Annotated in this window: 216 protein-coding genes and 12 pseudogenes (2 of these 228 only partly in view); 104 read left to right on the forward strand and 124 right to left on the reverse strand. The window is 62.4% G+C overall.

Annotated features, from left to right (window positions below; translation table 11 throughout):
* On the reverse strand, window positions 1-324 hold the 5' portion of the coding sequence (locus OEG82_RS19275) for a DUF3052 domain-containing protein (protein ID WP_267613985.1). Its footprint begins 99 nt before the window's first position; only the first 324 of its 423 coding nucleotides appear in the window; it begins with the start codon at window positions 322-324; its stop codon lies off the left edge, out of view.
* 89 nt (window positions 325-413) lie between these two features.
* Between OEG82_RS19275 and OEG82_RS19280 the strand changes: the two genes are divergently transcribed.
* The 5 genes from OEG82_RS19280 (at window position 414) to OEG82_RS19300 (ending at window position 3696) form a co-directional block, all read left to right on the forward strand.
* The gene (locus OEG82_RS19280) at window positions 414-1298 is read left to right on the forward strand and encodes a DMT family transporter (protein WP_267613986.1); all 885 of its coding nucleotides are present in this window, start codon (window positions 414-416) and stop codon (window positions 1296-1298) included.
* 299 nt (window positions 1299-1597) lie between these two features.
* Window positions 1598-1840 carry a DUF1344 domain-containing protein gene (locus tag OEG82_RS19285; RefSeq protein WP_267613987.1) on the forward strand — a complete coding sequence of 81 codons (243 nt, stop codon included), beginning with the start codon at window positions 1598-1600 and terminating at the stop codon, window positions 1838-1840.
* 258 nt (window positions 1841-2098) lie between these two features.
* Window positions 2099-2341: a DUF1344 domain-containing protein gene (locus tag OEG82_RS19290; RefSeq protein WP_267613988.1), complete on the forward strand. Its 243-nt coding sequence runs from the start codon at window positions 2099-2101 to the stop codon at window positions 2339-2341.
* Between the two features lie 387 nt (window positions 2342-2728).
* The gene (locus OEG82_RS19295) at window positions 2729-2941 is read left to right on the forward strand and encodes a cold-shock protein (RefSeq protein WP_267613989.1); all 213 of its coding nucleotides are present in this window, start codon (window positions 2729-2731) and stop codon (window positions 2939-2941) included.
* A gap of 284 nt (window positions 2942-3225) precedes the next feature.
* On the forward strand, window positions 3226-3696 hold the full coding sequence (locus tag OEG82_RS19300; RefSeq protein ID WP_267613990.1) for a BA14K family protein: 471 nt from the start codon (window positions 3226-3228) through the stop codon (window positions 3694-3696).
* Between the two features lie 86 nt (window positions 3697-3782).
* On the opposite strand, the gene OEG82_RS19305 is transcribed toward OEG82_RS19300, so the two are convergent.
* From OEG82_RS19305 to OEG82_RS19315, 3 genes are all read right to left on the reverse strand, one after another.
* Window positions 3783-4430, reverse strand: coding sequence for an MBL fold metallo-hydrolase (locus OEG82_RS19305; RefSeq protein WP_267613991.1), 648 nt, complete (start codon window positions 4428-4430; stop codon window positions 3783-3785).
* Between the two features lie 102 nt (window positions 4431-4532).
* The gene (locus tag OEG82_RS19310) at window positions 4533-5420 is read right to left on the reverse strand and encodes a mechanosensitive ion channel family protein (RefSeq protein ID WP_267613992.1); all 888 of its coding nucleotides are present in this window, start codon (window positions 5418-5420) and stop codon (window positions 4533-4535) included.
* A 182-nt stretch (window positions 5421-5602) separates the two neighbouring features.
* Window positions 5603-6067, reverse strand: coding sequence for an Lrp/AsnC family transcriptional regulator (locus tag OEG82_RS19315; RefSeq protein ID WP_267613993.1), 465 nt, complete (start codon window positions 6065-6067; stop codon window positions 5603-5605).
* 152 nt (window positions 6068-6219) lie between these two features.
* Here OEG82_RS19315 and hppD point away from each other — a divergent pair, with 152 nt between their 5' ends.
* Window positions 6220-7329, forward strand: a complete 1110-nt coding sequence (gene hppD, locus OEG82_RS19320) for a 4-hydroxyphenylpyruvate dioxygenase (protein WP_267613994.1) — start codon at window positions 6220-6222, stop codon at window positions 7327-7329.
* Window positions 7330-7407: 78 nt separating this feature from the next.
* Here the strand turns inward: hppD and OEG82_RS19325 are convergent, their stop codons facing one another.
* The gene (locus OEG82_RS19325; RefSeq protein WP_267613995.1) at window positions 7408-8298 is read right to left on the reverse strand and encodes a branched-chain amino acid aminotransferase; all 891 of its coding nucleotides are present in this window, start codon (window positions 8296-8298) and stop codon (window positions 7408-7410) included.
* Window positions 8299-8521: 223 nt separating this feature from the next.
* Between OEG82_RS19325 and OEG82_RS19330 the strand changes: the two genes are divergently transcribed.
* Window positions 8522-9055, forward strand: coding sequence for a MarR family winged helix-turn-helix transcriptional regulator (locus OEG82_RS19330; protein WP_267613996.1), 534 nt, complete (start codon window positions 8522-8524; stop codon window positions 9053-9055).
* The gene (locus OEG82_RS19335; protein WP_267613997.1) at window positions 9052-9759 is read left to right on the forward strand and encodes a response regulator; all 708 of its coding nucleotides are present in this window, start codon (window positions 9052-9054) and stop codon (window positions 9757-9759) included. The genes OEG82_RS19330 and OEG82_RS19335 overlap by 4 nt, the downstream gene beginning before the upstream one ends.
* A gap of 91 nt (window positions 9760-9850) precedes the next feature.
* On the opposite strand, the gene OEG82_RS19340 is transcribed toward OEG82_RS19335, so the two are convergent.
* The 5 genes from OEG82_RS19340 to OEG82_RS19360 all read right to left on the reverse strand — a co-directional run bounded on the left by OEG82_RS19340 (window position 9851) and on the right by OEG82_RS19360 (window position 14576).
* Complete coding sequence (locus OEG82_RS19340) at window positions 9851-10009, reverse strand: hypothetical protein (RefSeq protein WP_267613998.1); 159 nt, start codon at window positions 10007-10009, stop codon at window positions 9851-9853.
* Window positions 10010-10014: 5 nt separating this feature from the next.
* The gene (locus OEG82_RS19345; protein ID WP_267613999.1) at window positions 10015-11370 is read right to left on the reverse strand and encodes an amidase; all 1356 of its coding nucleotides are present in this window, start codon (window positions 11368-11370) and stop codon (window positions 10015-10017) included.
* Complete coding sequence (locus tag OEG82_RS19350) at window positions 11360-12778, reverse strand: TRAP transporter large permease (protein WP_267614000.1); 1419 nt, start codon at window positions 12776-12778, stop codon at window positions 11360-11362. Before OEG82_RS19350 ends, OEG82_RS19345 begins: the two co-directional genes overlap by 11 nt.
* Window positions 12775-13359 (reverse strand): TRAP transporter small permease subunit, encoded by a 585-nt coding sequence (locus OEG82_RS19355; protein WP_267614001.1) that lies wholly within the window; start codon window positions 13357-13359, stop codon window positions 12775-12777. Before OEG82_RS19355 ends, OEG82_RS19350 begins: the two co-directional genes overlap by 4 nt.
* 80 nt (window positions 13360-13439) lie before the next feature.
* Entirely contained in the window at window positions 13440-14576 is a 1137-nt protein-coding gene (locus tag OEG82_RS19360; RefSeq protein WP_267614002.1) for a TRAP transporter substrate-binding protein, read from the reverse strand.
* 244 nt (window positions 14577-14820) lie between these two features.
* Here OEG82_RS19360 and OEG82_RS19365 point away from each other — a divergent pair, with 244 nt between their 5' ends.
* On the forward strand, window positions 14821-16203 hold the full coding sequence (locus tag OEG82_RS19365; RefSeq protein WP_267614003.1) for an ATP-binding protein: 1383 nt from the start codon (window positions 14821-14823) through the stop codon (window positions 16201-16203).
* 239 nt (window positions 16204-16442) lie between these two features.
* Here OEG82_RS19365 and OEG82_RS19370 read toward each other — a convergent pair whose 3' ends face one another.
* The 5 genes from OEG82_RS19370 to OEG82_RS19390 form a co-directional block, all read right to left on the reverse strand.
* Window positions 16443-17693 (reverse strand): coiled-coil domain-containing protein, encoded by a 1251-nt coding sequence (locus tag OEG82_RS19370; RefSeq protein ID WP_267614004.1) that lies wholly within the window; start codon window positions 17691-17693, stop codon window positions 16443-16445.
* Window positions 17694-18099: 406 nt separating this feature from the next.
* Window positions 18100-18441, reverse strand: coding sequence for a tRNA-binding protein (locus OEG82_RS19375; protein ID WP_267614005.1), 342 nt, complete (start codon window positions 18439-18441; stop codon window positions 18100-18102).
* A 15-nt stretch (window positions 18442-18456) separates the two neighbouring features.
* Entirely contained in the window at window positions 18457-19269 is an 813-nt protein-coding gene (gene proC / locus OEG82_RS19380; protein WP_267614006.1) for a pyrroline-5-carboxylate reductase, read from the reverse strand.
* 1 nt (window position 19270) lies between these two features.
* Window positions 19271-19771: a type III secretion system chaperone family protein gene (locus OEG82_RS19385; RefSeq protein ID WP_267614007.1), complete on the reverse strand. Its 501-nt coding sequence runs from the start codon at window positions 19769-19771 to the stop codon at window positions 19271-19273.
* A 335-nt stretch (window positions 19772-20106) separates the two neighbouring features.
* Window positions 20107-20415 carry an accessory factor UbiK family protein gene (locus tag OEG82_RS19390; RefSeq protein WP_267614008.1) on the reverse strand — a complete coding sequence of 103 codons (309 nt, stop codon included), beginning with the start codon at window positions 20413-20415 and terminating at the stop codon, window positions 20107-20109.
* 275 nt (window positions 20416-20690) lie between these two features.
* Between OEG82_RS19390 and lgt the strand changes: the two genes are divergently transcribed.
* The 6 genes and pseudogenes from lgt to OEG82_RS19420 all read left to right on the forward strand — a co-directional run bounded on the left by lgt (window position 20691) and on the right by OEG82_RS19420 (window position 26609).
* Window positions 20691-21536 carry a prolipoprotein diacylglyceryl transferase gene (gene lgt, locus OEG82_RS19395; protein ID WP_267614009.1) on the forward strand — a complete coding sequence of 282 codons (846 nt, stop codon included), beginning with the start codon at window positions 20691-20693 and terminating at the stop codon, window positions 21534-21536.
* Between the two features lie 22 nt (window positions 21537-21558).
* A complete protein-coding gene (locus OEG82_RS19400; protein WP_267614010.1) occupies window positions 21559-22659 on the forward strand; it encodes a class I SAM-dependent methyltransferase in 1101 nt (366 codons plus the stop codon).
* A gap of 100 nt (window positions 22660-22759) precedes the next feature.
* On the forward strand, window positions 22760-23578 hold the full coding sequence (pgeF, locus tag OEG82_RS19405; RefSeq protein WP_267614011.1) for a peptidoglycan editing factor PgeF: 819 nt from the start codon (window positions 22760-22762) through the stop codon (window positions 23576-23578).
* Window positions 23562-24717: pseudogene (locus OEG82_RS19410) on the forward strand (M24 family metallopeptidase). Before pgeF ends, OEG82_RS19410 begins: the two are co-directional and overlap by 17 nt.
* Window positions 24718-24834: 117 nt before the next feature.
* Window positions 24835-25434, forward strand: a complete 600-nt coding sequence (locus OEG82_RS24235) for a hypothetical protein (protein ID WP_324288964.1) — start codon at window positions 24835-24837, stop codon at window positions 25432-25434.
* A gap of 242 nt (window positions 25435-25676) precedes the next feature.
* Complete coding sequence (locus OEG82_RS19420; protein ID WP_267614012.1) at window positions 25677-26609, forward strand: ribose-phosphate pyrophosphokinase; 933 nt, start codon at window positions 25677-25679, stop codon at window positions 26607-26609.
* 13 nt (window positions 26610-26622) lie between these two features.
* Here the strand turns inward: OEG82_RS19420 and chrA are convergent, their stop codons facing one another.
* The 3 genes from chrA to OEG82_RS19435 form a co-directional block, all read right to left on the reverse strand.
* Window positions 26623-27942 carry a chromate efflux transporter gene (gene chrA, locus OEG82_RS19425; protein ID WP_267614013.1) on the reverse strand — a complete coding sequence of 440 codons (1320 nt, stop codon included), beginning with the start codon at window positions 27940-27942 and terminating at the stop codon, window positions 26623-26625.
* Complete coding sequence (locus OEG82_RS19430; RefSeq protein ID WP_267614014.1) at window positions 27939-28757, reverse strand: chromate resistance protein ChrB domain-containing protein; 819 nt, start codon at window positions 28755-28757, stop codon at window positions 27939-27941. The genes chrA and OEG82_RS19430 overlap by 4 nt, the downstream gene beginning before the upstream one ends.
* A gap of 145 nt (window positions 28758-28902) precedes the next feature.
* The gene (locus tag OEG82_RS19435; protein WP_267614015.1) at window positions 28903-29508 is read right to left on the reverse strand and encodes a TetR/AcrR family transcriptional regulator; all 606 of its coding nucleotides are present in this window, start codon (window positions 29506-29508) and stop codon (window positions 28903-28905) included.
* 104 nt (window positions 29509-29612) lie between these two features.
* Here OEG82_RS19435 and OEG82_RS19440 point away from each other — a divergent pair, with 104 nt between their 5' ends.
* From OEG82_RS19440 to OEG82_RS19460, 5 genes are all read left to right on the forward strand, one after another.
* Entirely contained in the window at window positions 29613-30056 is a 444-nt protein-coding gene (locus tag OEG82_RS19440; RefSeq protein ID WP_267614016.1) for an ABA4-like family protein, read from the forward strand.
* Window positions 30053-30886 carry a hypothetical protein gene (locus OEG82_RS19445; protein ID WP_267614017.1) on the forward strand — a complete coding sequence of 278 codons (834 nt, stop codon included), beginning with the start codon at window positions 30053-30055 and terminating at the stop codon, window positions 30884-30886. The genes OEG82_RS19440 and OEG82_RS19445 overlap by 4 nt, the downstream gene beginning before the upstream one ends.
* A 197-nt stretch (window positions 30887-31083) precedes the next feature.
* The gene (locus OEG82_RS19450) at window positions 31084-31728 is read left to right on the forward strand and encodes a 50S ribosomal protein L25/general stress protein Ctc (RefSeq protein WP_267614018.1); all 645 of its coding nucleotides are present in this window, start codon (window positions 31084-31086) and stop codon (window positions 31726-31728) included.
* 33 nt (window positions 31729-31761) lie between these two features.
* Window positions 31762-32499, forward strand: a complete 738-nt coding sequence (pth, locus tag OEG82_RS19455; protein ID WP_267614019.1) for an aminoacyl-tRNA hydrolase — start codon at window positions 31762-31764, stop codon at window positions 32497-32499.
* 86 nt (window positions 32500-32585) lie between these two features.
* The gene (locus OEG82_RS19460) at window positions 32586-33035 is read left to right on the forward strand and encodes a YHS domain-containing (seleno)protein (protein WP_267614020.1); all 450 of its coding nucleotides are present in this window, start codon (window positions 32586-32588) and stop codon (window positions 33033-33035) included.
* Between the two features lie 28 nt (window positions 33036-33063).
* Here OEG82_RS19460 and OEG82_RS19465 read toward each other — a convergent pair whose 3' ends face one another.
* Together OEG82_RS19465 and OEG82_RS19470 are read right to left on the reverse strand one after the other, a co-directional pair.
* Entirely contained in the window at window positions 33064-33438 is a 375-nt protein-coding gene (locus OEG82_RS19465) for a hypothetical protein (protein WP_267614021.1), read from the reverse strand.
* A 128-nt stretch (window positions 33439-33566) separates the two neighbouring features.
* Complete coding sequence (locus tag OEG82_RS19470) at window positions 33567-34325, reverse strand: SDR family NAD(P)-dependent oxidoreductase (protein WP_267614022.1); 759 nt, start codon at window positions 34323-34325, stop codon at window positions 33567-33569.
* A gap of 161 nt (window positions 34326-34486) precedes the next feature.
* Between OEG82_RS19470 and OEG82_RS19475 the strand changes: the two genes are divergently transcribed.
* Together OEG82_RS19475 and ychF are read left to right on the forward strand one after the other, a co-directional pair.
* On the forward strand, window positions 34487-35377 hold the full coding sequence (locus OEG82_RS19475) for an AraC family transcriptional regulator (RefSeq protein ID WP_267614023.1): 891 nt from the start codon (window positions 34487-34489) through the stop codon (window positions 35375-35377).
* Between the two features lie 127 nt (window positions 35378-35504).
* Window positions 35505-36608: a redox-regulated ATPase YchF gene (gene ychF / locus OEG82_RS19480; protein ID WP_267614024.1), complete on the forward strand. Its 1104-nt coding sequence runs from the start codon at window positions 35505-35507 to the stop codon at window positions 36606-36608.
* Between the two features lie 215 nt (window positions 36609-36823).
* Here ychF and OEG82_RS19485 read toward each other — a convergent pair whose 3' ends face one another.
* On the reverse strand, window positions 36824-37030 hold the full coding sequence (locus tag OEG82_RS19485) for a YgaP family membrane protein (RefSeq protein ID WP_425497601.1): 207 nt from the start codon (window positions 37028-37030) through the stop codon (window positions 36824-36826).
* Between the two features lie 246 nt (window positions 37031-37276).
* On the opposite strand from OEG82_RS19485, the gene OEG82_RS19490 reads away from it, so the two are divergent.
* Window positions 37277-37750 (forward strand): MaoC family dehydratase, encoded by a 474-nt coding sequence (locus OEG82_RS19490; protein ID WP_267614025.1) that lies wholly within the window; start codon window positions 37277-37279, stop codon window positions 37748-37750.
* On the forward strand, window positions 37747-38238 hold the full coding sequence (locus tag OEG82_RS19495; RefSeq protein WP_267614026.1) for a MaoC family dehydratase: 492 nt from the start codon (window positions 37747-37749) through the stop codon (window positions 38236-38238). Before OEG82_RS19490 ends, OEG82_RS19495 begins: the two co-directional genes overlap by 4 nt.
* A 45-nt stretch (window positions 38239-38283) precedes the next feature.
* On the opposite strand, the gene OEG82_RS19500 is transcribed toward OEG82_RS19495, so the two are convergent.
* The 6 genes from OEG82_RS19500 to OEG82_RS19525 all read right to left on the reverse strand — a co-directional run bounded on the left by OEG82_RS19500 (window position 38284) and on the right by OEG82_RS19525 (window position 45698).
* Entirely contained in the window at window positions 38284-38826 is a 543-nt protein-coding gene (locus OEG82_RS19500) for an adenine phosphoribosyltransferase (RefSeq protein ID WP_047029039.1), read from the reverse strand.
* Window positions 38827-38947: 121 nt separating this feature from the next.
* Window positions 38948-39799, reverse strand: a complete 852-nt coding sequence (locus tag OEG82_RS19505) for a cytochrome c1 (RefSeq protein WP_267614027.1) — start codon at window positions 39797-39799, stop codon at window positions 38948-38950.
* A 26-nt stretch (window positions 39800-39825) separates the two neighbouring features.
* On the reverse strand, window positions 39826-41127 hold the full coding sequence (locus OEG82_RS19510; RefSeq protein WP_267614028.1) for a cytochrome b: 1302 nt from the start codon (window positions 41125-41127) through the stop codon (window positions 39826-39828).
* Between the two features lie 14 nt (window positions 41128-41141).
* Window positions 41142-41720, reverse strand: coding sequence for a ubiquinol-cytochrome c reductase iron-sulfur subunit (petA, locus tag OEG82_RS19515; protein ID WP_267614029.1), 579 nt, complete (start codon window positions 41718-41720; stop codon window positions 41142-41144).
* Between the two features lie 207 nt (window positions 41721-41927).
* Window positions 41928-43799: an ABC transporter ATP-binding protein gene (locus OEG82_RS19520; RefSeq protein WP_267614030.1), complete on the reverse strand. Its 1872-nt coding sequence runs from the start codon at window positions 43797-43799 to the stop codon at window positions 41928-41930.
* Window positions 43800-43847: 48 nt separating this feature from the next.
* Entirely contained in the window at window positions 43848-45698 is a 1851-nt protein-coding gene (locus OEG82_RS19525) for an ABC transporter ATP-binding protein (protein ID WP_267614031.1), read from the reverse strand.
* A gap of 342 nt (window positions 45699-46040) precedes the next feature.
* On the opposite strand from OEG82_RS19525, the gene OEG82_RS19530 reads away from it, so the two are divergent.
* Entirely contained in the window at window positions 46041-46508 is a 468-nt protein-coding gene (locus OEG82_RS19530) for a tRNA (cytidine(34)-2'-O)-methyltransferase (RefSeq protein ID WP_267614032.1), read from the forward strand.
* A gap of 12 nt (window positions 46509-46520) precedes the next feature.
* Here OEG82_RS19530 and OEG82_RS19535 read toward each other — a convergent pair whose 3' ends face one another.
* Entirely contained in the window at window positions 46521-46904 is a 384-nt protein-coding gene (locus OEG82_RS19535) for a VOC family protein (RefSeq protein ID WP_267614033.1), read from the reverse strand.
* Window positions 46905-46995: 91 nt separating this feature from the next.
* Between OEG82_RS19535 and soxR the strand changes: the two genes are divergently transcribed.
* Window positions 46996-47469, forward strand: coding sequence for a redox-sensitive transcriptional activator SoxR (gene soxR, locus OEG82_RS19540; RefSeq protein ID WP_267614034.1), 474 nt, complete (start codon window positions 46996-46998; stop codon window positions 47467-47469).
* Between the two features lie 22 nt (window positions 47470-47491).
* Here the strand turns inward: soxR and OEG82_RS19545 are convergent, their stop codons facing one another.
* The 3 genes from OEG82_RS19545 to OEG82_RS19555 all read right to left on the reverse strand — a co-directional run bounded on the left by OEG82_RS19545 (window position 47492) and on the right by OEG82_RS19555 (window position 48467).
* A complete protein-coding gene (locus OEG82_RS19545; protein WP_267614035.1) occupies window positions 47492-47893 on the reverse strand; it encodes a type II toxin-antitoxin system VapC family toxin in 402 nt (133 codons plus the stop codon).
* Entirely contained in the window at window positions 47893-48141 is a 249-nt protein-coding gene (locus tag OEG82_RS19550) for a type II toxin-antitoxin system VapB family antitoxin (RefSeq protein ID WP_267614036.1), read from the reverse strand. Before OEG82_RS19550 ends, OEG82_RS19545 begins: the two co-directional genes overlap by 1 nt.
* A gap of 65 nt (window positions 48142-48206) precedes the next feature.
* Entirely contained in the window at window positions 48207-48467 is a 261-nt protein-coding gene (locus OEG82_RS19555) for a hypothetical protein (protein ID WP_267615014.1), read from the reverse strand.
* Between the two features lie 154 nt (window positions 48468-48621).
* Here OEG82_RS19555 and hemF point away from each other — a divergent pair, with 154 nt between their 5' ends.
* The 4 genes from hemF (at window position 48622) to OEG82_RS19575 (ending at window position 54202) form a co-directional block, all read left to right on the forward strand.
* Window positions 48622-49533, forward strand: coding sequence for an oxygen-dependent coproporphyrinogen oxidase (hemF, locus tag OEG82_RS19560; protein ID WP_267614037.1), 912 nt, complete (start codon window positions 48622-48624; stop codon window positions 49531-49533).
* Between the two features lie 320 nt (window positions 49534-49853).
* Complete coding sequence (locus OEG82_RS19565) at window positions 49854-50879, forward strand: ABC transporter substrate-binding protein (RefSeq protein WP_267614038.1); 1026 nt, start codon at window positions 49854-49856, stop codon at window positions 50877-50879.
* A 56-nt stretch (window positions 50880-50935) separates the two neighbouring features.
* Window positions 50936-53125: an ABC transporter permease gene (locus tag OEG82_RS19570; protein WP_267615015.1), complete on the forward strand. Its 2190-nt coding sequence runs from the start codon at window positions 50936-50938 to the stop codon at window positions 53123-53125.
* Complete coding sequence (locus OEG82_RS19575) at window positions 53126-54202, forward strand: ABC transporter ATP-binding protein (RefSeq protein ID WP_267614039.1); 1077 nt, start codon at window positions 53126-53128, stop codon at window positions 54200-54202.
* Between the two features lie 12 nt (window positions 54203-54214).
* Here the strand turns inward: OEG82_RS19575 and OEG82_RS19580 are convergent, their stop codons facing one another.
* Entirely contained in the window at window positions 54215-55009 is a 795-nt protein-coding gene (locus OEG82_RS19580; protein ID WP_267614040.1) for an inositol monophosphatase family protein, read from the reverse strand.
* A gap of 258 nt (window positions 55010-55267) precedes the next feature.
* On the opposite strand from OEG82_RS19580, the gene OEG82_RS19585 reads away from it, so the two are divergent.
* Window positions 55268-55453, forward strand: a complete 186-nt coding sequence (locus OEG82_RS19585) for a DUF1059 domain-containing protein (RefSeq protein ID WP_267614041.1) — start codon at window positions 55268-55270, stop codon at window positions 55451-55453.
* A gap of 122 nt (window positions 55454-55575) precedes the next feature.
* On the opposite strand, the gene OEG82_RS19590 is transcribed toward OEG82_RS19585, so the two are convergent.
* The 4 genes from OEG82_RS19590 to OEG82_RS19605 all read right to left on the reverse strand — a co-directional run bounded on the left by OEG82_RS19590 (window position 55576) and on the right by OEG82_RS19605 (window position 58816).
* A complete protein-coding gene (locus tag OEG82_RS19590; RefSeq protein ID WP_267614042.1) occupies window positions 55576-56031 on the reverse strand; it encodes a hypothetical protein in 456 nt (151 codons plus the stop codon).
* A gap of 261 nt (window positions 56032-56292) precedes the next feature.
* Complete coding sequence (locus tag OEG82_RS19595) at window positions 56293-57543, reverse strand: CCA tRNA nucleotidyltransferase (protein ID WP_267614043.1); 1251 nt, start codon at window positions 57541-57543, stop codon at window positions 56293-56295.
* Entirely contained in the window at window positions 57540-58199 is a 660-nt protein-coding gene (locus OEG82_RS19600) for a CoA pyrophosphatase (RefSeq protein ID WP_425497602.1), read from the reverse strand. The genes OEG82_RS19595 and OEG82_RS19600 overlap by 4 nt, the downstream gene beginning before the upstream one ends.
* Window positions 58196-58816 (reverse strand): DUF1285 domain-containing protein, encoded by a 621-nt coding sequence (locus OEG82_RS19605; protein WP_267614044.1) that lies wholly within the window; start codon window positions 58814-58816, stop codon window positions 58196-58198. Before OEG82_RS19605 ends, OEG82_RS19600 begins: the two co-directional genes overlap by 4 nt.
* A 116-nt stretch (window positions 58817-58932) precedes the next feature.
* Between OEG82_RS19605 and OEG82_RS19610 the strand changes: the two genes are divergently transcribed.
* Genes OEG82_RS19610 through OEG82_RS19625 form a run of 4 tightly spaced genes read left to right on the forward strand, consistent with a single transcriptional unit; the run spans window position 58933 to window position 65737 of the window.
* A complete protein-coding gene (locus tag OEG82_RS19610; RefSeq protein ID WP_267614045.1) occupies window positions 58933-59946 on the forward strand; it encodes an AAA family ATPase in 1014 nt (337 codons plus the stop codon).
* A 4-nt stretch (window positions 59947-59950) separates the two neighbouring features.
* On the forward strand, window positions 59951-60868 hold the full coding sequence (locus tag OEG82_RS19615; RefSeq protein ID WP_267614046.1) for a DUF58 domain-containing protein: 918 nt from the start codon (window positions 59951-59953) through the stop codon (window positions 60866-60868).
* Window positions 60865-63675: a DUF4159 domain-containing protein gene (locus tag OEG82_RS19620; RefSeq protein WP_267614047.1), complete on the forward strand. Its 2811-nt coding sequence runs from the start codon at window positions 60865-60867 to the stop codon at window positions 63673-63675. The genes OEG82_RS19615 and OEG82_RS19620 overlap by 4 nt, the downstream gene beginning before the upstream one ends.
* A 1-nt stretch (window position 63676) precedes the next feature.
* Entirely contained in the window at window positions 63677-65737 is a 2061-nt protein-coding gene (locus tag OEG82_RS19625) for a hypothetical protein (RefSeq protein ID WP_267614048.1), read from the forward strand.
* Between the two features lie 124 nt (window positions 65738-65861).
* On the opposite strand, the gene ggpS is transcribed toward OEG82_RS19625, so the two are convergent.
* From ggpS to OEG82_RS19645, 4 genes are all read right to left on the reverse strand, one after another.
* Window positions 65862-67355 (reverse strand): glucosylglycerol-phosphate synthase, encoded by a 1494-nt coding sequence (gene ggpS, locus OEG82_RS19630; RefSeq protein WP_267614049.1) that lies wholly within the window; start codon window positions 67353-67355, stop codon window positions 65862-65864.
* Window positions 67356-67358: 3 nt separating this feature from the next.
* Window positions 67359-68141, reverse strand: coding sequence for an HAD family hydrolase (locus OEG82_RS19635; RefSeq protein WP_267614050.1), 783 nt, complete (start codon window positions 68139-68141; stop codon window positions 67359-67361).
* The gene (locus tag OEG82_RS19640; protein WP_267614051.1) at window positions 68138-69265 is read right to left on the reverse strand and encodes an NAD(P)H-dependent glycerol-3-phosphate dehydrogenase; all 1128 of its coding nucleotides are present in this window, start codon (window positions 69263-69265) and stop codon (window positions 68138-68140) included. The genes OEG82_RS19635 and OEG82_RS19640 overlap by 4 nt, the downstream gene beginning before the upstream one ends.
* A 151-nt stretch (window positions 69266-69416) precedes the next feature.
* Entirely contained in the window at window positions 69417-69923 is a 507-nt protein-coding gene (locus OEG82_RS19645; RefSeq protein WP_267614052.1) for a GNAT family N-acetyltransferase, read from the reverse strand.
* Window positions 69924-70152: 229 nt separating this feature from the next.
* On the opposite strand from OEG82_RS19645, the gene OEG82_RS19650 reads away from it, so the two are divergent.
* Complete coding sequence (locus OEG82_RS19650; RefSeq protein ID WP_267614053.1) at window positions 70153-71142, forward strand: glutathione S-transferase family protein; 990 nt, start codon at window positions 70153-70155, stop codon at window positions 71140-71142.
* Window positions 71143-71223: 81 nt separating this feature from the next.
* On the opposite strand, the gene OEG82_RS19655 is transcribed toward OEG82_RS19650, so the two are convergent.
* From OEG82_RS19655 to OEG82_RS19665, 3 genes and pseudogenes are all read right to left on the reverse strand, one after another.
* On the reverse strand, window positions 71224-71985 hold the full coding sequence (locus tag OEG82_RS19655; RefSeq protein ID WP_267614054.1) for an ABC transporter permease: 762 nt from the start codon (window positions 71983-71985) through the stop codon (window positions 71224-71226).
* Window positions 71982-72907 (reverse strand): annotated as a pseudogene (locus tag OEG82_RS19660) (ABC transporter ATP-binding protein). The gene OEG82_RS19655 and the pseudogene OEG82_RS19660 overlap by 4 nt, the downstream one beginning before the upstream one ends.
* Window positions 72908-73116: 209 nt before the next feature.
* Complete coding sequence (locus OEG82_RS19665) at window positions 73117-73695, reverse strand: NUDIX domain-containing protein (protein WP_267614055.1); 579 nt, start codon at window positions 73693-73695, stop codon at window positions 73117-73119.
* Here OEG82_RS19665 and OEG82_RS19670 point away from each other — a divergent pair.
* A complete protein-coding gene (locus OEG82_RS19670) occupies window positions 73663-74568 on the forward strand; it encodes a metallophosphoesterase family protein (RefSeq protein WP_267614056.1) in 906 nt (301 codons plus the stop codon). The genes OEG82_RS19665 and OEG82_RS19670 overlap by 33 nt on opposite strands.
* Here the strand turns inward: OEG82_RS19670 and OEG82_RS19675 are convergent.
* The 3 genes from OEG82_RS19675 to leuA all read right to left on the reverse strand — a co-directional run bounded on the left by OEG82_RS19675 (window position 74561) and on the right by leuA (window position 77994).
* Window positions 74561-75304, reverse strand: a complete 744-nt coding sequence (locus OEG82_RS19675) for a hypothetical protein (RefSeq protein WP_267614057.1) — start codon at window positions 75302-75304, stop codon at window positions 74561-74563. The two genes, OEG82_RS19670 and OEG82_RS19675, sit on opposite strands and share 8 nt — an antisense overlap.
* Before the next feature lie 132 nt (window positions 75305-75436).
* Window positions 75437-76213 (reverse strand): alpha/beta fold hydrolase, encoded by a 777-nt coding sequence (locus OEG82_RS19680; protein ID WP_267614058.1) that lies wholly within the window; start codon window positions 76211-76213, stop codon window positions 75437-75439.
* 71 nt (window positions 76214-76284) lie between these two features.
* Window positions 76285-77994 (reverse strand): 2-isopropylmalate synthase, encoded by a 1710-nt coding sequence (gene leuA, locus OEG82_RS19685; RefSeq protein ID WP_267614059.1) that lies wholly within the window; start codon window positions 77992-77994, stop codon window positions 76285-76287.
* 1377 nt (window positions 77995-79371) lie between these two features.
* On the opposite strand from leuA, the gene OEG82_RS19690 reads away from it, so the two are divergent.
* The 6 genes from OEG82_RS19690 (at window position 79372) to OEG82_RS19715 (ending at window position 86312) form a co-directional block, all read left to right on the forward strand.
* Window positions 79372-79686: a GIY-YIG nuclease family protein gene (locus tag OEG82_RS19690; RefSeq protein ID WP_267614060.1), complete on the forward strand. Its 315-nt coding sequence runs from the start codon at window positions 79372-79374 to the stop codon at window positions 79684-79686.
* Between the two features lie 1119 nt (window positions 79687-80805).
* A complete protein-coding gene (locus OEG82_RS19695; protein WP_267614061.1) occupies window positions 80806-81798 on the forward strand; it encodes an IS110 family RNA-guided transposase in 993 nt (330 codons plus the stop codon).
* A 236-nt stretch (window positions 81799-82034) separates the two neighbouring features.
* Window positions 82035-83132, forward strand: a complete 1098-nt coding sequence (locus OEG82_RS19700; protein ID WP_267615017.1) for a carboxynorspermidine decarboxylase — start codon at window positions 82035-82037, stop codon at window positions 83130-83132.
* A gap of 38 nt (window positions 83133-83170) precedes the next feature.
* Window positions 83171-84412: a saccharopine dehydrogenase family protein gene (locus OEG82_RS19705; RefSeq protein WP_267614062.1), complete on the forward strand. Its 1242-nt coding sequence runs from the start codon at window positions 83171-83173 to the stop codon at window positions 84410-84412.
* 233 nt (window positions 84413-84645) lie between these two features.
* Entirely contained in the window at window positions 84646-85398 is a 753-nt protein-coding gene (locus tag OEG82_RS19710) for a GGDEF domain-containing protein (RefSeq protein WP_267614063.1), read from the forward strand.
* A 161-nt stretch (window positions 85399-85559) separates the two neighbouring features.
* Window positions 85560-86312 carry a GGDEF domain-containing protein gene (locus tag OEG82_RS19715; RefSeq protein ID WP_267614064.1) on the forward strand — a complete coding sequence of 251 codons (753 nt, stop codon included), beginning with the start codon at window positions 85560-85562 and terminating at the stop codon, window positions 86310-86312.
* Between the two features lie 14 nt (window positions 86313-86326).
* On the opposite strand, the gene OEG82_RS19720 is transcribed toward OEG82_RS19715, so the two are convergent.
* Entirely contained in the window at window positions 86327-86824 is a 498-nt protein-coding gene (locus OEG82_RS19720; protein WP_324288966.1) for a GNAT family N-acetyltransferase, read from the reverse strand.
* Between the two features lie 467 nt (window positions 86825-87291).
* Here OEG82_RS19720 and rsgA point away from each other — a divergent pair.
* The 3 genes and pseudogenes from rsgA to OEG82_RS19735 all read left to right on the forward strand — a co-directional run.
* A pseudogene (rsgA, locus tag OEG82_RS19725) lies at window positions 87292-87657 on the forward strand (GTPase RsgA); the annotation flags it as partial.
* Between the two features lie 7 nt (window positions 87658-87664).
* Window positions 87665-87763 (forward strand): annotated as a pseudogene (locus OEG82_RS19730) (hypothetical protein); the annotation flags it as partial.
* A 156-nt stretch (window positions 87764-87919) separates the two neighbouring features.
* Window positions 87920-88087: a hypothetical protein gene (locus tag OEG82_RS19735; protein WP_267615059.1), complete on the forward strand. Its 168-nt coding sequence runs from the start codon at window positions 87920-87922 to the stop codon at window positions 88085-88087.
* A gap of 63 nt (window positions 88088-88150) precedes the next feature.
* Here the strand turns inward: OEG82_RS19735 and OEG82_RS19740 are convergent, their stop codons facing one another.
* The 4 genes from OEG82_RS19740 to OEG82_RS19755 all read right to left on the reverse strand — a co-directional run bounded on the left by OEG82_RS19740 (window position 88151) and on the right by OEG82_RS19755 (window position 92424).
* Window positions 88151-88729, reverse strand: a complete 579-nt coding sequence (locus OEG82_RS19740) for an ATP-dependent Clp protease proteolytic subunit (RefSeq protein ID WP_267614066.1) — start codon at window positions 88727-88729, stop codon at window positions 88151-88153.
* Window positions 88730-88911: 182 nt separating this feature from the next.
* Complete coding sequence (locus tag OEG82_RS19745; RefSeq protein WP_267614067.1) at window positions 88912-90363, reverse strand: DEAD/DEAH box helicase; 1452 nt, start codon at window positions 90361-90363, stop codon at window positions 88912-88914.
* 310 nt (window positions 90364-90673) lie between these two features.
* Window positions 90674-91612 carry a DMT family transporter gene (locus OEG82_RS19750; RefSeq protein ID WP_267614068.1) on the reverse strand — a complete coding sequence of 313 codons (939 nt, stop codon included), beginning with the start codon at window positions 91610-91612 and terminating at the stop codon, window positions 90674-90676.
* Window positions 91613-91713: 101 nt separating this feature from the next.
* Entirely contained in the window at window positions 91714-92424 is a 711-nt protein-coding gene (locus OEG82_RS19755; RefSeq protein ID WP_267614069.1) for a hypothetical protein, read from the reverse strand.
* A 123-nt stretch (window positions 92425-92547) separates the two neighbouring features.
* Between OEG82_RS19755 and OEG82_RS19760 the strand changes: the two genes are divergently transcribed.
* Together OEG82_RS19760 and OEG82_RS19765 are read left to right on the forward strand one after the other, a co-directional pair.
* Entirely contained in the window at window positions 92548-92964 is a 417-nt protein-coding gene (locus OEG82_RS19760; protein ID WP_267614070.1) for a hypothetical protein, read from the forward strand.
* Window positions 92965-93090: 126 nt separating this feature from the next.
* Window positions 93091-94065 carry a threonine ammonia-lyase gene (locus OEG82_RS19765; protein ID WP_267614071.1) on the forward strand — a complete coding sequence of 325 codons (975 nt, stop codon included), beginning with the start codon at window positions 93091-93093 and terminating at the stop codon, window positions 94063-94065.
* A 39-nt stretch (window positions 94066-94104) separates the two neighbouring features.
* Here the strand turns inward: OEG82_RS19765 and OEG82_RS19770 are convergent, their stop codons facing one another.
* The 3 genes from OEG82_RS19770 to OEG82_RS19780 are packed head-to-tail and all read right to left on the reverse strand — an operon-like array spanning window position 94105 to window position 97555.
* Window positions 94105-95004, reverse strand: a complete 900-nt coding sequence (locus OEG82_RS19770) for a cation diffusion facilitator family transporter (protein WP_267614072.1) — start codon at window positions 95002-95004, stop codon at window positions 94105-94107.
* A 5-nt stretch (window positions 95005-95009) separates the two neighbouring features.
* Window positions 95010-95369: a c-type cytochrome gene (locus OEG82_RS19775; protein ID WP_267614073.1), complete on the reverse strand. Its 360-nt coding sequence runs from the start codon at window positions 95367-95369 to the stop codon at window positions 95010-95012.
* Window positions 95366-97555, reverse strand: a complete 2190-nt coding sequence (locus OEG82_RS19780; RefSeq protein WP_267614074.1) for an anthranilate synthase — start codon at window positions 97553-97555, stop codon at window positions 95366-95368. The genes OEG82_RS19775 and OEG82_RS19780 overlap by 4 nt, the downstream gene beginning before the upstream one ends.
* 609 nt (window positions 97556-98164) lie before the next feature.
* Here OEG82_RS19780 and rnk point away from each other — a divergent pair.
* Both rnk and OEG82_RS19790 read left to right on the forward strand, forming a co-directional pair.
* A complete protein-coding gene (gene rnk / locus OEG82_RS19785; RefSeq protein ID WP_267614075.1) occupies window positions 98165-98572 on the forward strand; it encodes a nucleoside diphosphate kinase regulator in 408 nt (135 codons plus the stop codon).
* Window positions 98573-98718: 146 nt separating this feature from the next.
* Window positions 98719-99189: a GreA/GreB family elongation factor gene (locus OEG82_RS19790; RefSeq protein WP_267614076.1), complete on the forward strand. Its 471-nt coding sequence runs from the start codon at window positions 98719-98721 to the stop codon at window positions 99187-99189.
* Between the two features lie 84 nt (window positions 99190-99273).
* Here OEG82_RS19790 and OEG82_RS19795 read toward each other — a convergent pair whose 3' ends face one another.
* Together OEG82_RS19795 and OEG82_RS19800 are read right to left on the reverse strand one after the other, a co-directional pair.
* Window positions 99274-100083 (reverse strand): DUF1206 domain-containing protein, encoded by an 810-nt coding sequence (locus tag OEG82_RS19795; protein ID WP_267614077.1) that lies wholly within the window; start codon window positions 100081-100083, stop codon window positions 99274-99276.
* The gene (locus OEG82_RS19800) at window positions 100080-100826 is read right to left on the reverse strand and encodes a phosphatase PAP2 family protein (RefSeq protein ID WP_267614078.1); all 747 of its coding nucleotides are present in this window, start codon (window positions 100824-100826) and stop codon (window positions 100080-100082) included. The genes OEG82_RS19795 and OEG82_RS19800 overlap by 4 nt, the downstream gene beginning before the upstream one ends.
* Before the next feature lie 185 nt (window positions 100827-101011).
* On the opposite strand from OEG82_RS19800, the gene OEG82_RS19805 reads away from it, so the two are divergent.
* The 3 genes from OEG82_RS19805 to OEG82_RS19815 all read left to right on the forward strand — a co-directional run bounded on the left by OEG82_RS19805 (window position 101012) and on the right by OEG82_RS19815 (window position 103758).
* Complete coding sequence (locus OEG82_RS19805) at window positions 101012-101788, forward strand: YHYH protein (protein ID WP_267614079.1); 777 nt, start codon at window positions 101012-101014, stop codon at window positions 101786-101788.
* Window positions 101789-101960: 172 nt separating this feature from the next.
* A complete protein-coding gene (locus tag OEG82_RS19810; protein ID WP_267614080.1) occupies window positions 101961-102935 on the forward strand; it encodes a L,D-transpeptidase family protein in 975 nt (324 codons plus the stop codon).
* A gap of 4 nt (window positions 102936-102939) precedes the next feature.
* The gene (locus OEG82_RS19815) at window positions 102940-103758 is read left to right on the forward strand and encodes an extensin-like domain-containing protein (protein ID WP_267614081.1); all 819 of its coding nucleotides are present in this window, start codon (window positions 102940-102942) and stop codon (window positions 103756-103758) included.
* Window positions 103759-103794: 36 nt separating this feature from the next.
* Here the strand turns inward: OEG82_RS19815 and OEG82_RS19820 are convergent, their stop codons facing one another.
* Window positions 103795-105474: a formate--tetrahydrofolate ligase gene (locus OEG82_RS19820; RefSeq protein ID WP_267614082.1), complete on the reverse strand. Its 1680-nt coding sequence runs from the start codon at window positions 105472-105474 to the stop codon at window positions 103795-103797.
* Between the two features lie 442 nt (window positions 105475-105916).
* Between OEG82_RS19820 and OEG82_RS19825 the strand changes: the two genes are divergently transcribed.
* The gene (locus OEG82_RS19825; RefSeq protein ID WP_267614083.1) at window positions 105917-107026 is read left to right on the forward strand and encodes a histidine kinase dimerization/phosphoacceptor domain -containing protein; all 1110 of its coding nucleotides are present in this window, start codon (window positions 105917-105919) and stop codon (window positions 107024-107026) included.
* Between the two features lie 51 nt (window positions 107027-107077).
* Here OEG82_RS19825 and OEG82_RS19830 read toward each other — a convergent pair.
* From OEG82_RS19830 to putA, 3 genes and pseudogenes are all read right to left on the reverse strand, one after another.
* Window positions 107078-107257 (reverse strand): annotated as a pseudogene (locus OEG82_RS19830) (hypothetical protein); the annotation flags it as partial.
* Window positions 107258-107283: 26 nt separating this feature from the next.
* The gene (locus OEG82_RS19835; protein WP_267614085.1) at window positions 107284-108177 is read right to left on the reverse strand and encodes an NAD-dependent epimerase/dehydratase family protein; all 894 of its coding nucleotides are present in this window, start codon (window positions 108175-108177) and stop codon (window positions 107284-107286) included.
* A 217-nt stretch (window positions 108178-108394) separates the two neighbouring features.
* A complete protein-coding gene (gene putA / locus OEG82_RS19840) occupies window positions 108395-111508 on the reverse strand; it encodes a bifunctional proline dehydrogenase/L-glutamate gamma-semialdehyde dehydrogenase PutA (protein WP_267614086.1) in 3114 nt (1037 codons plus the stop codon).
* A gap of 112 nt (window positions 111509-111620) precedes the next feature.
* Here putA and OEG82_RS19845 point away from each other — a divergent pair, with 112 nt between their 5' ends.
* The 3 genes from OEG82_RS19845 (at window position 111621) to OEG82_RS19855 (ending at window position 113441) form a co-directional block, all read left to right on the forward strand.
* Window positions 111621-112082 (forward strand): Lrp/AsnC ligand binding domain-containing protein, encoded by a 462-nt coding sequence (locus tag OEG82_RS19845; protein WP_267614087.1) that lies wholly within the window; start codon window positions 111621-111623, stop codon window positions 112080-112082.
* Window positions 112083-112205: 123 nt separating this feature from the next.
* Window positions 112206-112940 carry a helix-turn-helix transcriptional regulator gene (locus tag OEG82_RS19850; protein WP_267614088.1) on the forward strand — a complete coding sequence of 245 codons (735 nt, stop codon included), beginning with the start codon at window positions 112206-112208 and terminating at the stop codon, window positions 112938-112940.
* Between the two features lie 39 nt (window positions 112941-112979).
* Window positions 112980-113441 (forward strand): PAS domain-containing protein, encoded by a 462-nt coding sequence (locus OEG82_RS19855; RefSeq protein WP_267614089.1) that lies wholly within the window; start codon window positions 112980-112982, stop codon window positions 113439-113441.
* Window positions 113442-113497: 56 nt separating this feature from the next.
* Here the strand turns inward: OEG82_RS19855 and OEG82_RS19860 are convergent, their stop codons facing one another.
* The 9 genes and pseudogenes from OEG82_RS19860 to OEG82_RS19900 form a co-directional block, all read right to left on the reverse strand.
* Entirely contained in the window at window positions 113498-114592 is a 1095-nt protein-coding gene (locus tag OEG82_RS19860; RefSeq protein ID WP_267614090.1) for a DUF2333 family protein, read from the reverse strand.
* On the reverse strand, window positions 114585-115886 hold the full coding sequence (locus OEG82_RS19865; protein WP_267614091.1) for a DUF6638 family protein: 1302 nt from the start codon (window positions 115884-115886) through the stop codon (window positions 114585-114587). Before OEG82_RS19865 ends, OEG82_RS19860 begins: the two co-directional genes overlap by 8 nt.
* Window positions 115883-116296 carry a type II toxin-antitoxin system VapC family toxin gene (locus OEG82_RS19870; protein WP_267615018.1) on the reverse strand — a complete coding sequence of 138 codons (414 nt, stop codon included), beginning with the start codon at window positions 116294-116296 and terminating at the stop codon, window positions 115883-115885. Before OEG82_RS19870 ends, OEG82_RS19865 begins: the two co-directional genes overlap by 4 nt.
* Window positions 116297-116301: 5 nt before the next feature.
* Window positions 116302-116550: a type II toxin-antitoxin system Phd/YefM family antitoxin gene (locus OEG82_RS19875; RefSeq protein ID WP_267614092.1), complete on the reverse strand. Its 249-nt coding sequence runs from the start codon at window positions 116548-116550 to the stop codon at window positions 116302-116304.
* 85 nt (window positions 116551-116635) lie between these two features.
* Window positions 116636-118556, reverse strand: a pseudogene (locus tag OEG82_RS19880) (AAA family ATPase).
* Between the two features lie 4 nt (window positions 118557-118560).
* The gene (locus OEG82_RS19885; RefSeq protein ID WP_267614093.1) at window positions 118561-119706 is read right to left on the reverse strand and encodes a hypothetical protein; all 1146 of its coding nucleotides are present in this window, start codon (window positions 119704-119706) and stop codon (window positions 118561-118563) included.
* Window positions 119707-119735: 29 nt separating this feature from the next.
* Window positions 119736-120824 (reverse strand): hypothetical protein, encoded by a 1089-nt coding sequence (locus OEG82_RS19890; protein WP_267614094.1) that lies wholly within the window; start codon window positions 120822-120824, stop codon window positions 119736-119738.
* Window positions 120825-121019: 195 nt separating this feature from the next.
* Complete coding sequence (locus tag OEG82_RS19895; protein WP_267614095.1) at window positions 121020-121418, reverse strand: c-type cytochrome; 399 nt, start codon at window positions 121416-121418, stop codon at window positions 121020-121022.
* A 135-nt stretch (window positions 121419-121553) separates the two neighbouring features.
* Window positions 121554-122144, reverse strand: coding sequence for a thymidine kinase (locus OEG82_RS19900; protein ID WP_267614096.1), 591 nt, complete (start codon window positions 122142-122144; stop codon window positions 121554-121556).
* Window positions 122145-122399: 255 nt separating this feature from the next.
* Here OEG82_RS19900 and choX point away from each other — a divergent pair, with 255 nt between their 5' ends.
* The 8 genes and pseudogenes from choX to OEG82_RS19940 all read left to right on the forward strand — a co-directional run bounded on the left by choX (window position 122400) and on the right by OEG82_RS19940 (window position 129941).
* Entirely contained in the window at window positions 122400-123317 is a 918-nt protein-coding gene (choX, locus tag OEG82_RS19905) for a choline ABC transporter substrate-binding protein (RefSeq protein ID WP_267614097.1), read from the forward strand.
* A 66-nt stretch (window positions 123318-123383) separates the two neighbouring features.
* Window positions 123384-124238, forward strand: coding sequence for a choline ABC transporter permease subunit (gene choW, locus OEG82_RS19910; protein ID WP_267614098.1), 855 nt, complete (start codon window positions 123384-123386; stop codon window positions 124236-124238).
* Window positions 124235-125296 (forward strand): choline ABC transporter ATP-binding protein, encoded by a 1062-nt coding sequence (gene choV / locus OEG82_RS19915; protein ID WP_267614099.1) that lies wholly within the window; start codon window positions 124235-124237, stop codon window positions 125294-125296. Before choW ends, choV begins: the two co-directional genes overlap by 4 nt.
* A 50-nt stretch (window positions 125297-125346) precedes the next feature.
* Window positions 125347-126109 (forward strand): annotated as a pseudogene (locus tag OEG82_RS19920) (SDR family NAD(P)-dependent oxidoreductase).
* Between the two features lie 25 nt (window positions 126110-126134).
* Entirely contained in the window at window positions 126135-126890 is a 756-nt protein-coding gene (locus OEG82_RS19925; protein WP_267614100.1) for a HugZ family pyridoxamine 5'-phosphate oxidase, read from the forward strand.
* A 213-nt stretch (window positions 126891-127103) separates the two neighbouring features.
* Window positions 127104-128072: a nucleoside hydrolase gene (locus OEG82_RS19930; RefSeq protein ID WP_267614101.1), complete on the forward strand. Its 969-nt coding sequence runs from the start codon at window positions 127104-127106 to the stop codon at window positions 128070-128072.
* A gap of 24 nt (window positions 128073-128096) precedes the next feature.
* A complete protein-coding gene (locus OEG82_RS19935) occupies window positions 128097-128801 on the forward strand; it encodes an SDR family NAD(P)-dependent oxidoreductase (protein WP_267614102.1) in 705 nt (234 codons plus the stop codon).
* An 81-nt stretch (window positions 128802-128882) separates the two neighbouring features.
* Entirely contained in the window at window positions 128883-129941 is a 1059-nt protein-coding gene (locus OEG82_RS19940) for a Gfo/Idh/MocA family protein (RefSeq protein ID WP_267614103.1), read from the forward strand.
* A gap of 17 nt (window positions 129942-129958) precedes the next feature.
* Here OEG82_RS19940 and OEG82_RS19945 read toward each other — a convergent pair whose 3' ends face one another.
* From OEG82_RS19945 to OEG82_RS19955, 3 genes are all read right to left on the reverse strand, one after another.
* The gene (locus OEG82_RS19945) at window positions 129959-131098 is read right to left on the reverse strand and encodes a Gfo/Idh/MocA family protein (protein ID WP_267614104.1); all 1140 of its coding nucleotides are present in this window, start codon (window positions 131096-131098) and stop codon (window positions 129959-129961) included.
* 88 nt (window positions 131099-131186) lie between these two features.
* Window positions 131187-133460 carry a glycoside hydrolase family 9 protein gene (locus OEG82_RS19950; protein ID WP_267614105.1) on the reverse strand — a complete coding sequence of 758 codons (2274 nt, stop codon included), beginning with the start codon at window positions 133458-133460 and terminating at the stop codon, window positions 131187-131189.
* A 148-nt stretch (window positions 133461-133608) separates the two neighbouring features.
* Window positions 133609-134439, reverse strand: coding sequence for an alpha/beta hydrolase (locus tag OEG82_RS19955; RefSeq protein WP_267614106.1), 831 nt, complete (start codon window positions 134437-134439; stop codon window positions 133609-133611).
* A 204-nt stretch (window positions 134440-134643) separates the two neighbouring features.
* Between OEG82_RS19955 and OEG82_RS19960 the strand changes: the two genes are divergently transcribed.
* The 3 genes from OEG82_RS19960 to OEG82_RS19970 all read left to right on the forward strand — a co-directional run bounded on the left by OEG82_RS19960 (window position 134644) and on the right by OEG82_RS19970 (window position 138076).
* Window positions 134644-135993 (forward strand): NAD(P)-dependent oxidoreductase, encoded by a 1350-nt coding sequence (locus OEG82_RS19960; RefSeq protein ID WP_267614107.1) that lies wholly within the window; start codon window positions 134644-134646, stop codon window positions 135991-135993.
* 16 nt (window positions 135994-136009) lie between these two features.
* On the forward strand, window positions 136010-137320 hold the full coding sequence (gene preA, locus OEG82_RS19965; protein WP_267614108.1) for an NAD-dependent dihydropyrimidine dehydrogenase subunit PreA: 1311 nt from the start codon (window positions 136010-136012) through the stop codon (window positions 137318-137320).
* 159 nt (window positions 137321-137479) lie between these two features.
* The gene (locus OEG82_RS19970; protein ID WP_267614109.1) at window positions 137480-138076 is read left to right on the forward strand and encodes a DUF2799 domain-containing protein; all 597 of its coding nucleotides are present in this window, start codon (window positions 137480-137482) and stop codon (window positions 138074-138076) included.
* A 4-nt stretch (window positions 138077-138080) separates the two neighbouring features.
* On the opposite strand, the gene OEG82_RS19975 is transcribed toward OEG82_RS19970, so the two are convergent.
* Window positions 138081-138854 carry a helix-turn-helix transcriptional regulator gene (locus tag OEG82_RS19975; protein ID WP_267614110.1) on the reverse strand — a complete coding sequence of 258 codons (774 nt, stop codon included), beginning with the start codon at window positions 138852-138854 and terminating at the stop codon, window positions 138081-138083.
* Window positions 138855-138942: 88 nt separating this feature from the next.
* Between OEG82_RS19975 and OEG82_RS19980 the strand changes: the two genes are divergently transcribed.
* The gene (locus OEG82_RS19980; protein ID WP_267614111.1) at window positions 138943-139479 is read left to right on the forward strand and encodes a peroxiredoxin-like family protein; all 537 of its coding nucleotides are present in this window, start codon (window positions 138943-138945) and stop codon (window positions 139477-139479) included.
* Window positions 139480-139491: 12 nt separating this feature from the next.
* On the opposite strand, the gene arsH is transcribed toward OEG82_RS19980, so the two are convergent.
* Together arsH and arsC are read right to left on the reverse strand one after the other, a co-directional pair.
* A complete protein-coding gene (gene arsH, locus OEG82_RS19985) occupies window positions 139492-140208 on the reverse strand; it encodes an arsenical resistance protein ArsH (protein ID WP_267614112.1) in 717 nt (238 codons plus the stop codon).
* Window positions 140205-140609 carry an arsenate reductase (glutaredoxin) gene (gene arsC / locus OEG82_RS19990; RefSeq protein WP_267614113.1) on the reverse strand — a complete coding sequence of 135 codons (405 nt, stop codon included), beginning with the start codon at window positions 140607-140609 and terminating at the stop codon, window positions 140205-140207. The genes arsH and arsC overlap by 4 nt, the downstream gene beginning before the upstream one ends.
* Before the next feature lie 164 nt (window positions 140610-140773).
* On the opposite strand from arsC, the gene OEG82_RS19995 reads away from it, so the two are divergent.
* Window positions 140774-141532, forward strand: a complete 759-nt coding sequence (locus tag OEG82_RS19995; protein WP_267614114.1) for an SDR family oxidoreductase — start codon at window positions 140774-140776, stop codon at window positions 141530-141532.
* A gap of 15 nt (window positions 141533-141547) precedes the next feature.
* On the opposite strand, the gene OEG82_RS20000 is transcribed toward OEG82_RS19995, so the two are convergent.
* The gene (locus OEG82_RS20000) at window positions 141548-142246 is read right to left on the reverse strand and encodes a TetR family transcriptional regulator C-terminal domain-containing protein (RefSeq protein WP_267614115.1); all 699 of its coding nucleotides are present in this window, start codon (window positions 142244-142246) and stop codon (window positions 141548-141550) included.
* Window positions 142247-142435: 189 nt separating this feature from the next.
* On the opposite strand from OEG82_RS20000, the gene aptA reads away from it, so the two are divergent.
* From aptA to OEG82_RS20040, 8 genes and pseudogenes are all read left to right on the forward strand, one after another.
* Window positions 142436-143764 carry an omega-aminotransferase AptA gene (gene aptA / locus OEG82_RS20005; RefSeq protein WP_267614116.1) on the forward strand — a complete coding sequence of 443 codons (1329 nt, stop codon included), beginning with the start codon at window positions 142436-142438 and terminating at the stop codon, window positions 143762-143764.
* A gap of 2 nt (window positions 143765-143766) precedes the next feature.
* Window positions 143767-145257: a CoA-acylating methylmalonate-semialdehyde dehydrogenase gene (locus OEG82_RS20010; protein WP_267614117.1), complete on the forward strand. Its 1491-nt coding sequence runs from the start codon at window positions 143767-143769 to the stop codon at window positions 145255-145257.
* Window positions 145258-145525: 268 nt separating this feature from the next.
* Window positions 145526-146777, forward strand: a pseudogene (locus OEG82_RS20015) (Zn-dependent hydrolase).
* Between the two features lie 68 nt (window positions 146778-146845).
* Window positions 146846-147214 (forward strand): endonuclease domain-containing protein, encoded by a 369-nt coding sequence (locus tag OEG82_RS20020; RefSeq protein WP_267614118.1) that lies wholly within the window; start codon window positions 146846-146848, stop codon window positions 147212-147214.
* 75 nt (window positions 147215-147289) lie between these two features.
* A complete protein-coding gene (locus OEG82_RS20025; protein ID WP_267614119.1) occupies window positions 147290-148051 on the forward strand; it encodes a class II aldolase/adducin family protein in 762 nt (253 codons plus the stop codon).
* An 83-nt stretch (window positions 148052-148134) separates the two neighbouring features.
* Window positions 148135-148608: an endonuclease domain-containing protein gene (locus OEG82_RS20030; protein ID WP_267614120.1), complete on the forward strand. Its 474-nt coding sequence runs from the start codon at window positions 148135-148137 to the stop codon at window positions 148606-148608.
* Window positions 148609-148668: 60 nt separating this feature from the next.
* Complete coding sequence (gene hydA, locus OEG82_RS20035) at window positions 148669-150126, forward strand: dihydropyrimidinase (protein ID WP_267614121.1); 1458 nt, start codon at window positions 148669-148671, stop codon at window positions 150124-150126.
* A 5-nt stretch (window positions 150127-150131) separates the two neighbouring features.
* Window positions 150132-150518 carry a hypothetical protein gene (locus OEG82_RS20040; RefSeq protein WP_267614122.1) on the forward strand — a complete coding sequence of 129 codons (387 nt, stop codon included), beginning with the start codon at window positions 150132-150134 and terminating at the stop codon, window positions 150516-150518.
* A 38-nt stretch (window positions 150519-150556) separates the two neighbouring features.
* Here OEG82_RS20040 and OEG82_RS20045 read toward each other — a convergent pair whose 3' ends face one another.
* Window positions 150557-150778 (reverse strand): hypothetical protein, encoded by a 222-nt coding sequence (locus OEG82_RS20045; RefSeq protein WP_267614123.1) that lies wholly within the window; start codon window positions 150776-150778, stop codon window positions 150557-150559.
* An 86-nt stretch (window positions 150779-150864) separates the two neighbouring features.
* Here OEG82_RS20045 and OEG82_RS20050 point away from each other — a divergent pair, with 86 nt between their 5' ends.
* The 8 genes from OEG82_RS20050 (at window position 150865) to OEG82_RS20085 (ending at window position 158067) form a co-directional block, all read left to right on the forward strand.
* The gene (locus OEG82_RS20050; protein WP_267614124.1) at window positions 150865-151647 is read left to right on the forward strand and encodes an ABC transporter ATP-binding protein; all 783 of its coding nucleotides are present in this window, start codon (window positions 150865-150867) and stop codon (window positions 151645-151647) included.
* Entirely contained in the window at window positions 151640-152122 is a 483-nt protein-coding gene (locus OEG82_RS20055) for a GNAT family N-acetyltransferase (RefSeq protein WP_267614125.1), read from the forward strand. Before OEG82_RS20050 ends, OEG82_RS20055 begins: the two co-directional genes overlap by 8 nt.
* Complete coding sequence (locus OEG82_RS20060) at window positions 152119-152454, forward strand: hypothetical protein (RefSeq protein WP_267614126.1); 336 nt, start codon at window positions 152119-152121, stop codon at window positions 152452-152454. The genes OEG82_RS20055 and OEG82_RS20060 overlap by 4 nt, the downstream gene beginning before the upstream one ends.
* Window positions 152451-153338 carry an ABC transporter permease gene (locus OEG82_RS20065; RefSeq protein WP_267614127.1) on the forward strand — a complete coding sequence of 296 codons (888 nt, stop codon included), beginning with the start codon at window positions 152451-152453 and terminating at the stop codon, window positions 153336-153338. The genes OEG82_RS20060 and OEG82_RS20065 overlap by 4 nt, the downstream gene beginning before the upstream one ends.
* Window positions 153335-154441 carry an ABC transporter permease gene (locus OEG82_RS20070; protein ID WP_267614128.1) on the forward strand — a complete coding sequence of 369 codons (1107 nt, stop codon included), beginning with the start codon at window positions 153335-153337 and terminating at the stop codon, window positions 154439-154441. The genes OEG82_RS20065 and OEG82_RS20070 overlap by 4 nt, the downstream gene beginning before the upstream one ends.
* 34 nt (window positions 154442-154475) lie before the next feature.
* Complete coding sequence (locus OEG82_RS20075) at window positions 154476-155441, forward strand: ABC transporter substrate-binding protein (RefSeq protein WP_267614129.1); 966 nt, start codon at window positions 154476-154478, stop codon at window positions 155439-155441.
* Window positions 155442-155522: 81 nt separating this feature from the next.
* Window positions 155523-157220, forward strand: coding sequence for an adenine deaminase (ade, locus tag OEG82_RS20080; RefSeq protein WP_267614130.1), 1698 nt, complete (start codon window positions 155523-155525; stop codon window positions 157218-157220).
* 82 nt (window positions 157221-157302) lie between these two features.
* Window positions 157303-158067: an ion channel gene (locus OEG82_RS20085; RefSeq protein ID WP_267614131.1), complete on the forward strand. Its 765-nt coding sequence runs from the start codon at window positions 157303-157305 to the stop codon at window positions 158065-158067.
* Window positions 158068-158112: 45 nt separating this feature from the next.
* On the opposite strand, the gene bglA is transcribed toward OEG82_RS20085, so the two are convergent.
* Both bglA and rirA read right to left on the reverse strand, forming a co-directional pair.
* Window positions 158113-159762 (reverse strand): beta-galactosidase BglA, encoded by a 1650-nt coding sequence (gene bglA / locus OEG82_RS20090; protein WP_267614132.1) that lies wholly within the window; start codon window positions 159760-159762, stop codon window positions 158113-158115.
* A 232-nt stretch (window positions 159763-159994) separates the two neighbouring features.
* The gene (rirA, locus tag OEG82_RS20095; protein ID WP_267614133.1) at window positions 159995-160453 is read right to left on the reverse strand and encodes an iron-responsive transcriptional regulator RirA; all 459 of its coding nucleotides are present in this window, start codon (window positions 160451-160453) and stop codon (window positions 159995-159997) included.
* A gap of 133 nt (window positions 160454-160586) precedes the next feature.
* Between rirA and OEG82_RS20100 the strand changes: the two genes are divergently transcribed.
* Complete coding sequence (locus OEG82_RS20100) at window positions 160587-161768, forward strand: serine hydrolase domain-containing protein (RefSeq protein WP_267614134.1); 1182 nt, start codon at window positions 160587-160589, stop codon at window positions 161766-161768.
* A 39-nt stretch (window positions 161769-161807) separates the two neighbouring features.
* Here OEG82_RS20100 and apbC read toward each other — a convergent pair whose 3' ends face one another.
* The 5 genes from apbC to OEG82_RS20125 all read right to left on the reverse strand — a co-directional run bounded on the left by apbC (window position 161808) and on the right by OEG82_RS20125 (window position 167257).
* On the reverse strand, window positions 161808-162962 hold the full coding sequence (apbC, locus tag OEG82_RS20105; RefSeq protein ID WP_267614135.1) for an iron-sulfur cluster carrier protein ApbC: 1155 nt from the start codon (window positions 162960-162962) through the stop codon (window positions 161808-161810).
* A gap of 95 nt (window positions 162963-163057) precedes the next feature.
* Complete coding sequence (locus tag OEG82_RS20110; RefSeq protein WP_267614136.1) at window positions 163058-164089, reverse strand: AbrB family transcriptional regulator; 1032 nt, start codon at window positions 164087-164089, stop codon at window positions 163058-163060.
* Between the two features lie 119 nt (window positions 164090-164208).
* Window positions 164209-165744: a tripartite tricarboxylate transporter permease gene (locus tag OEG82_RS20115; RefSeq protein WP_267614137.1), complete on the reverse strand. Its 1536-nt coding sequence runs from the start codon at window positions 165742-165744 to the stop codon at window positions 164209-164211.
* Between the two features lie 9 nt (window positions 165745-165753).
* Complete coding sequence (locus OEG82_RS20120) at window positions 165754-166185, reverse strand: tripartite tricarboxylate transporter TctB family protein (RefSeq protein WP_267614138.1); 432 nt, start codon at window positions 166183-166185, stop codon at window positions 165754-165756.
* A gap of 88 nt (window positions 166186-166273) precedes the next feature.
* Window positions 166274-167257, reverse strand: a complete 984-nt coding sequence (locus OEG82_RS20125; protein WP_267614139.1) for a Bug family tripartite tricarboxylate transporter substrate binding protein — start codon at window positions 167255-167257, stop codon at window positions 166274-166276.
* A gap of 116 nt (window positions 167258-167373) precedes the next feature.
* Between OEG82_RS20125 and OEG82_RS20130 the strand changes: the two genes are divergently transcribed.
* The 3 genes from OEG82_RS20130 to OEG82_RS20140 are packed head-to-tail and all read left to right on the forward strand — an operon-like array spanning window position 167374 to window position 170557.
* Window positions 167374-168060: a response regulator transcription factor gene (locus OEG82_RS20130; RefSeq protein ID WP_267614140.1), complete on the forward strand. Its 687-nt coding sequence runs from the start codon at window positions 167374-167376 to the stop codon at window positions 168058-168060.
* A 5-nt stretch (window positions 168061-168065) separates the two neighbouring features.
* On the forward strand, window positions 168066-169484 hold the full coding sequence (locus OEG82_RS20135; RefSeq protein WP_267614141.1) for a sensor histidine kinase: 1419 nt from the start codon (window positions 168066-168068) through the stop codon (window positions 169482-169484).
* Window positions 169481-170557 (forward strand): ABC transporter substrate-binding protein, encoded by a 1077-nt coding sequence (locus OEG82_RS20140; protein ID WP_267614142.1) that lies wholly within the window; start codon window positions 169481-169483, stop codon window positions 170555-170557. Before OEG82_RS20135 ends, OEG82_RS20140 begins: the two co-directional genes overlap by 4 nt.
* Before the next feature lie 57 nt (window positions 170558-170614).
* Here OEG82_RS20140 and OEG82_RS20145 read toward each other — a convergent pair whose 3' ends face one another.
* The 8 genes from OEG82_RS20145 to OEG82_RS20180 all read right to left on the reverse strand — a co-directional run bounded on the left by OEG82_RS20145 (window position 170615) and on the right by OEG82_RS20180 (window position 185571).
* Window positions 170615-172798, reverse strand: a complete 2184-nt coding sequence (locus OEG82_RS20145; RefSeq protein WP_267614143.1) for an esterase-like activity of phytase family protein — start codon at window positions 172796-172798, stop codon at window positions 170615-170617.
* Window positions 172799-173008: 210 nt separating this feature from the next.
* Window positions 173009-175315: a cytochrome P450/oxidoreductase gene (locus tag OEG82_RS20150; RefSeq protein WP_267614144.1), complete on the reverse strand. Its 2307-nt coding sequence runs from the start codon at window positions 175313-175315 to the stop codon at window positions 173009-173011.
* Between the two features lie 90 nt (window positions 175316-175405).
* Window positions 175406-176545: a site-2 protease family protein gene (locus OEG82_RS20155; RefSeq protein ID WP_267614145.1), complete on the reverse strand. Its 1140-nt coding sequence runs from the start codon at window positions 176543-176545 to the stop codon at window positions 175406-175408.
* 125 nt (window positions 176546-176670) lie between these two features.
* Window positions 176671-177576, reverse strand: coding sequence for an NAD(P)-dependent oxidoreductase (locus OEG82_RS20160; protein WP_267614146.1), 906 nt, complete (start codon window positions 177574-177576; stop codon window positions 176671-176673).
* 48 nt (window positions 177577-177624) lie between these two features.
* Entirely contained in the window at window positions 177625-179061 is a 1437-nt protein-coding gene (locus tag OEG82_RS20165) for an aldehyde dehydrogenase family protein (protein WP_267614147.1), read from the reverse strand.
* A gap of 10 nt (window positions 179062-179071) precedes the next feature.
* Window positions 179072-180646, reverse strand: a complete 1575-nt coding sequence (locus OEG82_RS20170; RefSeq protein WP_267614148.1) for a trimethylamine methyltransferase family protein — start codon at window positions 180644-180646, stop codon at window positions 179072-179074.
* A gap of 33 nt (window positions 180647-180679) precedes the next feature.
* Window positions 180680-183127, reverse strand: coding sequence for a GcvT family protein (locus OEG82_RS20175; RefSeq protein ID WP_267614149.1), 2448 nt, complete (start codon window positions 183125-183127; stop codon window positions 180680-180682).
* A complete protein-coding gene (locus OEG82_RS20180) occupies window positions 183124-185571 on the reverse strand; it encodes a GcvT family protein (RefSeq protein ID WP_267614150.1) in 2448 nt (815 codons plus the stop codon). The genes OEG82_RS20175 and OEG82_RS20180 overlap by 4 nt, the downstream gene beginning before the upstream one ends.
* A gap of 131 nt (window positions 185572-185702) precedes the next feature.
* On the opposite strand from OEG82_RS20180, the gene OEG82_RS20185 reads away from it, so the two are divergent.
* Window positions 185703-186554, forward strand: a complete 852-nt coding sequence (locus OEG82_RS20185; protein WP_267614151.1) for a LysR family transcriptional regulator — start codon at window positions 185703-185705, stop codon at window positions 186552-186554.
* Window positions 186555-186747: 193 nt separating this feature from the next.
* Here the strand turns inward: OEG82_RS20185 and OEG82_RS20190 are convergent, their stop codons facing one another.
* Window positions 186748-188280 (reverse strand): alanine/glycine:cation symporter family protein, encoded by a 1533-nt coding sequence (locus OEG82_RS20190; protein WP_267615019.1) that lies wholly within the window; start codon window positions 188278-188280, stop codon window positions 186748-186750.
* Window positions 188281-188311: 31 nt separating this feature from the next.
* Entirely contained in the window at window positions 188312-188749 is a 438-nt protein-coding gene (locus OEG82_RS20195) for a universal stress protein (protein WP_267614152.1), read from the reverse strand.
* A gap of 217 nt (window positions 188750-188966) precedes the next feature.
* Here OEG82_RS20195 and OEG82_RS20200 point away from each other — a divergent pair, with 217 nt between their 5' ends.
* Window positions 188967-189437 (forward strand): Lrp/AsnC ligand binding domain-containing protein, encoded by a 471-nt coding sequence (locus tag OEG82_RS20200; protein WP_267614153.1) that lies wholly within the window; start codon window positions 188967-188969, stop codon window positions 189435-189437.
* A gap of 31 nt (window positions 189438-189468) precedes the next feature.
* Here the strand turns inward: OEG82_RS20200 and uxuA are convergent, their stop codons facing one another.
* From uxuA to uxaC, 9 genes and pseudogenes are all read right to left on the reverse strand, one after another.
* Complete coding sequence (gene uxuA / locus OEG82_RS20205; RefSeq protein WP_267614154.1) at window positions 189469-190656, reverse strand: mannonate dehydratase; 1188 nt, start codon at window positions 190654-190656, stop codon at window positions 189469-189471.
* Entirely contained in the window at window positions 190653-192107 is a 1455-nt protein-coding gene (locus tag OEG82_RS20210) for a mannitol dehydrogenase family protein (RefSeq protein ID WP_267614155.1), read from the reverse strand. The genes uxuA and OEG82_RS20210 overlap by 4 nt, the downstream gene beginning before the upstream one ends.
* The gene (gene kduD, locus OEG82_RS20215; protein WP_267614156.1) at window positions 192097-192825 is read right to left on the reverse strand and encodes a 2-dehydro-3-deoxy-D-gluconate 5-dehydrogenase KduD; all 729 of its coding nucleotides are present in this window, start codon (window positions 192823-192825) and stop codon (window positions 192097-192099) included. The genes OEG82_RS20210 and kduD overlap by 11 nt, the downstream gene beginning before the upstream one ends.
* Window positions 192822-193647: pseudogene (kduI, locus tag OEG82_RS20220) on the reverse strand (5-dehydro-4-deoxy-D-glucuronate isomerase). The gene kduD and the pseudogene kduI overlap by 4 nt, the downstream one beginning before the upstream one ends.
* 13 nt (window positions 193648-193660) lie before the next feature.
* Window positions 193661-193987: a cupin domain-containing protein gene (locus tag OEG82_RS20225; protein ID WP_267614157.1), complete on the reverse strand. Its 327-nt coding sequence runs from the start codon at window positions 193985-193987 to the stop codon at window positions 193661-193663.
* 7 nt (window positions 193988-193994) lie between these two features.
* On the reverse strand, window positions 193995-195275 hold the full coding sequence (locus OEG82_RS20230) for a TRAP transporter large permease (RefSeq protein WP_267614158.1): 1281 nt from the start codon (window positions 195273-195275) through the stop codon (window positions 193995-193997).
* 4 nt (window positions 195276-195279) lie between these two features.
* Window positions 195280-195801, reverse strand: a complete 522-nt coding sequence (locus tag OEG82_RS20235; protein ID WP_425497603.1) for a TRAP transporter small permease — start codon at window positions 195799-195801, stop codon at window positions 195280-195282.
* A gap of 60 nt (window positions 195802-195861) precedes the next feature.
* Window positions 195862-196842 carry a TRAP transporter substrate-binding protein gene (locus tag OEG82_RS20240; RefSeq protein WP_267614159.1) on the reverse strand — a complete coding sequence of 327 codons (981 nt, stop codon included), beginning with the start codon at window positions 196840-196842 and terminating at the stop codon, window positions 195862-195864.
* A 26-nt stretch (window positions 196843-196868) separates the two neighbouring features.
* A pseudogene (uxaC, locus tag OEG82_RS20245) lies at window positions 196869-198270 on the reverse strand (glucuronate isomerase).
* 101 nt (window positions 198271-198371) lie between these two features.
* Here uxaC and OEG82_RS20250 point away from each other — a divergent pair.
* Both OEG82_RS20250 and OEG82_RS20255 read left to right on the forward strand, forming a co-directional pair.
* Window positions 198372-199076 (forward strand): GntR family transcriptional regulator, encoded by a 705-nt coding sequence (locus OEG82_RS20250; protein ID WP_267614160.1) that lies wholly within the window; start codon window positions 198372-198374, stop codon window positions 199074-199076.
* The gene (locus OEG82_RS20255) at window positions 199073-199969 is read left to right on the forward strand and encodes a sugar kinase (protein WP_267614161.1); all 897 of its coding nucleotides are present in this window, start codon (window positions 199073-199075) and stop codon (window positions 199967-199969) included. The genes OEG82_RS20250 and OEG82_RS20255 overlap by 4 nt, the downstream gene beginning before the upstream one ends.
* 29 nt (window positions 199970-199998) lie before the next feature.
* Here OEG82_RS20255 and OEG82_RS20260 read toward each other — a convergent pair whose 3' ends face one another.
* The 5 genes and pseudogenes from OEG82_RS20260 to ytfQ all read right to left on the reverse strand — a co-directional run bounded on the left by OEG82_RS20260 (window position 199999) and on the right by ytfQ (window position 205338).
* Entirely contained in the window at window positions 199999-200718 is a 720-nt protein-coding gene (locus OEG82_RS20260) for a FadR/GntR family transcriptional regulator (RefSeq protein WP_267614162.1), read from the reverse strand.
* A 47-nt stretch (window positions 200719-200765) separates the two neighbouring features.
* Window positions 200766-201710, reverse strand: a pseudogene (gene yjfF, locus OEG82_RS20265) (galactofuranose ABC transporter, permease protein YjfF); the annotation flags it as partial.
* Window positions 201707-202735 (reverse strand): ABC transporter permease, encoded by a 1029-nt coding sequence (locus tag OEG82_RS20270; protein ID WP_267614163.1) that lies wholly within the window; start codon window positions 202733-202735, stop codon window positions 201707-201709. The gene OEG82_RS20270 and the pseudogene yjfF, both read right to left, overlap by 4 nt.
* Window positions 202732-204261: a sugar ABC transporter ATP-binding protein gene (locus OEG82_RS20275; protein ID WP_267614164.1), complete on the reverse strand. Its 1530-nt coding sequence runs from the start codon at window positions 204259-204261 to the stop codon at window positions 202732-202734. Before OEG82_RS20275 ends, OEG82_RS20270 begins: the two co-directional genes overlap by 4 nt.
* A gap of 114 nt (window positions 204262-204375) precedes the next feature.
* Complete coding sequence (gene ytfQ / locus OEG82_RS20280) at window positions 204376-205338, reverse strand: galactofuranose ABC transporter, galactofuranose-binding protein YtfQ (protein WP_324288967.1); 963 nt, start codon at window positions 205336-205338, stop codon at window positions 204376-204378.
* Between the two features lie 375 nt (window positions 205339-205713).
* Between ytfQ and OEG82_RS20285 the strand changes: the two genes are divergently transcribed.
* The 9 genes from OEG82_RS20285 (at window position 205714) to OEG82_RS20325 (ending at window position 214762) form a co-directional block, all read left to right on the forward strand.
* On the forward strand, window positions 205714-206883 hold the full coding sequence (locus OEG82_RS20285) for a substrate-binding domain-containing protein (RefSeq protein WP_267614165.1): 1170 nt from the start codon (window positions 205714-205716) through the stop codon (window positions 206881-206883).
* A gap of 55 nt (window positions 206884-206938) precedes the next feature.
* Window positions 206939-207685, forward strand: a complete 747-nt coding sequence (locus OEG82_RS20290; protein WP_267614166.1) for an ATP-binding cassette domain-containing protein — start codon at window positions 206939-206941, stop codon at window positions 207683-207685.
* Window positions 207682-208422 (forward strand): ATP-binding cassette domain-containing protein, encoded by a 741-nt coding sequence (locus OEG82_RS20295; protein ID WP_267614167.1) that lies wholly within the window; start codon window positions 207682-207684, stop codon window positions 208420-208422. The genes OEG82_RS20290 and OEG82_RS20295 overlap by 4 nt, the downstream gene beginning before the upstream one ends.
* A complete protein-coding gene (locus OEG82_RS20300; RefSeq protein ID WP_267614168.1) occupies window positions 208419-209420 on the forward strand; it encodes an ABC transporter permease in 1002 nt (333 codons plus the stop codon). The genes OEG82_RS20295 and OEG82_RS20300 overlap by 4 nt, the downstream gene beginning before the upstream one ends.
* Window positions 209417-210385, forward strand: a complete 969-nt coding sequence (locus tag OEG82_RS20305) for an ABC transporter permease (protein WP_267614169.1) — start codon at window positions 209417-209419, stop codon at window positions 210383-210385. The genes OEG82_RS20300 and OEG82_RS20305 overlap by 4 nt, the downstream gene beginning before the upstream one ends.
* A 2-nt stretch (window positions 210386-210387) precedes the next feature.
* On the forward strand, window positions 210388-211497 hold the full coding sequence (locus tag OEG82_RS20310; RefSeq protein WP_267614170.1) for a lactonase family protein: 1110 nt from the start codon (window positions 210388-210390) through the stop codon (window positions 211495-211497).
* Between the two features lie 101 nt (window positions 211498-211598).
* Entirely contained in the window at window positions 211599-212399 is an 801-nt protein-coding gene (locus tag OEG82_RS20315) for an IclR family transcriptional regulator (RefSeq protein ID WP_267614171.1), read from the forward strand.
* 78 nt (window positions 212400-212477) lie between these two features.
* Window positions 212478-213626: an extracellular solute-binding protein gene (locus tag OEG82_RS20320; protein WP_267614172.1), complete on the forward strand. Its 1149-nt coding sequence runs from the start codon at window positions 212478-212480 to the stop codon at window positions 213624-213626.
* On the forward strand, window positions 213623-214762 hold the full coding sequence (locus OEG82_RS20325; protein ID WP_267614173.1) for a CaiB/BaiF CoA transferase family protein: 1140 nt from the start codon (window positions 213623-213625) through the stop codon (window positions 214760-214762). Before OEG82_RS20320 ends, OEG82_RS20325 begins: the two co-directional genes overlap by 4 nt.
* Window positions 214763-214814: 52 nt before the next feature.
* On the opposite strand, the gene OEG82_RS20330 is transcribed toward OEG82_RS20325, so the two are convergent.
* From OEG82_RS20330 to OEG82_RS20390, 13 genes and pseudogenes are all read right to left on the reverse strand, one after another.
* Window positions 214815-215654 carry a fumarylacetoacetate hydrolase family protein gene (locus OEG82_RS20330; protein WP_267614174.1) on the reverse strand — a complete coding sequence of 280 codons (840 nt, stop codon included), beginning with the start codon at window positions 215652-215654 and terminating at the stop codon, window positions 214815-214817.
* A gap of 180 nt (window positions 215655-215834) precedes the next feature.
* Complete coding sequence (locus OEG82_RS20335; protein ID WP_267614175.1) at window positions 215835-216572, reverse strand: SDR family oxidoreductase; 738 nt, start codon at window positions 216570-216572, stop codon at window positions 215835-215837.
* A 23-nt stretch (window positions 216573-216595) separates the two neighbouring features.
* Window positions 216596-217795 (reverse strand): UxaA family hydrolase, encoded by a 1200-nt coding sequence (locus tag OEG82_RS20340; RefSeq protein WP_267614176.1) that lies wholly within the window; start codon window positions 217793-217795, stop codon window positions 216596-216598.
* The gene (locus tag OEG82_RS20345) at window positions 217792-218100 is read right to left on the reverse strand and encodes a UxaA family hydrolase (RefSeq protein WP_267614177.1); all 309 of its coding nucleotides are present in this window, start codon (window positions 218098-218100) and stop codon (window positions 217792-217794) included. Before OEG82_RS20345 ends, OEG82_RS20340 begins: the two co-directional genes overlap by 4 nt.
* Complete coding sequence (locus OEG82_RS20350; RefSeq protein WP_267614178.1) at window positions 218100-218552, reverse strand: MaoC family dehydratase; 453 nt, start codon at window positions 218550-218552, stop codon at window positions 218100-218102. The genes OEG82_RS20345 and OEG82_RS20350 overlap by 1 nt, the downstream gene beginning before the upstream one ends.
* Before the next feature lie 3 nt (window positions 218553-218555).
* The gene (locus OEG82_RS20355) at window positions 218556-219563 is read right to left on the reverse strand and encodes a Gfo/Idh/MocA family protein (RefSeq protein WP_267615022.1); all 1008 of its coding nucleotides are present in this window, start codon (window positions 219561-219563) and stop codon (window positions 218556-218558) included.
* A 52-nt stretch (window positions 219564-219615) separates the two neighbouring features.
* A complete protein-coding gene (locus tag OEG82_RS20360) occupies window positions 219616-219945 on the reverse strand; it encodes an L-rhamnose mutarotase (RefSeq protein WP_267614179.1) in 330 nt (109 codons plus the stop codon).
* Between the two features lie 9 nt (window positions 219946-219954).
* Window positions 219955-221067: a mandelate racemase/muconate lactonizing enzyme family protein gene (locus OEG82_RS20365; RefSeq protein ID WP_267614180.1), complete on the reverse strand. Its 1113-nt coding sequence runs from the start codon at window positions 221065-221067 to the stop codon at window positions 219955-219957.
* Window positions 221068-221069: 2 nt separating this feature from the next.
* On the reverse strand, window positions 221070-222161 hold the full coding sequence (locus OEG82_RS20370; protein ID WP_267614181.1) for an ABC transporter ATP-binding protein: 1092 nt from the start codon (window positions 222159-222161) through the stop codon (window positions 221070-221072).
* A gap of 2 nt (window positions 222162-222163) precedes the next feature.
* Window positions 222164-223030 (reverse strand): carbohydrate ABC transporter permease, encoded by an 867-nt coding sequence (locus OEG82_RS20375; protein ID WP_267615023.1) that lies wholly within the window; start codon window positions 223028-223030, stop codon window positions 222164-222166.
* Between the two features lie 15 nt (window positions 223031-223045).
* A pseudogene (locus OEG82_RS20380) lies at window positions 223046-223930 on the reverse strand (carbohydrate ABC transporter permease); the annotation flags it as partial.
* A 74-nt stretch (window positions 223931-224004) separates the two neighbouring features.
* Window positions 224005-225306: an ABC transporter substrate-binding protein gene (locus tag OEG82_RS20385; RefSeq protein WP_267614182.1), complete on the reverse strand. Its 1302-nt coding sequence runs from the start codon at window positions 225304-225306 to the stop codon at window positions 224005-224007.
* Window positions 225307-225540: 234 nt separating this feature from the next.
* Window positions 225541-226044, reverse strand: a complete 504-nt coding sequence (locus OEG82_RS20390; RefSeq protein ID WP_267614183.1) for a MaoC family dehydratase — start codon at window positions 226042-226044, stop codon at window positions 225541-225543.
* Between the two features lie 80 nt (window positions 226045-226124).
* Here OEG82_RS20390 and OEG82_RS20395 point away from each other — a divergent pair, with 80 nt between their 5' ends.
* On the forward strand, window positions 226125-227276 hold the full coding sequence (locus OEG82_RS20395) for a CaiB/BaiF CoA transferase family protein (protein WP_267614184.1): 1152 nt from the start codon (window positions 226125-226127) through the stop codon (window positions 227274-227276).
* Between the two features lie 21 nt (window positions 227277-227297).
* Here the strand turns inward: OEG82_RS20395 and OEG82_RS20400 are convergent, their stop codons facing one another.
* The 3 genes in view from OEG82_RS20400 to OEG82_RS20410 are tightly spaced (each overlapping or abutting the next) and all read right to left on the reverse strand, a layout consistent with a single transcriptional unit that may run on beyond the window.
* Complete coding sequence (locus OEG82_RS20400; protein WP_267614185.1) at window positions 227298-228284, reverse strand: ABC transporter ATP-binding protein; 987 nt, start codon at window positions 228282-228284, stop codon at window positions 227298-227300.
* A complete protein-coding gene (locus OEG82_RS20405) occupies window positions 228281-229273 on the reverse strand; it encodes an ABC transporter ATP-binding protein (protein WP_267614186.1) in 993 nt (330 codons plus the stop codon). Before OEG82_RS20405 ends, OEG82_RS20400 begins: the two co-directional genes overlap by 4 nt.
* Window positions 229266-229309: the end of a gamma-glutamyltransferase gene (locus OEG82_RS20410; RefSeq protein WP_267615024.1), read on the reverse strand. 1516 nt of this gene lie beyond the right edge of the window; only the last 44 of its 1560 coding nucleotides appear in the window; its start codon lies beyond the right edge, outside the window; it ends in the stop codon at window positions 229266-229268. The genes OEG82_RS20405 and OEG82_RS20410 overlap by 8 nt, the downstream gene beginning before the upstream one ends.

A 229309-nucleotide genomic window follows, 5' to 3' on the forward strand; every position in this document is an offset into this window, starting at 1 on the left:
GGGCAAGAGCACGCTGCGCAAAACGTCGCCCGACAGGGTCGTCGGCCGACGCGAGGCCTTTTTCGGCCAGGCGATCCAGACCATGCCGTCACGCTGCACGAGGTGCGGCAATCGCTCCGCCCACACCTTTAGACCGTCGCGGCCGGTCTCAAACACCATCACCAGATCATAGACGGAAATGCCGTCCCACACCGTGTCACAGGCCGCAAAACTGTCAAACCCGGAGATTTCATGCAGGTTGTCGGGGACGGCAATAAGCAGGGCGCGCTGCGCCGGTTGCAGTCCCAGCTTCCTGACCAGCGGCGTTGCGGAATAGCCTGCCATGCTCCCTCTCCCGTCTCCAGTTTCATGCTTGCCCGCCGGGAATTCAACTGCTAGCCGTCGGAGGTCTCCTCTTCTGCCCGGAATCCCTCATGCCGCGTCATCTTGCCAATCTGTTGTTGCTTGCAGCCGGCGCCGTCTGGGGCGCGGGTTTTGTCGCGCAATCGACGGCCATGGACAATATCGGTCCGTTCCTGTTCATCGGCCTGCGCTTTCTCGTCGCCGCACTGGTGCTGGCGCCCTTTGCCTGGCATGAATCGCGCAACAGCAGCCACCCCGTCTCGCGCCATCACCTCGGCGGCTTCGCGCTGATCGGCCTGGTGCTGTTTCTCGGCATGGCGCTGCAGCAGGTCGGCCTGACCATCACAACGGTGACCAATTCCGGCTTTCTGACCGGCCTCTATGTGGTGTTCGTGCCCTTCATCACGCTGCTGGTGCTGCGCCAGCCGCCGCATCCGGTAATCTGGCCGGCGGTGCTGATGACCTTTGCCGGGATCTGGATGCTGGCCGGCGGCAGCCTTGCCGAGCTCAACACCGGAGATCTGCTGACCATAGCCTGCGCCGTAATGTGGGCCGTCCAGGTGATTCTGGTTGGCCGTTTCGTCGGGCCGAGCGGGCGGCCGCTGACCCTGTCCTTCGTGCAGTTTTCGCTGGCCGCGCTGCTGGGACTCGGACTGGGCCTTTCAACCGAGGGCTTCGATCTGGCGGCGGTGATCGCCACCCTGCCCGAGATCCTGTTTGCCGGGGTGATTGCCACCGGTCTCGCCTTCACGCTGCAGGTCATCGGTCAGCGCTACACCACGGCGCCGCAGGCTGCGATCTTCCTGTCGACGGAATCGCTGTTTGCCGCATTGTTCGGTGCGGTGATTCTCGGCGAGCAGATCCCGCTGCTGGGTTATGCCGGCGGCCTGCTGATCTTTTTGGCCATTTTGCTGGCCGAACTCGGCCCGATGGTTCGGCCCAGACCGGCCGCCTGACGGCAATCGCTCCCGCCTCGCCTGCGCTTCGTGATCCCTTCGCACGGCACACGGGCGCAAGCCTGCCATGATCGGGGCAAAACCGGGGCGCGGCGAACACCTTGCGGCAGCATCATTTTCGGCTTCGACCCGCTCCTCCAGCCAAAATTCAGCCGTCGAGTCTCCGCATTGTGGCAATATTATGTTATTGAAATTGTTGCGTTTATTCACGCCAAGTGATTTGCGTGGCGCCTTTCCCCCACCTAGTTTTGACCTGCACGCACCAATTCCGGTGCAAGCCATATGAGGGAAAAATCACCATGAAGAAGATGATCATCGCCACTGTTTCAGTGTTGAGCATGGCCGTCGCCGCCTATGCCGCGGAAGTCGAAGGAATCGTCACCAATTATGATCCGGCCACCCGGATGATCGTGCTGGAAAGCGGCCAGGCTTTCACCGTTACCGAGGGTGTCGAGCTCAATGCGCTGCAGCCCGGCGGCACGGTCGTGATCACCCATGATGACGGCAGCACCGACGCCACATCGGTTGAGGTGGTTCAGTAGGTCCTGGTGCTCTGGCCGCAAGCCCAATCCTGTGGCCGGAGCGCCTGCTGGCGCACCCGAAATCGTGAAAAAAGGCCCGCTACAACCGGCTGGATCATGGCAAAATTAAGCCGGATTCCGCCTTGAAAAATATATCTTTCACCCGCTTGCGCGGCTTGGGAAGCCGGCGCATATCAGCGTCGTCCCACCGCCACCGACACCAGCCCGGCACATCTGCCGGCCGGTTGCGGACAGGGCTAACAACCAATGGAAAATACCATGAACAAGTTCGTAGCAATCGCATTCGCTTCCGCTGCCATGCTCTCGACCGCCTTCGCTGGCGAAGTCGACGGCGTCGTCAAGTCTGTTGACACAGCAACTGCCACCGTCGAGCTGGAATCCGGCGAAGTCTTCACCGCAGCCGAAGGCGTCGTGCTGGAAGGTGTCGATGCCGGCGCAACCGTGCACGTGATCTTCAACGACGGCACAACCGAAGCGACCGAAATCTCGATCGTCGAATAATCGCAAAGGCTTGGCTGGGTGGCCCCGTGCCATCCGGCCAAGCAACCCGACGGGCCCGCCAAAGCAACAGCCAGGCCGCCGGCAAGCGTCACCAAACTTTTGCTTGCCAATTTCCGTCAAAACAATCATCTTTTGGATGTTCGGGCAATTTGCGAACACGGGAAGACCAGAAACATGCGGGCCGAGGCGTACAAAAAACTTCGGGCGACTGGAATGAAATCCCACATGCCGTCAGGTGTGAATGGGCAAAGTCGCAATAATCAGGACCTTTCCAAACACTTCAAGAACTGCCTGCCATAACCCTCGCGCAAATGCGGGATATGACATGATGCTCGCCGACCGGGCAAACCGCGTGGAAACCGGAAGGCAATCAAAGGACCTGACAGCATGGCCGAAACTGGTATCGTAAAATTCTTCAACGTCGACAAGGGCTTTGGCTTCATCAAGCCTGACAATGGTGGAGCGGACATCTTCGTCCACATCTCCGCCGTTCAGGCTTCGGGGCTGACCGGCCTGGAGGAAAATCAGAAAGTTGCATTTGACACCGAGCCCGATCGCCGCGGCAAGGGACCCAAGGCAGTCAATCTCAGCCTCGCCTGACTGAAGTCCTGCAGGCCAGATCAACCGGCAATGGTTGAAACGGCCGCCATGCGGGAATACCAGATTTTACGCTGCGCCTCGCTGCTCGCAAGCGACGCGCGATGAATTCACACGATGTGTGAGAAGGCCCGGCGGCGCAATCGCCGGGCTTTTGCGTGCCATAATTCCGACCTGCAGATCTGCTGAATTGTCCGTTCAGCTGCCGTTCAGCTTGCCTGCGATAGGGTTCATGCAAGCCGGAAGACCCGGCCGCACTGACGACGTCAACCGCAAAGGACATTCCGATGAACGTGATCTCCAAGAAGCTCAGCATCACACTGCTCGCCGCCGCCACGGTCTTTGCGCCGCTGACGTCCACCGTGGCCCACGCCGAAAGCGGTGCCTGGCAGCAGGAAAACCGCGGCAACAACGCCTACCGCCATGACGAATACCGGCGTGACCATTACCGCCAGCGCCGCCACAACAAGCGCGTCGACCGGCGCGATCACGGCCGCAACAACAGCGATGCCATAGCACTCGGCATCATCGGTCTCGGCGCCGCCGCGATCATCGGCGGGGCCATCGCCAACAGCCAGAACAACCCGCGCGTGATCTACCAGGAGCCGGCAGCCCCCCGCGCCGTCAGCGGCGGCCGCTACGAGCCCTGGAGCAGGTCTTGGTACCGGTTCTGCGAAGACAAGTACCGTTCGTTCAATCCCACGACCGGCACCTTCCGCGGCTATGACGGACGCGACCATTTCTGCGTTGCCAACTGACATCAGGCTCCCTCCCCGAGCCCAGTAAAAAACCGGCCCCGCTGAGCGGTGGCCGGTTTTTCTTTTGTCGTCGGCAGGTTGAAGCGCTACAGCCCCTTCAGGAACGGGTTGGTGCGGCGTTCCTCGCCGATCTTGCCGCCCGGGCCGTGGCCGCAGATGAAGCCGACCTCATCGCCCAGCGGAAACACCTTGTCGCGGATCGAGTTCAGAAGCGTCTGGTGATCGCCGCCCGGCAGGTCGGTGCGCCCGATCGAACCGGCAAACAGCACATCGCCCAGATGCGCGAAGCCTTCCTTGCGATTGTAGAAGATCACGTGGCCGGGCGCATGGCCGGGGGTGTGCGACACCTCGAATTCATGGCTGCCGAAGGACACCGTGTCGCCGTCCTTGAGCCACTGGTCGGGGGTGAAATTGCGCACCGCCATGTCCTGGCCGAACATCCTGGCCTGATCCTCAAGCCCCTGCAGCAACCGCAGGTCCGCCTCGTGCGGCCCGATGATCTTGACGCCCAGTTTCTCGCGCAACTCGTCGGCACCGCCGGCATGGTCGATATGCCCATGCGTCAGCCAGATCGCCTCGATGGTCAGGCCGTTCTCGGTGATGGTCTGCAGGATCACATCGACATCGCCGCCGGGATCGACGACGACGCCCGACTTGGTGTCCTGGTCAAACAGCACCGTGCAGTTCTGCTGAAACGGGGTGACGGGAATGATGCCCGCCTGCAAGTTACCCATGATTGGTCGTTCCTTGTCTGTCGATTGTTGAATGCAGTTTGATCACCCCGCCCGGGCAGTCACGCCTTGCACATGGCCCTGCCGGCGCCCGGCAAACCCGGATCAGGCAGTCGCCTGCTCGGCGGTTTCCTTCTCCACCTGCAGCGAACCGGAATAGGTGATCTGCGGGAACGGAATCGAGATGCCGTGTTCGTCGAAGGCGATCTTCGCGGCCTTGGTCATGTCGCGGCTCGTCTCCCACCAGTCGGGTGACTTGGTCCAGTAGCGCAGGGTGACGGCGACCGCGCTGTCGCCGAGCTCCGAGACGAAGGCCCAGGGTTCCGGATCGGCCAGGATCCGGGGTTCGGCCCGGGCCAGGTCCATGAGCACCGATTGCGCCGTGTCGATATCGTCCTCGTAGCCGATGCCGATCACCAGGTCATGGCGACGCTCCGGCAGCCGGGAATAATTGGTCACCGGCACATTCCACAATTGCGAATTCGGCGCCATCAGGAACAGGCCGTCAAATGTCTTGAGTTCGGTGGCGAATAGCCCGATCTCCTGGACCGTGCCGGAAATGCCGTCGGCATCGATATATTCACCGACCCTGAACGGCCGCAGCACCAGCAGCATGATGCCTGCGGCGATGTTCTGCAGGGTTCCCTGCAGGGCAAGGCCGATGGCCAGGCCCGCGGCACCGAGGGCCGTGATGATCGAGGCGGTCTGCACCCCGAACTGGCCCAGCACCATGATGATGACGACCACCAGCACCGCGTAGCGGACAAAGATCGAAAAGAAGCCGACGACGGTCGGGTCCACCCGGTGGGTTCGGGTCAGCAGGCTGCGCACCCAGCGCGCCATCAGGCGCGACATGGTCCAGCCGGCAATCAGGATCAGGATCGCGCCGACAACCGAGACCGCATAGGTCACAACCAGTATCTGAAGACCGTCGATCGCATCACCCCATGATCCCACGAGTTTCCCCAGACCGGATTCGGATGCAGTTGCCATCATTTCTTCCATACTGTGTCTGAACCTTTCAAGTCCGTTGATCGCTTCGGCTGCGGAGTATTGAATCAACAGCGGGTGAAGGCAATGAACCTGCGGCGGTTTTGTTCCCTGCATCCGCAACATTCGGCCCGCCAGGCCAAGCTCGGAGCGCGGCGGGGCACCTGGGCGCGCCCGCGGCCGGTTCAGACCGGCAGCGCGCCGCCTTCCTTGAGCGTGTCCAGCACGATCGCGGTTTTGACATGCTGGACCGATTCATGCGGCAGCAGCACATCGCTGACAAAGGCCGATAGCGAGCGCAGGTCCGGCGTTACCACCTTGATGATGTAATCCATCTCTCCGGTCAGCGAATAGGCTTCCAGAACCTCCGGTAGATTGCCGATCAGCCCGGCAAAGCGCTGGGCATTGTCGCGATTGTGCGTCGCCAGCGTCACCGTGATCAGGTTGACGATGCCGATGCCGAGCTTTTCGCGGTCAAGTTCGGCACGGTAGCCCTTGATGAAACCGTCGCGCTCCAGCCGGGTGCGCCGCCGCGAACATTGCGAGGCCGACAGATTGACCTGCTGCGACAGATCATTGTTGGTCAGCCGGCCATCCTGCTGCAACAGCCGCAGCAATTTGCGGTCAAAGGCGTCGAGCTGCACGCTCATGCGTGTTTTCCCTCTGTTGATGCACAACTCGTGCAACATTGATCGGCATTTCGTAACTAACGCATGCACGTTGCATGAAATATGCATCATCATCCGCATCAGTCAACACGTTCACGCCGAGGCTTCAGGCGTGATCACATGAGGAGAGACATATGGGTCCGTTTCCGCACGATGCGCCGCGCGCTATCATTTCACCGGACAATCCGGCCGGCACCAACGGCTTTGAATTCGTCGAATATGCCCACCCCGATCCCGCCGTGCTGGAAGCGCTGTTCGCCCGCATGGGCTATGAACCCGTGGCGCGCCACCGCACCAAGGCGGTCACCGTCTGGCGGCAGGGCGACATCAATTACATTCTCAACGCCGAAAAAGGTTCTTTCGCCGACCGCTTTGTCGGCATCCACGGCCCCTGCGCCCCGTCGATGGCCTGGCGCGTTGCTGACGCGAAACAGGCGCTTGCCCATGCCGTGTCAAAGGGCGCCGAGGAATACACCGGCGATGACAAGACCTTCGACGTGCCGGCCATTGTCGGCATCGGCGGCTCGCTGCTCTATTTCGTCGACACCTGGGGCGAGGAAGGCTCGCTCTATGACGCCGACTTCGAATGGCTGGGCGAGCGCGATCCCAAGCCCAAGGGCGCGGGCTTTTACTATCTCGACCACCTCACCCACAATGTCATCCGCGGCAATATGGACAAGTGGTGGGATTTTTATCGCGACCTGTTCAATTTCAAGCAGATCCATTTCTTCGACATCGAGGGCAAGCTCACCGGCCTGGTTTCGCGCGCCATCACCTCGCCCTGCGGCCGGATCCGCATCCCGCTCAACGAATCCACCGACGACAAGAGCCAGATCGAGGAATTTCTGCGCAAATACAACGGCGAAGGCATCCAGCACATCGCCGTGGGCACCGATGACATCTATGCGGCGACCGACTGGATTGCCGAGCGCGGCGTCAAATTCATGCCGGGCCCGCCCGATACCTATTACGAGCAGTCCAGGACCCGGGTGAACGGCCATGACGAGCCGATCGAAAGCCTGAAGAAACACGGCATCCTGATCGACGGCGAAGGCGTCATCGACGGCGGCATGACCAAGATCCTGCTGCAGGTGTTCTCCAAAACCGTGATCGGCCCGATCTTCTTCGAATTCATCCAGCGCAAGGGTGATGAGGGCTTCGGCGAAGGCAACTTCCGCGCTTTGTTCGAATCCATCGAAGAAGACCAGATCCGCCGCGGCGAACTGACCCAGGCCGCCGAATAGACCCCGGCAGCAGCGCAAACGAAAAAAGGCGGCGTTCCCCCAGGACCGCCGCCTTTTTCAATACCTCGCAGAAAATGTCTATTCGGCGGCGGCGCGCTTGGGCTGCACTTCGGCCATGTAGTCATTGACCAGGTTCATGGTCATCTCGCCGACAGCAAAATTGTAGGGACCAATTTCGGACACCGGCGTGACTTCCGCGGCGGTGCCGGTGAGGAAACACTGCTCGAAACCCTCGAGTTCTTCCGGCATGATCGCCCGCTCGATCACCTCATAGCCGCGCTTCTCGGCGAGGCCGATCACGGTGCGGCGGGTGATGCCGTCGAGAAAGCAGTCGGGTGTCGGGGTGTGGATCTTGCCATCCTTGACGAAGAACACATTGGCGCCGGTGGCTTCGGCCACCTGGCCGCGCCAGTCGAGCATCAGCGCATCGGCGTAGCCGCGTTCTTCGGCACGATGCTTGGACAGGGTGCAGATCATATAGAGGCCGGCCGCCTTCGAGCGGCAGGGTGCCGTGCGGGGATCAGGACGGCGATATTCGGCCAGATCCAGGCGGATGCCCTTCATCCGTTCCTCCGGCTTGAAATAGCTCGGCCACTGCCAGATCGCGATCGACAGATTGATCTTGTTCTGCTGCGCCGACACGCCCATCATTTCCGATCCGCGCCAGGCGATCGGCCGAACATAGGCATCGGTAAAGCCCTGACGCGCCAGCAACTCGACGCAGGCCTGATCGATCTCGGCAACGCTGTAGGGGATCTTGAAGCCGAGGATCTCGCCCGATGTGTGTAGCCGCTCGGTGTGCTCGGTGAGCTTGAAGATCTCGCCGCCATAGGCGCGTTCGCCTTCAAACACGGCGCTGGCATAATGCAGGCCATGGGTCAGCACGTGGATTTTTGCGTCTTTCCACGGCACAAACTCGCCATTGAACCAGATTTCACCGTCGAGCTGATCGAAAGGTACGGACGCCATCACGTTTCCTCCAAGCGGCCAGCCGGATAGAATTTTGGCGGCCGTGCTATTGATTGTCTGAAGCCGGTGTCGGTGACCGTGGGGCCAAGCGCCGCAAACGGGCGCAGCTAACGGGCAATGGCAAGCCGGCGGGCAAGGCCAGTCGGTCTCGCGCGCAATTGATAGCTAGCAATTGCGCCAATTTATGTCAACATAGCTGACATATTCGAAAGGAAAAGTCGTCATGAACCGCGCCGGCGCAATCAAGACCGCATCCGAGGAAATATGTGACCAGCCGATGGATGACGAGGAAGGCATCAATTTCGAGATCATCGAACTGGTGTTCTTCGCCTATCGCGACTTCACCTCCGACCCCGACGCCATTCTCGGCACCTTCGGCTTTGGCCGGGCGCATCACCGGGTGGTCCATTTCGTCAATCGTGAGCCGGGGCTTACGGTCGCAGCCCTGCTCGAGACCCTGAAAATCACCAAGCAGTCGCTGGCGCGGGTGCTCAAGCAACTGATTGATTCAGGCTATATCACCCAGGTCGCAGGCCCCGAGGACCGCAGGCAGCGCCGGCTTTACCCGACACCGCAGGGCCGCGATCTGGCGATGGCGCTGGCAAGGCCACAGTCTCGCCGCATCGCCGATGCACTTGAGTCACTGGACGAGAACGGACGCGCGGCGGTCAAGACATTCCTTTCCGGCATGATCGACACCGCCCCCCAGGATCCGGCGCCCGCCCGCACCGGTTTGAAGGAGGGACAAGACCGATGACGACTTCCTTGCCAGGCGACGACGCCGCCCATCTGCTGGTCGTTGACGACGACACCCGCATCCGCGACCTGCTCTCGCGCTATCTCACCGAACAGGGTTTTCGCGTCACCACGGCCGCCGACGCCGCCGAAGCACGCCGCAAGCTCGACGGCATCGATTTCGACCTGCTGATCATCGATGTGATGATGCCCGGCGAGAGCGGCCTGTCGCTGACCAAATCCCTGCGCGAAGCCAAGACCGTGCCGATCCTGATGCTGACCGCGCTGGCCGAGGGCGACGCCCGGATCGACGGGCTCGAGGCCGGCGCCGACGACTATCTGCCCAAGCCGTTCAATCCGCGCGAGCTGGTGCTCAGGATCAACAATATCCTCAAGCGCGGCGGCCAGCCGGCAGCCCCCAAGGTCGAACAGGTGGTGTTCGGCCCCTTCACCTTCGTCATTGCCCGGCGCGAGTTGAAGAAATCCGGCGAACCGGTGCGGCTGACCGACCGCGAACGCGAGATCATGGTCACCTTCGCCGAAAATGCCGGCGACACCGTGCCGCGCCATGAACTGGTCGGCGGCGATGTCGAAGTCGGCGAGCGCACCATCGATGTCCAGATCAACCGGCTGCGCCGCAAGATCGAGGACGACCCCTCAAACCCGGTCTGGCTGCAGACCGTGCGCGGCATCGGCTATCGTCTCAGCGTCGAAACGACCGCTTGAAGCAAGCTTTACCCAGCGGGCTTTTCCGGGCGCGGCGGATCCATTGGGCCGCGCAGAGGAAACACCTGTTTCTGGAGCCAGCGGCTGCCGGTTACTGTTCCGGCCGCTTGTGGATGAACAGGTCGTAAAAGGCCATCAACACGGTGAGTGCCACCACGGCGCCGAGATCGAGCCGCGGCAATTTGAAGACGAGCACACCGAGGAATCCGCACAGCGTGATGAAGGCGATGATTGTGACAATCCGTTCCATGGTCGTCAGTCTCCCTGGCCGTCGGTTTCAAAATGCTTTGCCAGCCATCTGGCGGTTCTGAGCAGGCGCGCATCGCCACCACGCCGCCCGACAATCTGCACGCCCATCGGCATCCCGTCCTCGTCAGCAAACAGCGGCAGCGTGATCGCCGGTGTACCGCACAGGGTCCAGATCGCATTGAACACCGAATCGCCTGTACTCTCCAGCCCGGGCGGGGCGGCACCGGGTGCTGCGGGCGTGATGATGGCGTCACAGCGCTGGAAGATCGCGTCGAGCGCGGCATAGAGGTAATCCGGCCAGTCAAGCGCGGCGATATAGTCATGCGCCAGTGCTTTGCCGCCCCTGTCGAGCGCTTCCGAAAGTTGCGGTGACAGTTTGTCGGCGCCATCGCGGCTGTAGCGGTGGAAGCACTTGGCCATCTCCGCCAGATTGATCCGCTCGCGCATGGCCGCCGCTTCGGCGAAAGCATCCGGCAGTCCGGTTTCGAAACAACCCTCCCCCAGATGGTCCGCAAGTTCCTCCATCGCCATCTGGCACGCCGGGCTGGCCTTGTGCCAGTAAGGCGTCCGGATGAAAACGAATTGCGGCCGCACGGGCGCATCGGACGAAGCAATCGAATGCAGCCGCGGATGCGGCGCCGGTGCCGTCGCCTTGTCGAGTTCATCGTGACCGTACAGCACCTCCGCCAGCATCGCCGCGTCCTCGACGGTCCGGGCAAAGACCCCGACCCTGTCGAGCGTCGGCGACTGCGTCAGAATGCCGGTACGCGGAATGCTTCCCGCAGTTGGCAGGAAGCCGGTCACGCCGCAGAAGGATGCCGGACGGATTACCGATCCACCGGTTTGGGTGCCGACAGCCAGCGGCACCATGCCCGCGGCGACTGCCGCCGCGGAACCGGAAGACGAGCCACCCGGCGTGTGAGCCGGGTTGACCGGATTGCGGGTCTTGCCCGGATGCAGGAAGGCGAGTTCGGCGGTGACCGTCTTGCCGATGATGACGGCGCCCGCCGCGCGCAGCTTGCCGACAATGACAGCATCGCGCTCGGGCACACGACCGGCATCGATCACGGTGCCGTTGGCGGTGGGAATGCCGCGGGTATCGATGATGTCCTTCAACGCCACCGGCACCCCATGCAACGGTCCCAGCGGCCGGCCGGACTTGCGGTGTGCATCCGCGCCCTCGGCCTGGCGCATGGCGAACTCGGCATCGTACCATTCGAACGCCTTGATCTCCCCGTCCAGGCGCGCGATCCGGTCGAGACACGCTTTCATGTAATCGACGGCGGTCAACGCACCGCTGGCCATCCTGTCACGCACCTCCACGGCGCTCAGGCCAATCACCGTCATCGGGTCAATTCCCATAGAAGCGCTCCGGCAGGTAATAGACGATCTGCGGGAAGGCATACATCAGCGCCATGCAGATAAACACCATCAGCAGGAACGGCATGACACCGGCGAATATCTGCGTCAGCTTCACCTCGGGCGGCGCTATCCCCTTGAGATAATAGGCCGACATCGCCATTGGCGGGGTCAGGAACGACGTCTGCAGGTTGAGCGCGACGAGGATCCCGAAAAACAGCGGATCAATGTCGAAAATTGCCAGCAGCGGCAGGAAGATCGGCACGAAGATGATGATGATTTCCGACCATTCCAGCGGCCAGCCGAGCAGGAAGATGATCAGCTGGGCCAGCAGCAGGAACTGGAACGGCGTCAGATCCAGCCCGGTGACGAAATGGGCAATGAGCTGCTCGCCCCCCAGATAGGAAAACACCGAGGAAAAGGTGTAGGAGCCGACAAACAGCCAGCACACCATCGCCGTGGTTCGCACCGTGAGATAGGTGCTTTCGCGCAGCCTTTGCCAGGTCATGGCGCGGTAGGCGACGGCAAGCAGGATGCCGCCAAGCGCACCGATCGATGCGGCTTCGGTGGGCGTTGCGAGACCGAACAGGATCGATCCGAGCACCGAAAGGATCAGGAATGCCAGCGGGAAGAACGAGGTCGCAACCAGAAACAGCAGCCGGCCGATCGGCACGTCCGGCACTTCTTCATCGGTCGGACGCGGTGCAGCGCTCGGCTGCAGGATCGAGCGACCGATAATATAGACGAGATAGAGCCCGACCAGGGTGAACCCGGGCAACAGCGCGCCGGCATAGAGCTTGACGATGGAGACGCCGGAGGCCGCGGCATAGACAATCAGCATGATCGACGGCGGAATCAAGATGCCGAGCGTACCGCCGGCGCAGATGATGCCGGAAGCAAAGGCCGGATCGTAACGCGCCTTGAGCATTGCCGGCAGGGCCAGCAGTCCCATCAGCGTCACCACGGCGCCGACGATGCCGGTCGCTGTGGCAAACAGCGCGCAGGTGATCAGGGCCGCCACGCCCATGGATCCCGGAACCCGCTTGGAGGCCAGGTTCAGCGTCGAGAAAAGCCGGTCGACGATATTGGCGCGTTCGACGATATAGCCCATGAACAGGAACAGCGGCACCGCCGTCAGCACCTCGTTGGACATCACCGTATAGGTCTGGTTGATGAAGAGGTCGAAGATCCGGTTGTTGAAGAACCCCTCTATCCAGAGAGACAGGCTGTCCCAGGTTGTCGCCATTTCGTCGAGGCGAAAATAGGAGCGCCACATCCGTGAAGGGTCGAAATAGGCGTAGTAGCCAAAGCCGATGCCCATGGCCATCAGCGTAAAGGCGATCGGGAAGCCCAGGAACACCATGAAGATGAACAGGCCCAGCATCATCAGCGCAATTTGGGGATCGGTCATATATGTCCGCCAGTCTCGGCCTCATCGGCCCTTTTCATCATGAGGTCTTCGGTCTCGCGCACGTCTTCTTCCGCCTCTATCCATTCGCCGGTGCGGATGCAGACGATGCAGCGGAAGACCTGGGCAATGCCCTGAAGGAACAGCAATATGCCTGCGGCCACGATCACCGTTTTGAACTGGTAGATCGGAATGCCCGCGGGACTGTTGACGCTGACTTCGCTGTAGCCCCAGGAGCGGGACGCATATTTCCAGCCGGAAATGATCAGCGCGGTGACGCCGGGAAAGAAGAACAGGATATAGAGCACCAGATCCAGCTTCGCCTGGTTCTGCGGACGCCAGAGCCGGTAGAGAAAATCGCCTCTCACATGCCCTCCACGCGACAGCGTATAGGCGCCGCCCATCATGAACAGGGATCCGTACATGATGAATGAAACATCGAGTGCCCAGGGCGTGGGTGCATTGAAGAGGTAACGGGATACCACTTCAAAGCCGGTGCCGCAGGCCATGAGGATGATCAGCCAGGCGAAGGCCTTGCCGAATGCCGCCGACAAGGTGTCGGCAAAACGGATATATTGAATCATGATCAGCTACTCTCCCTTGCACGAATGATCCGGCGGAGCGAATTCCGCCGGATCAGTTCAGCAATCACAACCCACCCGGTTCAGAGCTTGAGCTTGCCCGGGAAGTAGTGGTCATAGGCCAGGCCCAGATCGGGAGCGTTCATCAGCTCGTAATAGGCGACCTGCTCGACCCAGGCGCGCTGGCTGTCCATGATCTTCTTCATGAAGGCGTCGTTGCCGAGCTCCTCGATCAGGCCGTCCCATGCGTCGAGCTGGGCGGCGAGGATCTCCTTCGACGTGCGATGCACGGTGACACCCGATTCGGACTGCAGCTTCTGCAGATCGGTCGAATATTCCTTCATCGCCAGCGCGGTGTTGGACGTCGATGCAGCCTCGACCGAGTACTGCATGATCGCCCGCAGATCGGGCTCGAGATCGTCCCAGAAGTCCTTGTTGAAGCAGAACTCGAAGGATTCGGACGCCTGGTGATAGGATGACAGATAATAGTTCTTGGCCACGTCCTGCGCGCCGAAGCGGCTGTCGGATGACGGGTTGTTGAACTCGAACGCGTCGATCACGCCGCGCTCCATGGCCGGAACGATTTCGCCGCCGGGCAACTGCGCCACCGACATGCCCATGGACTGCAGCAGATCTGCCGCCAGGCCGACCGTGCGATATTTGAAGCCCTTGATGTCGGCGACGGTGTTGACCTCGCCCTTGAACCAGCCGAAAGGCTGGGCCGGCATCGGGAACCCGTAAAAGCCGACGACATTGAGGCCCAGAATATCCTGGGTCAGTTCGCGGTAGAGTTCCTGCCCGCCGCCCTGATAGAACCAGCCGAGCATGGTCGTAGCCGATCCGCCGAAGACCGGGCCGGTCCCGAAGAACGAAGCCGCCTTGGACTTGCCGTACCAGTAGACCGAAACGGTATGGCCGGCATCGATGATCCCGTCATTGACCGCATCCATCACCTGAAACGCGCCGACAACGGCGCCGGCAGGCAGAAGGTCAACCTTGATGCGGTTGTTCGACATTTCCTCCACACGGGTGATGTATTCGCGGGCGAAATCCATCCAGATGTCGGAAGCAGGCCAAGAGGACTGCATCTTCACAACCAGCGGCGCCTGCGCCAGCACCGCCGGCGCCGACAGGGCGCCTGCAGCGGCGACACCGCCCAGCATCGATCCCTTTTTCAAAAAGGACCTTCTCGAAACCGACTTATCGTTTTGATTCTGCATATCCAATCCTCCCAATTGGTTGGCATTCAACGTTCGACGTAGAGAATATTCAGCAACAACGGGGATAATACAACCCAGAGACTTCTTCGACTAAAGACCAATAGTACTGCGCCCGAGCCTGTGCCGCGTCTTTTGCGCCGATGCTTCCCCCGAACCCTAGCACTGTGCCCCCTGCTGACGCTATAAGCGAGCAGGCGGGTGTTCCCGCCACATTATAGACGAGCCGAGGGTGAGGCGGCAAAGCATGACCAGCATGGATTCCATTCGCCGCGAATATGAACGGTATCCGCCCAACGGATTCCGCCGCTTCACGCGCTGGTTCACCAAGCGGATTCCGACGCGGCTCTATGCCCGCGCGCTTCTGATCATCATCATTCCGATGGTGTTGCTGCAATCGGTGATCGCCTTCGTCTTCATGGAGCGGCACTGGCAGACCGTGACCCAGCGGCTGTCCATGGCCGTCACCCGCGACATCGCCGCCATCATCGACGTGCTCGACACCTTCCCGCAGGACGCGGCCTATAATGACATCATCCGCATCGCCCGCGAACGGCTTGAGCTCAACATCGCCATCGAACCGCCCGGCGACTTGCCCGCCCCGCGGCCAAAACCGTTCTTCTCGATTCTCGACCAGATCCTGTCCGAGGAAATCACCCGCCAGATCCGGCTGCCGTTCTGGATCGACACAGTCGGCAATTCCAACATCGTCGAGGTCCGGATCAAGCTCGATGACAAGATTCTTCGCGTCTTTGCCAAGCGCAGCCAGGCTTACGCCTCCAACACCCATATCTTCCTGCTCTGGATGGTCGGCACCTCGCTGGTGCTGCTGGTCATCGCCATCCTGTTCCTGCGCGGCCAGATCCGGCCGATCCTGAAACTGACGCAAGCGGCCGAAAGCTTCGGCAAGGGCCAGCGCATGCCCGATGATTTCCGGCCCCGCGGCGCCGACGAGGTGCGCCGCGCCGGCGTTGCCTTCATCAAGATGCGCGAACGCATCGAACGCCAGCTCGAGCAGCGCACCGCCATGCTCTCCGGTGTCAGCCACGACCTGCGCACCATCCTCACCCGCTTCCGCCTGCAACTGGCGCTGGTCAGCGACGGCCCCGAACTCGATGACCTCAACAAGGACATCGACGACATGCAGTCGATGCTCGACAGTTATCTGTCCTTCGCCCGCGGCGAAGCCGAGGAGGATGTCGGCACCGTCAGCCTGAAAAGCGTCGTCGAAAAGGTCGCAGCCGACGGCCGCCTGCGCGGCGCCACGGTCACGGTATCGGTGGAAGGGGCTGACGAGATCAATGTCCGGCCCAATGCCTTCGCCCGGCTTCTGACCAATCTGGTCTCCAATGCCTGCCGGCATGGCGACGAAGTGTCGATTCACGCCCAGAGCCGCGGCAAATGGCTGACCATTGCCATTGACGACGACGGCCCCGGCATTCCCGAAGAGGCGCGCGAAGACGTGTTCCGGCCGTTCTACCGGCTCGACGCAGCCCGCAACCAGGACGAATCGGGCACCGGCCTCGGCCTGGCGATCGTGCGCGACATCGCCCGCAGCCATGGCGGCGACGTCACCCTGTCCGACAGCGAAAAAGGCGGATTGCGCGCCACCATCCGCCTGCCGGTTTAGCCCCTCCATCCGCCGGGCGTTTGCTGACAGCGCAGCCGTCGGCTTTTGCGCCATCCGCATGTGTCTGACTGGCGATGTCCAAAAAGCGTCTGAATGGTCAGGAAATCATGGAATCAGATGCGCATGGCAGGGACCACCCGTCCCGCCCTCACCCGCGCGGCATCCGCGATGCACATACAAGGACAAAGGCGCTTGGTGTGACAAGGTCAGCCCGGAAGCCGGGGCGATGGGTGCCGTGGTCAGTTGCGGGTGATGCTCACGACCGTGCCGCTGGCCTCGGGTGAGGTTTCCCCCTCCGGATCGCTGTCGCGATGCGTGAAGCGGTATCCGGTCAGTTCCGAGCGCATGCGCTCGTTCTCGTCTTCCAGAGCCTCGATCGAACCGCGCAATTCGTTGATCGTGGTTTCGTATTGCAGGCGGTCGTTTTCCATCAGCACCGAGTTGGATTTGCTGGCCGCATCGAGCTTGGAGTTCTCTTCATTGGCAACTTCCAGCTGGATCTCGATCTTGCGGCGCTTTTCGATCTCGGCGGTGTTCTTCTGGCGCAGTTCGCTGACCAGTTCGCCATTGGAAAGCGACTGCCGGCGAAGATCGCCGATCTCCTCCTTGGCAGCGGCAATGGTCGCGCCAAGCTGAACGATGTCGTAATCGCGCTGGTTCTTCTCGCGGCGGATGGCGTTGAGCATCTGCGATTCCGATTGGTAGCGGACGCGCGATTCCTCAAGCAGCCGCTCGATCACGCGATAGCGTCCGCGCGCGGCTTCGAGCTGGCTTTCGTTCTGCGCCTTGGCGTCTTCGCGGTCCTTGATCAGCTGCTCGTTCTCGACGCGCAGCGAATTCGACACGATCGTCTCGCGCTTCAGTTTCGCCGTCAGCGCCGCGATTTGCTCGCGCAGGCCTGCTGCGGTGGCATCCCGCGCAAACAGGTCCTTGGTCGACTGGTTGATGCGATCGGTAAGGTTTTGCTTGGTGGTCGCCAGATTGCTGTTGACCTCCAGCAGCTTCGCCATCTGCTCCTTGAGCTTGATCAGCTCGCCCTTGTATTCGGACGCGGTCTTGTCGGATATTTCCTTCTGTTCCTGGTGCTTTTCCAGTTGTGCCAGAAGCGTGTCCTTGGTGATTTTCAGCTCGCGCGCCATCGGCTCAAGACGGCTCAGGCGCGAATCGAGCTCGGCATTGAGAATGCGGAGATCCGACAGCGCGCTTTCCTGCTCGATGGATTTTTGTCTCTGGGCCGAATGCGCCGATTTTTCGCGCTGAAAGCTGTAATCCAGCCGCTCGAAATCGCCCTTGAGGGTCGCAAGATCGGAGCTGGCATTGTTGTATTTGCTTTGCTCTTCCTTGTAGAGTTCCTCAAAGAAGAAATAACGCTCCCGGGAATCCTTTAACTGCGCGCCCAGATCGGTGACGCTCGGGATAATCTTGCTAAAAAGCTCCGGCACCTGCGCTATATTGCTTAGCGCCTCTTCAAACTCGGCGATCTGCTGCATAATTTTCGGATCACCTTCAACGGCCTGCTTTTCAGCTTCCGTCGGGGCGGGTTCACCATTTTTTGCCCGACGAAAATTATCAGAGAACGTTTTGAACACTTCAAGAATCCCATTTGTTAACATTTATTAACCACTCATGGGCGGCAATATCAAGGGAAATTCCTGTGCATTCGAAGCATTATGAACATTTTTTAGCCACAGAAATGGCATTACGGCACCCGGGCTCGGTTCACGTTGTGCAATCGGCGGAGAGCCGTGGCGAGCGCACGCGCCAACAGCCATCGCCGCGCCAACCACCCGGTCAGGGCTTACGCCTGAACATTCGGTTAAGTATTTGAAAACGTTGTGAAGGACATGTCACCGGCCTGGGATCCGGACCACCCGGCTCGCAAGCGCCGGCAGGCGGTCACATCAGGCGCGAGCCATCCGCGACGGTCTTGTCGACGCTGGCCAGCACCACGGCGCCATTCGCATCGAGAAAGCCGAGGGTCAGCACTTCCGACATGAACGGACCGATCTGGCGCGGCGGGAAATTGACCACGGCCATCACCTGGCGTCCCACCAGTGATTCGGGCGTGTAATGTTCGGTGATCTGCGCCGAGGATTTCTTCTCGCCGATCTCGGGGCCGAAATCGATGCGCAGCTTGAACGCCGGCTTGCGCGCCTGCGGAAAGACTTCCGCCGCAACCACCGTGCCGGTGCGGATATCGACCTTCTCGAAATCGGCAAAGCTGATTGTTTCGCTCATCGAAAAGCCTCCCTGTCAGCCGGCAAGTTCGCGCGAGCGATCAGCCGCAGCCTGCAGCGCCGCATCAAATACCGGCTGGAGGCCGTCCTCGGCCATCAACACGGCCAGGGCTGCCGCCGTCGTCCCGTTGGGCGAAGTGACATTCTGCCTCAGGACTGCCGCGTCGTCCGGCGACTGGTGCATCAGTTCACCTGCACCCGTCACCGTCGCGCGCGCCAGGCGCATGGCGAGGTCCGCCGGCAGGCCGCATTTGCGTCCCGCCTCCGCCATGCACTCGACAACGTAAAACACATAGGCCGGGCCGCTGCCCGACACTGCCGTGATCGAATCGATCAGCGCCTCGTCCTCGACCCATTCGACCGGGCCGCAGACCGACAGCAATGTGTCGATTTCGGCTTTCGCTTCGGCACTGACAGCGGCATTGGCGACCGCGCCGGTGATGCCGCGGCCGACCATGGCCGGCGTGTTGGGAATGGTCCGCACCACCGCACCGCCGAGCCGTTCCTCGAAATAGGCGATGGTCTTGCCAGCCGCGATCGACAGGCTGACCGTCTTGGGCCCGACCAGGCCGGTCAGTCCCGGAAGCACGGCGTCCATGATCTGCGGCTTGACCGCCAGCATCAGGATGCCCGCAACCAGTCCTTCCGGCGCGGACGCTTCACAGCGCACCCCGGCCGCAGCCAGCCGCGCCGCCATTGCCCCTGACGGTTTCGGATCGAGCACCACGATCGTTGCCGGATCGGTGCCTGCCTCAAGCCAGCCATTGAGCATGGCGCCGCCCATATTGCCGGCGCCGACCAGAACCAGGGGGTTGGCTGCAGAAATCATCTCACGCCTCGCCGCGGGTTTCGAACATCACCGCGGTTACCGCCGACTGCGCATCCATGCCGGACCAGACGACGAACTGGAAGGCCTGGAAATAGGCCTCGCAGGAATCCAGCGCATTCGACAACAGCACCTCGACCTGGCGGTTGGTCGGTTCGGCGCCGCCGGCCAGCAGCAGCGACTGCCGGAACAGGATGACATGCTCATGTTGCCACAGGTCGAAATGCCCCATCAGCACCTGGCCATTGACGTGCGACAGAAGCTTCATCACCTCGGTGACACGAACCTCGGGCACCTTGATGTCGAAGGCGCTGGCGATGTGCAGCGCTTCGCAATCTTCCATCCAGGAAAACGAGACATGGTAATCCGTCCAATGGCCCTCGACGGTCATTGCGATCTCGTGCTCGCCGGATCGTTCAAATGTCCAATCATTCGCCGCCGCCACGAATTCGATCATGTCTACCGGATTGGAGTGCCGTTCGAATTCGATATTGCTGAGATTCATGCCCCACCTAGTCTTTAACAAAGCGCCCGCGAACCGCAGTGAGCGGTGCCAGGCAAAAACGTCTTTCTCGCATGATTCAACCGTTGTTGACGGGCACCTGCAGTTGCGGTTCCCGGCGGGGCTTTTTGCTGCCCATTCCGAATCATCATTTAGAATCAGTGTATAAATGCAGAGTCCGAGCGCCAGCCCCCCGACTGCATTTAGTCAGGGACAACCTGTGGACCAAGCTCCCAATCCGATTCCGCCGTGACTCATAACTGACTCACGCAAAAGGCTTTTTGAGCCTCGCGGTCCGGTGGATAACCTGTGCAAAAAAAGTGGGATAAACCGGCCCGTCAGGCCTTCGTCGATGGCGCCGGCTTGGAAGCGGAGGATTTGCCTGCCGCGGCAGGTTTTTCGGACAGCTTCTGCTCCATCGCATCGAGCCTTGCCGACAGCGCGTCATTTTCCTCGCGCGCCTTGATCGCCATGTCGCGAACCGCCTCGAATTCCTCCCGCTTGACCAGGTCCATCGAGTTGAGCAGCCGCTCGAGCTGGCTGCGCATGCCGGTTTCGACTTCGCGTCGTACACCCTGTGCCGCACCCGCCGCATCGGTCATCAGCTTTGCCAGTTCGTCAAGAATTCGGTTCGATCCGCTGTTCATCGTCTTCATCCCTGTTTCGGGCCCGCGTCGGGCCTGTTGCAAGCCTCTCGCGGGCCGGGTCCGGTGCTGCCGCGTGAGCGCATTTTGTCTTTCTGAGGTAAGCACTCGCGCGTTCAGTTGCAAGCCAAACCGCAACCCCGCAAGGCTTGCGCAAAGCTCGTATGCCATGTCACAGCAACAATTCGTACAACCGCCGGGCCGAAAAAGGCCCAGATGCCGTGACAAGAATTCCGGGCACGCGCCCTGGCCGCGCACCCGACAGGAAGGAAGCCGCCTTGGAATTGATCGCACCGCTGTTGTCGCTGATGGCTTTCCCGGACATCGATCCGGTGATTTTCGCACTCGGACCGCTGCAGATCCGCTGGTATGGCCTGGCCTATGTGACCGGCATTCTGCTGGGCTGGCGCTATGCCCGGCGGCTGGTCGACAATGCCCGGCTCTGGCCGGCAAGCGGGCCGCGCATGACCGCGCTCGATCTCGATGATTTCCTGGTCTGGGCCACGGTCGGCATCGTCGTCGGAGGCCGCATCGGCTATGTGCTGTTTTACGATCTCGCCGCCGTCTCGGCCAACCCGGCCCGCATTTTCGAGATCTGGAACGGCGGCATGTCCTTCCATGGCGGATTGCTCGGCACGCTTGTCGCCATGATCATGTTTGCCCGCAAACGGGGCATTCCGCTGTTCAACCTGTTTGACGTGGTCTGCGCCGTGGTCCCTGTTGGCCTGCTCTTCGGCCGTCTGGCCAACTACATCAATTCCGAACTCTGGGGCAAGCTGACCGATGTGCCCTGGGCGGTCGTGTTTCCCACGGGCGGGCCGTTTCCCGGGCACCCGACCCAGCTCTACGAGGCAGGGCTCGAGGGCATCGTGCTGCTGGCGGCGCTGGCCTGGCTGATCTACCGGCATCAGGCCTTCAAGCGGCCCGGCCTGGTCTCGGGCGCCTTCATCAGCGGCTACGCAGTGTCGCGCATCATTGTCGAGTTCTTCCGCGAGCCGGATGTGCAGATCGGATACCTCGCCGGTGACTGGCTGACCATGGGCATGGTCCTGTCGCTGCCGATGCTGGCCGTCGGCCTCTGGGCCATATCCACCGCAAGGTCGCGCGCCAATGCGGGCGCTTAGACAGGTTTGGGAGGGCCCGGCGATGACCCCGCTTGCAGAAAAGATCACCAGATTGATCGAGCAGTCAGGCCCTTTGCGCATCTCGGACTATTTTGCGCTGTGCCTGGGTGATCCCGACCACGGCTACTACCAGAACCGCGAGCCTTTCGGCCGTTCGGGCGATTTCATCACCGCGCCCGAGGTCTCGCAACTCTTTGGCGAAATGATCGGCGTCTGGCTGGTCCATGCCTGGCAGGCTCAGGGCTCGCCGACACCGGTCCGGATTGCCGAAATCGGCCCGGGCCGCGGCACGCTGATGTCCGACGCGATGCGGGTGATCGCCCGCCTGGCGCCGGACATGGAGGCTGCCGCCAGCATTCACATGGTCGAGACCAGCAAGCGGCTGCGCAATGTTCAGCGCCAGACACTGGTGCAGATCAAGGAGCGCATTACCTGGCATTCGATGATCGAGGAGATCCCATCGGGATTTACCCTGGTGGTCGCCAATGAACTGTTCGACGCGATCCCGATCCACCAGTTCGTCAAGACCCCGCAGGGCTTCCGCGAACGCATGGTCGGGCTCGACGACACCGGCAAGCTGACCTTCGGGCTCGGGCCCGGCGGCTTCGACGCGTCCCTGTTGCCGGTGGATGAGGCGAGAGTCCCCGACGGCGAAGTCTTCGAGCTGTCGCCGGCCCGCTCTGCCATCATGCAGGCAATTGCCGCCAGGATCGTCCGCGACGGCGGCTCCGCACTGGTCATTGACTACGGCCATCTGGTCACCGGCTTCGGCGACACTCTGCAGGCTGTCTACCGGCATGATTACGACCCGCCGCTGGCCCGCCCCGGCGAGGCCGACCTGACAAGCCATGTCGATTTCCAGGCGCTCGGGGAAGCCGCAAGCCAGGCCGGCGCCTTTGTCCACCGCGCCATCAGCCAGGGCGAATTCCTTGTCGGGCTGGGGCTGGTCGAGCGCGCCGGCGCACTGGGTGCGGGCCGCGACTCCTTGACCCAGGCCACCATCAGCGACGCCGTCAACCGGCTTGCCGGCGAGGGCGAAGCCCGCATGGGAGCGCTGTTCAAGGTGCTCGCCATCAGCGGCAGCCCGGTGCGGATAGCGCCATTCGATCCACATTCCGCTTGAGTGGAAGAATTGACAGACACCGTGCCGGCGGGTCACCATTCGCCGACAGACAAGCAGAATCTGCGGATTCGGCCCCCCAGGGCCCGGGGAGGACCAGATCATGAAGGTTGACCGCCGCGCACCAAACCCGGTGCGGAGCGCACTTTTGGATGGCGCATCCTCGGGCAATCGGGTCTCCCACGGGTTCTTCAGCCGCAGCGGCGGCGTGTCCGAAGGGCTTTACCGCGGCCTCAATGTCGGGCTGGGATCGAACGACAACCGCGCCCATATCGAGGAAAACCGGGCGCGGGTGAGTCGCTGGTTCGACATGGAACCCGACCGCCTGGTCACCTTGCACCAGGTCCATTCGCCACGGGTTCACATCGCCACGGCCCAAAACCGCGCCGAACGGCCGCAGGCCGACGCGCTGGTCACCAGCACGCCGGGCCTGGTTCTCGGGGTGCTGACGGCCGATTGCGGACCGGTGCTGTTTGCCGATCCGGACGCCGGCGTCGTCGGCGCGGCCCATGCCGGCTGGCGCGGCGCCTTTGACGGCGTTCTTGAAAGCACGGTGGAAGCCATGCAGACGCTCGGCGCGGACCCCGGACGGATCGTGGCGGTGCTCGGCCCGTCGATCAGCCAGCCCAATTACGAGGTCGGTCCGGAATTCATCAACCGGTTCGTCGATCGCGATCCCGCCTTCGAAATCTACTTCCGGCCATCGGCCAGAGACGACCACGCGCTGTTCGACCTGAGGCAGTTCACGCTCGACCGGCTGCGCGCCGCCGGGCTCACCGCCGACATGGTCGCAGACTGCACCTATGCCGATGAAGCCGCCTGGTATTCCTACCGGCGCGCCACCCATCGCAATGAACCCGATTACGGACGACAAATCTCCGCCATCGCCATCAAGGAGGACGCCCATGGCCCTGCATTTTGAACGCGAGGAATACGCCGCCCGTCTGGACAAGCTGCTGGCCAGCATGCGGGAGGAAAAACTCGACGCCATGCTGCTGTTCGCCCAGGAGAGCATGTACTGGCTGACCGGCTACGATACATTCGGCTTCTGTTTCTTCCAGTGCCTCGTGGTCAAGGCCGATGGCAGCATGAACCTGCTGACCCGCTCTGCCGACCTGCGCCAGGCCCGCCAGACCTCGATCATCGAAAACATCGTGGTCTGGACCGACCGGACCAAGGCCGATCCGGCGCTGGATCTGAAAAACCTGCTCTCCGATCTCGACCTGCTCGGCGAGCGCATCGGCGTGGAATACGACACCCACGGCCTGACCGGCGCCAATTGCCGCAAGCTCGACAACCAGTTGCAGAGCTTCGCCGAACTGGTGGACCAGTCCTACCTGGTCAGCCGTCTGCGGCTGATCAAGAGCCCGGCGGAAATCGCCCATGTAAGGCGCGCTGCAGGCCTGGCCGATGCCGCGCTTGATGCGGCACTGCCCCTGATCAAGCCCGGCGCCGACGAGGCCGACATTCTTGCCGCCATGCAGGGGGCGGTGTTTTCCGGCGGCGGCGACTACCCGGCCAACGAGTTCATCATCGGCTCGGGCGAGGACGCGCTGCTGTGCCGCTACAAGGCCGGCCGCCGCAAACTGACCGACAATGACCAGCTGACGCTGGAATGGGCGAGGCACCTTCGCCCATTACCATGTCGCCATGATGCGCACGGTGGTGATCGGCGAGCCGACCCTGCGCCACATCGAACTCTACGAGGCCTGCCGCGCGTCGCTCGACGCCATCACCGCCATCCTCCGGCCCGGCACCACATTCGGCCAGGTCTTCGATGCCCATGCCGAAGTCATGGATGCTCGCGGCCTGACCCGGCACCGGCTCAATGCCTGCGGCTACTCGCTGGGCGCCCGCTTCACGCCGAGCTGGATGGAGCACCAGATGTTTCATGCTGGCAATCCGCGCGAGATCGAGCCCGACATGACCCTCTTCGTGCACATGATCATCATGGATTCCGAGGCCGGAACGGCCATGACACTGGGGCAGACCTATCTGACCACAACGGATGAGCCGGAATCGCTCTCTGCCAAATCACTGGACCTGATCATCGCTCCATAGCGGCACTCCAGGGCCTGATCCTGCCGATTCCGCCTGCGTGTCAAACCGCAGCGGAACCGGTAGAGATTGACAGGCTTGCCTCCGGGATTTCATAACAGGGGGGAAACGGCGGGGAACATGATAAAAACCATCAAAATCATGGGCGCTCTATGCGCATTGGTCATTGTGGTTGCCGGTTGCAACAGCACAGAGCAGACGCTTCAGCCAATTCCGGGGGACCAGCAGGCCGCTGCCGCAAACACGGATGCGCCCTCCTCCGCCGGCACCGAGGTGTTTCCGGCCGGACAAGGCACGGCGCCGGGCGCACCGACTCCGGGCGCAACCGCAGGACAGACGGTTTCCGCCCCCGCGGGTCAATTGCGCGGCCGGATCCGGTTCACCCCGGTGATCGGCGCGCCGGTCAATGCGGTGACGCCCCTGTCGCGGCAACTCGCCGTCGAGGCCCGCAATCGCGGCCTGGCCATTCTCAGCGCCTCCGATACCGGCGGCGACCATGTCCTGAAGGGATATTTCTCGGCGGACAATTTCAACGGCCAGACAACGGTGTTTTACGTCTGGGACGTGCTCGACACCGCCGGTGCGCGCCTGCACCGGATCCAGGGCCAGGAAAGTTTCCCCGGCGGCGCCGGTGATCCCCGGGCGTCCGTGCCCGCCGACGTGATGGAGCGGATCGCCGCCCGTTCGATTGCCGATTACGTCTCCTGGCGCGGCCTTTGAGGCGGATCTACCTGCGATACGCCTCCCGAGCCGATGCGCCCCATGGCTGCAGCCAAAACCGCGGCATCCGCATTTGCCGATAAGAAACCCCTGCGAATTAACAGAAAAATAGCGCACATCGCCGATGCGTGCTTGCAATCATCGGAAGCCCCGCTAAAACGCGGGCCAACGGGTTGGCGCCCCGTCCCCATGAGCGACCCTGCACATGGCGTGACGCGGCCGGAAAAAACAGGCGGTCCCAAATGAAGGTTTTCGCGGGAAACTCGAACCGACGTTTGGCGGAGTCCATTTGCAACTATCTCAATGTGCCCTTGGGCAAGGCAAGCGTCCGACGCTTCGCCGATCAGGAGATCTTTGTCGAAATCCAGGAAAATGTGCGCGGCGAGGATGTGTTCATCCTCCAGTCCACCTCCTACCCGACCAATGACAACCTGATGGAACTGCTGATCATGATCGACGCCTTCCGGCGATCATCAGCCAGAAGGATCACGGCCGTGCTGCCCTATTTCGGCTATGCCCGTCAGGACCGCCGCGCCTCGGGCCGCACGCCGATCTCGGCCAAGCTGGTGGCCAATCTGATTACCGAAGCCGGCGCCGACCGGGTGCTGACGCTTGACCTGCACGCAGGCCAGATCCAGGGCTTCTTCGATATTCCAACCGACAACCTGTTCGCCATTCCGGTGATTGCCCGTGACATCAAGGCCCATTACGAGCTGGAAAATGTCATGGTGGTCTCACCTGACGTTGGCGGCGTGGTCCGCGCCCGTGCGCTCGGCAAACGCCTGGGCTCGCTGCTTGCAATCGTCGACAAGCGCCGCGACCGTCCCGGCGAATCCGAAGTCATGAACATCATCGGTGAAGTTGACGGCAAGGACTGCATCCTGATCGACGACATCGTCGATTCCGGTGGCACCCTGTGCAACGCCGCCGAAGCGCTGCTCAACAATGGCGCCAAATCCGTGACCGCCTACATCACCCATGGTGTATTGTCGGGCGGCGCCGTGGCGCGCGTTTCGTCTTCGAAACTCAAGGAACTGGTCATCACCGACTCGATTCAGCCGACACAGGAAATCCAGAACGCACCCAATATCCGCGTGCTGTCGACTGATGCGCTGATCGGCGAAGCCATCAACCGCACCGCGGCTGAACAGTCGGTGTCGAGCCTGTTCGACTGACACCGGCCGCCATTCAGGCGACCATGATGACCGCGACGCCGGCAAGCGTCGCAGCGCCCAGCACGACAAACAGATTGAGATGAAAGCGCAGCAGCGCCACGCCCGCGCCCAGCGCGATGGCCAGCGCTGCGACATCGAGCGTAGCGAGCGCCGGCACGGGCAGCGTCAACGGCCCGACCACCCTCGCTCCAACGGAACCGAACAGCACGTGCAGCGCAAACCACACCGCCAGGTTGGAAATCACGCCGACCACGGCAGCGGTGATCGCCGACAACCCGGCTGACAGCCACCTGACCGACCGCAGCCGCTCGATATGCGGCGCGCCGGCGAAAATCCATAAAAAGCACGGCGCAAAGGTGAAAAACAGCGCGATCGATCCGCCGATCAACCCGCCCGTCATCGGATCCAGCCCCGCCTCGCGCGCGCCGCCGAGAAAACCGACAAACACCAGCACAAGGATCAGCGGCCCGGGCGTGGTTTCCGCCAGCCCCAGCCCTGCCAGCATGTCGCCCGGCACCAGCCAGCCATGCACTTCGACCGCCTGCTGGCCGACATAGGCCAGCACCGCATAGGCGCCGCCGAAGGTGACGATCGCCGCCTTGGAGAAAAATTCCGCCATCGCCGCAAAGGTCTGCGGCAGGCCGGGCACGGCAAGCAGCAACGCCAGCGGCGCCAGCCAGACCGCCCCCCAGATGCCGACGGTGCGCAAGGTCGGCCCGGTCAGGCCCGGCAGCATGACTGCCGGCCCCTGATCGACCGCAGCCGCTGCGGCCTCGTCCTTCCCTGCCATACTCGAATGGGACGCAAGAATGCCGATAAGCCCCGCGCCGAGCACGATCAGCGGGAAAGGCAGCTTGAGAAAGGCGATGGCGACAAAGGCAAGCACCGCCAGCCCCCAGGCAAGCCGGGTCTTGAGCGCCCGTTTCGACACCCTCAGCAGGGCTTCGACGACAATGGCCAGCACCGCCGCCTTGAGCCCGAACAGCACGCCCGCCACCACCGGCAGGTCGCCATGGCGGAAATAGACCGCCGACAGCGCCATGATCACCGCGAAGCCGGGCAGAATGAACAGCAGACCGGCCAGCAGCCCGCCGCGCACGCCGCGCAGCAACCAGCCCGCATAGGTGGCCAGTTGCATCGCTTCGGGCCCGGGCAGCAGCATGCAGAAATTCAGCGCGTGCAGAAACCGCGGCTCATCCAGCCAGTTGCGTTCTTCGACCAGTTCGCGATGCATCAGCGCGATCTGCCCGGCGGGGCCGCCGAATGACAGCAGCCCGATCCGCCCGAAGACGCGAAACATCTCGGACCAGGAGGGAGAAGATATCAAACTCATGCTGCAGCTTTCCCCGTCGTCCGGATCTGGGTCTCACGGGTGGCGTGACGGCACCAGGCAAACAGCGCGTCATGGATCACCATGGAGTTTTCAAGCTGTGCCAGATCATCATCTTGCAAAGATGACAATCCCCGCAAAATCGCCTGCAGGCCGGCCGATTGCGGTTCGTCCGCCCCGGCACTTGCACCGCGCAGAATGCGGGCGAAATGACGCAAGGCCGGATCCTCGATGCCGAACAGATCGAGCAGCTTGTCGGCACTGCAGGTTTCCCCGACTTGACAAAAATTGCGCGCGCCTTCGACCGCAAACGGGATTGCCCCCATCTCCTCGGCAATATCGACCACCCATTCGGCCTCGACAAAGTGGAACTGCGCCAAGGGATCGATGAAGCGGCGCACCAGCCAGGCAAAACCCAGGCCGTCGCCCCCCGGCCTTTCGCTGGTAATCCAGAGCGTCGGCTGCGGCAGAAGCAGCGGCACATCCGGCCCGCGCTGTTTGAGCACCAGCCCGCCGGCGGCCTCATAGGCATCAATCCCGCCCTCAAGGTGCCGGGCGTCAAACCCTTGCGCCCGCAACCGCGCCACCGCGAGCTGGCTGACATTGTGGCCGTGCAGGCAATAGACCACGATCGGCCTGCCGAGCCTGGCCAGGTCCGGACCCCAGATTTCGGTCTGCATGTGGTCGCGCCACACCGATCCGGCAATCGACCGGGCCTCTTCCTCGAACTTGAAACAGCGTGTGGCGGCAACAACCGTCGGCCAGTTATTGGTGCCGGACAGGTTTGACAGGTCGTGAGCCGAGATGGATTTGGACATGGATGTCCCCTTCGCATAAATACGAAGGGCGGAGCTTGGGCTTGCGCCTGCACCGGGGAGTCCACCCGTAACCCCGTGCAGACAGCCTAGAGACGGTAGCCGACCGCGTCAACCGGCCTTACACGACCGGCGGAAACGGATCCCATCAGCCGATCGCCCGGTCGAGGATTTCGACCAGAAAGGCATCGCGGTCCGCTGGTGGCCTGCAGTCGTCATATCCAAGCCGGCCGGAGATGAACAACTCGGAAAAGCCGTGCACCATGCTCCAGATCGCCATCACATCGGTCATTGCCGACGCATTCTCGAAGGGCGAGACGCCGCGCAGCCGGGCAACACCTTCGGCCAGATGCACAAAGGAAGCCTGGGCGGCCTCCGTCAGCTCATCCGACTTCTGGTGGGATTTGTCCGCCGCGAACATCAGCCGGAACAGGGCCGGCGAACTGACCGCGAAATCGAGATAGCCCAGCCCCGACGCCAGCACCTGCTGGCGCGGATCGCCGCTGGTCTCCGCCTTTTGCCGCGCCTCCATGGCGGCGAGAAACCGGCGGAAGCCTTCCGTGGCCAGCGCATCGAGCAACCCCTTGGCATCGCCGAAATGATGAGCCGGCGCAGAGTGGCTGACCCCCACCCGCTTGGCCACGGCTCTCAAGGAAAACCCGTCGATCCCGGATTCCGCCAGAACCTCTTCTCCCGCCTTGAGCAGCGCCGCGCGCAGGTCGCCATGATGATAGCTATCTTTTGTCTTGAGCATGGCAGCAAACTAGCGCGCCATCTGGACAGTGTCAAATTTATCTTGACAGCGACAAGATAAGGCTTCACCCTCAATCTAGTCACTGTCCAGATGGAGATTTCCACATGAACCCCGATACCCTCTTTCAACTCTCAGGCCCGCTGGCAATGGCCGGTTGGCTGGCCCTGGCCGCGTCGCCCCTCGCGCCCCGGCTAACCCAGCTTGCAGCCGGTCTTGTCATTCCGGTCATCCTTTCGCTCGGCTACACCGCGCTCATCCTTGCCAACTGGTCGAGCGCCGAAGGCGGCTTCAACAGCCTGGCCGAAGTCATGCTGCTCTTTACCAATCCCGCCGTCGCCCTGGCCGGCTGGCTGCACTACCTGGCCTTCGATCTCTTCGTTGGCGCCTGGGAGGTCCGTACTGCGCGGCGCACCGGCTTTCCGCATCTTCTGGTGCTGCCCTGCCTGGTGCTGACCTTCCTGTTCGGCCCCATCGGGCTCCTGGTCTTTCTCGGCCTGCGGCTGGTTCATGGCCGCTTTGCAACACAGACCGCCGGAGGTCTGGCATGACCGACATTGCATTTGCTCCCCTCTCCCGCCCGGCCTCACACAAGGGCCTGTTTGATGCTGAGCCCCTGTTTGCCGCAGCCGGAATGCTGATTGGCCTGTCGCTGGCGCCGACACTGGTGGCCATGGCGCTCGACCAGCGACAGTTCCTCGGTGAAAATGTCTGGCTGAAACCGGTCAAGTTCCAGATTGCCCTGTCGCTGTACCTGCTGACTCTGGCCTTTTTCGCCCGCTGGCTGCCCGCAGGACTGACCGCGCAGCGCAGCTACCGGCTCTATTCCGCCACGGTCGTCTTTGCCGTCATTGCCGAACTGGCCTGGATCAGCGGCGCCGCAATGTTCGGCATCGCCTCCCATTTCAACGTCGGCACGCCGGTGATGCAGGGCATCTACAGCCTCATGGGCCTGTTCGCCGTGCTGCTCACCTCGGCGACGCTTGTTCACGGCATTGCCATCCGGCGCAATTCGCGCACCGGACTGCCACCCGCCCTGCACCTCGCCATCTGGCTCGGCCTGGTGCTGACCTTTGCGCTGACGCTGGTGGTTGCCGGAACCATGGCCTCCCTGCCCGGCCACCTGGTCGGCACGCCGGTTTCCGGCGCAACAGTGCCGATCATGGGCTGGTCGCGCGAAGTGGGCGACGTGCGCGCGCCGCATTTCTTCGCCACCCATGCCATGCATGCGCTTCCGCTTGCCGGCCTGCTCGCCACTGCCCTGCTGCCGCAAAGAATGGCATCCCGCGCTGTGTGGGTCTTTGCCATCCTGTTCACCATATTGGTCACGGCAAGCTTCGCCGGCTCGATGGCCGGCCTGCCGTTGATACCGGAATTCTGATGCCGGGCATCCATGACAACGCACCCGCTCCAAAGCTTGCAATCGCGCGGTTGCTCGGCTATAGCGGCCACGTCCGTGCAGACACCCTTGGAGGCAACGCGGATGAGGCGCCGGAAACGGCGCTTGATGTTTTTTGGGACCAGCGCAAGCTTGTCACCGGAAAGCAGCCCCAGATTAGAACCTCGAAAGGACTTGCCATGAGCAATGTTGCATATGAGCTTAAGGCCGAGGCGCGCGAACGGGTTGGTAAGGGGTCCGCCCGTGAACTTCGCCGCAACGGTTTGATTCCCGCCGTCATCTATGGTGACAAGAAAGAACCCGTCTCCATCGCGCTCTCGCGCAATGAAGTCACCAAGAAGATGCATGCCGGCGGCTTCTTCACCACGCTTGCGACCATTGAGGTCGAAGGCAAGAAGTACAGTGTGCTGCCCAAGGACATTCAGCTGGATCCCGTGCGCGACTTCGTCCTGCATGTCGACTTCCTGCGCGTGTCGAAAAACACCCAGGTGACTGTGGACATTCCGGTTCACTTCGAAAACGAAGAGAAGTCCCCCGGCCTCAAGCGCGGCGGCGTTCTCAACGTCGTGCGTCACACGGTCGAATTCCACTGCCCGGCCAATTCGATCCCGGATTCGATCCAGGTCGACCTCACCGGCCTCGAAATCGGCGACGGCATTCACATCTCGCATGTCACGCTGCCTGAAGGCGTTGAGCCGACGATCACCGATCGCGATTTCACCATCGCCACGATCGCATCGCCTGCCGGCCTGAAGAGCGACGACAATGCCGCTGGCGAAGACGATGCTGCAGACGAAGCAGCCGAAGGCGACAGCGAAGATTAAGCTGTCCTGGCACTTTATTGAGGAACAGGTTCCATGTTGCTGATCGTAGGCCTTGGAAATCCGGGACCCCAATATGCCAGGAACCGGCACAATGTCGGATTTATGGCGGCGGACGCAATTGCCCGCCGCCATTCCTTTTCCGGATTTTCGAAGAAATTCCGCGGTGAAATCGCCGAAGGCACCCTTGCCGGCGAGAAGGCCCTGCTGCTCAAACCCATGACCTTCATGAACCTGTCAGGCGACAGCGTCGGCGAAGCCATGCGGTTCTACAAGCTCAAGCCTGCCGACATCATCGTCATCCATGACGAGCTCGATCTCGCCCCGGGCAAGCTCAAGCTCAAGACCGGTGGCGGCAATGGCGGCCATAACGGGCTCAAGTCGATCGACGCCCATTGCGGCAAGGACTACAAGCGGCTCCGCATCGGCATAGGTCATCCCGGCCACAAGGACCGCGTCAATCCGCATGTGCTGGGCGATTTCGCCAAGGCGGATCAGGACTGGCTGCAGCCGCTGCTCGATGCCATCGCCGATCATGCCGAGCTGATCGCCAAGGGCGACGATGCAGGCTTTTTCAACAAGATCGCGCTCGCCACCGGCACCGCAGCCCCCAAGCCTGAAAAACCCGCCAAAGCCCCGGCCTCGCCCGGCGGCAAACAGGCCCCGGCCGGCAAATCCCACATCCGCCAGGCCCGCAATTCGGCCCAGCCGAAGACATTGCCGGCGTCAGGCCCGATGGCCGACATGCTGAAGCGGCTGTTCGGCAAGGACTGAGCAGCCACTCACACAATCGTCATTCCGGCTTGAACGGTCTTTTCGCTATCCTGAGGCTGATGAAACACCGACGGGAGAGTTGAGCCATGTCCATTTTCAAGATCATACGCAAGGCCATTGCCATGCCTTTGCTCGCGCTGGCAGTCCTGACCGGGGCAGCCATGGCCGGTGAGACCAATCTGAGCTTCCACGGCATCGCCATCCAGGGCCATGACCCCGTCGCCTATTTCACGCAAGGCAAGCCGGTACCGGGAGATCCGGACATCACCGCCACCCATGATGGCGCCATCTACCAGTTTGCTTCGGCAGAGCACAAGGCTGCTTTTCAGGCCGATCCGGCCAGATACGCGCCGCAATATGGCGGCTATTGCGCCTATGGCGCGTCCCAGGGCTACAATGCCCCGGTCGAGCCGGAGCAGTTCACCATTGCCGACGGCAAGCTCTATCTCAATTACAACGCCGATGTGCGCAAGCGCTGGAATGAAGATCGCGGCAGCTACATCAGCAAGGCCGATGCCTATTGGGCGTCAAAATGAGCCCGGTGTGATTGGGCAGGCTGCCGGATCACAATTCGGCAATGCGTTGCCAGAACAGATCGACAAAGCCGCTGATGCCGGCCTCGATCAGCGTGGCAATGCCGAGCCCGGCGCCGTCGACCAGGACCATGACGCCAAGACCGCCCATGACGGAAAAGACCACCGACAGCCGCAGGTTCTTGAGACTGTCGAGGCGGTAGTAACCGGCATCGTCGAATTCGGTGCCCCAGAGATAATCGCCCCAGCTGTAATCGCTCGAGACCAGGATATTGACCGCCGGCGTGTCCGACAGCTTGTCCGGGAACACGTTGAACACCGCCCGCACCGTGTGGGCCAGCACGCCGAAAATCGCAAAGATCACGCCCGCGACGACAAAATGCCAGGTGGCAAGTTCGGTTTCCATGACGGCCTCTCCGAGATCTGACAGTGCGCAAGGTCGCACACAAACCTTTCCGTCGGGTTGACCGGCAAGCTGCGGCGGAAACGGGTATGCCCCGTCCCCGCCGGCAATGGCTTGAAGGCCTCTTTCCGCTACAGATACATGCCGCCCGAGACCTCGATGCGCTGCGCTGTCATCCACTGGTTCTGGCCAAGCAGGATGCTGGCAATGGCGCCGCCGATATCGTCGGGCAGACCGGCCCGGCCCATGGCGGTCACGCCGGCGACAAAGGCATTGGCATCGGGATTGTCGCGGACCGCGCCGCCGCCGAAATCGGTCTCGATCGCGCCCGGCGCAATCACGTTGACGGCAATGCCGCGCGGCCCCAGCTCCTTGGCCTGGTAGCGGGTCAGCACCTCGATGGCGCCCTTCATCGCTGCATAGGCGGCAAAGCCCGGCACACTGAAACGGGCCAGCCCGGTGGAGACGTTGAGGATACGTCCGCCATCGGCAATCAGAGGCAGCAGGCGCTGGGTGAGAAAGAACACGCCCTTGAAATGGACATTCATCAACGTGTCGAACTGCTCTTCCGTGTTCTCGGCAAATGCCGCATTGATGCCCATGCCGGCATTGTTGACGAGATAGTCGAATGTCTGTCTTCCCCAGCCCCTGTCGAGCGTGCCTTCCAGTTGTCCGGCAAAACCGGCAAATTGTGCCGTGTCTCCGGCATCAAGCTGCAGCGCCGCAGCCTTGCCGCCCAGCGCCTCGATTTCCGCGACCACGGCAGCCGCCTCGTCGGCGCGCGAGAGATAGGTCAGGACAATGCCGACGCCCTTGCGGGCCAGGTGAAGGGCTGCATTGCGGCCGAGCCCTCGGCTGCCGCCAGTGATGAGTGCGATTGTGTCGGTCATGGCTGTCTCCTGCGTTTGTGATGGGCGCAAGATAGCCGCAGCGCCCCGGTCCGGCCTGCCGGATCCTCCACAGCTTCTGCCCGATCCTCCAGAATCGCAGTTCAAGACGTGACCACGCCGGGCGATTGGCCTATTGCTGGGAAAGCGAAAGGACATGGCGCATGACGGTTCACGATCTGGCGAAACAGGTGAATGATTACATCGGAGACGGCCCGGACATGACCAAGGGCCGGGAAACCGGGATCGAGGGTCTCTACGTACACCGGCAGAGCAAGCCGAGCCCGTTCGAGGCGACGATCTACCACCCGGTCATCTGCCTAAACCTGCAGGGCCGCAAGCAGGTGGCGGTCGGCGAGCGCTCGGCCGAGTTCGGCCTGGGCCAGTCGCTGATAGTCAGCCATGACCTGCCGGTGGCCGCCCGGGTGACCGAAGCCAGTCCGGAGCACCCCTATCTGGCCATCATCGTGGCTCTCGACATTGCCATCCTGCGCGGTCTCAGCGAAGAGATCGGCGACACGGCCCGCGGCAATCACCGCGCCGGCGCACTTGCCACCAGCATCACCGATGCAGCGCTGGTCGACGCCATGAGCCGCTATTTTGCTCTTGTCGGCGATCCGCTTGAAGCAAGGGTGATGGCGCCGCTGATCCTCAAGGAAATCCATTTCCGGCTGTTGATGGCCAGCCACGGCGGCATGCTCAGGCAGTTGATGCAGCGCGACAGCCATGCCAGCCGCATCTCACGCGCCATCGGCAGGATCCGCACCGGCTATCGCAGCCCCCTGACGGTCGCCGGCCTGGCCGAGGAAGCCGGCATGAGCCCGTCGTCGTTTCACGACCATTTCAAGCAGATCACCGGCACCACGCCGCTGCAGTACCAGAAGGACATGCGCCTGATGGAAGCGCGCCGGCTGATCGCTTTCGACGGATTGTCCGTGTCCTCTGCCGCCTATGAGGTCGGCTATGAAAGCGCCACGCAGTTCAGCCGCGAATATTCGCGCAAGTTCGGCACTCCGCCCCGCGCGGATGCCGTTCGTCCCGGCTTTGCCGTCTGAGCGACATTTAAGCCGCCATCGGATCGCTTTAGCGCTGCTGCGCGCCGCCAACACCTGTTCGCCCCTTGACGCGGCACGTCACATCCATACAAAGCCCGCAACTATCTACATCAAGGACACCAATCCCATGGGTTTCAAATGCGGCATCGTCGGGCTGCCTAATGTCGGCAAGTCCACACTGTTCAACGCGCTGACGCGGACGGCGGCTGCGCAGGCGGCAAACTATCCGTTCTGCACCATCGAGCCCAACACCGGCGAAGTGGCGGTCCCAGATCCGCGGCTGAAGAAACTCGCCGAAGTGGCCGGTTCCAAGGAAATCATTCCGACCCGCATCGCCTTCGTCGACATTGCCGGTCTGGTCCGTGGCGCGTCCAAGGGCGAAGGCCTGGGCAACAAGTTCCTGGCCAATATCCGCGAAGTCGACGCCATCGTCCATGTACTGCGCTGCTTCGAGGATGACGACATCACCCATGTCGAGGGCCGCATCGATCCCGTCGGCGATGCCGACACCATCGAAACCGAGCTGATGATCTCCGATCTCGAAAGCCTCGAGCGCCGCACCGAACAGACCCGCAAGCGCGCCGCCTCCAAGGACAAGGAATCGATGACGGTGCTGCCGATGATGGAAGCTTCGCTGAAGCTGCTGCAGGACGGCAAGCCGGTCCGCACCATGCTCAAGGATCTGGCCGACGAGGATCTCGAGATCCTCCGGGGCCTCAATCTTCTCACCGCCCACCCGGTGCTCTATGTCTGCAATGTCTCGGAAGCCGATGCCGTCGACGGCAATGCGCACACCGAGGCCGTCGCCAAGATGGCAGCCGAACAAGGTGCCGAAAGCATCGTGGTTTCCGCGGCCATCGAATCCGAAGTGGCGCAATTGCCCGACGAGGAAAGCCAGGAATATCTTGCGGCTCTGGGACTAGAAGAAGCCGGTCTCGACCGCCTGATCCGCGCCGGCTACAGCCTGCTCGACCTGATCACCTATTTCACCGTCGGCCCCAAGGAAACCCGCGCCTGGACCATCGAGCGCGGCACCAAGGCCCCGGCCGCCGCGGGCGTGATCCACACCGATTTCGAACGCGGCTTCATCCGCGCCTTCACCATCGCCTATGACGACTATGTCACGCTCGGCGGCGAAGTTCCGGCCAAGGAAGCCGGCAAGGCGCGCGACGAAGGCAAGGAATATGTCGTCCAGGACGGCGACGTGATCCACTTCCGCTTCAACACCTGAACCAGACCTGACAATAAAGCGTGTTCCGAAAAGTGGGAACCGGTTTTCGAAAAAACCACGCGCCAAAACAAAAGCCTAAAGCACATTGCATGAATACGATTGAATGCAATGTGCTTTAGCACGAATTATCACCCCGGACGGCCTTTGACAGGCTGCGCCGGGGTGATTGCGTTCGGCCGTCAGTCTGGCTGCACCGGCGCCTCGATGCTGGCTGATCAGGTCTTTTTGACCGGGCAGGTCGACAGTCCGAACAATGAATAGAGCGGACAGGTGCCGAACAGGCCGGTGAACAGCGGGATGATGCCGATCAGCGCGAAATATCGCCATGCAGCGTCCTGATAAACAAAGAACATCGCAAGCAGGACCACTCCGGCCAGGATGCGGATGACGCGGTCGACAGTGCCGACATTCGATTTCAACATTTCGGGCTCCTTTTCAGCATCAGGCGGACACGCCTTCGAACATATAGACACTACGCCATATGAGCCGCCCCGCCTTGACCGGGATCAAACGCTCATGCGGCCGGCAGGAGTTGACGGATCCGCGCGCGCAGCGTCAGGATGGCGAATGCGCGGATTGACGAGTTCCGTCTAAAGGCAACCTTTCAAACCTAAAAGGAACCCTCTAGATTGGCCTCAGACGCCTCACAGAGAAAGCGACCGATATCCATGCAAAAGGATGACCTCCTCCATTACGAGGACATGAGCCCCGGAACCGTGTTCCCGCTCGGCCCGAAACATGTGTCCGCCGAGGACATCATCGCCTTCGCGATGGAATATGACGCCCAGCCGATGCATCTCGATGCCGAGGCCGGCCGCAATTCCATCCTCGGCGGACTGGCAGCCTCGGGCTGGCACAGCTGCGCGATGATGATGCGGATGATGGCCGACTCCTATCTGCTGCGCACGGCTGCCGAAGGCGCTCCCGGGGTCGATTTCGTCAAGTGGCGGAAACCGGTGCTGGCGGGCGACGTCCTGGCGGGCGAAACGCGGGTGCTCGATGCCCGCGAATCGAAATCCCGGCCCGGCGTCGGCATTGTCAGCCTGCGCCATGAACTGAGAAACCAGAGCGGCGACACCGTGCTGGAATCGGAAAACCCGGTGCTGGTGCGCCTGCGCGCCGCGGAGGCAGCCCGACCATGATCATTGACCCCGTCTTCGAACCCGGAACGCGCAAGGAACTGGGCAGCCAGGTCTTCACCGCCGAAGCGATCATCGACTTTGCCCGCCGCTTCGATCCGCAGCGGTTCCATGTCGATCCGGAAGCCGCCAAGGACAGCATTTTCGGCGGCCTGTGCGCCTCGGGATGGCATACCGCCGCCACCTGGATGAAACTCAATCTGGCGTCCAACGCCATCGAGGCGGAACGCGCCCGCGCCGAAGGCCGCAGCCTGCCCGAATATGGCCCCTCGCCCGGCTTTCGCAATCTGAGATGGTTCAAGCCGGTCTATGCCGGCGACGAGATCTTCTACTCCCGCACCATCCGCGGAACCAGGCCGCTCAATTCGCGGCCGGGCTGGTCGATCCTCGAACTGACCTCCGAGGCCTGCGACAAGGATGGCGAACTGGTGATGAGTTTCGATTCGGCCGCACTGATCAAGTTTCCCGTCGCCGGAGGCGACACGGCCTAGCAGGCGCCAAGCGGCACCAGAACCCGCCCGGAAGGCGAGAGCGGCTCAGTGGCCTTCGTAGGAGACCAGCGTGCGCACCTGCACGCCGAGGTCCTCGAGCTTCTTGCGTCCGCCGAGATCGGGCAGGTCGATGACGAAACAGGCGGCAACGATATTGGCGCCCATCTGGCGCAGCAATTTGACCGCACCTTCCGCGGTGCCGCCGGTGGCGATCAGGTCGTCGACCAGGATGACGCTTTCGCCCTCCATGATAGCGTCCCTGTGCATTTCCATTTCATCCACACCATATTCGAGGCTGTAGGCCACCCGCACCGTGTCATGCGGCAGCTTGCCCTTCTTGCGGATCGGCACGAAACCGGCCGACAGCTGGTGCGCCATGGCGCCGCCGAGAATGAAGCCGCGCGCTTCAATCCCGGCAATCTTGGAAACCTGCAAGCCGGCATAGGGATGCACCAGCTCGTCGATCGAGCGCCGGAATGCCCGCGGCGCGCCCAGCAGCGTGGTGATGTCACGAAACAGGATGCCCGGCTTGGGGTAATCCGGAATGGTGCGGATGGCAGCGCGCAGTTCGTTTTCAAGATCGGTCATGGTGGTGGTCCCCAAATTTATCTCAGCTTGCGATGCGGCGTGGCGCGGTGCAAGCGGCTTGCGCCGGACATGAAAACGCCGCCCGGAGGCGGCGCAATCAGAATGATTCAAACCTTGAGGCTCAGTGATCCTTGTTGGAATACACGGCCTTCTTGGTCAGGTACATCAGCGTCGAGAAGATCGCCAGGAACAGGATCACCATGAAACCGGTGCGCTTGCGTTCTTCCATGTGCGGCTCGGCCGCCCACATCATGAACGCGGAAACGTCATGCGAATACTGTTCCAGCGTCTCGGGCGCGCCGTCATCATAGGTCACCTGCTCATCCGAAAGCGGAGGAGCCATGGCCAGTGCAGGACCGCTGACGAAATAGGGGTTGTAATAGGACCCTTCCGCCACTTCCACACCATGCGGCGGCTCCTGGTAGCCGGTCAGCAGCGAATAGATGTAGTTCGGACCGCTTTCATTGTAGCCGGTGAACACATCGAAGATGAACTGCGGGAAACCGCGTTCGACATAGCGCGCCTTGGCCAGCAGCGAGAAGTCCGGCGGGGCTGCGCCACCATTGGAGGCCGCAGCGGCTTCCGCGTTCGGGAACGGTGACGGGAAATAGTCCGTTCCGACCGCCGTGCGCGTGTACATGTCGCCATCGGCATTCGGGCCGTCCTCGACTTCGTAATTGGCTGCGAAGGCCTTGACCTGGTCCTCGGAATAGCCAAGCGCATCCAGCGTGCGGAAGGCGACGAGGTCCATCGAGTGGCAGGCCGAACAGACTTCGACATAGACCTTCAGGCCACGCTGCAGCTGACCCTTGTCATAGGTCCCGAAGGGTCCGGCAAAAGACCAGCTCTGCTCTTTCGGGTGCAGAATCGGGTAATGCGGGGTGCCGCCTTCCTCTTCCGCCGCGACTGCCGGGCCGGCACCAATCATGGTTGCCAAAGCGAGCGGAACGATGCTTGCAAGAAGCTTTTTCATATCTCAGATCCTTTCCGTCGCGCCGCTCAGCCGCGTGTTTCTGGTGAGGCGGCCGCCGACGACGCAGCCCCGCCACTGCCGCCATTCTTGGCAAGCACGGCTTCGGTGATGGAGTTCGGCAGACGCTTGGGCGTTTCGATCAGCCCCAGCACCGGCAGGATGACGAGGAAGAAGGCGAAGTAGTACAGCGTCGAGATCTGCGCCATGATCGTGTAGGCGCCTTCCGCCGGCTTGGCGCCAAGCCAGCCCAGGAAGATCGCGTTGGCCACGAAAATCCAGAAGAACAGCTTGTACCACGGCCGGTAGACCGCCGAGCGGACCTTCGAGGTGTCGAGCCAGGGCAGCACGAACAGCACGGCGATGGATCCGAACATGGCCAGCACGCCGCCCAGCTTGGAATCGATCGGTCCGATGTTGAAGGTGATGGCGCGCAGGATCGCGTAGAACGGCAGATAGTACCATTCCGGAACGATGTGCGCCGGTGTCTTCAGCGGGTCTGCCGGAATGTAGTTGTCGGCATGGCCCAGGAAGTTCGGCATGAAGAAGATGAAGTAGGCAAACACCATCAGGAAGATGGAAATCGCCAGACCGTCCTTGACCGTCGCATAGGGCGTGAACGCCACCGTGTCGGTCTTGGACTTCACTTCAACGCCGGTCGGATTGGTCTGACCGGTCACATGCAGCGCCCAGACGTGCAGGATGACGACGCCGACAATCATGAACGGCAGCAGGTAATGCAGCGAGAAGAAGCGGTTGAGCGTCGGGTTGTCGACCGCAAAGCCACCCAGCAGCAATTGCTGGATCGGTTCGCCGATCCCCGGGAACGCCGTGAAGAAGCCGGTGATCACCGTTGCGCCCCAGAACGACATCTGCCCCCATGGCAGCACATAGCCCATGAACCCGGTTGCCATCATCAGAAGGAAGATGATCACGCCGAGGATCCACAGCACTTCGCGCGGCGCCTTGTAGGAGCCGTAATACATGCCGCGTGCGATATGCAGATACACGGCGACGAAGAAGAACGACGCGCCATTGGCATGCATGTAGCGCAACAGCCAGCCGGAATTGACGTCGCGCATGATCTTTTCGACCGACTGGAAGGCAATGGCCGAATTGGCGGCGTAATGCATGGCCAGCACGATGCCGGTCACCAGCTGCACCACCAGCATCACCGCAAGGATGCCGCCGAAGGTGTAGGCGTAATTGAGGTTTCGCGGCACCGGATAGGAGACGAAACTGTCATGCACCATCCGGGTCACCGGAAGGCGCGAATCCATCCACTTTCCGAAACCGGTGGTGGGCTGGTAGGTTGAATGATCACTGCTCATAGCTTGAAGCCCCCTCAGCCAATCTTGATAACGCTGTCAGACACGAAGGAAAACACCGGCACGGGCAGGTTTTCCGGAGCCGGACCTTTGCGGATACGGCCTGCCGTATCGTAATGCGAACCGTGGCACGGGCAGAACCAGCCGCCGAATTCGCCGGCCTGGCCGAGCGGAATGCAGCCCAGATGGGTGCAGACGCCGATCATCACCAGCCAGTTTTCCTTGCCTTCGCCGGCCGAACGATCCAGGTCGGTCGCCTCGGCGGCGGCAGCGATATTGGCATTGCGCGCCACCGGATCCTTGAGGTCGCCGACGGCAACGGCCTTGGCTTCCTCGATCTCGGCTTCGGTGCGGTTGCGGATGAAGACGGGCTTGCCGCGCCATTTCACCGTCAGCGACATGCCCGGCTCGAGGCTCTCGACATTCACTTCAATCGAGGACGCTGCCAGCGTCGAGGCGTCGGGGCGCATCTGGTCGATGAACGGCCAGGCAAAACTGCCCACGCCGACCGCGCCTGCCATCCCCGTGGCGATGTAAAGAAAATCGCGGCGGGTGGGTTCACCCGCGCCTTCGCTTTGTGTCATTGGCTCACTCACGGCTCAACGTCCTCTTCAAGCTGCGTCCGGACCAGCCTTCCGCCCCACTGGTGTTAGCAGGTTCGACCATACCGCTCTAGGCGGATTCGGCCAATGCCGACAATGCGGCGGAATTCTGTCAATCGCGCGGTTTCTAAGCGGGATGGAAGGATAAGTCCAGACCAGACGAAGACAGAAGGGCACATTGTCGCGGGGAAAAGCTGGAAGCTATTCCGCAGCCTCGTCCACACCGATGAAACCGCCCGACTGCCGGGCCCACAAATCGGCGTAAAGCCCGCCCCGCGCGATCAGTTCGCCATGGGTGCCGGTTTCAAGGATCCGGCCATTGTCCATCACCACCAGACGGTCCATCCGGGCAATGGTCGACAGCCGGTGGGCAATGGCGATGACGGTTTTTCCGTCCATCAGCTCGTCGAGATTTTCCTGGATGGCGGCTTCGACTTCCGAATCAAGCGCCGAGGTGGCCTCGTCCAGCACCAGGATCGGCGCGTTCTTGAGCATCACCCGGGCGATGGCGATTCGCTGGCGCTGGCCGCCCGACAGCTTAACCCCGCGGTCACCGACATGGGCATCAAGTCCCTTGCGGCCACGCTGGTCCGACAACCCGTTGATGAAGGACAGCGCTTCGGCCCGCCGCGCCGCTTCGAGGATCTCCCTGTCATCGGCATCGGGACGGCCAAACACGATGTTTTCGCGAATCGAGCGATGCAGCAGCGAGGTGTCCTGGGTGACCATGCCGATGGCCTGGCGCAGCGATTCCTGCCTGACATCGGCGATGTTCTGGCCGTCGATCTCGATCCGGCCCGACTGCAGGTCATGAAATCTCAGCAGCAGATTGACGAAGGTCGACTTGCCGGCCCCGGAGCGGCCGACCAGGCCGAGCTTTTCGCCCGGCGCAATCGACAACGACAGATCGTCGATTACCGGCAGCGAGGCATCGCCATAGCTGAAACAGGCGTGCTCGATGCGGATCGCGGCCGAACCCACCTCGAGATCCTGCGCCCCGTCACGGTCGCGCAGGCCGATCGGGCGCGCCACCAGTTCCGCCGAATTCTGCACGGTGCCGAGATTGCGCATCAGCGAGTTGAGCTGTGTCATCATCCGCCCCAGCAGCATGTTGAGCCTGAGCACCAGCGACAGCGTGAAGGCCACCGAACCGACCGATATCGCCCCGGTCAGCCACAGATTGATCGAGAAACCGGCAATCGCCGCGATCATGATCCCCGAAAGGGCTGCCAGCGACGCGCGGACGCCGGTCAGATGCCGGGTGAACGGAATGATGGCGGCAATGAACTGGTCAAAGCCCTGCCGGATGTAGCGGTCATTGTCGGCTTCGCGGGCATAGAGCTTGAGGGTCTGGATATTGGAATAGCTGTCGGTGAGCCGGCCGGTCAGCAGCGCCGAAGCCTCGGCATTGGCCCGGGCATAGCGCCTTATCCGCGGCACGAAAAACCGCGCCAGCACACCAAAGGCTGCCACCCAGACCAGCACCAGAGCCGACAGTCTCCAGTCGAGCTGGAAGACCAGCGCCATGGTGGTGACCGTGTAGATCAGGATGAACCAGACCACCTGCAGCAGCGACACCATGAAATCGCCGGTGGCCTGGCCCGCCGACCAGACCTTCGAGACAATGCGTCCGGCAAAATCATTCTGGAAAAACGCCAGGTCCTGGCGCGAGACATGCGCATGCGCCTGCCAGCGCACCAGGTTGTAAAACCCCGGAATGACGGTCTGTTCCTCGACCAGTGCGGCCACGGTGACGACGACGAACCGCGCCACCACCACGACAAACAGCATGAAGGCCAGGGTCGGCCCATGCGCCGCGATCAGCCCGTCCCAGCCCGCGCTCGGCTCGGCCGCGTCCAGCACATCGACCAGCAGTCCGACAAAATAAAACAGCGCCGCCTCGAGCAGCGCCACCAGCCCGCCCAGCGCCAGCATGGCGGCAAATGCCCCCTTGGCCTGCCCGACATAATGCCACAGGAATGCCCGCGTCGACGCCGGCGGCCGGTAGCTCGAACGCCGGACAAACGGATCGATCCAGCGTTCGAAAAGGGCGAGGACGGGTCTGAGTATCATGGACGCAACAATAGGGCGCAGCGATGATTTGGCAATATCGTCAGCCCCCTACTCTGCTGCCGTCGCATCGGCATTCGCATCGATGAAACCGCCCGACTGCCGCGACCACAGATCGGCATAGATGCCGCCCGAACGGATCAGGTCGTCATGGATGCCGGTCTCGACAATCTCGCCGCCATCGAGCACCACCAGACGGTCCATTTCGGCAATGGTCGACAGGCGGTGGGCAATGGCGATCACGGTCTTGTTCTCCATCAGCGCAAACAGGTTTTCCTGGATTGCCTGCTCGACCTCCGAATCAAGCGCCGAAGTGGCTTCGTCGAGCACCAGGATCGGCGCGTCTTTCAGGAACACCCGCGCAATGGCGATGCGCTGGCGCTGGCCGCCGGAAAGCTTGACGCCGCGTTCGCCGACATGGGCGTCGAGCCCTGTGCGCCCGGCCAGGTCTTCCAGCCCCGCGATGAAATCGAGCGCATTGGCCTTGCGCGCGGCTTCGATGATCTCGGCTTCGGTTGCCTCGGGCCGGCCATAGGCGATGTTGTCGCGCACCGAGCGATGCAGCAGCGACGTGTCCTGGCTGACCATGCCCACCTGCCCGCGGAGGCTATCCTGGCTCACCTGCGCAATGTCCTGGCCATCGATCAGCACCCGGCCCGATTCCAGATTGTAAAATCTGAGCAGCAGGTTGACGAGCGTGGTCTTGCCCGCACCCGAGCGGCCGACCAGGCCGATTTTCTCACCCGGCCTGATCGACAGCGACAGGTTCTCGATCACCCCGCTCTGCTTGCCATAATGGAAGCGGACATTCTCGAAGGTGATGGCACCCTTTTTGGCGACGATGTTGCCGGCGCCGGGCTGGTCGACCACGTCATGCGGCTTGACCATCATCCCCATGCCGTCCTGCACCACGCCGATATTCTCGAAGAAGCCCGAGACCTCCCACATGATCCATTGCGACATGCCGTTGATCCTGAGCGAAAGCCCGATGACGATGGCAATCGAGCCGACCGACACGATCCCGTTCAGCCAGAAGCCGATCGACATTGCCGAGACGACGAACACCAGGACCGAATTGTTGAAATAGATCAGCGACTGGAACATCGTCACCTGGCGCATCTGCCGGTGCACGGTCTGCAGGAACATGTTCATGCTTTCCTGCGCATAGCTTTCCTCGCGGCCGGCATGCGAGAACAGTTTCACCGTCGAGATATTGGTGTAGCTGTCGACCACCCGGCCGGTCATGGCCGAGCGCGCATCGGCCTGATCGGTCGAGATCCGCTTCAGCTTCGGCACGAAATGCATGATCAGGCCGATATAGACCGCCAGCCAGAACAGTAGGGGCAGCACCAGCCGCCACTCGGCGCTGGCCACCATGCCGATCATGGCGATGAAATAGACCGAGACATAGACGAACACGTCCAGAAGCTTCATCACCGCTTCGCGGATCGACAGCGAGGTCTGCATCACCTTGGTGGCGACCCGTCCGGCAAATTCATCGGAAAAGAAGCTCAGGCTCTGACGCAGCAGATAGCGGTGCATCTGCCAGCGCGCGATCATCGGGTAATTGCCCAGCAGCGTCTGGTGAATGATCAGCGAATGCAAGAGCACCGTGACCGGCAGGGCGATCAGGACGATCAGCCCCATCAGCACCAGGCGGCCGGATTCGCGCTCGATAAACCCTCGCGGATCGGAATTGGCGAGCCAGTCGACGATCGAGCCCAAAAACCCGAACAGCATCACTTCGCCGATCGAGATCAGCGCGGTCAGGACACCCATGGCAATCAGCCACGGCGCGGCATCCTTCGAATAGTGCCAGCAAAACGCCACCAGCCCTTCGGGCGGTGCGGTCGGCGGCGCTTCGGGATAGGGGTTCAACCGTCGTTCAAACCATCCAAACATGGATGTCTCCTCGAATAAATCGGCAGACCGTGCCGGTGCAACACACAGGCATAGCCGCAACAAAGGCGAAGTTCAGGCGATCGGGCCTAGCGCCCTACGGGAAGAACACGGACGCAAAAAGGGAAACTGGAACCGCGATAAACCCGTAAGGTCAGTGGCCGGGGGCCGCCGCAAGGAAGCTGGTAGAAATGATGCGCACAACAGCCTCCTTCAGGTTCGCGTTAAAGATGAACCGGTGTAGACCAGATTTGGCCCGGTCGCCAGATTGGCGTGAGAGGTTTGTGCCGGCATGGCCGCATCCTTGCTTGATATTGTGATAAAAACACCACAGACACTGTCTCCATGACCAAACCTCTCATCGCCCTTTACCAGCCCGACATTCCCGGCAACACCGGTGCCATATTGCGGCTCGGCGCCTGTTTCGGCCTCGGTGTCCACATTGTCGGTCCGGCCGGCTTTGACATGACCGACCGGTCGCTCAAGCGCGCCGGGATGGATTACATCGAGATGGCGGCACTCACCCGCCATGATGGCTGGGAGGAATTCGAGATCTGGCGCCATGCAGAAGGCCGGCGGCTGGTGCTGATGACCACCCAGGCAGCCACGCCCTATACTGATGACAGCGACCAGACGATCACCGCCCAGGACGTGGTGCTGTTCGGACGCGAAAGCGCCGGCGTGCCGCCCAGGGTCCACGAGGCCGCCGATTCGCGGCTGACCATTCCGATGGTCGAAGGCCGGCGCAGCCTGAATTTGGCGATGAGCGTCGCGATCATCGCCGGTGAGATCACCCGCCGGTTCGGGCTGTAGTCCAATGCCAGTTCAGTCATAGCTGACCACCTCGAACTCGATGCCGTTCTCGTCATCGAAATAGAACCGGCGGCCGGGTTCGTAATCGGCATGGCTGTGGGTCGCATAGCCCAGCGCCTTGATCTTTGCCTCCACCGCGTCGAGATCGTCGACGACGATGCCGACATGGTTGAGGCTGGCGACCCGGTCTTTCTGGATTCCAGAACTCGGGCGTACAGCCTTGGGCGTGTAGATTGCCAGATAGGCGTCATCGTTCCCCACGTGCATGGTCAGGCCGTCATTGAGAGCCGGACCCTGCCAGCGGATTTTCCAGCCAAACACGTCGCACAGCCACCTGGCGGTGGCGGGTGCGTCGGCGACGGTGAAATTGACATGCTCTAAGCTCGATTGCGGCATTGGTCTGCTCCTTCAACTGGTAAGCGGTTGCCTGTGATGAAAGTCATGCTACTTTCTCAAGTGCACTTGAGGTCAAGGAGTTTTTTCACCAATGTCCATCGCTGCCGCCAAGGGCCTGCTCTCCATCGGAGAAGTGGCCAGCCGCACCGGGCTCGCCGTCTCGGCGATCCGCTATTATGATGATGAGGGGCTGGTCGCGGCACGGCGCACGCCCGGCGGAAAACGCATGTTCCTGCGCTCCGACATCAGGCGGCTGTCCTTCATCCTGATTGCCCAGCAACTGGGGTTTTCACTTGAAGAAATCCGCGTCCAGCTCAGGCAATTGCCGCTCGAACGCACGCCCAACAAGCGCGACTGGGAAAAGATCAGCAAGGGATTTCGCGCCCATCTCGATGCCCGCATCGGCATGCTGGAACGGCTGCGCGACCGGCTCGACGGCTGCATCGGCTGCGGCTGCCTGTCGCTCGAGGCCTGCAAGCTCTACAATCCGGATGACCGGGCCCAAAAAGCAGGAACAGGGCCGCGGCTGGTGCTGCAGAAATCGGTTGATGCCGGGACAGGCTAAGGCCGGTCTAATCTGAACGGGCTCAGTATTGAACGGCGATGACGTCCGTTAAGATGAAATCATTTCCCTTGAACAGCAGCGGTTGGTCGAGAACCTTGGCACAGCCATAGGACAGGCAATCGCCGAAATTCAAAGAAGCTGGATGGCGACCTTTTCCGAAACGGTCGAATGCATCAAGCGCAACAAAGCCGGCATCCTGCGTGATCGGGGCAATCTGAATGTCAAATTCCTTCAAAAAATCCTGCAGCTCTGCCAGTGCGGTTGGAATTGCAAGACTTCTCTTTTTGGCAAGATTGACGACCACCTCCCACACCACTGCTGCACTGACAAAGCGCGCATCGGCATCCCCCATCTGCTCAAGAAGCATGACGGCGTCGTTTTCTTCCGTCATGACGGCAACGAGAGCGGATGAATCAATGAACATCAATCGTCCTCATACAAGTTGTCTATGAATGCCTTCTCGTCATATTCGGTTTCGCTGCGCTTTGTCCGGGCATTGAAGGCCTTGCTCCAGGCGACGCCCCGATCCACATAATTCTGTTTCACGCCGGGCTCGCCAAGCGCCCGCTCCAAAGCCTGCCTGACAGCTTCTGTTTTTGTCTTCGCTTTGATGGCTGCCTGATAGCGCTCGGCCAGCGCATCGACAGATTCATCCTTGATGAAAAGAGCCATGGCGCACAATCCTGTTTCAGTGGACCCAATTTAGAGGATATCCCCCCGAGGCACAAGGATATCCCTCAATCCGCCGTCGGCAGCCTGCGCATGGTGAACTCAATGGTGTCGTCGTCGCCCGGCAGGGTCCGCCAGCTTTCCACTTCGGTCCAATAGGCTGCCTTCGGCCAGCTCGAAAACCATTCCTGCGCCTTTTCGCGCGCCTCGCCCCGGCTGAGCCGATAGGTCTTGCGGACAAAGCCGCCGGGTCTGCCGGCGGATTTTTCGCTGCGCGAGCGGGCGATTTCACGTCGCAGGCCATCAAGCGGCGGACGGCGGGGGGAAATTGGCTCATCTTCCTTCCTTGCTGGATAAATTCTAACCCAAAAACTTTCACGCTGCGAGTCCCCTGCGGCATCAATGCATCCCCTTCAAAAGGCACAGTTACAACCCGTGCATGGTGCTGCTATGACATGCCAATAGTTAAGACGAGGACATCACATGGAACGCCCAATCCTGCCGGTCGGCCTGCCCGGAGACATCGAAGACAAGAAGACCAGAGCGCGGCAATGGTTCGAGCAGCTGCGCGACCAGATCTGCGCCAGTTTCGAGGCGCTCGAGGACGAGGTCGACATGCCGCAGACAAGCGGCGAACCCGGCCGTTTCGAGCGCACCCCCTGGCAGCGCGACGAGGGCGCGGGCGGCGGCGGCACCATGTCGATCCTCAAGGGCCGGCTGTTCGAGAAGGCCGGCGTGCACACCTCGACCGTCCATGGCGAGTTCTCGCCCGAATTCCGCAAGCAGATCCCCGGTGCGGAGGAAGATCCGCGATTCTGGGCCTCGGGCATTTCCCTGATCGCCCATCCGAAAAATCCGCATGTGCCGACCGTGCACATGAACACCCGCATGGTCGTGACCACCAGCCACTGGTTCGGCGGCGGCGCCGACCTGACCCCGGTGCTCGACAACCGCCGCAGCCAGACCGATCCCGACACGCGGCTATTTCACCGCGCTTTGCAGATTGCCTGCGAGCGCCACGAGGTCGCCGACCACCCGAAGTTCAAGGAATGGTGCGACGAATATTTCTTCCTGCCCCACCGCAACGAGCCGCGCGGCACCGGCGGCATTTTCTACGACTGGCAGCACTCCGCCGAGGAAGCCGGCGGCTGGGCCGCGGACTTTGCCTTCACCCAGGATGTCGGCCGCGCCTTCAACGTGGTCTACCCCAAGATCGTGCGCGCCAATTTCGAAAAGCCCTGGAACGAGGACGAACGCCGCGAGCAGCTCATCCGCCGCGGCCGCTATGTCGAGTTCAACCTGCTCTATGACCGCGGCACCATCTTCGGCCTGAAGACCGGCGGCAATGTCGCCTCGATCTTGTCCTCGCTGCCGCCGGTGGTGATGTATCCGTAGCGGTTTCCCGCCCTTTTGGCGCGGCGGTACAGTTCAAGTCAGCTTCTGTACTGTCGTGCCAAACAGGCGGCGGACCCCGCTCAACCCCTGTTGCGTGACCGCAACGGTGAGTGCCGAAGCTCTCGCCGGATAGACAGCAACGCCGCCCGTCACAGACCGGCATATCTGCACCCCGGATCACGCCCGCGGCCGTACACGCTGTAGTTTCAATGATTTGATATGTCATAAAACTGTAACAATCCCCTTGTCAGCAGCGCGATGACAAGACACACTTCCCTATCGTCGGGTCGTTTACAGCCTGACGTCATGGGAGGAAAAACATGAAACTAACGCTTCTGGCGGGTTTTGCACTCGCCGCGTCAACCGTACTTGGGTCCGGTGTGGCGCTCGCTGACAATGTCACCCTGTATTGCTCCGCCGACGAGACCTGGTGCCAGCTGATGGCCCGCGGTTTCGAGGAGGAAACCGGCATCAGGGTCGACATGACCCGGAAAAGCTCCGGCGAGACCTTTGCCCAGATCAAGGCCGAATCCTCGAACCCGAAGGGCGATATCTGGTGGGGAGGCACCGGTGACCCGCATCTGCAGGCCGCCAATGAGGGCCTGACCGAGGAATACATGTCGCCGATGCGCGACCAGCTCAACGACTGGGCCATCCGCCAGGCCGAAGCCGCCGGCAACAAGACCATCGGCATCTATTCCGGCGCGCTTGGCTTCGGCTACAACAAGGATCTTCTGGAGAAAAACAACCTGCCGGTTCCGGCCTGCTGGAAGGACCTGACCAAGCCCGAATACAAGGGCCACGTCCAGATGGCCAACCCCAACTCCTCCGGCACCGCCTACACCACGCTCGCCACCATGGTGCAGCTGTTCGGCGAAGAGGACGGGTTCCAGTTCATGAAGGACCTGCACAAGAACATCAATCAATACACCAAATCCGGCTCGGCGCCGATCAAGGCCGCTGGCCTTGGCGAAAACACCATCGGCATCGTCTTCATGCATGATGCCGTCTCGCAATCGGCCAGCGGCTTTCCGATCGTCACCGTCGCGCCCTGCGAAGGCACCGGTTATGAAATCGGCTCGATGTCGATCATTGCCGGCGGCCGCAATCCGGACTCCGCCCGCAAGTTCTATGACTGGGCCCTGAGCGCCGAAGTGCAGTCCCGTGCCAAGGACGTCAAGTCCTTCCAGGTGCCGTCCAACAAGGCGGCGGAACAATCGCCTCTGGCGCCGGATCTGTCGACGGTCAAGCTGATCGACTATGACTTCGACAAATACGGCTCGTCCGAGGAGCGCAAGCGCCTGCTCAAGAAGTGGGATGACGACGTCTCGGTTCTGCCCCAGTAACCGGCGTGCGTCGCAGGCAGGAAACCGCAAATGTCCACCCGGCCGTCATTCTCTGGATGGCGGTCGGCTGGATCGGCTATGCCGTGCTGCCCTGGTACGGTCTTCAGGACAATTTCTTTGCGTTCTCCTGGGTTCTTGACGGCTATCCGTTTGACGCGGAATTCGCCCCGGCCCTGTTCCTTGTCGCCCAGGGAGAGAAGACCTGGCTGGCGCCGCTGGCGCTTCCGCTGCTGTTGCCGCTGCTGCTCTGGCGCCGGCAAAAGCAGGATCCGGTCTTCGGCTGGCTGCTCATCGCCATCGGCGCCTTCGGGCTGTTCTGGTTCTTTGCGCAGGGCTATGGCGTAGGTCTGCGTGGCTGGCGATTTGCCTGGATGACCGAGGCCTTCGGCCCGCTCGACGGCCGCCAGTTCGGCATGGGCTATGGCGCCATGCTGGTCGCCGGCGCCTTCCTGTTCCTGCTGTGCCTGGGCATTGCCGCCCGCGGCGCGGTGGGCGGCGATGTCTTTGTCGTCAGCACCATCGGCTTCATCATCGCCGTTGTCGGGCTGTTCATCTTCGTGCCGATCGCCCAGATGCTGGCCAGCGCGCTTGTCACCGAGGAAGGCGGATATTCGCTGTCGGCATTCCTCGCCAAACTGTTTTCCGGCCGGATCTGGAGTCTGGGCTGCATCACCAGCGGCACTCGCTGCGGCGTGGCCTGGAACTCGCTGTTTCTGGCCGTCGTCATCGGTTTCATCACCACCGGGCTCGGACTGGTCTTTGCGCTGATCGCCACCCGCACCAATGTCCGCTTCCAGCGCGTGCTGCGGGCGCTCACTGTGCTGCCGGTGATCACCCCGCCCTTCGTCATCGGGCTTGCCATCATCCTGCTGTTCGGCCTGTCCGGCGTTGTCACCCAGGGATTTTCCTGGATGTTCGATGTCCAGGCAACACGCTGGGTCTACGGCCTGCCCGGCCTGATGATCGCCCAGACACTGGCCTTCACGCCGATTGCCTTTCTGGTGCTGATCGGCGTGGTCGAAGGCGTCAGCCCCTCGATGGAAGAAGCGGCTCAAACCCTGCGCGCCAACCGCTGGCAGACATTCTGGACGGTCTCGCTGCCGCTGATGCGGCCGGGCCTTGCCAATGCCTTCCTGCTCGGCTTCATCGAAAGCATGGCCGATTTCGGCAATCCGCTGGTGCTGGGCGGCAATTTCGATGTGCTGTCGACGGAGATCTTCTTTGCCATTGTCGGCGCCCAATATGACCAGTCGCAGGCCGCCATCCTCGCCATCGTGCTGCTGATCTTCACGCTTAGTGCCTTTTACGCCCAGCGCTTCTGGCTCGGCAAGAAATCCTACACCACCGTCGCGGGCAAGGGTGACGCCGGTGTCCACCCGCCCCTGCCCCGCGGCCTGACCATCGTCATCACCGCGCTCGCGTCCTTCTGGATCCTGGTCACGGTGGTGGTCTATGCAACGATCTTCTACGGCAGTTTCGTCAAGCTCTGGGGCGTCGACACCTCGCTGACCTTCGATCACTACATCCAGGCATTCGCCATCGGCTGGAACGAGTTCGGCCTGCATCTGAAGGGTTCGGCCTGGGCCTCGTTCTGGACCACCATCTGGATTGCCCTGGCCGCTGCCCCGCTGACCGCCATCCTCGGCCTGCTCACCGCCTATCTGCTGTCGCGCCAGCGCTTTGCCGGCAAGAACGCCTTCGAATTCGGCACCATGCTGTCCTTTGCCATTCCCGGAACGGTGATCGGCGTCGCCTATGTGATTGCCTTCAACCTGCCGCCGATCGAACTCACCGGCACCGCCCTGATCCTGATCCTGTCCTTCATCTTCCGCAACATGCCGGTGGGTGTGCGCGCCGGCGTGGCCTCGATGTCGCAGCTCGACAAGAGTCTCGACGAATCCTCGCTGACGCTGGGCGCCAATTCGTTCCAGACCTTCATCCGCATCATCCTGCCGCTGCTGCGGCCGGCCATTCTCGCGGCCCTGGTCTATTCCTTCGTGCGCGCCATGACCGCCATCAGCGCGGTGATCTTCCTGGTCAGCGCCCGCTACAACCTGTCGACCAGCTACATCGTCGGCCGCGTCGAGAACAATGAATATGGCATCGCCATTGCCTATGCGACGGCGCTGATCTTCGTCATGCTCGCCGTCATCGGCGCCATGCAGTTTCTCGTCGGCCGGCGGGACATCGGCCGCCGCGGCACCGGCCATGCAGACAAACCAATCGCAATTGTGGGAGGCGGCTAAGTGAGCGTCATAGGCAGCAACGCCGCATCGGTGGAATTTCGCGATGTCACCAAGATCTACCCCAATGCCAAGGTGGCGGCGGTGGACCGCATCTCGCTGACCGTGGAACAGGGAAAACTGGTGACGCTGCTCGGACCCTCGGGCTGCGGCAAGACCACCACTCTCAGGATGATCGCCGGGCTGGAAATGGTCTCCTCCGGCCAGATCCTGATCGGCGGAGAGGATGTCACCAAACTTCCCGCCACCGACCGCGACGTGTCGATGGTGTTCCAGTCCTATGCGCTGTTTCCGCATATGAGCGTGCGCGAAAATGTCGAATACGGGCTCAAATTCTCAGGCTACCCGAAGAAGGAAGTCGGCGAGCGGGCGATGGCGGGCCTGCAATTGGTCGGGCTGCAGGATTTCGGCGCCCGGCTGCCCAGCCAGCTCTCGGGCGGCCAGCAACAGCGCGTGGCCGTCGCGCGGGCGCTGGTGCTGGAGCCGCAGGTGCTTTTGTTTGACGAACCTTTGTCCAATCTCGACGCCAAGCTGCGCCGCCAGGTGCGCGAGGATATTCGCGACATCCAGACCAAGCTCGGCCTGACCGTGGTCTATGTCACCCATGACCAGGAAGAGGCGCTGGCCGTCTCCGACCGGATCATCGTCATGAACAATGCGGTGATCGCCCAGGAAGGCACCCCGCGCGATCTCTATGACGCGCCGATCAACGGCTTTGTCGCCGATTTCATCGGCGAGGCCAATCTGCTTGACTGCGAGATCGAGAGCGTCGCTGATGAACGCGCGACCACGGTGCTCGGCCCGGTCCGCCTCGAGCTGCCCTCACGCGGCATGAAGCCTGGGCCGGCCAGGCTTGCCATCCGGCCAGGCCGCCTTGAACTGGTCAAGGCCGGAACGCCAAACGCGCTTCCGGCGCGGCTGACCAAGGTCACCTATGTCGGCCGGCATCTCGAATGCTTTGCCGAGACCGCCATAGGCCCGGTCTTTGCCGTGTGCAACGATGTCGACGCGCCCTTTGCCGCCGGCGACGACATTGCGCTGAATTTCCCCGAGCGCGGCACGGTGCTTATTTCCGGCTGAAGCCTGCCGCGGTCACCGCGCCGATTTGAAGCTTGATTCCGCGATCTCCTTGATCTCGCCGAATATGTTGGCACCGCCGGCGATCACCACGGTGCCCTGGTCCAGGCTGGTGGCCGGATCGGGCTTGACGATCCTGCCACCGGCTTCCTCGATCATCAGCAATCCGGCGACGCAGTCCCACGAATTCATGTGTTCTTCGATATAGCCCAGCAGGCGCCCGGCCGCGACATAGGCCAGCATCAGCGCGCCCGAGGCATTGCGGAAGAACACGCCGCCGCGCTCGATCACCGTGGCAACGGCCGTTGCGGCAGCCATGCCCGGCACCCGCACGGAGAATCCGATGCCGATCGATCCCTGCCCGATGTCGCCGGTCTCCACTGTGCGCAGCGGCTTGCCGTTGACAAAGGCGCCGCCGCCCTTCGACGCGGTGAACATTTCCCCCGACGCCGGCTCGAAGATCACCCCGATCACCGCTTCGCCGTCCTTGGCGCAGGCGATCGCCACGCACCATTGCGGAATTCCGCGGACAAAATTGGCGGTGCCGTCGATCGGATCGATCACCCAGTCATAGCCGCTGGTGCCGTGCTTGCGGCCATGTTCCTCGCCGACAATGCCGTCCTCGGGATAATGCTCGGCAAGCGCCGCGCGGATCAGCGTTTCGGTGTCCTTGTCGGCATTGGAGACGAGGTCCTGATGGCCCTTGCTTTCAATCACCAGGGTGTCGATTGCCTGAAAATGTTGCTTGGCGAAGGCGCCGGCCTTGCGGGCAAGCTCAATGGCGAAGTCCAGTCTGTCTTGGTCGCTCACGGAATATCCAGCTTGTTGGGGAGAAGATGGCGGCAATGCTATGCCAAGCTCGCGCCTCTGACCAGCCCGCTCGATCATGCTTGTGGCAGGCATTCCTGGCCCGGACGGTATGGACTAGACCCTGCCTCGCCTGCCGATGTACCCGGAAATGACTGCCGGATGTGCCAGAAGACCGGTTTTGTGCTATATTGTCTTTCCGTCGGCCGGTGCGCCGGCAGAGGCGGGTTTCCTGTTCTGGCTAAGAAGAAGGAGATAGCCATGAAGACCTTCCATTGCGGATCTCTCGTTCCCGGTTGCGAATGGCACACCCGGGCGGACAGCGAAGCGGACATCGTGGCGCGCACGGTGGATCATCTGCGCCAGTCTCACGGCGAAACCATCATCCGGCCATCCATCGTCGAGCAGATCAAGGCGCGGATAGGCGACGAAAAAGACGCCGCCTGATCATCCCGATGACGCGTCTGCCGTCGTCCCGCAGGCGTCAGCTCGTCACCGGAATGGCATGAAAATATCGGACGGACGGCCCGCCCCTTGGTGCGGACCTGGCATCAGTCGTGGCCGATGCCTCACGGCTGTTTCAGGTGGATCACCCGCAATGCGTCGTCGATCAGCAGATTGGCGATCTTCATCCGGGTGGTTGCAGCCTCGCGCCATTCCTCCGGCGCACGGTCGGGATGGTTGAGGCGGGCAAAATTTCGCCGTTTCAGATGCAGTTGTGCCACCGTGTCCGAAGCCTTGAGCGCGATGTCGGCGGCAATCTCCTCGGCGCTGAGCCGTTTGAAGAAGGAAAGATCCGGCGCCGGTTTAGGCGGCGGCGCATAATCATCGTCCTGATAAGCCGACCAGGCGCCCTCGCCCGTCTCGCTGGTGCGCCAGTCCGCCGGGCCGGAACCGGCGCCGACAAAGCCGGCATTCAGCCCGCGGATCCCGGTCCAAGGCGCCGAGGCCGGCACCGCGGCATCGGCCCGGTCCCGGTCCAGCCGGTCCAGAACAACCTCAAACGTGCTCAGACCCAGAATCATCTTGCAGCCCTGCCTCGTCAACAGCTCGGATCCGGGTGCCCGGGCCGGGTCCGCACGCAATTGCACGGATATCCGGCAGGGGCTGGCCTCGACTGCCCACCCGCATGGACGGCCGTCTCACGCGCGCCTCCACGCAACGATGGTTAGCAAAGCAAAGTTAACAATACGCTTGGATCTGCCGCAGCATCGGGCGCCCGCCTGGCCGCGAGACGATCACGCCGGCGCCATCATGGCATCAGCCAGGAGCCTGGCAGCTTCGGCTCAATCGAGCCCGGCCATCAGGGCCGCCTTGTCGAGGGCGAAATTGCTGTCGATCCAGCGTTCTTCCAGTGCCGCCAGTTGCGCGCCCATTTCCGGGCCCGGCGACATTCCCCTGGCAATCAGGTCGGCGCCTGCGACCGGAAATTGCGGACGTTGCCAGTTGAGCGCACGCGCCAGATGGCGGCTGTGGCCGGCCGCATCGGTCAGCGCCGCGCTGTCGGTCTCGGTGCGGGTCCGGGCCGACACCAGCGACAGCCTTATCCGGTCGATCAGCGCGGCGGCGCCGTACCGGTACAACAGCCGGTCCAGCGCGGTGATCGCCATCGTTGGCTGGACCACCGGCGCCGCGGCCCAGTTTGCCAGCCGGTCGGCCTCCGCCCGCGACATCTTCAACCGCGCCGCCAGCGCGCGCATCCGCTCCGCATCCGGCGGCACGATCGCCATCAGCCGCAGCATCGGGTCCGGCTCCCAGTCGAGCGCCGCCTCCGTCGCCACCAGGCCGCCGATGGAATCAATGCCCCATTTCTCGCTTTCGGGCAGCACCGCAGTCAGCACGCCGGCCTGGCGCATCCACAGCATCGCCCGTCCCGGATCGCGGGCTTCCAGCAATCGCTTGAGCTCTTTCCACACCCGCTCGGCCGAGAGCTTTGCCAGGCTGTCGCGCGCCCGCGCGCAGGCTTTCAGCGCGGCGGCATCGGGCCGGCCGCTGCCGTAATGGGCAAAGAAGCGGAAATAGCGCAGGATCCGCAAATGGTCCTCCCGGATGCGGTCATCCGCATTGCCGATAAACCGCACGGTGCGGGTCTCGACGTCGTCCAGCCCGCCCACCAGGTCGATGACCGTACCGCTCTGGTCGGCATAGAGCGCATTGATGGTGAAATCCCGCCGCTCGGCGTCAACCTGCCAGTCACGCCCGAAATTGACCTTGGCGCGCCTTCCATCGGTCTCCGCATCATGGCGCAGCGTGGTGATCTCGAAGCCGCGGCCCTCGATCACCAGCGTCACCGTGCCATGGTCGATGCCGGTCGGCACCGGCCGGATTCCGGCCGCCCTGGCCCGTGCCATCACCTGCTCCGGCGCCCAGGTCGTGGCCAGGTCGGTGTCCGACACCGGCAGTCCCATCAGCGCATTGCGAACAGCGCCGCCCACCACCCGCACCTCTTCCCCCTCGGCATTAAGCAGCGCAAAGATCCGGACAAGAGCCGGGTCCTTGAACCAGGATTCTGCGGCGACGCTTGCAGCGGTGCTCATGCGTAGAGCCTTTCATACATGGTGCGAATGATCCCGGCAGTCACACCCCAGATATGGTGTGTGCCATAGGGCATGACATAATAATGCCGCTCCAGACCGTCCCAGACGCGGCTTTCGCGCCGGTGATTGGCCGGGTCCATCAGGAAGGACAGCGGCGTTTCGAACACCGCGTCGACTTCGTCCGGATTTGCAACGAGGCTGTAGCCGGGCCGCACCACCGCCAGAACCGGCGTGATCCGGAACCCGGTGGTGGTCATGTAGATCGGCAGCCGGCCAATCGGCTCGACGAAGCTCCGGTCCAGCCCGATTTCCTCTTCGGCCTCGCGCATCGCGGCAATCTCGACACTGCCGTCTTCGGGATCCACCGAGCCGCCGGGAAAGGCCACCTGGCCCGAATGCTTGCGCATCGCCGTGGCGCGCCGGGTCAGGATCACCTGCGCCTCGGGGCCGGCATCGGTGACCGGCACCAGCACCGCCGCCTCGCGCAATGTCACCCCCGCAAGACCTGACACCAGATCCGGGTTGAGCACATGGTCGCCATGGCCCAGATGCGCAGGCTCCGCCCCGAAAGCCCGCTCCGGATCGTGCCCGAGCACGCGGTCGCGAAAGCCCTGGGCGTCAAAACGCAGCGGCAGCCCGGGCTGTGCCTGTGTCAAAGCTGCGCCTCGAGATCGGCCATCGGCATCACCGGAAACACCGCACCGCCCGAGCGGATGACGAACATGTTTGTTCCATCAATCATCGCCTCCTCGCCCAGCGCCAGCAGGTCATAGGTCACCGCCCGGTTGACCAGCGCTTCGAGACGGCCGCGCACCATCAGATAGGGCTTGAGCTGGTCGGTCTCGCCGGTGGTAACGAATCGCAGCGGATTGTCCGGCCCGGCGCGCACCACATCGCCAACATTGGTGCGAAACGTCAGCACCTGGCCCTCGTCTTCGTCCGTTACCGTCATCTCGACGGCCAGGAAAGGTGCGTCGGCGACCCGGATGCCGATCTTTTCCACAGGCGTGACCAGATAGATCTTGCCGTCCTCGTCGGCGCGCAGAACCGTCGAGAAAAGCCGCACCAGCGCCGGCCGGCCAATGGGTGTCCCCATATAGAACCAGGTGCCGTCGGCACGGATTTCCATGTCGATATCGCCGCAATAGGGCGGATTCCAGTGCTCAACCGGCGGCAAGCCGTCCTTTCCGGCATTGCGGTCGGCCTGGGCGCGCGAAATCAGCGCCGCGAGACCGGCGGCATCTGTTTTCTCGGTGATCCTTGTTTTTGCCATTGTCCTGTCCAGCTATGAGTATAGGTAACCAGATAGTCAACCGAACTGCTCTTGTCAGCCTTTCAGGGTGGAATAAGCTGTTTGGCAGCTTGGAACAGGAACGCGCGGAGAATCCCATGGGACGCATCGACACTGTCGAACAGCCGATTGACGCCAATGCCGCGGTTGCGGCCGCCGAGCAGGCGCTCGCCGATATCTCCGCCGTGAAGAAGGCGGTGTCGGAGGTCATCTATGGCCAGGAGAACGTCGTCGAACAGACCCTGCTGGCGGTTCTGTCGGGCGGCCATGCGCTGCTGGTCGGTGTTCCCGGCCTCGCCAAGACCAAGCTTGTGTCGACGCTCGGCACCGTGCTGGGACTGAGCAGCAACCGCATCCAGTTCACCCCCGACCTGATGCCGTCCGATATTCTGGGCTCCGAAGTCATGGACCAGGACGAGACCGGACGGCGCTCGTTCCGCTTCGTGCCGGGCCCGGTGTTCACGCAATTGCTGATGGCCGATGAAATCAACCGCGCCTCGCCGCGCACCCAGTCAGCGCTGCTGCAGGCGATGCAGGAATATCATGTCACCGTCGCCGGCGCGCCGCATGACCTGCCTCGCCCCTTCCATGTGCTGGCCACCCAGAACCCGCTGGAGCAGGAAGGCACCTACCCGCTTCCCGAAGCCCAGCTTGACCGGTTCCTGATGCAGGTCGACGTGCCCTATCCGGAAATGGCGGCTGAACGGCAGATCCTGCTCGAAACCACCGGCGCCGCGGAATCCATTGCCAAGCCGGCCATCACCATGGAACGCCTCGCCGCGATCCAGATGCTGATCCGGCAGATGCCGGTGCCCGAATCGGTTGTCGACGCCATTCTCGAACTGGTCCGCTCAGCCCGTCCCGGCCATGGCAATGCGAAGGTCGATGAAACCGTGTCCTGGGGCCCCGGCCCCCGCGCCGGCCAGGCTTTGATGCTCTGCGCCCGCGCCCGCGCGCTTTACGATGGAAGGCTTGCGCCCTCGATCGACGATGTCCGGGCGCTCGCCGAGCCGATCCTGCAGCACCGCATGGCGCTGACATTTGCCGCCCGCGCCGAAGGCATCGGCATCCGCGACGTCATAGCCGGGCTCGTCGCCCCGAAAGCCGGGTGACCTGATGGCCCCGATCGGCCACCTCACCCAGCCGACCCTGCGGCTTGATGCGCTGGCCCGTGCACGCCAACGCGCCGCCCTGCTGCCCGATTGCCTGGCCGAAGCGCGGCGTGTCGCCAACACGGTGATCGCCGGCTGGCATGGCCGCCGCAAGCGCGGCACCGGCGAAACCTTCTGGCAGTTTAGGCCCTATGTCGACGGCGAATCGCTCTCAAGCATCGACTGGCGCCGATCCGCCCGCGACGATCATCTCTATGTCCGCGACCGCGAATGGGAAGCCGCCCACACCATCTGGCTCTGGGCCGACCAGTCGCCCTCCATGCTCTACCAGTCCGATGCGGCGCCGGTCGCCAAGGAAAGCCGTGCGCTGGTGCTGATGCTGGCGCTGGCCGAAGTGCTGTCGCGCTCCGGCGAACGCATCGGCTGCCCCGGTGTGATGGACCCGGTCGCCTCGCGCAATGCCGCCGAACGCCTGGCGTTGGCGCTGTCGCATGCGCCTGCGCAAACCGGCCTGCCCGACCTCGGCCAGGTCGGACGGATGAGCGATATTGTGCTGATCAGCGATTTTCTCGACCCGGGCGACGCGCTTGACCGCTGCATCGGACCGGCAGCAAAGCGCGGCATCCGCGGCCACGCCATCGAGGTCTCCGATCCGGCGGAAGAAAGCTTCCCCTATGCCGGCCGCACCGAGTTCCGCGACCCCGAAACCGGCGCCAAGTTGGTGGCAGGTCGCGCCGAAACCATTGGCGCCGATTACCGCCGGGCCTGGCTGGCGCGCCGCGAAACCCTGGCAGAGGGCGTGCGGCGGCTGGGCTGGACCTATCTCGCCCACAGCACCGACCGGCTGGCCTCCGAAGCCCTGGCCTCGGCCCATGTTCATCTCTCGGGCATCCCCACCGCGCCCAGGAAAGTCTCGGCATGATCGCCGGCCTGCCCATCGCCTTCGGCGCGCCGGCCATCCTGCTCGGCCTTCTTGCCCTGCCGGTGATCTGGTGGCTCTTGCGGCTCACCCCGCCGCGCCCGCAGGCCGAACCCTTCGCGCCGCTGGCCATTCTCGCGCTTGTGCTCAAGACCGAGGAAACACCATCGCGCAGCCCCTGGTGGCTTACTGCATTAAGACTGCTGATTGCAGCCCTGGTGATCCTGGCGCTCGCAGAACCCGTGCTCAATCCGCGCGACAAGGCGCTGTCGGTTGACGGACCGCTGGCTCTTGTCATCGACAATGGCTGGGCCAGCGCGCCCGATTGGGACACCCGCACCGAGGCCGCCGACATCCTGATTGGCGAAGCCGAGGATCTCGACATCCCGGTCGCGATCGTCTTCACCGCCGATCGCCGCCATGACGCCACGCCCGGCACCTTCGAGCGCGCCCGCGAACAGTTGCGCGCCGCCAGGCCGCAGCCATTGCGGCCCGAGCGCGGCGCGGCGATGACCGCCCTGGTTGCCGCCCTGGGCCAGACCCGGCCCGGCACCGTCGCTTTTCTGACCGATGGCGTCGATACCGCGGACGCCACCCAGGCCCTCAACCAGCTGGCCATGCTCGAACCTTCGGCCATCCGCATCATCGGCGCCGACGATGCCCAGGCGCTGGCGCTGACCCATGCCGACAATGGCGCCGATGCGCTCAGCATCTCCGCCCGACGGCTCGACAGCGCCAGTGCCGAAACCCACAGGCTGACCGCCCGCGACAGCAAGGGCCGGGAGATTTCCTCGGGCGCGCTCAGCTTCGAGGCCGGCGACAGCGAAGCCACGGCGACGATCTCCGCCCCGTTTGAAATCCGCAACGACATCGCCCGGCTGGATGTGACCGGCATCGACACCGCCGGCTCGGTGCGGCTGCTCGATGACAGTTTCCGCCGCCGCCGGGTGGCGCTGGTCTCGGGCGAAGCCGCCGACATCGCCCAGCCGCTGCTTTCGCCGCTTTACTATATCAACCGTGCGCTCTCGCCCTATGCCGACCTGATCGAAGCCGATAGCGCCGACATGTCCGCGGCAATCCCGAAACTTCTGGCCCAGGCCCCGGCGGTCATGGTTCTGGCCGATATCGGCATCCTGCCCGAAGATGTCAGCAAGCCGCTCAATGACTGGATCGAAAATGGCGGCACCCTGATCCGCTTTGCCGGGCCGCGGCTCGCTGCCGCGCCTGCCGGCGACCCACTGGCGCCGGTGCTCTTGCGCAAGGGCGAACGCGAACTGGGCGGCGCCCTGTCCTGGGTCGAGCCGCAATCGCTGGCAGATTATCCCGCCACCAGCCCGTTTGCCGGTTTGCCGACGCCGCGCGATGTCACCGTCAGCCGTCAGGTGCTGGCCGAACCCTCCGCCGATCTGGCGGCGCGGACCTGGGCGAGCCTCGCCGACGGGACCCCGCTGGTCACCGCCGCCGAACGTGGCGCCGGCCGCATCGTGCTGTTTCACGTCACCGCCGAGGCCGGCTGGTCGAACCTGCCGATCTCCGGCCATTTCGTCGACATGCTGCGCCGCGTGGTGCAATTGTCCCGCGCCGTTGCCGGCGGCAGCGAAGCCGGATCGGGCATTCTGCCGCCCTGGCGCCTGCTTGACGCCAATGGCGCCCTGGTGCCGGCCAGCGGCGACGCCAAGCCGCTCGATCTCACCGCCGGCGCCGTGGCGCGCGTCGGCCGCGACAATCCTCCGGGCCTGTACGGCGTCGAGGACGGTTTCGTGGCGCTCAACCTGTTTGACCAGAACGACGGTCTCGAGGCGATTGCCATCCCCGAATTCGAGGTCCCCGTCACCCGTGCGCCATTGAGCCGCGACAGCGCGGTTGATTTCAGGCCGTGGCTGTTCGGCGCAGCCCTTCTGGCCTTGCTGATCGATACGCTGATCGTGCTGCTGCTCAACGGCGCATTCCGCCGCAAGGGGTTCCGTCCTGCCCAGGCAGCCACAGCCTTTCTATTTGCCGCAGGTCTCTCGGCAATGCTGGTCTCGGCCCCCGGCAGCGCCCGCGCCCAGGATACCCAGCCCGGCGATGCCGAACTGCTCGAAAGCCTCGACGAAACCCGCCTCGCCTATGTGATCACCGGTGACGAGGAAGCCGACACCACCAGCCGCTACGGTCTCGACAGCCTGTCGCGCTACCTCGCGAGCCGCACCGCGCTCGAGCCCGGCTCGGCAATGGGCGTCGACATCGAGACCGATCAGCTGGCGCTTTATCCGCTGATCTACTGGCCGATGAGCGAGGACGCTGCCCTGCCCACGCCTGCCGCCATCAGCCGGATCGACGCCTATATGAAGAGCGGCGGAACGGTGCTGTTTGACACCCGCGACCGGATCATCGATCTCGGCGGCGGCTCCAGTGTCTTGACCCTGAAACTGCAGCAGATTCTCGCCAGTCTCGACATTCCGCCGCTCGAGCCTGTGCCGTCCGATCACGTGCTGACCAAATCCTTCTTTCTGCTCGACACTTTCCCCGGTCGCTATGCCGACGGACCCCTGTGGGTGGAGGCGACGCCTGATTCCGACAATCCGGCCGAACGCCCGGCCCGCAGCGGTGATGGCGTCTCCTCGATCCTGATCACCGGCAACGACATGGCGGCCGCCTGGGCCATTGATGACAGTGGCTATCCGATGTTTTCGACGGTGCCTGCCGATCCGTGGCAGCGCGAATATGCCTACCGCGCCGGGGTCAATATCGTCATGTACATGCTGACCGGCAATTACAAAGCCGATCAGGTCCATATTCCGGCACTGCTTGAACGGTTGGGACAATAAGATGAGTCTGGCCTTCGACCCGCTTCTGCCGCTGCCGCTGATCCTGGCGCTTGCCCTGGTAGCCCTTGTGCTTGTCGGCTGGGCGATCATCAAACGCATGCGCGGTGCCGCCCTTCGCGCGCTGGCGTTGTCGGCGCTGGTTCTGGCTCTGGCCAACCCCGTCGCCAATTTCGAGGACCGCGAACCGGTCACCAGCATCGTCGCCGTCGTTGTCGACCGCAGCCCCAGCCAGATGGGCCTCGACCGCACCGCCCGCACCGATGCGGCGCTGAAGGCGCTCAGCGAGCGGATTGCCCGCTACCCGGCCTTCGAATTGCGGGTCATCGAGGCCGTCACCGATCCCGACGCGCAATCGCCCTCTACCAGGCTGTTCGAGGCGCTGGCCTCTGGCATTCGCGATGTGCCGAGCTCGCGTCTCGCAGGTGCTGTGATGATTACAGACGGCCAGGTCCATGACGTGCCCGGCTCGCTCTCGGCACTCGGCCTTGACGCGCCGCTGCACGGGCTGATCGTCGGCGACGAGAACGAGATTGACCGGCGGGTCGACGTGGTGCGCAGCCCGCGCTTCGGCATTGTCGGCGAGGAACAGGAAATCGTCTACCGCGTCAGCGAGGACGGCGCCGCGGCCTCCGGACCCATGGCCGTGACGGTGCGGGTCAATGGCGAGCGGATTACCACCGAAACCGCCGTGCCGGGCGAGGAATCTTCCTTCAATCTCAAGCTGCCGCGCGGCGGCGAGAACATCGTCGAATTCTCTGTCGAGGTGATCGACGGCGAGGTGACGGCCGCCAACAATCATGCCGTGGCGCTGATCGAGGGCATCCGCGAAAACCTCCGGGTGTTGCTGGTGTCCGGCGCGCCGCATGCCGGTGAACGCGCCTGGCGCAACCTGCTCAAATCCGACGCCTCGGTCGACCTGGTGCATTTCACCATCCTGCGTCCGCCGGAAAAACAGGACGGAACGCCGATCGCCGAACTGTCGCTGATCGCCTTTCCGACCCGCGAATTGTTCATCGAGAAGATCGACGAATTCGACCTGATCATTTTCGACCGCTACCAAAATCGTGGCGTGCTGCCGGTGCTCTATTATGATTACATTGCCCGCTATGTCGAAGATGGCGGCGCGCTGCTGGTCGCTGCCGGTCCTGAACTTGCGGGCATCGAGTCCATTGCCGAAACCCCGCTAGCGCCGGCCCTTCCGGCCTTTCCGACCGGCGAAGTCTCCGAAGCCGGCTATTACCCGCGCCTCTCCATGGATGGCAAGCGCCACCCGGTGACCCGCGCTTTGCCCGGCGGCACCAACGAGCCGCCGCAATGGGGCCGCTGGTTCCGCACCGTCGGCGTCACCGACACCATCGGCGACGTGGTGATGAACGGCGCCAATGACGAGCCGCTGCTGGTACTCAACCGCTATGGCGAAGGCCGCATCGCCATGCTCCTGTCCGATCACGGCTGGCTCTGGGCCCGCGGCTTTGAAGGCGGCGGCCCGCATGTGGCGCTCTACCGCCGCATCGCCCACTGGCTGATGAAGGAACCCTCGCTTGAAGAGGAGGCGCTGCGCGCCTCTGCCACCGGCCGCACGCTGATTGTCGAGCGCCAGACCATGGGCGACAGCACCGGCCCCGCCACCATCATGCTGCCCTCGGGCGAAATGCGCGACATCACCCTGACGCCTGCCGGCGATGGCCTGTTTACGGCTGAAGTGACGCTGGATGAGCCCGGACTGGTGGAAGTCACCTCGGGCGACTTGCGAGCGCTGGCCCATGTCGGCGCGGTGGACGCGCCCGAATTTCGCGCCACGGTCTCGACCACTCAGGTGATCGCTCCGATCTCGTCCGACAGCGGCGGATTGACCACGCGGGTCAATGCCGAGGCCTCGAATTTGCCGCAGATCCTGCCGACGCGGGCCGCCACCGTCAATGCCGGCAGCCGCATGGGCCTGCGCGCCAGCAATGAAAGCGTGCTCAAGGGCGTGCGGTCGCTGCCGCTGTTTGGCGGATTTCTGGGACTGGCGCTGATGATTATGGCGCTGGGCGCCACATGGTTCCGCGAGGGCCGCTAAAGCGTGCTGCGAAAAGTGGGAACCGGTATTTGCAACACGCGCCGGAACAAAAGCCTGAAGCACATTACATCAATGAAATTGACTGCAACGTGCCTTAGTCCCCGCATCTCTGCAAAGCGCCAGATCAGCTGGCTTCGGAAAGCACGTCTTCGTCGCTGAAATAGCTCATCTGGTCTTCGGCCCAGGCCTTGATGCCATAGCGCTGGACCGTGTTGCGCAGCATCGCCATCCGGTGGCGGCGCTCTTCTTCGGGCATCGCCAGCGCCTGCTCGATCGCCGTGTCCATGGAGCGGTGCGAGAACGGATTGGTGATCACCGCCGAGGACAGTTCCACCGACGCTCCGGCAAATTCCGACAGCACCAGCACGCCGTCGCCATCGGTACGCGCAGCGGCATATTCCTTGCAGACCAGGTTCATGCCATCGGCCAGCGGCGTGATCCAGCAGACATCGGCCAGCTGATAATAGGCGATCAGATCCCGGAACGGCACCGCCGTCGAGATCAGCGCCACCGGCTGCCATTCGAACGAGCCGAAGGTGCCGTTGATGCGGCCCGCCACCTGTTCGATCTCGCCCTGGATTTCCTCGTAAGCTGCCATGCTGCGATTGGCGCCGACCGAGACATGCATCAGCCGCACATTGCCGTGCATTTCCGGATGCGCCTGCAGCAGACGTTCATAGCTTTCGAGCTGCTGGACGCCGCCCTTGGTATAATCGGTGCGGCCGACCGACAGGATCAGCTTGCAATCGCCCAGTTCCGAGCGGATCGCCACGGCGTTTTCGCGGGTCTCCTCGGAGGCCGCGCGTTCCTGGATGAAATCCCAGTCGATGCCCACCGGCGCGCTGGAAATGCGGATTGTGCGGCCCTGATACTGAACCGATTCCGGCACGCGTCGGTCCGACAGCGCAGTGCCTTCCCAGACGAAATCGGGATTGACGTCCTTGCGCACCACATTGCCGACTTCGAGCAGGCTCTGCGCCACATGGACGAAATTGACCGCGTAGCGCGGAATGTGAAACCCGACCACGTCGCAAGACAGCAGGCTGTCGACGATCTCGCGCCGCCACGGCAGCACGTTGAACATGTCGGCCGCGGGAAACGGCGTGTGATGGAAGAACGAGATCTTCACATCCGGCCGCAGCTTGCGCAGATAGCCGGGCACGAGCCACAGATTGTAGTCATGCACCCAGACCACGGCACCCGGCGCCGCTTCCGCTGCGGCTGCCTCGGCGAATGCCCAGTTGACTTCGCGGAATGTCGGCCAGTCGACGGGGTCGTAATTGTAGCGTTCCTTGAAGGAATGCAGGATCGGCCAGAACGCTTCCTTGGAGGTGATGTGATAGAAGCTCGACACCTGGTCGGGCGTCAGCGGCAGCCGGGTGACCGAATATTTGCCATAGCTGTCCTCGATCTCGATGACCCGCTCGAACTCCGGATTGGCAGCATCTTCAGCAAGCTTCCAGGCGATCCAGGCGCCCTTGTCGACACGGCCGAAAAAGCCCTTCAGCGTCGGAACAATGCCGTTCGGGCTCTTGTTTTCCCGGAAAACGATCTTGCCGTTTTCTTCAACCTCTTCATAGGGTTGACGGTGATAAACGATGACGAGATCGCTGGCCATGAATCAATATCCTTCTGGTAGGTCATGCATGTTGAAGACACGGATTGCCTCCAGAATGCCTGCCGCGCCATGGGCTTGCGCCATGTGCAGGTGCTCAAGGTGAGCAACGCGCTTGACCAGTTCCGGTTCCGAATTGCCGACGGCGACTGCGGGCAGACCGCATTCCAGCATCGACAGATCGTTGAGTGTGTCGCCGGCGCATAAGACCCGCTCCGGCTGAATTGCCAGATGCGCGACGAGCCGGCGCAGCGACGGCCCCTTGCTGACGCCATCCGGCAGCACATCAAAGAATTTGTTGTCCGAGATCAGCGGCTGAAATCCCATTTCCAGCACGATGTCCCAGGCGGAGGCATCAAAACTGTCTGCATCAATATCATAGCTGACCCGATAGCGGAAATCGGTGGGCTGCAGCGTCAGGCCGGGATGGCCGTCAAGCCGCGCGCGCACGGTGTCGCCGGCATTGCCCCATTGCGCCGCGATCTCGGCCTCGAGATGCTCGATCGGCGCCACACCGGTCTCCGGAGACACCGTGGCAATGGTGGTGCCGACATCGCCGACGGCATAATCGGGCCACGGCACGCCGCGGTCGCGGCACAGATCGCCGATGAATTTCGGGTCCCGGCCGGTGACGAAGATCAGCCCGACGGTGTCGCGATTGGCTTCGATCCAGTCATAAAGCCGCGCGCGCTCCGCGTCGCTGCCGCCGAGAAAGGTACCGTCCAGATCGGTGGCGAGAACAAATTTGCGGGTGTGCAACCCGTCGCTGTGTGTCGGGGCTGTGGTCATTGGATTGCCTCTGCTGCAATGGCGACGGGGTGATCGATCGATATGGCCAGGCCGCGGCGTTCGCCTTCGATCGGCTGCGACCAGACATCTGCGAAGGTTTCCCGGACATCGGCGCCTTGGTGCAGGATGCGGAACACACTTTCGCAGATCGGCAGCTTGATGTTCATCCGGCGGGCCAGGTCCATCACCGAGATCGAATTGACTTCGCCCTCGACCACCACCGGCCTGCCCTCGAAACAGTTCTCGCGCGCAATGCCCTTGCCGAGCTGCACGCCCAGCGACATGTTGCGCGAGGTCTGCGACGAGCAGGTCAGGATCAGGTCGCCAGCGCCGGCCAGTCCGGTCACCGTCTCGCGGCGGCCGCCCAGCACATCGGCCAGCGTCTTCATCTCGTCCATGCCGCGCACGATCAGCGCCGCGCGGGTATTTTCGGCATAGCCGGCGCCGGTGATCATGCCGCAGGCAATGGCGATGACATTCTTGATCGCGCCGCTGACTTCAACGCCGACCAGGTCATCGGTGATATAGGGCCGGAAGAACTCCGAGCCGAGCGACAGCGCCAGCCGCGTTGCCGGGCTCGACGCCGTATCAAGCCGGTCCGAATAGGAAAACTGAAAAGCTACCGTTGCGGCGGTGAGGTGCCCCATCGCGGTTTCGGTGGCGAATGTCGGCCCCGACAGCGCCCCGATCTGGTGGCCGTCAAGGATCTGCGCGGCCACTTCGCTCAGCAGATAGCCGCTGCCGGCCTCGATCCCCTTGGCGCACAGCGCGATCGGGACATTCTTGCCCAGATGCGGCTGCATCTGCACGCAGATGTCGCGCAATGTCCGCGACGGCGTGACCAGCAGCACCGCGTCCGCGCCATCAAGCGCCTCGGCCATGTCGGTGGTTGCGCAGATCCCGTGGGGCAATCCGATACCGGGAAGGTATTTCGGGTTTTCACGACGGGTGTTGATCGCCTCGACTGTCGCCTGATCGCGTCCCCACAGAGCAGTCTCGCGGCCGGCGCGGCGCGCCACGGAAGCAAGTGCGGTTCCCCATGCGCCTGCCCCGATAACGCAGACCTTGGTGTATGGAACGGGTGAAGCGGAGAAGTCGTTGGCTTGTGTGCCTGGATAAATCATATGCCTCTATCTAGTGTCCTTTCTGCTGCAGCGCAACCGCAACTCCGCTGCAGCGCACCCGCTGCCACCCCGAAACCCAGGCAGGTAGCGGCTTTGCAGCCTCTCCAAATTTTTGGTGTCACGCCCCTTTGACGGCCATGCCGGCAGCGCATCAGCCGCGGTTGCGGTGGCGAATCTCGCCTTCCAGCGCCAGCGCCTCGACCGCTCCGAAACAGGCAGCCAGCAGCCGGTGCGGGTCGAAGACGCCGGGCATGGCCAGCGCGCCCGGCCTTGTCCGGGCAAAGCCCAGCGGCGCATAATAGGGCGGATCGCCGACCAGCAGCACCGCCTGGCTTGCGCTGGTCTCGGCCGCAGCCAGCGCAATGCGCACCAGCTCCTTCCCGATGCCGCGATTCTTGTGCGAAGGCCGCACCGCCAGGGGCCCCAGCAGATGCCCGGCAACGCTGCCCGCAAACACCGGTGTCAGCCGCACCGAGGCAATGGTCTCGCCCCGGTCTGCCGCAATGAAGGACAGGCGGCGGTCATGCGGCCCCTGTTCACGCACGCGCTCGGACGAGCGGACAAACCGGCCGGGCCCGAAGGCTTCTTCATTGATCAGGTTGATGGCCGCGTCGTGAGACGCGTCTTCGGTGAGAAAGACAATATCCTGGAAGGGCATGATGATATTCCGGAAAAAATCGACAAGACGTGAAAGGGCGCGCGCGAAAAGCACGTTGGCAGTCTGTTCAGCGTCGTCGCAAGGCCGTTACGGGCATCCGGATTTCCTTCTGGTCGCTCGGCCATAGCAAAGCCCGCGGCTGTCGTCCAATGCAAAACGCACCGTTCACACCCGCATCCTTCGCTTTTTTCAAATTCGGCCTTATGTCTTGGATCAAAGGAGACTGATCATGGGTATGCTGGTTGACGGCGTCTGGAAGGACGTCTGGTACGACACGAAATCGACAGGTGGCCAATTCAAGCGCTCGGAAGCGGCGTTTCGCAACTGGGTGACGGCCGACGGCTCGGCCGGACCCTCCGGCACCGGCGGCTTTGCGGCCGAAGCCGGGCGCTACCATCTCTATGTCTCGCTCGCCTGCCCCTGGGCGCACCGGACCCTGATCTTCCGCAAGCTCAAGGGGCTGGAAGAGGCGATATCGGTCTCCATTGTCGATCCGCACATGGGCGAGAACGGCTGGGAATTTCGCGACCGCGACGGCGGCACCGCCGATCATCTGGGCGGCAAGGATTACCTCTGGCAGGTCTATGTCGCAGCCAAATTCGACTATTCCGGACGCGTGACCGTGCCGGTATTGTGGGACAAGCAGACCGGCACGGTGGTTTCCAATGAATCCTCGGAAATCATCCGGATGTTCAATTCGGCCTTCGACGCCATTGCCGCCCCTTCCCCGGACTACTATCCCGAAGAGCTGCGCACCGAGATCGATGAGATCAACGAGATCGTCTACACCAACATCAACAATGGTGTTTACAAATCCGGTTTCGCAACCACCCAGGAGGCCTACGAGGAAAATGTCCATGCGCTGTTCGGTGCGCTCGACATGGTGGAACGGCGGCTGACGTCAAACCGCTACCTCACCGGCGACACGCTGACCGAGGCCGACTGGCGGCTGTTCACCACGCTGGTGCGCTTCGACCCGGTCTATGTCGGCCATTTCAAATGCAACATCCGCCGCATTGCCGACTACCCGGCGCTGTCGGGCTATCTGCGCGAACTCTACCAGATCCCCGGCATTGCCGAGACGGTGAACATGGATCACATCAAGAACCATTATTACGGCAGCCATGACACCATCAACCCCACCGGCATCGTCCCGGTCGGGCCCGAGCTCGATCTCGAGGCCCCGCATGGCCGCGACCATATCCACGAGCCGGCCTGAGACCGGCGGGCAGACAAGCCCTGAAAACACCAAAGGCGCGTCCCGAACCGGACGCGCCTTTTTTGCACGAAAGTGACAGGATCAGGTCTTGATCTTGTAGCCGGTCCTGAAGGTCCACCAGATGATGCCGAGACAGGCGAACAGGAACAGCGCGATCATCGCCAGGCTGAGCCCGATATTGATGTCGCTGATTCCGAAAAAGGCCCAGCGGAAACCCGAGATCAGATAGACCACCGGGTTGAACATGGTCACCGTCTGCCAGAACGGCGGCAGCATCGAGATCGAATAGAAACTGCCGCCCAGGAACACCAGCGGTGTGATCACCAAGAGCGGCACCATCTGCAGCTGCTCGAAATTCTTCGACCACAGGCCGATGATGAAGCCGAACAGGCTGAACGAGACGCAGGTCAACAGCATGAAGGCCAGCATCGCCACCGGATGCAGGACACTGAAATCGACGAAGAATGTCGCCGTCGCCAGGATCACCAGCCCGATCAGTGCCGATTTCGTCGCCGCAGCCCCGACATAGCCGAGCACGATCTCCAGGAAGGACACCGGCGCGGTGTGCAGCTCGTAGATCGAGCCCAAAAATTTCGGGAAATAGATCCCGAAGGACGCGTTGGAAATGCTCTGGGTGAGCAGGGACAGCATGATCAGCCCGGGAATGATGAAGGCGCCATAGCTGACACCGTCGACTTCCTGGATTCGCGAGCCGATCGCCGCGCCGAAGACGATGAAATAGAGCGAGGTCGACAGCACCGGCGAGATCAGGCTCTGCGACAGGGTGCGGAAGAACCGCGCCATTTCAAAGGAATAGATGGATCTGACAGCCTGGAAATTCATGACTTGTCCTCCACCAGTCCAACGAAAATATCCTCAAGCGAGCTTTGCCTGGTTTCGACATCGCGCAGGATCAGCCCGGCCTTGCTCAGATCGGCAAACAGCGAGGCGATGCCGGTGCGTTCGCCATTGGCCTCGTAGGAATAGGTCAGCGTCTGGTCATCCGCGCTATAGTCGAGATTGTATGCGTTCAGCGCTTCGGGAATCGCATCGAGCGGCTCCATCAGCTCGATCCGCATCTGCCGCTTGCCCATCCGCTGCATCAGCGTGTCCTTGTCTTCCACCAGCAGCAATTCACCGCTGCGGATGACGCCGATCCGGTCGGCGATGGCTTCTGCCTCTTCGATATAATGGGTTGTGAGAATGATGGTGACGCCATCGGCCTTGAGCTGGCGCACCACCTCCCACATTTCCTTGCGCAATTCGACATCGACGCCCGCCGTCGGCTCGTCGAGAAACAGCACCCGCGGCTCGTGGCACAGCGCCTTGGCAATCAGCACCCGGCGCTTCATGCCGCCCGACAGTTCCACGATCTTGGTGTCGCGCTTGTCCCACAGCGACAGCTTTTCCAGAATGCTGCGGATCAGCGCCGAATCCCTGCGCTTGCCGAACAGCCCGCGCGAGAAATGCAGCGCATTGGTGACCGTCTGGAACGGCTCCAGCGCGATCTCCTGTGGCACCAGCCCGATCAGCGACCGGGCCTGGCGGAAATCATCGACCACATCGAAGCCGCCGACCTTGGCCGTGCCGGAGGTGGCATTGACCAGCCCGCAGATGATCGAGATCAGCGTCGTCTTGCCGGCGCCATTGGGCCCAAGCAGCGCCAGGATCTCGCCCTCCTCGATATCGAGATTGACGTTCTTCAGCGCCTCAAAGCCGCTGTCATATTTTTTGAAAGATTCTGGATCGAAAGGATGGGAGACATGATCTACTTTTCATAAAGCGGGGTGTTCGGCTGCAGACTCATGCAACCCATGCGGACCCGTAATTCAGAAGTGCAGTCGATGGAATTTAAGCAGGAATTGACGGCGTTCAAGAGCGCAAGCGCGCCAGAGCCACAATTGACAACCACATTACCGGCACTGCGGTCAGGAACTGTCAGCAGTGAAGCCCTGAATTCAAGTAAGCCATAACTTACCAATCTTCCGCAACCGGCGCCTCCCCCGCCAGCTCCGCCAGCCGCCGCCGTGTCGCAGCTGTCACGCCGTCGGGCAGCGCATCCAGCGCGAAAAACCCGGCCTCAAGTATCTCGCGGTCAGCCGTTTTCGGCGCAGTCTGACGCACGGTGCAGCGGTAAAACGCGACATGGTCGCGGCGGCTGGTGCGGTGATTGAAATAGACCGCGAACAGTTCGGCCGCGCCGTCGAGCACAAGATTGCCTTCCTCGCGCAATTCCTTGACCAGCGCCTGGCCAAGTGTTTCGCCACGCTCGACGCCGCCGCCGGGCATGTGCCAGCCCGGCACATAGGAATGGCGCACCAGAAACACCCGGCCCTCGGCATCGAAACAGGCGGCCCGCACCCCCAGCGTCATCGACCGCGTCAGCACGAACCAGACATGGATCAGCCGCGTCACCAGCCGCGCCTTGAATGAGCGCAGTTCCGGCGGGCGTCCGCCAAAGCCGTCATCGGGCAAGACCGCCGGTTGCAGGCCGGGCTTCGGATCGCTATTGCTAGCCCCATGTTCAGATTGGCCCATATTTCCGATGTTCATCTTGGTCCCCTGCCGAAAATGTCGCTCAAGGAGCTCGCCTCCAAGCGCATCACCGGCTATGTGAACTGGCATCGCAACCGCCGCAAGCAGCTTTTTGGCGACACGCTGGAGAATGTGCTGGCCGCCATCACCGAGGCAGCGCCCGATCATGTCGCCATCACCGGCGATCTGGTCAATCTGGCCACCAACACCGAAATCGAGGCCGCCCGGCTCTGGCTCGAGACCGGCTTCGAGCCCGACAGGGCCACCGTGGTGCCCGGCAATCACGATGCCTATGTCCCGGGCGCGCTGGCCCGCATCAAGGCCGCCTGGCGGCCCTGGCTGGTCTCCGACACCGACAAGCCCGACGCCGAACTGTTCCCGAGCTACCGGCAGCGCGGGCCGGTGGCGCTGATCGGCATGTCCTCGGCCAATGCCACGCTGCCCTTCGTCGCCACCGGCGACCTGACCCGGCGCCAGGCCCGCGCCACCGGCAAATTGCTCGACCAGGCCAAGAAGGACGGCCTGTTCCGGGTGATCCTGATCCACCATCCGCCGGTGCGCGGCGCCGCCCCCTGGCACAAGCGGCTGCGCGGCATCGGCCGTTTTTCCAAGATGCTGAAAAAACATGGCGCCGAACTGGTGCTGCACGGCCACACCCATCTCGACACGCTGTATCATCTCAACGGCCAGGACGCCTCGGTGCCGGTGGTCGGCATCGCCTCGGCCAGCAACGGCCCCGGCGGCAACAAGCCCGCGGCCGGCTTCAACCTGTTCGAGATCGATGGCGAACCCGGCAACTGGAGCCTGGTGCATCGCCGCATGCGCATCGCCGATCAGGGATCGGCCTTCGAGGAAGCCCAGCAGGGCCTGATCGGCACAGCCGTCAGTTGATCAGCGCCGAGATCCGGTCCCAGAACGCCACCACCAGCGCTGCCGATCCGGCAACGCAGCCGAGAATAAACCAGGATGCGCCCAGCACGAAGCCTGCGCCGCGGCTCGGCGTGGCGGCATTCTCATCCGCAACTGAGGGCTCTGTGGCAGCAGCGGTCGGCATAAGGTCCGCGCGGCCGGACTTTGCTTCCGGGCGCTCCTGCCGTGCCGGGGTTTCCCCGGCAATGGCCGCCTTGGCCTCGCCGGCCTTGTCCAGAGCCTGCGGCTGATCCGCGTCACCCGACATCCCATGGCTTGACGAAGCCGAGGCCTTCATCGCCTCGAAATCACCGGCGAGAATGCGTTCCCGTTCGATCACCCGTTCGGCGATATAGCGTCCGACCGCATCCGCCGTCGCCGCCATGTCGCTGGTATCGGACAGGATCACCCGGCCAAGCCGCGTGTCACGGACAAAGCGGAACACCCGCCGGTCGTGGCCCATATGCACATGCGCCACCGAATCGATCCACAGCCGCGGCTGCAGCCCGGGCGAGATGCCGAAATCAAAGCGGTCATCGGCCGGATCGATGTCGTCGAGCAGCGGCTGCACCTCTTCGGCCAGCAATTCAAGCCGGGCGCGGTCGGCATCGCGGATGTCGACCACCACATCGGTGCGATCCGCCGCGGCGATTTTGACTTCGCGGACGATATCGGCCAGGCGGCGGTCATTGGAATGCGGTTTGGAACGGTCGGTCATGGCAGTCTTCCGGACAGGATTGGTTAACAACCTGTTACCACAGCCGTGTCTTGATGGCGACAATGCGGCGGCCAGGAATGCCGAATTGGTAAAGATGCCGCGGCCTGGCCCGCCAGACCGGCGGCCGGAGCCTCAGTCGGGCGTTGCCAGCGCCTGTTCCAGCACCCGTACGATCGCGTCGGGCGCTTCCTCGGGCAGCATGTGGCCCAGCCCGGGCAGCACGCTATAGGCAAAATTCGCCGGAAGCGCCGGCGGCTTCGGACAGGGCAGCACCGTGTCGCCGGTGCCCCAGATCACCGCCACCGGCATCCCCAGCGCGGCAAGCGCCTCACCCGGCAACACGCCCTGCCCCTTACCGGGCCCGTCCGGGAACATTGCCAGATAGGTTTCATTCAGCGCTTCGAGCTGTCCCGGCTTCGACCGGGCGGCGACGAAATGCTCAACCACCGCGTCCGTGGCAACGAATCCCGGCGCCGACATCTCCTTGAGACAGGCGCGGATCTCGGCTTCCGACGTGGCCTTGGCATAGCGCGCCAGCAGCCCGGCATTGATCTCCCGGGCAATTCCGCCGGGCGCCACCAGCGTCAGCGATGCCACCCGATCGGGCGCGCGCATCGCCATCAGCGCCGACACCGCGCCACCCATCGAATGCCCTGCCAGGTGGAAACGCCCGACGCCGGCCGCATCAAGCCCGGCCAGAATCGCCTTCGCCATCCGCCCCGCGCCGCCACGCCCCTCGGCATCAAGCGAGCCGCCATGCCCGGGCAGATCAACGGCAATGATCCGGGTGGTTTCCGGCATCAACGCCTTGACCGCATCCCAGGCCGAATGATCGCCGCCAAAGCCGTGCAGCAGCACCAGCGGCGTGCCGACCTCCGGCCCCGAAAATTCCATGTGAAGTCCGGTCACGGCCATCTCCTCGTGCATGCACAAAAGCAGACCGCCGCGCTTGTAGTGCGCGGCGGTCCAGTCAGTTCATCTCAGCCCTTTTGCGCGGCCAGCACCCGGTTGGCCGCCGACACCACCGCTTCCAGCGATGCCGCCACGATATTGGTGTTGACGCCCGCGCCATAGAGCTTGCCCACCGGCGTTTCCATCTGCATGTAGCAGATCGCCGCCGCGTTCGAACCGTGCTGCATCGAGTGCTCGGAATAATTCGCCACCGTCAGCTCGATGCCGAGATAGGTGCAAAGCGCATTGACGAAGCCGTCGATCGGCCCGGTGCCGCGCCCCTCGATGCGCCTGGTCTCGCCATTGTCGGTGATCTCGGCCGAGACCACCCGCACGCCCTTGTTGGCCGGGTCGGTATGGGTGTGATGGTCGACAAAGCCCAGCCGCGCGCCGGGCTGGCTGACATAAAGCTCCATGAAGCTCTCATGGATCCGCTTCGGCGGCAGCTCGACGCCCTCTTCATCGGTGATTTTTTGGATTTCCTCGCGGAATTCCACCTGCAGTGCGCGGGGCAGATCGAGCCCGTAATCCTCCTTCAGGATATAGGCGATGCCGCCCTTGCCCGATTGCGAGTTGATCCGGATGATCGCCTCGTAGGAGCGGCCGACATCGTTGGGATCGATCGGCAGGTAAGGCACTTCCCATTCCGGCTTGTTGGCCTTGCGGATCGCCTTGATGCCCTTGTTGATCGCATCCTGGTGCGAGCCGGAAAAGGCGGTATAGACCAGCTCCCCCACATAAGGATGCCGCTCCGGGATCTTCATCTCGTTGGAATATTCATACACCGCCTTGATCCGCTCGATGTCCGAGCAGTCGAGCTCCGGATCGACCCCTTGGGTGAACATGTTGAGCGCCAGAGCTACCACATCGACATTGCCGGTGCGCTCGCCATTGCCAAACAGCGTGCCCTCGACCCGGTCGGCCCCCGCCATCAGCCCCAGTTCGGTGGCGGCAATGCCGGTGCCGCGGTCATTGTGCGGATGCAGCGACACCAGCACGTTTTCGCGGTTGTTGATGTTGCGGCACATCCACTCGATCTGGTCGGCATAGATATTCGGCGTCGCCATTTCCACCGTCGACGGCAGGTTGAGGATCAGCTTGTTGTCGGGCGTCGGTGCAATGATGTCGATCACCGCATTGGAGATTTCCAGCGCCACTTCCAGCTCGGTGCCGGTAAAGCTTTCCGGCGAATACTCAAACCGGAAATCGCCGCCGGCCTTCTCCGCCATTTCCTTGACCATCTTCGCCGCATCCACCGCAATCTGCTTGATGCCTGCCACATCCTTGTCAAACACCACCCGCCGCTGCAGCTCGGACGTGGAGTTGTAGAAATGCACGATCGGCCGGTGCGCGCCTTCCAGCGCCTCGAACGTCCGGGTGATCAGCTCGGGCCGGCACTGCACCAGCACCTGCAGCGACACATCTTGCGGAACACCGCCTTCTTCCACGCACCAGCGGGCAAAATCAAAGTCCGTCTGCGAGGCGGAAGGGAATCCGATCTCGATTTCCTTGAAGCCCATGTCGAGCAGCAGCTGGAACATCCGCGCCTTGCGGTCATGCCCCATCGGGTTGATCAGCGACTGGTTGCCGTCGCGCAAATCCACCGAGCACCAGATCGGCGCCTTTTCGATCCGCTTGGACGGCCAGGTCCGGTCGGCAAGATCGATCAGAGGATAGGCATGGTATTTCTGGGCCGCCTTCGGCATGCCCTTTGGTCCGGATGAAATATGTGCGGTCATGATTGTCTCTCGTCTCCTGGCCCCATCGCCCGGCGCCGCGTCAAACGCGGCGTCATCAGGCGCCTGGAGCCGTCATGTTGCATTCAGGAAAAAATGTAAAGTCGCGAGAGGAGCAGCGTCGCCAGCGGGTTCGACCGCCGGACGCTCCTCACCGAGCCCGACGATCGCCGCTAAGTGCGAGAACTAGGCCGCCAAGACGCGCACGCGAGGTCGCCGCCGCTGTGAAGCGGGCTGATGACGGTGTAACTGGGCGCGTGGACGGGTTCATGGGGAAAAGATAGCCGTGGCGGGGTGGGATGGCAAGCAAATAAGGCAACCGTCGCGGATCCGTGCGCCAAGTGCGTTCATCGGCATCCCCTCCACCCGTCACCCCGGACTTGATCCGGGGTCCAGCCACCGCGCGTCCGCGCGGTGCGTGACTCTTTCGCGACATGCACAATAGCGTCCTCCGGCTCGCCAACGCTCGCCCGCCGGATCCCGGCTCAAGGCCGGGAAGACGAGGTCCGGGAAATCACGGTCCAATCCGTCCTCCATCCCCTCAAAAATACTTTCGGCTCTCCATCACCGATATCAGATCATATGGTCGCAGCTGCCACCAATGCCGCGTTCATCGGCATCCCCTCCACCCGTCACCCCGGACTTGATCCGGGGTCCAGCCACCGCGCGTCTGCGCGGTGAGAGACTCCTCCGACACAAGCACAATAGCGTCCTCCGGCTCGCGGACGCTCGCCCGCTGGATCCCGGCTCAAGGCCGGGATGACGAGGTCCGGGAAATCACAGTCCAATCCGTGCTCCATCCCCTCAAAAATACTTCCGGCTCTCCATCACCGATATCAGATCATATGGTCGCAACTGCCACCAATGCCGCGTTCATCGGCATCCCCTCCACCCGTTACCCCGGACTTGATCCGGGGTCCAGCCACCGCGCGTCTGCGCGGTGCGAGACTCCTTCGACACAAGCACAATAGCGTCCTCCGGCTCGCGGACGCTCGCCCGCTGGATCCCGGCTCAAGGCCGGGAAGACGAGGTCCGGGAAATCACGGTCCAATCCGTCCTCCATCCCCTCAAAAATACTTTCGGCTCTCCATCACCGATATCAGATCATATGGTCGCAGCTGCCACCAATGCCGCGTTCATCGGCATCCCCTCCACCCGTCACCCCGGACTTGATCCGGGGTCCAGCCACCGCGCGTCTGCGCGGTGAGAGACTCCTTCGACACAAGCACAATAGCGTCCTCCGGCTCGCGGACGCTCGCCAGCTGGATCCCGGCTCAAGGCCGGGATGACGGAGGCGAGATGGGCGTCAAACAATCAGGCATCACCGGGTGGCAAGTGCACCCCCTTGCGGCAACCCTCAAAACTTTTGCGAGCAGGCGCATGTCATGCAATCATGGCGGCATGCGGAAGGGCTATGTCTATATCCTCGCATCCAGGCGCAATGGCACGCTCTACACCGGCGTGACCAGCGACCTGCCCGGCCGCCTGTATGAGCACCAGAACAATCTGACGCCGGGCTTCACCTCGAAATACGCTGTCAAAACTCTGGTCTGGTTCGAAGAACATGACCTTGTCACCGACGCAATCGCCCGCGAAAAAGCCATCAAGAACTGGCCCCGGAGATGGAAGATCGATCTGATCGAGACCATGAACCCGGATTGGGACGACATCGCCCATTTTCTCCACGGTCTTTGAGCTATCGGCACTTAGGGCGCGCACCCCTCCCCCGTCAGCCTTGACCCCTTCCCCCGTCATCCCGGACTTGATCCGGGATCCAGCCACCGCGCGTCTGCGCGGTGAGAGACTCTTCTGCGTGCTGGTCGAAAAGTGTCTTCCGGCTCGCGGACGCTCGCCTGCTGGATACCGGATCGGGGTCCGGCATGACGGGGTGTGAGGGGATCATTGTGCACAAAATTCACCTTCCTCCCCAACAATCCCAACCCCTTACCCAAAACCCGCCCCCTTTTCATCCCCACAATCCGCCCCCATGCCATACTTCGTCCGCTCCCGCTGCCGGATGGAACGCGAACGTTGGACCAGGCGGGAGGAAGGCCTTTTGCGGATCTGGCGTAACGTGCGGCAGGTCGCAAAAGGAGGCGGAGGCCATCGGGGTTCCGCTGGCGGGCGGCCGGGTTCGGCCGTGCAAAGCCAGCCACCGGGCCGGCACCCGTTTTCGTCAAGCCGCCTCAGCGGCAGAAAACGGTAACATCCGGTCCGGGCCTGTGGCGGACATGACGCGCCCAAGCGGCGCGTCAGGGTCCGTGCCGGACCCCGAAAACCACTTCCGCGGCCGGTCCAGGCTGCGGCCGGAGCAATCCGGACGGGGGTAACATCCCGGGAGTGCGAGGCGCCGTCTGTCGGATGCGGACATCATCCGGCGATACTCGGGCCGCGCGCGAGCTGCGCCACCGTTTTTACATTTCCAGAGGCAAAGCCCGCACGCGGCCCTCCGGACCTGACGATGATCCAAACCCGCCGGCGGATTTTTCGCGCGCGGGGGGATTTGGCGTCCAGTCAGGGGACAGTTTACTTTCGGCACCGAGCCCAAAAGAACCTCCATTGCCGAAAGTAAACTCATGTCGCAGCAATTGGGATTTCTGACTGACATTCTGTGTTTGCTGGCCTTGGTGTAGCATGGCCGCAGAGCAATGAGGCGGTGCAGACCCTATGTAAACGGATCGGCGGCGGTTTTGCCGACAGATCGGGGGACAGCGAGGCCGCACCGCCTTGCTCTTTTGAACCCGAACAGTCGCATGAGCCGGGCCATGTTTTGACCGACATCCCGAGCTCGAACCATGAGTAAGGGCCGCTTCAATGTTACACCCAAACACTGCTTCATTTCAAACGCCATCCGCATGGATCGGCATCGACGTCTCCAAAGCCTGGCTGGACCTGTGCCTCATCGGTGACGGTACCGACCAGACGCCCCTGCGTGACCGCTTCGCCAATACGCCCAAGGGGCTTGAGCAGATCGTCAGGCTGAGCAGCAAGTATCCGGTCAGGGCCATCGTTTTGGAGGCAACCGGGGGATACGAACAGGCTTTGGCAATCGCGCTTGCCGAGAACGGCCTGCCGGTGGCCGTCGTCAATCCGCTGGTGGCGCGCCGCTTCGCCCAAGGTCTGGGGCTACTCGCCAAGACTGACAAGATCGACGCCTTCATGCTGGCACTCCACGGCCAGAAGGCCAACCCGCGCGTCAAGTCGTTGGCACAGCAAAAGAACTCCGCACTTGCCGGGCTCAATGACCGCCGCCGCCAGCTTGCCAAGATGATCGTCATGGAGACCAACCGGATGCAGGCGATGAGCGACGCAAGGCTCAAACGACGCTGTCAGGTGCACATCAACTGGCTCAGGCGCGAACAGAACGATGTCATGACAGACATTCAAACCGAAATCGCACGGGATGACACACTCAAGCAGCGCTTTACCCTGCTGCAGTCGATGAAGGGCATCGGTCCGAAGGTCGCCGCAAGCCTCGTTGGCGAACTGCCTGAACTGGGCGAGCTCAACCGCGGACAGATTGCCGCTCTGGTCGGGGTGGCCCCAATGGCGCATGACAGCGGCGCCCTGCGCGGCGTTCGAAGGATCAAGGGCGGCAGGTCATGGCTCAGAAGCCAGCTCTACATGGCTGCCATTGTCGCCATCCGGTTCAATCCCGCCATGAAGGCATATCACGACAAGCTCAAGAAGAAGGGAAAACCGGGCAAGGTCGTCCTCATCGCCGTCATCCGGAAAATGCTCATCATCCTCAATCAGATGTGCAAGTCAGGCCAGCCATGGAGGGATACAAACGCACAAATGTCGTAACCTGAACCAAGACAGTCGCTGTCCCCGACCTGGCGTGACACGCATCGCCCAGCCCCTTTTTCGCCAAAAACCCGCATCAGCCCTTGCCTATGACAGCGGAGTTTCCTAACTCCCCCTGACGCATGATCTCCCGGCAGGGCCGGGTTCGCGTCAAAACCCACCGCCTGCATGCGCCGCCCCTCCCCATGACCAGGATGCCCCAGACCGGAATGGATAAGACCAGAATGGATGAGACCGTGATCCAGACCCCCTATTATCTGATCGACAAGTCGAAGCTCTTGATCAACATGGAGAAGATCGCGAAGCTGCGCGAACTCTCCGGCGCCAAGGCGCTCTTGGCGCTCAAATGCTTTGCCACCTGGGGCGTGTTCGATTTCATGGCCGATTACATGGACGGCACCACCTCGTCCTCGCTCAACGAGGTGCGGCTCGGCCGTGAGCGCTTCGGCAAGGAAACCCACGCCTATTCAGTGGCCTATGCCGATCACGAGATCGACGAAGTCGTCTCCCACGCCGACAAGATCATCTTCAATTCCATCGGCCAGCTCACCCGCTTTGCCGGCCGCGCCGACGGCATCACTCGCGGCTTGCGGCTCAATCCCGGCGTTTCGTCCTCCACCTTCGATCTGGCCGACCCGGCCCGGCCGTTTTCGCGGCTGGGCGAATGGGACCTGAAAAAGGTCGAGCCGGTGATGGAGATGATCTCCGGCTTCATGATCCACAACAATTGCGAAAACGGCGATTTTGCCCTGTTTGACCAGATGCTCGGCAATATCGAGCAAAAGTTCGGACCGCTGTTGAAAAAGGCCGAATGGGTCAGCCTCGGCGGCGGCATCCATTTCACCGGCGCGGATTATCCGCTCGAGCAATTCGCCGAACGGCTGAAGCGGTTTTCCGGCGAGTATGGCGTGCAGGTCTATCTCGAGCCCGGCGAAGCCTCGATCACCAAATCGACGACGCTGGAAACCACCGTGCTCGACACGCTGTTCAATGGCAAGGACCTGGCCATCGTCGACTCGTCGATCGAGGCCCATATGCTGGATCTCTTGATCTACCGCGAAAACGCCAAGATCGAACCAAACAGCGGCGATCACCGTTACATGATCTGCGGCAAGTCCTGCCTCGCCGGCGATATCTTTGGCGAGTTCGATTTCCCGAACGAACTGAAGATCGGCGACCGGATTTCGGTTCAGGACGCCGCTGGCTATACAATGGTCAAGAAGAACTGGTTTAACGGCGTGCAAATGCCGTCAATCGCCATCCGCGAGCTGGATGGCAGCATCAGAACGGTCCGTGAGTTTGATTACGCGGATTTCGAACACAGCCTCTCGTAAGGCATCTGACGATTGGACACAGGAGTTAGTCCCCCATCATGAAAAAGAACGTCCTCATCATCGGCGCCGGCGGCGTCGCCCAGGTTGTCGCCCACAAATGCGCCCAGAACAATGACGTGCTCGGCGACATCAACATCGCCTCGCGCACCAAAGACAAATGCGACGCCATCATCGCCTCCATCGGCGAAAAGAACGCCATGAAGCAGGAAGGCGTGCTTGCGGGCCATGCGCTCGACGCCATGGACATCGAAGCCACCAAGGCGCTGATCAAGTCGACCGGCTCCGAGATCGTCATCAATGTCGGCACCGCCTTCCTCAACATGTCGGTGATGCGCGCCTGCCTCGACACCGGCACTGCCTATATCGACACCGCCATCCACGAAGAGCCGGGCAAGATCTGCGAAACCCCGCCCTGGTACGGCAATTACGAGTGGAAGCGCGCCGATGAAGCGGCTGAGAAGGGCGTCACCGTCATCCTCGGCGCCGGCTTCGATCCAGGCGTCGTCAACGCCTATGCGGCGCTGGCCGGGAACGACTATTTTGACAAGGTCACCGATGTCGACATCGTCGACATCAATGCCGGCAGCCACGGCAAGTATTTCGCCACCAATTTCGACCCGGAAATCAACTTTCGCGAGTTCACCGGCGTGGTCTATTCCTGGCAGGGTGGCGAATGGCAGACCAACAAGATGTTCGAGATCGGCAAGACCTACGACCTGCCGGTCGTCGGCCCGTCAAAGGCCTATCTCTGCGGCCATGACGAGGTCCACTCGCTGGCCAAGAACATGGACGGCGCCGATGTGCGCTTCTGGATGGGCTTTGGCGATCACTACATCAACGTCTTCACCGTGCTCAAGTCGATCGGCTTGCTCTCGGAACAGCCGGTCACGCTTGCCAATGGCGATGAAGTCGTGCCGCTGAAAGTGGTCAAGGCCTGCCTGCCCGATCCGGCCTCGCTGGCGCCCGACTACACCGGCAAGACCTGCATCGGCGATTTCGTCAAGGGTACCAAGGACGGCATCGAACGCGAAGTCTTCATCTACAATGTCGCCGACCACAAGGACGCCTACAATGAGGTCGGCAGCCAGGGCATTTCCTACACCGCCGGCGTTCCCCCGGTCGCAGCCGCCATGCTGGTCGCCACCGGCGAGTGGGATGTGAAAAAGATGGCCAATGTCGAGGAACTCGACCCGAAGCCGTTCCTCAACATCTTGAACCACAACGGCCTGCCGACCCGCATCAAGGACGCCGACGGCGACCGCGCGCTGGACTTCTCGTAATCACGGGAAGGATTGCGGCCTGAGGCCGACCATTTGCGCGTGACGATCAGGCCCCCGCTGGTGCAGCCCGGCGGGGGCTTTTTTGTGAACGCCATGGCTGCGGTCCCTGCCAGCCCCGAAGAACGCACCCCCCAGAAATGACGCCAGAACATTAAAGCTAATGCATCTGTTTACGCGCCCTATTGCAGGCGGCGGTTCTTGGGCCGATCGAAAAACCTGCACGGGGTGCAAGAGTGAAGCTTGATTATTCAGCCACCGGCTGGCCCAGGGTCGTGATCGGGGTCATTGCCGGCACCATGTTCTGCAGCGGCGTGGCACTCTTTGTTGCCTCCTTCAGGTTTGACCAAATGTCCGAGGCGCGGTTTCGCTACTCGATAATGGTCAACACGCTGTTGCCGATGGTGCTTGCAGCCCCGTTGCTGTTCCTGCTGCTCACCAAGATGCGTCAACTCGCCATCGCCCACCGCGAGATCAGCCTCATTGCCTCCACCGACAGCCTGACAACGGTCCTCAACCGCGGCGCATTCAAGATGCTGGTCGATACCTGTCTCAAACAGGCGACTCGGCACCCGGCCCATGACGACGGGGCATTCCTGGTCATTGATGCTGACCATTTCAAATCGATCAATGACCAATTTGGTCATCAGAAGGGGGATGTCGCGCTCAAGATCATTGCGCAAACCATCCAGGACGCACTCCGCCAGGGCGATATCGTCGGACGGATCGGCGGCGAGGAATTCGGCGTCTTCCTGCCCGGGACCGGCCTGGAACAGGCGCTAGTCGTGGCCGAACGCATCCGGCTGCAGATCAACGAGGCCGATTTTCCACCCGACACCGGTTCGCACACCCTCTCCGTCAGCGTCGGCGGTGCGGCCTTTGGCCGGAATGCGGATTATGATGACCTGTTCCGTGTCGCCGACCGATGCCTTTATTCGGCAAAGTCCGGCGGACGCAACCAGGTCATATTCGAACGCCTGGTGGCCTGAAACCCCGCCAGACGCACCCCAGGGTCTCCCGCCGGTGCCGCGGAACCGACATCAAAGAACACCCGCCAGAACTGACGCCGGGACATTAAAACTAATGCATATGTTTTCGGGCCTAATCGCAACCTCAGGTCGCTGTGACCGCACACCGCGAGGAGGCAGGATTGAAGCTCGATTTCTCCGACACCGGCTGGGCCAGAGTGGTGGCCGGAGTTGTTGGAGGCACAATCTTCTGCATCGCTGTGGCGCTGTTCGTGGAGTCCTTCAACTTTCACGAGATGAGCGAAGAGCGGTTTCGCTACGCGCTGACGGTCAACATCCTGTTGCCGATGGGGCTTGCGGCGCCGCTGCTGTTCCTGCTGCTCACCAAGATGCGGCAACTGGCCATCGCCCACCGCGAGATCAGCATCATTGCCTCCACCGACAGCCTGACGGCCGTTCTCAACCGCGGCGCATTCAAGATGCTGGTCGATGCCTATCTCAAACAGGCGGCGCGACAGCCTGCGCTGACCGCCGGCGCATTTCTCATCATCGATGCCGACCACTTCAAGGCGATCAACGACCGTTTCGGTCACCAGAAGGGCGATGTCGCGCTGCGGATCATTGCACGCACGATCGAGCAGTCGCTCCGCCACGGCGATATCGTCGGGCGGATCGGCGGCGAGGAATTCGGTGTCTTCCTGCCCGGGACCGGCCTGGAGCAGGCGCTGGTGGTTGCCGAACGCATCCGGCTGCAAATCGACGAAGCCGAATTTCCACCCGGCGCTGCCGCGCACAATCTTTCGGTCAGCGTGGGTGGCGCGACATTCGATCAGTACGCCGATTACGATGACCTGTTCCGGATCGCCGACGAGAGCCTCTACTCGGCAAAGGGCAGCGGCCGCAATCAGGTCATGTTCAACAGCCTTGCGGCATAGGCCTCATCTGCCGCTCACGGCGCCATGTGGCGGTAGAGCAGAACCTCCGGGCCCGGACGCTCCGCATCGGTCTCCAGCACGGCACCCAGCCGCTCGGCCAGCTTGCGCGAGCGGTGATTTTCCGGATCGATATGGCTGACAATGTTTGTCAGCCCATGCACCCCAAATCCCCAGTCGCGCAAGGCACCGGCCGCCTCAAACGCATAGCCCTTGCCCTTGGCGCCGGGAAACAGAAACCACCCCAGCTCGTGCTCGGGAAACAGCGGTCCGTAACTGATGCCGACCTGGCCCAGGCATTGTCCGGTTTCGCGCTCTTCGATCATCAGCCCCCCGACCCCCAGCAGATGCCATTGCGCCAGATCGTGGCAGAACAGCCCCCAGGCGTCTCCCAGCGCATGCGGCCCCTCCATGAAGGCGGCGTGGTCGGACATCATCAGGCCCGCATAGGCCGGCCAGTCTTGCATCGTCTGCGCCCTGAGCAGCAGCCGTTCGGTTTCAAGTGTCGGGATCAACGGGAGGCCTCGCATTTAGCGGCACGGGATGCAAAAACAGAATCGTTTTCCCCACCCATGCCATAGAATGCTACCCTATAACGCTGTACTGAACCCATGACATCCCTTTCACCGGCAGTATCCGCTTAGCGACTGATCTCTGCCCATGCAGCTTTTGGGGTCCCGGAGCATGAAAGCCATCATCCATGACGCGTGATTATTCAGCGTTCCTGTCGTCCACTGCCACGGGGGAGAGCCCGGCGAGACCGGCTTCGCTGCTGCAAAGCCTCGGCTGGCAGGCTTTCTTCGCCCAGCAGATCAGTGTCGATGAGCTGACCGCAACACCACCCGTTCGCGTCACCGAGGTGCACCGCAGCGGATTGCGCGTGCTGGGCGACGGCATCGACATGGTTGTTCCGCCGCGCGTCGATGCCACCGTCGGCGACTGGCTGCTGCTTGATCGGGACCTGCCCAGCGCCAGCCGGCTGATGGAGCGCAAGAGCCTGATCAAGCGCCGTGCTGCCGGTCACGACCGCTCGGTTCAGCTGATTGCCGCCAATATCGACACTGCCTTCATCGTCACCTCCTGCAATCTCGATTTCAACGTCGCAAGGCTGGAGCGTTATGTTGCGCTCGCCTTTGATGCCGGCGTGACCCCGGTGATCCTGCTGACCAAATCCGATCTGTGCGAGGATCCAACTCCCTATGTCGAGGACGCCGAAGCCATTTCCGATGATGTCGCGGTGCTGACGCTCAACGCCAGGAGCGACGAGCCGAAACGGAAACTGGCGCCCTGGTGCAAGCCGGGCCAGACGGTGGCCTTTCTCGGTTCCTCCGGCGTCGGCAAATCGACGCTGACCAATGCCCTGTCGGGAACCGAATCCGCCGCCACCCAGCCGATCTCGCGACGACGACGCCAAGGGCCGCCACACCACCTCGCACCGCCAGTTGCACATCCTGCCCGATGGCTGCGCCGTGCTCGACACGCCCGGCGTGCGCGAGCTTCAGCTCACCGAGGCCGAGGCCGGCGTGGCGGAAGTTTTTTCCGATCTCGATGCACTGTCGCTCGAATGCCGCTTCACCAATTGCACCCATGTCAGCGAGCCCGGCTGCGCGGTGCAGGCGGCGCTCAAGAGCGGCACAATTGACGAAGCGCGGCTGGCGCGCTGGCGCAAGCTGGTTGCCGAGGACCAGCACAACACCGCAAGCCTTGCCCAGCGGCGCTCCGGGGACAAGGCATTCGGCAAGATGATCAAGCAGGCCAAGAAGCACAAATCGAAATAGGCAAAAAGAGACCCCGCCGGCTCTCGCCAGCGGGGTCGCATTCGGTTCGGATCGATGACCGGCTCAGATTTCGCTCTGGCTGGTGATGATCTTGCCCACCAGACCGTAGTCCTTGGCGTCTTCGGCCGAGAGCCAGTAGTCGCGGTCGGTGTCGGCGGCGATCTTTTCCACCGTCTGGCCGGTGGCCTTGGCGAAGATCTTGTTTAGCCGCTCGTTCATCTTGAGGATCTCGCGTGCCTGGATCTCGATATCGGAGACCATGCCGCGGGTGCCGCCCGATGGCTGGTGCAGCAGGAAGCGGGTATTGGGCAGGCACAGGCGCTGCTCCTTGGGCACCGACACATAGATCAGCGCGCCGGCGGAGGCGACCCAGCCGGTGCCGATGATCCAGACCTTGGGCTTGATGAAGCCGATCATGTCATGGATTGAATCGCCCGATTCCACATGGCCGCCCGGGGAATTGACAAAAATCCGGATATCATCGTCGCTGGCAGCAGCCAGTGCCGCCAATTGCGCGCAAACCTTGTGCGCCAATTCCTGGGTGATGCCGCCATAGATGAAGATCGAACGCGATTTGAACAGGTTGGCTTCCGCTTCCTTGCCCAGCGGCAGTTCTGTCGTCTTTTCGTCTTCGTCGCTCATAAGCCAGTCTCCGTGTGATTGCATGCTTCGCAGATAGTACGATACGGCCCGCGAAACAATGGCGCATTCTCAAACGGCGCCAAACAAGAAAACGGCGCACCGTGAAAACGCTGCGCCGTTTGGGTATTCACCGGGTCCTGCCAAAGCTCGAATCAGCTGCCGCAGGCACCATGCATTGGGTGTCAGCCGCGTGCCACGGCCTTGTCGCCAGCCTGCTCAGGCCGCGGGCGACGGTCGTTGCGGCGACGGCGCGACTTTGCCGGCTGGTCGCCATTCTGGTTGGCGCCGGTTGCCGGCTGATGCCGGTTGGCTGCAGGAGCACCGGCCTGCTGGCCGGTAGCGGGCTTGCGGCCCTGACCCTGCGGCTTGCCGCCTGCGCCCTGGTTCTGACCGGGACGGCGTCCCTGGCCCTGTGGCTTGGCGCCCTGAGGCCGTGCATCCTGGCGCGGACGCTGGGTGCGATTGAGCGGGGCAAAATCGCCATCGGGATCAGCCAGCGCATCGACATAGGTGCCTTCCGGCGCCTTTTCGACATTGATGGCAACCTTGAGCAGCTTTTCGATATCACGCAGCAGCGAACGTTCATCCGGTGCACAGAAGGTCACGGCAGTGCCCTCGGCGCCGGCACGCGCGGTGCGGCCGATGCGGTGAACATAGACTTCCGGCACATTCGGCAGTTCGTAATTGACCACCAGGCTGACGCCCGGCACGTCGATGCCGCGGGCGGCAATGTCGGTGGCGATCAGCACCGGCACGGTGCCCGCGCGGAAACCGGCCAATGCGCGTTCGCGCTGGCCCTGTGACTTGTTGCCGTGAATGGCAGCTGCATTGATGCCGTCGGCTTCAAGCCGCTTGGTGGCCTTGTCGGCGCCACGCTTGGTGCGGGTGAAGACAATGACGCGTTCGCCCTTGCGGTCGCGGATCAGCGAGGCCAGTGCGCCCATCTTGGCAGGTGTCGGCATGTGCATCACCGAATGCTCGACCCGGTCGGCGGTCTTCTTGGCCGGGATCACCGACACTTCGGTCGGGCTTTTCAGGTGACGCGAGGACAGCTCGCGGATTTCCTTGGGCATGGTGGCCGAAAACAGCAATGTCTGGCGCGCAGCCGGTGTCATGGCGAGAATGCGCTTGATTGCCGGCATGAAGCCGATGTCCAGCATCTGGTCGGCCTCATCAAGCACCACCACTTCGATTTCATTAAGCGACACAGCGCGCTGCTCGATGAGATCCATCAAACGGCCCGGGGTGGCGATGAGAATGTCAACGCCACCAGCCAGCGCTTTAATCTGCGGGCGGACCGAGACACCACCAACCACAACGGTCGAGGTCATGTTCAGCTTTCGGCTGTAGTCCTTGACGCTGCGGGCGATCTGCGCAGAGAGTTCGCGGGTTGGCGACAGGATCAGCGCGCGGGCCTTCTTCGGCGCGGCAGGCTTGCCCGGAGCCAGGCGGTGCAGGATCGGCAGCGCAAAGGCTGCGGTCTTGCCGGTGCCGGTCTGCGCCAGGCCGATGACGTCGCGGCCCTCGAGCACCAACGGAATCGCCTGCACCTGGATCGGTGTCGGCGTGGTCAGGCGCAGGCCATCAAGCGTGTCGAGAATGGTCTTGGAAAGACCGAGTTCGGAAAACAACATGGAATAACTTTCAGATTTTTGGGCATACGTCGGTGCATGCGCTTGAGCGCTGCAATTCGCGGACCATGCCCGATCACAAAATATCCGCCGGCTACGGGAAAACCGCAATCGGAGGAGTTCGGGTTGGGCGCATCGCCGCTGGCCGACGCGAAAATTTAAAGGTGGATGTTAGGGGAAGTCAGAACACGCTAATCAACGAAGACGCGTGCAGCGGCCGAATGGGCCCCTATCCAGTTGCGTCCTTAGGCCTGAGAAATGCGGCCGTGTCAAGGCGCGCGACAAGGTTTGAGCTGCACCGCAGCAAAATTGCTTAACGGCGCCAGCGTGAATTGCGCTCCACCGCGATGTTGGCGGCGACACTGCGAATGGACTTTCCGGGCGTCAGCGCAATTGCCGAGATGACGATGACACAGGCGATCCACTGGGCGCTGCCGACGGGTTCACCAAAGGCGAACCAGCCAACCAGAAACATCGTCGGCAATTCGAAACTGCCGGCAATCGCCGTTCTCGCGGTACCGATAACGGGAGCCGCCACGGTATAGAGCAATTGCGGGATAAGCGCCGAGCCGAAGGCGATGCCCGCGACCAACCACCAGCCGGATGCAGTGACCGGAAACAGCGCCGCAGCCGGTGTCGCCAGCATCAGCGGCATGAGCCCCAGCACCGAACCGAGACTGACACAGGCAATGCGCACCAGCGGCTTGAGCGCAACAAGCTTGTGCACCAGCACATTGATCCCGAAGCCGAAGCCCAGCGGCGCCGCCAGCGACAGGATCAATGCTGGAACCTGATCGGCCGTGATCGTATCCGGCGCTGACGCCAGCGCGGCCGCAGCGACGATCATCAGCGATGCCGCGATGGCGCGGCGGCCCGGACGATCGCCGAACATCAGCCAGGCAATCAGCAGCGTGAACACCGGATAGGTCATGTAGAGAATGCCCGCCGTCGACACCGGCACGATCTCGACGGCGCGAACATAGCCGACCCAGCCGACCCCCATGCCGATGCCGGCGACCAGCCCCCACACAATCGCTGCCCATTGCGCCCGTGCCCGCCACACGAATGGCAGAAGCACGATTGCCGCAAAGGCATAGCGAAAAAAGGCGATGACGTGCGGCGCCATGCCCTCGGCCGTCAGCGTGCGGGCGAAATAGGGAACCAGGCCAAACCCCACCGACGCCGCAATCACGGCCAGTGTCGCGAGCCCGGAGCCAATGAGATGCGGGTGATCAATCTGCTCTGTGCTCATCTCGCCTGACTACCAGCCGGCATGGCGGCGGGCAATGCATCCAGACAAGGGCACCGGCCATCGCACAGAACGCCGGACTGTTCCCTTCATGCACAATTTGCCTACCCGGCGGCGCAATCCGCCGTGGTGTCGAGCACCGCCTGCAGGTCGCGGCGCTTGACCGCGTCTTCGACAAAGGCCTTGCGTTGGTCTGTCAATTGATCGATCAGATGGGAGCTGTCCCAATCCCGTGGCAGATAGTCATCATCGTTCTCAAAAGATTTGCGGAAATAATATTCGACATCCGGATTGAGGCGCACGGCCGAACGGGCAGGACTGTAAAGAAGCACCCCGAAGGCAACACCCCGGTTTCCATCAACCGCAAAGTCCAGCGCCTCCCGGATCTGGGCTTGAAAGAACATGTCTATAGGAGACTTGGCCTGACCGGAAAACCGGCCGCAAAAGACAATCCCGACCTCTTCCAGCTCGGCCTCATGAAACTGCAGCGCGTAAGCAGGCAGTCCGGCAACACAGATGGAGAAACCCGGATAAAGCTGCCTGACGATGTGGCGTTTCCACGCCCGCAGGTTTTCTGCCGGCTCACCCTGGCGGGAAAACGCCGGATATCGCCCCTGATAGATCGCGTAGTCGACATCGACTTGATCGAGGCAGGCCGGGTAGATGTGGGGATAGCGCTCGAAATCAATGCTGTCGCGGAGCCTGCGTTCTGAAAGCGTCAGGTCCTGCACTTCGGGGTGGGGATGAAGTTTGAACGACCAGGCTGCGGCCTCACCCGCCACCGCCGCGCCAAAACCTTGCAGGCCAAGGGCCAATCCGAGCAGCAATGCCGCGACCAGACGCCAGCAACGCAGCGCAAACACACATTTTGTCCCCAGTGAGCGGATCAGCATTAGCCTTGAACCTTCCCGTTGAAAGACTAGCAAGGTTGGCAAGCCATGAGAAGAGAGCAGGACCCCGGCGAATGCCGCACTCTGCGGCAGATCGAAAGGGAGATCGGTCGTCAGATGGATCAGATCAGGCGTGAAATCCAGACACTGCGCAGCCGTGAACGAACGTTTCGGGCCGACATCGCGGTCACCGCTTCGCAGTTGCAGAAGATGAGGGCCGCGGAAGCGGCGTTGGGCGCAGGCTCGATGCTGACCGGTCCGGCAGGCAGCGCCTTTGGTTCAGGCTCGGTCGGCGCCTCACTCCAGGCCGCCATGCTGCAGCAAAGACTCGATGAGCAGAACCAGGCGCTGCAATCGACGCTGCGCGCTCTCCATCAGCTGCAAGACGATCAGACCTGTCTTAATCAGGCCTTGCGAGACAATGCTGCGAGACTGCGCCGCCTCGACTGCGTCACCAACAGTTGAGCAGTCCCGGCACGCGGCAAGCGCCGACGTCCGGAATAAGGCTTGGCGTACCGTTGTAGATAAAGCTAGCATTCAGACATCGATTCAGACGTCGGGACCGGCGCCACTTCACATGAGGAAGATCAGATGAACATAGAGATGATCCGAGCGGCCAATGCCCGGCTGGACGGCCATGTCCGGCGCACGCCGTTGCTCAGCTCTCCGTTCCTTGACGAGATCGCCGGCCGCCGCGTCTGGATCAAGCCCGAATGCCTGCAGCACACCGGCAGCTTCAAGTTTCGTGGCGGGTGGTCGGCAGTGTCGGGATTGGATCCCGAAGCCCGGGCGCGTGGCGTCATTGCCTTTTCCAGCGGCAATCACGCCCAGGGCGTGGCGCTGGCGGCACGCCGGCATGGCGTGCGTGCGATCATTGTCATGCCATCCGATGCGCCCCAGACGAAAATCGACAACACCCGCGCTCTGGGCGCTGAAGTGGTTCTTTTTGACCGCGCGAAAGATGACAGGAACGCCATCTGCGCCCGGCTGTCTGGGGAGCACGGCCTGACGCTGATCGTGCCCTATGACAACGCACTGGTGATTGCAGGCCAGGGCACCTGTGGTTTGGAAATCGCCGAACAGGCGGCGAGCGAAGGCATTACGCAGGCCGATGTGATTGTCTGCTGCGGCGGTGGCGGCTTTGCCTCGGGCATTGCGCTGGCGCTCGAGGCGGATGCCCCCGGCCTGCGGGTGCGCACGGCCGAACCGGAGGAATTTGACGACATGGCGCGCAGCCTGGTGTCCGGCCGGATCGAGCGCAACAGCCGCCTGTCCGGCTCGCTGTGCGACGCCATCATCACCCCGCAACCCGGCGAACTGACCTTTCCGATTGTTTCGCGGCTTGCAGGCCCGGGACTGGTGGTGAGCGAGGACGAGGCGCTGCACGCGGTGGCGCTGGCCTTTTCGCGGCTCAAGCTCGTCACCGAACCCGGCGGCGCCGTGGCCCTGGCGGCCGCGCTTTTTCGTGCCGAAGAGATCGAGGGCGAGGATGTCATCGTCACCATTTCGGGCGGCAATGTCGATCCGGACGTGTTTCGCCTGGCGCTGGACAGATTTGGCAGCTGACGGACTTTCCGGCTTTATGCCGTGCCGGAGATCCTGCGCTCAGCTCAGCAGGACGCCTTCATCCTTGGCCTTGTGACCCGGCTCGACATGGATGATCACCTGCACGCCTTCGACGGCCTGTTTCAGCGCCGTCTCCAGACGGTCGCAGATTTCATGCGAATGCTCGACGGACATTTCGCCATCGACCACGAGGTGGAATTCGACAAAGGACACCCGGCCCGCCATGCGGGTGCGGATGTCATGGGCTTCGATGGCGCCATCGGCTTCGGCCTTGATGATTTCGTGAATGCGCTGCTCATCGACAGGATCAATCGCACGGTCCATCAGCCCGTCAACCGAGGAAGCAATCACCTTCCAGCCCTGCCACAGCACATTGACGGCCACGATCAGCGCCAGCAGCGGATCGAGCCGCGGCTCGTCGAAGAAAAGCGCCAGGCCGAGGCCAACAAGCACGCCAACGGAGGTAACCACGTCCGAGAGGATATGGTGCCCGTCGGCCTGCAACGCCGGCGACCGGTACCTGCGGCCAATGCGCAGCAACACCGCAGCCCATATGCCGTTGATCAGAGCCGCACTGCCATTGACCGCAAGGCCCAGCACCGGCGCCTCGATGCGTCTGGGCGCCATCAGCCCGCCGACTGCCTCATTGACGATCAGCAAGGCGGCCACGACGATCAGCACGCCTTCCAGAACGGCGGAAAAATACTCCGCCTTGTGGTGGCCGTAAGGATGACCGAGATCGGCCGGTTTCTGGGCGTAGCCGATCGCGACAAAGGCCGCCAGCGCCGCAATCACATTGACGATGGATTCAAGCGCGTCCGAGTAAAGCGCGATGGAGCCGGTCAGATGCCAGGCAACGAATTTCAGCCCCATCACCCCGAAGGCCAGGGGAATGGACCAGAACGCCAGCCGGCGGATGGTTTTCGACGCCTGAGGCACGCCGCCTAGCCCTGCAGCGATGCGATATAGGCGATGATCGCGTCAACCTGCTCGGGCGTGGCAACGAATTCGGGCATGTCGGGATGGCCCGAATAGATCCGCCCGTCGGAGAATGCCTCTTCCAGCGCATCCATCGGGAAACTGTCTGAAAGCTTGCGGAACGGTGGGGCCTGCTTGTGCGGGCTGGCATCGGCGACACCGACCGCGTGGCACTTGCCGCAATTGACCTCGACCAGTTGCCGGCCCTGCTCGATCTCGTCGGGTTCCTGTGACGACGCCGGCGCCAGTCCCAGCGACAGCCAAAGCCCGATGGCCGCCAGCATCGCCGGCACAAACTCTGGTCCCGCCTTGTCGATTCCGCTCATGCCGCTTCCACCTTGCTCCTGCGCGCCAGATGCGCCACCACATTTTCGATCATCCGCATGCCAGCATCCTGCCCCAGCGTCATGATCGATTCCGGGTGAAACTGCACCGCCGCGACCGGCAGGCTCTCATGCTCGATCGCCATGATCACCCCGTCATCGGTTTCCGCGGTAACACGGAATTCCTTTGGCAATGTGGCGTAGTCGGCAAAAATCGAGTGATAGCGTCCGACCGTGACTTCCTTTGCCAGACCGGAAAAGATGATCCCGTCGGGCAAGACCCGGATCCGCGCCGGTTTGCCATGAACCGGCACCGCCAGCTCGCGCAAATCCCCGCCAAAACTCTCGGCCAGCGCCTGCAGCCCGAGGCAGACACCGAACACCGGAAGTTCGCGGGCAAGCGTCTTCTTGATGGTTCCGGCGCAATCAAAGTCCTGCGGCCGTCCCGGTCCGGGCGACAGCACCACCAGATCAGGCGAAACCCGGTCGAAAACAGCATCGTCGACCGGAGCGCGCACCGTGGTGACCCTGGCGCCGGTCTGGCGGAAATAATTGGCCAGTGTGTGGACAAAGGAATCCTCGTGATCGACCAGCAGGATCGAGACCCCCTCGCCCACCTTGGCGGTTACCCGGCCGGCGGCGCCGGCATTGCCCAGCCGCGCGTCGCGAATGGCCGAAAGCATGGCGGAAGCCTTGAGTTCGGTCTCGGCTTCCTCTTCCTCCGGGTTTGAATCAAACAGCAGGGTCGCCCCGGCGCGAACTTCGGCAATGCCGTCCTTGATACGGATGGTCCTGAGCGTCAGCCCGGTGTTCATGTCGCCATTGAAGCTGACCATGCCGACCGCCCCGCCATACCAGGCGCGCGGGCTCTTCTCGTTGTTTTCCAGAAACCGCATCGCCCACAATTTCGGCGCACCGGTCACCGTCACCGCCCAGGCGTGGCTCAGAAATCCGTCAAATGCGTCCATACCGTCGCGCAAGCGGCCCTCGATATGATCGACAGTGTGGATCAGCCGTGAATACATCTCGATCTGGCGGCGGCCGATCACCTTGACCGAGCCCGGCTCGCAGACCCGGCTCTTGTCGTTGCGGTCGACATCCGAACACATGGTGAGTTCGGACTCGTCCTTCTTCGAATTGAGCAGTTTGAGGATCTGTTCGGAATCCGAGATCGCGTCATCGCCACGCTTGATCGTTCCCGAGATCGGGCAGGTCTCGATCCGCCGTCCATTGACCCGGACAAACATTTCCGGCGAGGCGCCGACCAGATATTCCTGGTTGCCGAGATTGATGAAGAACGAATAGGGCGACGGATTGATGGTTTTCAGCCGCCGGCTGATCTCGGACGGTCGCGCTTCGCACCGCTCGAAGAAGGTCTGCCCCGGCACCACTTCGAACAGATCGCCGCGCTTGAAGCTCTCCTTGGCGCGCTTGACCAGTTCCGCATATTCGCCCGGTGTGTGATCGCCGCGCGGCGGAATGCTGCCCGCCGGCTTGAACGGCTCTGGCACGATTGTCGCGTCGCGGCCCTCGGTGGTCACCCCGTCGAGCGCGAAGTCGTAGCGGTCGATCCAGGCCTTGGCCGCATGGTGATCGACCACCAGGATTTCATCTGGAAGGAAAAGCAGCAGATCGCGCTGTTCCTCGTCCCGGGTCAGTTTCTGCGGCACCGAGTCGAACTGGAACGCCAGGTCATAGCCAAAGGCGCCGTAAAACCCGATATTGCCGTCTTCCGCCGAATGGAACAGGTCGACAATCACCCGCAGCACCGAAAACACCGTTGGCGCCCGCGAGCGCTCTTCCTCCGAAAACACCCGGTCGGGCTCGGCGATGGCGATCTCGATGCACTGCGGGCTCTGATCGGTGAAGGCGAATTCCGCATGCCCGTCCAGCCGGCTGGCCAGGATCGTCAGCAAGGCCTCGCCGCGGCCGTTATAGGCCTCGATGCTGAGCTTGCGCCCATGCGAGGCGATGCCCAGCGGCGGATCGACGATCGCCGTGTCCCAGCGGGTGTAACGGCCCGGATATTCGTAATTGGAGGAAAACACCGCGCCGCGCCGGCTGTCGAGCGCATCGATATAATCCGAGATCGCATCCGCGTAAGGGGTTTCGCGGCGGCGCCGCGTCACCTGCACACCGCCGCGCGTCCGATACTGCGCAGCGTTGTCTGAAAGTACCGTCGTGCCCATTTTCAAACTCCGTTTGAACCGGTCCGGACTGTCGGGTCGGGCGGATCAAACAAAAAGCCGCCGGACCTTTTCGGTCCCGGGCGGCTTGTTGATCTTAAACGCGCATGCGTGGTCAAGGCCGCCTAGAAGCGAACCCACCACCAATTGTTCTGTGCCACATGCATCGTCATGAGAAAGCTCTTAGCCCAGCACGGCAGTTGCTTCAAGGGGAGTTGCGTATTTCAGCCTGCATCGTCATTGAGACCGGGCCGCAATGCGCAGCCCGATGCCCGAGGATCGGCTGTTGAAATCAACACCCGGCGGCCCTCTCGCGACAGCAGCGTACAGTGTCTCCGGCAGGCTTGACATCGTCCCTGCCATGCCCCACATTTTAACCATGAAGTTGCATCGGACCCATATTGCTCGTTTTTTCAGGGCTTTTCCCATCGCGGAAATCTTACCCTCGGTTCGGTGACCTGCGCCCCCGGACCGCGGGGTATGATTTGCGGGACTTTCTTCCTGTCTGACAGGACTTCGAGCCCTCCGCATCCGGCGTAACAATTCAACAAATCTCCAGAACCCTCCCCCGTGGTCGAGCCACCGGGTCAACATCAATGCGTGGACACTTCAATGCTGCAGAAAAGCCGGCGCAAGCCCAGAATTACGATCAGCGAAGGTGATTATGAACGGCTTGGCAATCTGGTCACCGCCTATGAAAAGCGCGGTCTCGAGATTGCGGCAAGCCTGGCCGAGGAACTCGACCGCGCGCGCATCGTCAGCGACACATCCATCGCGGCCGGCATTGTACGCATGGGATCGACCGTCAGCTATGTGATCGACGGCGATCACGGCAAGAAGGTGGTTCTGGTCTACCCCGCCGACGCCAATATCGAGGAAGGCCGCATCGCCATCACCACCCCGGTCGGCACCGCCCTGATCGGCCTGAAAGCCGGTCAGTCGATCAGTTTCGCCGCGCGCAACGGCCAGATCCACGACCTCACCGTCACCGAGGTGAGCCCCCCGGCAAGGGCAGAGTGATCCATGACCGCTTTTTCTCACCCCTCGGGAGTTCTTCTGCTCAACGGATCGCCTCCCTGCACCGGGTCCTGTCCGGTGCAGGGGAGCCGGACATTCCCGATTTGATTTAGCGCCGTTTGCACAGGCGGCGCGACCGGAGATCCGCCATGTGGAACAACCAGCCCTGTATCCTGACCAGCAAGGACTTCACCATCCTCGAGACCATGTATCAGCGCCGCCACCTTCTCGGTGACCGCGTGCGGCTGCTGCTCAAGCAGAAGCTCGACGCAACGACCGTGGTGTTTGCCGAGGACATCGACGACACCATCGTCACCCTCAACAGCCGCGTGCGCTACCGCATCAGCGGCCACGAGCCGCAGACCGCGATCATCACCCAGAGCCCGATGGGCGGGGTGGTGGGCCAGAGCCTGTCGCTGGAAACCGTGCGCGGCATGGCGCTGCTCGGACTGCCCGAAGCGGCCGAGTGGGCGCTGCCGGCGCGGCCCGGCGAGGCGCCCGAACGCATCGAGCTGCTTGCGGTGCAGTTCCAGCCCGAAGCCGCGCGGCGCGAACGCCTGGCCCGTGAACTCGCCCGCCCGGCACTTCGGCTGGTGCATGACGCCACTCTGGGCCGATAAGCCCGGCATCGTCACGATGCAGCCGCAGCAGCAAAGGCCGCCGGACAGTCTCAACGCCCGCGGCCTCAGCCCTGCATGAGCAGGTCAGGCATTTTCGACATTGATGCGGCGCCAGATTGCCTCCGACAGCGAATAGGCCGAAAACAGGAAGAACCCTGCCCCGGTGGCGCCCAGCAGCCAGGCGCCCAGCGGCAGATCGGCGATGAAGCCGAGCGCATCGGCCAGGCTGGCCCGGCCTTCCTCGCCCGCCAGACCATGCCGGAACAACAGGAAGGCGATGACGAGAAAGATCACGCCGCGGGCGCACAGCCCACCGATCGCGGCCATGTCTATCCAGCGCATCACCGTCTCAGAGGCATCGATATGCTCGCGATATTTACCGGTGATCGCCTTCCAGATATGGGCGACGCCGACAATGGCGAAGATGGTGCTCAAAATCACCGACACCGGCCCGGCACCGATGAACCCGGCTGCGGTGCGGGCAAAGCCGTCGCTGGAGCTGCCCGACGACATCGCGCTGCCCCACCACAGCGAGAAGGTGTAGGCCATCAGGAAACCGTAACTGGCGGCAGAGCCGATGAGACCGGCCCGCACCGCCAGGCCCTTCGGACTGATGCCGTGCTCATCGGTATCGAACACCGCCTGGACGATGCGCCAGCAGCAATAGCCCGCCAGGCTGACGATCAGCAGCGGCGCCAGAATGGCGCTTGCCGTCGACTGGGTGATGAAACGCACCGCATCCTTGGAATCGCCGCCGCTTCCGGTTGTCAGAGCGGCGCTGACGATGAACACCGCCAGCACCAGATAGACCACGCCGCGCGCGCCGTAGCCCAGCCGCGCAAAGGGCTTGAACCAGTCATGCCAGCTCGTCTGTGTGACTGCATCAAGATTCATGACTTGTCCTCGGGTTCGATCGGAACGCGGCTGTGATGTTTGAGAAAATGCAGGATCAGCCAGGAAAGGCTTGCCCAGGCTGCGCCCAGCGCCCAGCCGGCGGCAACGTCGCTTGGCCAGTGAACCCCGAGATAGACCCGGCTGACGCCGACGATGACGGCCACGAACACCGCCACCGCCAGCACGTAGATCCGCGCCCGGCGGTCGGTGAGAAATCCGATCACCAGGGAGGCCAGTGTCAGATAGGCGACCGTCGTCACCATGGCGTGGCCGCTGGGAAAGCTCATCGTGTGGACGGTGTCCATGTGATCAACCAGATCGGGCCTCGGCCGTCCGTAATATTGCTTGAGTGTCTGGCTGAGCAGGGCGCCTGACCCGACGGCCAGCACCGCATAGACCGCAGCGCCATAGCGCCGGGTAACAATGAAGAAGCCGGCGACTGCCGCAAGCGTCAGGATGATCAGCGGATAGCCCCCGATCGAGGTGACCTCGACGGCGGTTTCCTGCAGCCAGGGCGGCCCCAGCGGCGTGGACGGATCCCCCGGCGCCCGCAGGCTCAAAAACAGCATCTCGTCGAATTTGCGGATTTCGCCCTCGGCCATTTCCTCGGCGATCTCGATGAAGGCATAGACACCCAGCGTCAGCGTCGCAAACAGCGCCACCGGCAGCCGGTGGGCATTGCCGTTACGAATGCCGCGGACGAGCCATGCGGTCACGCGGTTGGTTTTCAGGAATGTCCTCATGCGATGCCCGGCCCCTTCTCGATATGCAAAGCTAAACCCGTCCGGCGCCGCTTCGTTCCACACAAAGGGCAGCACAGGGCGACAATCATGACAAATGCTTAATCTATCGGTCACCCCACGGAAAGGCGGCAAACGCCATCCTGACCGGGTTCAGGATCAAACAATCAACCACAAAGGGGAACCTCATGGACCGTCCAACGTCATACCTTCTCATCACCGGTGTCACCGTCGCCGGCATCGTTGCCAGCGCCATCGCGGCCGAGGCCGCGTCGGGTTCGGTGTCGATTACCAAGAGCCGCGGCAAGATCTGCATGACCTCGAACGGTCTGCCCGATCACGCCACCGGCAGATTTCCGAATGCCGGAAATCCCAACCGGATCGCAGCGCAGTTCATCGAGGTCTGCGTCCCGGAGAATCCGGTCAAGACCTCCCGCGCCACGCCGTTGCGCGGCTCCACCGGCTTTGCGCTCAACGGCGTCATGATCCGCCCCGGCACCGCGGATTACTACGACCCGTCCTCACGGCGGGGCTTCAGCCGCAATCGGGCCTCGGGCTGGCTGCTCGACGGCAAGGGCGCGGGCTCGATGCTCGGGCTTGATGCCAACAATGCCCATGTCGACAATCGCGGGCTGTATCATTACCACGCCAAGCCGACCGGCTTTCTCAAGGGCAGGAACTCCAGCCTGATAGGCTTTGCCGCCGACGGTTTCGAGATCCATTATGTCGGCGCCAAAGCCCGGTCCGGCTACACGCTCAAGCCGGGAAACCGCAATGGCGGCCCCGGCGGCAGGCACGACGGCACCTATGTGCAGGACTGGCAATATACCGGCGGGTCCGGAAAACTAGACCAGTGCAATGGCGGCGAGCTCAACGGCAAACTCGTCTATTTCGTCACCGACAGCTATCCCTATTTCCCGCATTGCGCCTGGGGCAAGGTGAGCCGCGATTTCGGCAGACCCTGACCCAGTATCATGCCCGGTTCAAACACCTTGATCCGGGCATCGCAGCAGCTTGCTGCGGCCCGTATTGCGCAACCGCAGCAGCTGATGCATCTTTCTGGCGTCTCGCGCGTTAACTTTCTGTCCGGCTCGCTCCCACGGCGTGCCGCCCTGCACAGAAAGAGGAAAACGAACGATGGACGCTATCCAGATTGGTCTCGCACTGACCGCCGCCTGCCTTGCCGCAGCAACGACAGTCGTCAAAGCCCGGGCCGAGACAATCGATGCCACGTCCATCAACACCGCGACATTCAGCGGCGATCCTCTGCCCGAAGGCCAAAGCCCGCTGGCCGTGCGCGTGCAGATCCTGCTCGACCGGGCCGGCGCCTCGCCGGGCGTGATCGACGGATATTCCGGTGACAATCTGGAAAAGGCCATCCGCGGCTTCGAAGAGGTCAACAGGCTGCCCGTCGACGGTCAGATCGACATGATGCTGTGGGACACGCTGCAGGCCATGGGCTCCGACGTCATCGTCAGCTACACCATTACCGAAGACGATGTATCAGGCCTCTCCGCCGACCTGCCCGACGATTATGCCGAGCTCGCCCAGCTCGACCAGATCGGCTTCACCAGCGTCGCTGAAAAGCTGGCCGAACGCTTCCACATGGATATTCAGTTTCTCTCCGATCTCAATCCCGGCACCGAATTGTCGGCCGGGACGACGATCTACGTTGCCGATACCGGCACAGATATCGAGGCCGAGGTGGCGAGCCTTGTCGCCGACAAGAGCGCAGCGCGGCTGCTTGCCTATGACGCGACCAACACCCTGATCGCGATCTATCCGGTGACCATCGGCAGCTCCAGCACCCCGTCCCCGAGCGGCAGCCACACCGTGACCGCCGTCGCGGTTGATCCGACCTACAGCTACAACCCGGAAAATTTTGTTCAAGGCGACAACCAGGAACCGCTGACCCTGCCGCCGGGTCCCAATGGTCCGGTTGGCAATGTCTGGATCGATCTGTCCGAGCCAACCTACGGGATCCACGGCACGCCGGAACCCTCCAAGATCGACAAGACCAGCAGCCATGGCTGTGTCCGCATGACCAATTGGGATGCCGGCGAGCTGGCGCATATGGTCAGCCAGGGCGTGACCGTCGAGTTTCGGGATTGATCCGATGAGGCGGCTGCTTGTGCTACCCGCCGTGCTCGCCCTGGGCATGGGGCTCGACCTGCCCGAGGACGGTCCCGTGCCACCGGAAAAGCCGCGCCAGCAGCAACCGGCCGACGGCACCATCCCGGTCCCCGCGCCCAATCCGGCAGGTGAGAAGACGGAGTCCGAGGATCAGGTGGAACCAGCCGCAGCCGGAGAAAATACCTCTTCCAGCGATCCCGAACCGCAACCGGCGCCCCAACCGGGTATCACCGCGCCTGAACCGGATGAGGCGGCACTGGTTGAATGTGAAGCGGAATTGCGCAAGCTCGGCGCAGTGTTCGATCGGATTGACCCGGTCAGCGGCGAAAATGGTTGCGGCATCGACGCGCCCTACAGTATCGAGCAGGTGATCGCCGGCGTCACGCTGTCGCCAGCCTCGCAACTGCGTTGCGACACCGCACTGGCGCTGGCCAAATGGACGAGCCGGGTGCTGGTCCCGGCCACTTCGGCGCTGCCGGGCGACGTCGCACTGACCACGATCAACCACGGATCGGCCTATGTCTGCCGCCGCCGCAACAATCTGGCAACCGGCAAGATGTCCGAACATTCCATCGGCAATGCCATCGACATCGTGAGTTTCGGGTTCAAGGGCCGCGATCCGGTTGCGGTTTCCCCGCGGGCCGGCAGCGGCACCATGGAAGAGGCCTATCAGCGTGCCGTGCGCGGCGGCGCCTGCCTGTATTTCACCACGGTGCTTGGCCCGGGCACCAATGACAGCCACGCCAATCACCTTCATCTCGACATCATCGAGCGCACACGCGGCTACCGTCTTTGCGAATAGTCGGCGTGTCGCGTCGATGTGCCGTCAGCGATTGCCCTAGAACAGTCCCTCGATCTGTCCCTTGTCATTGAGGAAGATCTTTTCCGACGAGGGCGTGCGGGGCAGGCCCGGCATGGTCATGATCTCGCCGGTGATGACGACGATGAAGCCGGCGCCGGCCGAGAGCCGGACTTCCCGCACCGTCACACTGTGACCGGAAGGCGCGCCGCGCAGGTTCGGATCGGTCGAGAATGAATATTGCGTCTTGGCCATGCAGATCGGCAGTTTGCCATAGCCCTGCGCTTCCCATTGCCTGAGCTGCTCGCGAACCGATTTCTCCGCGATCACCTCGCCCGCGTGGTAAATCGATTTGGCAATGGTCTCGATCTTGTCGAACAGCGGCATCTCGTCGGGATAGAGCGGCGCGAACTCTGCCACGCCGGACTCGGCCAGCTCGACCACCTTGTGGGCCAGATCCTCGATGCCGGCCGAGCCGAGCGCCCAGTGCTTGCACAGGATCGCTTCGGTCCCCAGCGTGGCGACATAATCCTTCACCGCCTGCACCTCCGCCTCGGTGTCGGAAACAAAGTGATTGATCGCCACCACCACCGGCACGCCGAATTTCTTCACGTTTTCAATGTGTCGGCCAAGATTGGCGCAGCCCTGCTCGACAGCGGCGACATTTTCGGCGCCAAGCTCGTCCTTCTTGACGCCGCCATTCATCTTCATGGCGCGAACCGTGGCCACGATCACCGCCGCATCGGGCTTGAGTCCGGCCTTGCGGCACTTGATGTCGAAGAATTTCTCCGCGCCCAGATCTGCGCCGAAACCTGCTTCGGTGACGACAAAATCGGCCAGCTTCAGCGCTGTCGTCGTTGCCACCACCGAGTTGCAGCCATGGGCGATATTGGCGAACGGCCCGCCATGCACGAAGGCCGGATTGTTCTCCAGCGTCTGCACCAGATTGGGCTGCATCGCGTCCTTCAAGAGCACCGTCATCGCGCCATCGGCCTTGATGTCGCGGCAGAAGATCGGGGTCTTGTCGCGGCGGTAGGCAACCACGATGGCGCCCAGCCGCTCTTGCAGGTCCTTCAGATCCTTGGCCAGGCACAGGATCGCCATGACCTCCGAGGCCACGGTGATGTCGAATCCGGTCTGGCGCGGGAACCCGTTGGCAACGCCGCCGAGATTGACCACGATGTCGCGCAGCGCCCGGTCATTCATGTCCATCACCCGGCGCCAGACGATGCGGCGGGCGTCGATCTCCAGCTCGTTGCCCCAATAGATGTGGTTGTCGATCATCGCCGAAAGCAGATTGTGGGCGCTGGTGATGGCGTGGAAATCGCCGGTGAAATGCAGGTTCATTTCCTCCATCGGCACCACTTGCGCCATGCCGCCGCCGGCAGCACCGCCCTTCATGCCGAAATTGGGGCCCAGAGAGGCTTCGCGGATGCAGATCATTGCGCGTTTGCCGATGCGGTTGAGACCGTCGCCAAGTCCGACCGTGGTGGTGGTCTTGCCCTCGCCCGCCGGCGTCGGGTTGATCGCCGTGACCAGGATCAGCTTGCCGTTTGTCCGGTCCTTCTGCGCGGCGATGAAACCGGCCGAGACCTTGGCCTTGTCATGGCCGTAGGGAACCAGGTCCAGTTGCGGAATGCCCAGCTTTTCGCCGATTTCCATGATCGGTTTCTTGGTCGCCGCGCGGGCGATCTCGATATCGGATCTGTGCTGAGTCATTGATTTTTTCCTCTTCCCCACATGGCCGCATCTGGCGCGCGACCTTAGCCGATAAATAGAAACCGAAAGGACCGCAGATACGGGCGCGAAACGAGACGCTGAATGCGCCAATTGCGACACGCACCCGCGACCGCCCTCCGAAACGAGCCTGTCTTGCGGCAGCTTCTGACCTGCCACCTTTCTGGCAGCGCGGTGTGTTGCGTGCAACAAGCACATCGCTATAAGGGTCTGAAAAATTCTGACCAGCGGGGCTGCCGGCTGGTTTATTCCGCACAATGCAAGACAGGTTAACGACCGCCATCGCTCAAAGGTGTAGCCATGGCAGCAACCCAGCCAGGGAAGCCGGCACAGCCGCCGCGCCCCCTGCCGCGCCGCGCGATGACTGGCCGCCACCGGCAGGCCGGTCAGTCGACGCAAGAGAGATTTGCGGAAGGTAAGACACATGAAAGCTGCGCTGCATCCCCGCCAGAGCGAACGTCTTCAGGCGCTTTACTCCTACGAAACGCTCGACACGGACCGCGAGAAGGATTTCGACGACATCGTGCAGCTGGCGTCTTCGATCTGCGGCACATCGATATCGCTGGTCAGCCTGGTCGATGCCGACCGGCAATGGTTCAAGGCCTCCGTCGGGCTGGACATGACCGAGACCCCGATCGAGACGGCCTTGTGCTCCCACGCCATTCTCGAAGAGGAATTCATCGAGATCGAGGACACGCTGAACGACCCGCGCATGGTCGACAATCCGCTGTGCTGCGGCGCGCCGGGCCTGCGCTTTTATGCCGGCGCCCTGCTCAAGACCCCGGATGGCCTGCCGATCGGAACGCTGTGCGTGCTCGACCATCAGCCCCGTTCCCTGACCCCGCTGCAGCGCGATGCGATCAAGGTGCTTGCCCGCCAGGTGATGGTGCAGCTCGAATTGCGCAAGGCGATCGGGTCCGCCGCCACCATGCGCCAGGAAGTCGATCACCGGGTCAAGAATTCGCTGCAGTCGCTCTCCGCTTTTGCCCGCATCCAGGAGCGCCGGCTGCAATCGGAAGAGGCCAAGCAGGCCGTTTCCAAGATCAAGACCCGGATCGACGCGGTCGCGACCCTGCATGAATATCTCTACAAGACCGATGCCGGATCGAATGTCGATCTCGGAGTCTATCTCAGGAACATCGTCGATTACCTGGGGGAAACCACGCCGTCCAACGTCACCATGGAATATGCCCCGGTGTCGGTCGAAGTCGGCTCGCAACAGGCAGTCTCCGTCGGCACACTGGTCAACGAGTTCGTCGCCAATTCCTACAAGCACGCCTTTCCCGACCAACGCGCCGGCGTTGTCCGGATCGAGCTTGAAAATCCTGCGCCGGGCACAGTCAGGGTCACCTGCTCCGACAATGGCACGGGCATGCCGCCCGACATCGATTCACGATCCGGCGGGCTCGGTATGAAGATTGCCGAAATCGCCTGCATGGAACTTCGATGCGAGCTCGAGCTCAAAATCGCGGCCCAGGGCGTCACGGCGGTGATCGAGTTCACCCCCGAACCCCGGCCGCAATACCGGCGATAGCACCAGGGGCGGACCGCAAGCCCGCCCCATTCAAGCCATTCAGACCTGGCCTTACCCGTCCGCCATCGCAATCAGCCCGGCATTGCCCCCGGCAGCTGCGGTGTTGACCGACACCACTTGCTCGACCGCAAAGCGCATCAGATAATGAGGACCGCCGGCCTTGAAGCCGGTGCCTGACAGGCCAGAGCCGCCGAATGGCTGGGTGCCGACCACGGCGCCGATGATTTTGCGGTCGCCATTCGCCTCTCCGGAAAACTCTATTCCGCCTTCTTGCTGATCCGCGCGCCGGCCGGCAGGACTTCCAGACTGCGCCGATCCATTTGCTCCAACACCTCGTTGAAGCCAAAACGGGGGCGCCAACCAAGCTCAAGCTCTGCCTGAGCGGAATCATAGACGCGATCAATTGAACTTGGGAGCGCCCAACCCCTCCGCTCGAATGCGGCGGCAAGGTCGGGCGCCCGCTCCTTGATCACGGATGCCGCATCCCTTGCCAAAACTTCGCAATCCTGCCGCACGAAAGGCGTGGCGGCGGAAACGATATAGCGCTGGAAGGCCTGCGCTCCGCCATTTGTGAGGGCAGCGAGGTGCGCATCCGCTACATCGCGAATGTCGACACCGCGATGCAGCCTGTAGGCTGCCATGACATTGCCAGGCTCAGGAAAGCTCCGCGACATGCGCAAGACCCTCACGGTCAGGTCCGGGCCGGCCATGTCCTCCAGGCATCGCTCGGCTTCGATTTTCGTCCGGTGATAGATGCTCTTCGGAAGCGGCGGCGTGCTTTCATCGATCCACGTGCAATGGCCTGCAGCGACGGCATGGCCATACAAGGCTGTCGTACTGGTGAAGATCAGCCGCTTCACGCCGACAGCCAACATCGCCTGTCCGACGAGGCAGGTTCCCTCCACATTGATACGCTGAAACTCCTCATCAGGAAGCGTGCCGACATGAGGCGCGTGCAGTGCCGCTGAATGAATGACAGCATCCGCTCCCTCGAAAGCCGAACTCAACAACGCCTCGTTGGCGAGATCCCCGACGATATGAGTGGTCGAGAAGGGAGAGCGGTCGATGCCGACAATCTCGTGCTGCTCCGACAGGGCAGCGAAAATGGCGCGGCCAACCCGCCCAGAACTTCCTGTCAACACAATGCGCATGCGGGACTCTCACACAAGAGTGGCGCAAATGGTCCCGATCAGCGACCACTTTGCAACTGACCCTACCCGATCGCAAAACCGTCATTCCTCAACAGGTGAGTACGCGGACGGCTTCGCGGGGACAACTCCAGTGACATATACCGCTCGCAGCGCGGAAGTCACAAGGCAATCTGACCGAGGCGTCGATCTGACTGCTCGTCCCTCGCGCCCGCCCGCCTTATCCGTCCGCCATCGCGATCAGCCCGGCATTGCCACCGGCTGCCGCGGTGTTGACCGACACCACTTGCTCGACCGCAAAGCGCATCAGGTAATGCGGACCGCCGGCCTTGAAACCGGTGCCCGACAGGCCCGAGCCGCCGAATGGCTGGGTGCCGACCACGGCGCCGATGATGTTGCGATTGACATAGACATTGCCGGTGTCGAGACGGTCGATCACCTTGCGCACGGTCGATTCAATGCGGCTTTGCACGCCCAGCGTCAGGCCAAAACCGGTGGCGTCGATGGCGTCGAGCACAGCGTCGAGCTTCTTGGCCTTGTAGCGCACCACATGCAGCACCGGTCCGAAGATCTCCCGGTCGAGCGCGCCGGCATCTTTCAGTTCGACGATATGCGGGGCGAAGAACAATCCCTCATTCGGCACCTCCCCGGCATAGGTCAGTTTCTGGGTCTTGGAGATGGTGGCGATATGGGCTGCCAGCATGTCGCGCTGGGCTTCGTCGATGACCGGACCGATATCGGTCGAGGGCTTTGACGGATCGCCGAGCTTGAGTTCGCGCGCGGCACCCTCGATCATCTCGAGCATCTGATCGGCCACGTCTTCCTGCACGAACAAAAGTCTCAGTGCCGAGCAGCGCTGTCCGGCCGAGCGGAACGCCGACATCACCACGTCATCAGCCACCTGTTCGGCCAACGCCGTGGCGTCGACGATCATCGCATTGAGCCCGCCGGTCTCGGCGATGAACGGCACGATCGGGCCGTCCTTGGCGGCAAGCGTCCGGTTGATGGCGCGCGCGGTCTCGGTCGAGCCGGTGAAGGCCACGCCGCCGATTTTCGGATGCGAGGTCAGCGCAGCGCCGACATCGCCGGCACCCGGCAGGCACAACAGCGCATCCCCGGGCACCCCCGCCTCATGCAGCAGTGCAATCGCCTCATGAGCGACCAGCGGTGTCTGTTCGGCAGGCTTGGCGATCACCGCATTGCCGGCAGCCAGACCGGCGGTCACCTGGCCCAGGAAAATCGCCAGCGGGAAATTCCACGGCGAAATGCAGACGAACACGCCGCGCCCGCGCCAGCCCAGCCGGTTTTCCTCGCCCGTCGGTCCGGGCATCGGCTGCAATGTGGCAAACATCTCGCGCGAACGATCGGCGTAATAGCGCAGGAAATCCACCGCCTCGCGGATTTCGGCGATGCCGTCATCAAGCGTCTTGCCGGCTTCCGCCGCCAGCAGCGCCATGAACCGGTCGCGGCGCTCCTCGAGAAGATCAGCCGCCCGGTCAAGCGCGGCCGCGCGAACACCGGCATCGGTCCGCGACCAGGTCCTGAAACCCTGGGCGGCGATGCCCACGGCCTTGTCGACATCTTGGGGATCGGTGAACCGCACGGTGCCGACAATCTTTGACGCGTCGGACGGGGATCTGATCTCCTGCGCCGCGCCGCCTTTCAGACCGGGCGCGAGAGGTCCCGCCTCGACAGTGGCGCCGGAACGCTGCATGCCTTCGACCAGCGAGGCCAGCTGAAACCGGTCGCCGAATTCGACACCGCGCGAGTTGACCCGGTCGGGATAGATCGCCAGTGGCAGCGGAATCTGGCTGTTGCGCGCCGATTGCCCCCGGGCCAGGCCGAGCTTGGCGTCCGGGCGCTCCAGCAGCGAGGTGATCGGGATCTTCTTGTCGCCGGCCACCGCCACGAAGGACGAGTTGGCGCCGTTTTCCAGCAGCCTGCGCACCAGATAGGCGAGAAGATCGCGATAGCCGCCGACCGGCGCATAGATGCGGCACGGCACGCGGTCATTGCTCTTGCTAAGGCAGTCATAGACCACTTCGCCCATGCCGTGCAGGCGCTGGAACTCGAAGCCGCTGCGGTCTTCGGCCATCTCGATGATGGTGGCGACCGTAAGCGCATTGTGCGTGGCAAATTGCGGGTAGATGACATCGCGCAGGTCGAGCAATTGCCGCGAACAGGCGAGATAGGACAGGTCGGTCGCGGCCTTGCGGGTAAACACCGCATAGCCTTCCAGCCCGCGTTCCTGGGCGCGCTTGATCTCGGTGTCCCAATAGGCGCCCTTGACCAGCCGCACCATCATCCGGCGGCCATGTTTGCGGCACAGGCCGGCAATGTGGTCGATCACCTGCGGCGCGCGCTTCTGATAGGCCTGGATGGCGAGACCGAAACCGTCCCAGCCGGCGAGCGACGGATCGGCGAAGGCCCGGTCGATCACGTCGAGCGACAGTTCCAGCCGGTCGACTTCTTCGGCGTCGACGGTGAAATTGAGATCATGCGCCTTGGCCATCTGCGCCAGTGCGATCAGGTCCGGCACCAGTTCCTCGAGCACCTGCTCGCGGTGGGTGGCGATGTAGCGCGGATGCAGCGCCGAGAGCTTGACCGAGATGCCGGGCCGATCGGGCAGCTTGCGGCCGGACGAGGTCTTGTTGGCAGCCTTGCCGATGGCGGCAATCGCATCGGCATAGGACTTGAAATAGCGCTTGGCATCGGCGCGGGTGCGGGCGCCCTCGCCGAGCATGTCATAGGAATGGCGATACCCGCGCGTCTCGTTCTTGGCAGCGCGGCCCAGCGCGTCCTGGATGTTTTCGCCCAGCACGAAATGATGCCCGAGAAACCGCATCGCCTGGCGTGTTGCGGTGCGCACCGAGGGCATGCCCATGCGCTTGACCAGTCCGCGCATCACACCTTCGGGTGTTTCGCCGGGCTTGATCACCCGGGCCGACAGGCCCAGCGCCCAGGCTGAGGCTGCGACAAACCAGGTGTCGCCGTGGGATTCATGCTCGCTCCAGCCGCCCTCCTTGAGCTTGTCCTCGATCAGACGGTCCTGGGTCAGCGCATCGGGCACCCGGAGCAGCGCTTCGGCCAGAACCATCAGGGCCAGGCCCTCGCGCGTTGAAAGACCGTATTCGCGCAGGAAATCCTCGACACCGCCCATCTGGCCGGAGTCTGAACGGATCGCCTGGATCAGTTTGGTGGCGCGGGCATCAATGGCCCGGTCCTGCGCACCGCTGAAGGAAAGGGTCTGGCTGAACTGGTGGATCAGCCGGTCATCATCAGCCGCATGCGGCGCGTGAAAGGCAGGCAGGTTTGACGTGTGTGTGGCGGCCATGACAATCTCCCGTGAATGATTCAACATACATATTGATTGCTGGATAATCTCTCCGTATTCTCAACACCAGACCGTATCTTTCACTAGATTTTTGCCATTCCTTGGAGAATTCATGAGGGAAATTGACCGCATAGATCGGAAGATCCTTCGCGCCATGCAGGATGACGGGCGGCTGACCAATCTGGAGCTGGCCGACAAGGTCAGCCTGTCGCCGACCGCCACTGCCGAACGGCTCAAGCGGCTCAGCCGCGATGGCTTCATCAAGGGCTATGCCGCGCGGCTGTCCCCACAAAAACTCGACCGCGGCATGCTCGTCTTCGTCGAGGTCAAGCTCGACCGCACCACGCCGGATGTGTTCGACGCCTTCGCCCAGGCCGTTCGCACATCCGACGATGTCATGGAGTGCCACATGGTGGCGGGCGGTTTTGACTATCTGGTCAAGGCACGCGTCAAGGGCATGGAAGCATACCGGACATTTCTCTCCGATGTAATTCTGTCCCTGCCAGGTGTCCGCGAAACACACACCTATCCGGTCATGGAAGAAGTCAAGAACACTGATAAAATTCCGGTCTGAAGCCTACCCCCGGGCGCTGTTGCGGATTCAATACTACAAATTAAACGGGTATCGAACAATCTCAGTGGTGGTAACGCCGAATGAATGATCGTAATATCTTCTCAGGCAACGTGGAGATGTGTGTTGAATGACGGCTTGCTATCGATGAAGGGGCATGATGCGCTTTTCCGCAGTCTGAGTACGGTCAAGACCGAAATCGAACTTGCAGGATTTTTGCGTACGCTGGCAGCCAGATTCAACTACAGGGGCTTTTTGATTCTCGACATTCCGTCCGCGGTCGAGGATCAGCTGATACCTAGGATCGTGCTGTCGGACCTTCCGGCCGGCTTCATGGAAACCTATGATTCCATCGGCCTTTTGAAGAATTCCCCGACATTTGCCACTCTACGCCGGTCAACCGCACCGGTGAACTGGTGCGCGGAAACCGCAGGCGTCGACAGGCCCTTGAACGAGGTCGACATCGCACTGCAGCTTTTCGTCCGCCACAAGATGAATGTCGGCGTCTATTTCCCGGTGCATGGCGCCACCGGAGACCGCGCCGCCATCGGTTTTCTCGGCGACCGCTCCGAATTGAACCATCTGGAAATGGGCGAACTGGGCATCTTCGTCATGCACGCCTATGACGTGTTCTCCAATCTCAAGAGCAAGACACTCAGCGTCAACAATGTGCTCACGGCACGCGAGGTCGAAGTGCTGCATTGGGCCGCCCACGGCAAGACCTCGGCCGAGATCGCGGCGATCATCTCGCTGTCCGATCACACCGTCAACGCCTATATGAACTCCGCCATGCGCAAGCTCGATTGCGTCAACCGAACGCAACTCGTCGCCAAGGCGCTGCGCCTGCGCCTCATCAGCTAGAGATGCCTTGTCTTCGGCATCCCCATCGGGAAGAAAATTGTGATCAGATACGAATTCACAGACGCTGAGCATCCCACGCAGGATATGGATCACATCCGGCTCAGTGACCGGGAAATCGTCGGCCTGATATCGTGCCAGCACACGATCGGATACTGGCGCGCGGACCTGGAGACAGGCCATGTGTTCTGGTCAGACGACATCTACACGATTTTCGGCATGCCCTTTTCCAAGGGGCCGATCGACCTGCCCCAGGCCAATGCGGTGGTCCATCCCGACGACCTGCCCTACATGCTGGAACTGTTCGAACGCCTGGCGGTGGAAAAAACCGGCTTTCACTATCTCCTGCGGATCAAGAACGACCAGGGCGGTTACAAATTCATCCGCACGGTCGGCCGTTTCCGCATCGCCGATGATGGCCGCGAAGAGCTGTACGGCCTTGTCGAGGAAATCTTCGACCACATCCGGACGATCGGTATCATGACCAGGCCGGCCGCGAATTAGGCCGCCCGCCCCGGCGATGAAGCGCCCGGGACAGGACTGCAGCCCGGCCCGGCCGGTCAGCGGTCCAGGATGCCGCGGATCTCGACCAGGTTCGACCGGAACCGGAGCACGTAAAAGCCCATGGTCGCCAGATGCGTCGGCATGATCCAGCCACTTTCATTGCCGTTGGATATGATGAAGGGCTGGATCTTCAGCGCCGCGGACAATTGCTCGTCCATGTCATCCCAGAGCTGGCCCAGATTGCGCTGTGCAACCACGTCGCGGAAATCCTCGCGGGTGGCTTTCAGGATCCCGTAATAGCCATAGAGCTGGCCATAGGAAAACCAGAACCGGTCATCGGCGCGGGTGTCGAACCAGCCGCCATTGTAGTTCTCCGACCGGTCGCGAAGGATGGCCGATGTCGAGCCGACATCAGAGGCGATGCGATCGAGAAACTGCACGAGGTTGTCGGTGCGCGCGTCATAGATCGCACTGCAATTTTCCAGCCGGGTGTTGAAGGCGGCCAGATCGGCAATCGCCGAACGGTAAAATGACGGCGTCGGTGTCTTGGGCAGGAACGGCCAGCTCAGATACCAGGTATATTCGTCAAACTGCATGGCGCCGCGCGCATCCTGCAGATCGCCATCAACCTGGCTGGTGCCGCGCACGCGCCCGAGCGTGTCGACAAACTCGACCGTGGTGCGGCGGATCGCCTGGTTCACGCCGCGCTGAAACGCGGCCTTGTTGTCGAAGAAGGGCGTGTGGTCCCAGTCGACGCCGAACAGGCCGGCCTTGTAGAGAATCATCGACGAGATCCAGGCATTCTCGTTGACGTTGAAATCGATCAGGTCCGATGTTACCGAAACCATCGCCGATGGCGCGCAGGTTCCGTCAGCCTGCTGGGCGCCCGGCGTGACCGCCATGATCTCGCGCTTGGCGGGATAGTCGGGATCGAATCCCGACCAGACCTGGGTCTGCCAGAAAAAATAGCCGTAGAGCCCGACAAAGACGACAAGGATGCCGCCGACAATGGCCTTGAGCAGGAAACCCCGCCGCCGGTACCAGCCGGCCAGGGCGACGAAGGGCCACAGCAGGAACGAGATCACGACGCCGATACCGCGGCCGAGAGCATTGAAAATCCGTTCGAAGAATTCAATCACCGGATCAAACATCGTCTTGGTATCCTTCCAGTCCGTACAGCCGTGCCCTGAGCGCCGCCTTGTCATTCAGATAGGTCTTTCCGAGCACATCCACAACATGAGCGCGGTAGCTTTCGGAATATCCGTCATAGGCCTGGTAAAAGCCCTGCTTGTCAAAAACGAAGCGGCTGACGAAATCAAACGGCGCCATCTGCGCCAGCAGCCGGTTGGTCAGCCACTGATCGGAATGGTCGGGAACCGCGCGGCACAGCATCAGCCGGCGGTCGGCGCGAATCTCCGCCATCTTCACCTGTCCGGTGGAGGCCACCTCGCGCATGGCCTCCTGCAGGAACGGGTAGATCCCCTGCTCCGAGATCAGCGCGGCATTGTGGTGCATCCAGGTCTGCAGCCAGACCCTGTCGGTTCCGGCAAGATCAACGGTGGGATCGGTTCGGCGGATCAGGTCGCCTACCGCCATTTCGGCGCGATGGGCAAAGAACCCCGACGGCTCGACCCATGAGGCCCGCGGCAATTGCAGCCGTCCGGTCTTGGACAGGTAATCGAAGATCCGGGCATGGTCGGTGTTCTCGATATAGCTGACCTCCCGGGGACGCGAGCGCTTGAAGCCGGGCGCATGGCTGTCGCAGATCACCGTGGTGGTGCGGTCGTCGCGGAAGATGAACACGCCGCCAAAATGATTGGCCCAGTAGGATGTGTGCGGAAACACCAGCTTGTCGGGCACCAGCGCGTTCTGTCTTATATCACCGGTTTCGCGCGCCAGCTCGACCATCCGGTTGAGCATGGCGTCGTCGCGCCATCCGGTCTTCGAGGTTTTCAGCCGGTCGACCAGCTCGCGCAGTTCGGTGGCCTTGCCCAGCATGTTCTCCGCCGACATCACCCGGAAGCTGACTTCCTCGATTTTCAGCAGATCCTCGACACCGGTGACCACGGCCACCGGGTCCTCGATTTCGCCAAACAGGGCGTCCTTGATGGTGACCGCATGCACGGCGCGGCGGTTGCCGTCGAAGAACTGATGCATCAGGCCGGCGGTGTTGGAAAACTGGGTGTGAACCACCGGCAGGTTTTCCTGCTCCGGCGTCAGGATCACGAAGCGGCGGTTGACGCCATTGGGATCGAGATAGTCGTTGTCGCCAAGCTCTTCGGCAATCTCGGGCGAAAAACCGGTCATGTCGATGCGGAAGCTTTCGAGCCTGGTCTGTTTCAGCCCGAACGCCGTGAGCGCCTTGTTATAGCGCGCAACCAGATGCGGCCCGTCGATCGGCAGCAGACGGCCGTAGATCAGTTCATTGTCGACCAGCCGCTTCATGAGGAGCGCTTGCCGATGAGTGAAATGTCCAACGCGTCTGCCGCGCGGATCATGGCATTGTCGAGTGTCGCCAAGGGAATACGCCGCCTCCGGGCAAGTTCAAGATAAGCTGCATCATAGGCGCTGAGCTGGTAATCGTCACAAATAACCTGGGCCTCGTTCCACAGCGCCGCCGCACTTTCCTGATCGGTCTTGATCGGCAGGTCCGAGATCCGCATCAACGCACCATGCCTGTATTCCGGCGTGAGCCGTTTTCGCCGAACCGCCACGGCGAAGCCATTTGCGATCTCGGCATGCCAATGGGCTGGAACCCAGGCCGTCTGGTCGATCAACATCTCGGCGACTTGCTCCACCGTATCAGACACCTCATCGGGAAACTGCCAGGCAAAAATCACCGACGCATCGACCACGAAGCTCAAAATCGCCGGCCTTCCTCGATCATCTCCTTGATCGATGCGCCATCTAGCGCGTTGCCGACCCGGTTGGTGCGAATCCAGTCAATTGCCGCGCGCACGCGCGCCTTGCGCTGCTCGTCAGGCTCGGTGGAGACCAGTTTCGCCACCGGCTTGCCATGGCGGGTGATGGTCACTTCCTCGCCGCGTTCGACGCGTTCGATCAGCGCACTCAGAGTGTTGCGCGCTTCCAGAATCCCGACCTCTTCCATGACGATCTCCGATTATGGCTAGTGTGGCTAGAATATAGGTGCGCCGTGACCGAATTGCAATTGCGGTGCCGGCGGCGCGACATGGTCAGATCGTCCCCCAGGCCCCCTTCGCCTTCATAGTCTCGATTTCGCGCAGCGCGCGTTCGCGCTGACGTTCGCGCCTTATGATGTCGTTCACGGCCGTGGCGTCCGAGCGGTCGGTGTAGCGGAATTCGGAATCGGCGTAGCGGTTGATTTCCTGCAGCACCATCTCGATGGTGAAGGGCTTACGCAGCTCCGAGATCATCGCGACCTTGTCGTCGTATGCCTTGTGCATGAAAGCCTCGGGCGTCTCGAACCACGCGTCGGGCAGATCGATATCCATCGCCCGCATCTTGATTGCATCGGTGATGTTCTTGATCGCGCGGCCGGTAAAGCGCGGCTCGGCCAGCTTGATCTGGTGCAGATAGGCGCCGATGTCGGCAATGGTCTTGACCTTGCCGTTGTCTTTCTCAAACCGCTCCCAGACCGAGAGCAATCCCTCCTCCTGCGGCTCATCATGCCCGTCATAGGAGCGCGCCACCGCCTGTTTGATTTCCTGGCTGGCAAACAGATCATGCGAGCCGAGCGGGATCGAATGGTTCTTGCCGGCCAGCAGCGCGAAAATGTCGATGTAATCGTCAAGCGATTGCGGCCCGTCGACCAGCCAGCGTGCCCCGGCGCGTTGTCTGAGCGCATCGTCGACATTTTCCGGATAGTTCGAAAACATGCCGAAGCTGCAATTGCCGCGCACCACCGTGGAGGCGCCGGCGAAAGCCTCCATCAGCACGGCGGTGACTTCCTGCTGGCCCGCCGAGGCGCGGTCGTCGGAGCGCTTGGCCGCGACCTGGTCGATGTCATCGATGGTGCCGAAACCGATGGCCCGCGGGTTGAGCACATTGTCGACAAAGGCCTTGCAGTTTTGCCCCGACTTGCCCTGGTAGGACGAGATCTGGTCGACACCGAAATTCTCGTAGTGGAAGGGATAGCCCGCGACCTGGCAGTAATCATTGATCATGCCGGCCAGCATCTGGATCAGGATGGTCTTGCCGGTGCCCGGCGCGCCATCGCCGATGAAGGTGAACAGGAAGCCGCCGAGCTCGACAAAGGGATTGAGCTGCCGGTCGAAGTCATAGGCGACGATCATCCGTGCCAGCCGCATTGCCTGATGCTTGGCCAGATGATTGCCGATGATCTCGCCCGGCTTCTTGAAGCTCATCACCAGCGGCTTGCGCCGTTGCCCAGTGCGCCACGTCGAAGCCGTCGAGAGTGAAGTTGTCGCTCTCCAGCCTGAGATGCGATTGCGCAAAACCGCCCAGCGCATCGAAGCGGGCGCGGCGGCTGATCAGCCCTTCGATGGCAACCCGCGCCAGAGCGCGGGCCCGGGCGGTCATGGCAACCTCGTCGGGTGCTCCGGAAATGGCTTCGTCGAGTGCGGCCACGATCGATTTAAGCGCATCCTGCGGCGTGTCGAACTGATAGTCCGGCTCCTCGGTGTCGTTGGCCGGTTCGCTCTCGCCATCAACCGTCTGCAGGACATAGGCCGCAAGGGTGAAGGCCGCGACATAGGCCGAGGCCGACAGCAGCCGCTTGAACCGCTCGGCCTCCTCGCCCTGCAAGGGGGCGCCACGATTGCGCGACTGCAGGCTTTCGAGATCGGTCTGTTCGGCAAACAGCTCCGCCACGGCCAGGGCCACGGCAATGCCGCGCCGGGTGCGAAACAGCAGTGTGTGCTGCGGGATCGACAGCATCGGATCATCGGGGCGGATCGCCTGGATGGTCTTGCCGAACTCGATCTCGCGGGTGCGCCGCAACCCGCCGGTCGAGACGGTGGAGACAAAGCGCCGGTTGGTGCCCGCCAGCGGAGTGGAGGATGCGCCATCCTGCCTGCCCAGTACGACCACCCGCGTCACCATGCCCTGCGCCACCGATTGATGCCGGGCGATGTCGTCTTCGGAAATGGTTGTCAGCCCCGTTGTCTGGCTCATGACCTCATACCTCGCTGATGACCTGGTTGCCCGACACCACATGCACGGTAAAGCCGGAAAAGATGCTCTCCGCCTCGCCCGAGGCATAAAGCGCCTGATAGGCGTCATGCGGCACAAGCGCGTGTTTCTGATAGGCGCTGACGCCCTGGCGGGTGGCTTCCAGATCGTCGGTTTCGATGTGATAGACATCCCGCGCCGGCTCGGAACTCCACAGCCCCCGCTTGGCCGGGCGCTCGGTCTTGGAAAACACCTCCTGCATGGTCCAGGTCAGAAGCCAGGCATTTTCGTCCTTGCGCACTTTCGACAGGATCGTCGAGATCCGGTCGGAATTGTCGGTCACCCCGGCCGAATAGAACGGTCCCAGCACAAAGCGGCGCAGCTGTTTGGGGTGCAGGTGCTCGAAATCCGCATCCAGATTCTGCGCGATCGTCGCCGGCGACAGCGAATAGGCGCTGTTTTTCTCCGCGGAAGCGTCAAAGGCGCGGGCTAATTCCGGGTTGAGCAGACCGCCGACGGGCAGCGGGATCTCGATGTCGGGATTGAGCTTGCCATCTTTGCCCACCAGCATCTTCGCAATGCCCTCGCTCGAATCCTCGATCGTCGCCATATAGACCATCGGCAGCGACTTGCTGCCGTCGAACGCGCCCCAGTGCACCACATAATAGGGTCGGTCGGTCTTGGGATTGATCGACACCCGGATGGTTTCGGGCAGGATGAACGGCGCAAAGACCGCGTCCTTGCCGATCTCTTCGAGATACAGCCGCTCGGCGATCTGCTCCTGAAGCGTCGCGGGAAACTCCTTGTGGCGCAAAATGAAATCGGCCATTTCCGATTTCAATGTCTCGACATCCGGCATTGCCGCCAGGCGTTCTTCGGCCGTGGCGCGGTCATTTTCCAGTGTCAGCACATTCTGGAACACCGGAAAACCGCTGTCGGCGCGAGAGATCCGGAACCGCTCGATGAAGCCGACGCGGTTTTCCCACGCCGAAAATGTCGCCTCGAGCCGGTCGACATAGGGAATGATCACCTGGCCGACCAGACCATGGGCGTAAAGCGGTGATTTCTCGTCGGCGAGATAGACCCGCAAGCCTTTCAGCGCCGCGCGCATCGATCTGAAATATGCGCCGGCGGCGCCGGTGTCAGCACGCATGGCCGGTCCCCGATCCCATCACTGCACGCTTACGGCTTCACGTAATTGGCGGAATTGTGTTTCTCCAGAACCTCGGAAAAGCGCCGCGCAAAGGCATCATCGGCAAGCTGCTTGCGGCGCTGGATGTCCTGCGTCGACAGCATGTTCTTCTCATGCATCTCCAGGAGGTCGCCGATATGGGCCTGCGCTGCCGCACCGATGCCGGCCATGGTTTCTTCTGCCGCGGTATCGACCCGGCTGCCCAGCGTGTTGATCTTGTGCGCCACATCCTGCTGGGCTGCCGTCTTCAGCGAATCCTCGAGCGCCTTGTAAAGTACGATGCGCTGTTCGGTGTCGATGGTCAGCTTGTTGATCAGCGTGTTCTGCGCCGCGATCTGGTTGTTGAGCGAATCCACGAAGGTCTGGAACATCGAGGTGTAACGTTCGAGCGTCTGGCTTTCGGCCAGCAGTTCCTGCTCCTTGGCCTGGCGCTCATTGTATTCGGTGGCCAGTTTCGAGCGGTCGCTTTCGAGATTGGTGCGGGTCTTCTGGTCGGTCGATGCCGCAATCTGGTTCTCGATGTCCATCAGGATCGGATTGAGCTCCTCGATCCGCTGCTGGGTGGTGTCGAGATTGGCCATGGTCACCTTGCGGCGCTCGATCACCTTGATCAGGCTGGCCTCCGAGGTCTTGTAGCGGGTTTCGAGAATGTCCTTCTGGTCCTTCAGGATGCCGGTGATGGTGTCGGACTTCTTCAGCAGCTCCTGCAGATTGCCCGACAGCGACATGTTCCTGACCCGGTCCGAGCGCATCCGCTGCGCCCGCGCCTTGGAGAAGATGGCGATGAAGCTCTCCATTCCGGAGAAGCCCTTCATGCTTTCGAATTCGGTGCCGAACACATTGGTCGCGTCTTCAAGACCGATGATCAGGTCGGCGATGTTGGTTTCCATCATCCGCTGCTGGCGCAACACGTCCTGGATGCGGGCATTCTCGATATCGAACTGCGGGTCGCCAAGCTCGGCGTCGGCTTCCGACAGTTTTTCGAGCACCACGCCGGAGGCTTCGATCTTGGACCGCATATCCTCGACGACGGAGCGTGTTTTCTCGATTTCAGCGTCAAGACTCGTGATGTTGGCCATGCCCGGCTTCCCCGTTTTCGTGCGCCGGTGTTCAGCGCTGATCCATCCAGCCCGCTCGGTCCGGGCGTTGAAATGTTTGTAGCACCGGTTACCGGCGCCGCAAACACTAAGCATTCCGAACCTAGGTATCGCGGAGGCAAAATAAAAGGCCGCCCCCGAAGGAACGGCCTGTTGTGCTGTTTGCGGCTGGGCCTTTTACTCGGCCGCCGAAGGATCCTTCAGATAGGCGATGACGTCAGCGACATCGTCGTCCTTCTTCAGCCCGGCAAAAGCCATCTTGGTTTTCTTGACCACACCCTTGGGGTTGCGCAGATAGGCGTCCAGCGCCTCGACGTCCCAGGCAGGAACCTCGGTCGCATGCTCCACCATGGCCGGCGAATATTTGTAGCCCTCTACAGAGGCGACCGGACGATCCACGATGTCCACCAGATGCGGGCCGACCTTGTTCTTGGCTTCGTCGACGGAGTGACAGGCAGCACACTTCCTGAAGATCTTTGCGCCCTTGACCGCGTCGCCATCGGCATAGGCGGCTGTCGGGGCAAGAAGGCCGGCGGCCATGACGGCGCCAAGCAGCGTGGAAAGGCAAATTCGCATGGTGAGTCTCCGTTCAACTGTTAGGTGGTTCATAACTATTACGTGGACGACGCAAGAGCAATGAGACCTTGGTGCAGATACGGCGGGTCGGAAAATTGTCAACCACGTCAACCGGCCAAACAGCAGCAGGCGTCCCTAGTCCGGAGCCTCCCGACCCATGACATCGTCCCAGTGGCGGCGACAATAGGACACATATTTTTCGTTTCCGCCGACCTCGATCTGGGCGCCTTCGCGGATCACCCTGCCCTCGTCATTGACCCGCACCACCATCGTCGCCTTGCGGCCGCAATGGCAGATCGTCCGCACTTCCCTGAGCTCGTCGGCAATCGCCAGAAGCGCGGCGGAGCCAGGAAACAGTTTGCCGCGAAAATCGGTTCGCAGTCCGTAGGTCATCACCGGAACATTCAGCCGGTCGGCCACCCGCGCCAGCTGCCAGACCTGGCTTTCGGTCAGAAACTGGGCTTCGTCGACAAAGGCGCAGGCGATCTCGCCCTCGGCCTTGAGATTTTCGAGCGATTGGAACAGGTCATCCTCGGGCCGGAACGGGATTGCCTCGCAATCCAGCCCGATCCGCGAGGCAATGCGCCCGGCGCCGCCGCGATCATCGAAGGCGGCGATGAACAGCACGGTGCGCATGCCGCGCTCGCGGTAATTGTAGGACGCCTGCAGCAACAGCGTCGATTTGCCTGCATTCATCGTCGAGTAACTGAAATATAGCTTGGCCAAGGCCGGCTCCCGCAGTTCATCCGGTTCACACTGTCGCCCGGCTTCAGGCCCCGGCTCCGCTCCGCCGCGGCTTTGAGACCGCCGGCCCATAGCCTCTTGCCAACCGCAGCGGCCGAATTCCACCCCCGTCCGGGCTTTCAACAGCCGTTTTCGCTTCGCCCTGCCGATTTTGGCGATCTGGCGGGTTGAGTTCACCGGCCATAGGTGGTTGTTTCGGCCATCGGAACACGGGAGATACCGAACATGATAAGAAAAATGACACTCACATTCGCAGCAATTCTGCTCGCAGGAACCGCAACAGCCCACGCAGCCGATCCTGAAGCCTGCAAGAATGTCCGCTTTGCCGATGTCGGCTGGACCGACATCCAGGCCACCACCGCCGTCACCGGCGTCGTGCTCGAGGCCCTGGGCTATACCCAGGAAGTCCAGGTGCTCAGCGTGCCTGTGACCTATCAGTCGCTGAAGAACAAGGACATGGACGTCTTCCTCGGCAACTGGATGCCGTCGATGGCCGCCGATGTGCAGCCGTTCCTCGACGATGGCTCGGTTGAAACTATTGCCCAGAACCTTGATGGCGCCGGCTATGGCCTGGTTGTGCCGACCTATGCTGCCGAAGGCGGCGTCAAGAGCCTGTCCGACATCGGCAAGTTCAGGGACAAGTTCGACGGCAAGATCTACGGCATCGAGCCCGGCAATGACGGCAACCGGATCGTGCTCGAGATGATCGAAGACCCGGCCAATGGCCTGGATGGTTTTGAGCTGGTCGAAAGCTCGGAAGCCGGCATGCTGTCGCAGGCCGAAAAGGCAATCCGCAACGAGGAATGGATCGCATTCCTGGGCTGGACCCCGCATCCGATCATGGGCGAAATGCCGATTGCCTATCTGGACGGCATGGGCGATTCCGGCTTCGGCGCGGCCACCGTGCACACCAATGTGCGCGCCGGCTTCACCACCGAGTGCCCCAATGTCGGAACCCTGGTCAAGAATCTTTCCTTCACCCTGTCGATGGAAAACAAGATCATGGACGACATCCTCAAGGGTGAAGATGCCAATGATGCCGGACTGGCCTGGCTGAAGGCCAATCCCGATGCGGTCACGCCCTGGCTTGAAGGCGTGACAACATTCGACGGCGGCGATGCCGCTGCGGCTGTCGCTGCAAAGCTCGGCATGTAATAATGACACGACGGTTCGGGGCTGCTAACGCGGCCCCGGACTGATTTGTGCGTCGGGGGACTGAATATGGACGGCATGACGGACTTCATCACGGCCTGGAAAATTCCGGTCGGAAAATTGGGAAAGAGCTTCTTCAATTTTCTCACCGACAATTTCGAGTTCGTCTTCGATGCCATCGCGGATTCACTCAAATTCGTGCTCGACAGCATGATCGACGGCCTGTTGTGGTTGCCGTCGCTGTTTCTTGTCCTGGTCATCGCCCTGATCGGCTGGCGCATCCAGAAATCCTGGAAACTGGCGCTCGGCATCGTTCTCGGACTGGTGTTCATCATCAACCAGGGGCTCTGGAAAGAGACCGTCGAAACCCTCGTCCTGGTGATTTCCGCCGCCTTCATGTCGATGGCCATCGGCGTGCCGATCGGCATCTGGCTGGCGCACCGGCCAAAACTCTACACGGTGCTGCAACCGGTTCTCGATCTGATGCAGACGATGCCCACCTTCGTCTATCTGATCCCGGTGCTCATCCTGTTCGGCCTCGGCCTTGCGCCCGGCCTGCTGGTCACCATCATCTTCGCCTCGCCGGCGCCGATCCGGCTCACCTATCTCGGCATCACCTCGGTGCCCAAGCCGATGGTCGAGGCCGGCATGGCCTTTGGAGCCTCGCCGCAGCAATTGCTGCGCAAGGTCGAGCTGCCCGCCGCCCTGCCGACGATCATGGCCGGCCTCACCCAATGCATCATGCTGTCGCTGTCGATGGTCGTCATCGCCGCCCTGATCGGCGCCAACGGCCTTGGCAAACCGGTGGTCCGCGCGCTCAACACCGTCAACATTCCGCTCGGGCTTGAAGCCGGCATTGCCATCGTGATCCTCGCCATCATCCTTGACCGCATCTGCCGGGTACGCATTGGAGCCACATCATGAGCCTTGATGCTGATCGCGGCTCGGTCCGCATCGACAATGTCTCGATCATCTTTGGCGACAACACCGCCGAAAGCCTGGCGCTGGCCGATGCCGGCAAGTCCCGCACCGAGATCCAGGAGATCACCGGCGACGTGCTCGGCGTGCATGACTGCACCGTCGACATCAACGAGGGCGAGATCCTGGTGCTGATGGGCCTGTCCGGGTCCGGCAAGTCCACGCTGCTGCGCGCCATCAACCGGCTCAATCCGATCAGCCGCGGCACGCTGACGGTCGAATGCGGCGACGAGACATTCGATGTCGGCGCCTGCGACGACAAGCAGCTCAAGCAATTGCGCATGGACACCGTGTCGATGGTGTTTCAGCAATTCGGCCTGCTGCCCTGGCGGTCGGTTGCCGACAATGTCGGCTTCGGCCTGGAAATCTCCGGCGTTCCCAAAAAGGAACGCGAGCGGCGGGTCGCGGAACAACTCGAACTCGTCGGCCTGTCCGACTGGTCAGAGCGGATGGTGGCGGAACTCTCCGGCGGCATGCAGCAACGTGTTGGCCTCGCCCGCGCCTTCGCCACCGGTGCACCGATCCTTCTGATGGACGAGCCGTTCTCGGCGCTTGACCCGTTGATCCGGACAAGGCTGCAGGACGAACTGCTCGAACTGCAGTCGCGGCTGGGCAAGACCATCGTCTTCGTCAGCCATGACCTCGATGAAGCCATGAAGCTCGGCAACCGCATCGCCATCATGGAAGGCGGGCGCATCATCCAGTGCGGCACCCCGCGCGACATCGTCAATTCGCCCACCAATGAATATGTCCAGGATTTCGTCGCCAACATGAACCCGATTGCCATGCTCACGGCAAAGGACGTCATGGAGCCCGGCAAACCCAACGCCTCGCGCGGCCAATCGCCGCTGTCGGCTTCGGTCAGCCCCGATACACCGCTGTCCGACGTGATGGACGCGCTGACCAGGCGCCAGGGGACAATCGGCGTGATTGACAAGGGCGTCGTGACAGGTTCCATCACCGCTGACGACATCATTCGCGGCTTGACACAGCACCGCCGCTGAGAGTGATGAGCGCCGGACAATTAACTTAGTGCAGTCGAGGAGATCGGAATATGGAAGTTAAGGGCAAAGCCGCCATCGTGACCGGCGGAGGCTCAGGCCTTGGCGCGGCAACCGCGCGGGCATTGGCAGCAGCTGGCGCAAAGGTGACGCTGCTGGACATCAATCTGGACCAGGCCGAAAAGGTCGCGGCCGAAATCGGCGGCAAGGCAATCGCCTGCGATGTCTCCGATGCCACAGCCGCCGAGGCAGCACTCGCGGAGGCCGCAGAAGCCAATGGCGAAGCCCGGATCCTGATCAACTGCGCCGGCATTGCGCCCGCCGTCCGAGTCGTCGGCCGCGAAGGCCCGCATGATCTCGACCTGTTCCGCAAGGTCATCGAGGTCAATCTGATCGGCAGCTTCAACATGCTGCGGCTGTTTTCCGATCGCGCCTCCAGGCTCGAGCCGCTGGCCGACGGCGAGCGCGGCGTGGTGATCTCGACAGCATCGGTTGCTGCCTTTGACGGCCAGATCGGCCAGGCCGCCTATTCCGCCTCCAAGGGTGGCGTGCATGCCATGGCACTGCCGATCGCCCGCGAGATTGCCCGCTTCGGCATTCGCGTGATGACCATCGCACCAGGCATTTTCGCCACCCCGATGCTGCTGAACATGCCGCCGGAAGTCCAGGACAGCCTCGGCGCCTCGGTGCCGTTCCCGTCCCGCACTGGGACAGCCTGAGGAATATGCCAAGCTGGCCCTGCATATCATCGACAATGTCATGCTCAATGGCGAGACCATTCGTCTCGACGGCGCCATCCGCATGGCGCCGAAATAGCGCGCCGCAACGGGGTGATTGCCACGTGAAGGAACCGGTCAAGACCATCCGCGAGACCGACGAGGAGGCCCGCCGACTGGCGCACCGCCTCGTCAGGGGTGCGCGGTTCGGCGCCATCGGCGTGCTCGAACCCGACACCGGCTTCCCCTTTGCAAGCCGGGTTCTGACCGGCACCGATGTCGACGGAACACCGCTGATCCTGGTCTCCGGGCTGTCGGTGCACACCACGGCGCTGCTCGCTGACCCGCGGGCCTCGCTGCTGTTTGGCGAGCCCGGGAAGGGCGACCCGCTGGCCCATCCGCGCATCACCGTGCGCACCCAGGCCGAGCGCGTAGCCCGCGACGACCCCGCCCATGCCCGGCTGCGCGCCCGTTTCATTGCCCGGCATCCGAAAGCCGCACTCTATGCCGATTTCGGCGATTTCGCCTTTTTCCGCATGGTGCCGCATTCGGCCAGCCTCAATGGCGGCTTCGGCAAGGCCTTTGTGCTCGACGCGTCCGATCTGCTGATCACGTCGCCGGCGATTGCCGATCTCGCCGACATGGAAGCCGGGGCGGTGGCGCACATGAATGCAGACCACTCGGATGCGATCGACAATTACGCTCGCGTGTTCGGCAAGTCGAAAAAATCCGGCTGGAAACTGTGCGGGATTGATTGTGCGGGGCTCGATCTGGTCCAGGGCGACGAGCTCTTGCGCATCGAATATGATTCGCCGCTGATGAAGGCTGCCGATATGCGGCCGCTGCTTGTCGACATGGCGCGCCGCGCAAGAGCAGCCTGAGGCGGCAAACCTGTTCAAGACAGGCCTGGAATGCAGACGGACGTCATCCAACGAGGTGACGTCCGTCTAGCGACGGAAGGGAAAATCCCCGCCATGCCGCCGGTCGCTGACGACAGTGCGCGCCGAAACTTGCTCCGACCTTGCGCTGCAACCGCCCGGCTTGCAGCCCGGAGCCCGGCGTGGCATTGCTGCGGCACTCAAACGGGGCTGCACATGAGACACAAGATCATACTCGACACCGATCCGGGCATCGATGATGCCATGGCGATTGCCTATGCTATCGCCCATCCCGAGATCGAATTGCTGGCGCTGACGACGATCTTCGGCAATGTCCGCACCCATGAGGCAACCCGTAACGCATTGGCATTGCTTGATCATTGGGGATCGGACGCGGATGTCGCCGAAGGCGAGCCCGCCCCCGTTGCCATGCCAGGCAATGAACCGAGCTATCTGGTTCATGGCCGCAACGGCTTTGGCGAGATCGACATTCCGGCGTCCCGACGCAGCAAGCACGCGCTTGACGCGGTCGACTACATCATCGAGGCCACCAGGAAATTTCCCGGAGAAATTGTGTTGTGTGCGGTCGGTCCGGTGACCAATCTGGCCAGATTGCTCGAACGCGACCCAGATGTGGTGACCCGAATCAAGGCTGTCGTGGTCATGGGCGGGGCGGTGCACCGCAAGGGCAATGTCACGCCGATGGCGGAAGCCAATTTCTGGAACGACCCGCATGCCGCCGACAGGGTTCTGGGCGCACAATGGCCGCTGGTGCTGGCGCCGCTCGATTGCACCATGCCGGTGGTGTTCACGCCCGATTACATGCAGGCCCTGGCTCGGGAGAGCCCGGGGCTCGGTGAACCGCTCGCCGCCATGGCCGAATTCTATGCCCGGTTCTACCGCTCGCATATGGGCATCGGCGGCTGCGTGCCGCATGACGTGATGGCCCTGTCCTGGCTGACCGTGCCCGGCGCCTTCCGGTTGCAGAAAGGCGCGCTGGCCGTGATCACCAACGGCCCGGCCATCGGCCAGACCCTGTTCCAGCCCGGCGGCACCCAGAGCCGCGCCCGTTGCTTTGACGGCAGACCGGACCATATGGTGATGGTCGACACCGATCCGGAGATGTTTTTGGCCGATTACATGATGGTCATGACCCGACATGCGGTTGCCGGCACAGGCAATTGACCGGTTGGTGAGAGGTGCGCCGAAATGAACAGCGTGACACATGGCGGGCTCGCTGCCGTCATCGGCCACAGCGGCGGCATCGGCCAGGCAGTGTTCGAGGCGCTCAACCGTTCGGGTGCCTTTGCCGAGGTGATCGGGTTTTCCCGCGCGTCCGACCCCGGGATCGATCTGCTCGACGAGCACAGCATCATCGCCGCGGCGAAGACGGTGGAAAAACGGCAATCTGATCTGCGCCTGGTGTTTGACGCAACAGGCTTCCTGCACGGCCACGGCTTCACCCCGGAAAAGACCCTCAAATCCCTCACCCCCGAACACATGGCCCATGCCTTCGCGGTCAATGCCATCGGACCGGCGCTGCTGATGAAGCATTTCCTGCCGCTGCTGGCGAGGGACGGGAAATCGGTCTTTGCCACCCTGTCGGCCAAGGTCGGCTCGATCGGCGACAATGCGCTGGGCGGCTGGTACAGCTACCGCGCCTCCAAGGCGGCGCTCAATCAGTTCGTCCACACCGCAGCCATAGAGCTCGCCCGCAGATCCCCCGAGGCCGTCTGCGTGGCCCTGCATCCGGGCACCGTCGACACCGGCTTGTCATCGAGCTTTGCCAAGGCCGGCCTCACCGTGAGAACGCCTACCGAGACCGCCGCCCTGCTCCTGGCGGTGCTCGACCGGTTCACCGCCGCCGAGACCGGCGGGTTCTACGACTATCGCGGCGATCCCCTGCCCTGGTAGCGTGATGCCTTTGACGGCTCGGACGCACCGGCAGGATCCGGCCTTTACCCGGCCTTCACCAGCCAGCCCTATGATCGGGCCATGACACAGCCGAAGATCATCCGATGGGGCATCGCCGGGACCGGCGCGATTGCGCAGCAATTTGCCGGCGATATCGGCCTTGCTGCGAGTGTTTGCCTGACCGCTGTCTGCGCCCGCGATCCGGCCAAGGCCAAGGCCTTTGCCAGCCGCCACACCGGCGTCGCCGATTTCGGCTCGCTGGCCGCGATGATCGAGGCGCAGGCGGTTGACGCGGTCTATATCGCCACCTCGAACATGGCCCATGCCGGCATGGCGCTTGAATGTATCGAGGCGCGCGTCCCGGTGCTCATTGAAAAACCGATGACGGCCAACCTGGACGACGCCCTGAAAATCCGCTCGGCGGCGCGCGACAGCGGCAGCTTCGTGATGGAAGCGATGTGGAGCCGCTATCTGCCGGCCGTCAGGGCCGCCCGCGCAGCCCTTGCTGACGGCATCATCGGCACGGTGCGCAGGCTGGAGGCCGATATTGCCTGGATACAAAGCTACGATCCGCACAGCCGGTTTTTCGACAAGGCCAAGGGCGGCGGCGCCTTATACGACATCGGCATCTATCCGATCTCGCTGACACGTTATTTCCTCGGCGATCCATTGGGAGCCGAGGGCTACTGGCACTCGGCAGCTTCAGGCGTCGACCGGGCCGCAAACCTGCGCATGCAGTTTGACACGGGTGTGGCCGAGATCAGTTGCAGCTTTGATCGCGACGGGTCGAACCGGATGATCATCGAGGGCGACAGGGGCGTTCTGGTGCTTGGGCCCCTGTTCATCAGGCCTGATGGCTTTGCCGTCTACCCGTCGCGCCGTCTTGCCGATCTGGCGCAACCGGGCGGCAACGGGTTTTCGGCCAGGTTGCGCCGGAAACTGTTTGCGCATTTGCCGCTGCCCGGCACCGAGCGGCATGATCACCGCTTTGACGGAACCGGCCTGCAATTCGAGATCGAGGCGGCCTCCGACGCCATCCGCCAGGGCTTGCGCGAGGAGCCCGACAACAGCCTCGACGACACCATTGCCGCGCTGCGGATCATCGATGAAATCCTCGCCCGTCCGCCGACGCCCGGTTGAGCCCGGAGCGGGCGGTTTCAGAACCGCGAGCGCGGCGCAAATTCCCCGACACCGCTATTGAGCGCCAGCGCCAGTTCGGTCAGATGCAGCGCCCGCTGGCCTGAAAAGAACGGCGTCTCGCCTTTGGCGATGGCCTCGGCCATCACCGCGATCCCGCGGCCGAAATCGATCTGCGAGGGATAGGCGGCGAGTTTGCCTGACCTCGCCGGCGCGGGATAGGCTTCCGCACGGCCGTGGGTCAGCCTGAGCGGCAGGACCTGGCCGCGGCTGCGCTCGAACCGTCCGGCCAGCCGCTGCAGCAAGGGCCGCTTTTCGTCAAAACGGCTGACATGCACCGGCGAGCGGTCATCCCACAGATCCCGCACCACAAGGGTGCCCTCCTCCCCGACAATCGTCAGCGAGCGGTCGCGCGGCGCCGCCAGACCGCAGGTCAGCCGCGCCGTCACGCCCGAATGAAACGAAAGGCAGCCGACCGAAAAATCGGCGCCCATGACAAGATCCGACGTCCCCGGCCCCTTGTCTGGAAAGGTCAGCGCCGAAAACGCCTGGCCCTTTTCCACCGCGCCAAACAGCGCCACCAGCCAGCTCAGCCCGTAGCCGGCATGTTCAAGCGTGCAGCCGAGCTCGAATTCATGCAGGCCCGGCCATTTTGCCCCCGAGCGCGAGCGCCACTCCATCCAGTTGTCCTTGAACACCGGACCGTCTTCCATCTCGGCATAGGCAAGACGCGGTGCGCCGATGCGCCCGGCGGCGATCAGGCTTGCGGTCAGTTGCCGGGCATCGGACAGGCCGTTGGCCGGCGCGCCGCAGACAGTCAGGCCTTCTTTCTCCGCCAGCGCGATGACCTCGCTTGCCTCCTCGAAGCTCATGCCCAGCGGCTTTTCGCAATAGACATGCTTGCCCGCCTTCAGGGCCGCGAGATTGAGCGAAAAATGGGTCTCGGGCGGGGTCAGGTTGACGATGATCGTGGTGCCCTGATCGCCAAGGCAATCGGCAAGCGAGCCATAGGCCTGCGTGCCGTGAAAGCCGCAGAACTGCGCCAGCCGGCCGGCATCAATGTCCCACACGCCGGCGATCTCGAGCTCGGGATAGTTGGCGAGCGTCGTCATGTAGTAGTCGGCGACAAATCCGGCGCCGACAAGTGCGATCTTGGTCATGGATCTTTGCCCCCGCAAGCTGATGTCTGCGACTTTAGCCCCTCGCGCGTTAACAGGCGATTGCCTGCTGGCTGAATGCGCGCCGCAGCTATCGCGTATCGTCCAGGAAGGAGGCAATCCAGGTCAGCGGCGCATTCCAGTTGATGGCGATCTCGTTGGTTGAAAACGAGCGGGGATCATCGACGTAACAGGCCTGCGGCGCGCAGTCCGCAAGCAACTTGATCGCATAGTCATCGGCCAGCCCGCTGTTGGGCCCGCCTGCCAGCGCCCCTCTTGGCACCGGCGGATAGGACGGATCGATGCTGGCGGCGAACATGTAGGAGAACTGCCGGTGCGAATAGGTCGTGCCATAACCGGTGACATAGGAATTGCCCAGCGCATTGCGCCCCAGCAGATAGTCCATGCTCTCGCGCACCGCCTGCAGATAGGCCGGGTTCCCGGTCAGGTCAAAGGCAGTGGCGACCACGATCATGTTCTGGATCAGCGAGTGGTTCGAACCCCAGCCGAAGCCGGCCGCTGGATGATACATCTGCCCGAAGGCCTCCTGCTGCTGGGTTTGCAGATAGGCATCGGCGGCTGTGATCACCGAGCTGTGGATGGCCCTGAGATCCGGCTCCGGCAGGCCCGACGGCACCGAGGCGAGCTGAAGGCGGGCGAGCCCGGCAACCGAGCGCCAGCTGATGCCTTCGGGGAAGAACACCGGTCCGGACCAGTGCGGCGAGGCTTTGGCACGTTTGAGCCAGGCCGGGTCACGGCTTGTCAGATAGAGCTCGGACGCCGCCCAATAGAACTCGTCGGAAACATCGTCGTCCTGATAGTCGCCGCCGCCGAGATTGCCCTCGGTATAGGGCGCGAAAAGGTCCGGATTGGCCTCGGCTGCGTGATAGGCGCGAATGGCTGCCGCCAGCAGCCGTTCGGCATAGGCTTCATCCGCCTTGGCAAACAGCCGGGCGCCCTGTGCTGCTGCCGCGGACAGATTAAGCGTGGCCGCCGTCGAGGGCCGATGCAGGATGCGCTCCTCGCGATCCCGGTTTGGCAGCAACGGCGCCGAGGGCCAGCCGGTGCCATGCACCTTGTGATGCGCCATGCCGGCATGGGGCTCGCCCTCGGGAACCGTCATCGCAAGCAGGAAATCCAGCTCCCAGCGGGCCTCGTCGAGAATGTCGGCAATGCCGTTGCCGGCTTCGGGAATTTGCACCAGACCGTCGGACAGGGCCGGTGATGTCCCGCCGCTGTCATACAGGGCCCGCTCATAGACACCGAGCAATTGCGCCACCGCGATGCCGCCATTGACCACATATTTGCCGAAATCGCCGGCATCGTACCAGCCTCCCGTGACATCGAGCCTGTAGCCGCACCCCCAGTCCTCGCCGTAGATCTGCCGGGCCGTGTCTGCGTCGAGACAGCCGACCGAAACATCGCCGCGATTGGGCTCGACGCCGGCATGTCCCGCCGGGCGCCCATAACCTTTTCCAGCCAGATCCTCCCTGATTTCGATGCCGCTGCGCACCTTGTAGAAATAGGACAGCGCATCCTGGCGCAAGGCGGCATAGGCATCGCTGGAAATGGCGAAGGGCGGGCTGGTCTCCTCGCCCACGACCAGCCGGTAGCCGTCGCCGATCACGTTGAAATCGCTGAAATCGATGGTCTGCACCTCGAGCCCGGAGGATGCATCATGGCCGTTCACGCGGGTTTGCCCGGCGGCAACCGTCTCGCCGGTGGACGAGACCAGCGTCCAGTCCGCCGGAGTCTGGTCGGCGCGCACCAGGGTGGCGCGCTTCGGGCCATCGGGGAAATAGGCGGTCTGATTGACCCGGATCGCCGGCACGGCACTGGCTGCGACAACAGATGCCGGCTCCTGTCCGCTCAACAGCGAGGCCTCGTGCAGGCAGAAGCGCCACGGCTTGTCCGATCCGCCGAGCTGAAACACGATCTGGGCAGCGGCGTGGGTTTCGCTCGCCGCGAACGCCTCGCTCATGGTCTGCCTGCCGGTCGACACCCCGCGCTTGATCTCGCCTTCGGCGGTCCATGGTTCCGCCGCTTTCTGCACCAGGGCGCGCATCTGGCCAGCCGGGTCGGCGGATGCGGTGATCGTCAGGCGGTAATGCTCACCCTCCAGGAGCGAAAGTCCGTTGATGCCGGCAATGGCATCCCACGGCTGCTCGGTGCCGCCCGCAACCGAGCCGCAGAGTTCACCCTTGCGGTACTCAAGTTCGATATTCGGGGTGGCCCACCACTCGCCCGCAAGCGCCGTGCTCTCGAAGGCCGGATCGGTCAGCATCTCCGCGGCGTCAGCGTGGGACGTGATGGCGTGGGTCGCCAGCATCGCAAGCAGACCAAGCGTGGCTTTGGGATGGATCATGATTGTTTCCGTGACTGGCAATGGCGGAAAGATCGCCGCGTTGAAAAGACTGCTTGCCCCGGGGCCTTCGCCTCAGGCAAAGACCTGACCCGGAACGCGCGGCTCCTGTCCCGAAACAGCTGTGAGGACTGGTCCGGAACCAGACGCATCAAAGCCCGAGAACCGTTTGGCAGAGCGGATGAGCGGGATCTGCGAGACCGTCAATCACGTCAAAATGGTGCTTTTCCGGCTCTTCGCATATCGCCATCGGGCTCGCGAAGCCGCGCCACATCTCGTAGAGCGCCCGGTTCTGCCGGACAAATTCCGGCCGCTCCTCCGCGCCGACCCATGCGGTCACCGGAATGGCGCCGAGCGGGCTCAGCAGCACCGGGCTTTCCGACTGCGCCTCTGCGGCATCGATGTGCAGCGTGTCATTCATCTCCGTCAGCATCAGGGGCCGCAGATCATGGACTCCGGATATCGAGGTCACGCCGGAGATGCGGTCCAGCACCGCTTTTGACAGCAGCGCCTCGCCGCTGATCATCCTGGTCACCAGATGCCCGCCGGCCGAGTGGCCGGTCAGGCGGATCGGCCCGGCGATTTCGCCGGCTGCAAACTGCACAGCGGCGGCGATTTCGCGGACAATGCCGCCGATGCGGATATCCGGGCACAGCGTGTAGCTCGGCATTGCCACGGCAAAGCCATGCGCCAGTGGCCCGGCCGCCAGATGCGACCACATCGATTTGTCGAATGCCTTCCAGTAGCCGCCATGCACGAACACGACCAGCCCCTTCGCTTCGCCTTCGGGCAGGAACAGATCGAGGCGGTTGCGCGGCGCCGCTCCGTAGCCGAGGTCAAGCCGCGCCCTTCCCGCCTGGCTCTGGCTGTCGCGCAGGGCCGCGGCCTTGCCGGCCCATCGCGGGGGATAATCCGCGGCTCCGGGGATGTGAGCGCCATTGGCATAGGCGTCGTCATGGTCCGCGATCGGGTAGTCTGTCACAGGCAAGCTCCTTGATTTGCGACATATTTACCGGTCTTCCCGGGAAGTGCAATGTTGAGTGAAAAGGTCAAATTTTGATCATTTGATAAAAAATTTGACCTTTTGATAAAACCGTTTCATTCTTTTCCCAGCGCGGCATCGGATGAACTGAGGAGTTTCTCCGAAAAGACCGCAAAAAGAGGTTCTCGCAACGAGGGGGTCCTGATGACAGTATCCGAGACGAGCGACGTAAAGGCCAACCGTCTTTCCAGCGCCGATTATGCCGACAATTTTTCCGATATCCATCCGCCGCTGACGCCGCACGAGGCGATCGTCGAGGCTGACCGGTGCTATTTCTGCTATGACGCGCCCTGCATGACGGCCTGTCCGACCTCGATCGACATTCCGCTGTTCATCCGCAACATCCAGGCCGGCAACCCGATCGGCTCGGCCAAGACCATTTTCTCGGAAAACATCATGGGCGGCATGTGCGCCCGGGTCTGTCCGACCGAAACCCTGTGTGAAGAGGTCTGCGTGCGCGAGATCGCCGAGGGGAAGCCGGTCAAGATCGGCCTGCTGCAGCGCCACGCCACCGACACCTTCATGGAGCGCGAGCAACCGCATCCCTTCACCCGCGCCGCTTCCACCGGCAAGAAAATAGCCGTCATCGGCGCCGGCCCGGCAGGTCTCTCCTGCGCCCATCGGCTCGCCACCCATGGCCATGATGTTACCGTCTACGAAGCCCGGGAAAAAGCTGGCGGCCTCAACGAATATGGCATCGCATCCTACAAGACGACCAATGATTTTGCCCAGGACGAGGTCGAATTCATCCTGCAGATCGGCGGCATCACCATCGAGAACGGCAAGGCGCTGGGCCGGGATGTCAATCTCGAGCAGCTGACCGCCGAATTCGACGCGGTGTTTCTCGGCCTCGGCCTGCCCGGCGTCAACGCGCTGGGGCTTGAAGGCGAAACCGCCAGCGGCGTTGTCGACGCGGTCGATTTCATCGGCGTGCTGCGCCAGGCCGAAGATCTGTCGCTGCTGGAAGTCGGACGCCGCATTGTCGTCATCGGCGGCGGCATGACCGCCATCGATGCGGCCATCCAGTCAAAGCTGCTCGGCGCCGAGGAAGTCACCATCGCCTATCGCCGCGGCCAGGAGCACATGAATGCCTCGCTTTACGAGCAGGAACTGGCCCAGACCCATGGTGTCGTCATCCGCCACTGGGTGATGCCCAGCAGCCTGCACGTCGCCGACGGATCAGTGACCGGGATCACTTTGGAAAAGACCCGGCTGGACGCCGCTGGCAAACTGAGCGGCACGGGAGAGCTGGTCACACTTCAAGCCGATCAGGTGTTCAAGGCCATCGGCCAGACACCGGACGCGGGACCGCTGGCGGGCTTGCCGATCGAGCTGGAAAAAGGCCGGATCCGCACCGCTGCCGACCGCCGCACCTCGCATCCGAAAATCTGGGCCGGGGGTGACTGCATCATCGGTGGCGAAGACCTCACCGTGGTCTCGGTCGAAGACGGCAAGATCGCCGCCGAAAGCATTCACAAAGCCCTGATGGCTTGAGGAAGGAAAAGATATCATGGCTGACCTTTCCACCAATTTTCTCGGTATCAAATCACCCAATCCCTTCTGGCTCGCATCCGCGCCGCCGACCGACAAGGCCTACAATGTCGAGCGCGCCTTCGAGGCCGGCTGGGGCGGCGTGGTCTGGAAAACCCTTGGCGAGGCCGGCCCGCCGGTCGTCAATGTCAACGGACCGCGCTATGGCGCCATCTGGGGCCCTGACCGCCGGTTGCTCGGTCTCAACAATATCGAGCTGATCACCGACCGCGACCTCGAAATCAACCTGCGCGAGATTGCCGAGGTCAAGCGGCGCTGGCCCGACCGGGCGATGATCGTCTCGATCATGGTGCCCTGCGAGGAGCAAAGCTGGAAGGCGATCCTGCCGCGTGTCGAGGCCACAGGTGCCGACGGCATCGAGCTCAATTTCGGCTGCCCGCACGGCATGAGCGAGCGCGGCATGGGCGCTGCGGTCGGCCAGGTGCCGGAATATATCCAGATGGTGGCCGAATGGTGCAAGCACTATTCCAGCATGCCGGTGATCGTGAAGCTGACGCCGAACATCACCGACATCCGCTATCCGGCACGCGCTGCCAAGGCCGGCGGCGCCGATGCGGTCTCGCTGATCAACACCATCTCATCCATCGTCTCGGTCGATCTCGACAATTTCGCGCCAGTGCCGACGATTGACGGCAAGGGCTCGCATGGCGGTTATTGCGGCCCGGCTGTCAAGCCGATCGCGCTCAACATGGTCGCCGAAATCGCCCGCGATGCCGAGACCCGTGGGCTGCCGATCTCCGGCATTGGCGGGATCCAGACCTGGCGCGACGCGGCGGAATATATTGCGCTGGGCTGCGGCACGGTTCAGGTCTGCACCGCGGCGATGACCTACGGGTTCAAGATCGTCGAGGAAATGACGCAAGGCCTGTCCGACTGGATGGACGAGAAGGGCTACGCCACGCTGGCCGACTTCCAGGGGCGCGCCGTGCCCAACGTCACCGACTGGCAATATCTCAATCTCAACTACATCACCAAGGCCCGGATCGATCAGGATCTGTGCATCAAATGCGGCCGCTGCCACATCGCCTGCGAGGACACCTCGCACCAGGCGATTACCGCCATGGTCGATGGCGTGCGGCATTTCGAGGTGATGGACGACGAATGCGTCGGCTGCAATCTCTGCGTCAATGTCTGCCCGGTCGATGACTGCATCACCATGATCGAGATGACCGAAGGCTCGGATCCGCGCACCGGTCGGCCGATCGACCATGATTACGCCAACTGGACCACCCATCCCAACAATCCGATGGCGAAGCAAGCCGCGGAATAGGCACCGGACTTCTCAGGACAAGGGCCCCGCTTTTGCCGAGCGGGGCCTTTCGCATGTCGGGGCCTGGTACCCGGGATCTGGATCCTGGGGTCTTGCTTGCCTCCCCTGCCCCCGGTTGATATCTTCCGGCCAATTCAAATGGATTGGCCGGGGGGCACAATGAGACTTCACACAGCCTTGATATTGCTTGCCTGCCTGGTTCTGACATCGTGCCAGACGATGTCGAAGGAAGAATGTGCTGTTGCCGACTGGCGCGTGGTCGGCGAACAAGACGGCGCTGCCGGTTACAATCCGCAGGATCGTTTTGCCGGGCACGTCAAGGCCTGCACCAAGGCCGGCGTCGCCGCTGACCAGACGCTGTGGTATCAGGGCTATCAGAAGGGCCTGCCGCGCTATTGCACGCCGCTCAATGGTCTGAGCGTCGGCAGCCAGGGAAAGACCTACGCCAATGTCTGCCCGCTCGATCTCGAACCGGGTTTCCGCGAGGGCTATGATCTCGGGCGTCTCCAGCATCGCAAGCGAAGCGAGATCAGCACGCTGGAATCGCGCATCAGCGCCATCGAACGCGACATTCGCGCCGACGAGGACCTGATCCGCGACCGCAAGGAAGACCGGCGCACCATCGAACGCCGGATCGACGACAACCGCTGGAAGATCCGCGATCTGGAGCGCGATATCGGCCGGTTGCAGTCCGATCTGCGCCGCATCAATGAAGACATGGAGGACCTCCGCTACAGCTATGCGGCGCGCGGGTAGAGCGTCACAAGGCCGGAACCTCTGTGCGGGACAACGTTGCTGACGGACGGGTGCGCAGCGAAACCGGGTTAAGGCCGTAGCAGCGTTTGAACGCGCGGGCAAAGCCTTCGGCGGAATCATAGCCATAGCGCCGCGCCACCGCGTCGACACGGTCGCCCTTGAGCAGATCCTGCCGCGCCAGGATGAGCCGCCACCTGCGCAGATAGGCCGCCGGCGTCTCGCCCACCACAGCCAAAAATGTTTCAGAAAACCGGCTCAGCGACAGACCGGCAATGCCTGCCAGATCCTCGTTTCGCCAGGGCCGTCCGGGACCGTCATGAATGGCAACAATGGCGCGGCTGAGCCGCGGATCGGACAGGCCGGCAAGCAGTCCGGGCTCGGTCGAACCGGCCTCGATCTGGGCGCGCAGCAGACGTACGATCAGCACCTCCCCAAGCCGGTTGATCACCGATGCGGAACCGCATCGCGCCGCCGCCAGTTCCGAACGCATCAGGCTGACCAGGCTCGCAGCCTCGCTGTCGTGGGAAAGGTCGAAGCCGATCCTGTCAGGCAAGGCCGCCAGCAGCGGATTGGCGCTGCCGCCCCAATCGACCTCTGCGCAAAACAGCAGATCAGTGCTCGCAAACCCCGACCCGACCCCGGCCGTGCCGAACCAGACATGCCCCGGGGCGCCATCCGCATCGGCCACAACCACCAGCGTCGCCGTCTCCGGCCGCGAGGGCCTGACCTGCAGGCTGAACCGTTCCATCAGCGTTGTCAGTCGATCAAAAGACCGCATATCGGTGTTCCTGTCGGATTGTTTGGCTTTTACAGACTATAAAACCTGTATGTTGGCTATGCAATCCCGATCCTGAAAGGTTCTTCCAATGCTGATGCCACGCCAGAAAACACCCGATCTCAATGTGCCGACCCTCGATCACGGCGCTTTCGACCTGACTTCCGATGCGTCGGAACGCGGAACCATCATCTGCTTTTACCGTGGCCTGCACTGCCCGATCTGCGCCAATTACCTTACCGAGTTTCAAAAGCGGGTCGCCGATTTCGCCGAACGCGGCGTGGCAACCATCGCCATCAGTTCCGACGGCGAAGACCGGACACGCCAGATGGCCGAGAAGATCGGCGCCGACACCCTGCGCTTCGGCTATGACCTGCCGCTGGCCAAGGCCCGCGAATGGGGTCTCTATATCTCGACATCGCGCGGCACCACCTCGATCGGCATCGAGGAGCCAGCCTTGTTCTCCGAACCCGGCCTGTTCATGGTGACGCCGCAGCAGACGCTGTTCTACGGCTCGGTCCAGACCATGCCCTTCGTCCGCCCGCATTTTTCCGAACTGGTCGGCGCGCTCGATTTCGCCATCAAGAACGATTACCCGGCCCGCGGCGAATACACCGGCGCCGTATGAGGCAAACCAGCGCTAGATCGAGCGCTGATTGACCCGCAGGGAGAGCGCTTCGGCGCTCTCCACCCGCTCCGAGTAGCGATCGACCAGATATTCCGCCCGCCCCCGGGTGAGCAGCGTGAACTTCATCAGCTCTTCCATGACATCGACCATGCGGTTGTAATACGGTGATGGCTGCATGCGGCCGCTCTCGTCAAACTCCGCAAAGGCCTTGGGAACCGATGACTGGTTGGGGATGGTGATCATCCGCATCCAGCGGCCCAGAATCCGCATCTGGTTGAGCGTGTTGAAGCTCTGTGATCCGCCGCAGACCTGCATCAGCGCCAGCGTCCGTCCCTGGGTCGGGCGCACCCCGCCGATCGGTGCCAGGGGAAGCCAGTCGATCTGGGTCTTCATCACGCCGGTCATGGCGCCGTGACGTTCGGGCGAACACCAGACATGGGCTTCAGACCAGAGCGACAGCTCGCGCAATTCAGTGACCTTGGGGTGGCTTTCCGCATCATCGGACACCAGCGGCAGGCCGGCCGGGTCATAGATCCTGACCTCGGCGCCCAGCGCCTCAAGCACGCGTTTGGCCTCCTGGGTCAGAAACCGCGAATAGGACCGGGTGCGCAATGATCCGCAGAGCATCAGCACGCGCGGCTTGTGATCCGGCTCGCCGGGCAAGACCAGTTTCCCGGTCTCAGGCAGGTGCAGGCTGGCGCGGTCGATATTGGGCATTTCATCGGTCATGGCGCGGTGATCACCTCTCCGTCTTCCTTGGTATGGGTGGTGCCCGGCGCCACATCGAGCAGCGCGAAGACAGCTTCCGAAGGCCGGCACAGCGCCACGCCCTTTGGCGTGCAGACAATCGGCCGGTTGACCAGCACCGGATGCTCGAGCATCGCGTCAAGGATCGCCTCATCGCTAACAGCGGGATCGGTCAGACCTAGCTCCTCGGCAGGCGATTTCGACACCCGAAGCGCGCTGCGCGGGGTCAGGCCTGCTGCAGCAAACAGCCCCTGCAATTGCGGCCGGGTCCAGCCGGTTTGAAGATATTCGACAACGACCGGCTCCCCGGCAAAGGCCCGGATGATCTCGAGAACATTGCGGGATGTGCCGCAACCGGGATTGTGGTGGATGACAATGCTCATGCAGGTTTTCCGATCTTGCTGGCGTTCGACGTGGCACCCGCTTAGCCCAGGGCAGACAACATATCAAGACATCTTGATTAATATGCCAGGCCCGTCCCGGCATCTCCGCCTTGATTGCAGACGCGATCAATTGCACAAAGGCGGCAACCACAAGGGAGACTTCAATGAGCATTGACTTGACCGGCAAGACAGCCCTGATCACCGGCGCCAGCCGCGGCATCGGCGAGGCAGCCAGCCGCATTCTGGCCGGATACGGCGCCAATGTCGTTCTGGCAGCGCGCTCCACCCGCGACACCGCCCGGATCGCCGCCGAGATCGGCGACAAGGCAATCGCGGTGACCTGCGACGTGGCCCAATATATCGACGTCGAAAATGCGGTCAAACTGGCCGTCGACAGCTTTGGCGGCCTGGATTTCCTGGTCAACAATGCCGGCGTCATCGATCCCATCGCCCGCATCGAGGACTCTGATCCGGAAGCCTGGGACCAGGTTGTCGACATCAATTTCAAGGGCGTCTATCATGGCCTGCGCGCCGCCATCCCGGTGATGAAAAAGCGCGGCGGCGGCGTCATCATCAACATCTCCTCAGGGGCTGCCACGGGCGCGCTCGAAGGCTGGAGCCATTACTGCGCCACCAAGGCGGGCGTCTTGTCGTTGACCAGATGCGCCCATGCGGAATGCGCCGCCGACAATATCCGCGTCGTCGGCCTGTCGCCGGGAACCGTGGCCACCGACATGCAGCGCTCGATCAGGGATTCCGGCGTCAATGCGGTCAGCCAGATGGACTGGTCGATGCACATCTCGCCCGACTGGGTCGGCGAAGCCATCGCCTGGCTCACCACCGATGCGGCACGCAGCTATGACGGCGATGATTTCTCGCTCAAGACCGAAGAAGCCCGCCGCGCGGTCGGACTGATCAGCTAAGCCGCGGCCAAATGGCTACAGGCGGCGGATGCGCGGGCTCTCGCCGCCTGAGGACTGCGGCCGCAAACCATCGAGAAACAGCGTCTCGAGATAGCGCGCGGCGTCCTCGAAACGGCCTTCCGCGCCACGGTCGGGCCCGAGGATGACCCGGACCTGGGCGTCAAAATCGGCATAATGCTGGGTGGTTGACCAGATCGAGAAGATCAGGTGCAGCGGATCGACCGGATTGATCTGCCCGGATTTCATCCAGCCGCGCAGGATGTCGGCCTTTTCATCGACCAGCGGCTTGAGTTCGCTTTCCAGCAGACGCTTGATACGCGGCGCGCCCTGCAGGATTTCATTGGCGAACAACCGGCTTTCGCGGGGAAAGTCGCGCGCCATTTCGAGCTTGCGGCGAATATAGGACTGCAATTCCGGCAGCGGGTCGCCCACCGCGTCAAGTTCGCGCAGCGGCTCCAGCCAGGTGTCGAGCAGGCGGGCGATCAGCGCCTCGTACATGTCCTGCTTGCGGCGGAAATAATACAGCAGATTGGGTTTGGACATGCCTGCATGATCGGCGATCCGGTCGATGGTCGCCCCACGAAATCCGTGCGCGGAAAACTCCTCGAGCGCCGCATCGAGGATGCGGGCCTCGTTCTCCATCTGAATGCGCGTCTTGCGCTGGGTTTCGGTGGCCCGTGCCTTCTGGCCCTGCGCTGTTCTGCCTTCGCTCATCCGGCTTCATTCACCCCGTTGATGCTGTCACGGACAACGCCGAATTGGCCTTGACCACATGGTTGTCCCTGTTAGAGTTTTATCAAACAGTCAAGATTTCGTAACACAGCCTGTGAGCGGAAACAAAGCCTTCCAAAACGGCACCTGACTGAATCAACGGGAACCCATGCGTCAGGAGGCGCGCCAGCATTGTCAAACCGGCTCAACACCACTCCCAACGACCTGCGTGCGTTCTGGATGCCGTTTACCGCCAACCGCCAGTTCAAGCAGAACCCGCGCATGCTGGTCGGCGCCAAGGACATGCATTTCACGTCTTCCGATGGTCGCCAGATCCTCGACGGCACCGCGGGCCTGTGGTGCGTCAACGCCGGCCATTGCCGTCCGAAGATCACCGAGGCGATCGCGCAGCAGGCCGGCGAGCTGGATTATGCACCGGCCTTCCAGATGGGACACCCCAAGGCCTTCGAGCTCGCCAACCGGCTGGTCGACATCGCGCCCGAGGGCATGAACCATGTACTGTTCACCAATTCCGGGTCGGAATCGGTCGAAACCGCGCTGAAGGTTGCGCTCGCCTATCAGCGCGCGAAGGGTCACGGATCCCGCACCCGGCTGATCGGCCGCGAGCGCGGCTATCATGGCGTCAATTTCGGCGGCATTTCCGTTGGCGGCATCGTCTCCAACCGCAAGATGTTCGGCACGCTGCTGACCGGCGTCGATCATATGCCGCACACCCATCTGCCCGCGCAGAATGCCTTCACCAAGGGCCAGCCCGAGCATGGCGGCGACCTGGCGAGCGAGCTCGAGCGCATCGTCACGCTGCATGACGCCTCGACCATCGCCGCTGTCATCGTCGAGCCGGTCGCCGGCTCCACCGGCGTGCTGATCCCGCCCAAGGGCTATCTCAAGAAACTGCGCGAGATCTGCACCGTGCACGGCATCCTGCTGATCTTCGATGAGGTCATCACCGGCTTTGGCCGCCTTGGCTCGCCTTTTGCCGCCCAGCATTACGATGTCATGCCGGACATGATCACATCCGCCAAGGGACTGACCAATGGCGTCATCCCGATGGGTGCAGTCTTCGTGACCTCGGAGATCCACGACGCCTTCATGCAGGGCCCCGAGCACCTGATCGAGTTCTTCCACGGCTACACCTATTCCGGCAACCCGATAGCCTCGGCCGCAGCCCTCGCCACGCTCGACACCTACAAGGAAGAAGGCCTGCTGACCCGCGCCGCCGAAATCTCGCCCTACTGGGAAGAGCAGCTGCATTCACTGAAGGATTGCCCGCACGTCATCGACATCCGCAACACCGGCCTGATCGGCGCCATCGAGCTCGACCCTATTGCCGGCGAGCCGACCAAACGCGCCTTCTCGGCCTTCCTCAAGGCCTATGATGACGGCTTGCTGATCCGAACCACCGGCGACATCATTGCGCTGTCGCCGCCGCTGATCATCTCGAAGGATCAGATCGACGAATTGTTTGAAAAACTGCGTAAAGTCCTCGAAGGGATTGCCTGACCATGCAGATCATTGAGAACGCCATTGATGGCAAACTGACAATTTCCGCGTCGGACCGCCGTTCTCCGGTGTTCAACCCGGCCACCGGCGAACAGATCGCCGAGCTGCCGCTGTCGACGGTTGAGGAAATCAACGCGGCCGTGGCCTCCGCCAAGGCGGCGCAGCCGGCCTGGGGCAACATGCCGCCTCTCAAGCGCGCCCGCTATATGTTCAAGTTCAAGGAACTGCTCGACCGCCATGCCGGCGACATCGCCCGCGAGATTTCGCGCGAACACGGCAAGACCCATGATGATGCGCTGGGTGAAGTCACCCGCGGCATCGAGGTGGTCGAATTCGCCTGCGGCATTCCCAATCTGCTCAAGGGCGACTTTTCCCGCAATGTCGGCCCCGGCATCGACTCCATCGCCGACCGCCAGCCGCTCGGCGTTGTCGCCGGCATCACTCCGTTCAACTTCCCGGCCATGGTGCCGATGTGGATGTATCCGATGGCGATTGCCTGCGGCAACACCTTCATCCTCAAGCCATCCGAGCGCGATCCGTCCGCACCGATGCTGGCCTGGAAATTGTTCCAGGAAGCCGGATTCCCCGATGGGATCTTGAATGTCGTCCACGGCGACAAGCTCGCCGTCGACACCCTGCTCGATCACCCCGACGTCAAGGCAATCAGCTTTGTCGGGTCCACCCCGATTGCCGAATATGTCTATTCGCGCGGCACTGCCAACGGCAAGCGCGTGCAGGCGCTTGGCGGCGCCAAGAACCACATGGTGATCATGCCCGACGCCGACATGGACCAGGCCGCCGACGCGCTGATGGGCGCGGGCTACGGCTCGGCCGGCGAACGCTGCATGGCAATCTCTGTTGCCGTTCCGGTGGGCGAAAAGACCGCCGATGCGCTGGTCGCCAAGCTCAAGCCGCGCGTCGAGGCGCTGAAGATCGGCCCGGCCACCGACGAGGCCGCTGAAATGGGTCCGGTGGTCACGAAGCAGCACCAGGAAAAGGTGCTCGGTTACATCGACCAGGGCGTCAGCCAAGGCGCGGAACTGGTCGTCGATGGCCGTGGTTTCTCGCTGCAGGGCTACGAGAACGGCTACTTCGTTGGCGGCACGCTGTTTGACCGCGTCACCACCGACATGACCATCTACAAGGAAGAAATCTTCGGACCGGTGCTCTCGGTGGTCCGTGCCGGAACCTTCGACGACGCCGTCAAGATGATCAATGACCATGAATATGGCAACGGCACCGCGATCTTCACCCGCGATGGTGACGCAGCCCGCGCCTTCTCCGATTCCATCGAGGTCGGCATGGTCGGCATCAACGTGCCGATCCCGGTTCCGGTGGCCTATCATTCCTTCGGCGGCTGGAAGCGTTCCCTGTTCGGCGATCACTCGATTTATGGCCCGGAGGGCGTGCGCTTTTACACCCGCCTGAAAACCATCACTTCGCGCTGGCCCAACGGCATCAAGTCCGGCGCCGTGTTCAATTTTCCGAGCTGACCCATGGAGATAATTGGCATCCCTTGGGCGGTTGTTTTGGCTTACGGAGGCTTCGCAAGCTGGCCGTGGCTTTGGACCATCGGCCTGGGGACGCTAATCGGAGCTTGTATCTATTACCTAACTCGATCCCATGCTGTGATCGCAGATATCCAACGAACCGGTATACTAAAAACCCTCACTTTCATTCTGATAACGCAGGGAATCACTGCTGCTATTTTGTATGGGGTTGGGCGGATAATCGGTATGATATTCAACTAAGGAGACGACCATGTCCGCACCCGCAGCCAATCTTCGCATCAACGCCGACAGGCTCTGGGATCTCGCTCATGGACATGGCCAGGATCGGGCCCGGCATTGCCGGCGGCAACAACCGCCAGACCCTGACCGATGAAGACGGCGAAGGCCGCAAGCTGTTCCAGCGCTGGTGCGAGGACGCCGGCATGACCATGGGCGTCGACACCATGGGCAACATGTTCATGACCCGGCCCGGCACCGATCCCGATGCCCTGCCGGTCTATGTCGGCTCCCATCTCGACACCCAGCCCACCGGTGGCAAATATGACGGTGTTCTCGGCGTGCTGGCAGGCCTCGAACTGGTCCGCACGCTCAATGATCTCGACATCAAGACCAAACACCCGATCGTGGTGGTCAACTGGACCAACGAGGAAGGCACCCGCTTTGCCCCTGCCATGCTCGCCTCCGGCGTCTTTGCCGGTGTGCATGAGCAGGACTGGGCCTATGACCGGGAAGACGCCAAGGGCAAGCGTTTTGGCGACGAGCTGGTCCGCATCGGCTGGAAGGGCGACGAGGAAGTAGGTAGCCGCAAGATGCATGCGCTGTTCGAGCTGCATATCGAGCAGGGCCCGATCCTCGAGGCGCAAGGCAAGGACATCGGCGTTGTCACCCACGGCCAGGGCCTGCGCTGGATCCAGTGCACCGTCACCGGCAAGGAAAGCCACACCGGCTCGACCCCGATGCCGATGCGCAAGAATGCCGGCCGCGGCCTTGCCCAGATCACCGAACTGGTGCACCAGATCGCCATGGACAACGCCCCCAAAGCGGTGGGCGCCATCGGCCACATCGACATCTATCCCAATTCGCGCAACATCATCCCCGGCAAGGCGGTCTTCACCATCGACTTCCGCAGCCATGAAATCGATACATTGAACGGCATGGTCGACCGGCTGATGGCGGAAGCGCCGAAACTCTGCGACGCACTCGGCGTCGGCTTCGAGGCAGAGATCGTCGGCCAGTTCGATCCTCCGGAATTCGACAAGACGTGCGTCAAGGCCGTCCGTGACGCCGCCGAACGGCTCGGCTATTCGCATATGGACATCATCTCCGGCGCCGGTCACGATGCCTGCTGGATCAACCGCGTGGCGCCGACCGCCATGGTCATGTGCCCCTGTGTTGACGGGCTCTCCCACAACGAGGCCGAGGACATTACGAAGGAATGGGCTGGTGCCGGCTGCGATGTGCTCATGCATGCAGTGGTGGAAACCGCCGGGGTGGTGAAATGATGGTGCCAGACGCGCCGAGCAGTCCTCCCTCCCCCTGGAGGGGAGGGATCGAGGGTGGGGGGCCAATTGTGTCACCAAGCTTGAATTCACCCGGAGCTCTGGCACGGGCGCGAAAGCTTCGCCACAGCATGACTGATGGTGAAAAACGTCTCTGGCGCGATCTCAGAGAATTCAAAAAACTCTACGGAATTCACGTTCGCCGGCAGACACCGGTAGGCCCTTATGTAGCGGATTTCGCCATCCACTCCGCCAGGCTGATCATCGAGGTTGATGGAGAGCATCACTTCACTGGGCCGGGAATCGCGCGAGACAGAAAACGTGATGCGTGGCTGGCTGAAGCCGGTTATCGCGTCGTCCGCTTCAACACCGGGGAACTTGCAGAGTCCTTTGACGCCTGCATTGAGAAAATTCTGCATGAATTGGGGCTGATGATATGATTGTCGCGCCCCCCACCCCTAACCCCTCCCCTCCAGGGGGAGGGGGACAGTCCAACGGCAGACCGAGGTAACAACATGACCACATCAGCCAAAGTCCTGCCACTTGAGAGCAGTGACGATAGCCAACTTCGCATAGATCTTGCAGCAGCTCTCAGACTGGCGGCCTATTACGACTGGCATGAGGGTGTCGCCAACCATTTCTCCGCCGCCGTCTCACCCGACGGCAGGAAATTTCTCGTCAATCCGCGCTGGAAACATTTCTCTCGCGCCAAGGCCAGCGAATTGCTGCTGGTCGACGCCGATGACCCCGACACCATGAAGCGCCCGGATGCGCCCGACCCGTCAGCCTGGTCGATCCATTCCGCCATTCACCGCCGCGTGCCGCATGCCCGTGTGGCGCTGCATCTGCACCCTCCCTACGCCACCACCCTTGCCGGCCTGAAGGATCCCTCGATCAAGCCGATCGACCAGGTCACGGCACGGTTCTTCAACCGGCTGGCGATGGACATGAGTTTCGGCGGCATCGCCTCGGAAGAAGCCGAGGGCGAGCGCATCGCCGCCACCATCGGCAATCATTCGAGCGTCATGATGGCCAATCACGGCGTCACCACCGTGGCCCCGACCGTCGCCGAAGCCTTTGACGCCATGTACCATCTCGAGCGCGCGGCGCGGACCATGGTGCTGGCCTATTCGACCGGCCAGCCGCTCAACGTCATGAATGACGAACTGGCCGAATCCGTTGCCCAGGAATGGGATGTCTACAAGGACGCCGAGTTCTCGCATTTCGAGGAAATGAAACAGGTGCTTGACCGGGAAAACCCGGGTTATGCGGAGTGAAAACGAAACCGAAACATGATTGAGAGAACGCACAGGGCTGGCCACCAGGTTCCTCTCCCCCCGGGGAGAGGTCGGGCGCCGCCTTGCGGCGACCGGGTGAGGGGGTCTTCGCCACAAAACCTGAACCCGCGACCAGAGCACTGGCGCGCCAGATGCGCAAACAGCCGACCGACGCCGAGCATCTGCTCTGGTTCGAACTTCGCAATCGTCAACTCAACGGGTTTCGCTTCAATCGTCAGGTGCGGATTGGTCCCTATATCTGCGATTTCTGCTGCCGCAACAGCAAGCTGATCATCGAACTCGATGACAGCCAACACGCACTTGAGGAAGCCAAGGACGCGCGGCGCACAGCGTGGCTCACACAAAATGGCTACAGCGTCTTGCGGTTCTGGAATGATGAGGTTGCGTTTGAGCGGGCTGCCGTTCTGGAAACCATACTTGCCGCACTTGAAGGGCGCTTGAAGCCCCCTCACCCAACTCAGGCATCTGCTCAGCTCCGCTTCGCAGTGCCTTCCTATCCCTCTCCCCGGCGGGGAGAGGAAACAGAACACCCCTAGCCCCTCCCCTCAAGGGGGAGGGGAATTGACCGCAAAAAGAATAAGCACGGGAACACCATCATGAGCACCACTGTCATCAAGAACGGAACCATCGTCACCGCCGATCTGACCTACAAGGCGGACGTGCTGATTGAGGGCGGCGTCATCACCGCCATCGGCCCCAACCTGGTCGGCGAAAAGTCACTCGATGCCACCGGCTGCTACGTCATGCCCGGCGGCATTGATCCGCACACCCATCTCGAAATGCCGTTCATGGGCACCTATTCGACAGATGATTTCGAAAGCGGCACCCGCGCGGCTCTGGCTGGCGGCACCACCATGGTGATCGATTTCGCCCTGCCCGCACCGGGCCAGTCGCTGCTCGAAGCGCTGACGATGTGGGACAACAAGTCGACCCGCGCCCATTGCGACTACTCCTTCCACATGGCGATCACCTGGTGGGGAGAGCAGGTGTTTAATGAGATGGAAACCGTGGTCAAGGACAAGGGCATCACCACCTTCAAGCACTTCATGGCCTACAAGGGCGCGCTGATGGTGGATGATGACGAGATGTATTCCTCCTTCAGCCGCGTTGGCGAATTAGGTGGCATCGCAATGGTCCACGCCGAAAACGGCGACGTGGTGGCGCAGTTGCAGCAGAAATTGCTGGCCGAGGGCAACAACGGCCCCGAGGCGCACGCCTACTCCCGTCCGGCGGAAGTCGAGGGCGAAGCCACCAACCGCGCCATCATGATCGCCGACATGGCCGGCACCCCGCTATACGTGGTGCACACATCCTGCGAGCAGAGCCACGAGGCCATCCGCCGCGCCCGCCAGAAGGGCATGCGGGTCTGGGGCGAGCCGCTGATCCAGCATCTCACTCTGGACGAGAGCGAATATGCCAACCCCGACTGGGACCATGCGGCGCGCCGGGTGATGAGCCCGCCATTCCGCAACAAGATGCATCAGGATTCGCTTTGGGCCGGGCTGTCGGCCGGCTCACTGCAGGTGGTCGCCACCGACCATTGCGCCTTTTCCACCGAACAGAAGCGCTTCGGCGTCGGCGATTTCACAAAGATTCCCAACGGCACCGGTGGTCTCGAAGACCGCATGCCGATGCTGTGGACCCATGGTGTCGCCACCGGCCGGCTGACCATGAACGAGTTTGTCGCCGTCACCTCGACCAACATCGCCAAGATCCTCAACTGCTACCCGAAAAAGGGCGCGGTGCTGGTTGGCGCCGATGCCGATCTGGTGGTCTGGGATCCGGAGAAATCCAAGACCATTTCGGCCAGCACCCAGCAGTCGGCGATCGACTACAATGTGTTTGAGGGCAAACAGGTCAAGGGCCTGCCGCGCTACACGCTGACCCGCGGTCGCGTCGCCGTTGACGATGGCGAAGTCAAGCCGCAGGAAGGCCATGGCGAATTCGTCAAGCGCGAACCGGTGACGCCGACCAACAAGGCATTGTCGACCTGGAAGGAAGTCTCTTCCCCGCGCAAGGTCGAGCGTTCAGGCATTCCGGCGAGCGGGGTGTGAGGATCATGAACCGACAGGCCATCAACCACTTGCCGGGCGCCGCGTGCCTCCTTGGCCTCATGGCCTCACAGGCATCAGCCGACATGCTGCCGATTGATGGCAAATACGGAAACAGCGAAGGCTGCGCATTCGACCCCGAACAGGCATCCATGAGCGACAGCAAGATCATCGTCAGCCCGCAGAATGTAGAATTTCATGAATCGGGCTGTAATTTCCTTCAGGTCCTGTCCGCTTCCCACGGGCGCGCGGTTGTCACCGCTCTCTGCTCGGGAGAAGGTGAGGAATGGGTCTCGACCTATCTAGTCAGGCCGGGTCACGACGATCCGGCCGCGCTCCAGTTCACAATGCAGGGCGGAGACGGGTTCGAATTCACGGTCAGCCGATGTCAGTGAGCAACAGCAAACGGGGTCTGCAGAAGGTGTTTCCAGAATCAGCTGTCGTCGGCGCGGATGATGATCGTGCGAGTGTCGGGGTCCCAGTCATACTCGATTGCATCGGTGATGCCCTGAAGCGCAACGTTTCCTTCCCAAGTCTGATCAAGACCTCCATCAAGCCAGTCAATCCAGAAGTGATCGGCAAGCTGCCTGGCTTTATCGCCGGTGAACTGAAGTGTTACCGTAGGAACGCTGCATTGATGAGCTTTCTTCGCCATGATTTCTTCTCCATTTTTTCCAGAACAGGCCTTGCCTCAATTGGTGACAACAAATTTATGATAGACCGATACTCGTGGAGCTCGCAATGAGCACAGTCATTTCCGCCCGAAACCTCGATCTCACCTTCGAAACCAATGATGGTCCTGTCCATGCCCTCAAGGACATATCGCTCGACATCGCCGAGGGCGAATTCGTCTCGCTGATCGGACCCTCCGGCTGCGGCAAGACCACATTGTTGCGCGTTATCGCCGATCTGGAAAAGCCCACCGGCGGCACCGTGTCGGTCAATGGCTTGACACCCGAACAGGCCCGCCTCGCCCGCGCCTATGGCTATGTGTTTCAGCAGTCAGCGCTGTTGCCCTGGCGCACCATCGAGGACAATGTCGCGCTGCCGCTTGAAGTGATGGGGCTCGACAAGGCAACCCGCGCGAGCCGCATCGCCAGCAATCTGGAACTGGTCAATCTGGTCGGCTTCGAGAAGAAATTCCCCTGGCAGCTCTCCGGCGGCATGCAGCAGCGCGCATCCATCGCCCGCGCGCTGGCGGTCGAGCCGGCCATGTTGCTGATGGACGAACCTTTTGGCGCGCTTGACGAGATCGTTCGCGATCATCTGAATGAGCAACTGCTGAAACTCTGGGCCAAGACGAAAAAGACCGTGGTCTTCGTCACCCATTCGATTCCCGAGGCCGTGTTCCTGTCGACCAAGATCGTGGTGATGAGCCCGCGGCCGGGCCGCATTCACGAGATCATCGACTGCAGCGAACTGGGCAGCGACCGGTCGCTCGACATCCGCGAAACCAGCGCATTCCTGAAAATCGCCCACCAGGTCCGTGAGGGCCTCAAAGCCGGACACAACTACGATGAATAGCGCGCAGCAATCCCCGGCAGGCGCACCGGTGCTGCGCCAGGCCACTATCGCCGACCTGCCGGTCTGCGCGACCATCATCAATGATTATATCGACGCCACCGGGTGGCTGCCGCGGACCACCGACCATGCCGCGGTCGAAGCGCTGTTCGTTCCCTCGCTTCTCGAAAGCCGCACCATGTTTGTGGTCGAAGACCATGGCGACATTCTCGGCTATCTGTCTATGAGCGACGACGGCTTCGTGCCCGCGCTCTATCTGCGGCCTTCCGCGCGCGGCAAGGGTGTGGGCAGGATGCTGCTGGATGCGGCCAAGGCCGCACACCCCTCCGGCCTCGAGCTCACCGTGTTCGAGCGCAATACCGACGCCTTGCGCTTTTATGAGCGCGAAGGCTTTCACGAAGACCCCGCCCGTCGCGACGACACCACCGAAGAGGGCATCCCGACATTGTGGTTGCGCTGGCCCGGAGGCGCGCAATGAGCCCCTCGCTGATGATCTGGCTGGCGGCGGTCATGGTGATTTTCATGGCCGCGGCAAGCAGTCTGCGGGTCTATGTCGACCGGCCCTCGGTCTGGCTGCTGGTTTTGGCCATCGGGCTCTACACCGCCGGCAATCTGATGATGGTGCGGGTGATGCGTGAAAGCGGTCTCGCCGTCGCCATGTCGCTGTCGGCCGTGCTGCAACTGGTGCTGATCAATTTGATCGGGCTGCTGATTTTCGGTGAACGCCCGTCGACCATGCAGATCGGCGGCATCACGCTGGGCATCGTCGCCGTGACCATGATCGTCTGGCCGCAAGGGAGACAGGGATGACCGAGCGTAGTTTCATTCACGACCGGCTGGTCCCGGTGGGCTCCATCCTGCTGCTGATGCTGGTGATCTGGTATTTTGCCGCCTATTCGATGAACGCGCCGTTCCAGCGCGATTTCGACCGGCGCGCCGGCGAGACCCGCTCAAACATCGAATTCCTGATGAAAACCATGAGCCAGCCGAAGCCGACCATGCCGGCGCCGCATCAGGTGGCGGAAAACCTCTGGAAGAACACCTTTACGGTCAAGCCATGGTCGAAGCGCAGCCTGGTCTATCACTCCTGGGTGACGCTGTCGGCAACGCTGTCGGGTTTTGCCATGGGCACCGCACTCGGCGTGGCGATCGCCATCGGCATTGTCCACATTCCGGCGCTCGACCGCTCCTTCCTGCCCTGGATCATCGCCTCGCAGACGATTCCCATTCTGGCCATTGCGCCGATGATCATCGTGCTGCTCTCGGCCATCGGCATTACCGGGCTCTTGCCGAAGGCGCTGATCTCCACCTATCTGTCGTTCTTCCCCGTGGCCGTCGGCATGGTCAAGGGGCTGCGCTCGCCTGATGTGCTGCATCTCGACCTGATGCGGACCTATTCGGCCAGCAAGATGCAGACCCTGTGGAAGCTCAGGATCCCGGCCTCGGTGCCGTTCTTCTTCACCTCGATGAAAGTGGCGATTGCCGCCAGCCTGATCGGCGCCATCGTCGGCGAACTGCCCACCGGGGCTGTGGCCGGCATCGGCTCGAAACTTCTGGCCGGCTCCTATTACAGCCAGACCGTCGATATCTTTGCCGCGCTGATCGCCGGCTCGATTGTCGCCATTTTGCTGGTGACCGCAGTTGATGTCGTCGGCCGTTTCGTCAACACCCGCATGGGAGCAAAAGCCCAATGAGCGTGTTCCGTCCCAACTGGCAGGCGCTGATGTCGCTGCTGGCAAGCCTCTACAGCCTCACCGCCCTGCCCTTTACCGAGAGCATGAGCGCCGCCTCTTCGCTCACGGTGGTGGCGATCCTTCTTGCCGGCGCGCTTGTCTCGATGCTGCAGCTGAGCTTTGCGGTCCAGACCGCGGTTCTGACGCTCTCGAGCTTTGGCGCGGCAGCACTGCTGATCGCAGGCCTCACCGATGCCTTCGGCACGGCAACGGCGGGCTACTTCGCGGCCCTGATTGCCGCCTGGCTTCTCGGCTGGCGACTGGTCACCGTGCTGTCGGGCGATGGCAGCCGCGGCAGCGAAGGCCGTGGCTCGACACTCATCGTGCCTGCCCTGTTCGGCATCTGGGTGGTCATCCTGTGGGAATGCATCGTCCGCGGCGCCGGCGTGCCCTTCGTGCTGCTGCCGCCGCCCTCGGCCATCGGGCTCAGGATCACAACCTCGACCTCGATCCTGGCGGCCGATTTCAAGCAGACCGTGCTCAAGGCGGTGCTGTTTGGCTATGTCGTGGGGTCGCTCACCGGATTCCTCGTCGCCATCCTCGCCGACCGCTTCCGCTTTCTGGCCAGCGGCCTGCTGCCGATCGGCAACATGGTCTCGGCCCTGCCGATGATCGGCATCGCGCCAATCATGGTGATCTGGTTCGGCTTCGACTGGCAGTCCAAGGCCGCGGTCGTCATCGTCATGACCTTCTTCCCGATGCTGGTGAACACGCTGGCAGGGCTGACGGCCACCAGCGAGATGGAGCGCGACCTGATGCGCACCTATGGCGCCACCCACTGGCAGGTTCTGCTCAAACTGCGGCTTCAGGCCGCAATGCCTTTCATCTTCAATGCCCTCAAGATCAACTCGACGCTGGCGCTGATCGGCGCCATCGTGGCCGAGTTTTTCGGCACGCCGATTGTCGGCATGGGCTTTCGCATTTCGACCGAAGTGGGTCGGATGAATCTCGACATGGTCTGGGCGGAAATCGCCATGGCCGCCATTGTCGGGTCTTTGTTTTACGGGGCACTTGCACTTCTTGAGCGCGCCGTCACATTCTGGCATCCGAGCTATCGCAGATAGATAGCCCTGAGCCGCAACCAGAGAGGAACCAAAAATGAAAAAAACACTCGGACTGACACTGGCACTCACCATGACACTGATGGCAGGTGCCGCGAGCGCTGCCGACAAGGTGACGCTGCAACTCAAATGGGTCGCACAGGCCCAATTCGCCGGCTATTTCGTCGCCAAGGAGAAGGGCTTTTACGACGAAGCCGGCCTTGATGTCGAAATCAAGCCGGGCGGCCCCGACATCGCGCCGGAACAGGTGATTGCCGGTGGTGGCGCCGACGTCATCGTCGACTGGATGGGCGGCGCGCTCGCAGCCCGCGAAAAGGGCGTGGGCCTGGTCAACATCGCCCAGCCTTACAAGAAGGCCGGCATGCAGCTTGTCTGCCCGGCCGACGGCCCGGTCCAGACCGAGGAAGACTTCAAGGGCCACACGCTCGGCGTCTGGTTCTACGGCAATGAATATCCGTTCTTTGCCTGGATGAACAAGCTTGGCCTGTCGACTGAAGGCGGCGAAGACGGCGTCACCGTGCTCAAGCAGAGCTTTGACGTGCAGCCGCTGATCCAGAAACAGGCCGACTGCATCTCGGTCATGACCTATAACGAGTACTGGCAGCTCATCGACGCCGGCTACAAGGCCGAAGACCTCATCGTCTTCAACTACTCCGCCATGGGCAACGATCTGCTCGAGGACGGCCTTTATGCAATGGAAGACGATCTTGCCGATCCGGCTTTCGCCGAAAAGATGGTCAAGTTCGTCGAGGCCTCGATGAAGGGCTGGGAATACGCCATCGCCAATCCTGAAGAGGCAGCCGGCATCGTCATGGACAATGGCGGTCAGGATGAAAACCACCAGGTCCGCATGATGGGTGAAGTGGCCAAGCTGATTGACACGCCGGACGCCAAGCTGATCCCGGAAGCCTATGAGCGTACCGCCAAGGCGCTGCTCGACCAGGGCATCATCACCAAGGAGCCGGAAGGCGCCTGGACTTCGGACATCACCGACAAGATGTAATCAACCCTTTTGGGGTAAACTGGACCGGCCGGCAGAAATGCCGGCCGGTTTTCGATTCGGGCAACGGCAAAGGAACCAGCCATGACAGACAGACTTGGCGACATGATTGACCAAGGCGCGGGCAAGATGCCGGCGGATATTGTCTTGAAGGGCGGCAGGCTGTTCGACCTCACCACCGGCGCGTTGCGCGAGGGCGACATCGCCATTTGCGGCGACCGGATCGTCGGTACGCTGGAGAGCTACGAAGGCGTCGAGACGATCGACATCTCCGGCAAGATCGTCGTGCCCGGCTTTATCGACACCCATCTGCATATTGAAAGCTCGCTGGTCACCCCGCATGAGTTCGACCGCTGCGTGCTGCCGCGCGGCATAACCACGGCGATCTGCGATCCGCACGAGATTGCCAATGTCATCGGCGCCGCCGGCATCCGCTATTTTCTCGATTGCTCCGAACAGACCATCATGGATATCCGGGTCCAGCTCTCGAGCTGTGTGCCCGCCACCCATCTCGAAACCGCCGGCGCGCGACTTGATATTGAGGACCTGCTGGAGTTCCGCGATCATCCCCAGGTCATCGGCCTGGCCGAATTCATGAACTTCCCCGGCGTGCTGGCCAGGGACCCGATCTGCATGGCCAAGCTCGAAGCCTTTCAGGGCGACCATATCGACGGCCATGCGCCCTTGCTGCGCGGGCTCGGACTCAACGGCTATCTCGCCGCCGGCATCCGCACCGAGCACGAGTCCACCACCGCTGAGGAAGCGCTGGAGAAGATGTCGAAGGGCATGCATGTGCTGGTGCGCGAAGGCTCGGTCAGCCGCGATCTCGACGCCCTGATCCCGATCATCACCGAGCGCAATTCGCCGTTCCTGGCGCTGTGCACCGACGACCGCAATCCGCTCGACATCGCCGAGCACGGCCATCTCGACTACATGATCCGCCACGCGATTTCGAAGGGCGTCGAGCCGCTGGCGATCTACCGCGCCGCCTCTATTTCTGCCGCCCGTGCTTTCGGGCTCAAGGACCGCGGCCTGGTAGCCCCCGGCTGGCGCGCCGATCTGGTGGTGCTCGACAGCCTCGAGGACTGCAACGCGCAGATGGTGTTTTCCGCCGGCCGCCTTGTCACCGATGCGCTGTTTGCCTCGCGCGCCGTCACCGAGCACGTCGGAATCGACAGCGTCCGGGCGCCGTCGCTTTCAGCCGAGAGCTTCGCCGTGCGCCGCAACCGGGTCGCCACATCGGTGATAGGCATCGTGCCGGGCAAGATCATCACCGAGCACCGCAAGTTCGAGCTGCCGATCGAAAACGGCGAGACACGGGGTGATTTGTCGCGCGACATTCTCAAGATCACCGTGATCGAGCGCCATGGCAGGAACGGCAACATCACCACCGGCTTCGTCCAGGGTTTTGGCCTCAAGCGCGGCGCCATCGCCTCCACTGTCGGTCATGACAGCCACAATATCTGCGTGGTCGGCGCAGACGAGGCCGACATGGCGCTGGCCGCCAATCGTCTGAGCGAAATTCGCGGCGGTTTCGTTGTCGCCGCCGAAGGCGAGGTGCTCGCCGAAATCGCCTTGCCGATTGCCGGGCTGATGAGTGATCTGCCGTTCGAACAGGTGCGCGAGAAGCTCACACCGCTGCGCGCGGCGGCAAAACAGCTTGGCGGCACGCTGGACGAACCCTTCCTGCAACTGGCCTTTCTGGCCCTGCCGGTGATCCCGCATCTGAAGATCTCGGACATGGGCATGGTCGATGTCGACGCATTTGCATTGATCGAATGAGGTTCTTGACGATAAGCCTGTCCACGGTGGCCGCAGCTTCGGCCAGGGACACAGACGACGGGAAAGCGGACATGGCTCCACGATGAAGGAAAATCTGCGCCACACCCTGCGGCGGCTCTATGCCGGCGAGACCCTGTCGGCGATCCGCTTCCAGGCGGCGCTGGCATGCATCGACCTGGCGATCATCGCCTTCTTCATCTTCGGACCCTATCTGCGCACCGGCGAGAACTATCTGGTGCTCGACTACATGATCGCGGCCTGGATTGCGCTGGAACTGCTGGTCAAGGCCGCCATCGCACGCCGCCCCCGCGACTGGCTGCTCAGGTCGATGACCTGGGTGGATCTGATCATTCTGGGAACGCTGCTGTTTCCCAACCTGCTCTACAATTTCGCCTTCCTGCGCGCCATGCGGATCTGGGCCATCGGCCAGAGCCCGCTGCTCAAGGCCGGCTTGCGCAAGATCGGCCAGTCGGAACTCACCGATGTCATTCGCGCCTCAATCAATGTCGTGGTCTTCCTGTTCATGACCACCGGCTTTGTCTACACCTTCTTCTTCTACCGCCAGGACGGCACCGACGGCTTTGTCGACGCGCTCTATTTCACCGTGGCGACGGTGACCACCACCGGTTTTGGCGACATCATCCTGCCCGGCACATTCGGAAAGCTGACGGCCATCGTCACCATGATCGTCGGCATCTCGCTGTTTGTCCGCCTCGCCCAGGCCGTGGTCCGGCCCTTCAAGGTGACCTTTCGCTGCCCCAATTGCGGCCTTTACCGCCACGACGCCGATGCGGTGCATTGCAAGGCCTGCGGCAACATCCTCAAGATACCCGACGACGGCGAGTGATCGGCCTTGCCCCTCGGCACCTGCTGACCAGCGCAGTCAAGGGGATCACAGCAGCCCGCAAAACCCGTCGAGGCCGCGCAGCGTCACCACGCCCTCATGGATGCCGCCGGCGCATCCGGGCAGATCGAGGACCTCCCGGACCACCAGGTCCTCCGGCAATATCACCGACTGCGGTTCGCGATCGAGGTTGAGCACGACGATCAGCCTTTCGTCGGCGGATTCCCGGATGAAAGCCAGCACATCCTTGTTGGTCTCGATGAAGACCATGTCACCGTCGATCAGGGCCTGATGATTCTTGCGGAAGGCGAGCATGGTCCGGTAATAGTTGAGCACCGAGCCGTAGACCCTTTGCTGCTGGTCCACCGCATGGGCGCGGTGGCGTTCGGGAACCGGTAACCAGGTCCGCGCCGCAGTCGAGAACCCGGCATTGGCGGCATTGCGCTCCCAGACCATCGGCGTGCGGCAGCCGTCGCGGCCCTTATAGGCCGGCCAGAAGCGGATGCCATAGGGATCGGTGAGATCCTCGAACGCGATCTCGGCTTCCTCCAGCCCCAGTTCCTCGCCCTGGTACAGGCAGATCGACCCGCGGAACGACGACAGCATGGTGATGGCGAAGCGGGCAAGATGCTCGGGATCATCGCCGTCACGCAGCCAGCGCGAGACGTGGCGCTCGACATCATGGTTGGAGAACGACCAGCAGACCCAGCCATCCTTGACCACCGACTGGAAATTGGAAATGCTGCGGCGGAAATGCGCGGCCGAAAACTCCGCGCCGAGCATGTCGAACGTGTAGCACATGTGCAGCTTGTCGCCGCCATTGGTATAGGCCGCCACGGTCTGCAGCGAGCGTCGGCCATCGCCGACCTCGCCGACGGTCGTGCGCCCCTCATATTCCTCCAGCAGGGCGCGGAAGCGCTGCAGAAACACGATGTTTTCGGGCTGCGACTTGTCGTAGAGATGATCCTGAAAGCCGTAGGGATTGGTGTCGGGCGCATCCACCCCCATGAAATTGCCGTCCTCGGCATTCAGGCTCAGCGCCGGGTTGTCGCGCAGCAGCTTGTCGTGAACGTAGAAATTCACCGTATCGAGCCGGAAGCCGTCGACGCCGCGATCGAGCCAGAACCGCACCGTATCCAGTATCGCATCCTGCACATCGGGATTGTGGAAATTCAGGTCCGGCTGCGAGGCCAGGAAATTGTGCATGTAATATTGCCGCCGCGTGGTGTCCCACTCCCAGGCCGGTCCGCCGAAAATCGACAGCCAGTTGTTGGGCGCGGTACCGTCGGGCTTGGCGTCGGCCCAGACATACCAGTCGGCCTTGGGATTGTCGCGGCTCGAGCGGCTCTCCTTGAACCAGGCATGCTGGTCGGACGAATGCGAGATCACCTGGTCGATGATGACCTTGAGCCCCTTGGCATGGGCCAGCTCGATCAGCTCGTCAAAATCCGACAAAGTGCCGAACATCGGATCGACATCGCAATAGTCCGACACGTCATAGCCGAAATCGGCCATGGGCGATTTGAAGAACGGCGACAGCCAGATGGCGTCGACATTGAGCGAGGCGATGTGATCGAGCCGCTGGATGATGCCGCGGAGGTCGCCGATGCCGTCGCCGGAGGTGTCCTGGTAGGACCGGGGATAGACCTGGTAGATGACGCAGCCGCGCCACCAATCCGGAGAAACTGTCTTGCTCACGGGCCTGCTCCATTTCGGACTGGATGCGCCACCGAGGTGGTCGAGGGATGCTAATCGTTTAAATTAGCCACCTTCCGCTGACAAGCCGACAAAATGGATGGTTCGAACTTGCCGGTTCGCGCGGGGCCCTGGCCGGACAGGACGTCAAGCCGGCATGGCGGCGCAGCCATGGCCAGGCGCAGCGGCTATCCCCGGACGTTTGAGCGACCGGTCCGGATTGTGCAGTGTGATGTCAGGCTGCAGGCGCGACTGATTTTTCGTCAAGGCCAAGCAGGAAGTTGATCGAGGGGCGCGCCTTGACCAGATCATCGATCGAATAGGACGACAGCACTTCGAAAAACGCACCCAGAGCCTCGCGCAAGGCGGTGTTGAGGCCGCACGAATCAACCAGCGGGCATTCGCTGGCATCGTTTTCGAAACATTCCGCCATGGCGAAATTGTCTTCCGTCACCTTGACCACATCCAGCAGCGAGATCTTCTCCGCCGTCCGCCCAAGACGGATGCCGCCATTGCGTCCGCGCACCGATTCAATCAGCCCGGACTTGGTCAATGGTTGCAAAATCTTGAACAAAAACAGTTCCGAAACCGAATAGGCCTTGGCAATATCGCCAATCCGGCTCAACGGCGCGTCATTCGCCGCGCAATACATCAAGATGCGCACGGCGTAATTTGTCTGGCGTGTCAACCGCATTATCTGGCTCCGCTGCTCAGGCTATGCTTCCAATCGGAAGTGGTGCTAGTTTAGAATGCTTCCAGAAAAAGGAAACCCTTTTTATCATGTTTCTATCATGACCGCACCTATGGTCGCCAATACGAGGGAAATTATGGCACGCGCCACCGAATTCGAGACCCGCAACGGCTTTGCCCGCGATGCCATCACGCTCGCCAACTGGCGCACCCGGCCCTACAGTTTCTGGTCCTTTCGCAATGTGGCCGAAATGGTCCGCTCCGCCCGCATCAAGACCACAAGCAGCGCCGAGCTGCCGGATCCTGTGCACAATCCCGACCTGCTGGCCCGGCCGGCAGCCCCCGGCGCCAGCCACAGCATTGAAGAGCTGCTGACCCGCAGCGAAGCTGATAGCTTCATCCTGTCGCGAAACAACGCGATTGTCTGCGAGTGGCACGCTCCGGGCGTCGACCGCAGCGATCCGCACCTGGTTTTCTCGATCTCGAAATCGATCACCGCGCTGGTGGCCGGCATCCTTCAGGATCAAGGCGTTCTCGATCCCGCGACACCGGTCGGCACGCTGGTGCCCGAAGCCGCAGGCAGCGCCTATGCCGACGCCACGGTGCAGCATCTGCTCGACATGCGCGTCAGTCTCGATTTCGATGAATCCTACCTGTCGCTGGAAGACTATGCCCGCTATCGCCGCGCCATGTCCTGGAACCCGCCATCGGACGCGGGCAATGACGAAGGCATGCTGTCCTTCCTGTGCAGCCTGAAAAAGGCCGACGGCGAACATGGCGGCATCCATGATTATCTCTCGCCCAATTCCGACATGCTCGGAATCGTGCTTGAACGGGCGACAGGCGAGCGTTTCCCCGATCTTTGCGCCCGGCTGCTCTGGCAGCCGCTCGGCGCCACGGCCGACGCGCTGATCACGGTCGACCTGCATGGCGCCCCGCGCACCGCTGGCGGCGTCTCCTGCCGCCCGCACGACCTGCTGGCGATGGGTCAGATGCTGATTGACGGCGGCGTTGCGAAGGGCAACCAGATCGTTTCTGCGCGCTGGATCGCCGACATGCAGCAAAGTGGCGATGCGGATGTCTGGGCCCGCGGCACTCAGGCCAGCTTTCTCAAGACCGGCCGCTACCGCAACAACTGGTACCAGGTCGGCGGCGGCTCAAACGCCTTTCTCGCCGCCGGCATTCATGGCCAGTTTCTTTATTGCGACCCGGATTCGGGCACGGTGATTGCCTGCACCTCGTCGCAGAGCGAGCCGCAAAGCGACGCGCTGGACCAGGGCTTGCTGGCGATGTTTGCGATGTTGAGCGCCGATGGCTGAACGGCACTTCAGGCGCCGTCCAGTCAGCAGGACGGCGCCTTACTCGAAGACGATCTCCGGCATTGTCCGCGCACCGGCTCCGGAAAGCTCTTCCAGCCGGGCGCGCACCTTGGCGGCGATCTCGAGATAGACCTTTGCATGCGGCCCGTCCGGAGCCGTCGCCACCACCGGCATGCCCGCATCCGAGGTTTCGCGAATGGGCATCGCCAGCGGCACTTCGCCCAGGAACGGCACGCCGATGCGGTCGGCCTCGTCGCGGGCGCCGCCATGGCCGAAGATATCGTGCCTGCCGCCGCAATCGGGGCAGATGAAATAGCTCATGTTCTCGACGATACCCAGAACCGGCACATTGACCTTGTTGAACATGTTGAGCCCCTTGCGGGCATCGATCAGCGCCAGGTCCTGCGGGGTCGAAACGATCACCGCACCGGCTAGCGGCACATTCTGCGCCATGGTCAGCTGCGCGTCGCCGGTGCCCGGCGGCATGTCGACGACCAGCACGTCGAGCTCGCCCCAGGCGACCTCGCGCAGCATCTGGTTGAGCGCCGAAATCACCATCGGGCCGCGCCAGATCATCGCCGTGTCCTCGGCGACCAGGAACCCCATCGACATCACCTTGAGGCCGTAATTTTCCATCGGCTTGAGCATCCGGCCCTCAAGCTGTTCCGGCCGTCCGGAAATGCCCAGCAGCCGCGGCATTGACGGGCCGTAAATATCGGCATCGAGCACGCCGACCTTGAGGCCGGTGGCCTGCAGCCCGAGCGCCAGGTTGACCGCCGTGGTGGATTTGCCCACGCCGCCCTTGCCCGAGGCAACGGCGATGATCGTGGCAATGCCGGGAACATCGGTCTTGGGCTTGCCTTGCGGCTGAGCCGGCTTGGCCGGCGCATGGCTGTGCGCTGCAGGCTTTGCGGCGGGCCGTGGCGGCGGTGGCGCGGAACCGGGTTCCTTGCTGGCCGTCAGCGCCACCATTGCCCCCTGCACGCCGGGAACGGTCTTGGTGGCGCGCTCGGCGGCTTCGCGCAGCGGTTCGAGCTCCTGCGCCCGCGCGGCTGGAACCGTCAGCGAGAAATAGACTTTCGCATCGGCGATGAAGATCTCCGAGACCAGACCGAGATCAACGATATTGCCCTCCAGATCAGGTCCCTTGACCGATTTCAGTTTGGCCAGAATCTCTTCTTTGGTCACGCTCACGTCACACCCCACTCATTGTCGTTTCGGACCCTCTCCACATAGTGCAGATGGCCATGCAATAAAATGGCGCAAACGCGAAAAAGCAGCCGCCGGCCCTATTTGCCACGCCCACGCAGCACGAAGAACGGCACGATCGCCGTCAACATCAGCAGCCGCGCCACATGATGGGTGGCGACGAAGGTCGGATCGATGCCGAGAATGACCGACATGGCCGCCATGGTTTCGAGCCCGCCGGGCGCAAAGGCGATCAATATGGCGATCAGATCCATGCCTGTGATCCAGTGCGCCAGCAGGGCGAACACTGCGGCCAGGACCACGCCCAGCACCGTGACCACCACCCCGGCGCTGAAAGCCCGGGCGAGATCGCGCCGGGTAACGCCGGAAAACCGCGAGCCGATCAGTCCGCCCAGCGACACGAAGGCCGCCGCCGCCAGCCAATAGGACATCACACCGCTGACCAGCCCGGTGACATGGGCCGCCACGGAGACCAGCATGCCGCCGATCAGATAGGCCGCCGGCAGGTTCAGCCGTTGCAGCACATAGCCCGCGAGCCCCGCGGCGAGGATCAGGCCGAGCAGCGGACCGGGTGCGGTCTCCACCGGTGCCTGCTGGATGCCATCCGGAATCTGCCCGGTCAGCGTCACCGCGACCGGCACCAGCAGCGTCAGCGCCAGAACCCTAATCGACTGGACAATGCTGACAATCTTCAGATCCGCCTTCACCCCTTCTGACAGGCCCAGCACATAGCTCAGATGCCCGGGCGAGGACGACAGGAACGCCGTCGCCGCATCCATCGACCAGAACCGCATCAACGCAGCCCGGGTGAAGAAGATGATGGCAAAGAGACTGGCCCCCAGAGCGGCCAGCGTCACCGGCCAGACCCGCATCGCGCCGAACACCTCCGGCGTGACGCCCTGCCCGATGGTGAGGCCCAGAATGACGAACACCACGTCGCGCAGGCGCTGCGGCAGCGCCTTGGTCCTGATGCCCGCCAGCCCCGCCAGCGTGACTGCGATTGCCGGACCGGTGAGAAACGGCGCGGGAAACGACAGCGCATATGTGACCGCAGCACCAAGCAGCCCGATGCCAAATGTCAGCAGTGGGGACTGCCAGGAACCCGTTGCCATCCTGTTGAACTCCAGTCGCGTTGATGGAAGCCGTGCCGTTCCGCAAGGGGAATCAGTCACCGCGGCCCAAGCCTAGCCACTGATCGCCGATCTGGCCACCAGGCTTGGCCGCGGTTCCATCAATCCGGGTCCGCCTCGCTGTCTGTCCGGGGCAATTTCGAACGGAAGAAGCGACCGGCGACAATCGGCATGATGAAGCCGAAGAACGCGAACAGCCACAGGCCGATCGACAGCGGCGACGCGAGCAACGCGCTCCAGTCGCCATCCGAGATGGTCATCGCCCGCCGCAGATTGGCTTCCATCTGGTTGCCCAGCAGGATACCGAGGATCACCGGAACCAGCGGCACTTCGAGCTTTCTCAACAGCCAGCCCAGCACGCCGAAGAACACCATGACCATCAGGTCGAAGGTCGAGCCGGAGATGCCGTAGATGCCGACAAAGGAGATCATCGCCACGGCCGGCATCAGGTAGCGCGGCGGCACCAGGAGAACCCTCACGAACAGGCTGACCATCGGAATGTTCATCACCAGCAGCATCAAATTGCCGATGAACAGCGCCGCGATCAGCCCCCAGACCACGTCGGGATTGTTGGTAAACAGCAAGGGGCCGGGCGTGATGTTGAGCGCCAGCAGCATGGCCAGCAGCACCGCAGTGGTGCCCGAACCGGGCACGCCGAGCGCCAGCATCGGCACCAGCGCGCCGCCGGCTGCGGCATTGTTGCCGGCCTCGGGCGCTGCCACGCCGCGCGGATCGCCGGTGCCGAAGGTCTTGTCCTTGTCGACCAGCCGCTTTTCCACCGAATAGGCAATGAACGAGCCGAGCGAGGCGCCCGCACCGGGCAACACACCGGCAATGAAGCCCAGCACCGTCGAGCGGGCCATGGTCGGCGCCGTCTGCTTGAGCATCGACAATGGCGGCGTCAATCGGCCAAGCTTCACCGCGGATGCGTCGCCCGTGGCTTTCGGGGTGCCGCGATGCTCGAGAAAGATGAAGACTTCCGAGAGCGCAAACAGCCCGACAATCGCGACCAGGAAATCGATGCCGTCATACAGATGGACCTCGCCGAAGGAAAAGCGCGGCACGCCGGTCTGGCCGTCGACGCCGATCATCGCAATGCCGAGCCCGAGGCCGGCGGCAAGGGCGGCCTTTGCCTGGTTCTTGCTGGCGATGCCGCCAAGCGTGGCAAATGCCAGCGCAAACAGGGCGAAATATTCGGCCGGGCCGAACAGCAGCGCCACCTTGACCAGCTGCGGCGCCAGGAACACCAGACCCCAGGTGGCAAAGAAGGCGCCGACGAAGGAGGCAATGCCCGACAGCGCCAGCGCTTCGCCAGCCATGCCTTTCTTGGCCATCGGATACCCGTCGAGCGTGGTCATCAGTGCCGGTTCGTCACCGGGAATGTTGAGCAGGATCGACGAGATGCGCCCGCCATACATGGCGCCGTAATAGACACTGGTCAGCAGGATCAGCGCCGGCGTCGCATCGAGACCGAGCGAAAAGGCCAGCGGAATGAGAATTGCGACGCCATTTGAGGGTCCAAGCCCCGGCAGCGCGCCGATGATGGTGCCGAGAAAGCAACCGATCAGCGCCAGGCCGAGATTCTGGAATGTCAGGGCAATGGAAAACCCGTTTGCAAGTGCGTTAAGTGTGTCCATGACCCTGCCTCAAAAGCCCCATGGGCCGCGCGCAAGCGACAGACCCAGGATGAGATGGAAAACGACATAGATGCCGACGGCGATTGTCACGCCGGCAATCACCGCCTTGACCGGCGGCGTGCCGAGACGCCAGGACAGGAATGCGGCGGCGAATGCGGTGGAGACCACGAAGCCGGCCAGCGGCAGCGCATAGGCATAGGCGATCATGACGGCGACCGTCATGCCGACTTCGAACAGCCGGCTGAATTCCGGCCATTCCGGCTCCTCGTCGGGCTTGAAGAAGATGGCCAGGCTGGAAACGCCGACAAGAATGCCGATGATGATCGGAAACACCTTCGGGCCGACGGGATCGGAAATGAAGCTTTCCTTGATCAGCGTCGCCTGCCAGATGAAAAACAGTGCCAAGAGGAGGCCCAGGCCTCCCATAATCCGGTCGCTCATGGCGCCCTCCCCCTCAATAGCCCGGCAGATATGGCCGGCTGCAGAAAGTCTCCGCCCGTTTCCCGGGCGGAGACAGTTCGGTGGATCCTTACTGGATCAGGCCGATTTCCTTGGAGATGGTCGTGATCGAATCGACCGATTCGGCAACGAAAGCCTGGAAGTCGGCGCCACGCATATCGAGCGGGGCGAGACCGTTCTGGGCCATCACGTCCTTCCATTCGGCGCTGTCATAGACCGTGCCGATGGCGTTGACCCAGTAGTCATAGGCTTCGTCGGACATGCCGCCGGGCGCGTAGAACCCGCGCCAGTTGGCGCCGATCACGTCAATGCCCTGCTCCTTGGCTGTCGGGAACGAGGCGAAATCGCCTTCCAGACGCTCGGGCGCCAGCACAGCCAGCACCTTGATGTCGCCGGAATCGACAAAGCCCTTGGCTTCCGACGCGTCGCCGGTAAAGGCCTGAACCGAACCGCCGAGCAGCTGGGTCACGGCCTCGCCGCCGCCGTCAAAGGCAACATATTTGATGGTGCGGACATCATCGATGCCGAATTTCTTGGCAGCGATCAGCACCTTGAGGTGATCCCAGCCGCCAACAGCGGAGCCGCCGGCAATGGAAACCGAAGACGGATCGGACTTGATCATCTCAAGCAGCTCCGGCAGCGTGTTGATCGGCGAATCCTTGGCCACGGCGACAATGCCGTAATCGGCGCCAACAGCGCCAACCCAGCGGACCTGGTCCATGGTGTTGCCGGGATAGGCGCCCTGCGCCAGACGTGTCGATGTCGCCGACGAGGCGGCAACGATCAGGTTGTTGGCGTCATTGCGCTTGTTGACGACTTCGGCAAAAGCCACGCCGCCACCACCGCCGGCCATGTTGATCACCTGCATGGTGCCGGAGACGAGCCCGAGATCCTGCAAGGTCTTGCCGGCCTGACGGCAGGTGAAATCCCAGCCGCCGCCGGGATTGGCCGGTGCGATGCACTCGGTCGAGCCCGGATCAAACGCATGAGCGGCCGCCGTCAGTGAAACAACAGCAACAGCAGTCGCGGCGAGCCGCGTGACAAAATTCTTCATAATTTCCTCCACAATGATCAAGCCGCCTTTCCTCAAAAGCGGTATGGTGGCTATGCTAACTCAAAAAGCTGTCAGCAAGCTGTCAAAAGCCGGCCTGGGGGCGGGAGGAGTTGCAGATGCATTTTCTGGTCGTCGAAGACACGGCCGATGTCGCCGAGGCCATCACCGAGCGGCTGGGGCGCGGCGGGCACAGTTGTGACCGGGCCGGCCTGCTCGAAGACGCCAAGCATTTCGCCGCCACCTCGGCCTATGATCTGGTGATCCTCGACATCAATCTCCCCGACGGCTCCGGGCTGGATTTCCTCAAATGGCTCAGGCAGCGCAAGAATGCCGTGCCGGTGCTGGTGCTGACTGCGCGGCTGTCGGTGGATGACAAGATCGGCGCGCTGGATTTCGGCGCCGATGATTACATGGTCAAACCCTTTGATCTGGGCGAGCTCGAAGCCCGGGTTCGGGCCATCGTGCGGCGGCGCGGCGGGGAAGCCGGCGCGACGCTGTCGGCGGGCAATCTCGAATTCGACATGGTGACGCGGCTGGCAAGCGTCGACGGCGAGCAATTGCAGCTCACGCCGCGCGAGCAATTGCTGCTGGAGATCTTTCTGGTCAACAAGGGCCGCGTGCTGGAAAAGGATGAACTGGTCGTCCGCCTGTTCGGCATGGACGCCGACGCCGGGCCCAACGCCATCGAGCTCTATGTCGGCCGGCTGCGCCGCAAGGTCTCGGGCTCCGGGCTGGAGATCAGAACCCTGCGCGGCCTCGGTTACCAGGCGCTGACCATCAAATCCGAAGCGGTTGCCCGGTGAGCCTGGTGTCAGCCTATCCGACCGCAAGCCGCTCCCGCTCCATCGCCTGGCGGCTGACCCTGCTGCTGACGCTGCTGCTGACCATCGCCGCGGCGGGCACGGCAGTGGCAGCACTCAGCTATGGCCAGACCGCGGCGACGCGCGCCTTCGACCGGCTGCTGACCGGTGCGGCGCTGCAGATTGCCGAGCGCATCGGCGTTGTCGAAGGCGAAACCGTCATCGACATCCCGCTGTCGGCCTTCGGGCTGCTGTCGCTGGCCTCGGAAGACCGGATTTTCTACCGCATCATCGGCCCGGACGGGCAAACCCTGACCGGCGACGAGACCGTCCCCCTGCCCGACGCCACCGGCCAGCACAGCGGGCCGCTGCTCTACGATGCCGAATTCTCCGGCGAGGCCATTCGCGCCATCAGGATGCAGCGCTTTCTGGCTGAGCGCGCCGTGCGCGGCCCGATCACCGTGATCGTGGCGCAGACCCTGCGCGCCCGTTCCGAACTCGCCAACGAGATCGTCGCCCGCGCCGTCATCGGCGTCATCATCGCCGGCGGCGTCACTTTGGCTCTGGCGCTGCTGGCGATGCATCTGGCGCTCAGCCCGCTGCGTCGGGTGGAAAACGCACTGCTGGCGCGTGATCCCAAGGATCTGACACCCTTTTCCACCACCACGCCACGCGAGGTCGAGGCGCTGGTGGCCGCGATAAACCGCTTCATGGCCCGGCTCGACAGGCGGGTCGGCGCCATGCAGGATTTCGTCGCCGATGCGGCGCACCAGATGCGCACCCCGATCACCGCCCTGCGGGCACAGACCGAACTTGCGCTCGAGGAAGACGATCCGCAGAAGCTCAGGACGCTGCTCAGGCGGATCCGCGACCGGTCGGTCGGCGTCAGCCGCCTGACCGACCAGTTGCTCTCGCATGCGCTGGTCACCCACCGGGCCGATTCCGCCACGCTGGAATGCATCGATCTCCGCCGTGTCGCGGTCGAAGCCGAACGCGAAGCAAGGCGCACCGGCGGCGCCGAGGGGATCGAGCTCGATCTGCCTGCCGATCCGGTGATGGTCACCGGCGATGCCTTCAGCCTGCGCGAGGCGGCGCGCAACCTGATCACCAATGCGCTGGCGCACGGCAGGCCGCCGGTCTGCCTGACCGTCAGCCTCACCGGCAACGGCACAGCCTTGATCGCCGCCCATGACCAGGGCCCGGGAATGAGCACCGGCCAGCTCGAGCATATCGGCCAGCGCTTTGCCCGCGATGTTTCCAATCCGCAGAGCGCCGGGCTCGGCCTTGCGATCGTTGCCGAGGTCGCCGAGTTCCACCAGGGCTCGATCCGCACGGCGCAGCGTCCGGAAGGCGGCTTCGAGGTCGGCATCGAATTGCCGCTCGCCGATCTTTCAACCGCCATTGCCGCCGGGGAGACTGCCGAATGAGCCGCCGGTCAGTGTTTCTGTTGGGGCTTGTCCTGGCGCTTGCGGGCATGTCCGGCACGGCGCGCGCCGCTGAGACCGTCACCCGTTTCGAGGCGCATGGCAGCGGCTCGGCCAATCTGGTGATTGCCAGCGTCACCGATCTGGATTTCATGCGGCCGCTGATTTCCGCGTTCCAACAGGGCAATCCCGGCGTGGCGGTGACCTATATCGAGGACACCTCCAACAATCTCGACGCCAGCGTTTCCGGCGCCTGCGCCGATCGCACCTTCTATGCCGATCTGGTGATATCCTCGTCGATCGCCCAGCAGGTGCGCCTGGTCAATGGCGGCTGCGCCCGGGTGATCGGCAGCCCGGTGCTGACCAGCCTGCCCGACTGGGCGCAGTGGCGCGGCGAACTGATCGGCCTGACCTATGAGCCTGCCGTGATGGTCTACAACAAGGCGGCCTTCGCCGAAGACGGCCCGCCACGCAGCCGCTTTGACCTGATCGACCTGATGCGCCAGTCAGGCAAGCTCAACGGACGCATCGCCACCTATGACATCGAGGATTCCGGCGTCGGCTATCTGTTCGCCTTCCAGGATTCGACCGAGGCCAGCACCTGGGGCCGGCTGATCGAGGGATTCGGCCGCAACAGCGTCGCCACCTTCTGCTGCAGCTCATCGGTGATTGACCGGGTGGCCGATGGCCGCGCCTTTATCGGCTACAATGTATTGGGCTCCTATGCGCTGTCGCGCGCGGAAAAGGATCCGCGCATCGGCGTCATCCTGCCCACCGATTACACGCTGGTGCTGACGCGCGCCGGATACATCCCGCGGGAGGCCCGCGACGCCACCGCCGCGCGCGCTTTTCTGGAACTCGCCCTGTCACCGCAGGGACGCGCAATCCTTGACGGCGAGACCCGGCTGCTCACACCGCTGAGCGGTCCGGCGGCGCTGGCGCAGCTGGGCGAGGACGGGGAACCCGCACTTCGGCCCATTCCTCTGTCTCCGGCGCTGCTGGTGTCGCTCGACCGGGCCAAGCGGGCGCGGTTTTTATCGCAATGGCGCAAATCCGTGACCCCGCCCACCCCTTAAAGCACAGGGCCGGACGGGGTTTCCCGTCCGGCCCTGTTGTTCGCTGCAAGTCCTGGATCAGTTCGAGACGACCGCCAGCCCGTCCACCGTGAAGAACAGGGTTTCGCCGGAGCTGTCGTCAACACCGTCATTGTCCGTCACCACATAGGCCTTGCCGTTAGCATCGATGGCCAGGCCTTCGACCTTGTCGACCACATAGCCATTGAGCGATTTCAGGTCAGGCAGCAGATCGCGCACTTCTTCCTTTTCAACCAGCGGCAGGTCACCCCCCAGGGCCGCGGGAACCAGCTGGCTCATGGCGACGCGGTAGATCTTCTTGATCGCGGCTTTCTCACCGATCTGGTTGTCGCGTTCGAGGATATAGGCATATTCGCCATGGAACGCGATGTCGGACAGGCCGACCCAGCCCTTGTCGGCGGGGGCATCGAGCGCGTAGCGCACGGCACCCCATTCCTCGCTCTCGACATTGTAGGAGACGAGCTTGACTTCGCCTTTGGCGTCATCCTTCCAGGACCGCTGGACCGGCATCCACAGCACATCGCCATCACGGGCAATGCCTTCGAAACCGAAGCGGATTTCCTGTGCCTGCAATTCGGCCGGCAGCGGGATTTCCTTCTTGATCACGCCCTTGGCATTGACGTTGTAGAGCGCATGCGGGATCAGCCGGTCGCTGCGGCCTTCGGACGCCAGCCAGAAGCCGCCCTTGCCATCCAGCGTCACGCCTTCGATGTCGAGCTTCTGCGCCGGAGCGCCGCCGCGGGTGATGTCGAGTGCGGAGACAATGCGAGCGGGCGTCTGTGTCGCGTCGATGGTGAATATCCGCGGCTGATAGCCGTAGAAACTGTCATTGATGGCGTAGAGCGTGCCGGTCTTGTCCGGATCGGATTCGAGACCCGACAGGGCGCCCCAGCCGATGAGGCTGTCAGCCCCTTGCGAGGTGATCTGCGGATAGGCGGCAGGCGCTTCCTGCTGCTCATAGACCATGACATGGCTGCGCACGCCGCCGTCTTCGATCAGGTCGGCTTCATTGGCCGAAACCAGCAGATTGCGCGACGGCACAGCAACAAGTCCCTCAGGCGCAATGCCCGACGGCAGCAATTGCGTCAGAACCGGGGTGGCGAGGTCGCTGACGTCATAGACACCGATGATGGAAGCCCGTTCGGCGCCGACGAACACATAGGGCGTGCCGTTGAAGTTGCCGACCTCGATCGATTCCGGCTCGGCACCCTTGGCGTCGGAGCGCTTGTCCGGGTAATGACCGGCTTCAACGATGGCATATTCCAACGACATGCCGGAGTCGTAAACCACGCTGCCGTCCTTGTTGAAGATGGTCCAGCCGCGCGATCCGCCTTCATAATCGCCTTCATTGGCCGTGGCGAAGTGATCGTCGTCGATCCATTTCACCGCGTCGGGCTCGCGCTTGCGGTCGGCTTGCGTCTCGCTGAAATTCAACGCGCCGCGTTCATCGGTCAGGTCGGCATTTTCAAGCGTCACCGCACCTGCGGAGAAGTGCGAGATCACCTTGCCGTCGCGGCCGATCACCACCAGGTGGTTGTTTTCCTGCAGCGTCACGACGGTTTCGCCGAGACCATTGACGTCGACAAATTCCGGCTCCGGATCGTCCGCTCCGGTCTCGGCGAGCCCGGTCACATCGGTAAACCGCAGGCTGCCGCAATCGACAGCACCATCCCTGACGTCGATCATCGCCACCTGACCGGCCGGCATCTGCGGCAGGGCGCCGTCATTGAGGTCTTCATCGCGTTCATTCTCGATGGCGATCACCAGAAACGAACCGTCTTTGGCCTTGGCGATCGAATCGGGCTGTCCGCCCAGATCGCACTCCGCGGTCACCGCTTTGGTGTCGATGTCCACCGTCACCAGCTTGCCACCGACGGCCACGTAATCTTCAGACGTGTTGACGGCAACGAAGGCATTGGTGCCGATGATTGCCGCCGATGTCGGTTCACCGCCCAGAGCGACATTGCCCAGCGGTTTTGGCGCGGCAATATCGGAAATGTCGACGAGACCGACCACGCCCAGCGGGCTGTCGGTATAGACCAGCCGCATGCCGTCTTCGGTCGCGGCAATGATCTCGGACGAGGTTTCGCGATCCTGGTCCTCGCCCGCTGCCATGTTGAGCGGCGTGGCGAAGGATGCGACCCGGTTGAAATTCATCTCGGCAGCGGAGGCCGAGGCTGCAATCAGGGCAAGAGCAGAGGTGAAGCTGAGCAATCGTGTCATGTGGCAATCTCCCGGTTGTGATTTCCCGGATGTGGCACAGGCATGATTGCAGCATCATGACGGCTGGATGACGGTTTGATGAAGACCGCCACCTCCAGAATACCCGGCAGTCATGGATTCGCCGCAGGCTTCCCGTCCCGCGGCCTTGGCGGCCTGATCATCTGCGATCGGCAACTCGGAGGCCTGCACCTCGAGCAGCACCGCCGCCGCTCACAGCGCCAGCCGCAACCTTGCGCCGGCACTGCGCGAGCAGCAAGCCATCATCCGGTCGCCCTGCGCCCTTTCGGCTGACGACAACACCTTGTCGCGGTGGTCGATTTCACCATCGAGCACCCGCACCTCGCAACTGCCGCACAGGCCTTCCTCGCAATCGCTCGGCACATCAATCCCGGCGGCGCGCACGGCCTGAAGCAGCGTCTGCCCGGCGGCAACCGACAGTGTCAGGTCGGAATCCGCGAGTTCCACGGCGAAACCGGTGTCGTCAGCTTGCGCGAGACCTTCATCGCTGCTGAAGGCCTCGCAGGTGTAGCGCCCCTCGGGCAGATCCGCACACAGACGCCCGAGCTCATCAAGCATGCGCTGAGGACCGCAGGCATGGATCCTCGCGCCCTCGCTGGCAGACGCGATGATCGATGCCAGATCGGCGCGTCTGCCTTCGCTTGAGACATGCAGCACGAGGCTGGCGCCGTGGTCGGCAACGAGGCGGTCGACAAAGGCCATATGGTCGCGCGCGCGGCCGGCGTAATGCACCACGTAATTGCGCCCCAGCGCCTTGAGCCGGTCAGCCATCGCCACGATCGGCGTGATGCCGATCCCGCCAGCAATCAGCACATGCTGATCGGCCGCGTCCCCAAGCCGGAAATAATTCTTCGGGCCACGCATCCGCACGACCATGCCCGGCGCCAGCCGGGTGTGGACGAACGCGGAGCCGCCACGCCCCTCCGCCTCGCGCAACACCGCAACCGTGTAATTCGATGCCGACGGGTCACCGCACAGCGAATATTTGCGGGTAAAGTCACCGAGTACCAGATCGATATGGGCGCCCGGCGTCCAGGCCGGCAGCGGCAACCCGTCCGGGTCTTCAAGCCTCAGCAGCTTGATCCCCTGGGCGGCATCCTCAATGGCCGCAATGCGGACGCTGCGGGCGATTTCCTTGCTCGACGGCGCGCCGACCGGGAATGAAATGCTGGAGGCTGCAAGCGACGCGTCGGCGCGTTCCGGATTGCTGGCCGGGTCCCACTCGACAAAAAGCTTGTCCGGCCCGTGAAACGCCAGGCTGGGGAGGTAATCGTATTGCTGATCCTCGACCAGCCGCATATGCGGCAGCCGCCGGGCCAGCTCCTCGATGAAGATCCGCATCTCCAGCCGGGCGAAATTCTTGCCCATGCATTGATGGCTGCCATAGCCGAAGGTCAGGTGTTCGACAGCGCTGTCGCGATAGATATCGAGAAAATCGCCATTCTCGAAATGCCGCGGGTCGTGATTGGCCGAGGCGCTGACAATCAACAATTTGGCGTCCTTCGGGATAGTGACACCGGAAATCTCGCATTCCCGCGTCGCCTGCCGGCGCCAGGCCACCACCGAACCATCAAGCCGCAGGCACTCCTCCACGGCATTGGGGATCAGCGCCGGGTCCTTGCAGATCCGGTCCCAGACAAGCCGGTTGGACAACAGCAGCTTGAGCGCATTGGCGCTGGCCAGCGACGTGGTTTCATGTCCGGCGACGATGATCGCCATCATCATCGAGTGCAGATAGGAATCGGTGACGATGTCGGGGATTTCGGCATTCTTGCGGATGGCGTAGTGCATCCAGCCGGTACCGTCGGGTTGCCGGCGCATCCGGTCGAGCACCTGTCCCGAAAATTGCCAGAAACGGCCGACCGTATCGGCGACCTTGAGTTGCTCGTCCGGTGTCGGCTTGCCCCAGGTGTTGACGGTATGGGCGACCGAAAACTCCTTGAGCGTCTCCATGTCCTCCTTCGGCACGCCGAGAAAATGCAGCGCCACGGTCAGCGGTATTTCCCAAAACATCGCCTCGACCAGATCGGCCCGGCCGCTGTCGATGAAGGCATCGACCTTTTCGCGGGTGAGCCTGCGGATCATGTCCTCGTGTTCTGCGAGATTGGCCGGCAGAAAGTGATCCATCAGCGCCCGCCGCCGCTCCATATGCGCCGGTTCGTCCTCGTTCACCAGGGTCCGGTTCATGGCGTAATTGTAGCGTTTGAGCGTCTCGATCGCTACCGCACTTGGCGGCACCACTCGCTCCAGCGCAATTGACGGGGAGAAGGTGACATTGTCGCGAAACACCGCCTTGACGTCATCATAGCGGCTGACCACCCAGTATCCCAGTTGCGGGCTGTAAAACACCGGCTCCTGCTCGCGCGACCATTTCAGCGCCTCCGCCGGATTGGCCAGATAGGCAGGCGCAAAGGGATCGAATGCAGCGGCCTGCGGCGACACCGGACATCCGCCCGCCCCTGCATGCGCCGGGCAGCCCATCGCCTTGTCATCCGTCATCGCCAGTTCCTCCACCCGGTGCATAGAGCCGTAATACCGCATATTCACCCCTGATTTGCAAAGCAAACGGTGGAGATATGCGGCTGCGCCCTACCCGCGAAGACTGGTGCCGATTTCCTGCTCAAGGGCGAGATGATGCACCAGGTCGGACAGCGAGATCACGCCCACCAGCCTTTGCCCCTCGACGATCATCAGCTTGCGCCGCGGCATCAGGCCGATGCGCTTGAACACCTGATCAAGCGGCGTAGCGGGTGCGGCGGTGTTTTCGGGGCTTGCCGGCACCAGAATATCGGCCACCCGCCGCATGCCCCACTCGCTCCGGTCGATCGATTGCGCCCCGGCAGTGTCGACATAGCCGAGCAGCCGTTCGCCCGAGACCACCGGTACGAAGCTCACGCCCTGGCGCAGCATCACATCGTCCACAAGCTCGGCAATGGAAGCGCCGGGATCAATTGTGTGGACCCGGCTGCTCATCAGGTTCTGCGCCGTCTTGCCGCGCAAGGCGGATTTGATCAGCAGGTTCTGGTAGCTGCCATTGGAGGCGTTGAGAATGAAGAAGCCGATCAGGATCTGCCAGAAACCGCCAATTCCGCCGCCGCTGAACATGGCGAATGCCCCGGTCAGCATCAGGAACAGCCCGAAGGCCGAGCCGATGCGGCTGGAGATGCGTGTGGCGCGCAACAGATCCCGGGTCATCTGCCAGATCACCGCCCTGAGCATCCGCCCGCCATCCAGCGGAAAGGCCGGGATCAGGTTGAACACCGCCAGCACCAGATTGATCAGCGCCAGATAGCCGAACACCGCGCCGGTCAGTCCAATCTCGGTCCCATCGGCAGCCAGCCGTGTCAGGCCGTAAAACAGCGCGGCCAGAAACAGGCTCATCAGCGGCCCGGCAACGGCGATGCGGAATTCGGATTTCGGGTCGTGCGGCTCCTCCTCGAGTTCCGCCACACCGCCGAAGATGAACAGCGTGATGCCGCCGACCTTGAGCCCGTAGGATCGCGCCACCAGCGAGTGCGACAGCTCATGCAGAATCAGCGACAAGAACATGCCGAGCATCGCGATGATGCCGAGCACCGTGTAGAGCGTGCGGGTTTCGCCCGGAACCGCCTCGGGAAAATAGGACGTCGACAGGCTCCAGACGATCAGCGCCGCAATCAGCAGCCAGCTCGGGTCAACCCTGAGCTTGAAGCCGAAGATCTCGAAAAGTTGGACAGCATTCTTGAACATGACATCTCCTGCACGCAGACCTTGCCGGATGATCATGCATCAGGATGCGGGCAGCTGTATTGATCGATGTCAGTCCTGCACCCCGGCAGCCATGATCCCGCTTTTATCTGCGGTGCCATGCGCGCCTATTCAAGCCTTGACGGAAAGCCCGGCGCGCGCAGATCGGTCCCGAGCGCGTCCTCCAGCAGCTTGACGATCTGGGTCGACTGCGCCTCCCCACCATAGGCCGCCTTGCCGCGCACGAATGTCTGGGCCGTCAGCCCGGCGAGGTCCATCGGCACCCCGAATTCGCGGCCGAAATTCATCGCGAAACCAAGATCCTTGAGCGCCAGATCCATGTTGAAGGCCACGTCATAACTGCCGTTCAAGATGAGCTGGCCTTCGGTCTCGTGCACGAAACTCGAGCCTGAACTCGCGGCGATCGCTTCCCGGGCGGTCTTCAGATCCAGTCCGCCGCGCTTGGCCAGCATCAAGGCTTCGCCATCGGCCACCAGGTGGATGAAGGCCAGCATGTTGGTGATCACCTTGATGATCGACGCCGAGCCGAGCGGACCCATGTGAAAGATCTTGTCGCCCATGGCTTCAAAAGCCTTGCGATGCCTGTCAAACAGATGCGCCTCGCCCCCGGCGAGCACGGTGATCTTGCCTTGGGCTGCCAGATGCACGCCGCCGGTCACCGGCGCCTCCATGGTTTCAACGCCCTTGGCCGAGGCCACCGTGGCCAGCCGCAGGATGTCGTCGCGACCGAGCGTCGACATCTCGATCCAGGTCGTGCCGGGCTTCGCCGTGGTCAGCATTTCGGTGAGCACCTTTTCAGACACCGCCGGCGACGGCAGGCAGGTGATGATCGCGTCGCAGTCCCGCGCCAACTCCGCCGGGTTCTCGGCCCAGACGCAGCCCTTGCCCATGTCGAGATGACGCTTGCCGAGCGCGGGGTCGATATCGGTGACCGAGACCTCGAAACCGTGTTTCAACAGGTTGGCCGCCAGATGCCCGCCCAGATTGCCCAGGCCGATGAACCCATAACGCATGGTGTTGCTCCAGATTGTTCAGAAATAGAAGATGGGATGCGCTGACCTCTAGCCGTGGCCGATCAGCGCCTTGGTTTCGAGATAATCGCGCATGCCCCAGTCGGCATATTCCCGGCCATTGCCGGACTGCTTGTAGCCGCCGAACGGCGCGAACAGGTCCCAGTCGGGCGAATTGATATGCACCTGCCCGGCGCGCAGCTGCCGCGCAATCCTGCGCGCATGCTCGAGTTCGCCCGATTGCACATAGGCTGCGAGGCCATAGACCGTGTCATTGGCGATCTCGACCGCCTGTTCTTCGGTGTCATAGGGCATGATTGCCAGCACCGGCCCGAAAATTTCCTCGCGCGCAATCCGCATGTCAGGCGTCACGCCGCCAAATACGGTCGGCTTGACGTAATAGCCATGCGCCAGCCCGTCGGGCCGGTCGCGCCCGCCGGTGACCAGCGTTGCGCCGTCCTGAATGCCCGAAGCGATCAACGCTTGGATCTTGTCATACTGTACCTGGCTGATCACCGGGCCCAGATTGGTATTCGGATCGCGCGGATCTCCGGTCACCAGCTTCTCGGCGGTTTGCTTTGCAATCGCCAATGCTTCCTCGTGCCGGCCCCGCGGCACCAGCATCCGCGTCGGCGCGTCGCAGGACTGGCCGCTATTGCCGAAACAGGCTTCGACCCCGGAGGAAACAGCCGTTGCGAAATCCGCATCCGCCAGAATGATATTGGGCGACTTGCCGCCCAGTTCCTGCGCCACGCGCTTGACCGTATCGGCAGCTGACTTGGCCACCAGAATGCCGGCCCGCGTCGATCCGGTAAACGAGACAATGTCGATGTCCGGGTGGCTGGAAAGCATCTGCCCGACACCCGGCCCGTCGCCATTGACCAAGTTGAACACGCCGGCGGGCACCCCGGCCTCGTGCAGAATCTCGGCAAACAGGATGCTGCTCAAAGGCGCGATCTCGCTCGGCTTGAGCACCACCGTACACCCGGCGGCAAGTGCGGGCGCCACCTTGCAGGCAATCTGGTTCATCGGCCAGTTCCATGGCGTGATCAGCCCGGCAACGCCAATCGCCTCATGCACGATCAGCGTTGTGGCGCGCTGCTCCTCGAACGCAAAATTCTCGAGCGCTGTCATCGTCGCTTCGATATGGCCCAGCCCCGACCATGCCTGATCGGATTTCGCCATGGCCAGCGGCGCCCCCATCTCGGTGCTGATCGCTTCGGCGATCTCGTCCATCCGGGATTTATATACATCGCTAATCCGGCCCAGCAGCGCCAGCCGGTCGGCAGCACTCCACGCGCTGAAGCCCGGGAAAGCTGCCCTCGCTGCGGCAATGGCCGTGATGGCATCGGCCTGCGATCCGAGCGCCACCCTGGCGACGCTCTCCTCGGTCGCCGGATTGATGACATCGGCAAACGACACACCGGCAGACGGGTCCACCCACGCTCCATTGATGTAAAAGCGTCCGATATTCTGCTCGATGGTCATGGATCAGCCCCTAGACATAGATGTTGAACGCAGCCCGGATCGCGGCATCGACCTCGGGAGGAAGCTGCGGCGCGGTCGACTCTGCCAGGATCCGGTTCTTGCGCGCAATTGCCTTTTGAACAAGGTCCGGCTTGCCGATTTCCGCCCATTCCTTCGGACTGGTCCGGTCGGCCACCGCCGGATAGACATATTCGGTCTGCATCACGCCGAGCGTTTGCGGGTGGCCGAGATAATGGCCGGGCCCTTCAAGGCAGACCTCGCGCATGGCCTCGAGGCTGACATTGTCCTCGGTGACATCGATCCCGCGCACGCAGCGCAGAACCTGGCCCAGAAGATCATCGCCCAGCACCAGAGATTCCAGGCAGAAGCCCAGCAGCGAGGCATGCATGCCGACCGCCTCATAGACCATGTTGAGGCCGCTGAGCCCCGCCATGGTGTTGGAGATCGCCTGCTCCCATCCGGCTTGCATGTCGGGCAGTTTCGCATCGGCGATGCCTGCTGCGGCCCCACCCGGTAACCCGTAGAATCGGTGCATCTGGGCGCAGCCCGCCGTCAACAGCGCCTGCTCGCCGGAGCCGCCGGACATGGCGCCGGAGCGCAGGTCGGACACGAATGGCCAGGTGCCGAACACAGCCGGGTGCCCCGGCGCCATGGCGTTGACATAGACGACACCTGCCAGGCATTCCGCCACCGCCTGAACGATTGCGGTGGCCAGCGGCGCAGGAGCCGTGGCGCCCGCCTGCCCGGCTGAGAGCAACAGCACCGGCATGCCTGCGCGGATGCACTTCTCCATGGTGATGCAGCTTTCCTCGGCAAACTTCATCGGAGGAACCACAAAGCAATTGGAATTCGACACGAACGGCCGGGCACGCCAAGCTGCTTCACCGCCCGCAATCATGTGTAAGAGATCGAGGCAGCCTTCGAAATGCGACGGGTCGGAAAAACTGGTTCCGACATGTTTGGTGGTGCCGGCGCAGCAGGCATAGATGGTGTTGATGTCCATCTCGAAATTGTCGACCACATCGCGGCAGACCATGGCGCGCTGGAAGAAATGCACATTGTCGAGTGCATGGGTGATCCGCGCCGCGTCATAGAGATCCTGCGCGGTAGATTCGCGGTAGGTGCGGTTTTCCACATCGACCACATGCACCGCGGCACCCGCGGTGCCGTAATGCACCCGTGTGCCCGACAGATCGAGATCATGTTTGGGATCGCGGCCAAACAGCACCAGATCCTTGTTCGCCAGCGCCAGCATGTCTTCGACCAGAGCGCGCGGAAACCGGATGCGCCCGTCATCGCCCAGAATGGCGCCGGCACGGGTGAGAATTTCCACGCCCGAGGGCGGCGCCTGCGACAGGCCGATGGTTTCCAGCGCGTCAAGTGCGGCTTCGTGAATGCGAAGCACATTGGCCTGTGACAACGGCGAATATTGCCCGCCGCTCATGCCTGCCCGGATCGGCCTGAGATTGTCGGCCAGTGGCGCGGTGCGGACCGCAACGCGTCCCGCCCGCCCGCCTGAACGGCGCCCCGGCTTTTCGATCGGAGGAGACTCAATTGCGGCACTGGTTTCAATTGCGATAGCCATCCTGGTCTCCATAAAGCCGAAGCAGATTTCAGATCACATCCGGACGCGCAGCGAGCCGGGGTCGTAAAGCGGTTTCAGGGACGCCGTTGCTGAATGGCGCTCCCCGGCAATCTCGATTTCGTAAGTGGAGGCCAGCACCTCCTCGACGCTTTCGCCCTTGCAGGGCACATAGCCGAGCCCGATGGCGCCGCCGAGATGATGGCCGTAATTGCCCGAGGTGATGATCGAGACGATCTCGCCATCACGCACGATCACCTCGTTGTGGAACATCAGCGGCTCTGGGTCCTTGAGCTGGAACTGCACCAGCCGGCGCGACAGGCCCTGCTCGCGCTTGGCAAGCACCGCATCGCGGCCGATGAACTCGCCCTTCTTGGTTTTCACCGCAAAGCCCAGACCGGCTTCCAGCACGTGATCCTCGTCGGTGATGTCATGGCCGAAATGCCGGAAGCCCTTTTCGATCCTGCAGGAATCTAGCGTATGCAGCCCGCAGAGCTTCAGCCCGTGATCACCACCGGCATCAGCCAGCGCCTCGAACACATGCGCGGTCTGGTCGGAGGACACATAGATTTCCCAGCCCAGCTCGCCGACATAGGTGACGCGGTGAGCGCGCGCCAATCCCATGCCGATCTCGATCTCCCTGGCAACGCCAAACGGGTGTGCCTCATTGGAAAAATCATTCGGGCTGACTGACTGCAGCAGCGACCGCGCATTCGGACCCATAACGCAAAGCACCGATTCACCCGCCGTCACATCGGTGATGACAACGAACTCGTCATCCAGATGCCGCCGCAGCCAGGCCAGATCGCGTTGCAGGGTGAAGCCCGGAACAATCAGCAGGAACGCTGTGTCCGACAGCCGCGTCACTGTCAGATCGCATTCGATGCCGGCGCGGGTATTGAGCATCTGGGTGTAGACAATCTTGCCCGGCTCGACATTCATCTCATTGGCGCAGAGCCGCTGCATGAAGGAAACCGCATCGCGCCCCTCGACCCGGATCTTGCCGAACGAGGTCATGTCGAACAGGCCGACGGCTTCGCGCACCGCCATGTGTTCGCGCTTCTGGTTGTCGAACCAGTTCTGCCGCTTCCAGGAGTATTTGTATTCGCGCTCCTGACCTTCATCGGCGAACCAGTTGGCCCGCTCCCAGCCGGCCATTTCGCCAAACACCGCGCCGCGCGCCTTGAGATGCTCATGGATCGGCGAACGGCGGATGCCGCGTGCAGTCTCCATCTGCAGGTAGGGGTAGTGATCGGCGTAAAGCAGGCCAAGCGTTTCGGTAACCCGCTCGCGCAGATAATGCCGGTTCTTCTGGAACGGCTGCGCCCGGCGGATATCGACTTCCCAAAGGTCGAACAGCGGCTCGCCATCATTCATCCATTGCGCCAGCGCGAATCCTGCGCCTCCGGATGAGACGATGCCGACGGAATTGTACCCGGCAGCAACCCAGTAGCCTTTGATCTCCGGCGCTTCGCCGAGATAATAGCGGTCGTCGGGGGTAAAACTCTCCGGCCCGTTGAAGAAGGTGTGAATGCCGGTGGTGGCCAGCAGCGGCAGCCGGTTGACCGCCTGTTCAAGGATGGGCTCAAAGTGATCGAAATCCTCCGGCAATTGGTCAAAGCAGAAATCCTCCGGGATCCCCTGCATGCCCCAGGCCTTGGCTTTCGGCTCGAACGCGCCGAGCAGCATCTTGCCGGCGTCTTCCTTGTAATAGGCGCATTCATCCGGCACCCGAAGCACCGGCAGCCGCGGCAGGCCTTCGATCGCCTCAGTAACGATGTAGAAATGCTCGCAGGCATGAAGCGGCAGCGTCACACCGGATTGCGCAGCAAGATCGCGGCCCCACATGCCACCGCAATTGACCACGATGTCAGCCGCGATCGAGCCGGTTTCCTCGCCCTGTTGCCAGTCGACCCCGGTCACCTGCCCGTCGGCACTGGTGATTGCCGTCACCTTGACACCCTCGATGATGCGGGCGCCGTTCTGGCGCGCACCCTTGGCCAGCGCCATGGCGATATTGGCCGGATCGCATTGGCCATCCAATGGCAGATGCACCGCCGCGGTAACGTCGGAGATATTGAGATGCGGATACATCTTCAGCACCTCTTCGGGGCTGACCTCCTGCACATCGATGTCGAAGGCGCGGGCCAGCGAGGCCTGGCGGTAGATTTCCTCCTTGCGCGCTTCCGTCAGCGCCACGGTGATCGAACCGCATTGCCGCATCCCGGTGGCGACACCGGTTTCTTCCTCAAGCTTGATGTAGAGATCGGCCGAATATTTGGCGAGACGGGTCATGTTGAGCGAAGCGCGCAACTGTCCGATCAGGCCTGCGGCATGCCAGGTGGTGCCGCAGGTCAGTTGCTTGCGTTCCAAGAGCACGATGTCGCGCCAGCCGAGCTTGGCCAGATGATAGGCCACCGAACAGCCCGACACGCCGCCGCCGACAATCACGACGCGGGCCTTGTCTGGAACTGCCACACTCATGCCCGCAACCTTTCATTCCTGGGATCCCACAAGGGTTCATCAGGAGCCACCGTGGCGACAAAACGCTCGCCGAATATTTCTACTTCCAGCACTGTGCCGGGCTCAGCCAGCTCCGCGCGGACCATGCCGAGCGCGATCGATTTGCCGATCCTGTGCCCCCAGCCGCCCGACGTGGTTTCACCCACCACCTTGCCGTCATGCCAGAGCGTCGACATGTAGGGCGCATCGCAATCACCGGCATCGACCAGCAGCGTGACAAAACGCTTGGTGACGCCGCGCTGGCGTTCAGCCAACAGCGCCTGCTTGCCGATGAACTCCGGCTTTTCGAATTTGACAAAGCGCTCGAGTCCGCCCTGCAGCATCGTGTAATCGGTCGACAGATCACCCTTCCAGGCCCGGTAGCTTTTTTCCAGCCGCAGCGAATTGAGCGCGAACATGCCAAACGGCTTCAGGCCATGGGCCTGCCCCGCCTGCATCACCGCATCAAAGACCGGCGCTGTGTCCTCGACCTTGGTGTGGATTTCCCAGCCCAGTTCACCTGCGAAAGAGACCCGCACCAGCTGGCACCATGTCCCTGCAATCTGCGCCGACTGGTGGGTCAGCCATGATTTGCTCAGATCAGCCTCGGTGACCGCGGACAGGATTTCGCGCGATTTCGGCCCGGTCAGGATCTGGCAGGCAAACGCCTCGGTCACATCCTCGATTATAATCTCGGATCCGGCCGGCAGGTTTTTGATCAGCCATTCGAAATCATGCCATTGCGCGGTGGCAGCCGTGATCAGGAAGAAGAAATCCTCATCCAGCGCCATCAGCGACATCTCGGTGACGATGCGTCCCCTTTCGTCGGCGAAATAGCCAAGTCCGATCCGGCCCGGCTTTGGCGCCATGCCGGTGATCAGCGTGTTAAGCCAGTCGCGCGCGCCGGGTCCCTGAACCTTGAACCGCGAAAACCCCGGAAGATCGAGGATACCGGCGGCATCGCGCACAGCCAGGCATTCTTCGCGGACGGCTTCGAACCAGGCCCCCTCGCGCGCCCAGGTCTGGGTCGCTTCTTCGCTTGTGTCATCACCGGGCCGCGCATACCAGTTGGCCCGCTCCCAGCCATTATAGGCCCCGAACTGCGCACCAAGATCCGCGATCCGGTCATGCACCGGCGAGAGTTTCTTGTTGCGTCCGGCAGGCCAGGCGTGATGCGGGAAATGCATGCCATATTCATGGCCATAGACTTCCTTGCCCTTGGCGATCGAGTAATCCTGGTCGCAGAACCCAGTGAAGCGGCGCGGGTCGCAGGACCACATGTCCCACTCGGTCTCGCCATGCATCACCCATTCGGCCAGCACCTTGCCTGCACCGCCGCCCTGGCAGATGCCGAAGGTGAAAACGCAGGCCTCGAAGGCATTGGGAACACCGGGCATCGGGCCGATCAGCGGATTGCCGTCAGGTGTGTAGGGGATCGGACCGTTGATGGTCTTGGTAAGGCCTGCAGTGCCCAACAGCGGCACGCGCTCGACCGCGTCATTGATGTACCATTCCAGCCGGTCCAGATCGTCGGGGAACAGCTGGAACGAGAAGTCTCCCGGCATCGGATCATCCGGCGTCGTCCAATGGGCCCGGCAATTGAGCTCATAGGGGCCGAGGTTGAAGCCGTTCTTTTCCTGACGGAGATAGTAGGAACTGTCGACGTCGCGCACCAGCGGCAGCTTCTTGCCGTTTTCCTTGCTCCAGGCTTCGACTTCCGGCACCTCGTCAAACAGCATGTATTGATGGCTCATCACCATCATCGGCATGTCGCGGCCGAACATCTTGCCGACCTCGCGGGCATAATAGCCTGCGGCATTGACCACATATTCGCAGCGGATCTCGCCCTTTTCGGTGGAGATCACCCATTCATCGTTTTCGCGGCGCACGCCGGTGGCGGGACAGAAGCGGTAGATCTTGGCGCCGAGATCGCGCGCGCCCTTGGCCAGCGCCTGGGTCAATTGCGCCGGATCGATATCGCCATCATAGGGATCGTAAAGCGCACCAGTCAGATCATGGGTTTCGGCAAACGGGTATCGTGACGTGATCTCGTCCGGCGACAGAATATCGAGGTCCATGCCCTGATAGCGGCCCATTCCGGCCACACGCTGGAACTCGCGCAAGCGCTCCTTGGAATGCCCCAGCCGGATCGACCCGGTGACGTGATAATTCATCGGGTAATCGACTTCTTCGGCCAGCCCGCGGTAGAGCTCGGTCGAATAGCGCTGCATGTTCATGACCGACCAGGACGACGAGAATGTCGGCACATTGCCGGCAGCATGCCAGGTGGAACCGGCGGTCAGCTCGTTCTTTTCCAGAAGCACGCAATCGGTCCAGCCGGCCTTGGCCAGATGGTAAAGCGCCGAGACTCCGACCACGCCCCCTCCGATGATGACCACCCGTGCATGTCCTGCAATCTCGCCCACACGTCTCTCCTGCAACAGTTCGAATGAGGCGAGTATCAGGTGCGGTTTGCAGTTGCGCTATTGTGCCGAAAAGCCTTTATTAATCGGAAAATCCGATTAGGGTGCAGAGCAGCAAATTCAAAGGGTCGGCCATGCAAATCGAGCATCTGGAAACTTTCCTCGACCTGATGGAAACCAACAGCTTCAACCGCACCGCCGAGCGGCTGAACCTGACCCAGTCAACCGTATCCGGCCGCATCCAGGCGCTGGAAACCACGCTTGGGCGCAAGCTGTTTACGCGAAGCCGCGCCGGGACCCAGCCGACGCCGGCGGGCTTCAAGCTGCTCGATCATGCCCGCACCTTGCGCCACCAATGGACCGAAGCGCGGCGGTCGGTGCAAAACACAGGCAATTTCGCCCATTCGATGCGGATCGGCATGCAGCATGATCTGGCCTCCAGCCACATCGCCGACTGGGTGAGCGGGTTCAGGAAAGTCCTGCCCGATGCTGCCTTCTACATCGATCTCGATTTTTCCAACCAGATGAGCATCGACCTGCTGGCTGGCGAAATCGATCTGTCGATCATGTTCACCCCGAAGAACCTGCCCGATCTGCATTATGAACACATCGGCGAACTCGCCTACCGGATGATCAGCTCGACGGCGGTGCACCTCAACGACATCGAGCCGCAAAGCTACATCTTCACCAGCTATTCGCCGGCATTCGAGAAGGTGCACCGTCAGATCGTCGCCAATCTGGCCGAAACGCCGCTCTCGAGCGGACAGAACATCACCGTGTGCGGTCTGCTCCTGGCTCTGGGCGGCACCGCTTACGTGCTGGAGGATTCCGCCGAGGAAATGGTGGCCTCAGGCAGTTTCGGTTTTGTCAGGGGTGCACCACGCATCCCCCAATCGGTCTATTTCGCGGTGCATCTGCGCAACCGCCATTCCCACATCCACCGCCGCCTGCTCGCCAGCGCCCGCAAGCACCTGTCGGGACAATGACGCGCATGGCAAGGCATGCGTTGCGGCAATTCAAGACGGTAACATGAAAACGGCGCCAGTGCTTTCGCGCTGACGCCGGATCTCTGATGGGCGCGCGTGAGCCGCCCATCATGTTTTCGCGATCAAGCTTGCCTGTTGATCTGGTGCGGCGATATCTCCTGACAAATGAAAGCCATCTGTCAGGATCGCACCACTAGTGCTTGAACCTGCGGATCTCGCCGGCCTTGAGCCGTGTCGCGTAGGAATTAAGCTCCTTCTTCACCAGTCCCATCAGGAAGTAGAGGCAGAAGATGTTGACCACGGCCATGGCAAAGATTGCGGCATCGGAGAAGTCGATGACCGGGCCGAGGCTTGCTGCCGCACCGATAACGATGAACACGCAGAAGATGACCTTGAAGGTCAGCTCCGAGTTCTTGCCTTCGCCGAACAGGTAGGTCCAGCTCTTCAGCCCGTAATAGGACCAGGAGATCATGGTCGAGAAGGCAAACAGCACCACCGCGATGGCCAGCACATATGGGAACCAGCTGATCGCGGATCCAAATGCTGCCGAGGTCAGGGCAACGCCGCTGACATCGCCGACAGTGGCGATCGACGTCCCGGCTTCATTGAGCACATAGAGCCCTGTGGCCTGATCGACGATCAGTTGCTGCGAGATGGTGATGACCAGCGCGGTCATCGTGCAGATCACGACGGTGTCGATCAGGGGTTCGAGAAGCGACACGAAGCCTTCGGTGATCGGCTCCTTGGTCCTGACCGCGGAGTGGGCGATTGCCGCCGAGCCGACACCGGCTTCGTTGGAAAAGGCTGCCCGCTTGAAGCCCTGGATCAGGGCGCCGACAAAGCCGCCAGCAACGCCGAGGCCGGTAAAGGCGCCGCCGAAGATCTGGCCAAAGGCCCAGCCGATCTTGTCGTAGTTCACCAGCAGGATGACCAGCGCTGCGCCGACATAGAGAATCCCCATGAACGGAACAACCTTCTCGGTGACATTGGCGATCGACTTGATGCCGCCGACGATGACCGCAAAGACCACTGCTGCGAAGACAATGCCCGTGATCCAGCCCGGATAGTCACCGACAATGCCGGAAATCTGGGCATGTGCCTGGTTGGCCTGGAACATGTTGCCGCCGCCGAGCGCGCCGAGAATACAGAAGATCGAGAACATCACCGCCAGGAACTTGCCGCCGGGAAGACCCAGTTCCTTGAAGCCCTTGGAGATGTAATACATCGGACCGCCGGAAACCGTGCCGTCCTCATATTCGTTGCGGTATTTCACACCGAGCGTACATTCGGTGAACTTGGACGCCATGCCGAGCAATCCGGCAAGGATCATCCAGAACGTCGCGCCGGGTCCGCCGATGCCAACGGCAACCGCCACACCGGCGATGTTGCCAAGCCCCACGGTGCCTGACAACGCAGTTGCCAGCGCCTGGAAGTGGCTGACCTCACCCGCATCATTGGGATCGGAATAGTCGCCCTTCACCAGGCCGATGGCATGACCAAAGAACCGGAACTGGACGAAGCCGAAATAGATCGTGAAGATCGAGGCAGCAATCACCAGCCACATCACGATCCAGGGAAAGCTGGTACCCGGAAGCGGTGCGAAGATGAGGTTGACGAAGGGCCCGGTGACGGCCGCGAAAATCTCGTTGACCTTCTGGTCGAGGGTCATGGCTTCCTGCGCCTGGGCAGCGCCTGCAAGCCCGGCTGTTGAAAGTGCCAACAGCATCATTTTTCTAAAAAGCATCATGATAATACCCTCAATTGACAACGGTGACCGGCACGGGCGCGTGCATCACAAGATTGGAGGTCGCGCTGCCGAAGAAACGTTTGGCAAAACCGCCTTCAGATGACCGGGCCACAACAATCTGCTCGGCCTTTTCCTCTTCCGCGATGCTCATCAGGATCGATGCGACATCGCCATGCCGCACTTTGCCGGTGGCCTTGAGCCCGCTCGCATGCACCTTCGCAACGGCCGGATCGATGACCCGCTGAGTCGCGGTCGAGATCTCTTCTTCACGGCGCTTGTGGCGCTGGGCGTTTTCTTCCGCCGTCTGGAAGGAATAGGGCGACCATTCCACCACATAGACGATCATCAATTCGCAATCGCCGATGAGCTTGGCCAACCGTTCGGCATAGGCCAGGGCGCGCTCGCCTGACCCGTGGCCATCAAGGCCAACAACCAGTTTAGTTGTCATTTCATGTCCCTCTCTTATCGTTTTCTTAACCACACCGACTGTCGGCCAAACAACGCAACACTGCCAACAAAAAATTCATCCCCGGCGCAGAATCACAGATGCAATGCGGACACCCCGCCCAACAACTTTAGTCGAAAAGACTAGTCAATGGACCTTTTCTTGGTCCATATTCAAAACAATTGGCCACAAAACAGGATATCTAAGGAAAAAAGACCATATGCGAAGGAATTTGGACCCCATTGATCGCCGCATCGTCAATGAACTGCAGACACATGGCAGACAGTCCATTGTTGATCTTGCCGACCGCGTGCACCTGACCAAGACGCCCTGCTCCGAACGCGTCAAACGGCTCGAGCGCGACGGCATCATCACCGGCTACAGCGCCAAGATCGATCCCGGCGAAGTGGATATGGGCCATGTCATGATCGTGCATGTGAACCTGTCAAAGACCAGCGACAGCTCCCTCGAGGACTTCAACCGGGCGGTACGGCTCATTCCCGAAGTTCAAAGCTGCCTGATGATTGCCGGCCCCTTCGACTACATGCTGAAGGTGCGCACCCGCGACATCACCCAGTTCCGCGAACTGCTCGGCGAACGGATCAGCAAGCTGCCGTCGGTCATGCAGACCCATTCCTTCGCCGTCATGGAAACGGTGAAGGAGACCAGCATGATCGAGATGAGCCTCTGACACGAGCCGGCGATCCGGCAGGCGACCGGTCTCAGTGACTGCCATGCCGGGGGTGGGACAGGCTGGCAACGACGCCGCGCAGTTCGGCAAGGCCGCGCATGCGGCCGACCAGCGGATAGCCCGGATGGGTGTTGCGCGCCGCATCGTCGAGCAATTCATGGCCGTGATCGGGCCGGAACGGGATTTCCCATTGCATTTCCCCGGCGGAACGGCGCCGCGCCTCTTCCTGCAAGAGCGCGGCAACCAGGTCGACCATGTCGGTATCGCCCGCAAGATGCTCCGCTTCCTCGAACGAACCGTCGGCGTCCTTGCGCACATTGCGCAGATGCGCAAACCAGATGCGCGAAGCGAATTTCCGCGCGATCGCAGGCACGTCATTGTCCGGATTGGCGCCTAGCGATCCCGCACACAGGGTCAGGCCGTTGGCCGGACTGTCGACGGCGCCCAGGATCCAGGCGATGTCATCGGCGTCGGAGACGATCCGCGGCAAGCCCAGAATGTCGCGCGGCGGATCGTCGGGGTGAACACACATCCGCATGCCGAGCTCCTCGGCCGTCGGAATGATTTCCTCGAGAAACTGCTTGTAGTTGTCCCGCAGCGCCTGACGGTCGATGCCTTCATACTGCTTCAATGCCGTCTTCAGCCCGTCCGCGTCGTAACGGTCATAAGCGCCCGGCAGGCCCGACATCACCGAGCGCATCAATTCGCCGCGATCGGCATCGGAGGAGGCCTGGAACCAGCGCTCGGCGGCCTTGATCACATCGGCCGGATAGTCGTTCCGCGCGGCATCGCGGCCCAACATGTAGAGCTCCAGCGCAGCCATCCTGGGCGCGGAAAACCGCAGGCAGGTGCCGCCATTGGCAACCGGGGCAGCAAGGTCGGTCCGGGTCCAGTCCAGCAATGGCATGAAATTGTAGCAGATCGTGGTGATGCCCTCGGCCGCGAGATTGGCCATGGATCGCCGGTAATTGGCAAACAGCTCCGACAAATCGCCGTCATTGCGCTTGATGCGCTCGTGAATTGGCAGGCTTTCCACCACAACCCAGTCGAACCCGGCAGCCGTCAGGCCGGCCTTGCGTTCGGCAATCGCCGCGCGGGGCCAGACCTCGCCATAGGCGATCTCGTGCAGGGCGGTGACAATGCCGCTTGCGCCGGTCTGCGCAACCTCACCGAGCGAGATCCTGTCGAGCGGACCATACCAGCGCCAGCTTTCCTTCATGTGATGTCCTCTGCAGCTCGCCGCGCACCAAGGCGGCACAATTCCTGATAGGCGTGAGTGACCGGTTCCAGCAATTGCGCAGCCAGCTCGGCACTGAAAATCTCCCGCACCGAGAGCAAGGCGGCCACCTTTTCGGCCGGTGTTTCTGCCGCATCCGACAGGCCGCGCAGCCGCCCGGCCAGCGGGTCCTTGACCTCGATCGACTGGCCCTTTTCGTCGACGCCGCCGACATAGCGCATCCATGCCGCAACCGCGAGCATCAGGCCGGGGCTTGCCCGTCCGGCGGCCAGGTTGTCGGCGATGGTGCCGAGAATGCGTTGCGGCAGTTTCTGGCTGCCATCCATGGCGATCTGCCAGGTGCGGTGGCGGATCGCCGGGTTGGAATAACGCTTGAACAGGGCGTCGGCATAATCGGCCAGGTTCACCCCTTCGGGCGGGCTGAAGGAGGGCATGATTTCCTCCTGCCACAGCCGTTTGGCAAATCCTGCAAACACCGGGTCCGCCACGGTCTCGGCGATGGTCTCATGGCCTGCGAGATAGCCCAGATAGGCAAGCGAGGAATGGGTGCCATTGAGCATTCTGAGCTTCATGTGTTCGAACGGCGTCACGTCGGCCACCATCTCGACACCGGCCGCGGCCAGATCAGGATAGGCCTCCGCCCCGTCGTAGGCCGGAACGAAATCATCCTCCACCACCCATTGCCGGAAAGGTTCGCACAGCACCGGCGCTTCGTCGCGAATACCGATTTTCTGGGCCAAGCGCTCAACGTCCTCGGGCTTGGTCGCAGGCGTGATGCGGTCGACCATGGTCGAGGGGAACCGGCCTTCGGTTTCGATCCAGCCGGCAAGCTCCGGGTCGAGCGCACGGGCGAAATCCAGCACCACGCCGCGCACCAGCTTGCCGTTTTCGGGAAGATTGTCGCAGGTCAGCACCGTAAACGGCGGATCGCCGGCATCGCGCCGCCGCTGCAATGCCCGGACAAGATAGCCGATCGCGGTTCTGGGCTTTGCGTGGGTCAGGTCATGCTCGATGTCGGGATGGGAAAAATTCAACCGGCCGCTGGCCGGATCATGGCAATAGCCCTTTTCCGTCACCGTCAGAGTGACAATGCGGATGGCAGGATCGGTCATCCGGGCAAGCACAGCGTCGGGATCTTCCGGCGCAACCAGCACCGTTTCCAGGATTTCGATTCTGCGGAACGTCTCGCCGCCATCGGGGTCCTGTGACACGGTGGTGTAGACGAAATCCTGCGGCGCAAGCTTGTCGCGCGTCCCCGGGCTCTGCAGGCTGACGCCGACAATGCCCCAGTCGCCGCCGGACACCCGCACCGCGTCATCGATATAGATCGCGCCGAACGCCCGGAAGAAGGCTCCGAGCCCGAGATGGACAATTCCGGATTTCGGTTTCGGACGGTCCTTGCTGCGACCCAGTCTTTCCATTTCAGCGGGCAAGCCAGCCTCCATCTACGTTCAATACAGCACCATGAATATACTTTGCGGCCGGTGACGCCAGGAAAACCGCGGCTGCGCCGATATCGTCGGGCTCGCCCCAGCGTCCGGCGGGAATGCGATCCAGAATTGCCTGGTTCCGGTCCGGATCGTCTCTGAGTGCTTCGGTGTTGTTGGTGGCGATATAGCCCGGCGCAATCGCATTGACATTGATGCCGCTGGCCGCCCACTCATTGGCAAGCGCCTTGGTGACGCCGGCCACACCGTGTTTGGCGGCTGTATAGGAGGCCACCCGGATACCGCCCTGAAATGACAGCAGCGAGGCAACATTGACCACGCTGCCGGTGCCCCTGCGTTCGAACACGGCTCGGGCGAAGGCCTGGGTGGTGAAGAACACCGCCTTCAGATTGATGTCGACGACATCGTCCCAGTCCGCCTCGCTAAAATCGACGGCATCGCTGCGCCGGATGATCCCGGCATTGTTGATCAGAATGTCGATGTGGTTCTCGCAAAACACGTCACGCGCCGCCATCGGATCGGAAAAATCGAGCAGGATCTCGCGGCCATCCGGGATCTCGGCCAGGGTCTTTGCACTGGACCTTCGCCCCGCGCAAATGACCGCGGCGCCCGCCCTGCCCATGGCGATGGCCGTGGCTCGGCCGATGCCGGTATTGGCTCCTGTGACCAGCACGGTTTTGCCGGACAGCGAAAATGGGTTCACCGAAGATCTCCCATGGCGACCATGTCCATGTCGGTGAAATCGACATTGTCGCCGGCCATCGCCCAGCAGAAGGTGTAGGCGCCGGTCCCTGCCCCGCAATGGATCGACCAGGGCGGCGAGATCACCACCTCTTCATTGGCCATGACGATGTGCCGGGTCTCGTCCGGCTGGCCCATGAAATGGAACACCCGCTGCTCCGGTCCGAGTTCGAAATAGAGATAGGCCTCCATGCGGCGGTCATGCAGATGCGCCGGCATGGTGTTCCAGACCGAGCCCGAGGCAAACTGGGTGTAGCCCATCAGCAACTGGCAGCTGTCAGCCACTTCCGGATGCAGGAACTGCAGGATGACGCGTTCGTTCGAAGTTTCGGCCGAGCCCATTTCGACCCGGCGCGCATCCTCGATGCGGATCAGCTTGCTCGGGCAGCTCCGGTGCGCCGGCGCAGAAAGCACGTAGAAGCGGCCATTGCCGGAGAACGTCACCGCGCCCGATCCCATGCCGAGATAGAGCACATCGCCCTTGTTGACCTCGTAGTCGGTGCCGCCGGCGAGACACGGTGCCGCTGTCGCCGATATTGAGGATGCCCATCTCGCGGCGGTCGAGGATCGACGGCGTGCCACTTTCCTCGACCCTGTCAAGCGTCAGCTTGCCGCCGGCAGGAACGGCGCCGCCGACGATCATCCGGTCATAATGGGTGTAGAGGAGGCGGATTTCGCCATCAGCAAACAGACCGCCGGCGTGAAAATGCGACCGCAGCCCTGTGGTATCGAGGCCCTTGGCCGTGGCCGGGTCAATGGCGTGGCGGGTTTCAACTGTCAGCATGAGAAATCTCCCTTCAGGAGTTGGAAGTCAGAAAATCGTCACGGCGCGGCGTGAATGTGTCGATCAGGGTCCCGGGCTGCAGACACTTGCAGCCATGCACGGCATTGGACGGGATGACGAAGCTGTCGCCGCGGGCCACCTCGAATGTCTCCTCCGCCACGGTGAAGGAAAAGCGCCCGGACTCGACATAGGTGGATTGCACATGCGGATGATTGTGCAGCTTGCCTTCCGCCCCTTCGGTCTGGAACCGGAACGCCACCACCATCAGCTCCGGACTGTCGCTCAACACCTGCCGGGTCACGCCTGGATCGGCAGGCACTTCTGGAAATTTCTTGATCATGGGAACCTCAATGGAACTGGGCAGGCAGCCACAGGGACAGCTGCGGGATATAGGTGACGAGCATCAGCGTGGCGAATGCTGCGCCATAGAACGGCCAGATCGTGCGCATTGCCTGCCAGATCGGGATCTTGCCCACCGCGCATCCGACGAACAGCACCGCCCCCACCGGTGGCGTGCACAGGCCGATGCCCAGATTGAGCACCAGGATAACGCCGAAATGCACCGGATCGACGCCGAAGGCGACCGCCACGGGCAGGAAGATCGGTGTGGTGATGACGATCAGCGGCGACATGTCCATGAATGTGCCCAGCACCAGCAGCACCAGGTTCATCAGCAGCAGGATGACGATCGGATTGTCGGAAATGCCCTTGAGCATCATCACCATCGAGGCCGGCACCCGGGTATAGGCCAGCAACCAGCCGAAGGCCCCGGCGCAACCGATCACCATCAGCACCATCGCCGTGGTGCGCACCGCGGCCATGGTGGCGGCGACGAAATCGGCCCAGCTTAGCGATCGGTAGACAAAGAAGGTGACGAACATCGCGTAGACCACGGCGATGTTGGAGGATTCCGACGCGGTGAAAATGCCCGAGCGCACCCCGCCGAAGATGATCGCGACCAGGACCAGGCCGGGCACCGCATTGGCAAGCAGCCCGAGCATGGCGCGGCCGCCGGGAAACGGTTCGGTCGGGTAGCCGCGGCTCTTGGCGACGAAATAGGCAGCCACCATCAGCGACAATGCCAGCACGGCGCCGGGAATGATGCCGGCGGTGAACAGGTCGGCGATCGAGATCTTGCCGCCTGCCGAGATCGAATAGATGATCATGTTGTGCGAGGGCGGGATCATCAGCGCGATGATCGAGCCGACCACGGTGATGTTGACGGCATAGTCGACATCATAGCCGCGCTCCTTCATCTGCGGCACCATCAGCCCGCCGACGGCACTGGCATCGGCCGCAGCCGAGCCGGAGACGCCTCCGAACATGACGCTGGCGAGAATATTGACCTGGCCCAGGCCACCGCGCAGATGGCCGACCAGGGCGCCGGCCAGCGCAACCAGCCGCCGGGCGATGTCGCCGCGCACCATCAGGTCGCCGGCAAAGATGAAGAACGGGATCGCCATCAGCGCGAACACCGAGACACCCGAATTCATCCGCTGGAACACCACCACCGGCGGCAGGCCGAGATAGGCGATCGTGGCAAAGCTCGACACGCCGAGGCAAAAGGCGACCGGCGTGCCGATCAGCAGCAGCACCACGAAGGTGCCGAAAAGTACCCAGAGTTCCATCGTCTCAATCCTCGATCTCGGTTTCACCGAAGCGTGCGGTTGGCATGCCGGCCATGCGCCGGGCGATCCGTTCTATCGAGAACAGGACCACCAGCACGCCGCCGGCCACGATGGGCATGAAATCAAACGCCCCGGATATTCCGAGGCTCGGAAGCACATTGGGCGCGGCGTTGATCGCCAGCTGAGTGCCATAGACCACCATGCCCGCGCCAAAGGCGATCACCACGATATCCGAGGTGGTATGCAGCATCAGCTTCACCCTGTGCGACACGACGTGCAGCAGGATGTCGAAGGACAAGTGATAGCCTTCCCGGATGCCCACAGCGGCCCCGAGGAAAATGAACCAGCCCATGATCATCACCGATCCCGGCTCGGTCCAGGAAATACTGTCGTTGAGCACATAGCGCCAGAATACCTGGCAGGCGATCAGGACTGTCATCAGCACCAGACCGGCTCCCGACACCCAGAGCGACACCCTTGCCATGACGCTGGTCACCCGCGCCACGCTTATCATCCGGTCCTGCACGACCACCCCTCCACCAAAAAAACCGGCCCGCGGGATTTCTCCCACGGGCCGCCTGTCAGACTATTCGGTTGCCTGAATGCGGGCGACCATGTCCTTGAGCTTTTCGGACGTGACATATTTCTCGTACACCGGCTTCATCGCTTCGATGAACGGGGTCTTGTCGATGTCGGTAATGATTTCACTGCCGGCAGCCCGGACCTTTTCTTCGGACTTCTTTTCCTGGGCGACCCAGAGCTCGCGCATCACGGGCACGGAATCCCTGGCTGCAGCCTTGACCGCGACCTGGTCTTCCGGGCTCAGCTTGTCCCAGGACTTCTTCGACATCACCAGGACTTCCGGCACGATCAGATGCTGGTCGAGCGTGTAGTATTTCGCCACTTCGAAATGGCCCGACGTGTCATAGGACGGCCAGTTGTTTTCGGCACCGTCGATAACGCCGGTCTGGATCGACGAATAGACTTCGCCGTAAGGCAGCGGCGTCGCATTGGCGCCCAAGGCGCTGACCATGTCGACAAACATGTCCGACTGCATGACACGGAACTTCATGCCCTTGAGGTCTTCCATCGACTTGATCGGCTTCTCCTTGTTGTAGAAGCTGCGCGATCCGCCATCGTAGAAGCCCAGGCCGATCAGATCGTGCTCGGCAAAGGCATCAAGGATTTCCTGGCCGATCGGGCCGTCCATCACCGTGTGCATGTGCTCGACCGAACGGAAGATGTAAGGCAGCGACGGGATCTGTGTCTCTTCGATGATGTTGTTGAAGGGTCCAAGGCTCACCCGGTTGAGGTCGATCGCGCCGAACTGGGTCTGCTCGATGGTGTCCTTTTCCTCGCCCAGCTGGGCCGAGTGGAATATCTCGATGCAGAGCCGGCCGTCGGTGCGCTCTTCGAGCGATTTCGACATTGCCTTGACGGCTTCAACTGTCGGATAGCCATCCGGATGCGTGTCGGACGACTTGAGCGTGGTTTCGCAGGCTCCGGCTGCCATTGCCATGGCGGCCGTTGCCAGCAACATGCCTGTAAGCGTTTTGATCAGTCTCATCTTCATTTTCCTCCCAGAAATGGCTCTCAGAGCCGATAGGCTTGCTTGGCAAGCCGGTATGCGAGGTCGTGAGCGACCTCGAATGCCTCATCCTCGGCCAGTCGTCCCGTGGCGACCAGCGTGGCGAGATAAGCGCAATCCACCCGCCGGGCCACGTCGTGACGGGCCGGAATCGAACAGAAGGCGCGGGTGTCGTCATTGAACCCGACGGTGTTGTAGAACCCCGCGGTCTCCGTGGTCATTTCGCGGAAACGGCGCATGCCCTCGGGGCTGTCATGGAACCACCAGGCCGGGCCGAGCTTCAGCGCCGGATAGGCGCCGGCGAGCGGCGCCAGTTCGCGGGCATAGCTGGTCTCGTCGAGCGTAAACACGATGATCGAGAGATCCTTCTCCAGCCCGACCGCATCCAGCAGCGGCTTCAGCGCCCGCACATAATCGGTCCGGGTGGGAATATCGAAGCCCTTGTCGCGACCGAAGGCTGACATGATCGGATCCGAATGATTGCGGAAACTGCCCGGGTGGATCTGCAGCACGAGCCCATCGTCGAGGCTCATCCGCGCCATTTCGGTGAGCATGTGACCGCGAAAGGCATCCGCCTCCTCGGCGGTGCAGGTCCCTTTGAGCGCCTTGACAAACAGCCCCGCCGCCTCGACCGGCGCCAGATTTTCGGTCCGGGCGGACGGATGGCCATGATCCGATGAGGTTGCGCCGAATTCCTTGAAATAGGCGCGGCGGATCCGGTGAGCCTGAAGATAGCCCTCCCAGGTCGAGCTGTCTTCGCCCGTCAGCGCGCCGAATTGCGCGACATTGTCGGCGAGATCCTGCAAATTCCGGATCAATCACGGCGTCGGGCCGGTAGGCCGTCACCACCCGACCGGTCCAGTCGCTGTCGCGGATCATCCGGTGCCAGCGCAGATCGTCAAGCGGGCTTTCGGTGGTGGCGATCACCTCGATATTGAAACGCTCGAACAGGGCCCGCGGGCGGAATTCGGGTTTTGCCAGACACTCGGCGATATGATCATAGCTCTGGTCCGCCGTCTCCTTCGACAAGCGCTCGGTGAGGTCGAACAGGTCCTCAAATGCGTGATCGAGCCACATCCGCGAGGGCGTGCCGCGAAACAGGTGATAATTCTCAGCCAGCAGCCGCCAGATGTTGCGTCCGTCGGTTTCGGTTTGCCCGCCATCGGCCCTTGGAACGCCAAGGCTTTCGAGACTGACGCCCTGCGAGTGCAGCATCCGGAAGACGTAGTGATCCGGGGTGACGAACAATTGCGCCGGGTCGGAAAAGGCCTCGTTTTCGGCATACCAGCGCGGATCGGTGTGGCCATGCGGGCTGATGATCGGCAATTCGGCAACGGTCTGGTAGAGTGCGCGCGCGATTCCCCGCGTTTGCGGGTCAACAGGAAACAATCTATCAGCGAGCAACATTGCCGGAATTCTCCTCCCCAGGATGCCTAATCGGATAGGCCTTTCAATCATGCTAGTAATGTAATATGCTAGTATTCTTACCGAGTCAACGGAGTGCTTGTATGTCCGTATCGTCCCCATTGCGGGCCCTTGAACCACTCAACCGACCCTCGGTCGCCGACACCGTATTTGAGGAATTGCACAGTCAGATCCTTCTGCTGGAACTGCCGCCGGGAACCAAGATGTCGGAGGCGGAAGTCGCCAAGGCGCTCGGCGTGTCACGACAGCCGGTCCGGGATGCATTCTACCGCCTGTCGAAGCTCGGTTTCCTGTCGATCCGGCCACAACGCTCGACCATGGTTTCGCAGATTTCCTCGATCGGCGTGCTGCAGGCGCGCTTTGTGCGCAGCGCCATCGAAGCCGAAACCGTGCGCACCGCCTGCCGGATTCTCACCGAGGACGACCACGCCGCCCTGGATGTGATCCTTGAAAAGCAGCGCCAGGCGGTCAAGGACAATGATCCGGTCGCCTTTCACGGCTTTGACGACCAGTTCCACAAGGAAATCTGCGAACGCGCCGGGCTGAGCTTTGCCTGGGACATCATCCGCGAAAACAAGGCGCATATGGACCGGGTGCGATTCCTGTCCCTGTCCTTCGCCTCCCAGGATGCGTTCAACGACCATCTGAAGGTGATGGAGGCCATCCGGGCCCGCGACGAAACCCAGGCGATGCACCACATGCGCATCCACCTCTCACGCATCAAGGAGCAGATCGTGCGCATAAGGGCTGACCATCTTCGCTATTTCGCCGACGAGCCCGACACATGACGCGCCGGTTCCTGTCGATAGGCGAATGCATGGTCGAAATGGCGCCCACGGCCGACGGCACCTACAGCCTGGGCTTTGCCGGCGACACGCTCAACACCGCCTGGTATGCGCGCAAGATCTTCAATCCGGACTGGGATGTCGCCTATCTCACCGCGGTCGGCGACGACGCCATTTCGGGACGGATGGCCAGCTTCATCGCCGATGCCGGGATCGAGACCGAGTTCATCCGGAAAGTGCCGGGCTGCACCGTCGGGCTCTACCTCATCCAGCTCGACAATGGCGAGCGCAGCTTTGCCTATTGGCGCTCGGATTCGGCGGCACGCCGGCTGGCCAATGATACCGGCTTGCTCGACGCGGCACTGGCCAGTGCCAGCCTGATCTACCTCTCGGGCATCACCCTGGCGATCCTGTCACCGCAAAGCCGCACGGCGCTGTTTGACGCGCTGGCCACAGCCCGGCGCAACGGCGCCACCGTCGCATTCGACCCGAACCTGCGATTGCGCCTGTGGGACAGCTCCGAGACCATGCGGCAGACGGTGATGGCGGCCGCGGGCGTCAGCGACATCCTGCTTCCCTCATTCGAGGACGAGGCGACCTTCTTTGGCGATGCGACACCGTCTGACACCGCCAGCCGCTATTCCGGCGCCGGCGTGCCGCTGATTGTGGTCAAGAATGGCGGCGGCGAGGTGCTGTCGCTCTGTCGCGGGCAGACCGGCAGCTTCACCCCGGCGAAGGTCGACAATGTCGTCGATTCGACCGCTGCCGGCGACAGCTTCAATGCCGCATTTCTGGCCAGCTATCTCGACTGCACCGATCTCGGGACGGCGATTGCCGCGGGCTCGGCCCTGGCGGCCCGGGTGATCACCAGGCGAGGTGCGCTGGTCGAGCTCTGAGAACCAGTCCGGCAGGTCAGCCTGCCGGATCACGACAGCTTGCTGGACAGCCTTTCAAAACCTTCCTTGATCACCTGCTCCATGGCGGAGGAGGCCGCATCCGCGTCCTTTCGCTCGATTGCCTCGACGATCAGGCGGTGCCGGTTCGCAGTGGCGACATGCCGGTCGGCCTCGCCATAGGGCGAGCTCATCTTGAAGCTGGTCACCAGCGCCGCCTCGATCAGATTGCCCACCGACAACATGAACGGATTGCCCGACGCCCCATGCAAGGCGAGATGGAATTTCAGATCCGCGAGCGCGAAATTCTCGTTGGAATCAGCGTTGCTCATCTCGTCGGCATATTTGTAGAGCTCGGCGATCTCGTCCTTGCTGGCCCGCTGTGCAGCCAGCCGGGCGGCATAGGGCTCGATCGCGTGCCGCATGTCGGAGAGATGCCTGAGAAAGGTCACGTCGACGCCGGTCTCGATGTGCCAGACCAGAACATCGGCATCGAACATGTTCCAGTGCGAGCGGTTGGTGACCCGCGTGCCGATGCGGGCCTTGGGCACAATCATGCCCTTGGCCGTGAGTGTCTTCATCGCCTCGCGCAGCACCGTGCGGGAGACCCCGAAACGTTCCTCCAGCTCGTTGTCCTTGGGCAGCAGGGTTCCACAGGCATAGGTTCCCAGGACGATCTCCTTGCCAAGCTCGTTGACGACAAAGGAGTGCTGGCTGCGACTTGCGCGTCCGGAAAATGTGGAAGTGAGCAACCGTGTTCTCCTTGGCCGGTTCTACCCCCGGCTGCGCGTCTCTTGCCCGTTGTCCAGACAAGGCCCTTCTGCAATACAATAAATGCGAAAAGCAACATGCCGATCAGAATTTTGGTCCACCAACTCGACAGCGTTCCGTCGAAGATGATGTAGGTCTGTATAAGACCCATGATCAGAACGCCAATCAATGAGCCCGCGACAAATCCGCTGCCTCCGGTCAGCAATGTCCCGCCGATGACGACCGCGGCAATCGCATCAAGCTCGACGCCAACCGTCGCCAGCGAATAGCCCGCGGATGTGTAGATGGAAAACACGATCCCCGCCAAACCTGCCAGCAGTCCCGAAAGCGCATAAATCGCGATCGTGGTGCGCCCCAGCGACACCCCCATCAGCCCGGCGGTGTGGGCGCCGCCGCCGATCGCATAGACATTCATGCCGAAGCGGGTGCGGTGCGCCAGAACCATGCCGCCGGCAAACACCAAGAGCATCAGCCCGCCGATCAGCGTCAGCCGGCCCTTGCCGGGCATCAGCCAATACAGGCGTTGCAGGTAGTCGTAATACTCATGCGTGATCGGCACCGCATCGATCGACAGCACATAGGCCATGCCGCGGGCCAGGAACATCCCGGCCAGGGTGACGATGAAGGGCGGCATTTCCAGAAAATGGATGATCGCTCCCATGGCCGCGCCAAACAGGGTCGTCAGCATCAGCAGGAGCGCGAAGACGGCCAGCGGGTGTAGGCCGGTGTCGCGCAGGATCACGGCAATGAACACGCCCGAGAATGCGATCACCGATCCGACCGACAGATCGATGCCGCCCGAAATGATGACGAAGGTCATGCCGACCGCAACGATGCCCAAAAAGGCATTGTCGGTCAGCAGATTGCCGATCACCCGCGTCGACAGCATTGCCGGATATTGTGCGTAGCAGATCGCATAGGCCACCAGAAAGATCGCCAGCGTGGCAAGCAGGGGCAGAAAGCGCGCGTTCATGGGACCACCGTTTCTTTCTCGGGCTCGGCCGCGACAGCCGGTTCACGGCTGAAAAACACCAGCACAGTTCGCATCGTCGGAGATTGCAGAACCAGAATGATCAGGATGATGACCGCCTTGATGATCAGGTTGAACTCGGGCGGAAACCCCGACAGCAGAATGCCGGTATTGATGGATTGAATGATCAGCGCGCCGATCAGCGAGGCAATCAGCGAGAACCGGCCGCCAAGCAGCGACGTGCCACCCACGACCACCGCCAGGATCGCATCGAGTTCCAGCCACAATCCGGCATTGTTGGCATCGGCGCCGCGAATATCGGCTGCGGCGATGATCCCGGCCAGCGCGGCACACAGGCCCGAGGTCATGTAGACCGCGATCAGCAGAACGCGGGTATTGACCCCGGCCAATGTGCTGGCGCGCAGATTGATCCCGATCGCCTCGATCAGCATGCCCAGCGCCGAGCGCCGCACGATCAGCGTCACCAGCGCGCCGGCCAGCACGCCGATGATCACCGGCGTGGGGATGGTGAACAGCGATCCGGAACCGAAGAAGATCAGCCCTTCGTCGTTGAAGGTCAGGATGGCGCCCTCGGTGATCAGCTGCGCGATGCCGCGTCCCGCCACCATCAGGATCAGCGTCGCGACAATCGGCTGAATGCCCAGCACCGCCACCAGAATGCCGTTCCACAACCCGCACAAAAGACCCGCAGCCAGCGCCATCGCCAGGGTGGCCGCCAGGCCATAGCCTTCGGTGATTCCCCAGGCGGCCATGGCGCCGCAAATGGCCATCACCGCGCCGACCGAGAGATCGATGCCGCGCGTGGCGATCACCAGGGTCATGCCGATGGCAAGCAGCGCCACCGGGGCGCCACGATTGAGGATGTCGATCGGGCTGCCATAAAGCCGGCCATTGGCAATCGAGATCTCGAAGAAGCCGGGATAGACGAAGGAAATCAGCCCGACGATGACGGCCAGCGTGATCAGTTGCGGCAGGATCCTGCGCAGAAAAGGGGCAAGCCCGGTCACGTGACGATCTCCTTTTCAGGCGCGGCGATGGCGCGGACCATATTGTCGGTGGTGATCTCGCCGCCGACCAGTTCGGCGACATGGTGCCGGTCACGCACGACGATGACCCGATGGCTGTAGGCGACAAGCTCATCGAGTTCGGACGAGATCACCAGCAACGACATGCCTTCGACGCACAGCCCTTCGATCAGGCGGATGATCTCGGCATGGGCGCCGACATCGATGCCCCGGGTCGGCTCGTCGAGAATGAGAAAGGAGGGATTGGTCACCAGCCACCGCGCCAGCATCACCTTCTGCTGGTTGCCGCCCGACAGCAGGCCGACGGGTTTTTCCGCGTCGGAGGTGCGGATGTCGAGCTTGCGGATATAGTCATTGGCCATGGCCTTCTGCTCGCGGTCGGGAATGCGGCGCATCCAGCCAATCCGCGCCTGCAGGGCCAGCGCAATGTTCTCACGCACGCTCAGATCGGCGATCACCCCGTCGGTCTTGCGGTCTTCGGGGCAGAAGCCGAAGCCGGCTGCGATCGCGTCACGGGGCGAATTCAGATGCAGCGCCGTCCCGTCAGCGCCCCTCGCCTCGCCGCTGTCATGATGGGCCACGCCAAACAGCACTTCGGCGGTCTCGGTGCGGCCTGAACCCAGCAGACCGGCAACACCGACCACTTCGCCGGCATGAATGGAAAGATCAAACGGCTCGATGCTGCCCTTGCGGCCAAAGCCGGTGAAACTCAGCCGCGGCGCGCCGGCCGCCATGTGGGTCTTTCCCTGCGGCCGGACTTCCTGCTCCAGTTCCCGGCCCAGCATGAGATTGACCAGATGGACCCGGTCGATCTCGCTGGTGGTTTCGGTCCCGACCAGCTGGCCATTGCGCAGCACGGTGATCCGGTCGGAGATCTCGAAGATCTGGTCGAGAAAATGCGAGATGAAGACAATGCCGAGACTGCGCTGCTTGAGCGAGCGGACCACGTCAAACAGCATCCGGACTTCATGGGCGTCGAGGCTTGCCGTCGGCTCGTCGAGAATAAGCACCTTGCCCGACAACATGACCGCGCGGGCAATGGCGATGACCTGCTGCACGGCGACCGAATAGCTGCCCAGATTGCGCGTCACATCGATCTGCAGGTCATATTGCGCCAGGATCTCGCGGGCCCGCATGTTCATGGCGCGCGTGGAGATCATGCCGAACCGGGTCGGCTGGTGGCCGAGCGACAGGTTTTCCGCCACCGTCAGATTGGCCAGCAGATTGACCTCCTGGTAAACCGTGCCGATGCCGTAGGCCTGGGCGTCAATCGTGCCCTTGGGATCGATTTCCGTCCCCTCGAGCAGAATTTCGCCGCCATCGCGCCGATAGGCGCCGGTCAGGCATTTGATCAGGGTGGACTTGCCGGCACCATTTTCCCCCAGAAGCGCGTGCACTTCCCCGGCCTGAAGCGCAAAATCCACGCCATCAAGCGCAATGGTGCCTGGAAATATCTTGCGTACACCCCGGGCGCGAAGCAGCGGTGGACTGGCGTCGCTCTGCCGCATCTGGGCCTCCCGAACAGTTGAAGTCTCATCATCCCTCTGTGCGCAGATCATGGCACATCAGCTCCCCGGCAAGAATGGCGGCCGGAGCATTCCCCGGCCGCCCTTTGCCGGATCTCAGTAGCCGAGATCTTTCTTCTGCTCGTAGACAGCCATGGGGTCGTCTTTCATGGTGTAGAGCTTGGACTCGGTCTGGATAAATTTCGGCGGCATGGTGCCGTCCTTCATATAGGCTTCCAGCGCATCGAAGGCCGGACCTGCCATGTTCGGGGTCAGTTCCACCGTTGCATTGGCTTCACCCGCTGCCATGGCCTGGAAAATGTCCGGCACGGCGTCGATTGAAACAACCAGGATGTCTTCGCCTGGCTTCAGACCGGCTTCCTTGATTGCCTGGATGGCGCCGACGGCCATGTCATCATTATGCGCGTAGAGCGCACAGATGTTCTTGCCGCTATCTTCGGCCTTGAGGAAGCTTTCCATGACTTCTTTACCCTTGGTGCGGGTAAAGTCGCCGGTCTGGCTGCGGATCAGCTTGACGTTGTCATGGCCGGCAATCGCCTGCTCGAACCCGTTCTTGCGGTCAATTGCCGGTGAAGAGCCGGTGGTGCCCTGCAATTCGACGACGTTGCAGTCCTTGCCTGCAAGCGTGTCGACCAGCCACTGGCCGGCGACGCTGCCCTCATGCACCAGGTCGGACCCGACGGCAGTCAGATACAGATCATCCGACGAATCCACCATGCGGTCGAGCAGGATGACCGGAATTTCGGCTTCCTTGGCTTCTTCCAGCACGGAATCCCAACCGGTTGCGACAACCGGTGCGATCAGGATGGCGTCGACGCCCTGGGCGATGAACGACTTCAGCGCCTTGATCTGGTTTTCCTGCTTCTGCTGCGCATCGGCAAATTTCAGATCGATACCGCGATCCTTGGCCTGCTGAAGCGTCAGCGTGGTTTCCGCCGCACGCCAACCGGATTCGGATCCGATCTGCGAGAATCCGACAGTCTGCGCCAGGGCGCTGGACGACATGATGAGCATGGACGCGAGAACACCCGCTCCAAACATGGCTTTGGTAGATTTCATAACTTCCTCCCGAAAAAAGGGCTCCTGCCCGGCGGCAATAAAATCATACTATATTATTTAAGTAAACACGCCGACCGTGCCTTATCGCATCCTGCACGCAACACCCCTATGCCGGGGATGACGGCAGGCATCTCGATACACGCGCGAAAAAATTCGATTAGCGGGGCACAAGGGTCACATCTGGTCTTGCCAAATTGAATTGCATATGAAAATAATTATCATATACGAAAGCTTACGTGCCGGAAAAGGGAGGAGTTCCGGCATCAAGACGCGGCCCGTGCCCGCGCCGCGCACCCGAATTCACATCATCCTCAATCTAATCCCTGTCACCGTCGCCGGCGGCAGGAGGGCGCCATATCAACCGGGAGAAGAACCATGTCCAAGATCAAGTATATTGTGCCGGCACTGCTGCTTGCGAGCAGCACTGCCTTTGCCGACGAGGCGCTTTACAAGGATTTGCCGGGCGAATTGTCCGGGCTTTATCTCGGCGCATCCTCGGAAATGTTTCCCTCCGCCTATGATGATTTCAAGGTGGCAGACGGCGACTGGAAATGGTGCCATTCGGAATCCTACCAGGGCAATCCCTGGCGCGTGACCGTCACCAATGAATTGAAGCGCCTGGTCGAGGGCCTGTCCGAGGCCGGCATCAATGCCACCTTCGAGATTTCAGATTCCAACGGTGATGTCGGCCAGCAGATCAACCAGATCCGCACCTTCATCGACCGCAAATGCACCGTCATCACCTCCATCGTCAGCTCGTCGACGGCGCTCAACGACGCCATCAAGGCCGCCTATGATGCGGGCATTCCCTTCATCACCGCCGCCGGCGCGGTGACAAGCCCCTATGCGATCAATGTCGATTCCAATTACTACCGCTGGGGCTATGACATGATCAAAGCCATCGCCGGAACGGTCGGCGAAGACGCCACCATCATGATGGTCGAAGGCCTTGCCGGTCACCCGATCGTGCTGCAGGAAAAAGCCGGCGCGGACGCGGCCCTGGCCGAGCATCCCGGCATCAAGGTGGCCCGCACCGTCAACGGCAACTGGACCGCCAATGTCACCAAGAGCGTGCTCCTGCAGGCGTTGGCCACCTATCCCGGCCAGATCGATGCGGTCTGGACCACCGGCTCGGAATCGCGCACCGTTGCCGAAGCCTTCAAGCAGGCCGGCCGCGATGCGCCGCTGATCACCGGCTCGATCACCGGCGACGCGCTGGGCTACTGGAACGAGAACAAGGACACCTACCGCTTCGAAGGCCATGGCGTGCTGCCGCACATGACCGCGCAGACCCTGTTCCGCGCAGCCGTCCGCGTGCTGCAGGGCCAGGCGCCCAAGCTCAACACCCTGATGGTGCCGCTTCCGGTGATTTCAGGATCTGATCTGGCCGGCATGTATGAGAGCTGCATGACACCGGATGCCGTCTCGGTGTTCCCGGTTCCGGCCACCGACCCGCTGCCGGCCGATCAAATGGACGGGTATTTCAACAACCCTGCTCCGGTTCCCGGCTGGGATTACGCAAAGTCTCCCAAGGCTTGCAACTGACGCCATCAATACCCCGGTCCGGCGCAAGCCGGGCCGGGCTTTGGGAATTCCGGTCATGATCAAAGTTGAAGCCCTCTCCAAGTCCTATGGCGAAACCGTCGCGCTGCGCGATGTTTCGATCGACTTCAAACCCGGCACTGTTCATTGCGTTCTGGGTGAAAACGGCTCGGGCAAAAGCACGCTGGTCAAGATCCTCTCCGGCATTGTCACCCCCGACAGCGGGTCGATCCGGCTCGACGGACAGCCTTTGCCGCTGGGCCGCCTGCGTGACCTGCTCGATCTCGGCTTCGCCACCGTGTTTCAGGAAGTGCTGATTGCACCCGACCGGAGCGTCGCCGACAACATTATTCTTGGCCTCGACGGCCCCTTCCGCCACCGCGCCAGCAAGGCTGAACGCACAGCGCTGATCGAGAGCGTGCTCGACACGCTGGGCGCGCGCCAACTGCCGCTCGATCTGGAGGCCGGCAAATTGCCGCTTGCCGCCCAGCAAATCGTGGTGATCGCCCGCGCGCTGGCCCGCAACCCGAAAATCCTCATCCTCGACGAGGCCACCGCCGCGCTCGACCATGGTGACCGCGAAGCCGTGTTCGCGGTGATGGAGCGCATGGCCGCAGAGGGCAAACTGGTGATCTTCATTTCGCATCGCATGGAGGAAGTCATGCGCCTGTCCGACGATGTGTCGATCCTGCGCAGCGGCATGCATGCCGGCTCGTTTTCCCGCGGCAGCTTCACCGCCGCCGATCTGCTGGCAAAAATGGCGCCACCCGCACGCGGTCTCGTCGAAAAGGCCGCCGCGCAATGAACCAGACCTCGCTCGCAACCGCTGATCTGGTGCACAGTCCCGGCGCCACACCGGTGACACTCGATTTCCCGGCCGGACAGATCATCTGCCTGGCGGGACTCGACGGCCAAGGCCAGGAACGCTTTCTCGAAACATTGGCAGGCTGGAACAGACCGGCCTCCGGCGGCGTTTTCACGCCCGGCGCCAAGGGGGCCGAAAAGCTCCGCGGCGGCCGCCATGCCCACAGGCTCGGCGTTGCCTTCCTGCCCCGCGACCGGCGCGAGAACGGCATTTTTCCAAGCCAGTCGATCCTCGACAATTTCGCAATCAGCTCGTCTGCACGCGATTCATTCTTCGGGCTGATCAGCCAGAAGCAGCGCAACGAACGCTTCGCCCACTACCAGCAACTGCTCGGCATCGTCGCCGACAATCCGCGCAATCCGATCACCTCGCTGTCGGGCGGCAACCAGCAAAAGGTACTCGTGGCCCGGCTTCTGGCCAGTGAGCCGCGGGTGCTGCTGCTCAATGATCCGACCCGCGGCGTCGATGTGGCAACCCGAACCATGCTCTACCAGCTGTTTCGCGACCTCGCCGCCAAGGGCATGACCCTGGTGATCGTCTCCACCGAGATCGAGGAAGCCATCAACCTGGCTGACCGGGTCATCGTCTTCCGCGATCAGGATATTTCGGTGGAACTGTCGGGCAATGACAAGACCAATGCGCGCGTTCTTGCGGGCATGTTCGGAGAGGCCGCATGACCGCATCGACCAACAGCTTGCCGCAAGAGAATGCAACAGGTCATAGCCGGATGCTGTCCCTGCGCAGCCTGCTCGCCCGCATCGGCTTTGGCGGCACCATTCTCATCGTCCTGCTGATCCTCAATATCTGGTTCAACCCGCAACGCTTCATGCCGTCGGCCTGGGGCACGGTGATTGGGCTGGCGGCACCGCTGATCGGCGCGGCCCTCGCCTCAAGCCCCTCGATCCTGTCGGGCCGCGGCGGGCTCGACATTTCCATCGGACCGCTGATGGGCTTCATCAATGTCATCATCGTGGTCTTTGTCATGGGCCAGGCGGGGCTGACCGGACCGGTGCCGGTTATCGCCGCCAGTGTCACCATTGGTGCTGCCTTCGGGGCCTTCAACGGCTTTCTCGTCACCATCATGCGCATCCAGCCCATCGTTGCCACATTGGGCACCTTCCTTATCCTTGGCGGCCTGACCACGACCCTCGTTCCTTCCCCCAGCGGCACCATCCCCGACTGGCTCAGAACGCTCTCGGGCGGCTGGTCGGTGCTGCCGCTCGCCGGCATCGGCCTCATCTGGTTCGGCCTGACGCGAATACCCTATATCGCGCTGCTGATGGCCTGCGGCAGCGACGATCGCGCAGCCTACACCGCCGGCGTCAATGTCACGCTGGTGCGGTTTCTCGCCTATGTGCTCGGCGGCGTCTTTGCCGGTTTTGCCGCCCTGTCGCTGACCGCCCTGATCGGCTCGGCAGACCCCAATATCGGTGCCAATTACACCCTGCTGGCAATTTCGGCGGTGGCGCTTGGCGGCATCAGCCTGGCCGGGGGGCGCGGCGGACCGCTTCACGCCGTCACCGGGGCCGCGGCGATCTTCCTGCTGCAGAGCCTGCTGGTCTATTTCAACGTCTCCACCTTCATCCTGCAGATGGCCTACGGCACCATTCTGGTGATCGCCGTATCGGCCACGCAGATCGAACAGTGGCTGTTTCCCAAAGGAGACCGGTCATGATGCAGGCTGTCACGACCGCATTCAAACGCAACCGGCTCTACGGCGCGCTGCTGATGGTGGTGATCCTCCATCTCACCGGCATCGCCCTGATCGACGGTTACGGATCGATCTTCACCCTACGATCCATGCTGGTGCTCAGTGCGCTGCTCGCCGTCGCCTCCGTCGGCCAGACGCTGGTCATCATCCTTGGCGGCATCGACCTTTCGATCCCCTTTGTTGTCGGCGTCGCCAATGTCGTCGCCGCCCAGCTCTACGGCGACGGCATGGATTTCGCGCTGGTCTTCGTCATCGTCTCGCTGCTGGCAATGGGCATCGGCGCGCTGAACGGGCTGATTTCCGCCGGCCTCGGCGTTCATCCGCTGATTGTCACGCTTGGCGTCGGCACCGTCGCGCTGGGCGCCGTGCAGGAGTGGACCGGCGGCTTCCCCTCGGGCAGCGCGCCGCAATTCATCTCCGACTTCGTCTCCATCGGCGGCACACTTGGCCCGCTGCCGTTTCCCGGACTGGTTCCCGCCGTGTTCGTGCTGATTGCGCTGGTGGTGCTGGTGCTCAGGCGCACCACATTCGGCCGCCAGCTCTATGCGCTGGGCAGCAATCCGAGTGCGGCGCGCTACGCGCTGATCCGCCCGGTCTTCACCTGGACGGTGACCTTTGCCATCAGCGGCTTCTTTGCGGCCCTCGCCGGCATCCTGCTGCTCGGCTTTTCCGGCTCGGCCTATGCCGGTGTCGGCGAGCCCTATCTGTTCCAGACCATCGCCGCCGTGGTGATTGGCGGCACCGCGCTGGTTGGCGGCAGCGGCTCCTATGTCGGCACGGCCATCGGCGCGGCAGTGCTGATCGAGGTCAACACATTGCTGATCGGCCTGGGCTTCAACCCGTCCGCCGTGCAGGCGGGCCTCGGACTTGGCATTCTGGTCCTGGTCAGCCTTTATGGCCGGGAACGCACAGTGGCACAGGATATTTGACCATGACCATCACCGATCTTTTCGTCAGCGGCTGCAATCATCCCACCGGCTATTTCGCCACGTCGGATTCACCGGGGATCTCGATCTTCCGGATTGATCCGGAGCATGGATCAGCCGACCTGCTGTCGCGGTTCGCAGAGATCGAGAACCCCACCTTCGTGATTGCCAGTTCGTCCGGAGACCGGCTTTACGCAAGCTGCGAAATGCCCCTGTGGCCCGAAGGGGCGGTCACCGGTTTCGCGCTGTCGCCGGACCGCCGGACCATCACGCAGCTCAAGCGCCAGTCCTCGGCCGGCTCCATCACCGCCCATCTCAGTCTCGACCGGACCGGCCGCTTCGTTCTGGTCACCAATCATGGCTGGGACGAGGATCTCGGCGGCCGCGACCAGGCGCTGGCAATTGTCGCCGTCGATGCTGAAACCGGCGTCGGCGAGATTGCGGCCAGCGCCCGCCAGACCGGCACCGGCCCGCAATTGCCGCGCCAGGGCCGTTCGCATCCCCATGCGGCGCTGACAACGGCCGACAACCGGCATGTCATCGTCTCTGACCTGGGCGCCGACGCGCTGATGGTCTATCGCTTTGACGATCAAGACGGCATGATTGCCCTGGCGCACACCATTGCGCTCGAGCCCCGCACCGGCCCGCGCCACCTCGCATTCTCGCATGGCGGCGCCTTTGTTCATGTCTGTGGCGAACTGGATTCCTCGGTCACCAGCCTGAAGGTGGATCTCGAGACCGGCATGCTGGAGATCATCGGCCGATGCAGCACCATCCCCGCGGACTGTTCGCTCCTCAACCACACCTCGGAAATCGCCCTCGCCCCGTCAGGCCAGCATCTTTATGTCGCCAATCGCGGCCATGATTCGATCAGCCGGATCGCCATCGATGCCAAGACAGGCATGCCGCGGCTGATCGAAAACGTGGCCAGCGGCGGCAAGACGCCACGGCACTTTGCCTGTTCGCCCGACGGCGAGGTCATGGCGATCGCCAATCAGGACAGCGACCGGGTCAGTTTCCTTGCCATCAGCCGGGACGACGCGCTGCAGCCGCTGGATTTCCACCTCGACATCGGCACGCCGACCTGTGTCGGCTTCCTGCCCGCGAAATCATGACATGAGCAGCGTTCCCCTCCCTGTCGGCCGAGATCCGCCAATTTGCAAAGCCACCCGATTTCGGGCAAAGCGATGGCTGGGTTTGACCGGACGAGGATCGCATGAACGACACACCGGAATCAGATGACGTGAAGAGCGGCAAATACACCGCACCCGCTCTGTCCAAGGGGCTCGACATTCTGGAGCTGCTGGCCTCCGATGCCGACGGCATGCGCAAGAGCGATATCGCCAAGGCGCTGGACCGCTCGATCAGCGAGATCTTCCGCATGCTGGCGGTGCTGACCGAGCGGGGTTATGTCTCCTTCGAGCCGTCGACGGAACGCTATGCCCTGACCACCAAGCTGTTCGAGATCGCCCACCGGCATCCGCCGATCCGGCGCCTGTCCTCGGTCGCCATCGAAACCATGCGCAAGCTGGCGCTTGAGGTGAACCAGTCGATCCATCTGGCGATCCAGCATGGCGACGACATCCTGATTATCGCCCAGGTTGACGCGCCCGGAAACAATGTCACCAGCGTGCGGCTCGGCGCGCGCGTGCCGATGCTGCAGACCGCGTCGGGCGCGGTTCTGTTTGGCGCGCTGAGCCAGAGCGAGAGCAAGAAATTCCTGCAGCGCGCCAAGAATGGCGAGCCGGACATCCTCCAGTCCTTCCTCGAAAATGTCCGGACCTTCGAGGAGCGCGGCTATTGCGAAAGCCGCTCGGCGGTGATCGAGGGGGTTTTCAACATCTCGGTCCCCTTGCGGGACTATTCCGGCGCCATCATCGCCGCGCTGACCATCCCCTTCATCACCCGCCTGCGGACGCCCCATTTCGTGTCGCGCGAAGAGACCCGCGCAAGGCTGGTGGAAGCCGGCCAGGAAGTCACCGCTTTGCTGGGTGGCAATGCCTTTACCGGGGCCTGACCGACAAACAATATATAAAATCTACTTTCGCAGATGAAATATTTCGGCTAGGTTGGCTTCGGTTCTGTGGAGGTCCGAATGGCTGATTTGGTAGTGTTGAAGGGGATGACCTGGTCGGACCCGCGCGGGTATGATCCGGTGGTGGCGGCAGCCCGTGAATTCGGCAAATTGCATCCCGGCGTGTCCATCGAATGGGACAAACGCTCGCTGCAGGGCTTTGAGACCACGCCGGTCGAGGAGCTTGCCGCGCAATATGATCTGATGGTTATCGACCATCCCCATGTCGGCTCGGTGGCGGACCGCGGCTGCCTGCTGCCGCTCGAAACCCATGCAAGCGAAAATGCCCTCGCGGAACTGGCCAACCAGTCGGTGGGGCGCAGCTTTCAGAGCTATTTCCTGCACGGGCATCAATGGGCCCTGCCGATCGATGCGGCCACCCAGGTGCAGGCGCACCGGGCCGACCTGTCGCCGCGCGTGAATAGCTGGGCCGAGGTGATCCGCAAGGCCGAGCACGGCCATGTCATCTGGCCCTTGCGCTCGCCGCATGTGCTGATGAATTTCTACACGCTCACCGCCAATATCGGCCGCCCCTGCGCCACCAGCTTCGGCGATCTAATCGACCCGGAAACCGGCCGTCACGCGCTCGAGCAACTCCGCGCCGTCTCGCGCCACATGGACGAAGCTTTTTACAAGATGGACCCGATCGCCGTGCTCGACGAGCTGTCCTCTTCGGACCGCTACCACCTGGCGCCGCTGGTCTATCTCTACAAGGGCTACGCCAATGAGGGCTACCGCAAGCACCGGATCCATTTCACCGACATGCCGGTGCTTGGCCGCAACGGACCGCTGGGCTCGGCGCTCGGCGGCACCGGCATGGCGATCTCGGCTAAAACCGTACACCCGGAATTGTGCACCGAATTCGCCCTCTGGGTGGCCGGTGCCGCGTGTCAGCGCGGGTTGTATGTCGAGGCCAATGGCCAGCCGGGCAATGCGCTCGCCTGGAGTGATCCCGCCGTCAACGCCGCAACGCTGGACGCCTATTTCAACACCCGGCTGACCCATGAAACCGCCTGGCTGCGGCCGCGCCATGACGGCTACATGCAATTTCAGGAAGAAGGCTCCGAAATTGTCGCCGAAGCGCTGCGCGGCCGGATTGAGCCGGATCGGGCTGTTGCCCAGCTGAACGAACGGTTTCGCGCCAGCTTCGCCAATGGAGACCAGTCATGACCATGTCGGATCTGCCGCTCGAAGGCGTGCGCGTCCTCGATTTCAGCCAGTTTCTCGCCGGGCCTTACGCCTCGCTGCGGCTGGCCGATCTGGGCGCCGATGTGGTCAAGGTGGAGCGCGCCGGCAAGGGCGACCTGTCGCGTTATCTCTATGTCTCGAATGTCTCCGTCGAGGGCGAAAGCACCATTTTCCACGCCATCAACCGCGGCAAGCGCTCGCTCGAAATCAACCTCAAGGCCGATACCGACCGGGCCCGGCTGCAGGATCTCGTCGCCGGCGCGGACATCGTCATCCAGAATTTCCGACCCGGCGTCATCGAAAGGCTGGGTTTCGGCTATGAGGCGGTCAAAGCGCTCAACCCGAAAATCATCTATGGCTCGATCAGCGGCTACGGCGCGGACACCGCCTGGAATGCCCTGCCCGGCCAGGACCTGCTCACCCAGGCCCGCTCCGGCGTGATGTGGCTCAGCGGCGGCGCCGATGACGGCCCGGTCGCCATAGGCCTGCCGGTGGCCGACATGCTCGCGGGCGCGGCACTGGCACAAGGTCTGCTGGCGCTGCTGTTTCGCCGCGAACGCACCGGCAAGGGCGGGCTGGTCGAAACCAGCCTGCTGGAAGCCATCACCGATCTGCAGTTCGAACTGCTGACCACCCATCTCAACGACGGCGGCCGCCTGCCCGAGCGGCAACGCGAGAACCCCGCCCATGCCTATCTGGCGGCGCCCTATGGCGTCTATCGCACCGCCGACGGCCACATTGCGCTGGGCATGAATGATCTTGGCGAGCTGTGGACCCATTTCGGCGTAGAGACGCCGCTTGCCGGGCTCGATGCATTTCGCGACCGGGATGCCGTGTCCGCAGCCCTCGGCACGGCGCTGGCCCGACACCCGACCGGGCACTGGATGGACATTGCCATGGCGCAGGATTTCTGGGCCGCACCGGTGCTGAGCTGGGACGAGACGCTGGCCTCCGGCGTGCTGCAGCAACTCGACATGCTGCAATCGGTGGCGCTCAAGGACGGCCCGTTGCACACAACCGCCATTCCGATGCGGATTGACGGCGCCAGGCCAAAATCGGAACTGGCGGCGCCCCGGCTGGGCACCGCCAATGCATTGCTGAAAAGCGGCTGGAGCTGAAGATGCCGGCGCGCTGTTCAAGCGCGCCGCGTCCCCAAAACCCCGAATCCGGTCAGATGTCTGCGACCACGTCCTGACGCTGCGCGCCAAGACCTTCGATGCCAAGTTCGACAACATCGCCGGCCTTGAGAAACTGCGGCGGCTTCATGCCGAGGCCGACGCCGGGAGGCGTCCCGGTGGAGATGATGTCGCCCGGATGCAGGGTGAAGAACTGGCTCAGATAGCTGATCAGATGGGCGACGCCATAGACCATGGTTTTGGACGAGCCGTCCTGCATGCGCTTGCCGTTGACATCCAGCCACATGCCGAGGGCTTGCGGATCGGCGACCTCGTCCGGGGTGACCAGCCAGGGGCCGGTCTGGCCGAAATTGTCGCAGGACTTGCCCTTGGTCCACTGCCCGGCGCGTTCAGCCTGAAAGGCCCGCTCGGAGACGTCGTTGATGACGCAATAGCCGGCAACATGGTTGAGCGCATCGGCTTCCGAGACATATTTCGCCGGCTTGCCGATGACCACGCCGAGTTCGACCTCCCAGTCGGTCTTTTCCGAGCCGCGCGGCACGATGATCGGATCATTTGGACCGCAAATGGCGCTGTTGGCCTTCATGAAGATGATCGGCTCCGGCGGCACCTGCGCACCGGTTTCGGCAGCGTGGTCGGAATAGTTCAGGCCGATGCAGACGAACTTGCTGGTTCCGGCAACGCAAGGGCCCAGGCGCGGAGAGCCCGAGACCAGCGGCAGGCTTTCGATATCGACCGACTTGAGCGCATCAAGATCGGTCAGGACCGCGCCCGACAGGTCCGAAACCTTGCCGGAAAGATCCCGGATATTGCCGTTTGTGTCCAGAACACCGGGCTTTTCCTGACCCGCTTCACCAAAACGCACGAATTTCATACCATTCTCCTGTTTAAACACGGACCCTGCTGACGCTTCTGACAGCAGCTCCTCCATGATGACGTTGCCCGCGTTTGCAAGCATGGTCCGAACGCCGGCCCTGCGAGCAAAATACACATTCTGTGACTTATTGCAGGTCCGGAAATCAACCTTGACCTGTAAAAATCCGATACCGGATTGTCAGGTGGTCCACCCGCCATCGATCACATGCAACTGGCCGGTGGTAAAGCCTGCCTCGTCGCTGGCCAGATAGGTTGCGAGTGCTGCAATCTCTTCGGGTTTGCCCAGGCGGCCCATCGGCTGGCGGTCCAGAAACGCCTTGCGGGCGGTTTCATAGTCGCCCATGGCCCGCATCCGGTCTTCCAGTGACGGGCTTTCGACAGTGCCAGGGCAGATCGCGTTGCAGCGGATGCCTTCCTTGATGAAATCGGCCGCGACCGATTTGGTCAGCCCGGCGACAGCTGCCTTGGTGGCGCTGTAGGTGAAGCGGTTGGGCGGCCCGGTGACGGCGCCCGCCACCGACGACATGTTGACGATCGAGCCGCCGCCGGCAGCCCGCATGCCCGGCAGCACGGCGCGGATCATGTGGAACATCGACTTGACGTTGAGATCGAAGGCGAAATCCCATTCCTCCTCGGTGGCATCAAGGATCGAGCCGGCATGGACGAAGCCCGCGCAGTTGAACAGCACATCGATCTGGCCGATATCCGCCACCAGGGCTGCGATTGCGACCTTGTCGGTCACGTCGAGACGGCGGGTTTCGATTCCGGTCTCGCCATCCAATCCGGCCAGCACCTTGTCGTTGATGTCGGTGGCGATGACCCGGGCGCCTTCCTGGGCCATGCGCAACGCCGTGGCCTTGCCGATGCCCTGGGCACTTGCTGTTGCAAGAACGGTCTTGCCCTTCAATCTCTGCATTTCAGTCTCCAAGAAAAACGGATCTACGCGGCCGGAAGGCAGGCAGGCCCGATGGGGTCAAATGATTTATAGGTCAGAATGAATTCCCGGTGTCCCAGGGCTTCCGATTTTGTCGGCGCGCCCGCAGCCACATTGACCACAGTGTCATAAATCTCGCGACCGACCTGATCAAGGCTGGCCAGGCCTTCAATGATGGCGCCGGCATTGACATCCATGTCGTCACTCATGGCGCTCCAGGTGTCGGGATTGGCGCAGATCTTGATCACCGGCGAGATTGCCGATCCGACCACCGACCCGCGCCCGGTGACAAACAGGGTCAGATGCGCGCCGCTGGCGATCATCTCGACGATCTCGGCATTGTCGGAAATATTGGGAAAGCCGAAGCGCACCTCGCCGTCGGGAACAACATCCATAAGATAAAGCCCGCCACGCGGCGGCACATCGCCGGGTTTGATCAGCCCCGAGATCGGCGAATCGCCGGATTTCACATAGGCGCCGAGCGATTTCTCCTCGATTGTCGAGAGCCCGCCGGTGGCATTGCCGGCAGCGAAACTGCCATAGCCGAGCGTGTCGTAATAATGCGCCGCCTTGGCCACGGCAGCGCGCAGCTCATCGGCCAGTTCCGGCGTTTCGGCCCGCGCGGCCATCACCTCCTCGCAGCCGATCAGTTCGCCGGTCTCCTCGAAAATGCAGGCCGCCCCTTGCGCCACCAGCAGGTCGAACGCCTTGCCGGCGGCCGGATTGCCGCTGATGCCGCTGGTGCCGTCCGAGCCGCCGCAGATGGTGCCGACCACCAGTTCGCTGATCGCCATCGGAACGCGCGGCACGTCGGCAACCTTGTCCAGCGCCTCCCTCACCCATTCGCGCCCGGTGGCAATGGACTTGGCCGTACCCTTGTTCATCTGGATCACCAGCGTCCTGACCGGCCGGCCGGAGGCCTCGATGGCATTGTGCAGCCGTGGCTTGTTGAAGCTCTCGCAGCCCAGCGAAATCAGCAGCGCGCCGGCCACATTCGGATGCGTGCACAGTCGCTCCATCATCACCTGGGCATATTCATTGGGGAAACAGCCGGGAAAGCCGATGACCTGGACATCGTGATCGCGGAAATCCTGGGCGATTTCCGAGGCGACGAAATGCGCGCATTCGACCAGATAGGCCACGACGATGGTGTTGCGGATGCCCTTGCGGCCGTCCTTGCGCTGGTAGCCGATGATGCCGCTCATGATGCTTCCCTTTCCACGCCGTCATTGTCGCGCAGCGAATAGGTCGGCGTGTAGTCGCTGCGGATATTGTGGACATGCACATGCCGACCGGCCGCGATGTCGGCGGTGGCGCGGCCGATCGGCATGCCGTATTTGACGATGACATCGCCGGAGGCAATCGCTCTGGCGGCCACCTTGTGGGCGCGCGCAATGGTCTCGGCCAGCACCAGGTCGTGGCCGTCCACAGAGATCGAGGTGCCCGCTTCCACCGTCTTCAGGGCCACTAGCACATTGTCGTCTGCATGCAGGCGCAAAAACGCATTCATCATCCGGCGTCCTTCATCTCGACCAGCAGGATATGATCGGTCGCCAGAACCGTCTCGCCCTTCTGGTTGATGATCTCGCAGCGTTCGATCACCTGTCCCTGCCCGGGCCGTTTCGGATCCGGCTTTTTCTCCGAGATCGTCACCCGGGTGTGGATCGTGTCGCCGATGAACACCGGCCGGATGAAGCGCAGCCGGTCATAGCCATAGGAGAAGGCCACCGGATTGATAACGCTGGCGGTGAGCCCGATGCCGATGGAAAACACCATCGTGCCATGTGCAATGCGCTGGCCGAACGGCAGCGTCTTGCAGAATTCGGCATCTAGATGATGCGGAAAGAAATCACCGGTATGGCCGGCATGGACCACGAAATCGGTTTCGGTCATGGTCCGCCCCACGGTCTCGCGGGTGGCGCCAAGCTGGTAGTCTTCGTAATAGGTCTTTTCGGTATGCATGTTCTAGTCCTTGCTGGCCAGCGGCGTGGCGGGGGATGCGCTGCTGCGGTAGGCGGCCTCGACCAGCGCCATGGTGTCCCGGGCATCCTCGACACTCGAGATCAGGCTCTCCTCCTCGCCGGTGGCAAAGCGCTGCATCTGCGCCATCCGGTGGGTGAAGGCGTCCGGGAACCAGGCGCCCTCAAGCGGGATCTGCTGCCAGTCTCCGCCGGTGTTGAGCCACAGCTCATCGGGCTCGCCGCGCGGATAGTCGAGATTGACGCCGAGCTTGACATAGGCGGCGCCCTCGAGCCCGCAGATGCGGAACTCGCAGGCCTGGAACTTGCGCCCGAAGGAATGGTTGTGGTTGATCGACAGCGCACAACGTACCCGGTCGCCATAATCGAGGATCGCCGATGTCCGGGTCTGGGCGATCGTCGATGAGGGATGGCCGATGCTCTTGGCGTGCACGCCCTCGGGATTGCCCAGAATGCTGCGGACGAAATCGAGATAATGGATCGAATGCAGCGAGAGCTCCACCCGTGGAGCCTTTTCCAGAAATGTCCACAAATGCCAGGGCGTGTCGAGCGCCAGCCAGGCGTCGAAATCCACCACTTCACCAAGCAGGCCCTGGTCGATGGCATCGCGCAAAGCCAGCATCATCGGCGAAAACCGCAGCTGGAAATTTACCGCGGCGCGGAGCTTGCGGGCGCGGCAGATGTGAAGGATCTCGCTGGCGCCGGCCAGATCACTGCCCATCGGCTTTTGCAACAGCACCGGCGCGCCTTCGGGCAACAGCCGCAGGATGCCGGCATGGGCGTCGGGCGGTGTCGCCAGATCAAACACCACGCCATCCTGGGAGGCAGCGGCTTCGGGCGTGTCATAGGCGGTGATGCCCCAGACCTCGGCCAGCGCCCGCGCCTTGGCGAGGTCGGGATCATAGATGCCGCGCACCGGGAAACCGCCATTGCGGTAGGCCGGCAAATGCGCGTCGGTGACAATCGAACCGGCGCCGAAGATGACGACCGGCATCGGCTGCGCCAGGCGCGGCCAGCTCTGCCTGAGTTCGGGTATTGATGGTTTCTCAGTCAAGGTGAAACACATCCTCCATCATCGCCCACCACTCGCCGTCGGCGCGGCTTTCGAGCGGCGCCTGAAGCGGCATGCAGACATCCCACCAGCGCTGGGTTTCCGGGTCAGCCGCCATTTTCGCGGCATCGGCGGCGAAATCCTCGCCGTGATATTCCCAATAGCCGAACAGCAGGTTTTCCGGCTCACGCAGAAAGATCGTGTAGTTGCGGATATTGCATTCGCTGATCCTGGCCAGCACGCCCGGCCAGACATCGGCGTGGAGTGCCTTGTACTCGGCAATCGTCTCAGGCTTCAGTCCGATCACCATTCCCATGCGCTGCATGATGTCCTCCTAGGCCCTGATGTCGACAGACAGGCCGTCAATCTTCGAAGCGGCAATTGCGTCCCAGTCCCAGGCAATGCCGAGGCCCGGCTCGGAGGACGGAATGGCCCGGCCATCCTCCATCTCCATCCCCTGCGTGGTCAGTGTATCAAGCTGCGGAATGTATTCCAGCCAGGGCGCATTGGGGATGGCGCAGACCAGGCTGACATGCAGTTCCATCAGGAAATGCGGACAGACCGGCACATTCTGCGCTTCGGCCATGTGGGCAACCTTGAGCCAGGGCGTGATGCCGCCGATGCGGGCGACGTCGACCTGCACGATCGACGCGCCGCCGAGTGTCAGGTAATCCTTGAACTGGCTGATTGAATACATGCTCTCGCCGACTGCGATCGGAACACTTGTGGATGCGGCCAGCCGCACATGCTCCATCACGTCATCAGCCGGCATCGGTTCCTCGAACCAGGCAATGTCATGCCGCTCGAGCATGCGGGCGCGCCGCATTGCCTCGGCCCGGGTAAAGCCCTGATTGGCGTCGGTCATGATCTCGTAGCCGGGGCCGACGGCCTCGCGCACGGCGCGCAACCGGGCGTCATCCTCGCTCAGATGCGGACGGCCGATCTTGATTTTCGAGCCGGAAAATCCCTTGGCCTGCGCTTCCAGCGCATCATCGACCAGCGCCTGGGTTTCGATATGCAGCCAGCCGCCCTCGGTGGTGTACATCGGTACGCTGTCCTTGGCGCCGCCGGCCATCTTGTAAAGCGGCAGCCGCGCCCGGCGGCAACGCAGATCCCACAGCGCGGTATCGACTGCGGCCAGCGCCAGCGAGGTGATCGCGCCAACCGCCGTGGCATGGGTGGAAAACAGCAATGTGCGCCAGATGCGCTCGATGTTGTCGGCATCCATCCCCAGCAATTGCGGCACCAGCGTATCGCGCAGCAGAGACATGATCGCCGGCCCGCCCTGCCCGATCGTGTAGCTGTAGCCGGTCCCGGTGGCGCCGTCGGAATCGGTGATGCGCAGGATCGGCGTTTCCTGGCTGACAAAGGACTGGATCGCGTCGGTGCGGCGGACCTTGGGCTTGAGGTCGACCATGGAGATTTCAATGCGCTCGATAATGGCCATGACTACCTCAGCGATTGTCCGGTTTCGGAATCAAACAGATGGCACTTGCTCAGATCGAGCTGGAACCGCAGCGTCTCGTCAATCGCGACGGGCCGCGGATTGAGCATCTTGGCCTGCACCTGCTCCCCGGAGATTTCGCCGAACAGCAGCGTCTCGGCGCCCAGCGGTTCGGTCAGCGAAACGCACATCTCTATCTCGGCGCTTTCGCTGCCCTGCGGCAAGGCATGGCCCATCGGCATCAGATTGTCGGCCCTGAACCCCAGAATGACCTTGCGCCCGGCCTCGACGCCCCTGAAAGCCGAGGGCACCGGCAACCGCACATCCGAGGCCATCTCCAGCGTCTCGCCATCAGCGGCAATGGTCGCCGGGATCAGGTTCATCGGCGGCGAGCCGATAAAGGTGGCGACAAAGGTGTTGACCGGGTTCTCGAACACTTCGAGCGGCGTGCCCTGCTGCTCGATATGGCCGTCACGCATGATGACGATGCGGTCCGCAAGCGTCATCGCCTCGACCTGGTCATGGGTGACATAGATGATGGTGGTCTTGATCTTCTGGTGCAGCTTCTTGATTTCCACCCGCATCTGGGCGCGCAGCTTGGCATCGAGATTGGACAGCGGCTCGTCAAACAGGAACACGTCGGGATGCCGGACAATGGCGCGGCCCATCGCGACCCGCTGGCGCTGCCCGCCCGAGAGTTCGGCAGGCCGGCGGTCGAGATAGTCACTGAGGCTCAGGATGGTGGCTGCCTCGTGAACCGCCGCATCAATCTCGTCTTGTGATTTCTTGGCGATTTTCAGTGTGAAGCCGAGATTTTCGCGCACCGTCATATGCGGATAGAGCGCGTAGTTCTGAAACACCATCGAGATATTGCGCGACCGCGGCGGCAGGTCATTGACCAGCGCGTCACCGATATAGACCTCGCCACCGGATATTTTCTCCAGGCCCGCAATCATCCGCAAGGTGGTGGACTTGCCGCAACCGGAGGGGCCAACGAGAACGACGAATTCGCCATGCGCAATATCGAGATCGATGCCGTGAACGACGCGCAGCGATCCATATTTCTTTTCTACTTCTTTGAGCTGAACCTGAGCCATGACTATCCCTTGACGCCTCCGAATGTGAGGCCTGCAATGAGGTGCTTCTGGATGATGAAGGTGAGGATCAAGGCGGGGATGATCATCACCACCGCCAATGCCGACATGCCGCCCCAGTTCAGCGTGAACTCCGAGGTGAAGTCGAGCAGCCCGACCGGCATGGTCTTGGAGTTCACCGAGCGGGTGAGCTGGCTGGCCAGCGCATATTCATTCCAGGAGGTGAGGAAGGCGAAAATGCCGGCCGAGGCGACGCCTGCCTTGGCGACAGGAAACTCGACTTTCCAGAACGCCTGCCAGCGTGTGCAGCCATCGATCTCGGCGGCTTCGGCCAGTTCGCGCGGCACCTGTCGGAAGAACCCGTCGATGAGCCAGATCGTGAACGGCACATTCATGGCGACATAGGCCAGGATCAGCCCGAAATGAGTGTCGATGATGCCGAGCCGGGCGAAGACGATGAAGAGCGGCAGCGACAGCGCGATGCCGGGAACGGCGCGGGTCAGCATCATGCCGACAAAGATCGCCGCCTTGCCGCGAAACTGGTAGCGCGCAAAGGCATAGCCGCCGGCCATGCCGACAAAGATGGCAATAACGGTCGAGGTGATCGAGATGATCAGCGAATTGGTGAAATAGCGGACCACCGGAATACCGCCCTCGCCAAGTGCTCCGAACATGGCGCGGTAATGATCGAGATTGAGCTCGTTGGGAATCCAGACCGGCGGCTTGGCCATGATCTCGACCGTCGGGCGGAACGAATTGAGCACCACCCAGAGCCCCGGCAGGCAGATGATCGACATCGCCACGAACAGGGTAACGAAATGCAGGATGGCAAGAGCCCGACGGTTCAGCCGATGTTTGGCGTTGAGTTCCATCTGATCAGCCCCCATTCCGACAATTTGACGCGACGCACTGAGCTTGCGGAAGAAGAAGATGGTGAAGAAGATCGCCAGCACGATGGAGATATAGCCCATGGCATTGGCCAGCCCCATCTTGGCGTCGACATAGCCGGTGCGCGCCAGCATGGTCCAGATCAGTTCGGTGCGGTGCGCCGGACCGCCATTGGTCATGATCTTGACGATGTCATAGGCCCGCGCCACATCCAGGCTGCGGATGGCCAGCGCAATATTGATGAACGGCATGATGAAGGGCAGCGTGATGTGGCGAAAGGTCTGCCACGAAGTGCATCCATCCACCTGGGCCGCCTCCAGCGGATCCCGCGGCACGGCGAAAAGCCCGGCCAGGATGAGGATCGCGAAGACCGAGGTCGACATCCACACCTCGGCAAAGATGATGGCGAACATCGCCAGCTTGCCATCGACCAGCCAGGGGATGGCGGCTTCGGTCAGGCCCAGAGATTGCAGGGCATTGTTCATCAGGCCGATATTGTCATTGAAGATGAACTTGAACTGGAAGCCGACCAGGATCGGCGAAAACATCATCGGAAACATCATGATGGTTCGCAGGCCGCGCTGGCCCCACGTCACCTTGTTGACCAGCAGCGCCAGTCCGAGACCCAGCAGCATTTCCAGATTGAGCGCCACGGTGAGCAGGAAAACGGTCCGGCCGAAGGCCCACCAGAACCCGGCATCGCCGAACAGCCGCACATAGTTGCGCAGGCCGATCCAGGAGAAGATGCTCTCCGGCCGGGTCAGGCGGTAGGCGGTGAAGCTCGAATAGAATGAGAAAAGCAGTGGCACCAGCACCACCGCCGCCAGGATGATCAGCGCCGGCAACAGGAGGCTAAGCCAGGGCGGCAAATTGAACCGTCGCATTTGATATCCCGCATTGCATGAGAAAAGGGCGGAGCCGGCCGCTTGGGTCGGCTCCGCCAGCCTTGGGAGGCCGGTCAGTAGACGCCGTTGTCCCGCATCATTTCGTCAACGGCTTCCGATGCCGAGGCCAGTGCTTCGTCGACGGTCTTGTCGCCGAGAATGGCTGCCTGCAGTTCCGGGAAGATCAGGTTGCCTGCCTCGATCCAGTAGGGCGTCGGCGGCACCGGGAAAGCCGTCTTGGCGGTTTCCTGGAAGGCCTGCAGAACTTCGTTCTTGTAGGCATCATCCTTGGCCTGCTCGATCACATAGTCCCAGACCGCGGTGCGTGTCGGCAGCGGGCCGGCACTTGATTCGAGCTTCTGGCTTTCCTCGCTGGTCAGGAAATCGACCAGTGAAGCGGCCGCTTCCTTGTGGGCGCAATCCTCCGTGACCGAGAAGCCGTGGAAGCCGGACCATCCGGTGCGCACGCCGGCCGAACCCTTGGGCGCGGGCGCTACGCCGACATTGCCGGCCACCTTGGAGGCCGAAGGATCATTGAAAAAGCCCGACCAGCCCGGCCAGTCGAGATTGAGCGCGATGGTGCCGGAGGCAAAGCCGTTGCCGAGATCATCCCACAGATAGTTGGTCGTGCCGGGCGGAACCGCGCCGGCCTTGTAGAGATCGACGAACCACTGCAATGCTTCCTTGCCGGCATCCGAATTGAACGCGGGCGAGAAATCGTCATTGAGCATCTTGCCGCCATTGGCGACGATCAGCTCATAGAAGCGGCCGTTGATGGCCTCGTCCTTGCCCGCATATTGCGTGCCGTAGAAATTCGGCGGATCGGCGAAGAATTCGGCCTGCTCGCGGAACTGGTCCCAGGTCTCGGGCGGAGCCAGATCATAGCCATATTCGGTCTTGAAGGCTGCGGCCTTGTCAGCGTCCTCATAGAGGCTCTTCTGATAATACAGCGCCGAGACGTCGAACTGCGCCCTCGGCAGCATCACCAGCTTGCCGTCCAGTGTCGCGGCACTGATATTGGCCTGGACGAATTCGGCAACCGTGTCCGCCGGGATCAGAGCCGACAGATCGGTGTAGAGCGCCGGATATTGCGAGGCGAAGGACGAGTGGTTCGAGCCCACGCACCAGCCGGTGGTTCCGGCGGCGATGTCGGACTTGAACTCCTTGTCGAGCTCGAAATGGTTCTTCTTCGAGATGATCGTGACCGTGGCGCCGGTGTCTTTCTCCCATTCGGCAATACGGCCATACAGCTTTTCATACTGCTCGCCGCCAATCAGCTTGGCCTCGAGCGTCACTCCGTCAAACTCACCTGCGCCGGCGGATGCGGTACTCAGCAACAGCGCGGCAAGGATCAATTGCAAATTCGAACGTTTCATCGGTTCCTCCCAATTTCCATCCTCTGCGGCGCGGTTTGGCCAGGGCCTCCAGCCCATCAGGGATTTTTGTATATAAACGTAAGTTTCAGATATGTTCAAGGCGAAAAATTCCGAAGGGTGGAAAACCCGCTTCCCGGCCCCTGAGAGCAGGCCGGCAAAGACAATGCGGAATCGCTGCCTTCACCGCCTTGCAAAAGCAGACAAACCCTGCCGGGTATGGGCTCGGCGCCGGTGTCAGGCGGTATCGGCGGGGCGACCGTTGCGGTATTTCACCGTCTGCAGATGCTCGCAGTAGAGCACCAGTTCATCCTCGCCCTTGAACACCTCGTAGCTGACCCGCACATTGCCCAGTTCATCGGTGCGCGGCGTCTTTTCCAGATTGGTGCGGACCGTGTGAATGGTGTCGCCGATGAACACCGGCGCGATGAAGCGCAGCCGGTCATAGCCATAGCTGAAGGCATGGATATTGTTGTTGGCCATCAGCCCGAGACCATAGGAAAACACCATGGCCCCGGCCACCAGGCGGCGCTTGAACAGCCCGTCTTCGACCGCGAAAATCTCGTCGGCGACATAGGGATGGTTGTCCATCACCAGGCAGTTGAAGCTCATCGCCTCGCCTTCGGAAATGGTCCGACGGATCGAGCGGACCTTCTGGCCGACCTCGAACTCCTCATACATCCAGGTCTCGACATTGTACAAAGGGATGTCGCGTTTGTCGGTGTAGTAGCCGTCTGCCATGGTTCCGAATCTCCTCTGGGCGCTTGACGTTTTTCTTATACAAAACTAGTTTTTGCATACAAACAATAGGGGCTGCGCCGATGACTGACACGAACACACCTGTGATCCTGCCACTGGAGGGGCTGCGGGTTCTCGATTTCGCGCAGTTCCTGGCAGGCCCGATGGCCGCCCTGCGGCTGGCGGATCTGGGCGCCGAGGTCATCAAGGTCGAGCGTCCGCAAGGTGGAGAACTGTGCCGCAAGCTGGTTGTGGCCGACCAGATGTTCGAGGGCGACAGCCTCTTGTTCCACACCATCAACCGCAACAAGCGCAGCATGGCCGCCGACCTCAAGAGTGCCGATGATCTTGAAAAAGTGCGCAAACTGATCGCCTCGGCCGATGTGATGATCCACAATTTCCGTCCCGGCGTGATGGAGCGCATCGGGCTCGACCACAAAAGCGTGAAGGCCATCAATCCGCGCCTCGTCTACGGCACGGTCACGGGATATGGCGACAAGGGTCCGTGGCGCGACAAGCCCGGGCAGGATCTTCTGGTCCAGTCGCTCTCCGGACTGACCTGGCTATCGGGCAATCGCGATGACGGGCCCGTCCCGGTGTCCTTTGCGGTGCTCGACATGGCAACCGGCAATCATCTGGTTCAGGGCATTCTCGCCGCTCTCGTCCGCCGCGGCGTCACCGGCAAGGGCGGGCTGGTCGAGGTCGATCTGATGAGTTCTGCCATCGACGCGCAGTTCGAGCAGCTCACATCCTTCTTCAATGGCGACAGGACGCAGCCGCCGCGCAGCGCCATTGCCAATGCCAGCGTCCATGCAGCTGCGCCCTACGGCATTTACCAGACCTCAGATGGCCATATCGCCATTGCCATGACACCGATCGCCGCGCTGGCCGACCTGCTGCAGTGCGAGGCCTTGGCGCCCTATCGCGACCCGGATCTGGCATTCGTCAGGCGCGACGAGATCAAGGCGATCCTTGCCGATTTCCTGAAGACCGGGACGACCGCCACCTGGCTGTCCCGGCTTGAGCCGGCCGATGTCTGGTGCGCGGAAGTGCTCGACTGGCCGAAATTCTGCCGGACCGAGGGCTTTGCCGCGCTCGATCCCTTGCAGGAAGTCGTTGCCGGCAATGGCGCGACCATGACCACCACGCGTTGCCCGATCCGGATCGACGGCCAGACGCTGACTTCGCCGCGTGGCGCGCCCAGGCTCGGAGAATATGGCGGCGATCAGACCTGACCGGGAGAAGTCACGCCTCGCTCACCTGAGGAAACAGGCATAAGCGTGATCGGCTTCATTGCGCCTGAGCGCCGGCTTCTCCTCGGCACAGCGCGGCTCGCGGATCGGGCAGCGGGTAACAAAGGGGCAGCCCTTCGGCGGGTTGAGCGGGCTTGGCAGATCGCCTTCGAGCAGCACCCGTTTCTTCGAGCGTTCGGCCAGCGGATCCGGCAGCGGAATCGCCGACAGCAGTGCCTCGGTATAGGGATGCCGCGGGCTTGAAAACACGATGTCTGACGGGCCGTCCTCGACGATATTGCCGAGATACATGACGATCACCCGGTCGGCGATGTGCCGGACCACCGACAGATCGTGGGAGATGAACAGATAGGCCAGCCCCAGTTCGCGCTGCAGCTTCATCAAAAGGTTGAGAATCTGCGACTGGATCGACACATCGAGCGCCGACACCGGCTCGTCGCAGATGATGACATCAGGCTCCAAAGCCAGCGCCCGGGCAATCACCACACGCTGGCGCTGCCCGCCTGACAATTCATTGGGATAGCGGTCGCTCTGGCTGGGATTGAGGCCGACCAGATCGAGCAGTTCGGCGACCCGTTCGGCCTGGCGATGCTTGGGGATGTCATTGATCGCCAGCGGTTCGGCGATCGACTGGCCGATGGTCCGCTTCGGATTGAGCGCGGCGACCGGATCCTGAAACACCACCTGCAGATTGCGCCACATCGAAGCGCGCTGTTCGGGCGCCAGATCGGCGATGTCCTGGCCGCGGAAGGCCACCCGCCCGGCAGTCACCGGCGCCAGTCCGAGAATGGCATTGCCGGTGGTCGACTTGCCGCAGCCTGATTCCCCGACGATCGCCACGGTCTCGCCCTCGTGGACGCGAAACGACACGCCGTCGACCGCCTTGACATATTGTTGCTCGGCGAAAAAGCCCGGCTTTCCGGCCTTGAAATGGACCTTGAGGTCTTCCACCTCGAGCAGGATCTTGCGGGCGTCGGGTTGCGGGCTCATAGCAGCGCCTCGGTCTTGTCATGATGCCAGCAGGCCACCAGCCCCTCATCGCTGTCCGCCCCCACGGGAACCATCGGGGGCGTGTGCACACATTGCGCATCGGCCAGCGGGCAGCGGGTTCTGAACCGGCAGCCTTCCGGCCAGCCGCTGATATCGGGCACGGTGCCCTTGATCGAATAGAGTTCCTGCTTGGGCGCATCGGTCAGCTTCGGGATCGTCGCCAGCAGCAGCTTTGTATAGGGGTGGCGCGGGGTCTTGAACAGCTGGTGCACTTCCGCCTGCTCGACCACCCGGCCGCCATACATGACGCAGACCCGGTCGGCGATCGACGCGACAACGCCCATGTCATGGGTGATGATCAGCACCGAGGTTCCGGTCTCGTCGCGCAGGCGCCGGATCAGGTCGAGGATCTGCGCCTGGACCGTGACATCAAGCGCCGTGGTCGGCTCGTCGGCGATCAGCAGGTCGGGCTGGGCAATCAGCGCCGAAGCGATCATCACCCGCTGGCACATACCGCCGGAAAGTTCAGCAGCAAACTGCCTGGCGCGCTTTTCCGGCTCCGGAATGCCGACATCGGCCAGCATCTGGATTGCCCGCTTCCAGGCCTCCGCCGGCGTGGCGCGACCATGCACGATCAGGCTTTCGGCCACCTGCGCGCCGACGCTGAGCAAGGGATTGAGCGAAGCCACCGGCTCCTGAAAGATCATCGACATGCTTGTGCCGCGCAAGCCGTTCATCTCGACATTGTCTGCCGTGTCGATGGGCCGGCCGTTGAGCTCTACCTCGCCTTCGGTCTGGCGGACACGGCCGGCCAGGAGGCCCATCAGCGACAATGCGGTCAGGCTCTTGCCCGAGCCGCTCTCACCGACCAGGGCGACGATCTCGCCCTCTTCGATCTCCAGATCCACGCCGTCGACAACCGAATAGGGGCCGACCGACACCTTGAGTCCGGAAATGCGCAGCGTTGCGGCGACCGGCCCCTCACGCATCGCCGGTATCCTCCGCGACCGCGGCGGTCCATGGAT

This window comes from Hoeflea ulvae (assembly GCF_026619435.1).
Taxonomy (GTDB): domain Bacteria; phylum Pseudomonadota; class Alphaproteobacteria; order Rhizobiales; family Rhizobiaceae; genus Hoeflea; species Hoeflea ulvae.

Bases quoted from the DNA above. Each gene is read 5' to 3' on its own strand.
- OEG82_RS20300 (WP_267614168.1), top strand. From the start codon at position 208,419: ATGACCGCATCGACCAACAGCTTGCCGCAAGAGAATGCAACAGGTCAT.
- hydA (WP_267614121.1), top strand. From the start codon at position 148,669: ATGAGCACCACTGTCATCAAGAACGGAACCATCGTCACCGCCGATCTG.
- OEG82_RS19490 (WP_267614025.1), top strand. From the start codon at position 37,277: ATGCAAAAGGATGACCTCCTCCATTACGAGGACATGAGCCCCGGAACC.
- OEG82_RS20045 (WP_267614123.1), bottom strand. From the start codon at position 150,778: ATGGCGAAGAAAGCTCATCAATGCAGCGTTCCTACGGTAACACTTCAG.
- OEG82_RS20000 (WP_267614115.1), bottom strand. From the start codon at position 142,246: ATGAGCGAAGGCAGAACAGCGCAGGGCCAGAAGGCACGGGCCACCGAA.
- ytfQ (WP_324288967.1), bottom strand. From the start codon at position 205,338: ATGAAATCTACCAAAGCCATGTTTGGAGCGGGTGTTCTCGCGTCCATG.
- proC (WP_267614006.1), bottom strand. From the start codon at position 19,269: ATGATTTCTGCAGCCAACCCCCTGGTTCTGGTCGGCGCCGGCAATATG.
- soxR (WP_267614034.1), top strand. From the start codon at position 46,996: ATGTCCATCGCTGCCGCCAAGGGCCTGCTCTCCATCGGAGAAGTGGCC.
- OEG82_RS19875 (WP_267614092.1), bottom strand. From the start codon at position 116,550: ATGGAAGAGGTCGGGATTCTGGAAGCGCGCAACACTCTGAGTGCGCTG.
- OEG82_RS20340 (WP_267614176.1), bottom strand. From the start codon at position 217,795: ATGAGCGGCATCATCGGCTACCAGCGCAAGGACGGCCGCAAGGGCATC.
- uxuA (WP_267614154.1), bottom strand. From the start codon at position 190,656: ATGAAGGAAAGCTGGCGCTGGTATGGTCCGCTCGACAGGATCTCGCTC.
- OEG82_RS19970 (WP_267614109.1), top strand. From the start codon at position 137,480: ATGAGACTTCACACAGCCTTGATATTGCTTGCCTGCCTGGTTCTGACA.
- OEG82_RS19535 (WP_267614033.1), bottom strand. From the start codon at position 46,904: ATGCCGCAATCGAGCTTAGAGCATGTCAATTTCACCGTCGCCGACGCA.
- OEG82_RS19695 (WP_267614061.1), top strand. From the start codon at position 80,806: ATGTTACACCCAAACACTGCTTCATTTCAAACGCCATCCGCATGGATC.
- arsH (WP_267614112.1), bottom strand. From the start codon at position 140,208: ATGACCGATGAAATGCCCAATATCGACCGCGCCAGCCTGCACCTGCCT.
- OEG82_RS19750 (WP_267614068.1), bottom strand. From the start codon at position 91,612: ATGAGCACAGAGCAGATTGATCACCCGCATCTCATTGGCTCCGGGCTC.
- OEG82_RS20115 (WP_267614137.1), bottom strand. From the start codon at position 165,744: ATGGACACACTTAACGCACTTGCAAACGGGTTTTCCATTGCCCTGACA.
- OEG82_RS19820 (WP_267614082.1), bottom strand. From the start codon at position 105,474: ATGACTCAGCACAGATCCGATATCGAGATCGCCCGCGCGGCGACCAAG.
- OEG82_RS19640 (WP_267614051.1), bottom strand. From the start codon at position 69,265: ATGATTTATCCAGGCACACAAGCCAACGACTTCTCCGCTTCACCCGTT.
- OEG82_RS20085 (WP_267614131.1), top strand. From the start codon at position 157,303: ATGAAGGAAAATCTGCGCCACACCCTGCGGCGGCTCTATGCCGGCGAG.
- OEG82_RS19360 (WP_267614002.1), bottom strand. From the start codon at position 14,576: ATGCAGAATCAAAACGATAAGTCGGTTTCGAGAAGGTCCTTTTTGAAA.
- OEG82_RS20355 (WP_267615022.1), bottom strand. From the start codon at position 219,563: ATGCCGGTCGTCATCTTCGGCGCCGGTTCGATTGTCACCGACGCGCAT.
- OEG82_RS20310 (WP_267614170.1), top strand. From the start codon at position 210,388: ATGACCATCACCGATCTTTTCGTCAGCGGCTGCAATCATCCCACCGGC.
- OEG82_RS20230 (WP_267614158.1), bottom strand. From the start codon at position 195,275: ATGGAACTCTGGGTACTTTTCGGCACCTTCGTGGTGCTGCTGCTGATC.
- OEG82_RS19745 (WP_267614067.1), bottom strand. From the start codon at position 90,363: ATGTTGTTTTCCGAACTCGGTCTTTCCAAGACCATTCTCGACACGCTT.
- hemF (WP_267614037.1), top strand. From the start codon at position 48,622: ATGGAACGCCCAATCCTGCCGGTCGGCCTGCCCGGAGACATCGAAGAC.
- rirA (WP_267614133.1), bottom strand. From the start codon at position 160,453: ATGCGGTTGACACGCCAGACAAATTACGCCGTGCGCATCTTGATGTAT.
- OEG82_RS19370 (WP_267614004.1), bottom strand. From the start codon at position 17,693: ATGCAGCAGATCGCCGAGTTTGAAGAGGCGCTAAGCAATATAGCGCAG.
- ychF (WP_267614024.1), top strand. From the start codon at position 35,505: ATGGGTTTCAAATGCGGCATCGTCGGGCTGCCTAATGTCGGCAAGTCC.
- OEG82_RS19775 (WP_267614073.1), bottom strand. From the start codon at position 95,369: ATGAGCGGAATCGACAAGGCGGGACCAGAGTTTGTGCCGGCGATGCTG.
- preA (WP_267614108.1), top strand. From the start codon at position 136,010: ATGGCTGACCTTTCCACCAATTTTCTCGGTATCAAATCACCCAATCCC.
- OEG82_RS19345 (WP_267613999.1), bottom strand. From the start codon at position 11,370: ATGGGAATTGACCCGATGACGGTGATTGGCCTGAGCGCCGTGGAGGTG.
- OEG82_RS19385 (WP_267614007.1), bottom strand. From the start codon at position 19,771: ATGAATCTCAGCAATATCGAATTCGAACGGCACTCCAATCCGGTAGAC.
- OEG82_RS20075 (WP_267614129.1), top strand. From the start codon at position 154,476: ATGAAAAAAACACTCGGACTGACACTGGCACTCACCATGACACTGATG.
- OEG82_RS19450 (WP_267614018.1), top strand. From the start codon at position 31,084: ATGAGCAATGTTGCATATGAGCTTAAGGCCGAGGCGCGCGAACGGGTT.
- OEG82_RS19645 (WP_267614052.1), bottom strand. From the start codon at position 69,923: ATGCCCTTCCAGGATATTGTCTTTCTCACCGAAGACGCGTCTCACGAC.
- OEG82_RS19365 (WP_267614003.1), top strand. From the start codon at position 14,821: ATGACCAGCATGGATTCCATTCGCCGCGAATATGAACGGTATCCGCCC.
- OEG82_RS20285 (WP_267614165.1), top strand. From the start codon at position 205,714: ATGTCCAAGATCAAGTATATTGTGCCGGCACTGCTGCTTGCGAGCAGC.
- OEG82_RS20295 (WP_267614167.1), top strand. From the start codon at position 207,682: ATGAACCAGACCTCGCTCGCAACCGCTGATCTGGTGCACAGTCCCGGC.
- OEG82_RS20200 (WP_267614153.1), top strand. From the start codon at position 188,967: ATGCGAAGGAATTTGGACCCCATTGATCGCCGCATCGTCAATGAACTG.
- OEG82_RS20050 (WP_267614124.1), top strand. From the start codon at position 150,865: ATGAGCACAGTCATTTCCGCCCGAAACCTCGATCTCACCTTCGAAACC.
- OEG82_RS19980 (WP_267614111.1), top strand. From the start codon at position 138,943: ATGCTGATGCCACGCCAGAAAACACCCGATCTCAATGTGCCGACCCTC.
- choW (WP_267614098.1), top strand. From the start codon at position 123,384: ATGGACGGCATGACGGACTTCATCACGGCCTGGAAAATTCCGGTCGGA.
- OEG82_RS19545 (WP_267614035.1), bottom strand. From the start codon at position 47,893: ATGTTCATTGATTCATCCGCTCTCGTTGCCGTCATGACGGAAGAAAAC.
- OEG82_RS19420 (WP_267614012.1), top strand. From the start codon at position 25,677: ATGAAGGTTTTCGCGGGAAACTCGAACCGACGTTTGGCGGAGTCCATT.
- OEG82_RS20330 (WP_267614174.1), bottom strand. From the start codon at position 215,654: ATGAAATTCGTGCGTTTTGGTGAAGCGGGTCAGGAAAAGCCCGGTGTT.
- OEG82_RS19300 (WP_267613990.1), top strand. From the start codon at position 3,226: ATGAACGTGATCTCCAAGAAGCTCAGCATCACACTGCTCGCCGCCGCC.
- OEG82_RS19800 (WP_267614078.1), bottom strand. From the start codon at position 100,826: ATGAGGACATTCCTGAAAACCAACCGCGTGACCGCATGGCTCGTCCGC.
- OEG82_RS19950 (WP_267614105.1), bottom strand. From the start codon at position 133,460: ATGATCCATCCCAAAGCCACGCTTGGTCTGCTTGCGATGCTGGCGACC.
- OEG82_RS19290 (WP_267613988.1), top strand. From the start codon at position 2,099: ATGAACAAGTTCGTAGCAATCGCATTCGCTTCCGCTGCCATGCTCTCG.
- OEG82_RS19615 (WP_267614046.1), top strand. From the start codon at position 59,951: ATGGCCCCGATCGGCCACCTCACCCAGCCGACCCTGCGGCTTGATGCG.
- OEG82_RS20240 (WP_267614159.1), bottom strand. From the start codon at position 196,842: ATGAGACTGATCAAAACGCTTACAGGCATGTTGCTGGCAACGGCCGCC.
- OEG82_RS19355 (WP_267614001.1), bottom strand. From the start codon at position 13,359: ATGATTCAATATATCCGTTTTGCCGACACCTTGTCGGCGGCATTCGGC.
- OEG82_RS20065 (WP_267614127.1), top strand. From the start codon at position 152,451: ATGACCGAGCGTAGTTTCATTCACGACCGGCTGGTCCCGGTGGGCTCC.
- OEG82_RS19670 (WP_267614056.1), top strand. From the start codon at position 73,663: ATGTTCAGATTGGCCCATATTTCCGATGTTCATCTTGGTCCCCTGCCG.
- OEG82_RS19565 (WP_267614038.1), top strand. From the start codon at position 49,854: ATGAAACTAACGCTTCTGGCGGGTTTTGCACTCGCCGCGTCAACCGTA.
- OEG82_RS19790 (WP_267614076.1), top strand. From the start codon at position 98,719: ATGTGGAACAACCAGCCCTGTATCCTGACCAGCAAGGACTTCACCATC.
- OEG82_RS19655 (WP_267614054.1), bottom strand. From the start codon at position 71,985: ATGAATTTCCAGGCTGTCAGATCCATCTATTCCTTTGAAATGGCGCGG.
- OEG82_RS19780 (WP_267614074.1), bottom strand. From the start codon at position 97,555: ATGGGCACGACGGTACTTTCAGACAACGCTGCGCAGTATCGGACGCGC.
- OEG82_RS19445 (WP_267614017.1), top strand. From the start codon at position 30,053: ATGACCGACATTGCATTTGCTCCCCTCTCCCGCCCGGCCTCACACAAG.
- OEG82_RS19865 (WP_267614091.1), bottom strand. From the start codon at position 115,886: ATGAAGCGGCTGGTCGACAATGAACTGATCTACGGCCGTCTGCTGCCG.
- OEG82_RS19975 (WP_267614110.1), bottom strand. From the start codon at position 138,854: ATGCGGTCTTTTGATCGACTGACAACGCTGATGGAACGGTTCAGCCTG.
- OEG82_RS19570 (WP_267615015.1), top strand. From the start codon at position 50,936: ATGGCGGTCGGCTGGATCGGCTATGCCGTGCTGCCCTGGTACGGTCTT.
- OEG82_RS19825 (WP_267614083.1), top strand. From the start codon at position 105,917: ATGAAAGCTGCGCTGCATCCCCGCCAGAGCGAACGTCTTCAGGCGCTT.
- OEG82_RS19705 (WP_267614062.1), top strand. From the start codon at position 83,171: ATGAAAAAGAACGTCCTCATCATCGGCGCCGGCGGCGTCGCCCAGGTT.
- OEG82_RS20025 (WP_267614119.1), top strand. From the start codon at position 147,290: ATGACCACATCAGCCAAAGTCCTGCCACTTGAGAGCAGTGACGATAGC.
- rnk (WP_267614075.1), top strand. From the start codon at position 98,165: ATGCTGCAGAAAAGCCGGCGCAAGCCCAGAATTACGATCAGCGAAGGT.
- OEG82_RS19465 (WP_267614021.1), bottom strand. From the start codon at position 33,438: ATGGAAACCGAACTTGCCACCTGGCATTTTGTCGTCGCGGGCGTGATC.
- pgeF (WP_267614011.1), top strand. From the start codon at position 22,760: ATGAAGGTTGACCGCCGCGCACCAAACCCGGTGCGGAGCGCACTTTTG.
- OEG82_RS19305 (WP_267613991.1), bottom strand. From the start codon at position 4,430: ATGGGTAACTTGCAGGCGGGCATCATTCCCGTCACCCCGTTTCAGCAG.
- OEG82_RS20275 (WP_267614164.1), bottom strand. From the start codon at position 204,261: ATGCGGCAGAGCGACGCCAGTCCACCGCTGCTTCGCGCCCGGGGTGTA.
- OEG82_RS20130 (WP_267614140.1), top strand. From the start codon at position 167,374: ATGCATTTTCTGGTCGTCGAAGACACGGCCGATGTCGCCGAGGCCATC.
- OEG82_RS19330 (WP_267613996.1), top strand. From the start codon at position 8,522: ATGAACCGCGCCGGCGCAATCAAGACCGCATCCGAGGAAATATGTGAC.
- OEG82_RS19795 (WP_267614077.1), bottom strand. From the start codon at position 100,083: ATGAATCTTGATGCAGTCACACAGACGAGCTGGCATGACTGGTTCAAG.
- OEG82_RS20360 (WP_267614179.1), bottom strand. From the start codon at position 219,945: ATGCAGCGCATGGGAATGGTGATCGGACTGAAGCCTGAGACGATTGCC.
- OEG82_RS19860 (WP_267614090.1), bottom strand. From the start codon at position 114,592: ATGTTTGATCCGGTGATTGAATTCTTCGAACGGATTTTCAATGCTCTC.
- OEG82_RS20165 (WP_267614147.1), bottom strand. From the start codon at position 179,061: ATGACCATCGAGCAGAATATCGGACGCTTTTACATCAATGGAGCGTGG.
- OEG82_RS19430 (WP_267614014.1), bottom strand. From the start codon at position 28,757: ATGTCCAAATCCATCTCGGCTCACGACCTGTCAAACCTGTCCGGCACC.
- OEG82_RS19885 (WP_267614093.1), bottom strand. From the start codon at position 119,706: ATGCGTGCTGACACCGGCGCCGCCGGCGCATATTTCAGATCGATGCGC.
- OEG82_RS20390 (WP_267614183.1), bottom strand. From the start codon at position 226,044: ATGGCAGACGGCTACTACACCGACAAACGCGACATCCCTTTGTACAAT.
- OEG82_RS20140 (WP_267614142.1), top strand. From the start codon at position 169,481: ATGAGCCGCCGGTCAGTGTTTCTGTTGGGGCTTGTCCTGGCGCTTGCG.
- OEG82_RS19895 (WP_267614095.1), bottom strand. From the start codon at position 121,418: ATGCGAATTTGCCTTTCCACGCTGCTTGGCGCCGTCATGGCCGCCGGC.
- OEG82_RS19675 (WP_267614057.1), bottom strand. From the start codon at position 75,304: ATGACCGACCGTTCCAAACCGCATTCCAATGACCGCCGCCTGGCCGAT.
- arsC (WP_267614113.1), bottom strand. From the start codon at position 140,609: ATGAGCATTGTCATCCACCACAATCCCGGTTGCGGCACATCCCGCAAT.
- OEG82_RS20170 (WP_267614148.1), bottom strand. From the start codon at position 180,646: ATGGCTATCGCAATTGAAACCAGTGCCGCAATTGAGTCTCCTCCGATC.
- OEG82_RS19930 (WP_267614101.1), top strand. From the start codon at position 127,104: ATGAGACACAAGATCATACTCGACACCGATCCGGGCATCGATGATGCC.
- OEG82_RS20405 (WP_267614186.1), bottom strand. From the start codon at position 229,273: ATGCGTGAGGGGCCGGTCGCCGCAACGCTGCGCATTTCCGGACTCAAG.
- OEG82_RS19285 (WP_267613987.1), top strand. From the start codon at position 1,598: ATGAAGAAGATGATCATCGCCACTGTTTCAGTGTTGAGCATGGCCGTC.
- OEG82_RS19760 (WP_267614070.1), top strand. From the start codon at position 92,548: ATGAGAAGAGAGCAGGACCCCGGCGAATGCCGCACTCTGCGGCAGATC.
- OEG82_RS20010 (WP_267614117.1), top strand. From the start codon at position 143,767: ATGCAGATCATTGAGAACGCCATTGATGGCAAACTGACAATTTCCGCG.
- OEG82_RS20385 (WP_267614182.1), bottom strand. From the start codon at position 225,306: ATGAAACGTTCGAATTTGCAATTGATCCTTGCCGCGCTGTTGCTGAGT.
- OEG82_RS19485 (WP_425497601.1), bottom strand. From the start codon at position 37,030: ATGTTGAAATCGAATGTCGGCACTGTCGACCGCGTCATCCGCATCCTG.
- OEG82_RS19500 (WP_047029039.1), bottom strand. From the start codon at position 38,826: ATGACCGATCTTGAAAACGAACTGCGCGCTGCCATCCGCACCATTCCG.
- OEG82_RS19835 (WP_267614085.1), bottom strand. From the start codon at position 108,177: ATGCGCATTGTGTTGACAGGAAGTTCTGGGCGGGTTGGCCGCGCCATT.
- OEG82_RS19470 (WP_267614022.1), bottom strand. From the start codon at position 34,325: ATGACCGACACAATCGCACTCATCACTGGCGGCAGCCGAGGGCTCGGC.
- OEG82_RS20060 (WP_267614126.1), top strand. From the start codon at position 152,119: ATGAGCCCCTCGCTGATGATCTGGCTGGCGGCGGTCATGGTGATTTTC.
- OEG82_RS19845 (WP_267614087.1), top strand. From the start codon at position 111,621: ATGAGGGAAATTGACCGCATAGATCGGAAGATCCTTCGCGCCATGCAG.
- OEG82_RS19325 (WP_267613995.1), bottom strand. From the start codon at position 8,298: ATGGCGTCCGTACCTTTCGATCAGCTCGACGGTGAAATCTGGTTCAAT.
- OEG82_RS19315 (WP_267613993.1), bottom strand. From the start codon at position 6,067: ATGAGCGTGCAGCTCGACGCCTTTGACCGCAAATTGCTGCGGCTGTTG.
- OEG82_RS20350 (WP_267614178.1), bottom strand. From the start codon at position 218,552: ATGCATACCGAAAAGACCTATTACGAAGACTACCAGCTTGGCGCCACC.
- OEG82_RS20345 (WP_267614177.1), bottom strand. From the start codon at position 218,100: ATGAATGCGTTTTTGCGCCTGCATGCAGACGACAATGTGCTAGTGGCC.
- OEG82_RS19935 (WP_267614102.1), top strand. From the start codon at position 128,097: ATGAACAGCGTGACACATGGCGGGCTCGCTGCCGTCATCGGCCACAGC.
- OEG82_RS19620 (WP_267614047.1), top strand. From the start codon at position 60,865: ATGATCGCCGGCCTGCCCATCGCCTTCGGCGCGCCGGCCATCCTGCTC.
- OEG82_RS19280 (WP_267613986.1), top strand. From the start codon at position 414: ATGCCGCGTCATCTTGCCAATCTGTTGTTGCTTGCAGCCGGCGCCGTC.
- OEG82_RS19435 (WP_267614015.1), bottom strand. From the start codon at position 29,508: ATGCTCAAGACAAAAGATAGCTATCATCATGGCGACCTGCGCGCGGCG.
- OEG82_RS19335 (WP_267613997.1), top strand. From the start codon at position 9,052: ATGACGACTTCCTTGCCAGGCGACGACGCCGCCCATCTGCTGGTCGTT.
- OEG82_RS19530 (WP_267614032.1), top strand. From the start codon at position 46,041: ATGACCAAACCTCTCATCGCCCTTTACCAGCCCGACATTCCCGGCAAC.
- OEG82_RS20160 (WP_267614146.1), bottom strand. From the start codon at position 177,576: ATGCGTTATGGGTTCATCGGCCTGGGCAATCTGGGCGGGCATCTGGCG.
- OEG82_RS20175 (WP_267614149.1), bottom strand. From the start codon at position 183,127: ATGAGTGTGGCAGTTCCAGACAAGGCCCGCGTCGTGATTGTCGGCGGC.
- OEG82_RS19520 (WP_267614030.1), bottom strand. From the start codon at position 43,799: ATGATACTCAGACCCGTCCTCGCCCTTTTCGAACGCTGGATCGATCCG.
- OEG82_RS20375 (WP_267615023.1), bottom strand. From the start codon at position 223,030: ATGGAACTCAACGCCAAACATCGGCTGAACCGTCGGGCTCTTGCCATC.
- OEG82_RS20225 (WP_267614157.1), bottom strand. From the start codon at position 193,987: ATGATCAAGAAATTTCCAGAAGTGCCTGCCGATCCAGGCGTGACCCGG.
- OEG82_RS19690 (WP_267614060.1), top strand. From the start codon at position 79,372: ATGTCATGCAATCATGGCGGCATGCGGAAGGGCTATGTCTATATCCTC.
- putA (WP_267614086.1), bottom strand. From the start codon at position 111,508: ATGGCCGCCACACACACGTCAAACCTGCCTGCCTTTCACGCGCCGCAT.
- OEG82_RS19585 (WP_267614041.1), top strand. From the start codon at position 55,268: ATGAAGACCTTCCATTGCGGATCTCTCGTTCCCGGTTGCGAATGGCAC.
- OEG82_RS19310 (WP_267613992.1), bottom strand. From the start codon at position 5,420: ATGGCAACTGCATCCGAATCCGGTCTGGGGAAACTCGTGGGATCATGG.
- OEG82_RS20195 (WP_267614152.1), bottom strand. From the start codon at position 188,749: ATGACAACTAAACTGGTTGTTGGCCTTGATGGCCACGGGTCAGGCGAG.
- hppD (WP_267613994.1), top strand. From the start codon at position 6,220: ATGGGTCCGTTTCCGCACGATGCGCCGCGCGCTATCATTTCACCGGAC.
- OEG82_RS19635 (WP_267614050.1), bottom strand. From the start codon at position 68,141: ATGACCACAGCCCCGACACACAGCGACGGGTTGCACACCCGCAAATTT.
- OEG82_RS20290 (WP_267614166.1), top strand. From the start codon at position 206,939: ATGATCAAAGTTGAAGCCCTCTCCAAGTCCTATGGCGAAACCGTCGCG.
- ade (WP_267614130.1), top strand. From the start codon at position 155,523: ATGACAGACAGACTTGGCGACATGATTGACCAAGGCGCGGGCAAGATG.
- OEG82_RS19665 (WP_267614055.1), bottom strand. From the start codon at position 73,695: ATGAACATCGGAAATATGGGCCAATCTGAACATGGGGCTAGCAATAGC.
- chrA (WP_267614013.1), bottom strand. From the start codon at position 27,942: ATGAGTTTGATATCTTCTCCCTCCTGGTCCGAGATGTTTCGCGTCTTC.
- OEG82_RS19625 (WP_267614048.1), top strand. From the start codon at position 63,677: ATGAGTCTGGCCTTCGACCCGCTTCTGCCGCTGCCGCTGATCCTGGCG.
- OEG82_RS20155 (WP_267614145.1), bottom strand. From the start codon at position 176,545: ATGTTCAAGAATGCTGTCCAACTTTTCGAGATCTTCGGCTTCAAGCTC.
- OEG82_RS19505 (WP_267614027.1), bottom strand. From the start codon at position 39,799: ATGAAAAAGCTTCTTGCAAGCATCGTTCCGCTCGCTTTGGCAACCATG.
- OEG82_RS20120 (WP_267614138.1), bottom strand. From the start codon at position 166,185: ATGAGCGACCGGATTATGGGAGGCCTGGGCCTCCTCTTGGCACTGTTT.
- OEG82_RS20185 (WP_267614151.1), top strand. From the start codon at position 185,703: ATGCAAATCGAGCATCTGGAAACTTTCCTCGACCTGATGGAAACCAAC.
- OEG82_RS20255 (WP_267614161.1), top strand. From the start codon at position 199,073: ATGACGCGCCGGTTCCTGTCGATAGGCGAATGCATGGTCGAAATGGCG.
- OEG82_RS19510 (WP_267614028.1), bottom strand. From the start codon at position 41,127: ATGAGCAGTGATCATTCAACCTACCAGCCCACCACCGGTTTCGGAAAG.
- OEG82_RS20335 (WP_267614175.1), bottom strand. From the start codon at position 216,572: ATGCAGAGATTGAAGGGCAAGACCGTTCTTGCAACAGCAAGTGCCCAG.
- OEG82_RS20250 (WP_267614160.1), top strand. From the start codon at position 198,372: ATGTCCGTATCGTCCCCATTGCGGGCCCTTGAACCACTCAACCGACCC.
- OEG82_RS20055 (WP_267614125.1), top strand. From the start codon at position 151,640: ATGAATAGCGCGCAGCAATCCCCGGCAGGCGCACCGGTGCTGCGCCAG.
- OEG82_RS19475 (WP_267614023.1), top strand. From the start codon at position 34,487: ATGACGGTTCACGATCTGGCGAAACAGGTGAATGATTACATCGGAGAC.
- OEG82_RS19605 (WP_267614044.1), bottom strand. From the start codon at position 58,816: ATGGCAAAAACAAGGATCACCGAGAAAACAGATGCCGCCGGTCTCGCG.
- OEG82_RS20370 (WP_267614181.1), bottom strand. From the start codon at position 222,161: ATGGCTCAGGTTCAGCTCAAAGAAGTAGAAAAGAAATATGGATCGCTG.
- OEG82_RS20325 (WP_267614173.1), top strand. From the start codon at position 213,623: ATGACCATGTCGGATCTGCCGCTCGAAGGCGTGCGCGTCCTCGATTTC.
- OEG82_RS19940 (WP_267614103.1), top strand. From the start codon at position 128,883: ATGACACAGCCGAAGATCATCCGATGGGGCATCGCCGGGACCGGCGCG.
- OEG82_RS20400 (WP_267614185.1), bottom strand. From the start codon at position 228,284: ATGAGCCCGCAACCCGACGCCCGCAAGATCCTGCTCGAGGTGGAAGAC.
- OEG82_RS19550 (WP_267614036.1), bottom strand. From the start codon at position 48,141: ATGGCTCTTTTCATCAAGGATGAATCTGTCGATGCGCTGGCCGAGCGC.
- OEG82_RS19390 (WP_267614008.1), bottom strand. From the start codon at position 20,415: ATGAACAGCGGATCGAACCGAATTCTTGACGAACTGGCAAAGCTGATG.
- OEG82_RS20315 (WP_267614171.1), top strand. From the start codon at position 211,599: ATGAACGACACACCGGAATCAGATGACGTGAAGAGCGGCAAATACACC.
- OEG82_RS19650 (WP_267614053.1), top strand. From the start codon at position 70,153: ATGGGTATGCTGGTTGACGGCGTCTGGAAGGACGTCTGGTACGACACG.
- OEG82_RS19595 (WP_267614043.1), bottom strand. From the start codon at position 57,543: ATGAGCACCGCTGCAAGCGTCGCCGCAGAATCCTGGTTCAAGGACCCG.
- OEG82_RS19815 (WP_267614081.1), top strand. From the start codon at position 102,940: ATGAGGCGGCTGCTTGTGCTACCCGCCGTGCTCGCCCTGGGCATGGGG.
- OEG82_RS19740 (WP_267614066.1), bottom strand. From the start codon at position 88,729: ATGAGCGACGAAGACGAAAAGACGACAGAACTGCCGCTGGGCAAGGAA.
- OEG82_RS19350 (WP_267614000.1), bottom strand. From the start codon at position 12,778: ATGACCGATCCCCAAATTGCGCTGATGATGCTGGGCCTGTTCATCTTC.
- OEG82_RS20305 (WP_267614169.1), top strand. From the start codon at position 209,417: ATGATGCAGGCTGTCACGACCGCATTCAAACGCAACCGGCTCTACGGC.
- OEG82_RS19590 (WP_267614042.1), bottom strand. From the start codon at position 56,031: ATGATTCTGGGTCTGAGCACGTTTGAGGTTGTTCTGGACCGGCTGGAC.
- OEG82_RS20040 (WP_267614122.1), top strand. From the start codon at position 150,132: ATGAACCGACAGGCCATCAACCACTTGCCGGGCGCCGCGTGCCTCCTT.
- ggpS (WP_267614049.1), bottom strand. From the start codon at position 67,355: ATGGCCAGCGATCTCGTCATCGTTTATCACCGTCAACCCTATGAAGAG.
- OEG82_RS20150 (WP_267614144.1), bottom strand. From the start codon at position 175,315: ATGACGGATGACAAGGCGATGGGCTGCCCGGCGCATGCAGGGGCGGGC.
- OEG82_RS19340 (WP_267613998.1), bottom strand. From the start codon at position 10,009: ATGGAACGGATTGTCACAATCATCGCCTTCATCACGCTGTGCGGATTC.
- OEG82_RS19460 (WP_267614020.1), top strand. From the start codon at position 32,586: ATGTCCATTTTCAAGATCATACGCAAGGCCATTGCCATGCCTTTGCTC.
- OEG82_RS20070 (WP_267614128.1), top strand. From the start codon at position 153,335: ATGAGCGTGTTCCGTCCCAACTGGCAGGCGCTGATGTCGCTGCTGGCA.
- OEG82_RS19495 (WP_267614026.1), top strand. From the start codon at position 37,747: ATGATCATTGACCCCGTCTTCGAACCCGGAACGCGCAAGGAACTGGGC.
- OEG82_RS20190 (WP_267615019.1), bottom strand. From the start codon at position 188,280: ATGCTGTTGGCACTTTCAACAGCCGGGCTTGCAGGCGCTGCCCAGGCG.
- OEG82_RS19440 (WP_267614016.1), top strand. From the start codon at position 29,613: ATGAACCCCGATACCCTCTTTCAACTCTCAGGCCCGCTGGCAATGGCC.
- choX (WP_267614097.1), top strand. From the start codon at position 122,400: ATGACACTCACATTCGCAGCAATTCTGCTCGCAGGAACCGCAACAGCC.
- OEG82_RS19995 (WP_267614114.1), top strand. From the start codon at position 140,774: ATGAGCATTGACTTGACCGGCAAGACAGCCCTGATCACCGGCGCCAGC.
- OEG82_RS24235 (WP_324288964.1), top strand. From the start codon at position 24,835: ATGATAAAAACCATCAAAATCATGGGCGCTCTATGCGCATTGGTCATT.
- OEG82_RS19960 (WP_267614107.1), top strand. From the start codon at position 134,644: ATGACAGTATCCGAGACGAGCGACGTAAAGGCCAACCGTCTTTCCAGC.
- OEG82_RS19525 (WP_267614031.1), bottom strand. From the start codon at position 45,698: ATGTTTGGATGGTTTGAACGACGGTTGAACCCCTATCCCGAAGCGCCG.
- OEG82_RS19295 (WP_267613989.1), top strand. From the start codon at position 2,729: ATGGCCGAAACTGGTATCGTAAAATTCTTCAACGTCGACAAGGGCTTT.
- leuA (WP_267614059.1), bottom strand. From the start codon at position 77,994: ATGACCGCACATATTTCATCCGGACCAAAGGGCATGCCGAAGGCGGCC.
- OEG82_RS19810 (WP_267614080.1), top strand. From the start codon at position 101,961: ATGGACGCTATCCAGATTGGTCTCGCACTGACCGCCGCCTGCCTTGCC.
- OEG82_RS20125 (WP_267614139.1), bottom strand. From the start codon at position 167,257: ATGAAGAATTTTGTCACGCGGCTCGCCGCGACTGCTGTTGCTGTTGTT.
- OEG82_RS19375 (WP_267614005.1), bottom strand. From the start codon at position 18,441: ATGAGCGAAACAATCAGCTTTGCCGATTTCGAGAAGGTCGATATCCGC.
- OEG82_RS20320 (WP_267614172.1), top strand. From the start codon at position 212,478: ATGGCTGATTTGGTAGTGTTGAAGGGGATGACCTGGTCGGACCCGCGC.
- OEG82_RS19610 (WP_267614045.1), top strand. From the start codon at position 58,933: ATGGGACGCATCGACACTGTCGAACAGCCGATTGACGCCAATGCCGCG.
- OEG82_RS19805 (WP_267614079.1), top strand. From the start codon at position 101,012: ATGGACCGTCCAACGTCATACCTTCTCATCACCGGTGTCACCGTCGCC.
- pth (WP_267614019.1), top strand. From the start codon at position 31,762: ATGTTGCTGATCGTAGGCCTTGGAAATCCGGGACCCCAATATGCCAGG.
- OEG82_RS20365 (WP_267614180.1), bottom strand. From the start codon at position 221,067: ATGGCCATTATCGAGCGCATTGAAATCTCCATGGTCGACCTCAAGCCC.
- OEG82_RS19765 (WP_267614071.1), top strand. From the start codon at position 93,091: ATGAACATAGAGATGATCCGAGCGGCCAATGCCCGGCTGGACGGCCAT.
- OEG82_RS20395 (WP_267614184.1), top strand. From the start codon at position 226,125: ATGACTGACACGAACACACCTGTGATCCTGCCACTGGAGGGGCTGCGG.
- OEG82_RS20110 (WP_267614136.1), bottom strand. From the start codon at position 164,089: ATGGCAACGGGTTCCTGGCAGTCCCCACTGCTGACATTTGGCATCGGG.
- OEG82_RS19400 (WP_267614010.1), top strand. From the start codon at position 21,559: ATGACCCCGCTTGCAGAAAAGATCACCAGATTGATCGAGCAGTCAGGC.
- OEG82_RS19890 (WP_267614094.1), bottom strand. From the start codon at position 120,824: ATGGCCAACATCACGAGTCTTGACGCTGAAATCGAGAAAACACGCTCC.
- choV (WP_267614099.1), top strand. From the start codon at position 124,235: ATGAGCCTTGATGCTGATCGCGGCTCGGTCCGCATCGACAATGTCTCG.
- OEG82_RS19945 (WP_267614104.1), bottom strand. From the start codon at position 131,098: ATGACCAAGATCGCACTTGTCGGCGCCGGATTTGTCGCCGACTACTAC.
- OEG82_RS20145 (WP_267614143.1), bottom strand. From the start codon at position 172,798: ATGACACGATTGCTCAGCTTCACCTCTGCTCTTGCCCTGATTGCAGCC.
- OEG82_RS20100 (WP_267614134.1), top strand. From the start codon at position 160,587: ATGGCACGCGCCACCGAATTCGAGACCCGCAACGGCTTTGCCCGCGAT.